We start from the raw sequence: 221,707 nt of genomic DNA on the forward strand, positions 1-221,707 counted from the left end.
ATGTATTCGAGGACGGCAAGATGGCGCTGGAAGACAAGTTCGGACGGGCTATCCACCTGAAAGAGGGGCAATCGCTCGAAACGGTCGATGGCCAGAAGATTACAGCCAACGGCAACGAGGTCGCTCGACTCGATTTTCTTCTCCGTAAGGGTCATTCCAACCATTGAGGAAGGTCTGCAAAACCTTCCTGCCAGACTGCCGGGATGGGACAATAGCGACATGAAGCAGATGAGTCTGGAGGCGCCGATGTATACGGGCTTTGAGCTGCGCGCCAAGCGCACCCGCAAGCGTGCGTTTTTGGAGCAGATGGACCGTGTGGTGCCGTGGGCAGAGTTGGTCGCACTCATCGAGCCGTATGCGCCGAAGGCGGGTCCCAAGGGTGGGCGGCCACCCTTTGCGGTAGAGAAGCTGCTGAGGATTCATTTTTTGCAGCAGTGGTTTGGTCTGTCGGACCCGGCGGTGGAGGAAGCCTTGTACGACACGCCGCTGCTGGCGAGCTTTGTTGGTCTGGACCTGGGGGTGGATGTCGTGCCGGATGAGAGCACCATCCTGCGCTTTCGCCACCTGCTGGAGCAACACGGCCTGAGCCAGCGTATCCTCGAGACGGTCAATCGCATCCTGACCGAGCGTGGCCTCATGCTCAAGAGCGGCACCATCGTGGATGCCACGCTCATTGCTGCTCCCAGCTCGACCAAGAACGCCCGCCGTGAGCGCGACCCTGAGATGCACCAGACGAAGAAGGGCAACCAGTGGTACTTCGGCATGAAAGCGCACGTTGGGGTCGACGCCGAGACAGGGCTGGTACACACGGTGGTGGCCACCGCTGCCAACGTCTCGGATGTGACGCAGGCGCATCGGCTCTTGCACGGGCAAGAGACCGACGTCTTTGCCGATGCGGGCTATCAGGGAGTGGACAAGCGAGCGGAAAACCAGGGCAAGCAAGTCGCTTGGCACGTGGCCATGCGGCCGGGCAAGCGCCGGGCATTGGACAAGCGCACTTTTCTTGGCCAGGTGATGGATGCCTTGGAACGCACCAAGGCGCGCATTCGTGCCAAGGGTGAGCATCCGTTTCGGGTACTCAAATGCCAGTTTGGCTACCGCAAGACGCCCTATCGAGGCTTGGCCAAGAACGGCGCGCAGCTCAACGTCCTGTTTGCGCTGGTCAATCTGTGGCTGGCGCGCAAAGCCTTGCTGGCTGCGACGGGATAAGTGCGCCCGCAGTGGGCTCACTGGGGCCGGATGGGGCTCCAGAGGGCCCATCAAGGGGCTTGCTGGAGCCAAAAGACGGCTCAGCATCTGCTTCGATCCCGTCATGTGAAACGATATTGACCCTCAACTCGTCGCCACGAACGAGTGGGCGGGGTAGTGCAGAGGTTCCTTGACTACTCGATTCAATTCGTGAACTGCACGCCAGCGGATGTCGGGCCAACTCGTTGACCAACACGCGCTGGCGGGCCATCGGTCATAGCTGGGGCTAACCACTCGATGGTAGGCTGCGACGCTACCGGTCAATCGGCGCCGCACAAGGTGAGAGTCCGCCCTGCACTGACTGACCGGCGTTCATTGCCGGGGCCATTGCGTCCACAACAACCCGCAGGATTGCCCGGGATTGCTCAATCGTTGAGAGAGTGGGTTGGATTCCGGTCGCGTCTGCACCACTGACCTTGCCCCTGGAAACCGGATCCCTTGCTGAGTGGTTGAATACAGGCAAGGAGAACGGAAGTGACGAAGGCAACGAGAGCGCGCTACACGCTGGAGTTCAAGCTGGAAGCGGTCAGGCTGGTCAAGGCTGGCCAGAGCATGGCGGCGACGGCGAAGATCCTGGGCATTGCGCAACAGACGCTGCACAACTGGATCCGTGCGGACCGAGACGGTCGTCTGGCGGGGGCTGGAAGCAAGCCGGTGAGCCCAGAGCAGATGGAGATCGCCAGGCTGCGCGCGGAGCTGGCGCGGGTCAAGATGGAGCGCGACATCCTGGGAAAAGCGACGGCGTACTTCGCGAAGGAGCGGGGGTGAAGTACGCCTGGATCGAGCGTAACCGCAAGCGCTGGCCCGTGTCGGTGGCGTGCGCAGTTCTGGGGGTGAGCCCCAGTGGGTACCACGACCACCGTGTGCGCCAGGCACGACCACGACGTGGGATCAGCAACGATGCTCTGCTGGTTCATATCCGAGCGATCCATGCCGAAACGCGTGGCGAGTACGGCTGGCCGCGGATCTGGAAGGAACTGCTGGCACGCGGCATTCGGGTGGGTAAGGAGCGCGTTCGCAAGCTCATGAGCCTGCACGGCATCCGCGCCCGAGGCAAGCGCAAGTTCAAGGCTACGACCGACAGCAACCACAAGCTGCCGGTGGCGCCGAACCTTGTGGATCGGCAGTTCAAGCCGGCCACGCCGAACGCCGTGTGGACGAGCGACATCACGTATGTGGCCACCGACGAGGGCTGGCTGTACCTGGCGGTGATCATCGACCTGTTCAGCCGCCAGGTCGTGGGCTGGTCGATGCAGCCGCACATGCGGCGCGAGCTGGTGATTGACGCGTTGCACATGGCCTGGTTCCGCCGCCATCCGCCGCCGGGACTGATATGCCACAGCGATCGCGGCAGCCAATACTGCAGTGCCGACTTCCAGAAGGCGCTGACCGGCTACGGCATGCGCAGCTCGATGAGTCGCAAGGGGAACTGCTGGGACAATGCGCCTGTAGGGTTCCGGACGATTGCATAGATCCTTCGCGTCGTGCACTCTTCGTTAGTCGCGCAGTGATGCGAGAGCTGATCGACAACCTCCGGAGCGCTCAACCATGATTATTCGCCTACACAAAAACGCCACCACAACCCCCGCCACCCGCGCCTACATCCAGTCCTCGTCCTTGTCGGTTGCGGCCTTGGCAGCCGAGTTGGGCGTATCCGAAGACACCATCCGCCGCTGGAAGCGTCGGGACTTTGTGGAAGATCGCCCGCATACCGCGCATCGTTTGCAGACGACGCTCACCCCGGCGCAGGAGCTTTTGGTGGTGGAGCTGCGCAAGACCCTCCAGCTACCCCTTGACGATCTGCTGGTGGTCACACGGGAGTTCATCAACCCCCGGGCCTCACGTTCTGGGCTGTATCGTCTGCTCAAGCGCCATGGCCTATCCCAACTGCCCAGTGAAGCCAAGGATGCGCCTGCTTCCAAGCCATTCAAGACCTACATGCCGGGCTACCTGCACATCGACGTCAAGTACCTGCCGCAGATGCCCGACGAACATCAGAGGCGTTATCTCTTCGTCGCCATTGACCGCGCCACCCGTTGGGTCTTCATCCAGATTAAGCCAAACAAGACCGCAGCCGCGGCCAGAAGCTTCCTGAAGGCCTTGCACAAGACCTGCCCGGTCAGAATCACGCACATCCTCACCGACAACGGCAAGGAGTTCACGGATCGCCTCTTCGCCTCAGGCGCGCGCGCACCGTCCGGGAAGCACGAGTTCGATCAGCTCTGCCAGGCCCTTGGCATCGAGCATCGCCTCACCAAGCCCAGACACCCTCAGACCAATGGCATGGTCGAACGCTTCAACGGCCGTATTGCCGAGGTCCTTGCCACCCATCACTTCAACAGCGCCGAGGACCTCGAGACTACCTTGACCCGTTATGTTTGGCTGTACAACCATCATTTACCCCAGAAGGCAATCGGACACATAACACCTCTGGAGGCCTTGAAAAAGTGGTACCCTCAACGCCCCGATCTTTTCATCTTCAAACCACGTAATCGTCCGGGACCTGACAGCTACATCCAGTCCGGACGGAAGATCGTGGTTGATGTCGATCTGGAGAAATTCTTTGATCGAGTCAATCACGACATCCTCATCGACCGCCTACGCAAACGCATCGACGATGCTGGAATCATTCGGCTGATACGGGCGTACCTGAACAGCGGCATCATGAGCGATGGCGTAGTGTTTGAGCGGTATCAAGGCACGCCGCAAGGTGGGCCGCTGTCGCCGCTGCTGGCGAATGTGATGCTGGACGAAGTGGATAAGGTACTGGAGAAGCACGGCCACTGCTTTGCGCGCTATGCCGACGACTGCAACGTCTATGTCCGTAGTCGGAAAGCTGGCGAACGGGTCATGGCGCTGCTGCGCAAGTGTTACGGCAAGCTGAGGCTCAAGATCAATGAAGCCAAGAGTGCGGTGGCCAGCGTCAAGGGAAGGAAGTTCTTGGGCTACAGCTTCTGGTTTGGCAAGGAGGGCGTCAAGCGCAGGGTGGCCGACAAGCCGATGGCGACGTTCAAGCAGCGGGTGAGGCAACTGACCCGGCGCTCAGGCGGACGCAGCATGGCGGAGGTCATTGAGCGACTGAAACCTTATCTGTTGGGATGGAAAGCCTACTTTGGGCTGGCGCAAACACCGGGCGTCTGGCGATCGCTGGACGAATGGCTGCGCCACCGACTACGGGCGATCCACCTCAAGCACTGGAAGCGGGGTAGCACGATCTACCGGGAACTGCTCAACCTAGGCGCGTCCGAACACGTGGCAAAGCGGGTGGCAGGCAATTCCCGCTGCTGGTGGCGGAATAGCGCGGGCGAGCTCAACCGGGTGCTGACCATTGCCTACTTCGACAAACTTGGCGTTCCCCGTCTCTCATGACCTCAACTTCTCGAACCGCCCGGTGCGGACCCGCATGCCGGGTGGTGTGGGAGGGGCCCGGTCAGGTATCCTGACCGCCCCTATCCCGATTTGTGGGTATCCGCGATACCACGCGGGGTTCGGCGCCGATCTGCGTGCGCCACGCGGTGAAGCCACATCGCCCGAAAGTCGCCCAGTTCGACTCTTTCTTGCCCTCTCTTCTCTCGAAACCGGCGCCAACCTCTTCCCGCAAGCACACGCAAATGGTCTTTGGGATCAGTGACTTGCACCTGCGTCGCCGCGACCGGTTGGCCATCGTGCTTGCTTGGCAGGTACAGAGCCAACGCATTCAGCCCCCCTCTTTCAAGCGCTGCAAGGCACGGGCATAACGCATCTTCGTTGCCGACAGCCCCAAACCCATCGCCTCAGCGATTTCAGCGAACTCGAGGCCCACGAGCAGGCGCAGTAGTACCAGCATGCGATCGTCGGGCGCCAGCCGCGCCAGCAAGGACTCGGCATCCAGGCGGGCTTCGGTGGCGGCAATGGCATCCTTCGAGTCGGCCACGGCGTGCGCGTCCTCGCGAGTTTCTGGGTCATGCAACGAAACCGTGGATGGCCACGCCTGCGCCTTGCGCCGATGGTCGATGCACACATTGGCCGTGATGCGCCACAGCCAGGTGCTGAAGGCCGATTCGCCGCGAAAGCGCGGCAGTTCGAAGAACACCTTGAGCATGACCTCCTGGGCCAGATCTTCGGCATCGGCGGCGCAGGCGGTAAAACGCCGGGTGAGCGCGCGAATGCGGCTGCCATGGCGGCGCATCAGCGCTTCAAAGGCACCCGTCCGGTAGGGCAGTTCAGCGCGCGCCCGAGCGACCAGCGCGGCGTCGTCTGCCAGATGGGGCACCGCATCGCCGTGCAGGTCATGATGGTCAACGGGAGACGGTGACCGCATCGGCACTGAGCCGCGAATTGGCCACGGTCAGCAAACGGCCATCGGCGAGCACGAGTACCGTCTTGATGGTGCCGACCTCGCGCACGGTGGCGGCGATACCATTCCACTCGATGCGATCGCCTTCTTTGAGCAGATCGCGCAGATAGACACCGGCGACGATTTCACCGGCCAGCCCGCGCGTGCCCAACCCCAAAGACAGGGCCACCGCCACACCGATGGCGGCCAGGGCAATGCCAATGACTTCTTGCAGCAACACGATGCGGATATCGAGCTGGTCGACCGCCATCAGCACCACCAGCGCCGCCAGCACGCCCATGGTCAGCCGCGCGAGCGTGGGTGCGTAGTCCACCCCCGCCGAGTCAGCAGCACGGCGCACCAGGCCCGCCAGCCAACTGGCCGCCATCAGCCCCAGCACGAGTACGACCACGGCAGCCACGAACTTGGGCAGAAAGAGCATGACTTGCGCGACCGTCTGCCCTGCCGCAGCCAGTCCCAGACTGTCGGCTGCCGAGATGGCAAAGGCCAGCAACACGAAGGCGAAGGCGATGGTCCCAAGCAGCGCGGAAATCTCACGCTGCATACCCCACTGCTGCAAGAAGCCTTGCAGCCCCGAGCGTTTGGCCAGCTCGTCGATGCCCAGTTTGGCCAGTAGGCGCCGTGTCACGGCCCCCAGCAGCTTGCCCAGCAGATAGCCGAACAGCAGCAAGACGAGCGCGCCCAGCAAGTTGGGCGCCAGCATGGCCAGGCGGTTGTAGAGCGCCACCAGAGGGTCGGAAGCCCAGGCAAGGGCGGTTCGGATGTGGTCCATAGATAAGCTCCTTCGTGATCAGCGGTGAACAGACGCCCGATGCAGCCGTGCCACAGCCGGTGCGAGAAGCCTTGCCAAGGCCAACCAGATACGCCCCAGCACTAGCCCCAGCACGTTGCGCACGGCCAAGCGGGCGCGGGCGCGGTGCAAGACGGGGGTCAGGCCGTTGGGCGGTTCGGGGCTGTCTTGCAGCGCTGCCGCAAGACGGGACTCGAAGGCGTCGATGGGCGCTGGCATGGGCAACTCCTGGAATCGGTGTCCGTGCTTTCTTTGACGAAGATCGCTTTGGAAAAGTCACAGCAGCACGGTTTCGAACGTCGATACATACCGACGGTCTTGGGTGACCGAGACTCCCATGAGTAAGGTCAGACCGGCCTTCGAGCGTGAAGTGGGGCCGCAGCGATGCGGCGCATGTTGGCACGGCCGGTGGTGAATCTGTCGGAGGCGGCCTGGCTGATCGGCGCGCGCGAGGCGGCACTGGGCGCCGGCGTCGATTACCGCTTTGGGCTGAAGGATAAGAAAGCGCTCAAGCTCGCCCAGCGCAGCGATCTGTACTGAGTGGCGAACCACTGGGGTGCGTTTACCGAGGAGAAGCTCTTGGATGCGGTTGCGCCGTGCACGAGGCCAGGATGCGCTACCGGGGTCACACGCTGAGTAACAAGAAACGCCGCTCCCAGGGGCTGACGACTTCGAAGTACTCGCGGTACTCGGCCTCCTTGATCGCGGCATAGGTGCGCAAAAAATGCTCGCCGAACAGCTCGGCCAGCGGTGTACACGCCAGCAGGCGCTCGACAGCGTCGTCCAGGTGGCGCGGCAGTTGGTGCGGCTGCTCGTAGGCGCTGCCGGTCAACGGCGGGGTGGGCTGCAGGCGCTCGCGCATGCCCAGGTAGCCACAGGCCAAGCTGGCGGCGATGGCCAGGTAAGGGTTGACGTCGACCCCCGCCAGGCGGTTTTCGACACGGCGCGCCTCGGCCGGGGAGTGCGGCACGCGCAGGCCGCAGGTGCGGTTGTCGTAGCCCCAGCTCAAGTTGATGGGTGCCGCCGTGTAGCGCGACAGGCGCCGGTAGCTGTTGACGTAAGGGGCAAAGAACGCCATCGCCGCGGGCAGGTAGGTCTGCAGCCCGCCGATGAAGTGGAAAAACGCCTCCGACGGTGTGCCGTCGGGCTGGCTAAAGATGTTGCGCCCACTGGCGCGCTCGAGCACGCTCTGGTGGATGTGCATGGCGCTGCCGGGTTGCCCCTGCATCGGCTTGGCCATGAAGGTCGCGTACATGCCGTGGCGGATGGCAGCCTCGCGTACCGTGCGTTTGAACAGAAAAACCTGGTCGGCCAGCGCTAGCGGCTCGCCGTGGTCCAGGTTGATCTCCATTTGCGCGGTGCCCATCTCGTGAATGAGCGTATCGAGTTGCAGCCCTTGCGCCTCGCACCAGCCGTAGATGACGTCGAAGATATCGTCGTATTCGTTGACCGCGTCGATGGAGAAGCTCTGCATGCCGGCCTCGGTGCGCTTGGTGCGGCCGATCGGGGGCTTGAGCGGGATGTCCTCGTCGGGCTCGACCTCGACGAGGTAGAACTCGATTTCCGGCGCGACGATGGGCTGCAGGCCATCGCGTTCGTAATACGACAGGATGCGGCGCAGCACGTTACGCGGCGCCAGCTCGATCCACGAGCCGTCGAAACGCTGGCAGTCATGGATGATTTGGGCGGTCGGCTCTTTGGCCCAGGGGACGATGCGCAGCGTGGTCGAGTCGGGCGCGAGCCGCATGTCGGGGTCGGCCACGGGCGTGAAGTCCTGCTCGGGATAGTCGCCGGTGACGGTCATGGTCAGCACCGCCTCGGGCAGGCGCAGGCCCGCGGCGGGGTCGTACTTGTGGCGCGGCACGATCTTGCCGCGTGCCTGGCCCGTCATGTCGGGGATGAGGCACTCGACCTCGGTGATGCGGTGCTCGTCGAGCCAGCGGTGGATGCGTTGGTGGTCGTCGTTCATGGCGCGGAAATCGGATCCGAATGGCGCATCAGTATGCGACGAATACGTACCCGCGGTGGTGCCAGCCGAGGGTACCGGCGAAGCGCCATTAGTGAGCATCATTCCCAGTGACAATGTTGGGCATCCTGTTTTGCTGAAAAGGATCAACCATGATCGGTTTGTCAGATATCGAAGCGGCAGCCGCCCGCCTGGCTGGGCAGGTGCTGCAAACCCCGTGTCTGGAGTCGCGCACGCTGTCGCAGATCACGGGGGCGCAGGTCTACTTGAAGTTCGAGAACCTGCAGTACACCGCCTCGTTCAAGGAGCGCGGGGCGTTCAACAAATTGGCACAGCTCACACCCGAAGAGCGGGCACGCGGCGTGATCGCCATGTCGGCCGGCAACCACGCGCAAGGCGTGGCCTACCATGCGCAGCGCCTGGGCCTGCGCGCTGTCATCGTCATGCCGCGCTTCACGCCAGGGGTGAAGGTCGAGCGCACGCGCGGCTTTGGCGCCGAGGTGGTGCTGCACGGCGACACGCTGGAGGAGGCGCGCGCGCACGCGCGTACCCTGGCGGCCGAACAGGGCTTGACCTTCGTGCACCCCTACGATGACGATGCCATCATCGCCGGGCAGGGTACGGTGGGGCTGGAGATGCTGCGCGCCCAGCCCGAGCTCGACGTGTTGGCGATTGCCGTGGGCGGTGGCGGGCTGATCGGGGGCGTGGCGGCGGCGGCCAAGGCCATCAAGCCGGATATCGAGATCATCGGTGTGCAGACGCGGCGCTTCCCGGCCATGGTCAACGCCGTCACTGGTAGCCACTGGCCACAAGGGGCCAACACCATTGCCGAGGGCATCGCGGTGGGTGCGCCAGGTGAGCGCACGCTCGAGCTGGCGCAGCGCTACGTGGACGATTGGCTGCTGGTGGACGAGGAGGACATCGAGCAGGCCATCGTGCTGCTGCTCGAAATCGAAAAGACCCTGGTCGAGGGGGCCGGTGCGGCGGGCCTGGCAGCGGTGCTGCGGCACCCAGTCCGCTTTGCCGGGCGCCAGGTGGGATTGGTGCTGTGTGGCGGCAATATCGACCCGCTGTTGCTGGCCTCGATCATCGAACGCGGCATGGTGCGCGCAGGGCGGTTGGTGCGGCTGGTGGTGAGCACGCGTGACCTGCCAGGGCAGCTCGCGCGCATCGCCGCTGTGGTGGCCGAGGCCGGCGCCAACATCGACCAAGTGCACCACCAGCGTGCTTTTACTTTGCTGGCGGCGCAAAGCGTCGAGATCGAGCTGGTCCTTCAGACGCGCGGCCCGGCGCACGTGGAACAGGTGATGCAGGCGTTGCTTGCGGCGGGCTTCGAGGTGGCGCGCCATTGAGCGCTCGCCCAGCGCCCCTCAGTCGTGGCTGCCGTCACCGCCGATGACGCCGCCCAACAAGCCCCCCGCCGCAAAGCCACCCAGTATCGATCCCTCCTCGCGTCGGCCCCCCAGCTGCGGTGCGGCGGCAAATACACGGGACGCCAGGCGGGAGAATGGCAGGCTCTGCAACCAGACGCTGCCCGGCCCGCTGAGGCGGGCCAAAAACAGCCCTTCGCCGCCGAACAGCGCGGTCTTGATGCGGCCGACGTACTCAATGTCAAAGTCCACCTCGGCGGTGTATGCCACCACGCAGCCAGTATCCACGCGTAGCGATTGGCCCGCGGCCAGTTCGCGTCGCACCACCGTGCCGCCGGCGTGCACGAAGGCCAGCCCGTCGCCGTCCAGGCGTTGCATGATGAAGCCCTCGCCCCCGAAAAAGCCGACCGACAGCCGTCGCTGAAAGGCGATGCCGAGGCTGACGCCGCGCGCCGCACACAAAAAGCTGTCTTTCTGGCACACGAGCGTGCCACCGAGCGTGCGCAGGTCGATGGGCAATATCTTGCCGGGAAACGGCGCGGCGAAAGCGACACGCCGTTTACCGTTGGCCGTGTTGCTATATACCGTGGTGAACAGCGACTCGCCCGTGACCAGCCGCTTGCCCGCTCCCAGCAGTTTGGCAAACAGCCCGCCCTGTTGGGCGCTGCCATCGCCAAAGACCGTGTCCATGACGATGCCCTCGTCCATGAACATGAGGCTGCCGGCTTCGCCAATGGCGGCTTCGCCGGGATCGAGCTCGATCTCGACGAACTGCATCTCGGCGCCACGAATCTCGTAGTCGATGACGTCCATGCCCATGCGTAAGCGCTCCGCGGTGGTGACGCCGCAATGGTAGCGCCGACCGCGCAGTGCCGCGGGGGCGTCGTTCAAAGTCCAGCGCCGTCGAGCCGAACCCCATGGGGCTTATTTGGCGCACGACGCCAGTGCCCCGCTGTTGCGGGCGCGTTTATTGATCCGGCACGAATATGTCTTCAAGCCGCATATTGCACGATGGGGTCTTGGAAGTAGGCCCGAACGCGCTGCGGGTTGGCCTCGATGAACTGCATGTGCTGCTCGGCGGCGGCGCGCAGCTTGGGTCTGGTGCGCGCGGGCACCTTGGTGCCGATGGCGTGCTTCAGGTCGGCGTTGAGCCGCTCGTCCGGGTTGAGCTCGGGGCTGTAGCTGGGCAGGTCAAACACCTCGATGTCGGCCACGTGCTCGGCCAGCCACGCCTTGACGGGCTTGCAGTGATGCACGCCCAGGTTGTCCAGGATGAGGAAGACCTTCTTACCCAGCCTGCGGCCATCGCGGACGAGTGCCTCGAAGAACTCGACGAGCCGCTCGTGGTTGAAGGCCCCGTCGATGATCATCCAGTTGGCGCGGCCCTGGTTGGTGACTGCCCGCCGCGCGCACCGACAGCTTGAGCCCGCACAGCTGCTCGGGGCGCTTGTCGCAGGATCGTGCGGCGCACCGCCGGGTAGCTCAGCCCTGTGAGTTCCACGATGGCCATCACGCCGTAGCCCTTTCGGTGCAGCCGAACGACTTGCTTGCGCCGTTCGTGAAGTTGCTCAAGCTTCTGGTAACGAGCGTCTTCCTTGTCCGTATACGGTCGACGCGGATGGGCTCGAAACGTTCAATTTTCATGGTGCCGGATCAATAGGGCCTTACGGGCACGCGGTCAGCGAGCTTCCCGCCGGGCCCAGCGCCGCCTGCAGCTGCTCGCGCTCGGCTTCGGTCAAATCGGGCCAGCGCAACGTCAGCACGCGCGTGGCGGGGCGCTCCTGCACCACACGGGCGTCGCGCACGCCTTGTCGTTGCACGTCCAGCAGCGCCTTACGCGCGGCCTCTTCGCTGGAGTAGGTGCCCAGCGCCAGCCCCGGCGCCAGCGCGGGGGCGTTGACGTCGCGATACTCGACGCCCGCCTGGCGCAGCTCGGCGCGGCGGCGCTGCAGCGCCTCGGCAGTCGGAAACTTGCCCACATAGACGATCCAGCGCTCGGGCAGCGTCGCTGTTTGTTCGGTGTGGCGTCCGCGCAGGCCGGCGGTGGTCTCGGCGCTGCGCTGCAGTGCCTCGGCTTGCGCCGGCGGCAGGGCCGCCAATTGCCAGCAGCGCCGCACGGCTGCCGGGCGTGTCGCAGTTGCCGCAGGCTCCGCGGGTGGGGGTGGTCCGTCTTCTTCGTCCTGCACAGTGGGGGCCGACGCGTCGGGGTCGTCCGACACCGATGGGTCTGTCAGCGTGTGAGCGGGGCTGCCAGGGGGATTGAGCAGCCGCAGCCGCTCGGGCTCCACCTGTTGCGCCAGGCGCTGGCGATCCGACGTCCCGGCGCGTTCCGGCGCGTCGCCCCACTCGCCGTGGCGCCAGCCCCACAGGGCGGCATTGGCCAGCAGCAGCACCAAAACCAGCAACCTCAGCATGGCCGCACGCTCACCTCTCCCTGTTGCACGCGACGCACGCCATCTGGGGTGCGCAGGCGCAGCGCGCCGTCGGCATCCACGCCGTCGGCGATGCCCTCGCCACCGTCGCTCGTGCGCACGCGCTGGCCGCGCAGTGCATCGCGCGCCGCGTAGCGCGACTGTAGCGGCGCAAACCCCGCGCGCTCGAAGTCCTGCACCGCCTGCAGCGTGGCTGCCCCGACACGGGCCAGCCAATGGCCGATGTCGTGCGCCGGGTGCCCGCCTTCGCGCGGCAGCGCCTCCAGGCCGATCGGGGGCAGCGCGTCTGCGGGGGCATCGGGCGGCAGCCGCGGCGTGGCCAGGTTGAGACCGATGCCGATGACGGCGTAGCGCGACGCGGGCCGCGCCGGGTCGATGGGGGCGGTTTCGATCAGAATGCCGCCCAGTTTGCGCCCTTGCCAGCACAGGTCGTTGGGCCATTTGAGCTGCACGGCGGGGTCGAGCGCCTCGGCGACGGCCACCCCCACCGCCAGCGACAGCCCCGCCCAGTCGGCAGGCGCCAGCGGCAGCCCGATGGACAGTGCCAGCGATGCGCCCGGCACCGTGACCCAGGACCGGCCCAAGCGGCCGCGACCGGCGCTCTGCGATGCGGCGGCCAACACCACCGGGTCGGTCTGGCCGGCGCGCGCGCGGCGCATCAGCTCGGCATTGGTGGAGTCGATCGTCGGCACGACCTCGACCGCCAGCCCGGGCCACCAGGGCGCGAGGGACTGCCACAGGGCTTGCGCCCCGCCCTCCAAGCGGGCGAGCGCGGCGGCAGTGGCCGGGGCATCGGGCGCGGGTGTCGGGGTGGGCATGGCGAGTGTGGGTGGGCGCGTGCGGTTGGGCCGGGCTGGTTCGGGGCGAAAGTTTGCTAAGGTAGCTGTGTGGGCGCGCATGCGTGCGCGCGCGAGGCGCAGGGCCCCCTAAGGTCCTCCGCCGCGCGGCACGGCACGCCCGAACGCATTGTAGAGACATGAGCCCAACCGCCAACCCTTCCGCTGCCGCTACCGGCAAGACGCTCGTCATTGCCGAAAAGCCCTCCGTCGCGCTCGACATCGTGCGCGCCCTCACCCCTGTCAGTGGCAAATTCGACAAGCACGAGGATTACTACGAAAACGACCGCTACATCGTCACCTCGGCAGTGGGCCACCTGCTGGAGATCGCCGCGCCCGAGGCGTACGACGTCAAGCGCGGCAAGTGGAGCTTTGCGCACCTGCCGGTGATCCCGCCGCATTTCGAGCTCAAGCCCATCGACAAGACCAAAGCGCGCCTCAACGCCGTGGTCAAGCTGGCGCGGCGCAAGGACGTCACCACGCTGGTCAATGCTTGCGACGCGGGGCGCGAGGGCGAGCTCATCTTTCGGCTCATCGAGCAGTACGCCGGAGGCACCGACAAGGCCGGCAACCCCAAGCCGCTGGGCAAGCCCGTGCAGCGCCTGTGGCTGCAGTCGATGACGCCACAGGCCATCCGCGAGGGTTTCGAGCAATTGCGCAGCGACGAGCAAATGCGGCCCCTCGCCGACGCGGCTCGCAGCCGCTCCGAGGCCGATTGGTTGGTCGGCATCAACGGCACGCGCGCCATGACGGCGTTCAACTCGCGCGACGGCGGGTTTTTCCTGACCACGGTGGGTCGGGTGCAGACGCCGACGCTGGCCATCGTGGTCGAGCGCGAGGAGCAGATCCGCCGCTTCGTGGCGCGCGATTATTGGGAGGTGCACGCCACGTTTGCCGCGCAAGCCGGCACCTACCCGGGGCGCTGGTTCGACCCGGCGTTCCGCAAGCCGCAGGGCGATGCCGCCGACCCTGAGCGCAAGCCCGAACGGCTGTGGACCGAGGCCGAAGCGCGCGCCATCGCCGACGCGGTGCGCGGCCGCCCCGCGCAGGTCAGCGAGGAGTCCAAGCCCACCACCCAGGCCTGCGGCCTGCTGTACGACTTGACCAGCCTGCAGCGCGAAGCCAACGGGCGCTTCGGCTTTTCCGCCAAGACCGCGCTCGCGCTGGCGCAGAGCTTGTACGAGAAACACAAGGCGCTGACCTACCCCCGTACCGACTCGCGCGCGCTGCCCGAGGATTATCTGGGCACGGTCCGCCACACGCTGGAAGTGCTGGCCGACAGTCCCTTGGCGCATCTGGCGCCGCACGCGCGCACTGCGTTGCAGCAGGGCTATGTGCGGCCGACCAAGCGCGTGTTCGACAACACCAAGGTCAGCGACCACTTCGCCATCATTCCCACGCCGCAGGTGCCGCAGGGCTTGAGCGAAGCCGAGCAAAAGCTCTACGACCTGGTGGTGCGGCGCTTCATCGCGGTGTTTTATCCGCCGGCCGAGTTTTTGGTCACGACCCGCATCACCCAGGTGCCCGTAGAGGGGGCCACGCACCACTTCAAGACCGAGGGCAAGGTGCTGGTCAAACCGGGCTGGATGGCGGTTTACGGCAAAGAGGCGGCCGAAGACGTCGAGGGTGCGCGCGCCGGTGACAAGGGCCAGCCGCTGGTGCCGGTGCAGCCAGGTGAGACCGTGCGCACCGAAGACGCGCGCATCGACGCCCGCCAGACCCGACCACCGGCACGCTACACCGAAGCCACGCTGCTGGCCGCCATGGAGGGTGCGGGCAAGATGGTGGACGACGAGGAGCTGCGCGCCGCCATGGCCGACAAGGGGCTGGGTACGCCCGCGACGCGTGCGGCCATCATCGAGGGGCTGCTGGCCGAGAAATACCTGCTGCGCGAAGGGCGCGAGCTGGTGCCGACGCCGAAAGCGTTCCAGCTCATGACTCTGCTGCGCGGGCTGGGTGTGGAGGAGCTCTCGCGCCCCGAGCTGACGGGGGAATGGGAGCACAAACTCTCGCTCATGGAGCGCGGTCAGCTCAGCCGCGAGGCCTTCATGCGCGAGATCGCCGCCATGACCGAGCGCATCGTGCGCAAGGCCAAAGAATACGACCGCGACTCCGTGCCCGGCGACTACGCCACGCTGCGCTCGCCGTGTCCGCAGTGCGGCGGCGTGGTGAAGGAAAACTACCGCCGCTATGCCTGCACGGGTGCCGACGGCCAGGGGCCGGGCTGCGGGTTTTCGCTACCCAAAGCGCCGGGCGGGCGCGTCTTGGCGCCCGAGGAAGTCGAGACCCTGCTGCGCGAGCACCGCATCGGGCCACTGGAGGGCTTTCGCTCCAAAGCGGGCTGGCCCTTCAGCGCCGAGCTGACCGTGGTGCCCGACGCCAGCGGCCAGTGGAAGCTGGAGTTCGACTTCGGTGACGAGGACAACGGCGACGACGGCGAACTGGTCGATCTGGCGGGCCGCGAGGCGCTGGGGCCCTGTCCCAAGTGTGGCAGTCCCGTGGTGGAACATGGCAGCCAGTACGTCTGCAGCCGCGCGGTGCCGACGCCCGAGCAGCCAACCCCCAGCTGCGACTTCAAGAGCGCCACCACCATCTTGCAGCAGCCCATCGCGCGCGAGCAAATGGCCAAGCTGCTGGCCACCGGCCGCACCGACTGGCTGGAAGGGTTCGTCTCGAACCGCACGCGCCGCCCGTTCAAGGCGGCGCTGGTGTGGGACGCCGAGGCGGGGAAGGTGAACTTCGCCTTCGAGCCACGCGAGGGCGGCCGTGCATCGGCTCGCCGTGCCGGTACGCGCACCGGCGCTCGCGCCACGGCCACCCGCCGCACTGCCCCCAAACGCTGATCCACCCCACGGTAGGAGACCTGCCCATGAGCCTGAAACTGTATTACGCCCCCGGTGCCTGCTCGTTCGTGCCGCACGCCGCGCTGGAGCTGGCCGGTGCCGCCTACGAACCCGTGCTCGTCAAGCTGCACAAGGGCGAGCACCAGACGCCCGAATTCCTCGCCCTCAACCCGCGCGGTCAGGTGCCGGTGCTGGTCGATGGCGAGGCGGTGGTGACGCAAATCATCGCGATCGCGCTGTATCTGGAAGCACGCTTTCCACAGGCGGGCCTGTTGCCGCTGCAGGGGCTGGCGCGCACGCGCGCGATCGAGACGCTGGCGTGGATGAACAACACCGTGCATCCGACCTTCACGCACGTGTTCATGCCGCACAAGTTTGCCGACGACGCGGCCGCGCAGGCCGCCGTCAAGGCGCGCGCGCTGGGGGCGTATCAGGCGCTGCTGCAGGAGCTCGAGGCGCTGGTGGCTGCGCGTAGCGAGCCGTGGCTGGGCGGCGCCCAGCCTGGTGTGCTCGACGCCTATGCGTTGACCCTGCTGCGCTGGGGCGGGTTTGCGGGCATCGACCCCACCACGCTGCCGCAGACCTGGGCGCTGTCGCAGGCGTTGGCGGCCTTGCCGGCGGTGGCGCGCGTCATCGAGCGCGAGCGGTTACAGCTCAACGTTTACCGGCCCACGGCTGCCTGAAACCGCACCGATACCCGCAGGCCGCGCGTTTGCGGGCGGCTCGGGTCGGCGTCGTCCATCTCGAGGGTGGCGCCGTGTTGGCGCACGATCTCGTGCACGATGGCCAACCCCAGGCCCGATCCGTCCACGTTGGTGCCCAGCGTCCGGTAAAACGGTGCCAATACCCGCTCGCGCTCCGCCGGTGGGATGCCGGGGCCGCTGTCTTCTACCTGTAGAATCTGCACCCCGCTGAAGGGGTCGGTCAGTACGCGCACGGTCACCACGCCGGCGCGCGGTGTGTAGCGCAGGGCGTTGTCGGCCAGGTTGCGCACCAGCTCGGCCAGCAGCGTCGGGTTGCCCCACAGGCGCACCGGGGGCAGGCTGGCGGTGGGCTCGGCGGGCAACGTCTCGAAGCCCAGGTCGATCGCCTTGTCCATCGCCAGCGGCACGAGTTCTTCCACCACCTCGCGCGCGACCGCCGCCAGATCGACCGGCTCGCGCGGCAACGCGCGCCCCGCGGCTTCGGCCCGCGCCAATGCCAGCAACTGGTTGACCGTGTGCGTGGCGCGCACGCTGGAGGTGGCGATCTGCCGCAGCGAGCGCTCGACATCATCGCCCACCCCGGCGGGCAGGAGCTTTTGCGCCATCTCGGCCTGCATGCGCAGGCCCGCCAGCGGCGTTTTGAGCTGGTGCGCGGCGTCGGCCAGAAAGCGTTTCTGGTTCGATAACGTGACCTTGAGGCGCTGCAGCAAGTCGTTGATCGACGACACCAGCGGCGCCACCTCCTGCGGTACGTGCTCGTCGTCGATCGGACTCAGGTCGTCCGGGCGGCGCGCACGGATGCGGCGCTCCAGCTCGCTCAAGGGCCGGATGCCGTGTACCAGTGCCAACCACACCAGCAGCACCGCCAGTGGCAGGATGATGAACTGCGGCACCATCACGCCTTTGATGATTTCGGTCGCCAGCTTGGAGCGCTTGCCGCGCGTCTCGGCCACCTGCATCAGCACGATATGGTCGCGCGCCGGACCGCGCGCGAGCCAGGTGTAGGCCACGCGCACGTCCTCGTCGCGGATCACGTCGTCGCGCAGCCGAATGTCGCCTGGCCGAGGGGTGTCCGTCTCGGGGGGCGGCGGAAAAGCCGGGTCGCCACTGACCAGACGCCCGTCGCGATCGAGCACTTGATAGAAGACCAGATCGGTGTCGTCGGCGCGCAGCAGGTCGCGCGCCTGCGGGGTGAGGGCGAACTCGGCGCGACCGCCCTCGACCGTGACGAACTGCGTGAGCGCCTGCAGGTTGAACTCCAGCGCCCGGTCGTAAGGCCGGTTGGCGATGCCCTGCGCCACGAACCACGTCAGCCCCAGCGACAGCGGCCACAGCAGCAGCAGCGGCGTGAGCATCCAATCGAGGATCTCGCCGAACAGGCTATGTTGCTCGCGCTGGAACAAGCCGCGCCACGGCCGAGTGGGGCTAGCCGGACGCGCTGGTGCCGCGGCCGCCTGCGCCACAGGCGGCGTATCGAGGTCGGGCCGGGCCTCACTGGGGGATCTTTTCAAGGCAGTACCCCAGCCCGCGCACGGTGGCGATGCGGATCGGGCCGCGTTCGATTTTTTTGCGCAGGCGGTGGATGTAGACCTCGATGGCGTTGTTGCTGACCTCGTCGCCCCACTCGCACAGGCGTTCGACGAGTTGCTCTTTGCTCACCAGCCGCCCGGCGCGCTGCAGCAGCACCTCCAGCAGGCTCAGCTCACGCGCCGACAGTTCGATCATCTTGCCATCGATGCTGGCCACCCGCCCCGCCTGGTCGAAGGTCAGCGGGCCGTGCTGGATGATGCTCGAGGCGCCGCCGTTGCCGCGCCGCACCAGCGCGCGCACGCGCGCCTCCAGCTCCGCCAGCGCAAACGGCTTGGCCATGTAGTCGTCGGCACCCAAGTCTAGGCCCCTCACGCGGTCCTCCACGCTGTCGGCTGCCGTCAGGATCAGCACGGGCAGGCGCGAGCCGCGCGCGCGCAGCCGCTTGAGCACGTCCAGGCCACCCATTCCGGGCAGCCCCAGGTCCAGAATCAACAGATCGAAGCCGTCGTGCATCAAGAGCGCGGCGTCGGCCTCGTCGCCGCTGGCGACGTGATCCACCGCGGCGCCGGCCGCGCGCAGCGTGCGCAGCAGGCCGTCGGCCAACACCTGGTCGTCTTCGGCGATGAGGATGCGCATGGCGGGTCTCCCTGGGGTGCAACGGAGGTGGGGGGTCAGGGCGAGCGCTCTCGCGGCAAACGATTGTAGGCTGCCTCGGGCGCACGTCCATCCCCTTCGGCATACGCCTCCAGCCCCAGGGCCACGACGGCGGCCACCGGGTCGCCGACGGCGGCGCGAAATTCGGCTTCGGCTTGCTCGACCGCGCGCCGAAACGCGTGCAGCCAATCCAGCCCCGTCGGGGTAAAGACGATGCGGCGCGCGCGTCCGTCCAGTGGGTCGGGCTCGCGGCGCACCAGGCCCCAGGCCTCGCATTGGTCGACCAAGTCGCCCATGGCCTGCTTGGTCATGCCGGCGCTGTCGGCCAATTGGGTCAGCCGGGCGCCGCCCAGCGGCAGGTGGCGCGTGATGTGGATGATGGCCGCGCCGATCTGGGCACGCGCCGCCAGGTTCGACAGCGCCAGCGGCGCTTGCGGCGAGTGCGCCATCAGCCACAGCACACGCTCGTCGAAGCGGCGCAGCGCGTGGCCGAGCAGGCGGCCCAAGTGGGTGACGCGCCAGCGCTCGTCGGGGCCGAAAGAAGGCTTCGAGGACACGTCGCAAATAGTAACGTAAACTGACCAAAAAATCGAGAAAAACTTGGGATTGCCCCGCTACACTGGCGTCCATGCACCGACCGCACACGCTGTCAGACGATCTGACGGTAGGGAGGGCGGTGCGGTTTCCACCCCTGTCACACCCTCTCGAGGAGTTCCCATGAACGCTGCCACCCGTACCCCCGATCCCGACAAGGCCAAGGCCCTGCAAGCCGCGCTGGCCCAAATCGAAAAACAGTTCGGCAAGGGCACCATCATGCGCCTGGCCGAGGGCGAGAAGGTCGAAGACATCCAGGTGGTGTCCACCGGCTCGCTGGGGCTCGATTTGGCGCTGGGCGTGGGCGGCCTGCCGCGCGGGCGCGTCATCGAGATCTACGGTCCCGAGTCGTCGGGCAAGACGACGCTGACGCTGCAAGTCATCGCCCAGATGCAAAAGCAAGGTGGCATCTGCGCCTTCGTCGATGCCGAGCACGCGCTGGACGTGCAGTACGCACAAAAGCTCGGCGTCGATCTGTCCAACCTGCTGATCAGCCAGCCCGACACGGGCGAGCAGGCGCTGGAGATCGTCGACAGCCTGGTGCGCTCCGGCGCGGTCGATCTGATCGTGGTGGACTCGGTGGCGGCGCTCACGCCCAAGGCCGAAATCGAGGGCGACATGGGCGACAGCCTGCCGGGCCTGCAGGCGCGCCTGATGAGCCAGGCGCTGCGCAAGCTGACGGCCACCATCAAGAAGACCAACTGCATGGTCATCTTCATCAACCAGATCCGCATGAAGATCGGCGTCATGTTCGGCAGCCCCGAGACGACGACGGGCGGCAACGCGCTCAAGTTCTACGCCTCGGTGCGCATCGATATCCGCCGCACCGGCTCCATCAAAAAGGGCGAAGAGGTCATTGGCAGCGAGACCAAGGTCAAAGTGGTCAAAAACAAAGTGGCGCCGCCGTTCAAGACCGCCGATTTCGACATCCTCTACGGCGAGGGCATCAGCCGCGAGGGCGAGATCGTCGATCTGGGCGTGCAGCACAAGGTGATCGAAAAATCCGGCGCCTGGTATGCCTACAACGGCGAAAAAATCGGCCAGGGTCGCGAGAACGCGCGCGAGTTTTTGAAGGAAAACCCAGACCTGGCGCGCGAAATCGAAAACAAAATCCGCGCTGCGGTGGGCGTGGCCGCACTGCCCAGCGTGGATGTGGACGAGGCCATCGATCCCGATGTGGCGTTCGACGAAGCGTGACGTGGGCGGCGATGAGGGGTCTGCGCCCGCCGCTGGCCCGAGCCTGAAAGCGCGTGCCTTGCGCCTGCTGGCTCGGCGCGACTATACCCGCGCCGAGCTGGCGCAGCGGCTGGCCCCTCATGCACCGGGGTCGGCCGCGCTGGACGCGCTGCTCGACGAATGCGAGGCGCGCGGCTGGCTGGACGAGCAGCGCGCCGCCGAGTCACACCTGCGGCGCCGCGCCGGGCAATGGGGCGCTGCGCGGGTACAGGCCGAGCTGCGCGCCCGCGGCGTGAGTGACGACACACTGCAGGCCGCCAGCGACGCCCTGCGCGCCACCGAGGCGGAGCGCGCGCTCGCCGTCTGGCAGCGCCGGTTCGGCGCGCCGCCCGCGGATGCTGCTGAGCGCGCGCGCCAGATGCGCTTTTTGGCGGCGCGCGGCTTTGCGAGCGACGTGGTGCGGCGCGTCGTGCCGGGGGTGGTGGGCCAGGCCACGGCTGGCGACGAAGGGCACTGAAGCGACCGCCCCCGGCTGTCGACCGTCATCGGAATCGGCTATCCTTTCATCCACAGGGTTCGTCGCCGCGCGCCGTCACCCGTTTCGGTTTATGGCGCGGCCGACGGAGACGATCCCCGGATCACTCAGGTCACTGCCATGCGCGTCAATCTGCCCGTCACCCAAAATCGCTTCGACTTTCCGCCTGACCAGACGCTGATTTCGGTCACGGACGTCAAAGGCCGCATCACTTACGCCAACAACAATTTCGTCGCCGTCAGCGGTTTCACGCGCGACGAGCTGCTGGGCCAGCCGCACAACATCGTGCGCCACCCGGACATGCCGATGGAGGCATACCGGGACATGTGGCAGACCATCCTGAACGAGGGACGCCCGTGGACCGCCATCGTCAAAAATCGGCGCAAGAATGGCGACCACTACTGGGTGCGTGCCAACGCCACGCCGGTGCGCGAGGGCGAGCAGATCGTGGGCTTTCTGTCCGTGCGCACCAAGCCCACGGAGGCCGAGATCGAGGCTGCGCAGGCGCTCTACGCCCGCATGCGTGCAGAGGAAGAGGCGGGGCGGCCGTTGACCTACCGGCTGCAAAACGGCGAAGTCGTGCGCAATGCCTGGTGGGCGAAAGCGTGGCGCACCTTGCGCCCGGGGCTGGCAGGGCGGGTCGTGTGGGGCAGCGCCGTCTGCGCCACGATGCCCTTGGCCTTGCTTGTCTGGCTGGCGGCGGGTGGCATGCCCGTCGCGCAGGCGGCGGGTTGGGCAGGCGCGCTGGCGGTCGCTTTGATCGGTGCCGTGGCCGCGCTCGTGCGCATCGAGTTCGTGCAGCCCCTGCGCCGCATCGCGCGCCAGGCCGAGCACCTGGCCGCCGGTGACCTGGTCGAGCCGGTGGTCGTCGATACGCGCGACGAGATGCGTCGCATCCAACTGTCGCTGCAGCAGGTCGAGGTTGGCGTGCGTACCGTGGTACGCGACATTCGGCACGAGGTCGCCAACCTGCGCGGTGGCACGCAAGAGATCGCGGCGGGCAACCAAGACCTGTCGCACCGCACCGAAAACGCGGCCTCCAGCTTGGAGCGCACCGCTGCCTCGATGGAGGAAATCAACGGGACCACGCAGGAGACGGCGCGTCTGGCCGGTGAGGGTGTGCAACTGGTGCAGCAGACGCAGGTGCTCGCGGCCCAGGGGGCTACGGCAGTCGGCAGCATGGCCGACACGATGCGTGGCATCACCGAGTCGTCGCAGCGCATCACCGATATCATCCAGGTCATCGAGGGCGTGGCATTCCAGACCAACATCCTGGCGCTCAACGCCGCGGTAGAAGCCGCGCGTGCCGGCGAGGCCGGGCGTGGCTTTGCCGTCGTGGCCAGCGAGGTGCGCGCGCTCGCGCAGCGCACCGGCGAGGCGGCCAAGCAGATCCGCCAGCTCATCACCGAGTCGCGCGAGCGGGTGCTCGCCGGCGATGCGCGTGCGGCCGAGGCGGCCGCCAACGTGCAGCAGGTGCAGCAAGCGGTCGAGCGCGTGGCGCGTGTGCTGGAAGATATCCACCACTCGGCACGCGAGCAGTCTGCCGGCGTGGGTCAGATCGCGGAGGCGTTGGCCAATCTGGATTCGATCACGCAGCAAAACGCCGCCATGGTCGAGGAACTGGCGGCAGCGGCCATATCGTTGGACGAGCAGGTGCAAACCGTGCACGGTACGATCCGGGTCTTCCGCCTCACGCCCAAGGACAAGCTGCTGGTGCACGAGGACGCGACCCAGCTGCGCAAAGCGGCCGCCGCCCGGTTGGACGTCGACCATCTGGACTTCGACGCTGCCATCAAGGCGCACCAGCAATGGCGCATCAAGCTGCGCAATGCCATTCTCAAGGGGGAGAAGCTCGACGTTGCCACCATCCGGCGCGACGACTGTTGTGCGGTGGGCAAGTGGATCTACGGTGGTGGTGGCCGCCAGTACGGACAGTTGCCGCTATTTTCCACGCTCGTCGAACAGCACAAACAATTCCATCTGGAGACCGGGCGCATCGCCGAGTTGGTCAACGCCGGCAAGATGGACGAGGCCAACCGGCTGTTGCAGGGCGAGTCCCCCTTCATCCGCGCCGGGCGCGCCGTGGTCGATACGCTGCAAAAGCTCAAAGCCGCGGTGCAGGGTGCGGCCAAGTCCGCCGCGCTCCAGACCCAACGCGCGGGTCAGGCCGTGGCCCGGCTGGCGGCACCCGCGGCAGCCGCTGCGCCGGCGACCCCGAAAGCCGCGAAGGCAGCGGCGCCTGGCCCCAAGTCCGCGGCGCCTGCGGCGGCCGACGACGAGTGGGAGACGTTTTGAACCGCGCGGGGTGAGCGCGAAGCGTTACCCCAGCCAACGCCGCAGTCGATCCAGGGCTTCTTCCAGATCGGCCGGGGCGGTGGCCAGCGAAAAGCGCACGAAGCGCCCACCGTCGGCCTGCCCGAAATCGGCACTGGGCGTGGCCACCACTTGGGTGTGGGTCAGCATCGCGCGCACCAAGGCTTGGCTGTCGGGCACGCCGGCGCGGGCCAGCCAGGCGCTGCCATCGGCCCAGACGTAAAACGCCCCGTCGGGCCATACCGGTACACCCCAGCCCATCGCTTGCAGCGCGGGCACGACGGCGTCGCGCCGCTGTGCGTACGCCGCGCGGCGGCGCTCGTATTCCTGCAGCACCTCGGGCTCGAAGCACGCCAGCGCCGCGTGTTGCGCCACCGCGTTGGCGCAGATGTAGTGGTTTTGCGCCAGCCGCTCCACCACCGGCACCAGCGCCTCGGGCAGCACCAGCCAGCCCAGGCGCCAGCCGGTCATGCCAAAGTATTTGGAAAAGCTGTTGACGCTGATGACATCGTCGCCCCATGCCAACGCCGTCTGGCGGTAGCGGGGATCGAACGACAGGCCCAGGTAGATTTCATCGACCACCAGCGCCCCGTGGCGCTGGCGCACGAGGTCCAGCACTGCTTGCAGTTCCGCGGGTTCGATCGAGGTGCCGGTGGGGTTGGCCGGGGTGGCCAGCATGACGCCGCGCGTGCGCGGCCCCCAGGCCCGGGCCAGCGCCGCGGCCGTGGGCTGGAAGCGGTGGGCAGCGTCGGTGGCCAGCCCCCGCGGGGTCACGCCCAGGCTGGCCAGGATCTGCCGGTTGCACGGGTAGCACGGGTCGGGCAGCAGTACCTCGTCGCCCGTGTCGAACAATGCGAGCACTGCGAGTTGTAAGCCAGCCGAAGCACCCGCCGTGATGGCAATGCGCCGCGCCGGCACGTCGACGCCAAAGTGCTGCGCGACCCAATCGGACAGCCGCTCCCGCAGCGCGGGCAGCCCGAGCGCGGGCGTGTATTGCGTGCGCCCGTCGCGCAGCGCGCGTTCGGCCGCGGCGCGCACCGGCTCGGGCGCCACGAAGTCGGGCTCGCCGATGTTGAGATGCAACAGGCGCGGTGATCCCGCGGGCAGCCGGGCCGCCAGCGCGGCGGCCTCCTCGGCCACCTGCATCACCAGAAACGGGGCCACGGCCTGGGCGCGCGCGCTGGGGCGGGGAGGATTCACGGATGACAGTGGCATGGGGCGCGGGGTCAGGGTGTCGTGGCGCAAGCACGCGATCATGTTCATTTGCCGATGCAAAAGCGCGCAAAAATCTCGCCCAGCAGGTCGTCGGCGCCGAAGGCGCCGGTGATACGGCCCAGCGCCTCTTGCGCCAGGCGCAATTCCTCGGCCAGCAATTCCAGCGCGGGTGCAGGGCCATCCAGCAGCTGCTGCGCCGTGCGCAGGTGCGCACCGACGTCCTGCAATGCCTGCACGTGGCGCTGCCGGGCACTGAACAGCCCTTCGGCCGTCTGGGCGGAGTAGCCCACCGCGTGCAGCAAGCGCTGCCGCAGGGTGTCCAGTCCCAGGCCCGAGCGGGCGGAGACCGCCACACCCTCCGCCCCGGGGGGCAGGGGGGCCACGTCGGCCTTGTTCCAGACGTGGAGTACAGGCACACGGGCAGGCAGGCGCGCGGCGATGGCGGCATCGGCCTGTGCGTACGCAGGGTCGGTGGCCCGGGTCAGGTCGTGCACGAACAGCACCGCGTCGGCGCGCTCGATCCGATTCCACGCGCGCGCGATGCCGATACGCTCCACGTCGTCCACCGCGTCGCCCTCGCGCAGGCCGGCGGTGTCGATCACGTGCAGCGGCACGCCCTCGATCTGGATCGCTTGTTGCAAGACGTCACGCGTGGTGCCGGCGATAGGGGTGACGATGGCCACCTCGGCTTGCGCCAGCGCGTTGAGCAGTGAGCTTTTGCCCGCGTTGGGCTGGCCCGCGATGACCACGTGCAGCCCCTCGCGCAGCAGCGCGCCTTGCCGGGTGTGGGACAGCACGTCAGCCAGGCGTGCCTGCAGGCGTGCCAGTTGGCCTGCAACGTCGGCTTGCCGGATGAAATCGATCTCTTCTTCCGGGAAGTCGAGTGTCGCTTCCACCCCCATGCGCAGGTGCACCAGGTCGTCGCGCAGTGCGTGCACCGCCCGCGAAAACGCTCCGTCCAGCGAGCGTGCGGCGCTGCGGGCCGCTGCCTCCGTGCTGGCGTCGATCAGGTCGGCCACCGCCTCGGCCTGGGCCAGGTCGAGCTTGCCATTGAGGAAGGCGCGCTCCGTAAATTCACCCGGTTGCGCCACGCGCAGGCCCGGCAAGCGAGCGGCACCATGCGCGGGGTCGGCTTCGGCGGCGGCTTGCAAGCAGCGCTGTAGAAGCAGCTGCAGCAGCACGGGGCCACCGTGGGCCTGCAGCTCCAACACATCCTCGCCGGTGTAGGAGTGGGGAGCCGGAAACCACAGCGCGATGCCGTGGTCCAGCGCTTGGCCGTCGGCATCCAAAAACGGCCCGTAATGGGCATGGCGCGGCTTCAAGGGGCGGCCACACAGGGGCTGGTGCAGCGCCTGCAAGCCGCGCCCGGACAGGCGCACGATACCCACCGCACCCCGCCCCGGTGCGGTGGCGACGGCGACGATGGGCTCGTGGTGCCGCGGCAGCATGGGGAGCGCGCCGCCCGGTTTATTGGGCCGACTTGAAGTTGGGCAGGTGCAGCCGCAGCGGCACGCCCATGCGGTGGTTGATGTACGCCTGTTGCGCGATGGTCAGCACGTTGTTGACGATCCAGTACAACACCAGACCGGCCGGGAAGAAGAAGAACATCACGCTGAATACCAACGGCATGAGCCACATCAGCTTGGCTTGCAGTGGATCTGGCGGCAGCGGGTTGAGCGCGGTTTGGATGACGGTGGTCAGCGTCATCACCAGCGGCAGCACGTAGTACGGGTCGGGCGAAGACAAGTCGACGATCCAGCCCACCCAGGGCGCGTTGCGCATCTCCACGCTGGCCAGCAGCACCCAGTACAGCGCGATGAAGACGGGGATCTGCACCAGGATGGGCAAGCAGCCGCCCAGCGGGTTGACCTTTTCCTCGCGGTACAGCCGCATCATCTCTTGCTGCATGAGCTGCGGGTTATCCTTGAGGCGCTCGCGCATCTCCATGATGCGCGGGTTGATGGCCTTCATCTTGGCCATGCTGCGGTAGGCGCTGGCGTTGAGCCAATAAAACGCCGCCTTGATCAGCACCACCAGCAGCACGATGGCCCAGCCCCAGTTGCCGACCAGGCCGTGGATTTTTTCCAGCAGCCAGTACAGCGGTTTGGCCAGTATGGTCAGCCAGCCGTAGTCTTTCACCAGCTCCAGGCCAGGCGCGATGCGCTCGAGCACTTTTTCCTCTTGCGGACCGACGTAGAGTTGCGCCGGGAGGGTTTGCGCCGCGCCAGGGGGCACCGTCAGCGTGGGCCCAATCTGGCCCACGGCGTACAGGGCGTCGACTTTGCGCACGAAGTTTTCGCGCTCGGTGCCCGAAGGCAGCAGCCATGCGCTGAAAAAGTAGTGTTGCACCATGGCCACGTAACCATCGCTGGCCTGGCGCTGGATGTCGATTTTGCCCTTGTCGATGTTGGCGAATTCGACCTTTTGGTACTTCGCGGCGTCGCTGTACACCGCGGGGCCGGTGAAGGTGGTGTAGAACGGCGTTTCGCTGTCCGCTTTGCGCCCGTCGCGCACCAGTTGTTGATAGACGCGCACGGCTGCCGGCGCCGTACCCACGTTACGCACCTCGTGCTGCACGTCGATCAGGTAGCTGCCGCGCTGCAGCGTGTACGTCTTGGCCAGCACCACGCCCCCATGAGGATCGGACTCGAAGCGCAGCACCAGCCGGTCTTGTCCGTCGGCCAGCGCCAGCGCGTCAGGCGACGGCTCGACCAGCCGCATCGGCGTCTTGTGCGTGGGCAGGCCCGCCTGCCCCACCAGTCCGGTCTGGGCCACGTAGGTGCGGCCACCCTCGGTTGTGAGCAGCGTCAGCGGGGTGAAGGATTTTTGCAGCGCGCGCCCCGTTTCGGTGGCGTGGCGCAGCAGCCGTGCGCCCACCAGCGAGGCGCCTTCGCTGTCGATGGTCAGCTCGAAGACGTCGGTGCGCACCGTGTGGCGCTCACGCGGGATGGGTGCCGGTGCGGCCACGGCCGCCGGACCATCGGTGGGGGCGGCGGTAGCGGTTGGGGTGGGTACCCCCGTGTCGGTGGGGGGCTGCGCAGGGCGTGCCGTGGCGGTCGGCTGGCTGCCGGGGAAGAACGTGGCGGGCTGCCCGTTGTAGATCTGCCAGCGGTCCCACAGCAGAATCATCGAGAAACCAAAAATCACCCACAGGATGGATCGCCGAATGTCGCTCATGAGGCAGGGGGGTGTCGAAGAAAACCGAACAAACGGGGGCGGGCATCCGGTACCGGATCGTGCCCACCCGCGCACCAGGGGTGACAGCGCAGCAAGCGGCGCGCCGCCAAATAGCTGCCGGCTGCAGCACCGTGGCGCTGCAGCGCCTCCAACGCATAGGCCGAGCAGCTGGGCGTGAAGCGGCAGCTCGAGCCCAGCCAGGGACTGAGCAACAGCCGATAGCCTAGCACGAGCCCGACGAGCACGCGCTGCGGCAGCGCCGCGCAGCCCTGCAGCACGCGCCGCCACGCAGCGGTTGGACGGGCAGACGTGGGCCGAGTCGTCATGAACGGGGTGCCGAGGCGTGGCCGAGCGCCGCGAGCCGCTGGCGCAGGCGTGGGCCGAGCAGTTGTCGAAGCTCCAGCCGCGCCGCACGGCGCAGCGCCGCCGACGTCGCGCTGGGGAAGTCGGTGGGGGCAAACGCGCGTTTGAGTCGCACCACCCAGGCCCCCGGCGGCAGCGGCAGTTCGCGCTCGGCGGCGACCACTTGACGCTTGAGGGCGTTGCGCGTGACCGCGCGCCGCGCCCAGCGCTTTGGGATGACGACGCCCAGCCATGCCGATTCGCCCGGGAAGAGCGGTCTTCCGTGCGCGTCCGCCAACCCGGCGGTGGGCACGCCGTGCAGCGCGAAGTGCGCGGACTGCACCACGGCTGGGGTGCCGAGCACGGCCTGAAACTGGGCGCGCCGCCGAATGCGCTGCGTCGGCAAGCCCCGTGGCGTCATCGGCACGGGTGATGCGGGCACCGGCGTGCCGATCGCGTCAGACGGCCAGGCGCTTGCGACCCTTGGCGCGGCGCGCGTTGATGACGGCACGGCCGCCACGGGTCTTCATGCGAACCAGAAAGCCATGGGTACGTGCGCGACGGATTTTGGAGGGTTGATAGGTGCGTTTCATGGTGACGGGCCCAAAAGTAGTCCGACAAGCCAACTGGCTCGACAAAACCCTAAATTATGGCAAAAACCGGCTGGATTGCCAATGGCCGCCAGGCGGATCGGCGATCGGGGGTGTGGGCTTGGCCGTGCACAGGCGGGCACCAGGCCCGGCGCTGGCGTGTGGATAACTGGCCGCGGACGGCTACAATGGGGGCTTTGTCTGGCACCCATGAGCTCACCGCGTTCCCTCACCGATGCGAACGCCGCCGCCCCGCGGGCGGCTGCCTGCGCCGCGCCCGACTTGTGGACGGCGTGCGTCGAGCGGCTCAGCCAGGAGCTGCCCGTGCAACAGGTCAACACCTGGATTCGACCCTTGGTCGCACGGGTGTCTGACGATGGCGCGCGCGTCACGCTGGCGGTGGCCAACCGCTTCAAGATGGATTGGGTGCGCGCCCAGTATGTGGGCAAGATCGGCGCCGCGCTGCAGGCGATCGCGGGGCATCCGGTCGCGGTCGAGCTGGTTTTGGCGCCGCGCGAGGGGCCGACGGTGGTGCGTGCGCCCGCAGCGCCCGCCCGCCACGGCGGGGCGGCCGCCGCCAGTGTCACCCGCACGGACGCGGCGCTGCCCGAGCTGCCACCCGAGCCGGCCACCGAGCCCGCGCCGCCCGATCCAGGGCACCGGCTCAACCCGGCGCTGACGTTTGCGACGCTGGTGGAGGGGTCGGCCAACCGCATGGCGCGCGCCGCGGCCATGCACGTGGCCGCCAGCCCGGGCCAGCTCTACAACCCGCTGTTCATCTACGGCGGTGTGGGCCTGGGCAAGACGCACTTGGTGCACGCCATCGGCAACCAGTTGCTGGCCGAGCGGCCCGAGGCCAAGGTGCTCTATATCCACGCCGAGCAGTTCGTCTCGGACGTGGTCAAGTCCTACCAGCGCAAGACGTTCGACGCCTTCAAGCAGCGCTACCACAGCCTGGACCTGCTGCTGATCGACGATGTGCAGTTCTTCGCCAACAAAGACCGCACACAGGAGGAGTTTTTCAACGCCTTCGAGGCGCTGCTGGCGAAGAAGAGCCACATCGTGATGACCAGCGACACCTACCCCAAAGGGTTGACGGACATCCACGAGCGACTGGTCTCTCGCTTCGACTCGGGGCTGACGGTGGCCATCGAGCCGCCGGAGCTGGAGATGCGCGTGGCGATCCTGATCAGCAAGGCGCAGGCCGAAGGCGTCGCACTGCCGGAGGACGTGGCGTTTTTCGTCGCCAAGAACGTGCGCTCCAATGTGCGCGAGCTCGAGGGTGCGCTGCGCAAGATCCTGGCCTATTCGCGCTTCAACCACAAGGAAATTTCGATTGCGCTGGCGCGCGAGGCGCTCAAGGATTTGCTGAGCATCCAAAACCGCCAGATCAGCGTCGAGAACATCCAAAAGACGGTGGCCGACTTCTACAAGATCAAGGTCGCCGACATGTACTCCAAAAAGCGTCCCGCCAACATTGCGCGGCCGCGCCAGATCGCCATGTATCTGGCCAAGGAGCTCACACAAAAGAGCCTGCCCGAGATCGGCGAGCTCTTCGGTGGACGTGACCACACCACGGTGCTGCACGCGGTGCGCAAGATCGCCGCCGAGCGCCAGACCCAGCCCGAACTCAACCAGCAACTCCACGTGTTGGAGCAGACCCTGAAAGGCTGATACGCATGATCGTCTTGCAAGCGACCCAGGAACGGCTGCTCGCGGCCCTGCAGGCCGTGGCTGGCATCGTCGAGCGCCGCCACACCCTGCCCGTGCTCGCCAATGTGCTGATTCACCACGCGGGGGCCGCGACCCAGCTCACCACCTCCGACCTGGAAATCCAGATCCGCACCACGGCCGATCTGGGCGGCGACGACGGCCAGTTCGCCACCACGGTCGGGGCGCGCAAGCTGATCGACATTCTGCGCACGCTGCCCGCGGACCAGAAGGTGACGCTGGAGTCCGCCGGGGGGCGGCTGCTGCTCAAAGCGGGCAAGAGCCGCTTCACCCTGCAGACGCTGCCGGCCGAGGACTTTCCGCTGGTGCAGGAGTCGCCCACCTTTGGCCCGGCGTTCTCGGTGCCGCAAAAGGTGCTCAAGGCGCTGCTGGGGCAGGTGTCGTTCGCCATGGCGGTGCAGGACATTCGCTACTACCTCAACGGCATTCTGTTCGTCGCCGAGGGGCGCCAGCTCACCCTCGTGGCCACCGACGGCCACCGGCTGGCGCTGGCCAGCGCCGCGCTGGATGTGGACGTGCCCAAGCAGGAGGTGATCCTGCCGCGCAAGACGGTGCTGGAGCTGCAGCGGCTGCTGTCGGACCAGGACGGCGCGATCGAGATGCGCTTTGCCGCCAACCAAGCCAAGTTCAGCTTCGGCGGCATGGAGTTCGTCACCAAGCTGGTGGAGGGCAAGTTCCCCGACTACAACCGCGTGATCCCGCGCGCGCACCGCAATGTGATCGTGCTGGGCCGCGCGCCGCTGCTGGCCAGCCTGCAGCGCGCCGCCATCATGACCAGCGACAAATTCAAGGGCGTGCGCCTGCACCTGGAGCCCGGGCTGCTGCAGGTGGCGGCCAACAACGCCGATCAGGAGGAGGCGGTCGACGAGCTGGACATCGAGTACAGCGGCGACGTCATCGACATCGGCTTCAACGTCAGCTACCTGATCGAGGCGTTGGCCAACATGGGGCAGGACCTGGTGCGCATCGAGCTGCAGGACGGCAACTCCTCGGCCCTGGTCACGATCCCCGACGACGACCGCTTCAAGTACGTCGTCATGCCGATGCGCATCTGAAAGTCTCCATGAGCGAATCCCAGACCCCTCAAGCGCCCGGCACGGGCTACGGCGCCGACGCCATCCAGATCCTCGAAGGCCTGGAGGCGGTGCGCAAGCGCCCCGGCATGTACATCGGTGACACCTCCGACGGCACCGGCCTGCACCACCTGGTGTTCGAGGTGGTGGACAACTCCATCGACGAGGCGCTGGCCGGCCACTGCGACGACATTGTCGTCACCATCCACACCGACAATTCGATCAGCGTGGTGGACAACGGGCGCGGCATCCCCACCGGCATCAAGTGGGACGACAAGCACGAGCCCAAGCGCAGCGCGGCCGAGATCGCCCTGACCGAGCTGCACGCCGGCGGCAAGTTCAACCAGAACAGCTACAAGGTCTCCGGCGGTCTGCACGGGGTGGGGGTGAGCTGCGTCAACGCGCTGTCGCGCTGGCTGCGCTTGACCGTGCGCCGCGACGGCAAAGTGCACCTGCTGGAGTTTGCGCGCGGCGTGGTGCAAAACCGCCTGGTCGAGACCCAGGTTGGCCCCGACGGGCAGGCGGTCGAGGTCTCGCCGATGCGTGTCATCGGTGCCACCGACAAGCGCGGCACCGAGGTGCATTTTTTGCCCGACACCGAGATCTTTCGGGAAAACCACGACTTCCACTACGAAATCCTGTCCAAGCGGCTGCGCGAGCTGAGCTTTTTGAACAATGGCGTGCGCATCCGCTTGATCGACGAGCGCACGGGCAAGTCGGACGACTTTTCGGGCGCGGGCGGTGTGCGCGGCTTCGTCGAGTTCATCAACGCGGGCAAAAAGGTGCTGCACCCGACGGTGTTCCACGCCACGGGGTCGCGCCCGGCCGAGAGCTATGGCGGCATCCCGGGCACCGAAATCGGCGTCGAGGTGGCCATGCAGTGGAATGATGGCTACAGCGAGCAGGTGCTGTGCTTTACCAACAACATCCCGCAGCGTGACGGCGGCACGCACCTGACCGGGTTGCGTGCGGCGATGACGCGCGTGATTGGCAAGTACATCGAGCAAAACGAACTGGCCAAAAAGGCCAAGGTCGAGGTCACGGGCGACGACATGCGCGAGGGGCTGTGCTGCGTGCTGTCGGTCAAGGTGCCCGAGCCCAAGTTCAGCAGCCAGACCAAGGACAAGCTGGTGTCGTCCGAGGTGCGCGCGCCGGTGGAAGACATCGTGGCCAAAGCGCTGACGGAGTACTTGGAAGAACGCCCCAACGATGCCAAGATCATTTGCGGCAAGATCGTGGAGGCCGCGCGCGCGCGGGAGGCGGCGCGCAAGGCGCGCGAGATGACGCGCCGCAAGGGTGTGCTCGACGGACTGGGACTGCCCGGCAAGCTGGCCGACTGCCAGGAGAAAGACCCCGCGCTGTCCGAGATTTATATCGTCGAGGGCGACTCGGCCGGCGGCAGCGCCAAGCAGGGGCGCGATCGCAAGTTTCAGGCCATCCTGCCGCTGCGCGGCAAGATCCTCAACGTCGAGAAAGCGCGTTACGAAAAGCTGCTCTCCAGCAACGAAATCCTCACCCTGATCACGGCGCTGGGCACCGGCATCGGTCGTGCCAGTGAGGACGACGGCGCCAAGGGCAAGAACGGCGCCGACGACTTCGACATCGGCAAGCTGCGCTACCACCGCATCATCATCATGACCGACGCGGACGTGGACGGCGCGCATATCCGTACCCTGCTGCTGACGTTTTTCTATCGCCAGATGCCCGAGTTGGTCGAGCGCGGCCACATCTACATCGCGCAGCCGCCGTTGTACAAGGTCAAGGCGGGCAAAGAGGAGCTGTACCTGAAGGACGACGCGGCGCTGGAGGCCTTCCTGCTGCGCATCGCCCTCAAGGACGCGCGGCTGCACACGGGCGGCCCCGACGGGGCCGTGCTCAGCGGCGATACGCTGGCGGAGCTTGCGCGCCTGCACCAGATGGCCGAGGGTGTGATCGCGCGCCTGTCGGCGTTCATGGACGCGCAGGCACTGCGCGCCATCGCCGATGGCGTTGCCCTGAATCTGGACGACATGGAGGCCGCCGCGGCCAGTGCCGCGGCGCTGCAGGTGGCCCTGCGCGCGGGCGACGGCGCGGCCGTTCCTGCCGAGGTGAGCGCCGAGTTCGACGTGCGCGCCGACAAGCCGCTGCTGCGCATCAGCCGCCGCCACCATGGCAATGTGCGCGCCAGCGTCATCACGCAGGACTTCGTGCATGGGGCCGACTACGCTGTGTTGGCCGAGGCCGCGCGCACCTTCCAGGGCCTGCTGGGCGAGGGTGCCAAAGTGGTGCGCGGCGAAGGCGAGCGAACGCGTGAGATGCCGGTGGAGAGCTTTCGCGCCGCGATGCGCTGGCTGCTGGCCGAAGCCGAGCGCACCACCACCCGCCAGCGCTACAAGGGCTTGGGCGAGATGAACCCCGAGCAGCTGTGGGAGACGACCATGGACCCAGCGGTGCGCCGCCTGCTGCAGGTGCGCATCGAGGACGCGATCGAAGCCGACAAGGTGTTTTCGATGCTGATGGGCGACGAGGTCGAGCCGCGCCGCGCTTTCATCGAAGCCAATGCGCTGCGTGCGGTCAATATCGATGTGTAATGCGCTGAAAGGGGGCGAGCCGCTTCCCCATACGGGCACGCATCAGCCGCCGCAGCACCCGGTGCGCCCGCTTGCCTGTACCGGCGGGCAGGGCGAGGTTCCGTACGAGCAATAGACGCAGCAGTCGCCCGGGCGGGGTCTGGCACGCCGGCGCCATATTCAGATCGAGGGTTGAGCGGTGTGGCGTGTTTGCGCGCGCTTGTCCCCGGTGTGCAGTGCGGGGAGGTAGGCGTGGCAGAGCTGGATGAATGCCTCCATTTCGGGGTCCGCGATGCCTTCCTCGCGCAAGATGGCGGCGACGGCCGGTGCCATGGCGGCGGCCTGGGCAGCGTCCAGGAATAGGGCGCGCCAGCGGCGCGCGAGCACGTCTTCGACCGTTTGCGCGTACTCGTGCCGTACCGCGTGGCGCACCATGGCTTCGGTCAGTCCCAAGCCGAGCACCCGGTCGGCACCCGGGAGCTGCCGCACGCGCGCGGCCTCGGTGCCGTAGAGGTGCAAGCCCGGCGGCGCATGCAGCGGCACGGCAGCAACGTTGGGGTCGGGGGCGCCGCACAGACGGTGATCTGCGGTGAGGCCGCCGGGGCGCAGGGGCAGCAGCCCGTGTTCAAAGCAGTGCGCCAGCACATCCTGCGCCATGACCCGGTAGGTGGTCCATTTGCCGCCGGTCACGCTTACCAGGCCGTTGGGGTCGGTGACGATGGTGTGCTCACGTGAGAGCGTTTTGGTGTCGCGTGGCCCGCTCGACGGCGGCGCGACGAGTGGACGCAGCCCCACCCACACACTGCGGATATCCGCCGGTCCAACCGGGCGCCCCAATACCTGGCTGGCCTCGTTCAAGATGAACGCCAGCTCGTGATCGAACGCCTCGGGCTCGCGCGGCAGATCCTCGCGTGGCGTGTCGGTGGTGCCCAGAATGAGCTTGCCCAACCACGGTACCGCGAACAGCACGCGCTCATCGCGCGTGCGTGGGATCAGCAGCGCTTGTTCGCCCGGCAGGTGCGTGCGGTCGACCACCACGTGTACACCTTGGCTCGGGGTCACCATGCGCTCCACGCGCGCGCCTTCGGCCGCGCTGGCGCGCACTTGATCAACCCACACCCCGGTGGCGTTGACAACGCAGCGTGCGTAGACCTGGTGGGGTGTGCCGCTGCGGGCGTCGAGTAGCGTCACCTCGAAGGGTGCCGTTTCGCGGCCTGCGTCGCGCCGAATCTGACCCGCGGGGGTGTAATTGACCACCACGGCGCCGACCGCTTCGGCACTGCGCGCCAGCGCCAGCGCAAGCCGGGCGTCGTCGAACTGCGCGTCCCAGTACCGCACGCCTCCCGCCAGGCCGCTGGCGCGAATGCCCGGCAGCGCGGCCAGGGTCTCGTCGCGCGAGAGCCACTCGGTGCGCCCGAGGCTGGCGCGACCCGCCAGCCGGTCATAGATTTTGAGCCCCATGCCGTAGAACGGCACCTCCCACCATCGGTAAGCGGGCATGACGAACGACAGCGCGTGTGCCAGGTGCGGGGCGTTGCGCAACACGGTGGCGCGCTCGGTCAACGCCTCGCGCACCAGGCGAAGGTCGCCCTGTGCCAAGTAGCGCACCCCTCCGTGCAGCAGCTTGGTCGAGCGCGACGAGGTGCCGCTGGCAAAGTCGTGCGACTCCAACAGCGCCACGCGAAAGCCGCGCAACGCTGCATCGAGCGCGACGCCGAGGCCCGTGGCCCCGCCGCCGATGACCACGAGGTCGTAGGGGGACCCTTGGAGCAGCGTTTGGAGTCGTTGTGTGCGGGTCATGGTGAGGGGTCGTTAGGGCTGGAATTGCGTGTTCCTGATATTTTATCGTTCGAAACTGTTCGTTTGTGTACCGATATCATCGATCAGGTTGGCGCTGATGCGTGTCGGGCGTTACGATGACGCCGACCGAGCGTGTGACCCATGGCTGCCGCCGTTGGGCACCATCGCGGAGCGAGGGACGTTTCGATGAGCTACCTGCTGGCCCTGGACCAGGGCACTTCCAGTTCGCGCAGTATCGTGTTCGACCCAGCGGGCCGGGTGGTGGCGATGGCCCAGCGTGAGTTTCGCCAGATCTACCCGCAGCCCGGGTGGGTGGAGCACGACCCGCGCGACCTGTGGACGACGCAGCTGGAGACGGCGCGCGAGGCCCTGGCGCGCGCGGGGTTGACGGCTGGCGACATCCGCGCGGTGGGCATCACCAACCAGCGCGAGACGACGGTGGTGTGGAACCGCCGCACGGGCGAGCCGGTGACCAACGCCATCGTCTGGCAGGATCGCCGCTCCGAGCCGCTGTGCGCCGCGCTGCGCGAACGTGGGCTGGCCGACACCATCCTGCACAAGACGGGCCTGCGCATCGATGCGTATTTCTCGGCGACCAAGCTGCAGTGGATCCTGACGCACGTGCCGGGTGCGCGCGCGCAGGCCGAAGCCGGAGAGCTGGCTTTTGGCACCGTCGATACCTGGCTGATCTGGCAGCTCACCGGTGGCGCGGCGCATGTGACCGATGTCAGCAATGCCTCGCGCACGATGCTGTTCAACGTGCACACGCAACGCTGGGACGATGAGCTGCTGGCAGCGCTGGACATTCCTGTGGCGATGCTGCCGCGCGTGTTGCCGTCGAGCGCGGAGTTTGGCGAGGTGCACCCGCAGTGGCTGGGCGGTCCGGTGCGCATCGGCGGGGTCGCTGGCGACCAGCAAAGCGCCTTGTTTGGGCAGGCCTGCTTCGGGCCGGGTATGGCCAAGAACACCTACGGCACCGGCTGTTTCATGCTGATGCACAATGGCACGCGCTTTCATGCGAGCCGCCACGGCCTCATTACGACGGCAGCGGCGCAGTTGGCCGGGCCAGCACAGTACGCGCTGGAGGGCAGCGTCTTCATCGGCGGCGCGGTGGTGCAGTGGCTGCGCGATGGCCTGCACGCCATCCGCGCCAGCCGCGAGGTGCAGGCGCTGGCCGAGAGCGTGCCCGATGCCGGTGGCGTGGTGCTGGTGCCGGCGTTCACGGGCCTGGGCGCGCCGTACTGGGATCCGGACTGCCGCGGCATCATCACCGGGCTGACGCGCGGCACCACCATGGCGCACATCGCGCGCGCGGCGCTGGAGAGCATTGCTTTTCAAAGTGCGGCGCTGCTGCAGGCAATGAGTCAGGATGCGATCGACAGCGGTGGCCGGCCCTTGGCGGAGCTGCGTGTCGACGGCGGGGCTGCGGCCAATGATCTGCTGATGCAGTTTCAGGCCGATTTGTTGGGCATTCCGGTGGTGCGGCCCGCCGTGATCGAGACCACGGCGCTGGGCGCGGCCTATCTGGCCGGGTTGCAGGCCGGGGTGTATACGGGGCTGGACGATCTGACCGCCCTGTGGCGGGCGGAGCGGGTGTTCGAGCCCATGATGGATCGCGGGCAGGCCGCCGCGCGCATGGCCGAGTGGGAACATGCGGTGCGGCAGGCGCGCACGCGTTGAAAACGCCGGCTGCAGGTGCGCCCGTTCGGGCTGTGTCCAGAGCGATGGCAACTTTTTCTATACAATATTTCGATAAATAATGTATCACTGAAATATGTTGACGGAAACTCAAGTGCTGCAGGCGTTGATGGCTTTGGCCCAGCCGGTCCGCTTGCGCCTCTTTCGCGCACTGGTGGTCGCTGGTCCCGAGGGGGTGACACCCGGAACCCTGGCGCAAGCGCTGGAGGTCTCGCCGAGTGCCCTGTCATTTCACCTCAAGGAGCTGTTGCATGCTGGTTTGGTGACGCAGGAGCGCCGCGGGCGCCACCTGATTTACCGGGCGGCATTCGACACCATGCGAGATGTGCTCGCCTATCTCACAGAGAACTGCTGTGCGGGCGGCGTCTGTCCAGCGGTGCCCGTCTCGGCGCTGTGCGGTGACTGATCTTCCTTCCTCGACCCCCGTTTGATCGGAGAAACACATGAAACGGTTCCACGTTCACCTGCACGTCAAGGATCTCGACGAGAGCATTGCCTTTTACTCGAAACTGTTTGATGCTCAGCCGGCACGGGTCGAGCGCGATTATGCCAAGTGGGTGATCGAAGACCCGCGGCTGAATTTCGCCATTTCCACCCGAGGGGCGTCACCTGGGGTCGATCATCTGGGCCTGCAGGTCGACGACGCGTCGGAATTGGATGCCCTGAAAGCCCGTGCACGTGCGGCCGAAATGGCCTTGCTAGATGAGGGAGAGACCACTTGTTGCTACGCGCGCAGTCAAAAGCACTGGGTGACCGATCCGCAGGGTGTGGCGTGGGAGCATTTCCACACCCTGGAGAATATTCCAGTGTTTCGCGAAGCGGCGTGCGAGCCTGCGGCGGCGTGCTGTGCGACCCCGCCCGTGGGCCATGCCCCGTCGACCAGCTGTTGTGTTGACAGGGGGGAGTGATGAATCATTGCGCCAACGTACTCTTTTTGTGTACCCACAACTCGGCGCGCAGTATCCTGGCCGAGGCGCTGCTCAACCATCTCGCCGATGGCCGCGTGCGCGCCTACTCCGCGGGCAGCAGCCCGCGTCCCGGGCAGCAGCCCCACCCGCTGGCGCTGCAGGTGCTGGCCGAGCGCGGCGTGCCCACCGACGGCCTGTCGAGCAAGCGCTGGGATGCGTTCGCGGCCCCCGGTGCGCCGGTGATGGACCTCATCATCACCGTGTGCGACAGTGCCGCGGGCGAGGTCTGCCCGGTATGGCCCGGGCACCCGGCGCGCGTGCACTGGGGCTACCCTGATCCGTCGGCGGGTGATGCGCCGGATGCCGTCAAGCTGCAGGCGTTTCGCGCGGTGCGCGACCGCCTGTCGCAGCGGCTGCAGCGGCTGTTGCAGGGTTGGCCGTGGGGGCAGGGAGCTGAGGCCTTGCAACGCTGGGCGCAGCAGGTGGCCGACGACGAGGCCTCGCACGCCACCGACAGGAGCCAGCCATGAGCGCCCAGTGCGAGGTGACGGCCAAGCGTGCCGCTGGCGCGCCGATGAGCGTGTTCGAGCGCTATCTCACGGTCTGGGTGGCGCTGTGCATCGTGGTGGGCATTGCGTTGGGGCAATGGTTGCCGGGCGTGTTTCAGGCCGTCGCGCGGCTGGAGGTGGCGCAGGTCAATCTGCCGGTGGGCGTCCTCATCTGGGTGATGATCATTCCCATGCTGCTCAAGGTCGATTTCGGCGCGCTGGCCCAGGTGCGCCAGCACGCGCGCGGCATTGGCGTGACGCTGTTCGTCAACTGGATGGTCAAGCCGTTTTCGATGGCGCTGCTGGCGTGGCTGTTCGTGCGCGAGCTCTTTGCCCCCTGGCTGCCGGCGGATCAGATCGACGGCTACGTGGCGGGGTTGATTCTGCTGGCTGCCGCGCCCTGCACGGCCATGGTGTTCGTCTGGAGTCGCCTGAGCAACGGCGACCCGTTGTTCACCCTGACCCAGGTGGCGCTCAACGACGCCATCATGGTGGTCGCGTTTGCCCCCATCGTGGCGTTTCTGCTCGGCCTGTCGGCCATCACCGTGCCGTGGCAGACCCTGTTGGTGTCGGTGGGGCTGTATATCGTCATCCCCGTCATCGTGGCGCAGGTGTGGCGCCGGCGGTTGCTGGCGCGTGGACCCCAGGCGTTGGAGCGCACGTTGCAGCGCATCGGCCCGTGGTCGATCGCGGCGCTGCTGCTGACGTTGGTGCTGCTGTTTGCCTTTCAGGGCGAACAGATCCTGCGCCAGCCATTAGTCATCGCGTTGCTGGCCGTTCCGATCCTGATCCAGGTCGCGCTGAACGCTTCGCTGGCTTACTGGCTCAACCGGGTGGTGGGCGAGTCACACGCGGTGGCGTGTCCCTCGGCGCTGATCGGCGCGTCCAATTTCTTCGAGCTGGCGGTGGCCGCGGCCATCAGCTTGTTCGGCTTCGACTCCGGCGCGGCGCTGGCCACCGTGGTCGGTGTGCTGATCGAGGTGCCCGTCATGCTGGCGGTGGTGGCGTTGGTCAACCGCACCAAGGGTTGGTACGAGGCGGGCGCTCGCACGCACCGCGTCAATAAAAGCGCTTGAAGCCCGTGACCATGGCGCGCACCAGGGTTACACGTTGCCACCGTCCGATGATGACGGCGGCCAACGCGTGAACCGCCGCCAGCGCCAGCAGTGCATTTGCCAGCGCCTCGTGCAGCTCCTCTGCCCACTCTGCCGCGTCCTCGAAGGCGTTCACGGTCTGCAGCCAGCCCGTCAGCGCCAGCGCCAGCACGAGTGCCATGAGCGTCAGCATCATGAGTGCGCCTAGGGGGTTGTGCCCCACGGACTCCTCCGGGTGCCCGGTCAGCAGTCCTTGCGCGTGCGCGCGCAGGCGGCTAGGGGTGGGCCACCAGTCAGAAAACCGAGCATGGCGAGTGCCAATCAGACCCCACAGCAGCCGGAGGGCCACCAACAACGCCGCGGTGTAGCCGGTCCACTCGTGGGCGGTGTCGCCTTCCTCCCAAACGAACTGGTTGAGCACCACGGCGGTCACCAGTGACCAGTGAAAGAGGCGAACGAAGGGGTCCCAGACGTAGACGGTGGCAGGTCGTTGCATGATGAGCCCTCCGTGCCGGATCAATCTTTGCGCTTCACTTCATTGCCGGTGGCCGGGTCGAAATAGATTTCGACCTTTTTGCCGTTGGCATCCCGGCCATAGATTTCATAACACTGGCCAGAACTGACTTTGAACTTATTGATCTGATAGCCCTTTTTTTCAACCATGGCGCGAAAATCGCTTTCCTTCATCCATTGGTCCTTGGGGGCGCTGCACTTGGGGCCAGCGAAGGCGGTGCTGGCAAATCCCAGCAGGACGGTCGTCATGAGCATCGTGACGGTTCGCATGATCAAAGCTCCTTGATACAGGTTGGGTACGGAAGGTGAGCCATGGCCCACGCCGCGAAGTTTGCGCGTCACCACATGAACGTGGGCTGAAGTCGATGTCGATCCAAGATTCAGGTCTCGTTCAGGCGATACCGGTACCATCGACGCATGATTCGGTTCCACGACTACCGTGCGTTGCGTCTGTCTGCTTCGCGATGCAGGGCAGGGCTGCTGGCGGTCACCCTGGTCGGCTGCACCATGTCGGCGGTGCAGGCGAGCGATGGCCCGGACCACGAACGCGCCCGCCGCGCCATGTTGGCGGGGGAGATCCTGCCTTTGCATGTGATCTTGGTCCGGGTCCAGCCGCGACTGGACGGTGAGATCATCGAAATCGAGCTCGAGCGCGAAGATGGCCGCTGGGTCTACGAGTTCAAGGTGCTGCGGGTCGACGGGCGTTTGCACGAGTACCATGTCGATGCGCGCGACGGACAGCTGGTTCTACTCAAGGAAAAGGCTCAAAAGAGGCGGCGATGAGGGTCTTGTTGGTCGAGGACGATCCCGTGCTTGCCGATCGGCTGCGTCGTGCGCTCGAGCAAGCGCGCATGCGCGTCGATTGGGTGGCCGATGGCAAGACGGCGTGGTTTCAGGGTGGCGTCGAGCGTTATGACGTCATCGTGCTGGACTTGGGGTTGCCGCAGCTCGACGGGCTGACCGTGCTGCAGCGTTGGCGCCACGAAGGGGTGGGCGCGCCCGTGCTGATTTTGACCGCCCGTGACTCGTGGCATGACAAGGTGGCCGGTATCGATGCAGGGGCCGATGACTATTTGGTCAAGCCATTCCACACCGAGGAGTTGCTGGCCCGGCTGCGTGCCCTGATTCGCAGGTCCAATGGGGTGTCCAGCCCCATTTTGCGCTGCGGTCGGGTGACCCTCGACACGCGCCACCACCGGGCCTACATCGGCGATGACCCGTTGCCGCTGACGGTGCAGGAATGGCGGGTGCTGGAGCAACTGATGTTGCGTGCTTCTCAGGTCGTTTCGCGTGCCGTGTTGCTCGAGAGTTTGTACGGCGGGGATGAGGAGCCGGACTCCAACACGATTGAGGTATTCGTGGCGCGGCTGCGGCGTAAGCTGCCGCCGGGTGCCATCGAAACGGTGCGGGGCGTGGGGTACCGTTTGATCGATACCACCGCGACGGCGGTATCCGCGCCGCGCGCCGTCCGCGATTGACGGGGGCGGTGTGCTGCGGTCCTTGCGTTGGCGCCTGTGGCTGCTGTCGCTGCTGGTGTTGGGGCTGACGCTGGCGTCGGCGGGCTGGGTCGTGGTCCATCTGTTCGAGCGTCATGTGCGCGCACAGTTCGAGGCCAGGCTGCAGGATCACTGGATCGACGTCCTGGCTTCGTTACATCCCGACGAGGCCGGCTCGCCACAGTTGGATGGGAAATTGGCCGATCCGCGCTGGTCCCGTCAGTACGGCGGGTTGTATTTTCAGGTGCAGCGCGCCGGCGACGTGCAGCCGGAGCCGTGGTTGCGGTCGCGCTCGCTGTGGGACGAGCGGCTGTCGCTTCCCGTTGACGAGTTGGCCGATGGCACGGTGCACTGGCACGATCTGGTTGGCCCGGGAGGGCAGGCGTTGCGCGTCATGGAGCGCACCGTTCAATGGTCGGATACCGGGGGTCGCTGGCGGGTGGCCGTGGCCGCGGATCAGCGCGAGCTGCTGGACGCGATGGACGCGTTTCGCGAAAGCCTGGCGTTGGCGCTCGGCGTGGTTGGTGCGGTGTTGATGGCTGCGCTCGGGATACAGGTGAACATAGGCCTGAAACCCCTGCGTGCCTTGCAGGCCGCGCTGCAGCGGGTGCACCAGGGACAAGTCACACGCCTGGAGGGTTCCTTCCCGACCGAGGTGCTGCCCTTGGTGCAGGATTTCAACCGCACCCTTGCCTACGACGAACAGGTGGTGGAGCGAGCCCGGCGTCTGACCGGGAATCTGGCGCATGCCATCAAAACGCCGCTAGCGGCCATGGTGGCGTTGGCGGAAGAGGCCACCTGGCCCGGCGAGGACGCGCGTCGCCAATGGCAAGAGCAGGTGCAGGCGGTGCGCGACCAGGTGGACTGGCACCTGCGCCGTGCCCGAGCGGCCGGGGCCGCCGGGGCTGCGCGGCGCACGGCGGTCGTGCCGGTGCTACAGGGGTTGTTGAGGGTGATGGATAAGGTTCATGCCCGCCGTGAGGGGGAGCCGCCGGTGCGATGGGAGCTGCGATGGCCGCAGCCGCCCGTCTACTTTGCGGGTGAGACCCAGGATCTGCAAGAAATGGCCGGCAACCTCATGGACAACGCGTGCAAATGGGCCCGGCGAGCCGTGCGGATCTCGGTGCAGGGTGATGGTGGGCGGATCGTGCTCGCGATCGAGGACGACGGGCCAGGCATCGCGCCTGAGCTGCGCGAGGCGGTGCTGGCCCGCGGGATACGGGCCGATGAGCGTGTACCCGGCAGCGGACTCGGCCTGGATATCGTGCGCGAGACGGCTGCGCTCTATGGCGGAGAGCTTCGTCTGCTGGAGTCAGAACTCGGTGGGTTGCGCGCCGAGTTGTGGCTGCCGCAGGGCTGAAGGGAACTTTTTGGCCCCTGTGCCATTCACAGCAGTGGTTGGTGGCAGAGTTGCACGTACCGCGAAGCCCGGTCGGTCTGGTGGTTGCCCGGACTGGCTGGACAGCCTGCCGAGGCGGTTCTCCTCCTCCCTCCTCCTCCTGTTGGCTCGGCGGGTGCTTCGCGGTACCTTTTTATTGACCTTAAGTCGGCGGTAGCGTGTCCGCAAAACTGGGCCGCTGTTGCAGCTTTTCGTGCAAGCGTGCCAAGTTGGGGTACGCGCTGCGCCAGTCGATGGCGGGGAAGCGAAAGTCCAGATACCCCAGTGCGACGCCGACGGCGATGTCGGCCAGACTCAAGTGGATGCCGTGGCAGTGGGGGCGGTCACCCAGCCCCAGGCTCATGGCTTTGAGTGCGCGCTGGATTTTCTCCAGCTGGCGGTCGATCCAGGCCTGACAGCGCTGGTGGTCGGCGCGTTGCGGCCAGACCTGCTCCATGCGCGCGGTGATGGCAGCGTCCAGCAACCCGTCAGCCAGGGCCTCCCAAGTCTTGACCTCGGCGCGCTCGCGCCCCGTGGCGGGGATGAGCTTGCCCACCGGCGACAGAGTATCCAGATACTCGACGATCACGCGCGAGTCGAACACCGCCTCGCCGCCTTCCATGACCAGGCACGGCACCTTGCCCAGGGGATTGGCGTCCGTGACCGTGGTGTCCGGGGCCCACGGGTCGGCCAGCTCGAACTGGCAGTCGAGCTTTTTCTCGGCCATGACGATGCGGACCTTGCGCACGTAGGGGCTGGTGAGGCTGCCGATGAGTTTGAGCTTCATGACGTCGTTGGGTTGACACTGGGTGGGGAGCCGATTGTAGGGATTTGGCGACCGGGTTGCTGAGTGCGCTGCCAAGGGTGTGGCAGTGGGCGCGCCTACAATCGGGCCACTATGCAAGCCCACCCTGACGATTCACTTGCAGGGCACGCCGCGCTGACGGCGCTGTCGCCCCTGGATGGCCGCTACGCGCCCAAGCTGGCCGCCCTGCGCCCGATTTTCAGCGAATACGGCTTCATGCACCGGCGCGTGCAGGTGGAGCTGACGTGGTTCGAGTGCCTGAGCGACCTGGGGCTGCCGCAGTTTCTGCCATTGTCGCCTGCGGCGCGCGCGCACCTGCGCCGCGTGGTGCGCGACTTCTCTCCCGCCGACGCCGCCGCCATCAAGGTCATCGAAAAAACCACCAACCACGACGTCAAAGCGGTCGAGTACTGGATCCGCGGCCACGCCGAGTTGGGGGTGCCCGGGGTGTTTGCCGGCTGGCCCGAGCTGCAGCGGGTGGGCGAGTTCGTGCACTTTGCCTGCACCAGCGAGGACATCAACAACACCAGCCATGCGCTGCAATTGCAAGCCGGCCGCGCCGTGCTGCTGCAGGGGCTGGACGCGATCATCGACCGCCTGCGCGAGTTTGCCCACGCTTGGGCCGAGCAGCCGATGCTGAGCCGCACGCACGGCCAGACCGCCAGCCCCACCACGGTGGGCAAAGAGCTGGCCAACGTGGTGGTGCGCCTGCAAGCTGCGCGCGAGCGCATCGCCCAGGTGCGCTTGCTGGCCAAGATGAACGGGGCCGTGGGTAACTACAACGCGCACGTGGCTGCCTGCCCCGAGGTGGATTGGGAGGCGTTTGCGCGCCGCGTCGTCGAGACACCGGCGCCGGGCCCCGATACCCCGCCCGAGGCGCCGATCGGGCTGGGGTTGGCCTTTCAGCCCTACAGCATCCAGATCGAGCCGCACGACTACATGGCCGAGCTGTTCGACGCGGTGGCACGCAGTAACACCATCCTCATCGATTTGGCGCGCGACATTTGGGGCTACATCAGCCTGGGCTACTTCCGGCAAAAGCTCAAGGCGGGTGAGATCGGCTCGAGCACCATGCCGCACAAGGTCAACCCGATCGACTTCGAAAATGCCGAGGGCAACCTGGGGCTGGCCAACGCGCTGTTGCGCCATCTGTCCGACAAGCTGCCCATCAGCCGCTGGCAGCGCGACCTGACCGACTCCACCGTGCTGCGCAACATGGGCGTGGCGCTAGGGTATGCGGTGTTGGCGCACCAGTCGCTGCTGACGGGGCTAGGCAAGCTCGAGCTCGATGCGCCGACGCTGGCTGCCGACTTGAATGACGCCTGGGAGGTGCTGGCCGAGCCGATCCAGACCGTCATGCGGCTGCACGGCGTGCCCGGCGCTTACGAAAAGCTCAAGGCCGCCACGCGCGGGCAGCGCGTGACGGCCGAGGCGTTGCATGCGCTGATTGCGACGCTGGAGATCCCCGACGCGGACAAGCAGCGCTTGCTGGCCCTGACCCCTGCCGATTACACGGGGCTGGCGTCGCGGCTCGCGCGCCGCGTCTGAGCGGCGTTTTCCACCGCGCGCTCGGCATAGACGTTGAAGCGCCAGGCGCTATCCTCCAAGGTGATGCGGCGCCAGACGGCGCGCTTTTCGCCTGGTGTCATCTCGGGCCAGCGCGTCACCTCGTCGTGGGTGCGGCCACAGCCTTTGCACACCGCGTCGCCTTGGTTGGTGGAGCAAATGGCGATGCAGGGAGTGTCGGGCGTGGTGTCGTACCAGGCGCGCCAGGCCTCGTAGGCCGCGCGCGGCATGGTGTGTTCGTCGGCCTCGTCCTCGTGGAAATACACCATCAGCGCGTAGACCTCGGCCAGCGCGCGTAGCGGCGGCGCGAGCGTGATGCCGTCGGGGGAGGGGAGGCGTGCGCGCCAGTGGTTGATCGCCGCCTCGATGTCGGTGATGTGAATGCCTGCCATGCGACTCGTGCGGAGGGGAAGAGGGGCGTGATCTTAGCGGCTCGGTCGGGTCAGCGGCGTTGGGTGGCTTCGGCCAACTGCTCACGCAGCAAGGTTTCGGCATGCCGGGCGCGGCTGTCCAGCACCGACAGCTCCAGCAGGTCGGTTGCGCCCTGTTCGCGCGCCAGCCGCTGCGCAGCGCGGAAACGGTCCAGCGCGCCGGCAGGGTCGAGCAATGCCAGGCGCGCCTCGCCCTCGGCGCGGGTGGCGCGCACCGGCTGCGCCTGCGCGTGCAGGACGGCCGCCCAGGCGCTCCATGCGCCGGCGTCGTGCGGGTGCTGCACACACCACGCCTGCAACCGTCGGTCGATCGCTTGGCGCAAGTCAGCCGGGACGCGTGGCGCGGCCTGCGCGGCCAGCAGCAGGCCAGCCCGTTGCCCCATTTCCAACGCCCAGGCGACCCGCTCGGGCAGCGCCCGGCGCTGGGCGTCGGGCAGTTGGGGATCGTCGTGCAGCATCAGCAGCACTTCCAACTCCAAGAGGGAGGCGCTGCGCTTGGCGTCGGCTTCTCGGGCGGCTGCTGCGCGCAGGGCAGGCAGCGCTTGCACGGTGCCGACGCTGTCGCGTCGCCAGGCGCGGGCCAGCACCGCGGCGTACAGCCGGTCTGGCTCGCGGATATCGGCGGGCAGCGTGGCATGCGCCTGCAGCCGGTCCGGTGTTGGGTCGGCCAGCACGCGGGCACGCGCGGCCATGAAGGCGTGCGCGGTGGCGGAGATGCCACTCGCGCCGTCGGGCCGCGCGCCCGGCGGGGCCTGCAGGGGCAGGCGCGCGCGCAGATCGGCGATGCGCTCGGTGGTCAGGGGGTGGCTGCGCAGGTACGGAAAACTGCCGTCGTCGTTGAGGCGCGCGGCCTGCTGCAGCCGGTCGAACATGCCGAGGAAGCCCTGCCCATCGAAGCCCGCGGCTTGCAGCACGGCGAGCCCGATGCGGTCGGCTTCGCGCTCCATGTCGCGCGAGAAATTGAGCTGGCTCTGTGCGGCCACTGCTTGTCCGCCGGCGATGGCGGCGCCGGCGATGTCCGCATTGCGCGCGGCACTGGCGGCCAGCGCCCCCAAAATCATGGCGGCCAGCACCAAGGGGGCTTGCTGGCTCTGGCGCGTCAGCAGCCGTGCGATGTGGCGCTGCGAGACGTGGCTGAGCTCGTGCGCGAGCACCGAGGCCAGCTCGTCCGCGCTGCCCGTTACGCCGATGAGGCCGAGGTGGATGCCCAGGTAGCCTCCGGGCAGCGCAAACGCGTTGACCGTGCGGTCGCGCGCCAGCAGCAGCCGCCAGGCGTAGCGCTCGGCCAGCTCGTCCGGCAGCTCGCCGCGCTGGCGGGCCGCGGTAAAAAGGGGTTGCCAAAGCCGCTGCAAATGGTCGTGCAGCGGCGCGTCGTCCAGGTAGGCCGGGTCGCGGTAGATCGCGCGCGCAATCTGGTCGCCCAGGCGACGCTCTTCGGACAGGGTCATGTCGCCGCCGTCGCCCAGCGCGGGCAGGGGCGACTGCGCGTGTGCGACGCCAGGGGCCGCCGAGCCACCTGCGGCCGTCAGCCACGGCAGCAGCGCCGTCGCGCTGGCCCCGGCAAAGGCGCCGCGCAGCACGGCGGCGAGCCAGTCACGTCGGCGGCAGCACGCTGGGCGCAGCCGCGGGCCGGGCAGCGGTTCGGCGTCAGAGCCAGTGGGCAACATGGGGCGCATCCTCGTATGATGCCGCGTCTCGGTTTCGAATTCCCTGCTCGCCATGTCCCAAGCCCCGATTGCCGACTCGACGGTTGCACCGTCGCCGCTGACACACTTCGACCCCCAGGGTCAAGCGCACATGGTGGATGTGGGCGCCAAGGCCGCCACCCACCGCGTGGCGGTGGCCGAGGGGCGCATCCGCATGCTACCCAGCACGCTGGCGCTGATCGCGCAGGGTCACGCGAAGAAGGGCGACGTACTGGGCGTGGCGCGCATCGCGGGCATCATGGCCGCCAAGCGTACCAGCGACTTGATTCCCTTGTGCCACCCGATCGCACTGACGCGGGTGGCGCTCGAGTTTGGCCTCGAGCCCGAGGGGCCCGCCGTGCGCGTGCAGGCCACGGCCGAGACCGTGGGCCAGACGGGGGTGGAGATGGAGGCGCTGACCGCGGTGCAAGTGGCCCTGCTGACGATCTACGACATGTGCAAGGCCGCCGACCGCGGCATGTCGATCACTGACGTGCGCCTGCTCGAAAAGCGCGGGGGCAAGTCGGGACACTTCGTCTCCGATGCCCCTGCGCCGACCGCTCAGGCGTAGGTGTAGACCCCGCGGCCGGTCTTGCGACCCAGGTAGCCGGCGGCTACCATTTCCTTGAGCAGCGGGCAGGGCCGGTATTTGCTGTCGTTGAACTCGGCGAAGTACACGTTCATCACCGCCAGACAGACATCTAGCCCGATCATGTCGGCCAGCGCCAGCGGGCCAATGGGGTGGTTGCAGCCCAGCTTCATGCCGGCGTCGATGTCCTCGGGGCTGGCCAGGCCCTCGGCCAGCACGAAGAAGGCCTCGTTGATCATCGGCACCAGGATGCGGTTGACCACGAAGCCGGGCGAGTTCTTGACCGTGATGGGCGTCTTGCCCAGGCGCAGCGCCAGTTCGCGTACCGCATCGTGCGTGGCGTCGCTGGTTTGCAGGCCACGGATGATCTCCACCAGCGCCATCACCGGCACCGGGTTGAAAAAGTGCATGCCGATGAAGCGCTCGGCACGGCCGGTGACAGCGGCCAGCTGCGTGATGCTGATCGAGCTCGTGTTGGTGGCCACGATCACCTCTGGCGCGAGCAGCTGGTCGAGCTGGCGCAGGATCTTGATCTTGAGTTCGAGGTTTTCGGTAGCGGCTTCCACGACGAGCTGCGCGCCCTGCAGGTCTTCGTAGCGCGTCGAGGGGCGGATGCGCGCGAGGGCGGCGTCTTTGTCGGCAGCGGAAATCTTTTCTTTCTTGAGCAGGCGATCCAGGCTGCCCTGGATGGTGGCCAAGCCCTTTTGCACGGCGGCGTCGCTGATGTCGACCATCACGACGGACAGGCCGCTGGTGGCGCACACCTGGGCGATGCCGTTGCCCATGGTGCCGGCGCCAATGATGCCGATGGTGTCGATACCCATGTCAAAAACTCCTCGAGGCGAATGGGGGTGAAGGGAACAGCCCCGATTATGCGGGGCCCCCAAAAGGCGACACCCCGCCACCTAGGGGGGCGGGGTGTCTCGGTCGCGTCAAGCCCCCCGCTGTGCGGGAGGCCGGCACGGGGTCGTTCAGGCCTTGGCAGCGGTGCTGCGCGGGGCCTTGGTGGCATTGACCGCGGTGGTGGCGACGGCCTTCAGGTTGGCCTCGGCCAGCTCGGTGGCTTGCTTGACGGCTTTTTGCACCGACTCCATGGCAGCGGCGGCGGTCGAGACGGCGTTTTTCATCGCGGCCACGGCCGGCTCGGTGCCCTGCGGGGCGTTCTTGACAGCTGTGTCGAGGGCGCTGACGAACTGCTTTTGCGCCTCGGCGGCCTGACCTTCGGCCACTTTGGCGAATTCGGCGCTCAGGCTGGAGGCGATGTCATACAGGTGGCGGCTGTAGGCCGCGGCCTTCTCGCCCATGGGCTGCAGCATCGCGTTTTGCAGCGCGACCAGGTCTTGCATGTCCTTGATGGACAGCATGGCTTGGGTGTGCTCGGCGCTTTCAGCCAGCAGGGTCTTGGCGGTTTGCAGGTTCAGCTCGGCGAGCTTTTCGACACCGGCCAGGGCTTTTTCACCCAAATCGAACGCGGTGGCGACGTTCTTTTTGTGCAGAGAGAGGATTTGTTCGACGGTCATCATGGTGAGACTCCTTTGAGAGCGGATGGGTGGATGGACGACAGGACCATTGCGCGCAACCTCCCTGGTGGTTTCCCCTGTTCCGGTTCGATCACCGACCGTTCATGCTGCGCTGCAACATGAGCCCAAGTATAGGGATTTGTGTGACATTCGCAAGTCATTTTGTTGCGCCGCAACAAAAATCCGACGAACGGTCGAGGCACGGTAGCAAGAACGCGCCGCGGCGGGTTCAGTGCGTGGGCTGCAGCGGCAGCTCGACGTGCCGCAGGTCCGGGTCTTCCGGGTGGGGCGTGATGGCGAAGCCCAGCTTTTCCAGCAAGGCCAGCATGCCTTTGTTTTCGCGCAGCACGGTGCCCACGATGCGGCGCGTACCGTGCGCACGCAGGTAGCGGATGAGTTTGTCCATCAGCAGCCGCCCCAGCCCGCGGCCCTTGAGGTCGGAGCGCACCAGGATGCCGTATTCGGCCGTCTCGTTGTCCGGGTCGCAGATGCCGCGCACCACGCCGATCGTCTCCGGTTGGCCGTCGGGGCCGGTGCGGGTGGCGATGAACGCCATCTCGCGGTCGTAGTCGATTTGTGTCAGGCGCGCCAGTTCGCTGTGCTCGATGCTGCGGCGGCTGTAGAAGATGCGCAGGCGGATGTCCTCGGGATCCATCTTTTGCAGGAAGGCCAGGTGCTGTGCCTCGTCCTCCGGGCGGATCGGGCGCAGCGTCAGCGTCTCGCCATGCCAGTCGAGGGTCTCGATCAGCTCCTGCGGGTAGGGGCGGATGGCAAAGTGCGCCGCGCCCCCAGGGCGGTCGCGGCTGACGCGCACGCGCGCATCAAGGGCGATCGCCTCCTGGGCATCGACGAGCAGCGGGTTGATGTCGATTTCCGCGATCTCGGGCACGTCGGCCAGCAACTGTGAGACCGCCAGCAGCGCGGTGTGGATCGATGGGCGGTGCGCCGGCGGCACGTCGCGCCAGCCGCGCAGCAGGCGAGCGACGCGCGTGCGCTCGATGAGCGACTCGGCCAGCGCCACGTTCAGCGGTGGCAGCGCCAGCGCCCGGTCCGCCACCACCTCGACCGCCGTGCCACCCTGCCCGAACAGGATGACGGGGCCAAACAGCGGGTCGATGCTGGCGCCGACGATGAGCTCGTGCGCGCCGCGGCGCCGCACCATGGGCTGCACGGTAAAGCCGTCGATGCGCGCATCGGGGCGTCGTTGCGCGACGCGCGCCAGCATGGCGGCGGCGGCTTCGCGCACTTCTTGTGCGTTGTGCAGATCCAGCCGCACGCCGCCCACGTCGGATTTGTGCGTGATGTCGGCCGACAGAATCTTGAGCACGACCGGGTAGCCCAGCGCCTCGGCCGCATCGACGGCCGCTTGCGGGTCGGCGCCGACCGTGCGGATGGGGGGCACGGGAATGCCCGCCAGGCGCAGCAGCTCCTTGGCCTGGGGTTCCGTGAGCCAGGTCTGCCCGTCGTCCAGCGCTTGGCGCACCAGGCGGCGAATGCCCTCCAGATCGAGCGCGAGCCCTGCAGGCAGCGCGGGCGGCGTTTCCATCAGCTCTGCCTGGTGCCGGTGGTACTGGCGCAGGAACGAAAAGGCGCGCACCGCCTCTTCTGGCGTGGGGTAGTCGGGGATACCCGCGGCACGAAAGCGTGCCCGCGCCTCGGCCACCGCGCCGTGGCCCAACCAGCAGCCCAGCACGCGCGGCGGCCGCTCGGCCACCAGCGGCAGCACCGCTTGGGCGATCTCGTCGCTGGGCACGATGGCGGTGGGGGCCTGGATGAACAAAATGGCGCTGTCGCGGTCGTCGCGCAGGATGCGCAGGGCATCCACGTAGCGCTGCGCAGGGGCGTCGCCGATGATGTCGACCGGATTGGCGCGCGACCAGTTGCCGGGCAGCACGGCGTCGAGCCGCGCCACCATTTCTGGGGTCAGGGTGGCGAGCTCCACGCCCATGTGTGCGGCGGCGTCGGCGGCCATCACCCCCGCGCCACCGCCGTTGGTCAAGATGAGCAGCCGCTCGCTGCGGTTGTCGCGGAAGCGCGCCAGCAGCTCCACGGCCAGAAACAACTGATGCAACGTGTTGACGCGCAGCATGCCCGCGCGCGAGATGGCGGCGTCGAACACGTCATCCGACCCGGCCAGCGCGCCCGTGTGCGAGGCCGCGGCGCGGCTGCCCTGCGCCGAGCGCCCGGCCTTGACCAGGATGACGGGCTTGTTGCGCGCCGCGGCGCGCGCGGCCGACATGAATTTGCGCGGCGCCGTGATCGACTCGACGTACATCAGGATGGCGCGCGTGCGCGCGTCGCTGCCCAGGTAGTCGAGCATGTCGCCGAAGTCCACGTCCGCGTGCTCACCGAGCGAGACGAAGTGCGAAAACCCGATGCCACGGTCGTTGGCCCAGTCGAGTACGGCCGTCACCAACGCCCCCGACTGCGAGACGAACGCAATCTGGCCCGGCTGAGCGTCCGCATGCGCAAAGCTGGCGTTGAGCCCAAGGTGGGGCACCAGCATACCGATGCAGTTGGGCCCCAGGATGCGCAGCGTGTGGCGGCGCGCGGCGTCGAGCATGGCCTGTTTCTGACGCGCGTCCAGGCCAGCGGTCACGACCACCGCGGCGCGCGTGCCGCGCGCGCCCAGGCGCGCGATCAGCCCGGGTACGGTGGCGGGCGGGGTGCAGATGACGGCCAGGTCGGGCGCACAGGGCAGGTCGTCTAGGTCGCGCGCCACGGGCACACCCAGCGCGGGCTGGCGCGGGTTGACGGCGAAGAGCACCCCCTGGAAGCCACGCGCCAGGTTGCGCCAGACGGTGCCACCGACGCTCCCCGGGCGGTCGGAGGCGCCAAAGACCGCGACCCGGCGCGGTGAAAACAGAAAATCGAGGTTGCGAATGCTCATGGCGCAGGCGGGGTATGGGTAGGCGCGGGGCGCCCGGGTGGGTTGGCATCGGTACGGGCGGGGCTGGTCATCCAGGCGATCAGCGCCGAGCGCATGGCCTCCTCGACGGACATCTCGATGGGAGTGATCCAGCTGCGCGGCACGAACAGGGTGTAGCCCCCGATCATGTAGCCCATGGGCAGGTACACCGCCACCCGGTCGCCGGGCAGAAAGCCGCTCGGCAGCCCCTGCAGATGGTGGCGCGTGACCAGGCCTACCACCTCCCATTCGGCGCCTGGGGGGCGCAGGATCACGACCTGCTGCGCCGCGGATTCGCGGCGTTGCGGGGAAAAATAGTCGGCAAACGTCTTGAGCGAGGCATAAATGCTCTTGACCACCGGCAGGTTGGTAAAGGGCAGCTCTACCCAGTCCAGCAGCCGGGCCGTGGCTTGTGTCGAGACCAGAAAGCCGACCACGAGCACCAGCGCAGCGGTCAGCAGCAGGCCCAGCCCGGGCACATAGAAGTCGCCGATCACCGGGCGCAGCAGCGACAGCGCGAGCTGCTCCGACCACACCACCAGCGCGGTCAGCAGGTACAGCGTGATGCCAATCGGCAGCAGGGCGAGCAGACCCCGCAGAAAGTATTGGGACAGACGTTTCATCGCAGCCGGGTGTAGCACGGATATGTGTCAGTCGGGCGACGCATCGGCGCGCCGCGACAGAGCCCATTGGTACAGCGCGTGCCGGGACGCGCCGGTGAGGGTGCTGGCCAGCCGCGCCGCGGTTTTGAGGGGCAGCTCTTGCAGCAGCACCTCGAGCGCGCGCGTGGCCTGCGCATCGAGCGCGTCCTCGCCGCGGGGGGGCGTCTCGTCCAGCGGGTGCACGACGAGCGTGAACTCGCCGCGTCGCCGCTGGGGGTCGGCCGCGAGCCACTGGCGCACCGCCGCGCACGGCAGGGTCACGATGTCTTCGAACTGTTTGGTCAGCTCGCGCCCGACGGTGACGGGGCGCTCGCCCAGTTCGGCCAGTTCGGCCGCCAGCGTATCGATGCGGTGCGGTGCCTCCAGCAACACCAGGCCCGTATCGCTGTGGCGCCAGCGCTGCCAGGCACGCGCGCGCGCCGCGCCTTTGGGGGGCAAAAAACCCACCACGGTGACGGTGCCCGCCGCGATGCCCGCCACACTGAGCAATGCGGTGACGCTGCTGGCACCGGGCACGGGCACGGTGCGCAGCCCGGCCCGGCGCACCGCGGCGCACAGGCGCGCCCCGGGGTCGCTCAAGCCCGGGGTGCCCGCGTCGCTGACGTAGGCGATGCGCTCGCCCCGCTGCAGCCGCGCGACGATGGTCTCGGCCGCGCGCGCCTCGTTGTGTTCGTGCACCGCCAGCAATGGCGCTTGCAGACCGTATGCCTGCAGCAGCCGTGCCGAGTGGCGCGTGTCCTCGCAGGCCACGGCATCGACCAGGCGCAGCACGTGCAGGGCGCGCAGGGTGATGTCGGCCAAGTTGCCGATCGGCGTGGCCACGACGTACAAGGTGCCGACGGGATAATGCTGGGATGCGGCCAGCCGTCCGAGGGTATCCCCCGGCGAGGGGTCGATGGCAGGCGTGGCGGCAGGCACGGCGAGGGTATTCACGATGGCGACTCACGACAATCGACGATCGGCGCCGGTCCGCCCGGGCGGCAAGGCGCGCGGCGACGCCGCCGAAGCGCGGGCCCTGCAGTACCTGCAGGCGCATGGGCTGCGGTTGGTACAACGCAACGTGCGCAGCCCGGGCCGCGGCGGCGGCGAGGTCGATCTCATTATGGCCGAGGCTGACGGCACGCTGGTGTTCGTCGAGGTGCGTCAGCGCACGCGCGCCGATCACGGCGGGGCGGCGGCCAGTGTCGGCTGGGTCAAGCAGCGTCGCATCGTTTTTGCCGCGCGCCATTTTTTGGCCCGCTTGTCACACGTGCCGCGGTGCCGGTTCGACGTCGTGGTGATCGACGGGGAACTGGAGGGGCCCGAGCCGCCTCGCATCGAATGGTTGCGCGGCGCTTTCGATGCCACTGGCTGGGACTGACGCCGCAACCCGATAAGATTGCCCCCCATGCTTTTGCACCGCATCCAGCAACACCTCGTCGACGGCGCCGATTTGCAGTACCAGTGCGCGCAGGCCGTGGGCCCGGCGCTGGAGGCGGCGGTGGGCGCCCTGCTGGCCAGCCTGACCGCGGGCGGTAAGGTGCTGGTGTGGGGTACGGGCGTGTCGGCCGCACTGGCACAGTCGTTCGTCGCCCAGATGGTGGGGCGTTTCGAGCGCGAGCGCCCCGAGCTGGCGGCACTGGCGCTGGGGGTCGATCCGGCCCTCACGACCTCGGTGCCCATGGGTGCACCGCCCGGCGCCTCGCCCATCGTGCGTCAGTTGCGCGCGTTGGGCCTGCCCGGTGATACCCTTTTGGTCATTTCGGCCGTCCCCGACGCGCCCGATGCGCTGGCGGCGATCGAAGCCGCGCACGAGCGCGAGATGACCGTGGTGCTGCTGGCCAGTGCGCGGCCCGGTGTGCTGGCCGATGTGCTGCGGCCGACCGACGTCTTGGTCGCAGTGCCGACCGAGCGACCGGCGCGCGTGCACGAGGCACACCTGGTAGCGCTGCATGCCATCGGCGACGCCATCGACGTGCAATTGTTGGGTGAAGAAACCGAAGCGGAGATCCTCGAACCATGAAACACGCCTTCACGCTTGGCAGACCCTTGGCTTGGCGGTTTGCGCTGACCGCGTTGTCCGCGGCAGCGCTGCTGGCACCGTTGTCGGGCTGTGCCCCGTTGGTGGTGAGTGCCGCCGTGGGCGGCACGGTGCTGGTGGCCACCGATCGCCGCACCAGTGGTGCCCAGCTCGAAGATCAGGCCATTGAGCTCAAGGCCGCCAACCGGCTGCGCGAGCAGCTCGGCGAGCGTGGCCGCATCAACGTCACCAGCTTCAACCGGCGCGTGCTGCTGACTGGCGAGATTGCCAGCGAGGCCGATCGCCAGACGGTGCTGCGCGTCGTGCAGGGCGTTGAAAATGTCGTGGCCGTGGTCGATGAGTTGGCGGTCATGGGGTCGCCGTCGCTGAGCGCGCGTTCCGCCGATGCGCTGGTGACGGCACGGGTCAAGGCCGCGCTGCTCGACGCCAAGGACCTGCAGGCCAACGCGTTCAAGGTCGTGACCGAGCGCGGCACCGTCTATCTGATGGGGCTGGTCACGCAGCGCGAGGCCAACCGCGCCGCCGAGGTGGTGCGCACCGTGCCCGGTGTGCAGCGCGTCGTGCGGGTGTTCGAAATCATCAGCGAGGCCGAGCTGGCGCGGTTGCAGCCGCCCCCGCCCCCGCAAAACACCCCGGCCACGCCGCCCCAGTGACGCCCGGCGGGCGGATCGGTGGGTTTCAGCGCAGGCGCCGGATCAGGCTGGACGTGTCCCAGCGGCCGCCACCCATTTGCTGGATATCGCCGTAAAACTGGTCCACCAGCGCCGTCACGGGCAGACGCGCGCCGTTGCGGCGCGCCTCCTGCAGCACGAGCGCGAGGTCTTTGCGCATCCAGTCCACGGCAAAACCAAAGTCGAAGCGGTCCTCGACCATGGTCTTGCCCCGGTTGTCCATCTGCCAGCTCTGGGCGGCGCCCTTGCCGATCACGTCCAGCACCAGTGGCATGTCCAAGCCAGCGCGCTGCCCGAAGGCGATGGCTTCGGCCAGTCCCTGCACCAGACCCGCGATGCAAATCTGATTCACCATCTTGGCCAACTGGCCGGCACCGCTGTCGCCGATGCGCGTGACCGCGCGTGCGTAGGCAGCGATGACCGGGCGGGCGCGCTCGAACGCCTGCACATCGCCGCCGCACATGACGGTGAGCACGCCATTTTCGGCCCCTGCCTGACCGCCGGAGACGGGCGCGTCGATGAAGTGCAAGCCCCGCGCGCGCGCTTGCGCGTCGAGTTCGCGCGCCACTTCGGCCGACGCCGTCGTGTGATCGACGAAGATCGCCTCGGGCGCCATGCCGGCGAAGGCGCCGTGCTCACCCAGCGTGACCTGGCGCAGATCGTCGTCGTTGCCGACGCAGGCAAAGACCAGCTCGGCCCCGGCGGCGGCCTCGCGCGGCGTCGCTGCTGCGGCGACACCCAGGTGTCGGAAGGCCTGAACGAATGCCTCGGCCTTGGACGCCGTGCGGTTGTAGACCGTCACGCGGTGGCCGGCCAGCGCCAGGTGCGCCGCCATCGGGTAGCCCATGACGCCCAGTCCCAAAAAGGCGACACGATGCGAGGCGATGGGTTCGTAGCTGGGTTTGGGTTGAACGGTCGGGGACATGGGGTGGGGGTCAGACGATTTGCAAGTGTTCGGTGCCGGCCGCCAGGTCGCTGTTGCGGGCGCGCTGGCTCTCCAGCTTGATGCGCAGCTTGATGTCGTTTTGCGAGTCGGCGTTGCGCACCGCGTCTTCGTAGGAAATCTGGCGCGCCTCGAAAGCATCGAACAGCGCTTGGTCGAAGGTTTGCATCCCGACCTCGGTGCTGCGCTTCATCACTTCCTTGATCTCGTGGATCTCGCCCTTCATGATGAGGTCGGCGATCAGGGCGCTGTTGAGCAGCACTTCGACGATGGCCACGCGCCCCTTGCCATCCTCGCGTGGCAGCAGTCGCTGTGCCACCATGCCGCGTAGGTTGAGCGAGACGTCCTTGAGCAATTGCGCGTGACGGTCCTGCGGGAAGAAGTTGATGATGCGCTCCATCGCCTGGTTGGCGCTGTTGGCGTGCAGCGTGGCCAGGCACAGGTGGCCGGTTTCGGAAAACGCGATCGCGTGCTCCATGGTTTCGCGGTCGCGGATCTCGCCCATGAGGATGACGTTGGGTGCCTGCCGCAGCGAGTTCTTGAGCGCGATTTCCCAGTTGTCGGTGTCGATGCCGATCTCGCGCTGGGTGACGATACAGTTTTTGTGGGTGTGGACGAACTCCACCGGATCCTCGATGGTGACGATGTGCTCGTGCGTGTGCTCGTTGCGCCAATCGACCATCGCCGCCAGTGTGGTGGATTTGCCGGTGCCCGTGCCGCCGACAACGATGCAGATGCCGCGCTTGGCCAGCGCCAGCTGCTTGAGGACCTGCGGCAGGCCGAGTTCGTCGATGGTCGGGATGCGCGACCGGATGGTGCGCAACACCAGCCCCACCTTGCCCATTTGCACGAAGGCGTTGACGCGAAAACGCCCGATGCCGGCCGGCGCGATGGCGAAGTTGCACTCCTTGGTGCGCTCGAACTCGGCCGCCTGCTTGTCGTTCATGATGGCGCGCGCCAGCGCCTGTGTGTGTTGGCCGGTCAGTGGCTGCGGCGACACGCGCGTGATGGCCCCGTCGACCTTGATCGCCGGTGGGAAGTCGGCCGTCAGAAACAGGTCGCTGCCGTTGCGGCTGACCAGCAGCCGCAGCAGTTCGTGGATGAAGTTGCTTGCTTGATCGCGTTCCATGGCGCGCTCCTGGCCGGCAGGCCGTCAGACGGGGAAATTGTCCGGGATCTTGGCTTTGCTGCGCGCTTCCTGGGCCGTCACCACGTTGCGCCGCACCAGTTCGATGAGTGCCTGGTCCAGCGTCTGCATGCCGTGCTGCTGCCCGGTCTGGATGGCCGAGTACATCTGCGCCACCTTGTTTTCCCGGATCAGGTTGCGGATGGCGGGCGTGCCCACCATGATCTCGTGCGCGGCCACCCGGCCTTTGCCATCGGCCGTCTTGAGCAGGGTCTGCGAGATCACCGCCACCAGCGACTCGGACAGCATGGTGCGGATCATGTCCTTTTCTTCGGCCGGGAACACGTCCACGATACGGTCGATGGTTTTGGCCGCGCTCGACGTGTGCAGGGTGCCGAAGACGAGGTGACCGGTTTCGGCGGCGGTCATCGCCAGCCGGATGGTCTCCAGGTCACGCATTTCGCCCACCAGGATCACGTCCGGGTCTTCGCGCAGCGCCGAGCGCAGCGCAGCCGAGAACGAGTGGGTCATCGGCCCGACCTCGCGCTGGTTGATCAGGCACTTCTTGGGTTCGTGCACGAATTCGATCGGATCCTCGATCGTCAGGATGTGCCCGGCGTCGTTTTCGTTGCGGTGGTTGACCATGGCCGCCAGCGTGGTCGATTTGCCCGAGCCGGTGGGCCCGGTGACCAGCACCAGCCCGCGCGGCTTCATGGCCAGGTCGGCGAAGATGCGCGGGCAGTTCAAGTCCTCCAGCGTCAACACCTTGGAGGGAATGGTGCGAAACACGGCAGCGGCGCCGCGGTGCTGGTTGAACGCATTGACCCGAAAGCGCGACAGCCCCGCGATCTCGAACGAGAAGTCGCATTCCAGGAACTCCTCGTACGCCTTGCGCTGGGCATCGGTCATGATGTCGTACACCATGCCGTGCACCTGTTTGTGGTCCAGCGGCTCGACATTGATGCGCCGCACGTCGCCGTGCACCCGTATCATCGGCGGCAGGCCCGCCGACAGATGCAAGTCCGATGCCTTGTTTTTGACCGCGAAGGCCAGCAGTTGTGTCACATCCATTTGTTCCGATTATGGCAACGATCGCCGCCAACCTCCAAGCCGTGCGTGCGCGCATCCAACAGGCCTGCCTGCGCCATGGGCGCGATCCGGCGTCGGTGCGGCTGCTGGCCGTCTCCAAGACGTTTGGTCCCGACGCCGTTGCCGAGGCCCACGCGGCCGGACAGCGCGCCTTCGGCGAAAACTATGTGCAAGAGGGGGTGGCCAAGATCGATGCCGTGCGTGCGCGCGGCATCGAGGGGCTGGAGTGGCACTGCATCGGGCCGCTGCAGAGCAACAAGACGCGGCTCGTGGCCGAGTCGTTCGATTGGGTGCAGTCAATCGATCGGCTCAAGATTGCCCAGCGCCTGAGCGAGCAGCGCCCGGCGCACCGGCCGCCGCTGCAGGTGTGCCTGCAGGTCAACGTCGATGGGGCGGCCACGAAAGCCGGCGTGGCGTCGCACGAGGCGCTGGCGCTGGCGCGCGCGGTGGTGGCGCTGCCGCGCTTGCGGCTGCGTGGCCTGATGGCCATCCCCGACCCGCAACCCACGCCCACCGCGATGCGGGCGGTCTTTGCGCGCGTGGCAGCGCTGTTTGCCGAGGTTCGTGCGGGCCTGGGCAACCCAGACGGGTTCGACACCCTCTCGATGGGGATGAGCGACGATCTGGAGGCCGCCATCTCCGAAGGCAGCACGATGGTGCGGGTCGGCAGTGCCATCTTCGGTCGCCGACCGCCGCCCACCGAGCCGCGGTAATGCGGGAGCTCGGGATCGCGTACCGCCCCCGCGTGGCGTGATCAGGTCAGCGTCATCAGACTCGCATTGCCGCCCGCCGCGGCGGTGTTGGTGCTGACGCTGCGCTCGGCAAGCAACCCGGGCGGCAGGGTGTCCGCTCCTTGCCACGCCTGAACCGGGATGACCGGGCCGACACGGACTGCGATCCGCTGCTGCACGTCGATCAGCGCGCTCGCATCCCCGTCGAACAGCACGGCGTCGAAGTCGCTGGCCCCGTCCTCGGTCGGCTCCCCACCCGTGGCGCGCACCCGCGCTTGCATGGCTTGGCGCACGCTGGCGTCGCTGGCCACGCACAGCACGCGCTGGCGGGGCAGCAGCCGGTATTCGTCGCGCTGCCCAGTGGGGCCACGCAGCAGCAGCGGCGTGCGCCAGTCCTCGGGTTGTGGCGCGCCCGCAAACGCCAGGGCGCGTGTCACGGCATCCGCGGGGGCGCGTGCCAGCAGCCGGTACAGATACAGGGGGCCGCCTGCCTTCGGTCCGGTGCCCGACAGCCCCTCGCCGCCGAATGGTTGCACGCCCACCACGGCGCCCACCATGTTGCGGTTGACGTAGTGATTGCCCGCGCGCACGGTGTGGGTCAGGTGCTCGATGGTCTCGTCGATGCGGCTGTGCACGCCAAACGTCAGTCCGTAGCCGGTGGCGTGGATGGCCTCGACGAGCTCGCCCAGTTGCTCGCGTCGCCAGCGCACCACGTGCAGCACGGGGCCGAAGACCTCGCGCGTGGGCAACGTGAGTCCAGGCAGCTCGATCACGGTGGGCGGCACGAAGGTCCCGGCCCCTGCCTGCGGTGGCAGCGGGACTTGCCACACCGGGTAGCCGCGCGCGCGCATCGCCTCGATATGGCGCAGGATGCCGTCGCGCGCTGCCGCGTCGATGACCGGCCCGACATCGGTGGCCAGCCGCCCCGGGTCGTCCACGCGCAGCTCGGCCATCGCGCCGCGCAGCATGGTCAGGATGCGGTCGGCCGCCTCCTCTTGCACGCACAGCACGCGTAGGGCCGAGCAGCGCTGCCCCGCGCTGTCGAAGGCGGAGGTGAGGACGTCTTGCACCACCTGCTCCGGCAGGGCCGAGGTGTCGACCACCATGGCGTTTTGGCCGCCCGTCTCGGCCACCAGCGGCACGGGTCGCACGCGGCCGTCCGGGTCGCGCGCCACCCGCTGGGCCAGCGAGCGCTGCAGCAGCCGCGCGACCTCGGTGGAGCCGGTGAACAGCACGCCCGCCGTCGCCGGGTCGGCCACCAGCGCCGCGCCCACCGTCTCGCCCGCGCCCGGCAGCAGTTGCAACACGTCGCGCGGCACCCCTGCGTCGTGCAGCCACGCGGTCATGCGCGCGGCGATCAGGGGCGTTTGCTCCGCCGGTTTGGCCACCACGGGGTTGCCCGCGGCCAGTGCGGCCGCAATCTGGCCGGTGAAGATCGCCAGCGGAAAGTTCCACGGGCTGATGCAGACCACGGGGCCGAGGACGGGCGCGTCGGCTGGCCAATGGGCGTCGGTGATTTGGGCGGCGTAGTAGCGCAAGAAGTCGATCGCCTCGCGGACCTCGGCCACGGCGTTGGCGGCGGTCTTGCCCGCTTCGCGCATCAGCAGGGCCACGCAGCCCGGCAGATCGGCTTGCAGCCGGTCGGCGGCGGCGCGCAACACCGCCGCACGCTGCGCGGGCGGCGTGTGGGCCCAGGTGGCCGCGGCCCGCGCGGCGGCGTGCAGGGCCGTGCGCGCATCGTCCGCGCTGGCTTCGTGGACCACCCCGACGACGTCGGCGTGGCGCGCGGGGTTGCGCACCGTGCGCGCGGGGCCGCTGGGGGTGGCCCCATCGGCCAGCAGCGCCTGCGCCTGCAGCGGCGCACGGCGGCTGTCGGTGAGCGCTTGTTGCAGCATGGCCAGTGCGGCCTCGTCGGCCAGATCCAGCCCGGCGCTGTTGGCCCGCGCGCCGCCGTAGAGTGCCGCCGGGGCGGGAATGTGGGGGTGCGGTCGGCCGACTTGCCCCTCGGCCGCGGCCCACGCCTGCACGGTGGCCACCGGATCTTCGGTCAGTGCCTCCAACGGAATGGCCGGGTCGGCGACGCGGTGCACGAACGAGGTGTTGGCGCCGTTTTCCAGCAGCCGCCGCACCAAATAGGCCAGCAGCGTCTCGTGGGTACCCACCGGCGCGTAGATGCGGCACGGCCGTCCCAGACCGCCCGCGCTGGGCGGCGCGACGACCTGCTCGTACAGCGGCTCGCCCATGCCATGCAGGCACTGAAACTCGTACTGCTGCGGGTGCCACGTCGAGGGATCGGCCATCTCGTGGATGGCGGCGAGCGTGTGCGCGTTGTGGGTGGCAAACTGCGGAAACACCGCGTCGGGTGCCGCCAGCAGCCGGCGTGCGCACGCCAGGTAGGACACGTCCGTGTACGCTTTGCGGGTATAGACCGGGTAGTCCAGGCCGTCGAGTTGCGCGCGCTTGATTTCGCTGTCCCAATACGCGCCCTTGACCAAGCGCACCAGCAGCCGGTGGCCGCTGCGTCGCGCCAGCGCGATGACATGGTCCACCACCGCCGGGGCACGCTTCTGATAGGCCTGGATGACGAAGCCGATACCGTTCCAGCCCGCCAGGGTCGGCTCGTGGCACAGGCGCTCGAGCAGGTCGAGCGAGAGTTCGAGCCGCTCGCTTTCCTCGGCGTCGATGTGCAGGCCGATATCCACGGCACGCGCGGCCTGCGCCAGCGCCAGCAGGCGCGGGTAGAGCTCCTCCATGACGCGAGCATATTGCGCGCGGCTGTAGCGCGGGTGCAAGGCCGACAGCTTGATCGACACGCCGGGGCCGTCGATGACGCCTCGGCCCGCGTTGGCCGCGCCGATCGCGTCGGTCGCGTGGCGGTAGGCCTCGAAATAGCGCTGTGCGTCGTCGGCGGTCAACGCCGCTTCACCCAGCATGTCGTAGGAGTAGCGAAAGCCCTGCGCCTCGCGCCGCTGCGCACGGCGCAGGGCGCCTTCGATCGTCTCGCCCATGACGAATTGTTCGCCCATCAGGCGCATGGCCAGATCCACCCCTTGGCGCACCAGCGGCTCACCACCACGGCGCAGCAGCCGCGCCAGCGCGCTGCCCAGCCCATCTTCGCTGTGGGTGGCGGTGAGTTTGCCCGTCAGCAGCAGGCCCCAGGTGGCGGCGTTGACGAACAGCGATGGGCTGCGGCCCAGGTGCGCACGCCAATCGCCGCGGCCGATCTTGTCGCGGATGAGCGCGTCGCGCGTGGCGGCGTCCGGGATGCGCAGCAGGGCCTCGGCCAGACACATCAGGGCCACGCCTTCCTGGGAGGACAGCGCGTACTCCTGCAGCAGCGCTTGCACCAGCCCCTCCCGTCCCGCCTGGGGTGCCCGGGCGCGCAGCGCACCGGCGAGCCGTTGGGCCAGGGCGGCGACCCGCTCGCGCTGCGCATCGGGCAGGTGGGCCAGCTCCAGCAGGGCGGGCAGCAACGCGGTCTCGGCTGCCCGGTGGCGTGGCGGCAGCGCGCGCATGGTGTCGGCGCGCGGCCACGTGGGGGGCGCAAAGGGCGGCTGCACCCAGTCGGGTACGGGTGACAAAGATTCGCGGTGCGCGTTCATGGTTCGGCTTCCGAGGCTAATATTGCGAAAGTTTGCAGCCGATAATTCCGAATAGGATTTCTTTTTTTGGCGATGGAGTAGTGAAAATGTCGGAAGTGACGGGCGCCGCTCGACCCCTGCACGAGCTCGACCGCATCGACCTGCGCATCCTGGATGTACTGCAGCGCGACGGGCGCATCACGAATCTGAAGTTGGCCGAGGCGGTGGCGTTATCGCCGACGGCGGTCCTGGCACGGGTGCAGCGCCTGACGCGCGAGGGCTACATCCTGGGGTACGAGGCGCGGCTCGACCCGGCAAAGCTCGGTGCCGGGCTGTTGGTGTTCGTGGAGGTGCTGCTCGATCGCACCACCCCCAACGTGTTCGAACAGTTCAAGGCTGCGGTGCAAGCGGCCCCCCAGGTGCTGGAGTGCCACATGGTGGCGGGTGGCTTCGACTACCTGGTCAAGACGCGCGTGGCCGATATGGCCGACTACCGCCGCTTTGCGGGCGACGTGCTGTGGCAGCTGCCCGGCGTGCGCGAGACGCGCACCTATGCCGTCATGGAGGAGGTGAAACATACCCACCGCCTCCCGCTGTTGCGGTAGGCGCGGTGGGTACGGGTGCCCTCAAGCCGCGCGGCGCAGCGCGGCCCGGCGCGCGCGCAGCGTGCCGAACAGGTCTTTCGGGTCGTCGAGGGTGGGGATCAAATCCAACGTCTCGCCCAGTCCCAGGCGCTGCGCGGTCTCGTACACGAAGCACAAGGCCGAATAATCCTCCAGCGCGAAGCCGACCGAATCGAACACGGTCACGTCCTGCGCGCTTTGGCGTCCCGGGGCGCGCTGGGTCAGCACTTCCCACAGCTCGGTGACCGGAAAATCGGGCGGCAGTTGCTGGATGTCCCCCTCGATGCGGGTCTGGGGGGCGTACTCGACGAACACGCGGCCCATGCGCAACACATCGGCGTGAAGCTCGGTCTTGCCCGGGCAGTCCCCGCCGACCGCGTTGATGTGCATGCCGGGCTCGATCATTTCTGGTGTCAGGATGGTGGCGTTGGTCTTGTCGGCGGTGACGGTGGTGACGATGTCTGCGCCCCGCACCGCTTCGGCCGTGCTGGTACAGCGCGTCAGCACCAGGCCGCTGTCGTGCAGGTTGGCCACGAGTTTGTCGGTGGCGGCGGGGTCGGTGTCGAACAGGCGCAGCTCGGTGATGCCGAGCAGGTGCTGGAACGCCAGCGCCTGAAACTCGGCCTGCGCACCGTTGCCGATCAGCGCCATCACCCGGCTGTCGGGGCGCGCCAGGGCTTGCGCGGCGAGCGCCGACATGGCCGCGGTGCGCAGCGCGGTGGTCAGCGTTAGTTCGCTCAGCAGCAGTGGCGCGCCGGTGCGCACGTCGGCCAGTACGCCGAATGCCATCACCGTGGGCAGCCCGTCGCGCGTGTTTTTGGGGTGGCCATTGACGTATTTGAAGCTGTAGCGCACGGTGTCGGCGATCGGCATCAGTTCGATGACGCCGACGTCCGAATGGTTGGCCACGCGCGCCGTTTTGTCGAAGTCGCTCCACCGGCAAAAATCGGCGCGGACGCGCTGGGCGATGTCACGAATGCTCTGCGCCACGCCAACCGTCTGCACCAGCCGCACCATGGTCGGTGCGCTGATGTAGCGGGTGGCGATGCGGGGCGTCAGCGGGAAAGGGGTGGTCATGCGGGTCTCCAGTCGTGTCGGTGTGCGGCTCCTCGGGAGCGGGAGCGCTGCGTGTACCCCGCAGTGTGCGCCAGACGCCTGTCAAAGTAAAACGTCAAAACGTTGACGTTTCGTTGGTAGGTTGACGAAATGCCAAAGATCGATTGTCAATATGTCAGAATGCGAGCACGATGGACGAGATCGACCAAGCCCTCATCGCGCTGCTGCGCCGCAACGCTCGTCTGAGCGTCGCCGATTTGGCCTACAAACTGAACGTCTCGCGCGGCACCGTGACCAACCGCATGCGCAAGCTGGAAGACGCGGGCGTCATCCTCGGCTACACGGTGCGCCTGCGCCCCGAGGCCGAGCCCGAGCGCATCCGCGCCTGGATGAGCGTGCTGGTCGAGGGCAACCAGACGCGTGCGGTGATCGCCAGCCTGCTGGGCGAGCCGGGGGTGGTGAAATTGCACGACACCAACGGTCGCTGGGACTTGCTGGCCGAGCTGGAGGCGCTGTCCATGCACGAGCTGTCAGACATCCTCGAGCGCATCCGGCTGATCAAGGGCATCCACAGCACCGAGACCAGCATCCACCTGCGCACGTACCGTTGAGGGCGTCGGTGCAGCCCAGCGGCGCCGGTCGCTACAGGGCCGCGGTGGCGACGATCTCGATCTTCCACTCGGGCCGCGCTAGGCGCGCTTGCACCGTGGCGCGCGGCGGCGTGTGCCCCGTGGGCACCCACGCGTCCCAGGCGCGGTTCATGCCGTCGTAGTCCGCCAGGTCGGCCAGAAAAATCTGCACCATCAGCAGCCGCGTTTTGTCGGTGCCCGCGCGCGCCAGCAAGGCGTCGATCATGCCTAATACCTGGCGCGTCTGGCCTTCGATGTCTTGGGTCGGATCGTCGGGCACCTGCCCCGCCAAATAAACCGTGCCGTGGTGGATGGCCATCTCGGACAAGCGCGGTCCGACGTCGAAGCGTTGCACCATGGTTGAATCCTTCATCAGGGAGGGGTTGAACCGGGGCTGGCACGCCGGGTCTGCGCCGCCAGCGCGCATCGAGCCGCGGCCAAGTCCCAGCCGGCCCAGCCGCAGCTCTTGAAAAAAATGGGGCCATCGTGACATGCCACCCGCTGCCAGGCGGGGGTTTCGCACACCACATCGGCCAGTGTGGGCAATGCAGTGACGTCGATTCCTGCCTGCAGCAGATCGCCGGCCTCGTGGTCCGCGTCGCGGGTGTCCACCAACAGGGTGCCTGTCGCGGCCACGTGCCGACAAACCGTTGGTGCCCATTCCACCATGCGGGGGGTGAAAGCCCCCACTGCCACCACAAAGGCGTCGGGCCGGGGCGCGGTGTGCAGCACGACCGTGTGGGCGGGCGTACAGCTAACAACCAGTGGGCAGTCCGCCAATGCGGCGTTGGCATCGTCCACGTGCCGCGCTTGCAGTCCCAAGGACCGGGCATGACGCACCAAGGCGTCCGCACTGGCGGCGCTGCGGGAGGCAATGTGCGCTTCACGCACGCCCAAGCCAACGGCAAACGCCTCGAGGTGGGCGCGGCCTTGTACCCCGGCTCCCACGATCAGTAGCGGGCCCTGCGGCTTGGGCGCGAGCCGACGCGCCGCCAACAGCGATACCGCCGCCGTGCGCCGTGCGGTGACGGTGGGGCCGTCCAGCACCAGGCGTCGGCGGCCATCGCGCGCATCGAACACCAGGACGTCGCCTTGGATCGTGGCCAGCCCGCGCGAGGGGTTGTCGGCGACGAACGTGATGAGTTTGGTGATGGCGACCGTCTCATCGAACGCCGGCATCACGAACAGACTACCGCCTGCCGCGAGTGTCAGCACCTGGCGCGGCGGAACGGTGACGCGAGCGTCGCGCAGCACGGCCTCGATGGTGTCCGCCAAGCTGGGATAGGGCAAGGCGTCGGCCGTGGCGCGCGGGTCGAGCCAAACGGGTGATGTCATGGGCTGGGGTGGGTGGCATCCGGCGCGGTGGTGGCGTGACCCGACGGCGCCGCCAACGGCAGGGTGAACGCGAACGTGGCACCCTGCTCGGGCTGGCTCTCCGCCCAGATGCGGCCGCCGTGGCGCTCGATGATGCGGCGGCACAGCGCCAGGCCGATACCCGTGCCTTCGAAGTCCTGCGGGCGGTGCAGGCGCTGAAAGACACCGAACAAGCGCTCGGCCCGCGCGGGGTCGAAGCCGACGCCGTTGTCGCGCACCCAGAATACGGCTTCGCGAGTGCCATCGGACGCATCGCGTACCTCGCCCCCTGCCGTGATGATGGCGGGCTGGCGCGGGCGGCTGTATTTGAACGCATTGCCCAGCAGGTTGTCCCAGACCTGGGACAGCAGCAGGGGGTCGCCCTCCACCGCAGGTAAACCGGCGGGCAAGTGCAGTTCAACCTCACCATCGGCCCGGCGCAGGCTGGGGTCGTGCTGGACGCGGTTGAGGCTGCTGCGTAGCAGGTCGAGCATGTCCACCGGCTGGCGTCGCAGGTCGGTGCGACCCAGCCGCGCGAACGCGAGCAAGCCGTCGATCAACTGGCCCATGCGGGTAGCGGCTTCGTCGATGATGCGCAGGTCCTCGGCGACGTCGGCCGACGGTGCGGCGCCCAAATCCTCGCGCAGCAGCTGCACGTAGCTGGTGATGTGGCGCAGCGGCGCACGCAGGTCGTGCGAGACGGAGTAAGAGAACGCTTCCAAATCCGCGATCGCTGCCTGCAGCTGGCGGGTGCGTTCGTCCACCTCGCGCTCGAGCGCCTGGTTCCACTCGCGCAGCAGCGCTTCCAGGCGGCGCGCCTCGGTCATGTCGCGCACCAGGCAGGCGGTGCCCAGAGGCTCGCCCTGGGGGCCGGTGAGCGTGGCAAACACCCAATGCGCCCACAGCCGATCGCCATTGGCGCGGCGCAGCCAGCCGGTCGATTCGGCTTGTCCCAGCAGCGCGGCGCGCTCCAGCGCCAGCGCGGTGTCGGCCGGTAGCGGGTGGGGGTGCTCGGGGGTGTCGGGACCGGTGGTGCCCAGCACAGCCGGTGCCGCGTAGCCCAGCAGGCGCTCGGCGCTGCTGGGCCAGTCCTGGATCGCGCCGTGGGTGTCCAAAAAAAAGATCGCGGCGTCGCGCAGGCTGCCGGAGAGGGCTTGCCAGCGCGCCTGCTGCTCGGCCAGGTGCGCGTCCTGGTGCTGCAAGCGCTGTTGCAGATCACGTTGCTGTGCGTGCCACGCGGCCTGTTGCTGCTGCATCGCCGTTTCGTCTCGCAACAGCACGAAGGCGCCCACCACGTCGTCGCCGCTGCGCTCGGGCAGCAGGCTCACCCTCCAGTGGTGGGCCTGGTCATCGTGGCCGCGTTGCAGCGTGAATTGCCCGGCCTCGCCGCGCATCACGGTGGCCATCCAGGGCAACAGCGCCTCGATCCACTCGTCGTCCAGCACCTCGTGCCAGGATTGCCCAGCGACGTGCTCCCACGACAGGGAGGGGCGCAGCAGCGGCTGCGCGGCGGGGTTGGCGTGGCGGCAGCGCCAGTGCGCATCCAGGCTCAGCACCCCATCGGGCAGCGCCAACAGCAGGCGCTGCAGGGTCGCCGTGGCATCCACCGCCGCCGTGTCGCTGGGCTGGTCATCGCCCTCGGCCGACAGGGCGGCAAAAAACGACGGCGGCAGGTGCGAGGGCCAGGGGTCGCGGGGCAGCGGCTGCATGCTGGCAACTGTAGCGCAAGCCGCGGCAGCCTCGATATGGCCCGCGTGGGCCGCGCGGAATCAAAAGCGCGGAAGGTCGGGATGGGGCAGGCGCCCGCCGCGCACCAGCATCTTGCCGTACTCGGCGCAGCGCTGCAGCGTGGGGATGACCTTGCCCGGGTTGAGCAGCCCCCGGGGGTCGAAGGCGCGTTTGATGGCCATCATCTGCTCGCGCTCGGCCGGGCTGAATTGAACGCACATGCTGTTGAGCTTTTCCACCCCCACGCCGTGCTCGCCGGTGATGGTGCCGCCCATGGCGACACTCGTCTCCAGGATGTCGGCGCCGAAGCGCTCGGCGCGCTGGAGCTGGTCGGGGTCGTTGGCGTCGAACAGGATGAGTGGGTGCAGGTTGCCGTCGCCCGCATGGAAAACGTTGACGCAGCGCAGCCCATAAGTCTGCTCCATGCGCTGGATGGCCTGCAGGATATCGGCCAGCCGCTTGCGCGGGATGGTCGAGTCCATGCACATGTAGTCTGGGCTGATGCGACCGCTGGCGGGGAACGCGTTTTTGCGTCCGCTCCAAAAGCGCAGCCGTTCCGCTTCGTCGCGGCTGACGGCGATGCGCGTGGCGCCGGCGCTGCGCAGCACCGCACTCATGCGCTCGATCTCCTCCGCCACTTCCTCGGGCGTGCCGTCGCTTTCGCACAGCAGAATCGCCTCGGCTTCCAGGTCGTAGCCGGCTTGTACGAAAGCCTCCACTGCCGCCGTCATGGGCTTGTCCATCATTTCGAGTCCCGCAGGGATGATGCCGGCGGCAATCACCGCGGCCACCGCCTCGCCGGCGCGGCGCACGTCGTCGAAGCTGGCCATGATGCAGCGCGCCAGTTGCGGTTTGGGGACGAGGCGCACCGTCACTTCCAACACCACCGCGAGCATCCCTTCCGAGCCCACCACCAGCGGCAAAAGATCGAGTCCTGGGGCGTCGAGCGCGTCGGCCCCGAACGTGACCGGCTCGCCTTCGACCGTGTAGCCGCGCACTTTGAGCACGTTGTGCAGCGTCAGCCCATACTTGAGGCAGTGCACGCCACCAGAGTTCTCGGCCACGTTGCCGCCGATGGTGCAGGCGATCTGGCTGCTCGGGTCGGGCGCGTAGTACAGACCGAAGGGTGCGGCGGCTTCGCTGATGGCCAGGTTGCGCACGCCTGCTTGCACGACGGCGGTCTGTGCCAGTGGGTCGATGGAGACGATGCGGTTGAACTTGGCCAGCGACAACGTCACGCCCAGCGGGTGCGGCATGGCACCTCCCGACAGCCCGGTGCCCGCACCGCGTGCCACCACCGGCACCTGAAGCGCGTGGCAGGTGCGCAACACGGCCTGCACCTGGTCCTCGGTCTCGGGCAGCGCCACGGCCAGTGGGCGCTGGCGGTAGGCGGTCAGGCCGTCGCACTCGTAGGGCGTGGTGTCCTCCGCGGTGTAGAGCAGGGCGTGATCAGGCAGCACCGCGGCCAGCGCGCGCACCACTTCGGCCTGTCGCTCGGCGCGCAACACGGCGTTGGATTCTTGGCGGTCGTGGGTGGTCATGGCAGCGAGTCCTTTCGGTGCGGGCGCATGCACGCGCGGCTGGCCTGCAGTGTAGGCCAGCCAGGCCAAACAGGGCTGAAAAATCCTTCAATGGGGTGTGAGCGCAGGCGCGCAGGGCGAGGCGGCGTCGCGTTGTCTCGGACGGCAGTGGGTTCGACCCCATCAGGCTTGGGGTCTTGAAACCGGTGCGCAGGTCCCCATCTAGGAAACCAAGCAAGGCGGATGGCCGGTGTGGTGGAGGGCCAGCCATCCGGAGGGACATCCTCCACGAACCCTCTGATTCGAAGGAGATTTTCATGAGCAACCTGATTCCCCGCCGTATGAGCCTGTTCGACGAGTTCTTCCGCGATCTGGCGCCGGGCTTCTACATCCGGCCGCTGCACGGCGAGCCGCTGCCGCAGCAAATCAAGCTCGACGTCAGCGAGTCCGACAACGCTTACACCATCACCGCCGAGATCCCTGGCGTGTCCAAGGACGCGATCCAGGTGACGGTGGAAAACAACGTCGTGACGATCGGTGCCGAAGTCAAGCAAGAGGACGTCAAGCGCGACGGCGACAAGGTGCTGCACAGCGAGCGTTACTTCGGTGCGGTCTCCCGCACGCTGGCGCTGCCGGGTGACGTCGACGAGACGCAAGCCAGCGCCAAGTACGAAAACGGCGTGCTGACGCTGGTGCTGCCCAAGAAGGCCGCGGTGGTCGGCAAGCGCATCCGTATCGAGTGATGCTGCGCGGCGCGCAGGCCGTCAGCCGATGGCCTGCCGCAGCCAGGCTGCGAAAGTCGCGCATTCCCAGCGTTCCATCGTGCCCGCCCGCCAGCACAAATAATGCGCGTGCGGGCTGGGCACGCTGCGCGGGTACAGTCGCACCAAGGTGCCGTTTTCCAGCCACGGCGCGCCCAGTTTGAGGCGCACCAGCGCCACGCCCATGCCGGCGGCCGCGCCGTCACACATCAGGCCGATGTCGTTGAACTGCGAACCCTCGACGGGTTCGGGCCAGTCCAGGTCGTGCGCGGCAAACCAGGTGCGCCACGGCTCCAGCGGGCTGCGCAGCAGGGGCAAGCCTTCCAGGTCCTCGGGCCGCTCGAACGGCCCGTGTTCCCGTGCAAAGGCGGGCGAGGCCAGCGGCGTGACCTCGTCCTTGAGGATGCAGGCGAACTCCACGTCCTGGTAGCGCCCGGTGCCGAACCGGATCGTCAAGTCCGCGTCCTCGGCGACCACGTCCAGCAGCGGGATGCTGACCTGCAGCGTGAGGTCGATTTCCGGGTAGGCCTCGGAGAAGTGCTTGAGCCGCGGCATCAGGATCGAGCGCGCGAAGGTGGGCGTGACCGCCAGCCGCAGTTTGCGCCGCCCGGGCGTGGCGTGGCGGCTGGGAAAGCGCTGCAGCGCCGCCAGGCCCTCGCGCACCTGGGCCAGGTATTCACTGCCCTCGGTGGTGAGCGAGAAGTCGGCACGCCCGAACAGCTTGACGCCGAGCTGCTCCTCCAGCTGACGGATGCGGTGGCTGACCGCGCTGGGGGTGACGCACAACTCGTCGGCGGTCTGCGTCACGCTGCGCAGGCGCGCCAGCGCCTCGAAGGTCAGCAGGCACTGGATGGGCGGGATGCGCGGGGCGGCCATGGGGGCTCCCGGTGTCAGCGAAACACCACCGTGCGCTGCCCGTTGAGCAGCACGCGGTGTTCGCTGTGCCATTTGACCGCGCGCGCCAGCACTTGGCTCTCGGTGTCGCGGCCGATCGCGGTCAAGTCCTCCACCGTCATGCTGTGGTCCACGCGCGCCACGTCTTGTTCGATGATGGGGCCCTCGTCCAGATCGGCGGTCACGTAGTGCGCGGTGGCGCCGATGAGCTTGACGCCGCGCTCGTGCGCCTGATGGTAGGGCTTGGCGCCCTTGAAGCTGGGCAAAAAGCTGTGGTGGATGTTGATCGCGCGCCCCGCCAGCCGCTCGCACAGGTCGTCAGACAGGATTTGCATGTAGCGCGCCAGCACCACGAGTTCGGCACCTTCTTGCTCGATGATCTCGAGTTGGCGTGCCTCGGCCTGGGCTTTGGTCGACGGAGTGACCGGGATGTGGTGGAAGGGGATGTTGTAGCTGGCCGCCAGTTGGTAAAAATCCCGGTGGTTGCTGATGATGGCGCGCACGTCCAGCCGCAGCAGGCCGCTTTTCCAGCGAAACAGCAAGTCGTTCAAGCAGTGCCCCTGCTGGCTGACGAAGATGACGGTGCGCATGGGCTCGTGCCACGGGTGCAGGCGGCACGCCATGCCGTGGCGAGCGCCAAACGCACTGGCTGCCTCGCGCAGGGCGCTGGTGTCATGGCCGGGGCAAGTGAACTGCACGCGCATGAAGAAGCGCCCGCTGTCGCGGTCGTTGAATTGGGCGGCTTCTTCGATATTGCCGCCGAGTTCCAGCAAAAAGCCCGAGACGGCGTGCACGATGCCGGGCTTGTCCTGACAGGACAGGGTGAGAACGAACGTGTCTTGCATGGAGCGAATTGTCGCTGTTTTGTCTCGTCGCTCTCGGTCGGACGGCGCGCGCGACTCCCCCCATGTGAGCGCGGGATAATCGCGACTCGCGGGTGCCGCGGCACCCGCGCAGGCAATTTTGGAGGAAAGCCCATGTCCCACACCGTGGACGTCGTGATACTGGCCGCCGGCAAAGGCACGCGCATGAAGAGCGCGCTGCCCAAGGTGTTGCAGCGGCTGGCGGGCCGCCCGCTGCTGGGCCACGTGCTGGACACGGCGCGCGGTCTGGCGGCGCGACGCGCGGTGGTGGTCACCGGCCACGGTGCCGAGCAGGTGGAGGCCGCGCTGCCCGCGCTGGCCGCCGATCTGCCCTGGCAGGCGGTGCGCCAGCAGCCGCAGTGGGGCACCGGTCACGCGGTACAGCAGGCCATGCCGTGCCTGGACGACGAGGGTGTGACCCTGGTACTGTCGGGCGACGTCCCGCTGACGCGCCCCGAGACGCTGGCCGCGTTGCTGTCGGCCCAGGCGAGTGCGGGCCCGGATGCGTTGGCGCTGCTGACCGTCACGATGGCTGAGCCCCACGGGTACGGGCGCCTCGTGCGCGGCGCCGACGGTGAGGTGCAGCGCATCGTGGAGGAAAAGGACGCCACGGACGCCGAGCGCGCGCTGACCGAGGTCTACAGCGGCATTCTGGCCGCGCCGACTCGCCGCCTGCGTGCGTGGTTGTCGCGACTCGACAATCACAACGCGCAGGGCGAGTTCTACCTGACCGACGTGGTGCGGCACGCGGTGGCCGATGGTGTGCCGGTGGTGGCGCACCGCATCGATGACGCGCTGGAGGTGGCCGGTGTCAACAGTCCCGCGCAGCTGGCGGCGCTGGAGCGTGCGCTTCAGCGCCGCGTGGCCGATGCGTTGCTGGCGCAGGGGGTGCGGCTGGCCGACCCCGCCCGTCTGGACGTGCGGGGCGAGCTCGTGTGCGGCCAGGACGTGGAAATCGACGTCAACTGTGTGTTCGAGGGGCGGGTCGAACTGGGGGATGGCGTGCGCATCGGGGCGCACTGCGTGATCGCCAACGCACGCATCGAGGCCGGTGCCGTCATCGAGCCCTTCACCCACATCGACGGCGAGCGCTCGGGTGTCACCGTGGGGGCGCATGCCCGGGTAGGGCCTTTTGCGCGCCTGCGGCCCGGCACCCGGCTGGGGCCGGAGGTGCACATCGGTAACTTCGTGGAAGTCAAAAACAGCACGCTGGCGGCCGGGGCCAAGGCCAACCATTTGGCCTATCTGGGGGACGCGACCGTGGGCGAGCGCGTCAACTACGGGGCGGGCAGCATCACCGCCAACTACGACGGCGCCTCCAAGCACCGCACCGTGATCGAGGCCGACGTGCACGTCGGCAGCAACTGCGTGCTGGTGGCCCCCGTGACACTGGGGGCGGGCGGCACGATCGGCGCCGGCAGCACCGTCACCAAGGACACGCCCCCTGGTGCGCTCACGGTGGCGCGCGCCAAACCGGTCACGGTGCCGAATTGGCAACGCCCGCGCAAAGCGCGTTGAGGGCGGTCCGCGCTCACCAGCCCCACAGGTGTTCGCTGGCCGCCCAAACCGTGCCGTTGCCGTCCGGGGCGCGTAGCTGCACCCAGTCTCCTTGGCGGCGCACGGTGGCCAGCACGTCCCCATAGCGGGCGCGACCCACCACCTGCCACTCTAGGCCAGGGCCACTGCGCAGGTTGAGCGTGCGCGTGCGCACCACGTGGTACCGCTCTGGGCCGGTGACGCGCGCTGCGATCCAGCCTTCGTCGCCCTCGAAATCGCGCACGCGCAGCCAGTCGCCCTGGCGCTGCAGGACCAACAAGGGGTAACCCCGTTTGAGTTGCCATTGCACGTCGGCGTCGGGCGCGGGTGCGGCGCGCAGGTTGACGACGGAGCTGCGCACGCTGACGAGTTCTTGCGCCTGTGCGCCCAGCGCCAGGGCGGCCAGTGCCAGCGCCCAAGTGCGCGCGATGGCGCGGTGGATGGGGACCATGCGGCGACTCCTTTCGTGCCAAGGATATCCGCCAAATGATACGCCAGGGGGCTCGCTCGGGTCAGGCCGGCGCTGGGCCGGGACGCCGCAGCGGCAGCCGTGGATCGAATTTGGCGCGGTGCACGCTGAAGTACGCTTTGACTTGGCGCACGTTGCCGTGTTCGGTCCACAGCCGCTGGGCTAGCGCGTGGTAGTCGTCCATATCGCGCACGGTGACGACCAGCACGAAGTCGGGGCCCGCGCTCACCCGGTAGCACTGCTGGACGGCGGGCTCGGCCACGGCGCGCGCTTCGAAGGCGCGTAGGTGTTCGTCGCCCTGGCGTTCCAGGCCGATTTCCACGATCGCGGTCAGGCAAGGCCCCAGCAGCGCCGCCACACGCTGCGGCTGCAGGATGGCCACGCGCCGCTCGATCAGGCCCGCGGCTTCCAGCCGCCGCACGCGCCGCAACACCGTGGGTGCCGACACCCCGCATTGGGCCGCCAGCGCGGCCAAGGAGGTGCCGGCGTCGGTTTGCAGCCGGTCGAGTAGGGTGAGGTCCAGCTCATCGATGTAAAAATCGTTCATAAAACTATTGATAATGGAATCGTTGCGCGCACATGGTGGGAAGTGAACGATTATTTCAAAAATAGAGAAAAAAAGAAGTTTCCACATTCGTGGGTTGTCGTACCTTTGCGCTGTTGTCGAGCCAGAGCGGGGGATTGACCCATGTGTGGAATCGTGGCAGCGGTCGCAACGACCGATGTGGTGGGGGTGCTGATCCAGGGACTGCAGCGGCTGGAGTACCGTGGATATGACTCGTGTGGGTTGGCGGTGCACCAGGGAGCGCCGCTGGCCGGTGCAGTGGCGGCCGATGCCGGACGGCGTGGCTTGGTGCGCGCGCGCAGCACCGCCCGCGTGGCCGAGCTGCAGGCGCAGGTGCAGGCCGAGCGGCTGCAAGCAGCCACGGGTATCGCGCACACGCGCTGGGCCACGCACGGCGCGCCTGCCGTGCACAACGCGCACCCGCACGTCAGTCACGGCCCGGGTGTGCGGCCCGGCGAGCGCGCGCCGCGTGTGGCGCTGGTGCACAACGGCATCATCGAAAACCACGAATCCCTGCGTGCAGCGTTGCAGGCGCGCGGCTACGTGTTCGAGAGTCAGACCGACACCGAGGTCATCGCCCACCTCATCGACAGCCACTACGACGGTGATTTGCTGGCGGCGGTGCAGGCTGCGACCGCCCAGCTGCGGGGGGCGTATGCGATCGCCGTGCTGCACCACGACGAGCCGCAGCGCCTGGTGGGGGCGCGCGTCGGCTCGCCGCTCGTGCTGGGTATCGGCGCCGCGGTGCAGGGGCCAGCGCCGCACTACTTGGCCAGCGACGCACTGGCGCTGGCGGGCGTGACGGACCGCATCGTCTTTCTGGCCGAGGGCGACGTGGTGGACGTCGCGCTCGGGCGCTATCGCGTCGTCGGTGCCGACGGGCGCACGCTGGACGCGGCCGCACGCCCCGTCAAGACGGTGCACGTGGGCAGCCAAGACGTGGCGCTCGGGCCCTACCAGCACTACATGCAAAAAGAGATCTTCGAGCAGCCGCGCGCGCTGGCCGACACGCTCGAGGGCGTGGAAGGCATCGTGCCCGAGCTGTTCGAGGACCACGGTATCCGCAGTCGGGCGGCGTGGCGCGTGTTTCGTGAGATCGACCGCGTGCTGATCCTGGCCTGCGGCACCAGCTACTACGCCGGTTGCGTGGCGCGCCATTGGCTGGAGTCGATCGCGCGCATCCCCACCACGGTCGAGATCGCCAGCGAATACCGCTACCGCGACGCCGTGCCGGATGCGCGCACGCTGGTGGTGACCATCAGCCAAAGCGGCGAGACGGCCGACACGCTGGCAGCGCTGCGCCATGCGCAGCAGCAGGGCATGACGAATACGCTGACCATCTGCAACGTCGCCACCAGCGCCATGGTGCGCGAGTGCGAGCTGGCCTATGTGACGCGCGCCGGGGTGGAGATTGGGGTGGCCAGCACCAAGGCGTTCACCACGCAATTGGCGGCGCTGTTTCTGCTGACACTGGCGCTGGCGCAGGCCAAAGGGCGCCTGACCCCTGAGGACGAAGCCCGCCACCTGCGCGCCATGCGCCACTTGCCGCTGGCGCTGCAGGCTGTGCTGGCGCTAGAGCCACAGGTCATCCGCTGGGCCGAAGATTTCGCCGCCAAAGAGCACGCGCTGTTCCTGGGCCGCGGGCTGCATTATCCGATCGCGCTCGAAGGCGCGCTCAAGCTCAAGGAAATCAGCTACATCCACGCCGAGGCGTACCCGGCGGGCGAACTCAAGCACGGCCCGCTGGCGCTGGTGACCAGCGCCATGCCCGTGGTGACGGTAGCCCCCAACGACGCCCTGCTGGAGAAGCTCAAGAGCAACATGCAAGAGGTGCGCGCGCGCGGCGGGGTGTTGTACGTACTGGCGGACGCCGACACCCACATCGCCGGCGGCGACGGGGTGCATGTGATCCGGTTGCCGGAGCACTACGGGGCGCTGAGCCCCATTCTGCACGTGGTGCCGCTGCAACTGCTGGCCTACCACACGGCGTGCCTGCGCGGCACCGACGTGGACAAGCCCCGCAACCTGGCCAAGAGCGTGACGGTGGAGTAGGGCGACGCTTGACGTGTGTGCTACGTTGAAGAGAGCCGGTGGTCTGGCCCGAGTGCTCTCCTCGGCGCGGGGGGCGGGGTGGCGCCGGCGTGTCGAGAAGGAAACAACGGAGGCATTCATGCAGCAACGCGTATGGCAACGCTCCGCGTCATGGCGCGGGTGGCGCAAGAAGGTGGTGGCGGCGTGTGCGCTCGCTTTCGGGGCGGCACCCGTCGTGCAGGCGCAAGCCCCGGCACCGGTGCCCGTCGTGGCCAGCTTCAGCATCTTGGGCGACCTCGTGCAGCAGGTGGGTGGCGAGCGGGTGCAGGTGCGCACCCTCGTCGGCCCGGAGGCGGACGCGCACGTCTTCCAGCCCAAGCCCGCTGACGCGCGCTCGGTGGCCGCGGCGCGGTTGCTGGTGGTCAACGGCCTGGGTTATGAGGGTTGGCTGGAGCGCCTGCTGCGCAACGCCAACTACCGCGGTGAGCTGGTGCGCGTGGCCGATGGCATCGAGCCGTTACCGGCGCGGGACAGCCATGACCACGGCGCAAAAGCAGGGCACCGACATGAGCACGGTCATGACCACGGCGAGCACGACCCGCACGCCTGGCAAGACGTGCGCCACGTCATCCACTACACGCAACGGATTGCCGAGGCGCTGTGCCGCGAGGATGCACCGGGCTGCGACCACTACCGCCAGCGGGCCCAGACCTACACCCAGACGCTGCGGGCGCTCGATGCCGAGATCCGCGCCGCGTGGGCACCGATTCCCCCGCAACAGCGCAAGGTGGTGACATCGCACGACGCGTTCCGCTATTACGGCCACGCCTACGGGGTGCAGTTCTTACCCGCGCAGGGCGTCAGCACCAGCAGTGAACCATCGGCGGCTGGGGTGGCGCGCCTCATCCGGCAGATCCGTGCCGAGGGCGTGCGCGCGGTTTTCGTGGAACGGCTAACCGACCCGCGACTCGTGCAACGCGTGGCGCAGGAAGCGGGGGTCACCCCCTCACCGGTTCCCCTGTACTCGGATGCCCTGTCCCCACCCGGTGGGCCCGCGCCGGACTACGTGAGTCTGATGCGCCACAACACGCGCGCCATGGTCGAGGCGATTCAGGGGCGTCCTTGATCGGGGGCAAGCCGACAGGCCGATGACGGTCGGCGGCCTAGCCTCACGGCTGCACGCGCACCTGTGGCGGCTCGCCAGGGGCCACGGCCTCCAGGCGGCCGATCACCCAGCCGGGTTGGCCCTGGGCGGCGGTGAACGCTTCCTGCACCGCTGCCAGTGTGTCGGGAGCACAGGCGACCAACAGGCCACCGCTGGTCTGTGGGTCGGTGATCAGCGACTGCCACAGGGCGCGCGCATCGGGCGCCAGCGCCGACAGGTCCACCGCGTCGCCGTAGCTGGCCCAGTTGCGGCCAGAGGCGCCAGTGGCGATGCCCTGCGCCAGCAGCGCGTGGCTGACCTCGAGCACCGGCAGCGCGGTGCTGTCCACGCAGGCGCGCAAGCCGGCCGGGCGGCACATTTCCAGCAGGTGGCCCGCTAGGCCAAAGCCGGTGACATCGGTCATCGCATGTACGCCGGGCAGCTCGCCCAGCGCAGCGCCGGCGCGGTTGAGCAGCGTCGTCCAGCGCCGCATCTGCTGGTAGCCGTCTGTGTCCAGCCGTCCCTTTTTGAGCGCTGCGGACAAAATACCCACGCCCAGCGGCTTGCCCAGCACGAGCACGTCGCCAGGGCGGGCGCCCGCATTCGTCTTGACGCGCTGCGGGTGCACGGTGCCAATGACCGCCAGCCCGTAGATCGGCTCGACCGTGTCGATCGAGTGGCCGCCGGCCAGTGCCACCCCGGCGTCGCGGCAGGCAGCGGCCCCGCCTTCGAGCACGCGGCCGATGACCGACTCGGGCAGCTGGTTGATCGGCATGCCCACCAGTGCCAGTGCCAGCAGCGGCTGGCCGCCCATGGCGTACACGTCCGACAGCGCGTTGGTGGCGGCGATGGCACCGAAGTCGTAGGGGTCATCCACCACGGGCGTGAAGAAGTCGGTGGTGGCCACCAGCGCCAAGTCGTCGCGCAGGCGGTAGACTGCGGCGTCGTCGCTGGTCGCCGTGCCCACCAGCAGTTCGGGCGGCGCGAGGTGCGGGGGGACTTGCGCCAATAGCCGCCGCAGCACCGCGGGGGCGATTTTGCAGCCGCAGCCGCCGCCGTGGGCCCAAGCGGTCAGTCGGTTCGGGTCGCGCATTTCGGTGTCCATTCTCGTTCCCTTCACAGCTCACGCAGCCTTGCCATGGCCGCTAAACCGGATATTGTCACGCTGGATCAGATCGACGCGTTCGACACGCTGATCGACGCTCGCAGCCCGGCGGAGTTTGCGCTCGACCACCTGCCCGGCGCGATCAACCTGCCGGTGCTCGACGACGAGGAGCGCCGCATCGTCGGCACGCTGTACAAACAGACCGGCGCTTTCGAGGCGCGGCGCATCGGCGGCGCCTGGGTGGCGCGCAACATCGCCCGCCACATCGAGGCCGTCATGCAGGACCGGCCGGCCGGCTGGCGCCCGCTGGTGTACTGCTGGCGTGGCGGGCAGCGCAGCGGCGCGTTTGCCCTATGGCTGCGCCAGATCGGCTGGGCCGCGGCGCAGTTGCAGGGGGGGTACAAGGGCTACCGGCGCTGGGTCGTGGAGCAGCTCGACGCCCTGCCGCCGACGCTGGACTGGCGGGTGATCGCCGGTCCGACCGGCAGTGGCAAGACGCGGCTGCTGCAGGCCCTGGCCGCCCGCGGGGCGCAGGTGCTGGATCTGGAGGCGCTGGCGCGCCACCGCGGCTCCATCCTGGGCGCGTGGCCCGACGGGCAGCTGCAGCCCAGCCAGAAGGCCTTCGACACCGCGCTGGTCGATGCGTTGCGGCGCTTCGACCCCGCGCGGCCGGTGTGGGTGGAGGCCGAGAGCCGCAAGATCGGCGCCGTGCAGTTGCCCGAGGCGATGACGGCGGCGCTGCAGCGCGCCCCGCGCGTGCAGGTGGAGGTGCCGTTTGCGGCGCGGCTGGCGCTGGTGCTGGAGGACTACGCCTGGCTGGGGCGCGACCCCCAGGCGCTCGCCCAGCGGCTGCAGGCCTTGCGCGGCCTGCAGTCCAACGAGACGCTGGCGCGGTGGCAGACCTGGGCGCTGGCGGGGCGGCTGACCGAGCTGTTCGCGGAGCTGATGACGCACCACTACGATCCGCTCTACCGCCGCTCGCAGGAACGGACCGGTGTGCCGCCGTGGCGGACTCTCCCGCTGCCGGCGCTGGATGCGGCCGGGCTGGAGCGCGCGGCGGTCGAGTTGCTGGAGGGCGCGGCGGCGCATGGTCTTCCCTGATGATTCGGGGCTAAGTTATATTTTCTTGTAATAAAGAAATTAGAAAATAATTGTTTGTGTTTTGAAGGGCGCCGCCCAGAATTCCCAGCATCCCACCCGATCCGCCGGAGGAATCCCCGATGCGACGCCGTTCATTCAACCGTGGCCTGTGGGCCACCCCCCTGGCTGCCCTGGCGCTGGGCGCCGGCCTGATCGCCAGCGCACCGGCCCACGCCCAGCCGGCCACCCTGCTCAACGCGTCCTACGACGTGGCGCGCGAGTTCTACAAGGACATCAACGCCGCCTTCGTCGCGCATCTCAAGAAGACCAGCGGCCGTGACGTCACGGTGCAGCAGTCGCACGGCGGCTCGAGCGCCCAGGCGCGTGCGGTGGCCGACGGGCTGGATGCCGACGTCGTGACCATGAACACGACCACGGACATCGACTTCCTGGCCGAGCGTGGCGTCGTCGCCAAGGACTGGGCACAGCGCTTCCCGCACGGGGCGGCGCCCACCACCTCCACCATGTTGTTCCTGGTGCGCCAGGGCAACCCCAAGAACATCCGCGACTGGGACGACCTGGTCAAGCCGGGCGTGCAGGTGGTGGTGGTCAACCCCAAGACGGGCGGAAATGGCCGCATGGCCTACCTGGCCGCCTGGGGGCAGGTGCTGGCGCGCGGCGGCACGCCCGAGCAGGCGGCCGACTTTGTGCGGCGGCTCTACCGCAACGTGCCGGTGCTGGCGCGCGGCGGCCGGGATGCCACGGGCGTGTTTCTGCAGCGCGGCATTGGCGATGTGCTGATCACCTTCGAGTCCGAGGTGGTGTCGGTGGACCGCGAGTTTGGCGCCGGCAAGGTCGACGTGGTGCACCCGTCGGTCAGCATCGTGGCCGAGAACCCGGTGGCGATCGTCGAGCGCACCGTGCAGAAGAAGGGCACGCGCGATCTGGCCAAGGCCTACCTGGACTTCCTGTACACCGAGGAGGCGCAGGAAATCGCGGCGCGCCACGCCATCCGCCCCCGCAATGAGGCGGTGCTGCGCAAGTACGCCGCCACCTTCAAGCCGCTCAAGCTGTTCACGGTGCAGCAGTACTTCGGCAGCCTGGCCGAGGCGCAGCGGGTGCACTTCAACGACGGCGGCCAGTTCGACCAGCTCTACACCGCGGGGCGCTGAGGCCATGACCGCGATCACGCTTGTCGCGACGGGGCCGGCCGTCCCGCGCAGCACCGGGCGGCGGGTGCTGCCGGGCTTCGGGCTGACGCTGGGCTACACCGTCATCTACCTGAGCCTCGTGGTGCTGATTCCGCTGACGGCGCTGGTGGCCAAGACGCTGACGCTCGGCTGGACGGAGTTCTGGGACGCGGTGACGGCGCCGCGCGTGCTGGCCGCGTTTCGCCTGACCTTTGGTGCGTCGCTGCTGGCGGCGATGGCCAACGCGGTGGCCGGTCTGCTGGTGGCCTGGGTGCTGGTGCGCTACCGGTTTCCGGGCAAGCGGCTGGTCGACGCGCTGGTGGACCTGCCGTTTGCGTTGCCCACCGCGGTGGCCGGCATCTCGCTGGCGGCGCTGCTGGCCGGCAACGGCTGGATCGGGCAGTGGCTGGAGCCGTGGGGCATCCAGCTCGCCTTCCAGCCCGCTGGCGTGGTGATCGCGCTCATCTTCATCGGGCTGCCGTTCGTGGTGCGCACGGTGCAGCCGGTGCTGGAGGACGCCGAGCGCGAGCTGGAGGAGGCCGCGCAGTGCCTGGGCGCGACGCGCTGGCAGACCTTCCGCCACGTGATCTTCCCGACCATCCTGCCGGCGCTGCTGACGGGGTTTGCGCTCGCCTTCGCCCGCGCGGTGGGCGAGTACGGCTCGGTGATCTTCATCGCCGGCAACGTGCCGATGGTGTCGGAGATCGTGCCGCTGATCATCATCGGCAAGCTGGAGCAGTACGACTTCGCCGGGGCCACGGCGGTGGCGACTGTGATGCTGTTGGCGTCGTTTGCGCTGCTGCTTGTCATCAATGCGCTGCAGGCCTGGCAGCGCCGTCGTGCGGGGAGCTGACATGGGAATCCCGACCTCCACTCGCGTCGGGGCGCGCGGCCCCCAGACCACCGAGGCGCCCTGGGTGCGCTGGACGCTGACGGTGCTGGCGCTGGGCTTCATGGCCCTGTTCCTGGTGCTGCCGCTGCTGGCCGTGTTTGCCGAGGCGCTGCGCAAGGGCTGGGATGCCTACTGGAGCGCCTTGCAGGAGCCCGACGCCTGGGCTGCCGTGCGGCTGACGCTGCTGACGGCTGCGATTGCGGTCCCGCTCAACCTGGTGTTCGGCGTCGCCGCGGCGTGGGCGATCGCCAAGTTCGAGTTCCGCGGCAAGGCCCTGTTGACCACGCTGATCGACCTGCCGTTCTCGGTCTCGCCGGTGGTGGCGGGGCTGATCTATGTGCTGGTGTTCGGCGCCCAGGGCTGGCTGGGGCCGTGGCTGGCCTCGCATGGTATCCAGATCATCTTCGCCGTGCCCGGCATCGTGCTGGCCACCGTGTTCGTGACCTTCCCCTTCGTCGCGCGCGAGCTGATCCCCCTGATGCAGGCGCAGGGCAACGAGGAGGAGCAGGCGGCCCTGGTGCTGGGCGCCAGCGGCTGGCAGACCTTCTGGCACGTCACGCTGCCCAACATCCGCTGGGGCCTGCTGTACGGTGTCATCCTGTGCAACGCGCGCGCCATGGGCGAGTTCGGCGCGGTGTCGGTCGTCTCCGGCCACATCCGCGGGCTGACCAACACGGTGCCCCTGCACGTCGAGATCCTCTACAACGAGTACCAGTCGGTGGCGGCCTTCGCCGTGGCGTCGCTGCTGGCCCTGCTGGCGCTCGTCACGCTGGTCATCAAGACCGTGGCCGAGTGGCGCATGCAGCGCGAGCTGCGCGCGCTGGCCGAACTGCCGCCCGAGCGACCCAGCGCGGGGCCGCAGACCCGCCCCGGCGCCTGGCGTGCCGCGACGACGGCCGCCCCGGTCCCCGTGTCCTCCCCGTTCTCCGGAGTCCGCGCATGAGCATCGAAGTCCAGCGCATCAGCAAGCGTTTCGGCCATTTCGTCGCGCTCGACGACGTCAGCCTCCACATCGATTCGGGCGAGCTCGTCGCCCTGCTGGGCCCGTCGGGCTGCGGCAAGACGACGCTGCTGCGCATCATCGCCGGGCTGGAGTCGCCCGATGCCGGTGCCATCCGTTTCGAGGGCGAGGACGCCACCGACCGCCACGTGCGCGAGCGCAACGTGGGCTTCGTGTTCCAGCACTACGCGCTGTTTCGCCACATGTCGGTGTTCGACAACGTCGCCTTCGGCCTGCGCATGAAGCCGCGCAGCCAGCGCCCCTCGGAGCGCCAGATCCGCGACAAGGTGATGTCGCTGCTGCAGCTGGTGCAGCTGGACTGGCTGGCGGACCGCTACCCGGCGCAGCTCTCGGGTGGGCAGCGCCAGCGCATCGCGCTCGCGCGCGCGCTGGCGGTCGAGCCCAAGGTGCTGTTGTTGGACGAGCCCTTCGGCGCGCTGGACGCCAAGGTGCGCAAGGAACTGCGCCGCTGGCTGCGCCGGCTGCACGACGAGCTGCACGTGACGAGCATCTTCGTCACCCACGACCAGGAGGAGGCGCTGGAGGTGGCCGACCGCGTGGTGCTGATGAACCACGGCCGCATCGAGCAGGTGGGCAGTCCGCAGCAGGTCTGGGAGCAGCCGGCCAGCCCCTTCGTGGTCGGCTTCCTGGGCGACGTCAACCTGTTCCACGCCCGTGCCCACGAGGGCCGGGTACACCTGGGCGAGGGCGTGGCACTGGAGGTGCCCGAGCACGCCGACGCGCGCGACGCGCAGGCGCTGGCCTACGTTCGTCCGCACGAGCTCGATGTCGCGCCGCTGGCCGGCGGCACGGGTTTGCCGGCGCGGGTGGAGCGCGCCCTGGTGGTGGGGCCGCTGGCGCGGCTGGAGCTGCGCCCGCTGGCCCCCGCCGGCGGCGCCGCGCCCACGGTGCTGGAGGCGCATCTGCCGGCCGAACGCTGGGCCGCGTTGGGTCTGCGCGAGGGCGACACCGTGCGCGTGGCGCCCCGCACCGCGCGCGTGTTCCTGCGCACCGATGAGGCCTCGCCCGCGCCCGTCTGATTCTCCTTGCTGGTGCGGCCGGCCGCCGGCTGCGCGATCACCGCGCCGCGTGAGCCGCTCGTTGGCGCAGTGGCGTCCCTGTCGCAGGGTCGGGCAGCCCCGCTGCCGATGCGCCGGAATTGCGGGCGCGACGGGTAGAGCATGGCGATGGAGTGGCCGATCAGGGCCTGCGGGTCGTAGCCGAACAGCTCGGCGAACGCGCGGTTGCAAGCCACGACGACGTGCCGCCGTGTCACGCACAGCGCGACCGGCGACCAGTCGAAGCCCTCCGCCGACGGGACATCGGCACAGGAGGGCATGACGGGCACACGGTATTCATACCGTATTGTCAGCCACCGGGGCCGGCACTAAGGTCACGTCCGACGTCGACTGCGCCGCACGTCGGTGGCGCGGCCCTGTTCCAGGAGACCTCCAATGCACCTTGCGCAACTGCTGGTCCGCCAGGCTCGCGTGGCCGGTGACCGCCCCGCCATCTTCCACGGCCCCCACCCCTGGGCCTGCCACGCCGAGTGGGCCGCCCGCGCCGCGGGACTGGCCCACCGCCTGCGCCAGGGCGGCCTGCAGCCGGGCGAGCGCGTGCTGGTCTTCATGCGCAACCATCCGCGCTACCTCGAAGTCCTTTGGGGCGCCTGGTGGGCGGGGCTGGCCGTGGTGCCGGTCAACGCCAAGCTGCACCCGAGCGAGGTCGAGTGGATCGCCGACGACGCCCGCACCCGCTGGGGCTTCGTCACGGCGGACGTGGCACCGACCGCGCTGCGCGGTCTGGAGCGGCAGGTGGACATCGAGTCGCCCGAGGCGGACGACCTGCTCGCGCCCCTGGATGACTGGACGGCGCACCCGCCGGTGGAGCGCGCGCCCGACGATTTGGCCTGGCTGTTCTACACCAGCGGGACGACGGGGCGGCCCAAGGGGGTGATGCTGACGCAGCGCAACCTGATGACGATGGGATTGACGTACTTCGTCGACGTCGATGCGGTGGATGCCGGCGACGCCATCGTCTACGCCGCGCCGATGTCGCACGGGTGCGGGTTATATGCGATCCCGCATGTGATGGCCGGCGCGCGCCACGTGGTGCCCGCCTCGGGCGGTGTCGACCCCGCCGAGCTGTTCGCGCTGGGCCGGGCGCTGGGGCCGCTGTCGACGTTCGCGGCTCCCACCATCGTCAAGCGCCTGGTGGACCACGCGCAGGCCGCAGGGCTGACGCCCGAGGACTGCGCGGTCGCCTTCAAGACCATCGTCTACGGCGGCGCGCCGATGTACGTGGCCGATATCGAGCACGCGCTGCGCATCATGGGGCCGCGTTTCGTGCAGATCTACGGGCAGGGCGAGACGCCCATGGTGGCCACGGCCTTGTCGCGGCGGCACCTGACCGACACGGCGCACCCGCGCTACCGCGAGCGGTTGGCGTCGGTGGGGGTGGCGCAGACGCCGGTGCAGGTGCGCGTGGCCGACGCGCAGGGCCGCGACCTGCCCTGGGGCGAGCCGGGCGAGGTGCTGGTGCGCGGCGACACGGTGATGGCCGGCTACTGGCGCAACCCCGCGGCGACCGCCGCGGCGCTGCGCGACGGCTGGCTGTGGACCGGCGACATCGGGGCACTGGATGCCGACGGCTTCCTGACGCTGAAGGACCGCAGCAAGGACCTGCTCATCAGCGGTGGCTCCAACATCTACCCGCGCGAAGTCGAAGAGGTGCTGCTGACCGCCCCCGGCGTGGCCGAGGTCGCGGTGGTCGGCGCCCCGGACCCGGAGTGGGGCGAGGTGGTGGTTGCGTTCGTCGTCCCCCGGCCCGGCGCCGCGGTGAGCGCCGAGACCCTGGACGTGCACTGCCTGGCGCACATCGCGCGCTTCAAGCGGCCCAAGCGCTACGTGTTCGTCGAGGCCCTGCCCAAGAACCACTACGGCAAGGTGCTCAAGACCGAGCTGCGCGCCCGGCTGCGGCCGCCGACCTGACCGGGGCCGCCATCCCCATCGACGGCGGCTGGACGGCCCATTGAGGCGGAGGTGGCGGCAGGATCGTCCGCCCCCACCCCGACCAGCACGACGGTTGGCCGCCCGCTGTGCAGCACGCTGGCCCGCGGCAAGGTCTCCAGGGTGTGCTGGCTGTGGATCGCGTCCGGCCAGCCGGCGCGCGAAACCACCGCCACCGGCGTCGTCGCCGGCCAGCCCGCGGCCGCCAGCTGCCGCGCCAGGCCCGCCAGCTGTCTGCCCGCCATGTAGAACACCTCGGTGTCGGCGTGGCGGCCGGCGGCCAGGTCGTGCTCGCGCGTCATGGCCGTGGTCAGCGCCACGCTGCGCCCGCGCCCGCGCCGGGTCAGCGGGCGTTGCGCGTCGGCAGCGGCGGCCAGTGCTGCGGTCACGCCGGGCACCACCACGGCCGTGTGGCCGGCCGCACGCACGGCGGCCAGCTCCTCCTCCAGCCGCCCGAAGACGCTCGGATCGCCGCCCTTGAGGCGCACCACGCGTCGGCTCGTCGCGGCGTGGTGCAGCAGCAGAGCGTGGATCACCTCCTGTCCGGTGGCGCGGTCGAAGCCGCGCTTGCCGACGTCGATCCAGCGCGCCCGTGGCGCCCATTCGCGCAGGGTGGGGTCGGTCAGCGCGTCGGCCAGCACCACCTCGGCCTCGGCCAGCAGGCGCGCGCCGCGCACGGTGATCAGATCGGCCGCGCCCGGTCCGGCGCCGATGAAGGCGACGGTTGCCATGTCAATCCACCAACAGCGCGCCGCTGGTGCGGTGCGTGGCCGGATCGACCACGATCAACGCGCCGGTCTGCACACTGTCGCCGAACGGCGACAGTGGCAAGGGTTCGGCCACCTCGACCACCACGCGGCCCAGGTCGTTGACGCCCAGCTGCGCGGCATCCACCGGCTCCAGCGTATCGATGTCGAGTCGGTGCTCGATGGCCGCGATGCGGCCTTGCACCCAACGGTGGCCGTGGCGCAGCCAGTAGCGGCGCCCGATGGCGGTGGGATCGGTGTCCAGCCACGCTGCGGTGGCGTGGAAGCGCCGCTGCCCCTGCAGGGCCGACGGTGCGCCCAGCCAATCCCCGCGCGAGATGTCGAGCGCGCGATCCAGCACCAGGCCAATCGACTGACCGGCCTCGCCCACGGCGATGGCGGCACCGGCGTGGTGCCGGATGTCCGTGACCCGGGCCGTCTCGCCGGACGGAAAGACCGTCACCGCATCGCCGACGCGCACCGTGCCGGTGGCCAGCCGCCCCCAGTACACGCGGGGTTGGTGTCCGGTGCCGTCCCCGCTGCGCGCTACCCATTGCACGGGCAGGCGCCACGGTGCCTCGGCGGCGGGTATCGGCACGGGCAGCGATTCCAGCAACGCCAGCAGCGTCGGTCCGTCATAGCCACCCACCGGCGCGGGTGAGATGACGTTGTCGCCCCGCAGCGCCGACACCGGCACGATACCGACGGGGGAGAGCCCAGCGCGTTGCGCAAAGGTCTCCAGTGCCGCACGCACGGCGGCGTACGCGGCGCCGGCGTCCGACACGGCGTCGATCTTGTTGACCGCGAACACCAAATGCGGCACACCCAGCCGGTGCGCCAGCAGCGCATGGCGCCGGGTCTGGGGCAGCAGGCTCACCGGGTGGCGCGTGAGGTCGAGTTTGGTCACGTCCACCAGCACCACGGCTGCGTGGCTGCCGGCGGCCGCCGTCACCATGTTGCGCGTGTACTGCTCGTGTCCGGGCGCGTCGGCGATGATGAACTTGCGCCGCGGCGTGGCGAAATAGCGGTAGGCCACGTCGATGGTGATGCCCTGCTCGCGTTCGGCCTCCAGGCCGTCGGTCAGCAGCGACAGGTCCAGCGCACCGCCGCCGCGGCCGTGCCGCCGCAGGGCGTCCACCTGGTCGGCCAGCAGCGCCCGGCTGTCGTAGAGCAGGCGGCCGATCAGGGTGCTCTTGCCGTCGTCCACGCTGCCGGCGGTCAGGAAGCGCAGCGCCGCGTGGCGGGCCGTGGCGTGGCGGGTTGCGATTGCGTCGTCCATCTCAGAAGTACCCCTCGCGCTTGCGCCGCTCCATCGCGGCTTCGCTGGTGCGGTCGTCCACCCGGGTGGCGCCGCGTTCGCTGATCTCGGCGCGCAGCGTCTCGGCCACGATGGCCTCGGCGCTGGCGGCCGTGCTCTCGACCGGGCAAGTGCAGGTCATGTCGCCCACGGTGCGGAAGCGCACGCGCACGGTCTCCACCGCCTCGCCCGCACGCGGCGGCGTGACCGGCGTGACCGGCACCAGCAGGCCCTGGCGGCGCACCACCGGGCGCTCGTGCGCCCAGTACAGCGCCGGCAGCGCGATGCCCTCGCGCGCGATGTAGGCCCACACGTCGAGCTCGGTCCAGTTGCTGATCGGGAACGCGCGCATGTGTTCACCCGGCTGCAGGCGGGTATTGAACAGCGTCCACAGCTCGGGCCGCTGCGCCTTGGGCTGCCACTGACCAAAGCTGTCGCGGTGCGAGAAGATACGCTCCTTGGCGCGCGCCTTTTCCTCGTCGCGGCGCGCACCGCCGATGAGCACGTCGAAGCGGTGCGCCTCGATCGTCTCCAGCAGCGTGACACTCTGCGCCGCGTTGCGCGACGCCAGCGGATCGCTCAGGCGCACCGTGCCGCGGCGGATGGAGTCCTCCACGTGACCGACGATCAAGGCGTCGCCGTGGCGCTGCACCAGTTCATCGCGAAACGCGATCACTTCCGGAAAGTTGTGGCCGGTGTCGATGTGCAGCAGTGGCAGGGGCAGCCGTCCGCTCCACGAGCCATCGGTCTGCCGCTGCTGGAAGGCCTTGCGCGCCAGGTGCAATACCACGCACGAGTCTTTGCCACCAGAAAACAGCAGCGCAGGGCGCTCGAACGCGCCCACCGCTTCGCGCAGGATGAAGATCGACTCTTCCTCCAGCGCGTCGAGATGCCGCCAGTCGATATCGGGCAAGTGGGTTTGGGGGGGCAGGGCTGCGGTCATGGTTGGATCGGGCTCAAGGAGGTCGAGCGGGAAGGGGTGTTGGCCGTGGGGACGTGCAGGCCACACTCGCGGCGGGTGTCGTCTTCCCACCACCAACGGCCGGCGCGGAAGTCTTCGCCCACGGCGATGGGGCGCGTGCACGGCGCACAGCCAATGCTGGGCATGAATGCGTCGTGCAGCGGGTTGTAGGGCACGCCATGGGTGGCGATGTGGTGCCAGACGTCGGCCCATTGCCAGTCTGCCAACGGGTTGTATTTCACACGGCCGGCCTCGTCCGGGGCGCGCAGGGGCACGTCGGCGCGGTGGGCGGATTGCGCGCGCCGCAGGCCGGTGACCCAGGCGCTGCGCCCGGCCAGCAGCCGTTGCAAGGGCTCGACCTTGCGCAACCCGCAGCAGGTGTGGCGCAGGGCGACGCTGTCGTACATCGGCCACGGTCCGTGCTGGCGCTCGAAGTCCGCCACCTTCGCTGGCTCGGGGCCGAAGACGGCGATGCGTATGCCCCAGTGCGCCTCAGCGCGGGCGCGCAACGCCAGCGTCTCGGGGTGCAGGCGGCCGGTGTCGATCATCGCGACATCGATCGCGATGCCGTGCCGCGCGATGAGGTCGGTCAGCACCATGTCCTCGGCGCCCAGGCTGGTGGCCTGCGCGATACGCCCCGGGTGGTCGGCTGCCGCCTCGCGCAGGCGCTGTACGGTCGCTTCTACCAACGCCGGATACTCGGCGCGGGCGCGGGCGTACAGGCTGATGGCCCGCCCAGGCAGCGGTGGCTCGATGACGATTTCCGGGATACGCCGCTCAGCCATGGGCCAGCTCCGACTGGGGATGCCGCACATCGGGCTGATAAAACGCGTCGAACCAGGCGAGCGCGCGCTGGGCGGCCTCGGGCGGCAAGCCAGGGCGTAGCTGTAGCGAGCAAAAACCGCAGCGCCACAGCAGCAAGGCCTGGTCGGGCGTGACGTCGCCGGTGGCGCGCAGCGTTCCACGGTAGCCCCAGCGCGCACGCAGCAGGCGGGCCTGGGTGTAGGCGCGCCCATCGGTCCACTTCGGAAAGTGCAGCGCGATCAGATCCAACCGCGGCAGATCGGGCACCAGCACGTCCACGGGCTGGTCGTTGGGCCAGCGCACGCCCACGGGCAGCTCCGCGGGCCAGTGCTGGCGCACTGCCAGCCATTGCTCGCCGCTGAGCAGCAACCCAGGTTGCGGGGCCGGGGCTGTCTCGCTTGGGTCTGCTACGCGCCACGGGTCGTGTGCAGGGTCGACGATGTGCAATCGGGCGTCGGTGGGCATGATCAAGCCTCCACGGATTCGATGGCAGTGCTGCGGCGCACCGCGTCAGTCGCCGCGCGAAATGGCGCGAGCCCCACGCGTTGCAAGGTGTCGATGAAGCGCTCGCCGGGCTGTCGCGCCTCCAGGTAGGTGTCGAGCACCGCCTGCAGCGCGTCGCCGATCTCGTCCGCAGCGAACGCGGGCCCGACCACACGGCCGGGGCGCGCCGGCCCGTGGGCGGTCTGGCCATCCGAGCCGCCCAGCGTGAGCTGGTACCACTCGCTGCCGTCCTTGTCCACGCCCAGCACGCCGATGTGCCCGCTGTGGTGGTGCCCGCACGAGTTCATGCAGCCGCTGACATGCAGCGCCAGATCGCCCAGCGCCTCCAGTTCTTCCGGGTCCTGGTAGCGCTGCAGCACCTGCAGCGCCAGTGGCGTGGTGCGCGCGTTGGCCAGTGCGCACAGGTCACCGCCAGGGCAGGCGATCAGGTCTGCCAGAGTGCCGCGGTTGGGCGACGCCATGCCGGCCGCGCGTGCGGCCTGCCACAGCGCAGGTAGGTCGACTTCCCGCACCCAGGGCAGCAGCAGGTTTTGCTCGTGTGTCACGCGCGCTTCGCCCGCGCTGAAGCGTTCGGCCAGGTCGGCTGCGGCGTCCAGTTGCGCGTCCGTCACGTCGCCGGGGGCTTGCCCCGGGCGCTTGAGCGACAGCGTCACTGCCACCACGCCGGGCCAGCGGGTGGCCTGCACCTGACGATCGCGCCAGCGCCGCCAGGCCGTATCGGTCGGGGGAGGCGTCGCGTCCGTGTGCGCGGCAGTCGCCAACCACTCGCGGGGCGGCTCGAACATCGCTTGTACGCGCGCCAGTGCGGCGTCGGACAGGCGCAGCGCCGCCCCCAGCGTGTCGTCGCGCTGCAGGGCCTCGAACTCGGCCTGTACCGCATCGATGAACGCCTGCCCTTGTGCCTTGACCAGGATTTTGATGCGCGCTTTGTACAGGTTGTCGCGCCGGCCGTAGGCGTTGTAGACGCGCACGATGGCTTCCAGGTAGCGCACGATCTCGGACCACGGCACGAAGTCGGCGATGACCGGGCCGATCATCGGCGTTCGGCCCATGCCGCCGCCTACGCGCACGCGAAAACCCACCTGCCCCTGCGCATTGCGGTGCAGCTGCAAGCCGATGTCGTGCCACGCGATCGCGGCGCGGTCGTTGGGCGCCCCGGTGACGGCGATCTTGAACTTGCGCGGCAAAAACGCGAACTCCGGGTGCAACGTGCTCCACTGGCGCAGCAGCTCGCAGTAGGGGCGCGGATCCACTTCCTCGTCGGGGGCGATCCCGGCCAGCGCGTCGGTGGTGATGTTGCGGATGCAGTTGCCGCTGGTCTGGATGCCGTGCAAGTCGGCCTCGGCCAGCGCGTCCATCACGTCGGCGGCACGCGCCAGCGGGATCCAGTTGAACTGGATGTTTTGCCGCGTGGTGAAATGGCCCACACCGCCCTGCCCGGCAAACGGGCCCGTCGTCACGCGGTCGAACTCGCGCGCCACGCGCGCCAGTGTGCGCAGCTGGCGGCTGCTGACCTCGCCATAGGGAATGGCCACGCGCAGCATGGGCGCGTGGCGCTGGATGTACCAGCCGTTTTGCAGCCGCAGGGGGCGGAAATCGTCGTCGCTGAGCTCGCCGCGCAGGTGGCGTTCGAGCTGGTCCCGAAACTGCGCGGCACGCTGGCGGATGAAGTGGCGGTCGAAGTCGCTGTAGCGGTACATGAACGGGCATCACGGGTTCGTCGATGCCATCATTCTGCCGCGAGGTTATGAAAGAACAAACGAAAACATCGTTTGATGTCTATAACCAGAGCGCATATAGCGCAGGGTCGCCAGCGCGGTCCCGTGGGTGGATCAGCATCGTAATGGAGTGCGTTGGTCGTGAAGGCTGCCTGATCGAGCCCTTCGGTATACGTCAGCACTTTCGTGGCGAAGCAGATCATGTCATCCAAGTAAAAGTGCCAGGATCGCTCAGACATCGATCGCCTCGTCCTCGATGAAGGGTTTGAGCTCCGGGCGCAGCGCCTTGTCCGTCACCAGATCCACTGCGCACCCGAGCAGGTCTTCCAAAAAAAACTGCACGCCGAAAAACCGTTGAGCCGTCGCTGGCCCATCGAACGAGACGAGCACATCCACGTCACTGTCTGTCCGAGCGCTGTCGCGCGCCGTCGAGCCAAACAGTGTCAGTCGCGTCACCCCGAAGCGTCGCTGGAGTTCGGGTTTGGCTTGCGCCAGCAGTCGGGTTACCGTTTCGCGCCTCATACCGGATGTTCCTTGACGCCCCATACGCCTGCCGGCGGTGGGATCGCCCCATCATGGTGCGTCTGGCTGAGTGTGCCATGGCCCAAGGCAATCTCTGCCATCGCCTGCACCAGCAGCGGGTGCTCGCCCACGGCCGCAGCCAAGTGCCATTGCACCTGGGGGTGGTGGGTATGCAGTTCGGCCAGCAGGCGCGGCACGTCCTTGCGCACGTGGCCGCCGGCGCCCAGAAAGGCGGGCAGGATGGTGACGTGCCGACAACCGGCGGCGGCCATTTGCGCGCCCGCGCCCAGCAGGTCGGGCGCCATGAACTCCAGGTAGGCCAGGGTCACCGCCCACTGCGGCCGCGCCTGGCGCACCAGAGCCGCGACGCGCTCGAACGGCGCTGCCCAGGCGGGGTCGCGCGCGCCGTGCGCGAGCACGATCAGCCCCTGGGCGGGTGGTGCGCCCGGCGTGATGCGCAATGGTTCCGTGATGGGCTGCATGGCGCGCATAATGGCACAGTCTGACGTTGCTGGAGCCTGCCATGGATTTGACCCCGCCGCCGTACCTCGGCACCATCGATGCCGACACCATCCCCACCAGCGCTGAGGTGCGCCCAGGAGGGGCCGACTGGATGGCCGCGCACTGGATGCCGTTTACCGGCAACCGCCAGTTCAAGGCCGACCCGCGCCTCATCGTCGCCGCCGAAGGCGCCTACCTGATCGATACCGACGGGCGGCGCGTGTTCGATGGCCTGTCGGGCCTGTGGTGCACGGGGCTGGGCCATGGGCGGCGCGAGATCGTGCAGGCCGTCAGCCGTCAGGTCGCGACGCTGGACTACTCGCCCGCGTTTCAGTTCGGGCATCCGCTGTCGTTCGAGCTGGCCCATCGCATCGTCGCGCACATGCCCGCGGGGCTGAACCGGGTGTTTTTCACCGGTTCGGGGTCGGAGTCGGCCGACACCTCGCTCAAGATCGCGCGTGCCTACTGGCGCGCCCGCAGGCAGGCCAGCAAAACGCGCTTGATCGGCCGGGCCAAGGGCTACCACGGCGTCAACTTCGGCGGCATTTCGGTCGGCGGCATCGTGGGCAACCGCAAGCTGTTCGGTCAAGGGGTGGAGGCGGACCACCTGCCGCACACGCAGCCGCCCGCAGGCAGTTTCTTTCGCGGGCAGCCGCCCGCAGACGGCGGTGGGCGCTATCCCGGCGCGGCGCTGGCCGACGAGTTGCTGCGCCTGATCGAGTTGCACGACGCCTCCACCATCGCCGCGGTGATCGTCGAGCCGTTTTCGGGCTCGGCCGGGGTGGTGGTGCCACCGCAGGGCTATCTGCAGCGCCTGCGCGAGATTTGCACCGCGCACGACATTTTGCTGATTTTCGATGAGGTCATCACCGGCTTTGGCCGCTGCGGCGCCTGGACCGGCGCCGAGGCCTTCGGCGTTACGCCCGATATCCTCAACTTCGCCAAGCAGGTCACCAACGGCGTGCAGCCGCTCGGTGGCGTGGTGGTGCGGCAAGACATTTACGACACCTTCATGGCCGCGGGTGGGCCCGAGTACGCGCTCGAATTTCCACACGGCTACACCTATTCGGCGCACCCGGTGGCGTGCGCGGCCGGCTTGGCGTCGCTGCACCTGCTCGAGCGCGACGAGGCACTGGCGCGGGTGCGGGCGCTCGCCTCGGTGTTCGAGGAAGCCGTGCACAGCCTGCGCGGGGCCAGTCTGCATCTGACCGACATCCGCAACGTGGGGCTCGCCGCCGGTCTGACGCTGGCGCCGGTGCCGGGCGAGCCGCTCAAGCGCCCGTTCGAGGTCGCCATGCGCATGTGGGCCAAAGGCTTTTACGTGCGCTATGGCGGCGATACCGTGCAGCTCGCGCCGCCGTTCATCAGCACCGAGGCGGAGATCCAGCGCCTGATCGATGCGCTGGGCGAGACGCTGCGCGAGCTAGCCTGAACCGCGGCGGGCGCGGCCGCTGCCTGGCGCCCGGTTTTATCGGGCACCCCCTCAGCGCTTGGTCAGCTTGAAGACGGCCGTGCTGGCCAACAGGTTGGGCAGGGTGCGCACCACCCGCCCGTCTTCCAGGCCGAAGGCGTCCTCGATGTGCAGGCCCAGGCGGCGTGCCAACACCTCGAAGTCGGCAAAGGTGCCGACGCGAATGTTGGGTGTGTCGTACCACTCGTAGGGCAGGCGCTTGGTCACCGGCATGCGCCCGGCCAGCACGCGCAACCGGTTGGGCCAGTGCGCAAAGTTGGGAAAGGCCACGATCGCGCTGCGCCCCACGCGTGCGGTTTCGCGCAGCATGGTTTCGACGTTGCGCAGGTGTGGCAGCGTGTCGATCTGCAGCACCACGTCGAAGCTGTCGTCGGCGAACGTCGACAGCCCTTCTTCCAGGTTGAACTGCAGCACGTCCAGCCCGCGCTTGAGACAGGCCAGCACGTGCGCATCGTCGATTTCGATGCCGTAGCCCGTGCAGCCGCGCGTCTCGCGCAAATGGGCCAACAGCGCGCCGTTGCCGCAGCCGAGGTCGAGCACGCGCGCCCCCGGTGGCACCAGGCTGGCGATGAGGTCTTGGGTCAGTCGATCGCTCATGGCTCAGACTCCCGCGGCGGCACGGCGACTGTCCACGCGGTGCTGAAAATACGCCCGCACGGCAGCGTGGTAGCGCGCGTCATCCAGCAAAAAGGCGTCGTGTCCGTGGGGCGCGTCGATTTCGGCGTAGCTCACCGGTCGCCGGTTGTCCAGCAGCGCCTTGACGATCTCGCGGCTGCGCGCGGGGGAAAAGCGCCAGTCGGTGCTGAATGACACCAGCAAAAAGTCGGCGCGCGCGCGCGCCAGTGCCGCACTCAAGTCGCCCTCGAAGTCGCGTGCCGGGTCGAAGTAGTCCAGCGCGCGCGTGATCAGCAGATAGGTGTTGGCGTCAAAGTATTCGCTGAACTTGTCGCCCTGGTAGCGCAGGTAGCTTTCGATCTCGAACTCCACCTCCTGCGTGGTGTAGCGGTAGGCCAGCCGCTGCGCCGCCTCCACGTCACCCGCGCGCAGCGCCTCGGCCAGTGGGCGCAGGCGGCGGCCGAACTTCTCGTTCATGAGGTCGTCGCTGAGGTACGTGATGTGCCCGATCATGCGCGCGATGCGCAGGCCGCGCCGCGGTTTGGTGCCGTGGCGCAGGTAGTGACCGCCGTGGAAATCGGGGTCGGTGACGATGGCGCGCCGCGCCACCTCGTTGAAGGCGATGTTTTCGGCCGTCAGGTTGGGGGCGCTGGCGACGATGATGGCGTGGCGCACCCGCTCCGGGTATTGCAGCGTCCACGACAGCGCCTGCATGCCGCCCAGGCTGCCGCCCATGACGGCGGCCAGCCGGTCGATGCCCAGCGCATCCAGCAGCCGTGCCTGGGCGTCGACCCAGTCCTCCACGGTGACGACGGGAAAGTCGGCTCCCCACGGCTGCCCCGTGGTAGGGTTGACGTGCGTGGGGCCGGTGGAGCCGAAGCACGAGCCGATGTTGTTGACCCCGATGACGAAAAACCGGTCGGTGTCCACTGGCTTGCCCGGCCCCACCATGTTGTGCCACCAGCCTTCGCTCTTTGGGATGGGTTGTCCGTGCTCGTCGGCGTACTGGCCGGCCACGTGGTGGCTGGCGTTGAGTGCGTGGCAAATCAGTACCGCGTTGTCGCGGTCTGGCGACAGGGTGCCATAGGTCTCGTAGGCGAGCTCGAACGACGGCAGCACAGCGCCACTGCGCAGCGCGAGCGGCTCGGTAAACGTGTGGCGTTGGGGGGTAACGATCACGGTCTGGATTCCGGTTGTTGCGCCGTGACCGAGGGCTTGCGGGCCCGGCGCGGCGGCCGGACCTTCCTCTTTAGCGGTATTTGTTACGCGCCCGCAAGCGGGACTCAAATCGGCGCAGCGCGCAGTATAGCGGCAACCATGGGTTGCCGTGCGTGGTTGAGGTGTTGTTTCTGGCGCATCGACGCGGTGTTGGAGGTCGCCGATCGTCGAAAACCCGCCCCAAAACCCTTGACACAGCGCATAATGGGGGTGGCGAGTGTCCGCGACGCTCGCCAGTCGGGTGATCGGTTGGTTTCGCGTGCTGCAGTTGTCTTGTGTGCCGTCGGGGCTCCGTCGCTTTTCGTTCTCTCTCAGTGTGTTCTCAGGAGTCCCTCAAATGGGCAACAAGTTGTACGTCGGCAATCTTCCGTATTCCGTGCGCGACGGCGATCTCGAGCAAGCCTTCAGCCAGTACGGTCAGGTGGCCAGCGCCAAGGTCATGATGGAGCGCGACACCGGCCGCTCCAAGGGGTTTGGCTTCGTCGAGATGGGCAGCGATGCCGAGGCGCAAGCGGCCATCTCTGGCATGAACGGGCAGTCCATGGGCGGTCGCAACCTCGTCGTCAACGAGGCGCGCCCGATGGAGGCGCGTCCCCCGCGCAGCGGCGGCTTCGGCGGCGGCCGCCGGGATGGGGGCGGCTACGGCGGTGGCGATGGCCAGTTCCGCAGCCCCTACGGTGGCCCGCGCCGCCGAGACGATCGCGGCGGCTACTGACCGCTGCTGCCAGTGTGCGCCGCCAGCGTGGCGCGCACTTGGCCGTCCAGCTCGGCCACGCCGGCGCGCTCGTCGTAGCGCATCCGGTCGCCCCGCAGGACGTCGGTGCCGCGCGCAGTGCTTCGTGTGACGAGCACCGGTTGATCGGATTCCAGCAGCCGTTGCTGGGTATGCCACGTCAGCGTCTGGCCCTCCAGGGTCAGGCGCGGCGTGGCATTTCGTTTGGCGCCCGTGCCCACGGGGTCCCGCCACGGTTCGCGCACCACACGCACGTCTCCCTGCAAAAAATAGCGGGTGCGGTCGTCGTCGGTTTGCAGCATGTGGGCACTGGCGTGCAGACGGGTGCCCTCTTCGCGCGAGAGTCGCTCCAGTTGCGCCTGCTTGACCGTGAGGGTTTGGGCGGCGGGGACGTGTTCCAACGTGGTGCCGCGCAGTACGGTCTCCAGTGTGCCGTCGGCGGTGTAGCGGCGCAGGGTGAAGTGTTCCAACCGGTAGTCGGGCTGGCCAGCCGCCAGTGGCGTCTCTCCCAGGGCGGTGGGTGGCGGCAATTGCCGCACCACGCCATAGGTGATCACGGCCAGGGCACCCATCAACGCGACGGGCAGGTACAGCGACAGGCGATCCCAGACGCCATGCCAACGCGGGGCCTGCAGCGGGGGCGATGCCGACCGTGGGGTCATGGCAGGGTTTCGGCCAACAAGCTTGCGTAGTGGCCCGTGGCCACCAGCAGCAGGTCACAAAACTCACGCGCGGCCCCATGCCCGGCCGCAGCTCCGGTGACGTGGTGCACGCGCGCGCGCACCTCCGCGTGCGCCGTGGGGGGCGCGGCGGCAAAGGCACAGCGTGTCAGTACCGGCAAATCGGGCCAGTCATCGCCAATGGCGGCCGCTTGCGACCAGGTCAGCCCCAGTTCCTCCAGTATCGCTTGTGCCGCGGGTCCTTTGTCTTCGGTGCCGTAGCGCACGTGGCGCACGCCCAGCGCGTCCAGCCGCTTGCGCAAGGCGGGCGAGTCGCGCCCGGTGACGACGGCAGGCTCGATGCCGGCGCGGCGCAGCAGCTTCAGACCATGGCCGTCCAGGCTGGAGAAGCGCTTGAGCACCTCACCCTCGGCGTCGTAGTACAGGCCACCGTCGGTCAGTACGCCATCGACGTCGAAGAACGCCACCCGCACGTCCTGCGCGCGCAGCAGGATCTCGGGTGCAAAGGTCAGCACCGGTCGTGTCATCAGATCACCTTGGCGCGCATCAGGTCGTGGTGGTTCAAGGCGCCCACCAGTCGTCCTGCCTCGTCAACCACCAGCACGCTGGTGATGCGGTGGGTTTCCATCAGCTCGGCCGCTTCCACGGCCAGCATCTGCGGCCGTACGGTACGCGGCTGCGGGTGCATGACGTCACCCACCCGCAGGCTGCGCAGGTCGGCGCTCTCGCGCCGCTCGATCAGGCGGCGCAGGTCACCGTCGGTGAAGATGCCGATCGCCACGCCATGCTCGTCCACGACGGCGGTCGCGCCCAGCCCGCCCGCGCTCATCGCGCGCATGGTCTCGATCAGGGTGGCGCTGGGCGGCACGCGCGGTGTCGCCTCCAGCGGCCGCATGACGTCGCGCACCAGCGTCAGCAGGCGGCGCCCGAGCGCGCCGCCCGGGTGCGAGCGGGCAAAGTCGTCCGGCTGAAACCCGCGCGCGCTCAGCAACGCCACGGCCAGCGCGTCGCCCATGGCCATTTGCGCCGTGGTGCTGGCGGTGGGGGCCAGGTTGTGCGGGCACGCCTCGCGCGCCACGCCCGTGTCCAGGATGACGTCCGCGTGCCGTCCCAGGCTGGAGTCGGCCCGTCCGGTCATGGCCACCAACGGCACCCCCATGCGTTTGATCAGTGGCAAGATGGCGGTGAGCTCATCGCTTTCGCCGGAGTTGCTGATGGCCAATACCGCATCGGTGGGCGTGATCATGCCCAGGTCGCCGTGGCTGGCCTCGGCCGGGTGCACGAACATGGCGGGCGTTCCCGTCGACGCCAGTGTCGCCGCGATCTTGCGGCCCACATGGCCGCTCTTGCCCATGCCAGTGACGACCACGCGCCCACGGCAACGCAGCAGCGTGGTCACGGCCTGCACGAAGCGCTCGTCCAGCCGCGCGGCCATGGCTTGCAGGCCGTCGATTTCGGTCTGCAGCGCCGCACGCGCCAGCGCCAGCAGCGCGGCACCGTCGAGGTCTGCGGGGGCAGTCGTCGCGTTGGCGGTCATGCGTGCGATTATCCGGCAACGCCGCCACCCCTTGCGCCCTTAAGATCGGGCCATGAACGCGCTCGACCTCACCCTGCTGTACCTGCTGGCCGCTGTGCTGGGGGTGGTGGTGTGCCGGTTGCTGCGGCTGCCTGCGATGATCGGCTACTTGGCCGTGGGGGTGGTCATCGGACCCCATGCGCTGGCGCTGGCACAAAACTCGGCCGGATTGCGCTATCTGGCCGAGTTCGGGGTGGTGTTTCTGATGTTTGCCATCGGGCTGGAGTTCAGCTTGCCCAAGCTGCGCGCGATGAAGCGCTTCGTCTTCGGGCTGGGCACGGCGCAGGTGGTGCTGACGGTGGTATTGACCACCGGCGCGTCGTTGGCACTGGGCTGGCTGCTGGGCGACTGGTGGGCGTTCGAATGGCAGACGGCGCTCGCCATGGGGGGCATCATGGCCATGAGCAGCACGGCCATCGTCGTCAAGCTCATGGCCGACCGGCTCGAGCTGGAGTCCGAGCACGGCCGTCGCGTGGTCGGTATCTTGCTGTTTCAAGACCTGGCGGTGGTGCCGCTGCTGGTGCTCATCCCGGCGCTGGCCGCACCCAGCGAAGACCTGGCGGGCGCGCTGCTGATCGCATTGGCCAAGGCGGCCGCCCTGTTGGCCCTGCTGCTGACCGGCGGGCAGCGCCTGATGCGCTGGTGGCTGACGCTGGTGGCGCGCCGCAAGAGCCAGGAACTCTTCGTGCTCAACCTGCTGCTGATCACGCTGGGCATGGCCTGGCTGACCGAGCACGCCGGGCTGTCGCTGGCGCTGGGGGCGTTCGTGGCGGGCATGCTGATCGCGGAGACCGAATACCGCCACCAGGTCGAGTCCGACATCCGCCCTTTCCACGACGTGTTGCTGGGGCTGTTTTTCATCACCATCGGCATGATGCTGGACTGGCGCATCGTCGTCGAGCGCTGGCCGCTGGTGCTGTTGCTGCTGAGCCTGTCGCTGGTCTTCAAGCTCGGGCTCATCACGCTACTGACGCGCGCGTTTGGCGCCCCGGCGGGCACCGCGCTGCGCGTGGGTCTGTATTTGATGCAGGCGGGCGAATTTGGCCTGGTGCTGCTGCAGTTGGCCAACCAAAACGGGCTCATTCCGCCGGCGCTGTTCAACCCCACGCTGGCGTCGATGGTCATCTCGATGCTGCTGACGCCGTTCATCATCGAGCACAGCAACGCCATCGTCGGCCGTCTGGTGGGCAGCGACTGGCTGATGCAGTCGGTACAGATGACGCAGATCGCTCGCAAAGCCATCGCGGCGGACCAGCACGTCATCATCTGCGGCTACGGGCGCTGCGGGCAAAACCTGGCACGGCTGCTGGAGCAGGAGGGCATCCCCTACATGGCGCTGGACCTGGACCCGGACCGCGTGCGCCAGGCGGCAGCTGCCGGCCACTCGGTGGTGTTTGGCGACGCCGCGCGGCTGGAAGCGCTCATGGCCGCTGGGCTGGCGCGTGCCTGCGCGGTGGCCGTGACTTATCTGGACACGCCCAGCGCGCTCAAGGTGCTGCACCACGTGCGCGAACACGCCCCGGCGGTGCCGGTGGTGGTGCGCACCGTGGACGACGCCGATCTGGCCCGCCTGCGTGCCGCGGGTGCCACTGAAGTGGTGCCCGAGACGTTGGAGGCCAGCCTGATGCTGGCCAGCCATGCACTGGCGCTGGTGGGCGTGCCGCTGCGGCGCGTGGTGCGGCTGGTGCAGGAGCAACGCGCCGCGCGCTACGACCTGTTGCGCGGTTACTTTCACGGCGGCGACGACGACGAGACCGAGGACGAGCGCCAGCAAGCGCGCCTGCGTACCGTGGTGCTGCCCGCGGGCGGCCCCACCATCGGGCGCGCACTGGGCGACTTGGGGCTACACGCCATGGGCGTGACCGTGGTGAGCGTACGTCGTGCCGACGGCCGCCGCGTCGCACCGGACGACGGCCTGCTCCTGCAGGGCGGCGACGCCATCGTGCTGTACGGGCCGCCCGAGCCGCTGACGCTGGCCGAAGCCAAGCTACTGGCGGGATAATCGCGCTGCCATGGATACCTCCGCCTACCTCAAAGCCCACATCCGCACCGTCCCCGACTGGCCGGCGCCCGGCGTGCAGTTTCGCGACATCACGCCGCTGCTGCAGGATCCCAAAGTCTTTCGCGTGCTCATCGACACCTTCGTGCACCGCTATATGGACCGGCACCTGCGCCCCGACGTGGTGGCCGGGCTCGATGCGCGTGGCTTCATCATCGGCTCGGTGCTGGCCTACGAGCTGGGCGTGGGCTTCGTGCCAATCCGAAAAAAAGGCAAGCTGCCCTTCACCACCGTCGAAGAAACGTACGAGCTGGAGTACGGCAGCGCCACCGTCGAGCTGCACACCGACGCCGTGCGCGCGGGCGACCGGGTGCTGCTGATCGACGACCTGATCGCCACCGGCGGCACCATGATGGCGGGCAAAAAACTGCTCGAAAAACTCGGTGCCACCGTGATGGAAGGGGCGGCCATCGTCGCTCTGCCCGAGCTGGGCGGCCTCGAGCGCCTACAGGCCGCCGGACTGCCGCTGTTCACGCTGGTCAGCTTCGAGGGGCACTGAACCGCGCTCACGCCCCGCTGTGCTCCCCATCGGGCCGGCGGGCGTCGGGTCGCGGGCGCTGGGTGGCAGGTGGGTCGCCACGCCAGTACACCGCGCGCACCTGCAGCCCGAGCAGCTGCAGGGCATCGTCACGGACCTGCGCTTCCAGGCGCGTCGGGTGCGGTGCCGGTCCTGCCGCCATGCTGGCCGGCTGAGGCAGCCAGTCGATCAAGACCAGGTGCTGTTGGCCTTCGCGGTCCAGCGACAACACGCGCACGCGGTAGCGGCCGGACAGCACGCCGTGCCGCAGCATCACCTCGCGCACCAGCAGCGCCACCCGTTCCCGCTGGCGCCGGCGCAGGCGGGACGCTGCCGCGGCGGCGTCGCCATCGGCGCTGGGCGGGTCACGCCGCGGGGCGTGGGCGGGTTCGGCCCGGGCACGACTGCGGCCGGTGGCGCGGTCCCACCAGCGCCGCCACCACGATGACCAGCTGCCCACCGCAGCAGGGTCAGGGCTAGGCGCGGCGGGCGCGCGGCGGGCAGGGCGTGGTGGTGAGGGTGGCATGGGCGGTGGACGATGGACGGTTCGTACGCGAACGGGTGGGCCCGGGGCATGCGCCAGTGCGGCATTGTGTCGGCTTTTCGGGTGTTTGCACCACGTGGCGTGCCTTTGCGCGTTTTTCCGATGGCCAAACAGGGCATTTTTGGCCGATACTGTGCGCCTGCCATCCTTTTTCCGGGACGGGTCACGGGCGTGTGCGCGGCGCGCCCGGGTGGGCCGTCTCCCTGTCCGTGAGGAGTCCTCATGTCCGCTGTTGCCACTCCGACTGCTGCCGGTGTCGATGCGTCGGCACGCACCCATGCCGAGTTTCTGACCTTCCGCTTGGGGGCGGAAGAGTACGGTATCGACATCCTGCGTGTGCAGGAAATCCGTTCCTTCGAGCCACCCACCCGCATCGCCAACGCCCCCTCGCACATCCTGGGTGTGGTCAATCTGCGCGGCGTCATCGTGCCGGTGGTCGATCTGCGCATCAAGCTCGGCTGCGAGCGGGTCGACTACAACAACCTCACCGTGGTCATCGTGCTCAACGTCAAAGGGCGCGTGGTGGGCGTGGTGGTGGACTCGGTCTCCGACGTGATCGAACTCGCGCGCGAGCAGATCCGCTCCGCCCCCGAGATGGCCTCTGGCACCGTGGACACCGCCTTCATCACCGGCATTGCCACCGTCAACGAGCGCATGCTCATCGTCATGGACATCGAGGCGCTGGTCACGCACCCCGACATGGGGCTGACCGACGCCTGACATCGGCCCGTCGTCGCCGTTTTCCCGGGAATCTCTCATGCTCGACTTTTTGCAATACTTCATGCGGGCGTGGCGGGTGCGCACCCGGATGCTGGGCGCGATCGGCGTGGTACTCGCGCTGCTGCTGGGTATGGCCGCGGTGGGTGTATGGGCGGTGCACCACATGCAAATCGCCCAGCACGAGGCGCTGACGCTGGCTTGGACGGTGGCTGCGCAAAACGCGCAAGACGCCAACGAGGCGTTTGCGCAACAGATGATTCAGCTCACCGACCACGGCGAGCACATCCGCCGCCAGGCGCTGTGGGCCGTGGGCATCGCGCTGGGGGTGTCACTGCTCATCGTCGTGCCCACCACGCTGGCCAACCTGCGCAGCATCGTGCAACCGGTGCAGCAGGCCGAAGCGCTGGCGGTGGCGATCGCCCGCGGTGACCTGGCCACCCGCACCGACACCACTGGCGCCGACGAGCTGACGCAACTGCTGCGCAGCCTGCACGACATGCAGGACGCCCTGGCGCGCACGGTGGGCGCGGTGCGCGACACCGCGCAGCGCATCCAGCACACCAGCGATGGCGTGGCCAGCGGCAGTGCCGACCTGCGCCAGCGCACGGAGGACACCGCCGGACACCTGCAACAAACCGCTGCCAGCCTCGAAGAAATCACCGCGGCGGTGCAGTCGTCCAACGACGCCGCGCGCGCCGCCATCGAGCTGGCCCGGCGCAACGCCGAAGTGGCCGAGCGCGGCGGCACGGAAGTGCAAAACGTCGTGGCCACCATGGACGCCATCCAGGCCGCCAGCCAGCGCATCCACGACATCACCACCGTCATCGACAGCATCGCGTTTCAGACCAATATCCTCGCGCTCAACGCGGCGGTGGAAGCCGCGCGAGCGGGCGAGGCCGGGCGTGGTTTTGCCGTCGTGGCGGGCGAGGTGCGGGCACTCGCCCAGCGTTCGGGGCAGGCCGCGCGCGAGATCAAGGCGCTCATTGGTGACAGCACCGAAAAGGTTGCCGCCGGCACCCAGCTCGTCCATCAGGCAGGGGCCACGCTGCGCGACATCGTCGCGCACGCCGAGCAGGTATCGACGTTCGTGCGCGACATCACGCACGCCACGCAGGAGCAGACCCAGGCACTGGTACAGGTCAACGACGCCATCGTGCAGCTCGACGGCATGGCGCAGCAAAACGCCCAGCTGGTGGGCGATAGCGCCCAGGCGGCACAGCGCCTGCGTGAGCAGGCGCACCGGCTGCGCGAGATGGTGGCGGGTTTTCGTCTGGCGGGCGACGCTGCGGGCGAGCACCCACCGCTGCAGCCGGCTGCCGTGCGCGGCCAGGGTGACCCGAGCAGCTATCAGGGGCCGGAGCGGCGCCGCACGCCTCGCGTGCCCGTGGCTTGAGAGGTCTGGCCGGATGTACGCCCGCAGCCCCCGTCGCAAACGGCCCATCGGCATCCAGACCTTCCGCGACATCCGCGAAGGGGGCTACTACGACGTCGACAAGACCGCGTTTGCGCACCGGCTGGCCGCCACGGGCAAGTACGACTTTCTCTCGCGTCCGCGGCGCTTCGGGTCATCATCGAGTTCAAGCGCATCGACGGCGACCAACCCACAGGCGAGGCGATGGCGCAGTTGCGACAGCGAGGCTACGCCGACCAATACCGCGCCGACGGCCGCCCCATCTGGTGGCTGGGCGTGGCGTTCAGCAGCGCCACGCGCCATGTGGTGGGGTGGGACGTTCAGCCCGCCCCCTTGCTTTCGATTTACCCACCCACTGAAAACCCATCTTTGCACCGGAGAATCTCATGAGCGTGCGTGACTGGAAAATTGGTGTTCGCTTGGGCGCGGGCTTTGGCGTCGTGTTGGCACTGCTGGTGGCCGTCTGGGCCGCTGCGCAGTGGAGTGAGCGAGCAGTGCTGACTCATACGGAGCGCGCGATGTTTGCGGGAAAAGTGGCGCTTTCGGCGGAGAAATGGTCGGCTATCACCCGTACCCAAATCAACCGTACCGAGGCTGCCATTCGTTTTGGTGACAATCCTGAGATCCTCAATTACTTTCAGCAGCAAATCCAAGCCACGCGGGCGCAGGTCGATGAAATCGAAAAAACCCTGTCGGGGCGGGTCAAGGAGCTCGACGACGCCGAGGTTTCGCAGCAACTCGAGCGCGTGGCGACGTTGCGCCAGGCGCAGATTGCGGCACGCGACGAAGCGCTCGCTGCCGTCAAAGCCGGCGACATGGCCCGGGCGAAAGAGCTCCTCGAGGGCCGCTACAAGGCGGGCGCGCAGACCTACATCGACGCGCAACAGCGCTTGACCGATACGCTGGTGGCGCTGGCCGATCGGCTCAACGCGCAGGCTCAAGTGATCGCCCAACGAGTGCAGTGGGTCATGCTGGGGGTGGTCTTGGCGGCGCTGGCCGTGGGCGTTGGGGTGGCTGTGGCGCTCACGCGCGGTATCACCCGTCCGCTCGCCGAGGCCATTGATGTGGCCCAGGCCATCGCCCAGGGCGACCTCGCGCGCCGCATCCCGGGTGCGCGTGGCGACGAAGTGGGGCAGCTGCTCAAGGCACTGTCGGCCATGCAGCACGCCCTGGTCACGGCCATCCAACGCATCCGCACGAGTGCCGATCAAGTGGCCAGCGCCAGCGCCGAAATCGCGCAGGGCAACCAGGACCTCTCGGCGCGCACCGAAAGTGCGGCCGCGAGCCTGGAGCAAACCACCGCCAGCACCCAGCACCTGACCGAGACCGTGCGCCACAGTGCCGAAGCCGCCCGCACCGCCAACCAACTCGCCGCGCAAGCCGCGCAAGTCGCGCGCGACGGCGGGCAGACCGTGGCGCAAGCGGTGCAGTCGATGAAAGCCATCGAGTCGAGCAGCCAAAAAATCGCCGACATCACCAACGTCATCGACGGCATTGCGTTTCAGACCAATATCCTCGCGCTCAACGCGGCGGTGGAGGCCGCGCGTGCCGGTGAGGCGGGCCGCGGCTTTGCCGTGGTCGCCGGTGAAGTGCGCTCGCTGGCGCAACGCAGCGCCGAGGCAGCCAAGCAAATCAAAGCCCTGATCGACGAGAGTGTCGCCACTGTGCGCACCGGCAGCACGCAAGTCGACAGCGCGGGCCAGACGATGGAGCAAATCGTGCAATCCATCCAGCGCGTGGCCGACATGATTGCTGAAGTCACGGCGGCCGCCAACGAGCAAAGCGACAGCATCGCGCAAGTCAACGCGGCGTTGGGACAACTCGATCAAACCACACAGCAAAACGCCGCCCTCGTCGAAGAGGCGGCGGCTGCCGCCCAGAGCCTGCGCCAGCAAGCGGCCGAGCTGCAGCAGGTGGTCAGTCAGTTCCGCACCGGGCAGGGCGATGGGATGGTGTTGGCACCGGCACCCACGCCGCGGGCGGCCGTCCCGCCCGCGCCCGCTCCCGCCCTGGCCGCGCGGCGCGAGCCGCGGCTGGCCGCGCCCAGCGCTGCTGCGGCAGCCAAGCCCGCGGGTGCTGTGGCGCCTGCTGCCAGCGCGCGCAAGACAGCCTCCAAACCTGCAGCAGCACCCAGCGCCAAACCCACCCCGGCCGCGCTGACCAGCCCGCGCCCCGCGCCCGCGCCGTCCAAGCCAGCGTCCGACGCCGAAGGGGAGTGGGAGAGCTTTTGAACACGCGGCTGCACGCCTCGTTTCCGCCAGGATGCCCGTCGCTTGAATAACCCATGCCGCACGCTGGCCTGATGAAATCCCTATCGCCCAAAGCGGTTTCCATAGAGCAGTTGCCATGATCGACTTCTCCAGCACGCTGCCCGGTCTATCGGGTTTGCCCTCGGCAGACCCGGTGGCCAGTGGCCGCCTGTCGGTCGCGGCGCTGCTGGACCATTTGCAGCACGCGCTGGTGGTGCTGGACGTCGAGGGGCGCGTCGTGGGCCACAACCATTGCGCACGAGAGATGCTGGAGCTGCCGCTGACGCTGCTGCAGAAGCAGCCGCTCATCGACGACGTGGTGCGCTGGCAGATCAAGCGAGGTGACCTGCGCGGCGATGCGCAGCGGTTGGTGGAGCGGGTCTGGTACCACCTGCGCCGCGTGCAAGAGACGGGGCAGCCCCACATCTACACCTACACCACCGCCGGTGGTCGTACGTTGCAGGGCACGACGATCGCTGTGCCTGGTGGCGGTTGGGTGCGCACTTATGTGGACGTGACGCGGCACGCGCAGGCCGCGAACTTCTTGCGCGAGAGTGAGGAGCGCTTCCGCAGCCTGACCGAGCTGTCCGCCGACTGGTACTGGGAGTGGGATGCCGAGGGGCGTTATACGCGGTTGGAGGGGCGACTGATTCGAGAAACCTCGACCGCCGAGATGTTTCTGGGCCGCTGCGCCTGGGATGTGCCCGCGCTCAACCGCCCCACGGCGCGCGAATGGCGTCCGCTCATCGAGGCGTTCGAGCAGCGCCGGGTGTTTCGCCGCTTCGAGATCCAGCGCCGCTTGCAGGACGGGCGCGTGGTGTGGTTTTCCATCAGCGGCATGCCGGTCTACGACGCGCAAGGTCGCTTTGCCGGCTACCGTGGCGTCGGGCGCGACGTCACGCGGCGCAAGGCGGACCAAGCCACCATCGAGCGCCTCGCCTTCTACGACAGCCTGACCGGCCTGTACAACCGCCGCTCGTTTCAGGACAAGCTGACCCAGGCGCAAGCGGCCAGCGCGCGCAGCGGCCAGTGGGCGGCGCTGTGCTTCATCGATCTGGACAATTTCAAAGACATCAACGACGCCTTTGGGCATGGGGTGGGCGACCAGTTGCTGCAGACGGTGGCCAAGCGCCTGCGCGAGGCGGTGCGCGAGGAAGATACGATCGCACGCCTGGGCGGCGACGAATTCGTCGTGCTGCTGGAGGATTTGGACCGCGAGGAGGAGCAAGCGGCGTGGCGCGCCCAACACGTGGCCGAAAAAATTCGCGTCGCGCTCGAGCGTCCGGTGATGTTGGACGGACACGAGGTGCAGTCCACGCCCAGCATCGGCATCACGGTATTTCGTGGCCGCAGCGACGCGGTGGAGGACATCCTGGGCCGCGCCGACTTGGCGATGTACCACTCGAAAGCTGCCGGACGCAATGCGGTGCGCTTCTTCGATCCGGCGATGCAAGAGGCGGTGCTGGCCCGCGCCACCCTGCAGCGCGAGTTGCGCCACGGCCTGCGCGATGGCGAGCTGCGCCTGTATGGGCAGCCGATCGTCGATGACAAAGCCCAGGTCGTGGGTTACGAGGCTCTGTTGCGCTGGCAACACCCCCTGCGCGGCATGGTGTCGCCAGCGGAGTTCATTCCGGTGGCCGAGCAAAGCGGCTTGATTTTGCCCATGGGTCAGTGGGTGCTGCGACAGGCCTGCGCGCACCTGGCGGCGTGGGCACGCGATCCGCAACGCGCGCACTGGACGATGGCGGTCAACCTGAGTGCGCGCCAGTTACGCCAGCCCGACTTCGTGCAGTCCGTGCAGACCGCGCTGGCCGAGACGGGCGCCAACCCCAGCCGCCTGAAGCTGGAGCTGACCGAGAGCCTGCTGCTGCACGATGTGGAAGACACCATCGTCAAAATGGCAGCGCTCAGCGCCATGGGGGTGCAGTTTGCGCTCGACGACTTTGGCACTGGGTACTCGTCGCTGGCGTACCTCAAGCGCCTGCCGCTGGACCAGCTCAAGATCGACCGCACCTTCGTGCGCGACATCCTGGACGACCCCAACGACGCGGCGATCGCACGCACCATTTTGCAACTGGCCAACAGCCTGGAGCTCAGCGTCGTGGCGGAGGGTGTGGAGACGGTGGCCCAGTTCGAGACGCTGCGCGCCATGGGCTGTCGGCTCTTTCAGGGCTACCATTTCGGTCGGCCCACCGCTTTGTGAGACACACCCACACCATGAACGCCCGCCTGCCCGACCCGACCCCGCTGCTCGACCCCGTGGCCGTGCGTCAACGCGTCGATGCGCGCTGGCAGCACGACATCCTGCCCGCGCTGCAGCGCTACATCGAGGTGCCCGCCAAGTCGCCGATGTTCGACCCGGAGTGGGCCGTCCATGGCCATCTGGAGACCGTGCTGCGCCAGGCCGCCGAATGGGTGACCCGCCAGCCGGTGCAGGGGTTGACGCTCGAGATCGTGCGTCTGCAACGCCCCGACGGCAGTCCCCGCACCCCGGTGCTGCTGTTCGAGGTGCCCGCGCGCGCTGGCGTCGGCGGCACGCCCGCACCGGCCAGCGGACAGACGGTGCTGATGTATGGTCACTTGGACAAGCAGCCCGAGTTCAGCGGTTGGCGCACTGGTCTGGGGCCGTGGACTCCACGCCTGATCGATGACCGCCTCTACGGCCGCGGGGGCGCCGACGACGGTTATGCGGTGTATGCCGCACTGGCGGCGATCGAGGCGCTGCAGGCGTCGGGCCGGGCGCATCCGCGCATCGTGGGGCTGATCGAAACCGGCGAAGAAAGCGGCTCGCCCGACCTGCTGCCCACCATCGATGCGCTGCGGTCGCGCCTGGGCGATGTGGGTCTGGTGATCTGCCTGGACAGCGGCGCGGGCAATTACGATCAGCTCTGGCTGACCACCAGCCTGCGCGGCATGATCAGCGGTGTGCTCAGGGCCGAGATCTTGACCGAAGGCGTGCACTCTGGCGATGCGTCGGGTGTGGTGCCGTCGAGCTTTCGCATCCTGCGCCATGTGCTGGACCGACTGGAAGACAGCGCCACGGGTCGCCTGCTGCCCGCCGTGTTCCACTGCGAGATCCCGGCCGAGCGCATCGCGCAGGCGCGCGAGACGGCGGCCATCCTGGGCGACGCGGTGTGGAAGCGCTTCCCCTGGGCACACCACGACTGTGGCGGCAGCACCGTCTTTGCCCTGCCCACCACCACCGACCCCGTGGAGGCACTGCTCAACCGCACCTGGCGTCCCACCCTGTCGGTGACCGGGGCCGAAGGGCTGCCGGCGCTGCGTGACGCGGGCAATGTGCTGCGGCCGTATACCGCGTTCAAGCTTAGCCTGCGCCTGCCCCCGCTGGTGGACGCCGCACAGGCGGTGCAGCAGCTCAAGGCGCTGCTGGAAGACAATGCGCCCTACCAGGCGCGCGTGACCTTCGAGCCCGAAGGGGCCGCCAACGGCTGGAACGCCCCGGCCACCGCGCCTTGGTTCGAGCAGGCGCTGCATGCCGCCAGCCAGGCGCACTTCGGCGCGCCCTGTGGCACCATCGGCCAGGGCGGCACCATTCCGCTCATGAACATGCTCAGCGCGGGTTTTCCGCGGGCGCAGATGATGGTGTGCGGGGTTTTGGGGCCGCAGAGTAACGCACACGGCCCCAATGAATTTTTGCACGTTCCCTATGCGCGGCGGCTGACGGCGGCGGTGGCCGAGGTGATCGCACGCCTGCCTTGATGCACACGGGTCATGCGCCTTGTGCCGGCTCGCTGGCGCGCACCCGTTGCCGAGCGGCCAGCGCCAGCAATGACAATGCCGTGATCGATACCGGAACCAGCGAGCCCACGTTGAGCCACCACCAGCCCTGTGTGGTCACGAGCGCCCCCGAGGCGAACGCCGTCACCGCCATCGTGGCGAAGACACCGAAATTGATGACCGCCTGCGCGCGGTCTTTTTCTTCGGGCCGATAGGCCTGCATGGCCAGCGTCGTGCTGCCGGTGAACAGAAAGTTCCAGCCCACCCCCAACAGAAATAACGCGACGGTAAAGTGGTGCAGGTCTTGCCCAGACAGGGCGATTGCAATGCACGCGGCGTTGAGCAACACGCCCACCCCCATGATCGTGATGGCACCAAAGCGTCGGATCAGATGCCCGGTGAAAAAGCCAGGTGCGAACATGCCGATCACGTGCCACTCCAGCACGAAAGCGGCGTCGGCAAACGGCATGCCGCAGGTCTGCATGGCCAGTGGCGTGGCGGCCATGAGCAGGTTCATCACGCCATAGCCCAAGGCTGCGCCGACGAAGGCGACGGCAAACGTCGGTTGGCGCAGCAATTCGAGCACGGAGCGGCCAGCGCGGGCCGTCCCGGGCGCCGGTGGCGGATCGGCTGGAAAGCGGATGCCCGCCATGACCACCATCGAGACCAGCGCCACCGCGGCCAGGGCCAGATACGCCCCCAGGAACGGGGTGGCCAACCAATCGCGCGCGTGATTGGCCAGATTGGGGCCGGCGATCGCCCCCAATAAGCCGCCAGCGAGCACCAGTGAGACGGCTTTTTCGCGCTCGGCCGGGGCGGCCAGTTCTCCGGCGGCAAAACGGTAGAGCTGGCCGTTGGCGCTGTAGTAGCCCGCGACGACCGTCGCCGCGACCAATAACCAGAAGTTCCCGTGCGCCACCGCCCACGCGGCCAGCAGTGCCGAGGCGAAGGCCACCGCCAGCCCCATTTGAAACGCCATCTGCCGTCCCCAGCGCGCCTGCGAGCGCGCCACCAGCCCGGTCGACAGCGCCCCCCCTACCACATAGCCCATCACGGGCAGCGTCGCCATCCAGCCCACGGGGGCCAGGCTCAGGCCCACCAGCCCGTTGATGGCGATGAAGACGACGTTGTTGGTCAGGAACAAGCCTTGCGCGATGGCCAGCAACCACAGGTGACGGTTCATGGAACTGGGTTATAACGGATCCGGTCTCGGGTTGTGGGCGGCGCGCGCGACTTTCTACAATCGCAGCATCGCCGCTGGCGCGGATGCCCATGATGGGGCCCCGCTGCGTCCCTTTCTTTTCTTGGGTAAGCCATGGTTCCCCACCTCGTCACCGCACTCACTGGCCCGATCAACGAGCTGGAGCAGCGCATCCTCGAGTCCACTCCCGTCATCGAGCGCTGGTTCCGGCTCGAGTGGATGGAACACACGCCGCCGTTCTACACCTCGGTGGACATTCGCAACGCGGGCTTCAAGCTGGCGCCGGTGGATACCAATTTGTTCCCGGGGGGGTGGAACAACCTGACCAACGAGATGCTGCCGCTGGCCGTGCAGGCCGCGATGGCGGCGATCGAAAAAATCTGCCCCGAGGCCAAAAACCTGCTGCTGGTGCCTGAAAACCACACGCGCAACACGTTTTACTTGATGAACGTGGCGCAGTTGCAGCGCATTTTCTATTCGGCAGGGCTCAACGTGCGCATCGGTTCGCTCAACCCGGAAATCAAAGAACCCACCGAGCTCCCGCTGCCCAATGGCGAGCGGCTGCTGCTCGAGCCCATCGTGCGCGAGGGACGGCGCATCGGCTTGAAGCACTTCGACCCCTGCACCATCCTGCTCAACAACGACTTGAGCGCGGGCGTACCGGGTATTTTGGAGGACTTGCATGAGCAGTACGTGCTACCGCCGCTGCATGCAGGCTGGCACGTGCGGCGCAAGAGCAACCACTTCCGCTGCTACGAGGAGGTGGCCAAGCGCTTCGGCAAGCTCGTGGGTATCGACCCCTGGCTGATCAACCCCATGTTCGCGCAATGCGGGCAGGTCAATTTTGCCGAAGGCTCCGGCTTCGAGTGCCTGCAGGGCAACGTCGACGCCCTACTGACCAAAATTCGCCGCAAATACAAGGAGTACGGCATCCAAGAGCGGCCGTTCGTCGTGGTCAAGGCCGACAACGGCACCTACGGCATGGGCGTGATGATGGTGCGCGATGCCGCCGAGCTGGCGAGCCTGAACCGGCGCACCAAAAACAAGATGAACGTCATCAAGGACGGCCAGCAGGTCAGCGACGTCATCATCCAAGAGGGGGTGATGACCCACGAGCAGATCAACGACGCCGTGGCCGAGCCCGTGGTGTACATGATGGACCGCTACGTGGTCGGGGGCTTTTATCGCGTGCACGCCGAGCGTGGGGTGGATGAAAACCTCAATGCCCCGGGCGCCAGCTTCGTACCATTGGCGTTCGAGAAAAGCGCCCTGCAACCACAGCCCGGCTCGCCGCCGGGGGCGAGCGTGCCCAACCGTTTTTACATGTACGGCGTGGTGGCGCGGCTGGCCATGCTGGCCGCCGCCTACGAGCTCGAAGCCACCGACCCCGAGGCCGAGCAGTATGACTGAGGCGCCAGCGAAGCCTTCCCTGCGGCGGGTGTTGGTGGTGGCCGACCCGCTGCACACCTTCGTTACCTACAAAGACAGCACGTACGCGATGATGCGCGAGTTGGCGCGCCGCGGTGTGGCGCTGGCCGCGTGCGAGCCGGCGCACCTGCACTGGCGCAGCGGCGAACCCGTCACCGCCTGGGTGCGTGAAGTGACGCTGACCGACGATCCGCACGCTTGGTTTGCGGTACGGCGCCAAGGGCGCGAGCCGCTGCACGCGTTCGACGCCGTGCTGATGCGCAAAGACCCGCCGTTCGACGCCGAGTATTTTTACGCCACCCACCTGCTGCAGCAGGCCGAGCGCGAGGGCGCGCGCGTCTTCAACCGGCCCGCCGCGCTGCGCGACCACCCGGAAAAGCTGGCCGTCATGGAGTTTGCCCCGTGGGCGCCGTCCACGCTGGTGACGCGCAGTGCCGAGGCCATCCGCGCTTTCCATGCCGAGCATCGCGACATCATCCTCAAGCCCCTCGATGGCATGGGAGGGCGTGGCATCTTTCGTGTCGGGCCGGATGGCATGAACCTGGGGGTGGTGGTCGAGACGCTGACGGCACACGGCCACACCACCATCATGGTGCAGCGCTACCTGCCGCAGATCGCGCACGGGGACAAGCGCATCTTGCTCATCGGTGGCGAGCCCGTGCCCTACTGCTTGGCGCGCATCCCGCAAGCCGGCGAGGTGCGCGGCAACCTGGCCGCCGGTGGCCGCGGTGAGGCGCGGCCGCTGAGCGACGCCGACTGGGCCATTGCCCGCGCCGTCGGCCCCACGCTGGCCGCGCGCGGTCTGCTGCTGGTGGGGCTGGACGTGATCGGGGAGTGGATCACGGAAATCAATGTCACCAGCCCGACGTGCTTTCAGGAAATCACCCAGCAGACGGGTTACGACGTCGCCGGACGCTTCGTCGATGCGCTGCAGGACGCGGTGGGCGCTGCGGCGCGGGCATGAGTCGCCACCAGTTGGCTCGCTGGGCATTCTGGGCATTGGCGACGGCGATCACGGTGCTGTCGCTGACGCCCGTGGAGCACTTGCCGCCGCAGGTGTTCGATTGGTGGGATAAAGCGCAGCACGCGCTGGGCTTTGCGCTATTGACCATCACCGCGCGGCTGGCGTACCCGGCTGCACCTGGAAACTCGCTGTGGGTTGGCCTGTTGCTGCAGGGGGCGGCCATCGAGCTGGCCCAAGCCGCCAGTGGCTGGCGCCACGGTGATGTCGCTGACTGGATCGCGGACGCCGTCGGCGTCGGAATCGGGTGGATCTTGCTGGCTGCCGCGCAGCGCCGCGCTCAGTGAACCGATAAGCGCGATGACTACGGCGTCGAGCCCCGCTCGGGCCGCAGAGCCCGCGCCAGCGGGCGTCGCAGCGCCTTCTACAATGCCGCCATGAACTTCACCGAGATGCTGCTGCGCGCCGAACGGGCGCATCGATCGCGCTTGTGCGTCGGGTTGGACCCGGACCCGACTCGGTTGCCTGGGCGCTGGGCGGGGCGCGTCGAGCATTTGTACGATTTTTGCGCGGCCATCGTCGATGCCACCGCCGATTTGGTGTGCGCCTACAAGCCGCAGATCGCCTACTTCGCCGCGCACGGGGCCGAGGATCAGCTCGAGCGTCTGATGGCCCACATCCGCGTCGTGGCGCCCGACGTGCCCATCATCCTGGACGCCAAACGGGGCGACATCGGCAGCACCGCCCAGCAGTACGCCAAGGAGGCCTTCGAGCGTTACGGGGCCGATGCCGTCACGCTGTCGCCGTTCATGGGGTTCGATTCGGTCGAGCCCTACTTGCAATACCCGGGCAAAGGCGTGTTTCTGCTGTGCCGCACCAGCAATCCCGGTGGCGACGATTTGCAGGCGCGCCGCTTGGCCGACGTGCCTGGGCAGCCGCTGTTGTATGAGCACATCGCGGCGCTGGCGCAGGGGCCGTGGAACCGCCACGGTCAGATGGGGTTGGTGGTGGGCGCCACCTACCCGCAAGAGATCGAGCGCGTGCGCGCCATCGCCCCCACGGTGCCGCTGCTCATCCCCGGCGTCGGCGCCCAGGGGGGCGACGCCGCCACCACCGTGCGCGCAGGCTGGCGCGGTGACGCTGCAGGCCACACCACCGGGCCAGTGATCGTCAATTCGTCGCGCGCTATCCTGTACGCCAGCACAGGCGACGACTTTGCCACGGCGGCGCGAGCCGAGGCCGAGCGCACGCGGGCGGCGCTGTGGGTGTGATTGGGGCAGGGGCACCGAAGTATTCATGCCCGATGGCCGGGCGATACCAGCGACGGCGGTCGAAGGCGAGTTTGCCACCCAGTTTCAATCCGCGCCCGGCCGTTGGGCCGGGCGATACTCACGCGCTCGGCCGGCGCCGGCGGCGTGAAGTCGTTTCAATCCGCGCCCGGCCGTTGGGCCGGGCGATACGCGGCCACGATCTGCGCGCGCGTCAGATCCACGCGGTTTCAATCCGCGCCCGGCCGTTGGGCCGGGCGATACTGCGCGAAGAGATCCGGGTCGTAGCCGGTGATCGTGTTTCAATCCGCGCCCGGCCGTTGGGCCGGGCGATACCTGCTGGTGATTGGGTGGCAGTGCAGAACAGCAGCGGTTTCAATCCGCGCCCGGCCGTTGGGCCGGGCGATACGATCGATATGGACGCTTTGAAGACCAGGTTTTTGTTTCAATCCGCGCCCGGCCGTTGGGCCGGGCGATACTCGACCAAGCAGATTCTTCGGGCACGGAAATTTTGTTTCAATCCGCGCCCGGCCGTTGGGCCGGGCGATACGGTAAAGCTTGTCGGCAAACCACCCGCGAGTGGGCATGTTTCAATCCGCGCCCGGCCGTTGGGCCGGGCGATACCCTGCTGGCAGCATCACCTGCTGGCAGCATCAAGCGTTTCAATCCGCGCCCGGCCGTTGGGCCGGGCGATACTCAACACCCATTGGCCGACCTTAGGCGGGTTGTTTTGTTTCAATCCGCGCCCGGCCGTTGGGCCGGGCGATACCAGCGCAGCCGCGTGAGTTTCACCGAACTTGGCGGTTTCAATCCGCGCCCGGCCGTTGGGCCGGGCGATACTCGCTCGACCGAATCGATCAGTTCACGAGTAACGGGTTTCAATCCGCGCCCGGCCGTTGGGCCGGGCGATACGGTGTTGTGCGAACACTGCAAGATTCCGTATGGAGTTTCAATCCGCGCCCGGCCGTTGGGCCGGGCGATACTCGGCAGCACCATGGCGTTGCGCAGCACCTCGATGTTTCAATCCGCGCCCGGCCGTTGGGCCGGGCGATACCGATGCCCCGCGCCGAAGCGCGGGGCAGGAATACGTTTCAATCCGCGCCCGGCCGTTGGGCCGGGCGATACCTCAGAGATGGGGGTGGGTTGCGCTTCGGAATCCGTTTCAATCCGCGCCCGGCCGTTGGGCCGGGCGATACCGCTGCGCCGGCGACAGTGCGCGCCATGCGCGCGAAGTTTCAATCCGCGCCCGGCCGTTGGGCCGGGCGATACTGTCGGCGGCGTAGTCGGCCACCAGGTGCGAGCGGTTTCAATCCGCGCCCGGCCGTTGGGCCGGGCGATACGTGGGCGATGCCACCATCAAGGGCAGCGAGACGGGTTTCAATCCGCGCCCGGCCGTTGGGCCGGGCGATACACGGGATGCCGCGCAGCTGCTCGGCGCGCTCCACCTTGTTTCAATCCGCGCCCGGCCGTTGGGCCGGGCGATACTGGGCGACGGCGCCGGGTTGACGGCGCTACACTGGTTTCAATCCGCGCCCGGCCGTTGGGCCGGGCGATACCGTCAGTGCGCTGGTGCAAATCGCGGCAGCGCCAGGCTACACTGGTTTCAATCCGCGCCCGGCCGTTGGGCCGGGCGATACGCCATCTGCAGCCAGTCGCGGAACACCGGCTCCATGTTTCAATCCGCGCCCGGCCGTTGGGCCGGGCGATACCAGAGGTGCGGCATGGCGGCTCGGCTGGATGAGCGATGTTTCAATCCGCGCCCGGCCGTTGGGCCGGGCGATACGCCCCTTGCCCAGGGGCGTGGGCTCGGTCTTGGCATAGTTTCAATCCGCGCCCGGCCGTTGGGCCGGGCGATACATGCGGATGCGGTAGCTCGTGGTGGCCGCAGGCTTGTTTCAATCCGCGCCCGGCCGTTGGGCCGGGCGATACTCCGCAATCGCAACCTGTTGTTTTGATTGAGGAGAAAACGCAGTCTGCGCGAAGCAGGACTTTCGCACAGATCCTCCTCTGCTCCAATAGCTTATCTTGGTGTCCATGTTTTTATAGAACAAGGACTTACGGCGTGCGCGAAGCTGCCGAGCTTTGTCCGTCACTGGCGGTACGCGCGTCATACGACCAGGGGCCCTTCAAAATCCACGGAACGGTATACGCCGTACTCTTTGACCCGCACCTCCACCGGTTCGGTGATGCGGTAGAAGCGCAGGTTGTCTTGCTGCTCGTCAATCTCGGCCAGCAGGGCGCGCTCCAGCGCCTCGTATTGTATGTCGTTGACCTGGCACTCAAAGACCGATTTCTGTACCCGTTGGCCCATGCTCTCGCAGACCTTGGCGACCCGGCGCAGACGCCTGCGGCCGGCGGCGGTTTCGGTGGAGACGTCGTACGTGACGATGATAAGCATGGCTATGTCTACTTCGTCAGGTAAGGCAGGTAACCAGGCATATCCCCTCGGATGGCGCGCGCGAGCAGCCTGGCCTGAACGAGGGGTAGGAGACCGATTGGCATCTTTGCGTCAAGTAGTGGGTGCGTGACCTCTTCCTTTTTGCGCTCCTGCCAAGCGGCGACGACCAGCCGGCGCCCCCTGTCTCCCAGCAAAACCGCGCCACCTTCTCGAGTTTCAAAGTCGTCCGCATTCAATTGCCCCCGGTTGATGAGGGTGAGGGCGAGTCGGTCGGCCAGAAAGGCGCGGAATTCTTCCTGCAAGTCCAGGGCCAGGGCGGCCCGTCCAGGCCGGACGGCATGCAGGTAGCCCAATTGTGGGTCGAGGCCCACGCTCTCCAAGGCCGAGCGGCAGTCGTTCATGAGCAGGGCGTAGAGGAAGGAGAGCAGGGCGTTGAAGCGGTCCAGGGGTGGGCGCCGGGTGCGACCATTGAGGGTGAAAGTCTGCCGCGCCTGGGGTTTGACGACAAGGTTCAATGCGGCGAAATAGCCGCGCGCTGCTTCGCCCTCGATGCCCCGCAGTTCGTCCAGGCTGGTGGCACCGGCAGCGGCACGGAGCGACGCCGCTAGGTTGTCGGCGGCGCGGGTGAGCGGAGCGGCTTCGTCCGGGTCGGCGGATTCCCGTGCGCCCCGTTGCAGGATGGTACGGCTGTTTTTCAACTTGCCGGCCACACAGGCGCGGGCAAGTTCCAGGGTGGCCTTTGAATCATTGGCGGCCCGGTGCTGGGCCTGCCGCAGCAGGATGTTGCCAGACACGGGGCCTTCGAGGCGGGCTTTGAAACGGCCGTGTTCGTCCAGCAGGACCAAGCTCTTGCCTTCGTCGCCAAGCCGGTGCATCAGGGCGGGGGAGATCATCACGTTGCCGAACGTGACCAAGCCCGCGAGGTGGTGCAGCGGCACTTGGAGGCGCTTCTCCCGTTCCACGTCGATGCGCACGGTCCCGTTTTCCAAGTGCACATAGGACTGCGGCGTCATCACATAGAGGGTGTTGAGCAGGGTATACAAGGTTAGTCCTCCACCCGAAACAGGTCCTGGCGCTGGCGCTGCTGCCGGTCCGTGTTGGCCAGGGCCTCGGGTTGGCAGATTTCCTTCAGCGAGCATTCCCGGCAACGCGCGTCGTTAGCTGGCGCGGGCAGTCGAGCCGAGGCCAGCATGGCGCGGATGGCGGTGGCGGTTTCCTCCACCCGTCGGCGCAGTTCGGGGGTCACGGTCACCTCTCGCCGCCGGCGGCTGCTGGCGTGATAAATGGCCCCTTTGGGCACCGGGCGGCCGAGCATTTCTTCAAGGCACATCGCTTGGGCGGCGAGCTGGATGTCGTCGTGGATCTTTTGGCGCTTGCGGCCGTGCTTGAACTCCACCGGGAAGACGGTGCCGTCCGGGTGGAATTCCACCAGGTCGGCCTTGCCAATGAGGTTCAAGCGATCCGACCATAAGGGCAGGGCGCGTTCCACCTTCACGCCGGCCTTCATCTCATCGCCGGGCTCGTCCACCAGATGATGCACCGCTTGGCCACGGGCGGTATGGAGGTTGTCCTCGAAGACTTGCTCCAGATGGATTAGGCCGCACTGGCGCGGGCAGTAGGCCCAGTGCTGCAGGGCGGAGAGGGGGATGGGGTCGTCCGTGGCTTTCACCGCTCGTCAGCCGAGCAGGCGCTGCAGCAACTCGTCGCGCGTCATGCCGTGATGCGCCGCCACGCCTTCGAGGATCGCCGCGAGGGTGCCGATGCGCAGCGGGTCGTGGTTGGGGATGGTGAGGTGATGCTCGCCACGGACCCGGCTGGTCAGGCGGATGTGGCTGCCGCTTTGGCGCGTGATCTCGTAGCCGAGTCGGCCGAGTCGCTTGACCAAGTCCGCGCCAGACAGATCACGCGGAATCCTCATGCCGCCAGCACTTCCTCGCGGGTGATGTGCAGACGGATCAATGTGGGCAGCTGGCCCTCATCGAAGTGGCATCGCACGGCATCCCGCACCTGGGCGTGCAAGTCCTCGATGCTGTCCGCCTCGGTGTAAATGTCCGCACCCACGGCGCGGGCAATGAAACCGCCTTCGGGGGCTTCTTCGACGATGAAGTGGATTTCGGTCATGGGCTGGGCTCCGGTCAAACCTTGCGCAGCAGTGTAACGCCGGGAGGCATGTCTGTCTCGTTCACCTGCACCTCGTAGTCCATGAAATCGCGCGCGACTTCGACGCCATCCTTGCGCTTGATCTGGATCCGCTCGAACAGGGCGTGGGCGGGCGCATTGCCCAGCGCGCTTTCGTGCTTGAACACAAAAAGGCCGCGTGTGGCCATCTCGCCGCGGGCGGCAGAGCGGTCGTGTTCGAACATCTGGCCGAGGGCCTGCCAGAGCAGGTTCAGGTCGTCGTCGGAGAAACCGGTTTGTTTGGCAAGGAAGGCTGACACAAAGCCATGGGCCATGTAAAGGCCGTAGGGGACCGTGTGCTTGCGGCCCATCGTGCGATTGTCACCGTCCTGTTTCTCGGCCAAGGCTTCGGTGGCGACAGCCATACGGGTGATGGAATGCTCCTGGGTGATGATCGGATCGATGGAGCGGGCGAAGGTCAGTTGCACCGGCCCGCGTACCTGGCCGCAGTTGACGCCGGTGGACATGACCGCGCCAAAGGTGCGCACGTCGTAAAAATTGCGGCACATCCAGGCGCGGGCGTCGTCCACGGCCTCACCGCCTTTGCGCTTTTTGTCGTCGCCGGCCAGCAGGTCTTCGCGCCCGATGCCAACGTAAGCGCGTTTGTGCTGGTTGTTGAGGATGGCTTTCTCCTTCACGTAGATCTCGTAAGGCGGCGTCTCCCCTTTCACCAGTCCGACGAAGTTTCGCACCTTGCGTTTCAGGGCCACATCGGTGACGAGGCCATGGCCGGTTTCAGCGTCCAGTCGGGGCAGGTTGCCGGCGTCGGGGTCGCCGTTGGGGTTGCCGTCGCGCACATCAAACAAAAGAACGAAGTCGTAGCGGTGGTTCAGGCTCATGGCAAGGTCTCCTTATCAGTCAGCGGTTTCCGTGGCGGTTTCGGGTTTGGTGTAGAGGGCTTGGCGCTGGTGGTAGTAACCGATCGCAAAGCGACCTTGATCGCGCAGGCCAAGCTGTCGAGGAAAGTCGGCCAGACCTTCCATGATCTCGCCGATCAGCCTCTCCATCTGCACGGCGCGGCCTTTGTGGAGCTTGCCGAGGTGATGGTTCTTGAGGCGAAGCAAAGTCGTGAACACCGACACCGGCGTGCTGGAGGCTGCGCCGTAATAGCGGTCGCGGATGGTCGCATTGACGCCCGGACTGGATTCCTCCTGAATCTTCTCCAGGACGGCGAACAGCCGCCCCAGGCGATAGGCCGGGTTGGGATTGGCGGTATCGAGCATAGCTAGGAACTCCCTTTCCTGATGGGGCTGGATTCGGTTGCAATGGCGGATCATGCGGTTGAGACTCGCCTTGATCGCCGCGGCGCGGGGGTAGGTGACTTCTTGCTCAGCCCGGCAGCGCTGCACGGCGGCGTTGAGCCAGGAGGCGGGGTAGGGTAGCCCCTCCAGGATGGCGCGCATGATCTCACCGCCGAGGTTGGGTGGGATGTTGTCGGCCTTGCCCTGCACGGCACAGGCTGCAAGCAGGCGAAACAGCGATAGATGCTCCGGCTCACGCGCGGCATGGGCGATGCGGAGGTCCTCGAAATGCTGTTGGATGCGTTGGGCCAGATCCATGGCCGGCGCTGTTTCCCAAAACCGAATGGCGATGCGCGCGGCATTGGGCGCCAGGCCCAGGACATGGAAGCGGGCCTGAGCATCGCCAAGCGTGAACTTGCCCGTTTGTACGGCGGCATAGAGGGCTTTCAAGGCGTCCGTGCCACGGTTTGGGTCGTCCCTAGGGGGTTCGCCGAACAAATCCGGCAGGGCTGATTCCAGATCGTGAGGTTCTTCGGCCCAGAAGACGGTCGAAGTGTCGCCAACCTGAACCCGCTGTTTGGAGGTCAATAGGTGTCAGGTCCCGGACGATTACGTGGTTTGAAGATGAAAAGATCGGGGCGTTGAGCGTACCACTTTTTCAAGGCCTCCAGAGGTGTTATGTGTCCGATTGCCTTCTGGGGTAAATGATGGTTGTACAGCCAAACATAACGGGTCAAGGTAGTCTCGAGGTCCTCGGCGCTGTTGAAGTGATGGGTGGCAAGGACCTCGGCAATACGGCCGTTGAAGCGTTCGACCATGCCATTGGTCTGAGGGTGTCTGGGCTTGGTGAGGCGATGCTCGATGCCAAGGGCCTGGCAGAGCTGATCGAACTCGTGCTTCCCGGACGGTGCGCGCGCGCCTGAGGCGAAGAGGCGATCCGTGAACTCCTTGCCGTTGTCGGTGAGGATGTGCGTGATTCTGACCGGGCAGGTCTTGTGCAAGGCCTTCAGGAAGCTTCTGGCCGCGGCTGCGGTCTTGTTTGGCTTAATCTGGATGAAGACCCAACGGGTGGCGCGGTCAATGGCGACGAAGAGATAACGCCTCTGATGTTCGTCGGGCATCTGCGGCAGGTACTTGACGTCGATGTGCAGGTAGCCCGGCATGTAGGTCTTGAATGGCTTGGAAGCAGGCGCATCCTTGGCTTCACTGGGCAGTTGGGATAGGCCATGGCGCTTGAGCAGACGATACAGCCCAGAACGTGAGGCCCGGGGGTTGATGAACTCCCGTGTGACCACCAGCAGATCGTCAAGGGGTAGCTGGAGGGTCTTGCGCAGCTCCACCACCAAAAGCTCCTGCGCCGGGGTGAGCGTCGTCTGCAAACGATGCGCGGTATGCGGGCGATCTTCCACAAAGTCCCGACGCTTCCAGCGGCGGATGGTGTCTTCGGATACGCCCAACTCGGCTGCCAAGGCCGCAACCGACAAGGACGAGGACTGGATGTAGGCGCGGGTGGCGGGGGTTGTGGTGGCGTTTTTGTGTAGGCGAATAATCATGGTTGAGCGCTCCGGAGGTTGTCGATCAGCTCTCGCATCACTGCGCGACTAACGAAGAGTGCACGACGCGAAGGATCTATGCAATCGTCCGGAACCCTACAAATAGGTAATTCAGTGCGGTTGTGTAGGCGAAGGATGCGCTTTGACTGATGGGTGCATTCTCCCCATTGCGTTCGCGTTTGCCATATGACTCGAATGCCCGTGCATTGAAGGAAACGATGTTGCATCCGGCCGGTTGCCCACCCCATACGCCTTTGATGACGGATTCATTCGGCGCCAGCGGCACGTTGGTGCTGCCGGTTACTAGGCAGGTGCCTCGCAGCGGGCTGCCAGAGCGTGCTTTGGATAGCGCAGCTTCATAGGCCGCTCTCACTGCGGGCCGGGCATGAACGTATTCGATGTCGGAGACAAGACGGAAAACCAGGACCGGGTCGCGCTTCTCGAAGGCTTCCTGGAGTTGGAAACGTTCGATGAGGGCGGTTACGGAATCAGGGTTGCTTTGGATGTGGCCACAGAATTGCAAGACGGCTTGAATACCCTGATCGTGGACTGTTCCCAGCCAGTCGCGAAGGGTAGCAATGAAGCTGGCCAATTTCCCTTGGCCCTTGTTGCCCGTACCGAGAACGAAGCTGGCATTGTCCCAAAGAAGGTTGGCATCGACACCGCTGTTGGTATGTTTCATCGCTTGCTTGCCGATGGCTGGCACGAGCAAGTCACGGGGGACGGTCTTGCCTTTCTTCAGTTCGCCGATGGATTCGATATTGATGCACTGGCCCTGGTCATCCAATACCAGGACGTAGTCGACACCACGTCGCACCCAGCCTTCGCGGGGCATATCTTCGGAACGCTCGTAATAGCGGCTCAGCGCTTGCAGAATCATCCCCGCACCTCCTCGCTGTCCCAGGCCGGCACTTCGATGACGCCGTTTTGTAGCTTTGCGCGGAAGATGCGGGGCTGCGGGTCATAGGGTTTGCTGAAGTCCAGGTCGTAGAGCATGAAACCAAGGTCGCGCGTCTCCGGAATGGGGGGTGGTTCGACCGACAAGTCGGTCACCAGCCGGAAAGCGGCGGCAAACTCGCGGCAGCCCAGATAAGGCTGGTTTACGCATTGCCCCTTGCCGGCCCGGCGTTCAAACATCTCGTGATATTTGGTGCAGCTGGCCTCGGGATCGCGCTCCGGTATGAATTCCATCTCGGCATGTACGCGGTAGGCGACGTCGCGCAGAAAGAGGCCGGCGCGTTGCTGGCGGTCGTCCTCAATGAAGAGCGCGAGGTTGCCCGTGCCGCTTTTCATGGCGGTTTCCACGTTGCGGGTGGAAACGATCGACGCGACTTCGTTTCGGCGCAGGTTGATCCAGCGGATGGGCTTCAGCACTTCGATCTTGCGGATGTGCCAACGGATAGCCGGTTTCCACAGGATGGCCTCGAAGCAGGCCCGGGCGGCGGAAGGGGTCATCACGTCGTAGCTGACGCGCTCAACTTTCATCTCGGGGCGAGTGAAGCAGGCCCAGGGGCCGGAGAGTTCAAGGCAATAGCGTTTCATGGCCATCCCTTATACGATAGTTTGGCCTGCGGCAGGCGAAGGATCGTCGAGCATGAGACCTAACACCGGATGATATATCCAGTCGCTCGTCTGCAAAAACAGGCAAGGCAAGATTTCCTCGACGACGCTTTGTTTGAGTAATTGTAGCGCTGCCCGCCGGTGAATGCGGACGGTGTAGCGTTGCAGTTTGCGCATCAGCCAGCGTTCCGGGCCGTTGGTGCGGAGGCTACTGATCAGGCGGTCAACCGTCGTGTCTGCGCCATCTAGCCCTCGGTAGAGAACGATGATCGGCACGCTGTCCTCATCGTCGATGAGCCGAAAGCGCTCCGCAGCGGTGCGGAAGTTAACAGCGAGGCTGCGGCCGTCCACCTTGAGCAGATCCGCGATTCCTTTGGCATCCAGGTCGCAAGCGTGGTAGAGTCGCTCGAAGTATGAAGAAAATCGATGGCGATCCAGTGGATCGCCGCAGTGGCCGTGCAGAGTGCTGATGGTGGCATCCACGCCTTTGCGGATGAGATCAGGCAATCGGGCTGCAGGCGGCACAAACACCCACACCTCGCCCGAGGCCAATCGGCCCTCACGGTTGCATCGCCCAGCCGCCTGGGCAATGGAATCGAGCCCAGCCACTGCGCGATAGACCACGGGAAAATCGATGTCCACCCCTGCCTCTACCAGTTGAGTGCTAACCACGCGGGTATGGATGCCATGCTGCAGCCGGGTTTTGACGTCGCGGATGACCTGCGCACGGTGTGCGCCGCACATCAGCGCGGAGAGGTGCAGGGTGCCTTCGGGCATCTGTCCATGCAGCTCGCGAGCCTGTAGACGCGTATTGACAATGGCAAGCACACTGTCGTGCCGCGCCAGTCGCTCGGCCAGCTCCGGCCAAGTGGTGGGCATGTTCCAGTCGTTGGGTAGGTGCACCGCCACGCGCTTGAGCTGGCGATACAGCGCGCCCGGGTCGGCGATGATCTCGCGCACGTTGTCCAACCCGCGCAGGTTCTGGCACGTGTCGAAATATTCGCGTGTGGAAAGGGCGGGTTGGGTGGCCGTGGACAGGACCACGCTCACGCCGTAGTGGCGGCTCAGCAGGTTGAGCACATCCAAAATGGGTTGCAGGAATTCGGGCGGCAGGAGCTGGGCCTCGTCGAGCACCACCACGCTGTCCACAATGTTGTGCAGCTTCCGGCAACGTGAGGGTTTCGCGGCAAACAGGGATTCGAAGAACTGGACGTTGGTGGTCACGACTATAGGCGCGTCCCAGTTCTCGCAAGCCAGACGGCTGCGGGCACTTTCTTGGTCGGGATCGACCTCGGCGTTGCTGTGGTGCTCGATGACTGCATCGCCAAAGATGGCGCGGAAGATGTCGGCCGTCTGCTCGATGATGCTGGTGTAGGGGATGGCGTAGATTACCCGACGTTTGCCGTGGCGCTTGGCGTGCTCCAGAGCAAAGGCCATGCTGGAGAGAGTCTTGCCGCCCCCGGTAGGGACGGTCAATGAAAAAAGGCCCGGCGCCTCGGCGGCCTTGGCCCGACATTCGGCCAGGATCGCTGCACGCAGGCTGTTGACCGGGGTGTGTTCAGCGCTGCCCGCCAGATCGGCCATGTGGCGATCGAAGCAATCCAGCAATTCGGCTATGGTTGGCCATCCGCTTCGCTGGTGGGCCTTTTCAGTGTCCATATAGGACTCGGTGTCGAGGAAATCGGCATCCACTAGGCAGGAGAAGAGCAGGCGCAACCACAAGGCGAATCCGGCGCTGCCACCAGGGACGGTACGCAAATCCGGCATGAAAGCCCCGTGATTAAGGATGTTGTCGGGTGGTTGAGCGGCCAAGGCTTCGTTCAACTCGTCCCTGGCCTGTTGACTGGCCAGTCTAACTTCCAGTCCGCCATGCCAATCGTCCAGGCCGGCATGGTGACCGGCAATCAGATAAGCCAGCACGCGGCCGGCTTCTTTGAATCGGTCACAGGCTAACAAGGCGCCAGCACTGGAATGGGTCACCCGACCGCTGCCGCCCTCGATGTGCGCGTCTACCTCGAAGCCGCTCGCTTGACCGATGTAGCGCTGGAAGCGGGGCCGATATTTACCCAAGTCGTGCCACAGTCCGGCCAGCCTCGCCCACTCCTCCCCGCCGAATCGTCGCGCATGGCCGGCCGCCAGCGCTGCCACGCAGACCAAATGCTCAGCAAGGTCATGCGGTTCCCGCCAGGTACCGTCTGCTGTCCGGCAAGCGTGAGCGATCGGTTTGCCGTCGGTCATCAGCTGCGCCTCCCTACACGCAAATAATCGAGCTCATTCCCGAATGAAGCGAACGCGCGTCCCTGCCAGTGCGATGACGTCGCCGTCGTTCAAGCGGGCGCCCTCGGGTCGCAGGGGCTGGTCGTTGAGGGTGACGGACTGGGCGCCAACGGTCTGGCGCAGCGTGTAGGTGGTGCCTTCGCGCACGATGCTTGCCACGGCCACGCCGGGCTTGCCGATGGTGGTGACGGGTTTGATCAGCACCAGCGTGCGTCCTTGCGCCGGGCCTTCGAGTACCTCCAGCCGGGCGGGTGTCGCCGTCACGGGGGGCGCGGATATGGTGGTCGGGGGGGAGGGAGCCGCGGGGGTGGCGGGCGGTGCGTCACCCTCGCCGGAAATCACCCGCAATTGGTAGCGGGCGATTTCCACGACGTCATCCGGCCCGACGTCGGCGGACACCACGGCGCGCCCATTGACGTAGGTGCCGTTGGTGCTGTTGAGGTCCAGCACCTGCACGCGGCCGTCGGGTTGCAGCACGAAGACGGCATGTTCGCCGCTGACGCCGAGGTGTTCGATCACGAGGTCGTTGTACGGGCGACGCCCAACTGTGGTGCGGATCTGGGTCAGCGGCACGCGTTGCAGTTCGCGCCCGTCCAGACTGATGGTGAGCATGGGCATGGTCTACGCTCCGGACTCGGCTCGAGGGGGGCAGTGGATCAGGGCGACGGTGATGTTGTCACGGCCGCCCGCGGCATTGGCGGCGGCGACCAACGCCCGGGCGGCGGCGTCCGAGGCGCCCGTGTGGCGCAGGATGCGGGCGATCTCGGCATCCGTCAACATGTCGGTCAGGCCGTCGGAGCACAGCAGGTAAGTGTCGCCCGCTTGCACCGCATGCTCGGCCAGGTCGATGTCCACCCACGGCGCCACGCCGATGGCGCGTGTGACCAGGTTGCGGTAGCCGGTCAGGCGCGCGCCGCTGGCCGGCAGTAGCCCGGCGTCCACGTGGTCCTGTACCAGGGTGTGGTCGCGTGTCAGTTGCGCGAGCAGCCCCTGTCGCAGCCGGTACAGGCGCGAGTCGCCGACATGCGCGACGATCAATTGGCCGTCGCGCCAGCCCGCCACCACGACCGTCGTGGCCATGCCGCGCAGCGCGGGGTGGGTGCGTGCTTCTTCGTAGACGCGCCGGTTGGCCTGGCGGATGGCCTGCAGCAGCGCGCGGTGTGGATCGTCGTGCCACAGTGCGGCGTGCTCGCGCAGCGACTGCACGACCGTCTCGCAGCACAGGCGACTGGCCACCTCGCCGGCGTTGTAGCCGCCCATGCCGTCGGCCAGCACGCCCACCCCCAGTGTGGTGTCGATGAGGACGGTATCTTCGTTGTTGGGGCGCAGGCGCCCCACGTCGGTGGCAGCGGCGAATTGGATGGACATGGGGCAGGGCGAGGTGGCACGCCCAGCCAGTGTAGCGCCGCCCGTGCGGTCAGAGCAGGCTCTTGAGCAGCTTGCCCATCTCAGACGGGTTGCGCGTGACCTTGAAGCCGCACTCTTCCATGATGGCGAGCTTGGCCTCGGCCGTGTCGGCCCCGCCCGAGATGAGTGCGCCCGCATGGCCCATGCGCTTGCCCGGCGGCGCGGTGACGCCAGCGATGAAGCCGACGACGGGCTTTTTCATGTGCTCCTTGCACCAGCGCGCGGCCTCGGCCTCGTCCGGCCCCCCGATTTCGCCGATCATGATCACGGCGTCGGTGTCGGGGTCGTCATTGAACATCTTCATGACGTCGATGTGCTTGAGACCGTTGATCGGGTCGCCACCGATGCCGACCGCCGAGCTCTGGCCCAGACCCAGCTCGGTCAGTTGCGCCACCGCTTCGTAGGTGAGCGTGCCCGAGCGCGAGACCACACCGACGCGCCCCTTGCGATGGATGTGGCCCGGCATGATGCCGATCTTGATCTCGCCGGGCGTGATCAGGCCCGGGCAGTTCGGGCCCAGCAGCAGGGTTTCCTTGCCGCCTTCGGCGACCTTGCGCTTCATCTTGTTGCGCACCATCAGCATGTCACGCACGGGGATGCCCTCGGTGATGCAGATCACCAGGTCGAGGTCGGCCTCGACAGCCTCCCAGATGGCATCGGCCGCGCCTGCGGGCGGCACGTAGATGACGCTGACCGTGGCGCCCGTGGCCTCCTTGGCCTCGCGCACGCTGGCATAGATGGGGATGTCGAAAATCTTCTCACCGGCCTTCTTCGGGTTGACGCCGGCCACGAAGCAGTTTTTGCCGTTGGCGTATTCCTGGCACTTTTCGGTGTGGAACTGGCCCGTCTTGCCGGTGATGCCCTGGGTGATGACCTTGGTGTCTTTGTTGATCAGGATGGACATGGTGTGCTTTCCTCTCGGCCACGGACGGCGTTAGCGACCGGCGACGGCGGCCACCACCTTCTGGGCAGCCTCGGCCATGGTGTCGGCGCTGATGATGGGCAGGCCAGAGTCGGCCAACATCTGTTTGCCCAGGTCTTCGTTGGTGCCTTTCATACGCACCACCAGCGGCACGTTCAAATTGACCGCGCGGCAGGCGGTGATGACGCCGGTGGCGATCACGTCGCAGCGCATGATGCCGCCGAAAATGTTGACCAGGATGGCCTTGACGTTCGGGTTTTTGAGCATGATCTTGAACGCCTCGGTCACCTTCTCGGCCGTGGCGCCGCCGCCGACGTCGAGGAAGTTGGCCGGCTCACCACCGAAGAGTTTGATGGTGTCCATGGTGGCCATAGCCAGACCCGCCCCGTTGACCAGGCAGCCGATGTTGCCATCCAGGCTGATGTAGGCGAGGTCGTATTTGCTCGCTTCGATTTCGGCCGGGTCTTCTTCGTCCAAATCGCGCAGGGCCACGATCTCGGGGTGGCGGAACAGCGCGTTGCTGTCGAAATTGAACTTGGCGTCCAGCGCGATCAGGTGGCCCTTGGAGTCGCGGTTGAGCGGGTTGATCTCGAGCAGCGAGGCGTCGGTCTCCATGTAACAGCGGTACAGGTTCTGAAACAGTGTGACTGCTTCATCGACGGTGTGGCCGCTCATCCCGATGCCCTCGGCCAGCTCGCGCGCCTGGGCCTCGGTCAGGCCCACCAGCGGGTCAACGAAGATCTTGACGATCTTCTCTGGCGTGTGGGCGGCGACTTCCTCGATGTCCATGCCGCCTTCGCTGGAGGCGATGAGGGCCACTTTTTGCGTGGCGCGGTCGGTCACGACCGAGACGTAGAACTCTTTGCCGATGTCGGCACCTTCTTCGATGTACAGGCGCCGCACCTTCTGGCCCTGTGGGCCGGTCTGGTGGGTGACCAGTTGCATGCCCAGCATGCGGCCCGCGAGTTCACGTACCTCGTCGATGCTGCGCGCCAACTTGACGCCGCCGCCCTTGCCGCGGCCACCGGCGTGGATCTGCGCCTTGACGACCCAGACCGGGCCGCCGAGCTTTTGCGCGGCTTCCACCGCTTCTTGCACCGTGAAGGCCGGGATGCCGCGCGGCACCGGCACGCCGAACTGACGCAAGATTTCCTTGCCTTGGTACTCGTGGATCTTCATGTGGTTCCTGTCTGAAGTGGCGTCTGACGGGAGGTCCGCCGGGCGGCAGCTCGGGTGCGACGATTGCGTCGCCGAACGGCCGCCTGCACGAGTGCGCGGCGCCGCCCAAACGCAGCGCCGCAGCTGGCGGGCCAGCGCGGGACAGCGCGAACTGTATCATGCGGCCACTGCCGCTAGCTTGATCCAAGCTGACACCAAGTCATCCGTTTGCGGTGCAGCGTCAATCGGTAAAAACCCCTAAGGGTATTCTCATGAAGACGGTATTCATCGACGGCGAAGCCGGCACCACCGGGCTCCAAATCCGCCAGCGCCTGCAAGGCATGGCGGGGCTGACCCTTCTGTCCATCGACCCGGCGCGCCGCAAAGACCCGGCTGCCAAGCGTGAACTGCTCGCGCAGGCCGACCTGACCATCTTGTGCCTGCACGACGATGCCGCGCGGGAATCGGTGGCCATGATCGACGCGCTGCGCGCCGAGACCGGGCACGCGCCGCGCATCATCGATGCGTCCACCGCGCACCGCGTGGCGCCGGGTTGGGTGTACGGTTTCGCCGAGCTCGCACCGGGGCAGGCGCAGGCCATCCGCAGCGCCGAACGGGTGGCCAACCCAGGCTGCTACGCCACCGGGGCCATCGCCCTCATCCGGCCGTTGGTCGACGCGGGCCTCATCCCGCCGGATCATCCGTTGTGCCTACCCAGCGTCAGCGGCTACACCGGCGGTGGGCGCGCAATGATCGAGGCGTATGAATCCGGCCAGGCGCCCGCGTTCGAGCTCTATGCACTGGGGCTCAACCACAAGCACCTGCCCGAGATCATGGCCTATACCGGCCTGCAACGGCGCCCGCTGTTCGTGCCGTCGGTGGGGAATTTTCCGCAGGGGATGCTGGTGCAGTTGCCGCTGCACCTGGACACCTTGCCGGGCCGGGTGCGCGCGCAGGACCTGCACGAGGCGCTCGCTGCGCACTATGCGGGCAGCGCTTGGGTGTCGGTGGAGCCGCCGACGGCCGATGGCAAGCTCGATGCGGTGGCGTTGGCGGGCAGCGACCGGCTGGAGCTGCGCGTCTTTGGCAACGAAGACCACCGCCACGCCGTGCTGGTGGCGCGCCTGGACAACCTGGGCAAGGGCGCCAGTGGCGCCGCCGTGCAAAACCTGCGGCTGATGCTGGGGGTGTGACCGTGCTCAGGCCAGTACGTTGAGCCGGGTGCCCAAGGGCCCTTCAGTGGCCAAGGGCAGCTCGGCGCGCGGTGGCTGCGGGACGGCTTGGAGCATGGCCTGCGCCTGTTGCTGCTGCAGCTGCAGGGCCTTGCGCAGCGCCAAAATCTGCGCGGCATCCCCGGCCTCCACCCCTTGCGTGGCGACCTGGCCGATGAGTGTTGTCGAGCCGATGTTCATATCGATTTTTTAGCCCAAAACCGCCGTGAATTCCACACCGTTCGTCGGTCATTGGGGCGGGGTATTCGGCGTCAGCCAGCGTCGATGAGGTCATCTCCTTGTCGTCTCGCCGCACGGCTGGCGCACAGGGCGTCGATGAGGTCATCCAGCCATGCTTCGAACGGCTGGTCGGCGTGGTGCTGGGCGTAGATATGCCGCAGATAAGGCACCTCGCGCGCCCAGGCATGGATGCCCGCGATCGGCTGGCGCTGCCACTCGAGCAGTTTGAATTTGAGCAGTACTTTGAGCGCGTGTTGTCGGTGTTTGGCGGGGTGCGCCTGCCAATGGGCCAGACGCTGACGCGCCGTGGCCAGCGCCGCGGCGACGGGTGCCGACGGGCGCGCGCCGTCATCGTGGGCGGGATCACCGAACGGGCTGCCGTGGCCGGGGATGACGACGCGCGGCGCCAAGCGCTCGATGTGGTCGAGCGTGGCGGCCACGGCGTCGAAGCCAGGCTCGCCGTCCAACTCAGGGAATACCACGCCAAAGCCGTGTTGCCACAGCGCGTCCCCGCTGATGAGGGTGCGCGTGGCGGGCTCGAACAGCATCACGGCATCCGGGTCGTGGCCGGGGGCGGCGTGGATCTCCCACGTCAGCGCGCCGAACACAAACGCCGAGCCGGGGGGCAACAAGCCGTCGAACGCAAAGCGCGGGCAGCGCTGCCCGGTGGCCCGGTAGCTCAGCCGCGCCTCGTCCCACGCGCGCACCGCATCGGCCGACCCGGGCGGGATGAGGGTACGCACGCCTGGGTGTTGCGTCTGGATGGCAGCGTTGCCGCCGCAGTGGTCGCTGTGCAGGTGGGTGTTGAGCAGCCAGCACAAGGGGCGCCCGTGCAGTTCCCGCTGCAGCAGCGCCAGCGTCTGATCGGCGTGGGTGGCGTAGCCCGAATCGATCAAGGCCGCCTCGGACGGCGTGAGCAGCAAGACATTGTTGGACGACAGCCAACCCCGCTCCCAGACGTGCACGCCAGCTGGCAGCAGGGCAGGCATGGGCGCGCTCCGACCTATGCCTTACCGCGCAGCTCGCGCCGCAGGATTTTGCCGACGTTGCTCTTGGGCAGCTCGTCGCGGAACTCGATGTACTTGGGGCGTTTGTAGCCCGTGAGGTTGTCGTGGCAAAAGCGCATGACCTGTTCCTCGGTTAGCGTGGGGTCGCTGCGCACCACGTAGAGTTTGACCGCCTCCCCGGAATGCGGGTCGGGCACGCCGACGGCGGCGCACTCCAGCACGCCCGGGCAGGTGGACACGACGTTGTCGATCTCGGTCGGGTACACGTTGAAGCCCGAGACGATGATCATGTCCTTCTTGCGGTCCACGATGCGGATGTAGCCGCGTTCGTCCATGATGCCAATGTCGCCCGTGCGCATGTAGCCGTCTTCGGTGAAGACCTTGGCCGTCTCATCGGGTTTGTTGTAGTAGCCAACCATGACGTTGGGGCCACGGATGCAGATCTCGCCCGTGCTGCCCGGCGGCAGGTCGCGTCCGTCGTCGTCCTTGATGGCGATCTCGACGCTGGGCAGCGGCAAGCCAATCGTGCCCGTGAAATGGGTGTTGGTCACCGGGTTGTTGGTGCCAATCGCGCAGGTCTCGCTCATGCCCCAGCCTTCGATCATGGCGCAGCCGGTGACCTTTTGCCACTGGCGTGCCGTGCCCTCCGACGCGGCCATGCCGCCGGCTTGCGACAGCACCAGCGACGAAAAATCCAGCTGCCGAAAGCGTGCGTTGGCCAGCAGCCCGTTGAAGAGCGTGTTGACCGCCGGCAGCACGTGAAACGGTCGACTCTTGAGCACCTCGACGAACTTGGGGATGTCGCGCGGGTTGGGGATGAGGGTGGCGTGCGCGCCTTGCCGCATCACCAGCAGCATCAGCGTGAGCGCGAAGATGTGGTACAGCGGCAGCGCCATGATGTGGTTGGTGCGCCGCGGATCTCCCACTTTGTTGAGCGCTGGGGTAAACCAGGCCTCGGCCTGCAGGATGGCGGCAATGACGTTGCCGTGGGTGAGGACCGCGCCCTTGGACAGGCCGGTGGTGCCGCCGGTGTACTGCAGGAAGGCGATATCCTGGCGGCCAATGGTCGCGGGCTTGAGGGTCTGGGTCGAGCCTACCTCCAGCGCCCGACGAAACGGAACGATGGTACGCGGCCCCGCGGGGCCTTGCAGTGGAAGCTTGAAGGCCGGCACCAGCTTGGCCACGTGCCGCACCAGAAACGTCATCCAGCGGCCATACCAAGGCCCCAGCAGGTCGCCAAAGCTGGCCACGACCACGTGGCGCACGGGGCTGTGGTCGATCACCTCCTCCAGCGTATGGGCAAAGTTTTCCAGGATGACGATGGCCTCGGCGCCCGAGTCCTTGAGCTGGTGCTCCAGCTCGCGTGCCGTGTAGAGGGGATTGACATTGACACAGGTGTAGCCCGCGCGTAACACGCCTGCCATGGTGACCAGAAATTGTGGCAGGTTGGGCAGCATGATGGCCACGCGCGCGCCCGGTGCCAGGCCGAGCGATTGCAGATACGCACCCAGGGCGGCGCTGTACCGGTCGAGCTGGCCGTAGGTCATCCAGCGATCCATGCAGACCGAAACGGGGTCCTGCGGGTGGCGCCGGAACGCCTGCTCCAGCAGCGCGGCCAGCGACTCGTACTGTGTGGGGTCGATGTCGGCGGGCACGCCGGGCGGGTAGCTCGATAGCCAGATTCGTTCCATAGCGGTCCATTGATCAGGGGGCTGACCATTGTGGCCGCCACGCAGCGTAGGGCGCCTCAGGGGTTGCCCTGACAAGCTGTCGCGCAAGGCACAGCCTGGGCCGGTTGAGACATGCCGAAAGTGTGGAATATTAGGGAAAACCCTGACAAATCCGGCGCATCGGCGTATAGTCGAGGCCATCATGCCGACAACCGCCACGTCACCATCGCCGCTGAGCGCACCCGATCGCGGGCCGCGCGTGCCAGTGCGTGATCTGCCGCTGGCCACCGAGCCGCGGGCGCCGCGGGCGCACGCGCGCGCGCCGATCCGCATGCTCGACGCCTCGCACCGCGAGGCGATTCTGCGCCACCTGTTGGCCCTGGGCGAGCGCGACCGTTACCTGAGGTTCGGCTACGCGGCGCAGGATGACCAAATCCGCCGCTACGTGGATGGGTTACGCTTCGGTTTGGACGAGGTCTTCGGTATTTTCAATTGGCGTTTGGAGCTGATTGCCATGGCACACCTGGCCTATATGGTCACGCCGGGGCGCGGCAGCGACAGTGCCGAGTTCGGTGTGAGCGTGAGCGCGCATGCGCGCGGACGCGGCTACGGCCGGCTGCTGTTCGACCGCGCGGTGATGCACGCGCGCAACCATGGCGTGCAGTATTTGTACATTCACGCGTTGAGCGAGAACACCCCCATGCTGCGCATCGCTCGCGGGGCGGGGGCGACCGTCGTGCAGCACGCAGGCGAGAGTGAATGCCACCTGGAGCTGCCTCCCGCCGATTTTGCGTCGCATGTCAGCGAGCTGATCGACGAAGAGGTGGCGCGCACCAACTACCTTGCCAAGGCGTTGCGCCGCTGGGGGGCTCGCGTGCTGCGCTGGCTGAACCCACGCAGCTGGAGCCGCCCGGGCCGCTGAGGGCCGGATGGCGGGGCACGCCAGGCGGGGTCTGCCAGGCGACGCTGTCCCATGCGATGGCCCTGTTGTATGCTAGGGTCTGTCGCAACCACTGACCACCCCCGTGGCCGATCCCTCCTATTCTCCGCAGCCGATGCCGGGTACGCGGCACGAAGACAAACGCACCTTCTTGCAGCGCCTCGTGGAGTTTCTGCACCCCGGGCCCGACTCCAAGGACGAGCTCATCGAGGCGCTGGCCGACGCCGAAGACAACGACGTCATCGATGCCCAGTCGCGCGCGATGCTGGAAGGCGTGATCCGCATCGCCGACATGACCGCTGGGGACGTGATGGTGGCCGCCCCGCGCATGGACGTGCTCGACATCGACGCGCCGTACGCCGAGCTGCTCAACACCGTCATCGACACCGGTCACTCCCGCTTTCCGGTCTATGAGGGCGAGCGCGACAACATCATCGGCATCCTCATGGCCAAGGACCTGCTCAAGCTGCAGCGCGCGCCCGAGCTCAACGTGCGCACCCTGTTGCGTCCGGTGGTGTTCGTGCCCGAGAGCAAGGCGCTCAACGACCTGCTGCGAGAGTTTCGGGGCAACCGCAACCACCTGGCCGTCGTCATCGACGAGTTTGGCCGCGTCGCGGGTCTCATCACGATCGAAGACGTGCTGGAAGAAATCGTCGGCGAGATCGAGGACGAGTTCGATGTTCAGGAGGACGAGGGCGACATCTTTGCCCTGGCCGATGGCACGTGGCGCGTCAGCGGCGACACGCCGATCGAGCGCGTCAACGAGTGGTTCCAAGTGGCGCTCCCCGAGGACGAATTCGACACCATTGGCGGCTATGTCGCGCACGAAATGGGGCGGGTGCCGCGCCGCGGCGAGTCTGTCGAGCTCGCGGGGTTGGTGTTTCAGGTGCAGCATGCCCGGGCGGGCGCGGTGCGTTGGTTCAAGGTGACGCGCCCCACCCCCGAGGCGCCATGACGGCCGACCTGCGCGCGGGAAGGGCGCGGGAGAAAGGGGCCGCATGGGCGGTCTGGCTGCTACTGCTGCTGGCCGGGGCGTGGCATGCAGCCGCGCTGGCGTGGCCGTTTGCGGTCGCGCTCGAGCCCTGGCTGCGCCCGGGCGAGCCGGTGGCCGGTCTGCACGGCCTCAGCCTGGCCGTGTTGGTGGCGGCGCTGGTGCGTGCGCCATCGGCCGGGGCCGCTGCTGCGCGTGCTGGCGTGTACGCCACGGCATGGCTGGTGGCGACGTTTTGGTGGCTGTTCATTTCCCTGCACACGGTCGGCGGGGTGGCCGCGCCCTTGTCCGCCTTCGCGGTGGGGGCGTTAGCGGCCTTTCTGGCGCTGTACTATGCGCTCGCCGCCGCTCTGTGGTGGCACTGGCTGCGCCGCCTGGGTCGCGGGGCAGCGGTGTGGGTCTTCGCAGCCTGCTGGACGTTGGCCGAGGTGGCTCGCGGTGTGTTGTGGACCGGGTTTCCGTGGGGTGTGGGCGGGTACGCCCAGATCGACGCCCTGGGTTGGCTGGCGCCCTGGGTCGGGGTGTACGGGGTGGGGGCGGTGGCGGCGCTGCTGGCGGCGGCGGTCGTGCTGGCGCCCGGGGTGTGGCGCTGGGCGGCGCTGGGCGTGGCGCTGGGGCTGTGGCTGGTGCCGGCTGCGGGGCCGTGGCTGGCGGCGCGCTTGCCCGAGCACACGCAGTCGGCCGGCACACTGCCGGTGCGCCTGCTGCAGGGCGCGATCGCGCAGGACGTGAAGTTCGACGCCGAGGCCGGCATCCCGCTGGCGCTGCGCTGGTACGGGCAGCAGATCGTGCAGGCCAGTGCCGACCCGGCGCTGGCGGGCGGCCTGGTGGTGGCGCCGGAGACGGCCATTCCGCTGTTGCCGCAGGACATCGACCCCGATTACTGGCGCGCCCTGGGGGCGGCGGTGCGCACCGGCCACGCCGCCGTGTTGTTGGGCGTGCCGCTGGGTGGCTTTGCCGACGGCTACGCGAACTCGGTGGTGGGCTGGGTGCCGGGTGGTCCGGCACCCGAGCCGGGTGTCGATCCGTTCACCCACCACAGCCGCTACCGCTACGATAAACACCACTTGGTGCCCTTTGGCGAATTCGTGCCGCCTGGGTTTCGCTGGTTTACCGAGCTGATGTTCAACCCGGGCGGGTACTTCGAGCGCGGCCCGTTGGTACAGCCGCCGTTCGTGTGGGCGGGGCAGCGCATCGCGCCCAATATCTGCTACGAAGACCTGTTCGGTGAAGAGCTGGCGGCGGGTTTTCGCGACCCGGTGCAGGCCCCCACGGTGCTGGTCAATGTCAGCAACATCGCGTGGTTTGGGGATACGGTGGCGATCGACCAGCACCGCCACATCTCGCGCATGCGCGCGCTGGAGCTGGGGCGGCCCATGGTGCGCGCCACCAACACCGGCTCGACCGCGGTGATCGACCACCGCGGCCGGGTGCAGGCGGAGCTGCCGCGCTGGCAGCGCGGGGTGCTCGACGCGACCGTGGAGGGACGCCGTGGCCTGACCCCGTACGCCGCGTGGGCCAGCCGCTGGGGCCACGCGCCGCTGGTGGCGGGGTGCCTGCTGGTGCTGGTGTGGGCGGCGTGGGCCGCGAGCCCGCGCCGCCGCAGCCGCGCGCCGTAGAATGTGGCGCTTATGCTGACCTTCCAACAGATCATTCTCAAGCTCCAGTCGTACTGGGACGCGCAGGGCTGCGCCCTGTTGCAGCCCTACGACATGGAGGTGGGCGCTGGCACCAGCCATACCGCGACCTTTTTGCGCGCGCTGGGCCCCGAGCCGTGGAAAGCCGCCTACGTGCAGCCTAGCCGCCGCCCCAAGGACGGCCGCTACGGTGATAACCCCAACCGCTTGCAGCACTACTACCAGTACCAGGTGGTGCTCAAGCCTGCACCCAGCAACATCCTCGATCTTTATCTGGGGAGCTTGCAGGCGCTGGGATTCGACCTGAAGAAGAACGACATCCGCTTCGTCGAGGACGACTGGGAAAACCCCACGCTGGGCGCCTGGGGCCTGGGCTGGGAGGTCTGGCTCAACGGCATGGAGGTCACGCAGTTCACCTACTTCCAGCAGGTGGGGGGGATCGACTGCCGTCCCATCACCGGCGAAATCACCTACGGGCTGGAGCGCTTGGCCATGTATCTGCAGGGCGTGGAAAACGTCTACGACCTGACCTATGCGCCAGGGCTGACCTATGGCGACGTGTTCCACCAAAACGAGGTGGAACAGTCGGCCTACAACTTCGAACACGCCGACACCGACTTTTTGTTCACCGCCTTTGCCGCCCATGAGCGGCAGGCCCAATACCTGATGCAGCAGCAACTCGCCCTGCCGGCCTACGAGCAAGTGCTCAAGGCGGCCCACACCTTCAACCTGCTGGACGCGCGCGGTGCCATCAGCGTGACCGAGCGCGCCGGCTACATTGGCCGCATTCGCCACCTGGCGCGCAGCGTGGCGCAGAGCTACCTGGACAGCCGGGCGCGGCTGGGCTTTCCGATGGCGCCGCGCCCGTGGGCCGAGGAAGTGTTGGCGCGCTGGCGCGCCCCGCAGGAGGCCGCCGCATGAGTGCCGCCGTCGCTGCCCTGCTGGTGGAATTGTTCGTCGAGGAGCTGCCGCCCAAGGCGCTGCGCGCGCTGGGGGACGCCTTCGCGCACGGCGTGGCCGAGGGGCTGCGTCGCGAGGGGCTGCTGGAAGACGGCGCCACTGTCACCCCCTATGCCACGCCGCGGCGGCTGGCGGTGCACATCGATGCGGTGCGCGCACAGGCGCCCGATCGCGCCGTGCAGCTCAAGCTCATGCCCGTCTCCGTGGGGCTGGACGCCAATGGACAGCCGACGGCCGCGCTGCGCAAAAAATTGGCCGCCCTCGGCGCGGAGGCCAGCGACGACGCGGCGCTGCTGGCGCGCCTGCGCCGAGCCCAAGACGGCAAGGCCGAGGTGCTCTACTGGGACAGCGTGGTCACCGGCGCCACCCTGGCGGCGGGCTTGCAGGCGGCGCTGGAGGACGCCCTGCGCCGCTTGCCCATTCCCAAGGTCATGACCTACCAGTTGGCCGACGGCTGGCAAAGCGTGCACTTCGTGCGTCCGGCCCATGCGCTGGTGGCGCTGCACGGCGACGCGGTGGTGCCCGTGCAAGTGCTGGGCTTGCAGGCGGGGCGCCAGACCCACGGCCACCGCTTCGAGGCGCGTATCGACCCCATCGACATTCCGCACGCCGACGCCTATGCCGACATGTTACGGCGCGATGGCGCCGTGGTGGCCAGCTTTGGCGAGCGCCGCGCCGAGATCGAGCGCCAATTGCAGGCGGCGGCCGCGCGCGTTGGCGGCGGCTGCCAGCCGGTGGCCGACGACGCGCTGCTCGACGAGGTGACCGCGCTGGTCGAGCGGCCCAACGTGGTGCTGTGCCAGTTCGACGAGGCCTTCCTGGAGGTACCGCCCGAGTGCCTGATTCTGACGATGAAGGCCAACCAAAAGTATTTTCCACTGCTCGACGCGCAGGGACGGCTGACGCACCGCTTCCTGGTGGTGAGCAACATCACGCCCGACGATGCAAGCGCCGTCATCACCGGTAACGAGCGCGTGGTGCGCCCGCGGCTGGCGGATGCGAAGTTTTTCTTTGACCAGGACCGCAAACGCCCGCTGGCGGCGCGGGTGCCGGGCCTGGCCAAGGTGGTGTACCACCAACAGCTGGGCACCCAGGGCGAGCGCGTGCAGCGCCTACAGGTGCTGGCGCAAGCGATCGCCGCGCAGTGGGGCGACGACGCCCTCGCGCAGCGCGCCGGCCAAGCCGCGCAGCTGGCCAAGGCCGACTTGCTGACCGACATGGTGGGTGAATTCCCCGAGCTGCAAGGCATCATGGGGCGCTACTACGCCTTGCACGATGGCCTGGACTCCGCCGTGGCCGAGGCCATCGAAGACCACTACAAACCCCGCTTCGCGGGCGACGAGCTGCCGCGCAACCCCGTCGGGCTGTGCGTGGCGCTGGCCGACAAGCTCGAGACGCTGGTGGGGCTGTTCGGCATCGGAGCCTTGCCCAGTGGCGACAAAGACCCCTATGCCTTGCGCCGCCACGCGCTGGGGGTGGTGCGCATGCTCATCGAGCGCGAACTGCCGCTGGCGCTGCCCGCGTTGATCGATCTGGCGGTTCCCATCTTTGGTGATCGTATCCGCGATCCGCGGGCGGCGCTGCTCGACTTTATCTATGACCGCCTGGCCGTCAACCTGCGGGAGCAGGGCTACTCGGCGCAGGAGGTGGACGCGGTGCTGGCGCTGCGGCCGCCGTTGCTGCACGAAGTACCCCGGCGCCTGGCGGCGGTGCGCGCCTTTGCTGCCTTGCCCGAGGCGGCGGCGCTGGCTGCAGCCAACAAGCGCGTGACCAATATCCTGCGCAAGGTGCAGGGGCCGGTGCCCCCGGTGGTCGACCCCGCCCGCCTGCAAGAGCCCGCCGAGCAGGCGCTGCATCAGGCACTGCTCGCGGTGCAGCCGCTGGCCGACGCGGCCTACGAGGCGGGGGACTACACCGCCAGCCTGCAGCGGCTGGCGGCGCTCAAGGCGCCGGTGGACGCGTTTTTCGAGAGCGTGATGGTCAACGCCGACGACCCCGACCTGCGCGCCAACCGCCTGGGGTTGCTCGCGCGGCTGCACCAGGCCATGAATCGCGTGGCCGACCTGTCGCGACTCGCTGCTTGATCGCGCCGTCTCCCCATGCCTGCCCGCGACCTCAAACTCGTCGTCATCGACCGCGATGGCACCCTGAACCGAGACCCCGAGGACTACCTTCACGGCCCCGACGACTGGGAGCCGCTGCCCGGGGCGCTGGAGGCCGTGGCGCGCCTGAACGAAGCGGGCTGGCGGGTGGTCATCGCGTCCAACCAGTCGGGTCTGGGGCGGGGACTGTTCGACGTGGCCACGCTCAACGCGGTGCACGCGCGCATGCACAAGGCGCTGGCGCAGGCGGGCGCGCGCGTGGACGCGGTGTTTTTCTGCCCCCACGCTCCCGAGGAGGCGTGCGAGTGTCGCAAACCGTTGCCGGGTCTGTTTTTGCAAATCGCGCAACGCTATGGGGTGCCGCCGACGCAGTTGGTCGCGGTTGGTGATTCGGTGCGTGATGCCTGTGCCGGTGTGGCGGCGGGATGCGACACGCACCTCGTGCTCACCGGTCAGTCGGCTGCGCACCGCGATGGTACGCGCCCGCCCGGGTTGCCCGAGGGGGTCACCGTCCACGACGATTTACTGGCGTTTGCCGATGCGTTGATCGCGCGCGAGACTTCGGTGCGTCCGTCTGGAGGCCGTGCATGAACGCATTGCGCTCGTGGCTGCACCTGTTGTTCATGGGGGTGACGGTGGTGCCGTGGGCGACGGCCGCGGTGCTCATGGCGCCGCTGGTGTCGTCGGATCGGCTGTATTGGTTTTGCATCCGCTGGGTGCGCCTGCAGATCTGGGCGGCGCGCTGGATGTTGGGCATCCGCAACGAAGTCATCGGCTGGGAGAACCTGCCCGTCGGCCAGCATGCGCCGGCCATCCTGTTGCCCAAGCATCAATCCACCTGGGAGACGTTTTGCCTGCCGGCGATGATGCCCCATCCGCTGGCGTTCGTCTTCAAACGCGAGTTGCTCTACATCCCTTTCTTTGGCTGGGCGCTGGGTCGGCTGGACATGATCCACATCGACCGCGCCAAGCGTGCCCAGGCGTTTCAGCGCGTGGTGGAGCAAGGGCGGCGCCTGCTGGCGCGCGGTATCTGGGTCATCATGTTTCCCGAAGGCACGCGCGTGGCGCGCGGGGCGCGCGGGCAGTACAAGACGGGGGGCGCGCGGCTGGCGGTGCAGACCGGTGTGCCGGTCATCCCGATCGCGGTGACGTCGGGCCGTTGCTGGCCGGCGCGCGCCATCGTCAAGCGCCCGGGTACGGTGGTGTTTTCGATCGGCCGGCCGATGGCGAGCGTCGGGCGCGATCCGGACGACCTCATGCGCGAGGTGGAGGCGTGGATCGAGGCCGAGATGCGTCGGCTCGACCCCGACGCCTATCGTGAGGAGCCGCGTGCCACCGCCGCCGCTTGAGCCGATGGCAGTGCCGGTACCGAAGGCGGCGGACAGTCCCACCGCCGAGGGCACGCACTGGCGGCATCCGCAGGCCAACCGAATGATCGAGTTGCAGGGCGTGACGGTCGCGTACGAATGTCGGCGCAGCGCGCGGCGCACCATTGGGCTGTACGTCGGCCCCCAGGGCTTGAGCGTGCGCGCCCCGCGCTGGGCCGATTGGTCGCAGGTGGAGGGTTTTCTGCGCCACAAGGCGGACTGGGTGTTGGCCCAGCTACACCGGCAAGCGGCTGCTCCGCGGCCCGTGTGGCCCGAGCCGTCACCGGCGCTGCGCGAGCAGGCTCGGCGACTGTTTCAGCAACGCGTGGCGCTTTTCGCGCCGCGGCTCGGCGTGCAACCCACCACCTTGCGCGTGTCGTCGGCGCGCACACGCTGGGGCAGCGCCAGTACGCGCGGCACCGTGTCGCTCAACTGGCGGTTGGTGTGTCTGCCGCTGGGGCTGGTGGATTATGTCGTCGTGCACGAGCTGGCGCACCTGCGCGAAATGCACCACGGCCCCGCGTTTTGGGCCTTGGTCGCGGGCGTACTGCCAGACTACGCCGAGCGGCGCGCCGCGCTGCGGCGCTATGCGTTGGGCTGAATGCGCCGCGCGCTCGCGCGCCGCACTGCCGGGTCACAGCCGGGCCGCCATGACCCCCAGCGCCACCGTCAGCGCCAGCGCGTGTACCAAAGCGGCACCGATGGTCAGCCCAATCGCGGGGCGCAGCGCGGGTACCGGTTGACCGGTGGCGACGTGTCGCCACAGCAGCCCTGCGGCCGCCAGCGACAGCGGCAGAGACAGCAGTCCCCACCACGCCGCGGTAGGGGCGATCGACGCCAGGACTGCCGCCGCCAACCCCCCGTGGGCCAGCAGCGCCAGCCCGGTGTAGGCTGCAGCCACGCCCGTGGGTCCCAGGCGCACCGCCAGCGTGCGTTTGCCCGCCTGCGCATCCCACGGCGCGTCGGGCAGCCCGTTGATGAGCAGGATGTTCGCCACCAGCACCGCAAACGGCACCGCCGTCACCATGGGCACGATCAGCCATGCGCCGCGCTGGCTATAGTACGCGCCCAGCACGATCAGCCACCACGCCAGTGCGACCGTGACTTCGCCCAGGCCGCGGGCCATCAAGCGCAGCGGCGGGGCGGAATACGCCCACGCCAGTACCAGCCCGGCGATGCCGATGGCGATCAGCCCGCCCCCGGCGGCGAGTGCCAGCCACAGCCCACCCAGCACCACCAGGCCCGACAGGCCCAAGGCCAAGCGCCGGGCCGCCGCCGGGGTGGCCGTGCCGGTCTGGATGGCGCGCGAGCCGCCCGTGAAGGGCGACAACGGCGCGGGGTTGATCGCGTCCGCCCCGCTGAGCGCGTCGTGATAGTCGTTCCAAGCGTTGGCTGCGGCGTGGGCCAGCACCGCCAGGGTGATCGTGAGCCCGGCGCGCCACGGGTCGAATCCGCAGCCGCAGGCGGCGGCCATGGCCAGCCCCAATGCCACGGCCGCTACCGTTACCCACAGAAAGCCGGGGCGGCTCAACCGCCATGCGGCGTGCCACGTCAAAGGGGGGTCGGCTGCGGCCAAGGACATGCCCTCGACTATAGCGTCCGTCGGTCGGGGTATCGCGGGCGTGTTGGTCGGGTCTAGGCGGGGGGGGGGTGGCGCGGAAGCGGCAGTGGCAGTAAGATCGGGGTTGTCATTGACGTTTACGTCAACGTCAATCGACGCCCAGCGTCACCCCGATCCCCTGCCATGGCCAGCCACACCACCTACACCATCAGTGACTTGGCGCGCGAGTTCGACCTGACCACACGCGCCATCCGCTTCTACGAGGACATGGGGCTGCTGCAGCCCAAGCGCACCGGGCCGGGTGGGCGTAGCCGGGTGTACTCGGCGCGCGACCGCACGCGGCTCAAGCTCGTGCTGCGCGCCAAACGCCTGGGGCTGAGCCTGTCCGAGGCCAAAGAGCTGATCGACATGTATGACAGCCCGCGCGACACCGGACCACAGCTGCGAAAGTTTTTGCAGGTGCTCGCGGCGCACCGGCGCCAGATCGAGGACCAAATGGCCGATCTGCAGGCCACGCTGGATGAGATCAAGGTGCATGAGAAAGAAGCCCGCGCGCTGCTGGCCCGCTTGGATGACGGGTTGGCGGCGCCGGAAAAGGCGGCATAATTGACGTTTACGTAAACGTCAATCAGCACAGGAGACGAACCATGACCGACTTGCCCGGCCTCGACTTTCAGCTCGGCGAAGACATCGACGCGCTGCGCGACGCGGTGCGCGCCTTCGCCCAGGCCGAGATCGCCCCGCGCGCGGCCGAGATCGACCGCACCGACCAGTTTCCGATGGACCTGTGGCGCAAAATGGGCGAGCTGGGCGTGCTCGGCATCACGGTCGAGGAGGAGTACGGCGGCGCGGCCATGGGCTACCTCGCGCACATGATCGCGATGGAGGAGATCAGCCGCGCCAGCGCGTCAGTCGGGCTGTCGTACGGGGCGCACTCCAACCTGTGCGTCAACCAGATCCGCCGCAACGGCACCGAGGCGCAAAAGCGCCGCTACCTGCCCCAGCTGATCAGTGGCGAGCACGTGGGCGCGCTGGCCATGAGCGAGCCGGGCGCCGGCTCCGACGTGGTGAGCATGAAACTGCGCGCCGAGGACAAGGGTGGCTACTACGTGCTCAACGGCAGCAAAATGTGGATCACCAACGGGCCGGACGCCGACACCCTGGTCGTGTACGCCAAGACCGAGCCCGAGGCGGGCGCACGTGGCATCACCGCCTTCATCGTCGAAAAAGGCATGAAGGGCTTTTCGGTGGCGCAAAAGCTCGACAAGCTGGGCATGCGCGGCAGCCACACGGGCGAGCTGGTGTTCGACAACGTCGAGGTGCCGGCCGAGAATGTCCTGGGAGCGGTCAACGGCGGCGTCCAGGTGCTGATGAGCGGGCTGGACTACGAACGCGCCGTGCTGGCCGCCGGCCCCGTGGGCATCATGCAGGCCGTGATGGACAACGTGGTGCCCTACATCCACGACCGCAAGCAGTTCGGCCAGCCCATCGGTGAGTTCCAGCTCATCCAGGGCAAGGTAGCCGACATGTACACCACCCTGCAGGCGGCGCGCGCTTTTTTGTACACCGTGGGCAAGAACCTGGACCGCTTGGGCAGCGACCACGTGCGCCAGGTGCGCAAGGACTGCGCGAGCGTCATCCTGTGGTGCGCGGAAAAAGCCACCTGGATGGCGGGCGAGGGCATCCAGATCTTTGGCGGCAACGGCTACATCAACGACTACCCGATGGGTCGGCTGTGGCGCGACGCGAAGCTGTATGAAATCGGCGCTGGCACCAGCGAGATCCGCCGCATGCTCATCGGGCGCGAGCTGTTTGCGCAGACGATGTGACGCCCCGGATCTGTCATGATTCGGGGTGACACTGCCTCCGCCGGATCCCCCGCCATGCTGCCGCAACGCCTCGACTCGTCCCTGGCCTACGACATCGCCAAAGCGATGATCGATGGCTTCAACCGCCACTACCGGCTGTTCCGGGCCGAGTCGGCGCGTGCCAAGCACCGGTTCGAGACGGCCGACTGGGTGGGGCAGCAGCGCGCGCAGCGCGAGCGCATCGAGTTCTACGACATGCGCGTCAAGGAGTGCGTGACGCGCCTGGAGCGCGAATTCCATGCCTCGCAGCAGCCGATGGAGGTGTGGCAGCAGGTCAAGCTGCTCTACATCGGCATGCTGGTCGATCATCGTCAGCCGGAACTCGCGGAGACGTTCTTCAACTCCGTCACGACCAAGATCCTGCACCGCAGCTACTTCCAGAACGACTTCATCTTCGTGCGTCCCGCCATCAGCACGGAGTACATCGAGCCGGAAGACCCTCACAGCCACACCACCTACCGCTGCTACTACCCCCAGCGGCTGGAAGATCTCCAGCCCACACTGCAGCGCATGGTGGAAGACTTCGGCCTGCGCGTGCCGTTCGAGGATCTGGCGCGCGACATCGGCTACGTGCACGAGGCCATGCTGCCGCTGTTCGACCACCGCCGGCTGCGTGCCAATTTTCAGATCCAGGTGCTCGACAGCCTGTTCTACCGCAACAAGGGCGCGTACGCGGTGGGCAAGCTCATCAACGGCTTTCAAGAGCTGCCGTTCGCCCTGCCCATCCTGCACAACGAGCGCGGTCAACTCGTCATCGACGCGTTGCTGCACGGCGAAGACGATTTGCTGATGGTGTTCAGCTTCGCGCGGGCCTACTTCATGGTCGACATGGAAGTGCCCAGCGCCTACGTGCAGTTTTTGCGCAGCATGATGCCGCGCAAACCACGGGCGGAGTTCTACAACGCGCTCGGCTTGGCCAAGCAGGGCAAGACGCTTTTCTACCGCGACTTTCTCTACCACCTGCGGCACAGCACCGACCAGTTTCGCATCGCGCCCGGAATTAAGGGCATGGTGATGCTGGTGTTCGACCTGCCGAGCTTTCCGTTCGTGTTCAAGGTCATCAAGGACTACTTTCCGCCGCAGAAGGACACCACGCGTGAGCAGATCCGCGCCAAATACCAGCTCGTCAAACAGCACGACCGCGTGGGCCGCATGGCCGATACGTTGGAGTTTTCCGAGGTGGGGTTTCCGCGCGCACGCTTCAGCGACGAGCTGATCGCCGAGATCCAGAAATTCGCGCCCAGCCAGATCGAGATCGGTGACCGCAACGGGGATGGCAACATCGAAGTCGTGCTCAAGCACGTCTATATCGAGCGGCGCATGATCCCGCTCAACATCTACCTGCAGGAATGCTTCGACACCCTGCAGAAAGACCCGGGCAACACGGCGGTGCGCCAGCAGCTCGAGCACGCGGTCATCGAGTACGGCAACGCGATCAAAGACCTGGTGGCGGCCAACATCTTTCCTGGCGACATGCTGTGGAAGAATTTTGGTATCACGCGCCATGGCAAGGTCGTCTTCTACGACTACGACGAGATCGAATACCTCACCGACTGCAACTTCCGCCGTGTGCCGCCCCCGCGCGACGAAGACGACGAGATGAGCGGCGAGGTGTGGTACAGCGTCGGTCCGCGCGACGTCTTTCCCGAGACGTTTGGGCCGTTTCTGCTCGGCAACCCGATGGTGCGCGAGATTTTCATGCGCCACCACGCGGACTTGCTCGACCCCGCCTACTGGCAGGCGCACAAGGAGCGCATCCTCGCCGGCCACGTGCACGACGTCTTCCCCTACGAGCGCGAGCGCCGTTTCAGCGCGCAGCGCCGCGTGCCTCTGTCGCCCACGGCCGAGGCGGCTGCCTAGGACGTGGTTTCTCGTTCCCCACTGTCAGGAGTCTCAGCATGAGCCAAGCCGATCCGATCGTCATCGTCGGTGCCGCGCGCACCCCCATGGGCAGCTTCCAGGGTGATTTTTCAGCGCTCGCCGCGCACGACTTGGGGGCTGCCGCCATCCGTGCTGCCGTCGAGCGCGCGGGTATCGCCCCGGACGCCGTGGACGAGGTGCTGATGGGCAACTGCCTGATGGCTGGGCAGGGCCAAGCGCCTGCACGCCAAGCCGCGCTCAAGGCCGGACTGCCCAAGAGCGCGGGGGCCGTCACACTGTCCAAGATGTGCGGCTCGGGCATGCGCGCCGCCATGTTCGCGCACGACATGCTGGCCGCGGGTACCGCGGACGTGATGGTGGCGGGCGGCATGGAGAGCATGACCAACGCGCCGTACCTGCTGCTCAAGGGCCGTGGCGGCTACCGCATGGGACACGACCGTGTGTTCGACCACATGATGCTCGACGGCCTGGAGGACGCGTACGAGCCCGGGCGCAGCATGGGCACCTTCGGCGAGGAGTGCGCGGCCAAGTACCAGTTCACGCGTGAGCAGCAGGACGCCTTTGCCACCGAGAGCGTGCGCCGCGCCCAGCGTGCCGTGGCCGACGGCAGCTTCGCCGCCGAAATCACGCCGGTGACGGTCAAGGACCGCACGGGCGAGCGCGTGGTTGCCAGCGACGAGGGGCCAGGCAAGATCAAGCTCGACAAAATTCCCCAGCTCAAGCCAGCGTTCAAGAAGGACGGCACCATCACCGCGGCGTCGAGCTCGTCCATCAACGATGGGGCGGCAGCGCTGGTGCTGATGCGCGCCTCGACCGCGGCCCAGCGTGGCTGTCAGCCGCTGGCGCGCATCGTGGGCCACGCCATGCACGCGCAAGAGCCCAACTGGTTCACCACCGCCCCCGTGGGGGCCACGCGTAAGCTGCTGGCCAAGATCGGCTGGCAGGTCTCCGACGTGCGGCTGTGGGAGGTCAACGAGGCCTTTGCCGTGGTGCCGATGGCGCTCATGACCGAGCTGGGCATCTCGCACGACATCGTCAACGTCAATGGCGGTGCGTGCGCGTTGGGCCACCCGATCGGCGCCAGCGGTGCGCGCATCATGGTCACGCTGATGCACGCCCTGCGGGCGCGCGGCCTGAAGCGCGGCGTGGCCACGCTGTGCATCGGCGGGGGCGAGGCCACCGCGATCGCGATCGAAATGCTGTGACCGCTGCCGGGGCCGTGTGACGGCCCCTGGGCTGACACGCACCCACTGCCGGAGCCCCCATGCTGTTGACCGAAGACCAACGCCTGATCCGCGACGCGGTGCGCGCCTACGCACGCGAGCAACTCTGGCCCCACGCGGCGCGCTGGGACCGCGAGCACACGTTCCCGCGCGAAGCGCACCGGGGCCTTGCTGAGCTGGGCTGCTACGGCGTATGCGTGCCCACGGACTACGGCGGCGCGGGGCTGGACTACGTGAGCCTGGCGCTGGTGTTGGAGGAAATCGCCGCCGGCGACGGCGGCACCAGCACCGCCATCAGCGTCAACAACTGCCCGGTGTGCGCCATTTTGCTGCGCTACGGCAGCGAGGCGCAAAAGCAGCGCTGGCTGGTGCCCCTGGCGCAGGGGCAGATGCTGGGCGCGTTTTGCTTGACCGAGCCGCATGTCGGCTCGGACGCTGCGGCCTTGCGCACCACGGCACGGCGCGAGGGCGACACGTACGTGCTCGACGGGGTCAAGCAGTTCATCACCAGCGGCAAGAACGGGCAAGTGGCCATCGTCATCGCCGTCACCGACAAAGCGGCGGGCAAACGCGGGATGAGCGCCTTTTTGGTGCCCATCGACACGCCGGGCTACGTCGTGGCTCGTCTCGAAGACAAGGTCGGCCAGCACTCCAGCGACACGGCGCAGATCCGCTTGGACCAGTGCCGCATCCCCGCCGAGTACCGTATTGGCGACGAGGGCGAAGGCTACAAAATCGCACTGTCGGCGCTCGAGGGCGGGCGCATCGGTATCGCGGCGCAAAGCATCGGCATGGCGCGCAGCGCGCTTGAGGTGGCGATTGCCTACGCCAAGGAACGCGAGAGCTTCGGCCAGCCGATCTTCAACCACCAGGCCGTGGGCTTTCGCCTCGCCGAAGCAGCAGCGAGGCTGGAGGCGGCGCGCCAACTGACGTGGCACGCGGCAGCCATGCGGGATGCAGGTCAGCCCTGCCTCAAAGAAGCCGCGATGGCCAAGCTGATCGCGAGCGAAACCGCCGAGTGGGTGTGCTCCGCTGCCATCCAGACGCTGGGCGGCTATGGCTACGTGAGCGACTTCCCGGTCGAGCGCATCTGGCGCGACGTGCGTGTCTGCCAGATCTACGAGGGCACGAGCGACGTGCAGAAAATCCTGATCCAACGCGCGCTGGCGGCCGAGGGCTGACGGGCGCGCCTCGGGCGGGGTTGGCGCGCCGGTGCGGCAGCCGAAGATCGCTCCATCGTTCGTCGTATCATGATGCGGTGAACATCATCATCTTCGGGGCGGGCCGGGTGGGCGAGAGCGTCGCCGAAAGCCTGGTGTCCGAGCAAAACGACATCACCGTCATCGACCAGGACCCAGCGCGCGTGCGTGCGTTGGAGGAGCGACTCGACCTGCGGGGCGTGGTCGGCAACGGTATCCAGCCGTCGGTGTTGGCCGAAGCGGGCGCCAAAGACGCCGACATGCTCATCGCTTGCGCGGCGCAGGACGAATCGAACCTGGTCGTGTGCAAGATCGCGCACGACGTCTTCCAAGTGCCCACGACGATCGCGCGCTTGCGCTCGCCCGAGTTCGAAGAAGGCAGCGACTTGTTGGGCAAAAGCGGCTTTGCGGTGGACCACGTCATCTGCCCCGAAGAGTCGGTGATGCGCTATATCCACCAGCTCATCGACTACCCCGAGGCGTTGCAGGTGCTGGAGTTTGCCGATGGCCGCGCGAGCCTGATCGCGGTGCGGGCCACGGCGGGCAGTGCTTTGGTCGGGCACACCATCGGCGAGTTTCGGGCCTTGTTCCCGCATGCCGAAATGCGCGTGGTCGCGCTGTACCGGCTCGACGCCGAGATGGACCCGGAGCCGCATACCCGCATCCTGCCGGGCGACGAAGTGTTCATCCTGGCGGCGGGTGACAAAATCCGGCTCGTGCTGCAGGCGCTGCACGCGCGCGACAAGCCGGTGCAGCGGCTCATGATCGCTGGCGGCGGCAAGGTCGGGCTGCGGCTGGCCCGCTCCCTGGTCGGGCAGTGCGAGGTCAAGATCATCGAGAGCAACCCCCGGCGCTGCGAGTACCTGGCCAGCCAACTGCCCTCCAGCACGCTGGTGTTGCAGGGCGACAGCGTGGACGAAGCGCTGCTGGAAGAGGAAAACGTCGCCGACATGGACCTCTTCCTCGCGCTGACCAACGACGACGAGGACAACATCATGTCGGCCATGCTGGCCAAGCGGCTGGGCGCGCGCCGGGTGATGGCCCTGATCAACCGCCGCGCGTATGCCGAGATGATGCAGGGCAGCGCCATCGACATCGCGGTGTCGCCCGCGCAGACGGTGATCGGCGAGCTGCTGGCGCATGTGCGCCGCGGCGACGTGGTGGCGGTGCACAGCCTGCGCCGCGGCGCCGCCGAGGCGCTGGAGGGCGTGGCACGCGGCGACGTCAAGACGTCCCGGCTGGTCGGCCGGCGGGTGGAGGAAATCCGCCTGCCCAAGGGCGCGCGCATCGGCGCCATCGTGCGCGGCGAGGGGCGCGATGCCGAGGTGCTGATGCCGCACCACGACACGCTGATCCGCACCGACGACCACATCGTCATCTTCATCCCCCACAAGCGCCTGGTGCGCGAGGTGGAAAAGCTGTTCCAGGTCGGGGCGACCTTCTTCGGCTGACGCCCGCGGCCCGCACCGCTCATCCGCACGCATGCAATCCCTCAGCCCCGCGCTCTACGTCTTTTCGCATGTGCTGATGGCCTTTGCCGTGGCTTTCGGGGTGCCGATGGCGTGGGCCTGGTTCCACGACGATCTGACGCACGAGCTGCAGTGGGCCGCGTGCGCGGGGCTGACCTTGGCCAGCGGCGCGGTGCTGTGGCTGATCACGCGCTCGCGCCGGCGCGAGCTGATGCCGCGCGACGGCTTTTTGCTGGTCAATCTGGTGTGGCTGGTGCTGCCGGCGTACTCCGCCGTGCCGCTGATGCTGATGGTGCCCGGCATCACTTGGCACCACGCCTATTTCGAGGCCATGAGCGCGCTGACCGCCACCGGCGCCACGGCGCTGTCCGGGCTGGAGCGCTTGCCAGTGTCGATCAACATCTGGCGTTGCTTTTTGCAGTACGTGGGCGGACTGGGCGTGATGCTGCTGGTGGTGGCGGTGCTGCCCATGCTGGGCCTGGGGGGCATGCAGCTCTACAAGGCCGAGACGCCCGGCCCCATGAAGGATGCCCGTCTGACCCCCCGCATCGCCGAGACCGCGCGCGGACTGTGGGGGGTGTACTTCGGTTTTTCGGTGCTGTGCCTGCTGGCCTACCGCTGGGCCGGCATGGGCTGGGCCGATGCCTTCATGCACATGTGCTCGACCATGGGCTTGGCGGGGTTTTCGTCCTACGACGCCAGCATCGGCCACTTCCAGTCCGCCGCGGTGGAGTGGGTGGCCGTGGTGTTCATGGCGCTGGCGGGCATCAGCTTTCTGCGTTACTTCATGGTCCTGCGCGGGATGACGCTGCGCCCGCTGTGGAACGACCACGAAATCCGCACCTACGCCATCGTGCTGGCAGCCTCCATCGCGCTGGTGACGCTGATGCTGCTGGCCGAAGGGGTGTACGCCGACGGGCCGACGGCCGTGCGGCAGGCGGCCTTCCATGTGCTGTCGCTGGCCACGACCACCGGCTACGCCACGACGGACTATATGCAGTGGCCGGTGTTCATCCCCGTGTTCCTGTTGTTTTTGGGGGCCTTCGTGTCGTGCGCCGGGTCCACCGGCGGCGGGATCAAGATGGTGCGCATGGTGCTGCTGGTCAAGCAGGCGCGGCGCGAGCTGGTGCGCATCATCCACCCGCATGTGGTCAATCCGGTCACGCTGGGGGGGCAGGCCGTGCCGGCGCAGGTGATGGCGGCGGTGCTGGGCTTCATGCTCTTCTACGGTGCCGCAACCATGGGGCTGACGTTTTTGCTGCTGCTGTCGGGGCTGGATCTGGTGACGGCCTTCTCGGCCGTGGTGGCGACGGTCAACAACATCGGCCCCGGCCTGGGCGAGGTCGGCCCCGCCGGCAACTACGGCGGGTTGTCGCCGTTTCAGTTGTGGGTGCTGAGCTTTGCGATGCTGCTCGGGCGGCTGGAGCTGCTGAGCGTGCTGGTGCTGTTCACGCGGGCGTTTTGGCGGCGGTGAGGGGATCAGTGCCCGCCCAGCATCCAACCGCCCGCCGCGTACACCCCCACCAGCGCCCACACCGGCACCCGGCCGCTGCGCAGCAGCGCCAGGGCGGCGGCTGCGGCCACGGCCGTCGCGACCCCATGGATGGCGGCGTGGGCCGCGTGGGCGAGGGCGGCGGCCAGCAGCCCGGCCACGCCCGCGTGCACGCCCTCCAGCATGGGCCGCAGCCGCGGAGACTGGCACCAACGGGTCCAGCCGGGCAGGGTGCCGGCGAGCACCAGAAAAGCCGGGGCGTAGATGGCCAGCAGGGCCACGGTGGCGCCGGTCCAGCCGCCCAGGGGTGGCGTCAGGGCGGCGCCCACATAGCTGGCGATGGTCAGCATGGGTCCCGGCATGGCTTGTACCGCGCCATAGCCGGCCAGAAAGGTCTCTGCGCCGATCCAGCCAGGGCCCACCACTTCCGCCTGGATCAGCGGCAGCACCACATGACCCCCGCCGAAGATGAGCGCCCCGATGCGGTAGAACGCATCAGCCACGGGCCACCACCCGCCAGGGGCCCAAGCCGCCAGCATGGGCAGAACGGCCAGGCCCGCGCCGAACAGGCCCAGCCAGACGGCGCCCGCCCGGCGCCCGATGTCCACGGCCAAGGGGCTGGCAGGGGGTGCCCATCCCTGGCGGAAGGCCCACGCGCCAAAGCCGGCGCTGAGGGCGATCAGCACCGGCTGGGCCCAGGCGCTGGGCCACACCCAGGCGGCAACGCCCACGGTCGCGGCCCAGGCCAACCGCCGGCCGCCGGGGGCGTAGCTGCGTGCCATGCCCCAAACGGCATGGGCCACCACGGCGACGGCGGCCAGCATCAGGCCCTGCAGCAGACCCGGGGGCACGCGCGCGCCGGGGGCTGGGCCCGCCAGCCACAGCGCCAGCGCGGCCATTGCGATGGCCGAGGGCAGCGTGAAGCCGATCCACGCCGCCAGCGCCCCGGCGTAGCCCTGCCGCAGCAGCCCCAGCGCCATGCCCACCTGGCTGCTGGCGGGCCCGGGCAGCACCTGACACAGCGCGACCAGATCACCGTAGGCGTGTGCATCCAGCCAGGCGCGGCGCTGCACGAATTCGCGCCGGAAGACCTCCAGGTGCGCCACCGGACCGCCAAAGCTGGTCAGGCCCAGGCGCAGGAACAGCAGGGCGATGGCAAGGCACTCGCGGGCACGGTCGCGCGGGGACATACCGCGATCATGCCCGATCGCCGGCGGCGGTCAGTACTGCTTGTAGGGCAGGAACTTGCCCGACAGCACGACGTGCACGCGGTCGCCCTTGGGATCGGGCTCGCGCGTGATGTCCATGCTGAAGTCGATCGCGCTCATGATGCCGTCGCCGAATTCCTCGTGGATCAGCTCCTTGATCGTCGTGCCGTACACGCTCACGATCTCGTACCAGCGGTAGATCAGCGGGTCGGTCGGCACCTGGGTCGGCAGCGAGCCCTTGTAGGGCACGACCTGCAGCCACTTCTGCTCCTCGGCGGTCAGGCCGAAGATCTTGCCCAGGGCCTTGGCCTGCTCGGGCGTGGCGGTCATCTGGCCCAGGCACAGCGCCGTGGTCCATTCCTTGGACTGGCCAACCTTCTTGGCCACGTCCTCCCACTTCAGGCCCTTGGCGACCTTGGTGGAGATGATCTTTTCGGTGACGTCATTGCGGTTCATGCGAGGCTCCTTGCAGGGTGGGTGGGGTCAGTGCGCCTTGGCGCGCGAGACGAGGAAATCGACGATGTGGTTGCGCAGCTCGTAGTAGCCGGGCAGGTGGTGCAGCCCGGCGCGGGTCCGATCGCGCGGCAGCGGGTTGGCCACCACCTCGGTGATGCCGCCGGGCCGGTAGCCCGCGGGCGTGTCGGCGCCGTTGCTCATGAGCAGGATGCGGTCGGCCAGCAGGATGGCCTCGTCCACGTCGTGGGTGATCATGAACACCGTCTGCTGCGTCTGGCGCACGATGGCCATCAGCTCGTCCTGGATCGTGCCGCGCGTCAGCGCATCGAGCGCGCCGAAGGGCTCATCCAGCAGCAGCATCTTGGGCTGGATGGCAAAGGCCCGGGCGATGCCGACGCGCTGCTTCATGCCGCCCGAGAGCTGGCTGGGCTTCTTGTCGATCGCGTGGCTCAGGCCCACCAGGGCCACGTACTTTTCGACGTGTTCGTTCACCTGAGCGGCTTTCCAGTCTGGCCAGCGCGACTCCACGGCGAAGGCGATGTTCTTACGCACCGTGAGCCAGGGCATCAGCGCGTGGCCCTGGAACACCACGCCACGCTCCAGGCTGGGGCCGACCACCTCGCGCCCGTCCATGAAGACGTGGCCCGCGGTGGCCGTGTCCAGCCCGGCCAGCACGTTCAGGATGGTCGTCTTGCCGCAGCCGGAGTGGCCGATGATGCAGACGAACTCGCCCCGCTCCAGGCCGAACGACACGTCCGCGAACACCGGCCGGGCCGGGTGGTAGGCCTTGCTCAGGCCCTCAATCTGCAGGAAAGGGATCATGACTTACTCCACATAGGTTACCGCCTTCTGCAGCAGACCGAACATCTGGTCGAGCAGCATGCCGACCACGCCGATGGTCAGGATGGCGAAGATCACGTTCGGCAGGCTGAGGTTGTTCCACTCGTTCCAGACGAAGTAACCGATGCCCGTGCCGCCGACCAGCATTTCGGCCGCGACAATCACCAGCCAGGCGATGCCCATGCTGATGCGCATGCCGGTCAGGATGGTGGGCGCCGCCGCCGGCAGGATCACGCGGAAGGCCTTGCGCAGCGGCGACACCTCCAGCGTGGCCGCCACGTTGAGCCAGTCGCGCTTGACCGAGGCGACGCCGAAGGCGGTGTTGATCAGCATCGGCCAGACCGAGCAGATGAAGATCACGAACACGCCACTGACGTTGGAGTCCTTGAGCGTGTAGAGCGCCAGCGGCATCCACGCCAACGGGCTGATGGGCTTGAGCACCTGGATGAAGGGGTCGAGTGCCTTGCGCATCAGCGGCGACATGCCGATGACGAAGCCCAGCGGCAGCGCCACCAGCACCGCCAGCCCGAAGCCCATGGCCACGCGCCCCAGCGAGTGCAGCAGCTGCAGGCCGATGCCCTTGTTGTTGGGCCCACGGTCGAAGAACGGGTCGGACAGGTGCCGCCACGAGGCTTCGGCCACCGCCATCGGACTCGGGAAGCCGCCGCTCTTCTGCGCCTGTGTCTCCGGGTCCTTGCCCATCATGCGCAGGTACTCCAGCTCCTCCGCCGACAGGTTGGCGGTGGCGGCGGCCGGGGTGCCGGCACCGCCCCCCGTGGCCAGCTGCCACATGCCCAGCACAGCGACGAGCAGCAGCAGCGACACCAGCGCCGCGCGCAGGTTCGGGTAGGTCGACCGCATGGCTCAGGTCCTCCGGATCGCGAAGCCGCGCAGGTACTCGTCCGGCTTGGCGGGGTCGAACTCCTTGCCCATGATGGTGTGCTTGCGGTAGCCGGGCCCCTCGGTGACCGGCATGCGCAGCTCCTTCATGTGCTTGCGGGCATCGGTCAGCAGGAAGACGCGCTCGGCGATCTGCCGGTAGTTGACGTCGCCCTTGATGTAGCCCCAGCGCTTCATCTGGGTCAGCATCCACACCGCCATGCTCTGCCACGGCATGGGGTCGAAGTCGGCGCGGTCGGGCACGTTGTGCACCTTGCCCAGACCATCGGCAAAGCGCCCGGTCAGCACTTGCTGAAGCACGATCTCGGGCTGGTTCAGGTACTGGGTGGGCGCGATCACCTTGGCGATGAGTTCGCGGTTCTTGGCCTCGCGCGCCATCGCGGCGGCCGTCAGCACCGCGCGGAACAGCGCCGCGAAGGTGTTGGGGTTCTGTTGGATGAACTCCGAGCTGGTGCCGAAGGCGCAGCAGGGGTGTCCGTTCCAGAGCTCCTTGGTCAACAGGTGGATGAAGCCAACCTCCTCGAACACGGCACGCTGGTTGAACGGATCGGGCCCAAGGAAGCCGTCGATGTTGCCCGCGCGCAGGTTGGCGACCATCTCCGGCGGCGGCACCACGCGGATCTGGATGTCCTTGTCCGGATCGAGACCGGCCTCCGCCACGTAATAGCGCAACAGGAAGTTGTGCATCGAGTACTCGAAGGGCACCGCGAACTTGAAGCCCTTCCAGTCCTTCGGGTCGCGCTTGTCCTTGTGCTTGAGCGCCAGCGTGATGGCCTGCCCGTTGGTGTTCTGGATCGTGGCCACGTTCATGGGCGTGGCATTCGAACCCAGCCCCAGGCTGATGGCCAGCGGCATCGGCGACAGGAAGTGAGTCGCGTCGTATTCCTTGTTGAGCATCTTGTCGCGGATCAGGGCCCAGCCGGCGGTCTTGACGATCTCGACGTTGAGACCATGCTTCTGGTAAAAGCCCAGCGGGTGCGCCATGATCAGCGGCGTGGCGCAGGTGATCGGAATGAAGCCGATCTTGAGATCCTTCTTCTCCAGCGCGCCTTTTTCCTGCGCCATCGCCTGCAGGCTGGCGATCGGCACGACGCTGGCGATGGCGGCCATTGCCGTGCCCTTGCCGACGGCACGCAGGAAGCGGCGCCGCACCGCGTCCTGCGGGAACAGGGCCTTGACCAGCGCGGCCTCGATGAACTGGTTGGCGTACTCGACGAAGTCCGGCGATTCGCTGCGCTGGCGCAGGGTGGCGGCAGCGCGTTCACGCGCTTGGGCTTCCTCCCGCTGATGATCGGCCACGGTGTGATCACGGCCGCAGCTGCACTTGAGCATCAGGGGACGGTCGGCGTCGTAGGGATCGAAATACGGGGTCATGGGGACGCTCCTGTGGACGATGGCCCCTTGACCAAGCAAACGCCATGCCACTCATGGCTGGCAAGGTCACCTCCCTGTCCAAGACAGATTCCCGACCGAGCACCGGTCTGCCTCCATATCGGGGGAATCCCTGATTTGGTTCACGCGCCCCCCGGCGGCAAGCACACCTGCACCATCGCTGTGCCAAGCCCGGCCGCCACCGTCGCGGTGGCGACGCCACCGGCTGCTCACAGCCGCGCCAGCAGCCGGTTCGGGTCGAGGCGCACCCGCACTTCGTGCGGTGCCACGCTGCGGCGTACCTCGTAGGACGGCTCCGACGTGTCGCGCAGCGGCGGCTCGCCGCGCGGCAGCCCGTCGCGGCCGGTCAGCGCAAACACCAGCGGCGCGGTGGTGCGCCGGCCACGTCGCGCCACCACGGCCAGCTCGCCGCTGGCCAGCTCGACGTAGCTGCCCGGCACGTACAGCCCCAGCGTCCTGACCAGGGCCGCGCCCAGCGGCGTGGGCATGCCACTGGCATCGAAGCAGACGTCGCGCGCCGCCCGCGGCGCGGGCAGCCCGGGGCGATGCAGGCGTGGGCTCAGTCGCGCCGCGTAGACATCCACCAGGCGCAGCAGCTGCGCCGGCTCGGCGACCTCGGTCACGCCATGCGGGTAGCCGCCGCCGCCGCTGACCTCGTGATGGTCACGCACCAGGGCCAGCCACAGCGCGTCGCTGACGCCCAGGCGTCGCAGCAGCCCCTCCCCACGCTCGGGGTGGGCCAGCACCGCGTGGCGCTGGTCGGGGTTGAGCGGGGCCTCCTGCCGAGCCAGGTCGTCGTGCAGGCGCGCCATGCCGACGTTCATCGACAACGCCGCGCGGCGCAGGCTTTCCAGCGTCGCGTCGGGCCAGCGCAGTGTGCGTGCGGTCAACTCGGCCACCACGGCGATGTCTTCGGCCTCGGCCAGCACCTGCTTCAGGCCCTCGCGCACGATGCGGTGGTCGTCGCCGATCAGCACGCGCAGCGTCCTCGGGTGGTTCATGCGTCTGCCTCCGTGGACGCCGAGGGGCGCAGCGCCGCCGCGGGTACCTCCAGGGTCAGCGTGCAGCCCTGCCCGGGTGCGCTGTGCAGGAACAGTCGGCCGCCCAGGTGCCGGGCGCGCTCGCGCATGCCCAGGATGCCGTAGGCCTGCGGCGACTCGAACACGCGCGGATCGGCCCCGCGGCCGTCGTCGCGGACCTGCAGGTGCAGGCCGGCGTCGCCGAAGCCGATGCGCACCTGCAGGGTGCGCGCCTGGGCATGGCGCCCCACGTTGCTCAGCATCTCCTGAAAGATGCGGAACACCGCCATCGCCGCCGCCTCGGGCGGATCGGCCTCCGTTGCCACGTCCATGCTCCAGTCCAGGGCCAGCTCCGCCGTGGCGGCAAATTCCTGCGCCTGCCACTCCAGCGCGGCCCACAGGCCCTGGTGGTCCAGGATGCTGGGCCGCAGGTCGTTGATCAGCCGCCCCACGTTGTCCACGGCGGACTCGATCAGCCGGCTCATGTTCTGGCACTTGCAGCGCAGCCGCTCGCGCATGCGCTCGGCCTCGTCGGGCTGGCGCGCTCCCTGTTCCGACAGGCGCTTGTCCATCCAGTTGACGTCCATCTTCAGCGCCACCAGCAGGCTGCCCAGTTCGTCGTGGATCTCGCGCGCGATGCGGGTGCGCTCCTCCTCCCGCACGCGTTCGGAGTGGATGGCCAGCTCCCGCAACTGCTGCAGGGCGGTCTGCAACTCGGCGGTGCGTTCGCGCACGCGCGCCTCCAACTGCGCCTTGGCGTCATGCAGCGCAGCCTCGGCCTGCTTGCGCGCCGTGATGTCGACAAAGGTGATGACGGCCCCCCGGATCAGCGTGCCGTCCTGGATCGGGTAGCTGGTGTATTCCACCGGGAAGGCGCTGCCGTCGCGGCGCCAGAACACCTCGGTGTCGATGCGGCAGGGCAGCCCCTGCCGGAATGCGTTGAAGATGGGACAGCGATCGACCGGGTAGGGGTGTCCCGACGCATCGGAATGGTGCGTCAGGTCGTGCATGTTCAGGCCCAGCACCTGCTGCGGCGTGTCAAAACCGAGCAGGCGGGTGCCGGCCTGGTTGATGAAGACGCAGGCGCCGTCCAGATCGATGCCGAAGATGCCCTCGCCGGTCGACTCGAGCAGCAGGCCCAGGCGCTCGTACCACGCGTGCGGCGCAGGCGCGGCAGCGGGCGGCGGCGGGAGGGAGGCGGCAACGGCCATGCCTGCCGGCATGCAAGGGCCGTGCCACCGGCCCGTCAACGCAGCGACGAACCGCGCAACTCGCGCACGTCGAGCTCGCTCACGGGCGGCGCCTGGTTGCCCCAGCGCGCGCGGATATGGGTGATCACAGCAGCCATCTGAGCGTCGTTCAGTTCCAGCACGTAGGGTGGCATGCCGAAGGGCTGCGGGTGGCCCCGCGTGGCGACGCCGAAGCCGCCGTTGAGCACCATCTGCACCAGGTTGGCCGGGTTGCCCAGGGTGACGGCGCGGTTGCCGGCCAGGGGGGGGTAGGCCCAGCCGCCGTCCGCGCCGCGCATGCCTTCGCCCTGTTCGCCGTGGCACTGGGCGCAGTACTGTCGGTACACGGCAGCGCCGTCGGCGCGCAGCAGGGTGGGCTCCGCGCTCGCCGCCGGGGCCGGCTGGCGCGGCAGCGCTTGCAGATGAAGCGCCATGGCGCGCAGGTCCTCGTCGCGCCAGTGCTGGGTGCTGTGCAGCACCACCTCGGCCATGGGGCCATGCACCGCGGCGTCGCGCGCGCGGCCGTCGCGGAACAGGCGCACCACCTCGTCCACCGTCCAGTCCTGCACGCCCGCCTCGGCCGGGTCGTTGAGCGAGGGGGCGTACCAGTTCTGCACCGGGATCAGGCCGCCCGCCAGGCCCAGCATGTCGTTGCTGCCGCCCAGGGTGCCGCGCGTGGCGTGGCAGGCGCTGCAGTGGCCCAGGCCGCGCACCAGGTAGGCGCCGCGCTCGGCGGTGACGCCCACCGGCGCGGTGGCGGTGGAGGCCGCCTCGGCGGGGCGGAAGTAGAGCGCCCGCCACACCTTCAGCGCCGCCTGCGTGCCGTAGGGCCAGCGCAGCGCATGGTCGGGTGGCGCCCCGTCGACAGGCGGCAGGCTCATCAGGTAGGCGAATAGGGCGTCGCTGTCAGCCCGGGTGATGTGCGTGGTGTTGTTGTACGGAAAGGCCGGCGTGAGCCAGCGCCCGTCGCGTGATTGCCCGTGGTGCAGCGCGCGCCAGAAGTCGGCGGCGGTCCAGCCCTGCAGGCCGCCCGCGCCCGGCGTCAGGTTGCTGCTGTAGACCAGACCGAACGGCGTGGGAATGGCGCGGCCCCCGGCGTAGGGCGTACCGCCCCGGGCGGTGTGACAGGTCTGGCAGTTGCCCAGGGTGGCCAGGTAGCGCCCGCGTTCCACCGTCGCGGCATCGGTGGCGGGCGGGTCGGGGCGCGACACCTCGACCGGGCGGGCGGGCCACAGCAGCCAGGCCGCCGCCAGCACCAGCAGGCTGGCCGAAGCGGCCAGCGCGGCCCTGGCCCGGGTGTTCCAGCGGTGCAGGGATCGGCTCATCGCCCCCCTCCTGCCGCCGCGGTGGCCGGCGTGCGCAGCGGGCCGCAGGCCATGGGCAGTGGGCCGCCCGGGGTGTCGGGCCGGGTGTCGGCGGGCAGCGGCTGGCTGGCCAGCCAGCCCGCCACGGCGGCCACGTCCTCCGGGCCCAGCCGCTCGGCGATGGTGTGCATGCAGTCCGGTGCGTGGGCCCGGCGCAGGCCAGTGCGCCAGGCGCCCACTTGCGCCGTCAGATAGTCGCGTGGCAGGCCGAGCAGGCCGGGCACGTGGGGCTGCCGCCCGGTCAGGCGGGCGCCGTGGCACTGGATGCAGGCCGGCACGCCCAGCGCCGCATCGCCCTGGCGGGCCAGCCGTTCGCCGCGGGCGCGCTCCGCCGGCGTCTGGCGCACGGCCGTCGGCGGCGGGTAGGGCAGGTTCAGCCCGGCAAAGTGCTCGGCGATGGTCCAGAGGTAGGCGTCATCGAGCGGATCCACCATCTGCACCATGAGCCGGTAGTGCCGGCGCCCTTCGCGGAAGTTGAGCAACTGGTGGTAGAGGTAGCCGGCCGGCTTGCCGGCGATGCGGGGGTAGTAGCCGTCGGGGGCGGCACGGCCCTCGGCGCCGTGGCAGACCGTGCAGGCCTGAAGGCGCTGCGCCAGCGTGTCCTCGAAGGGGCGGGCGGGAGGCGGAGCGGCGTGGGCGGTGGTCAGGAGGCACAGGCCGGCGGCGGCCAGGCCGCGTCGCCATGCCCGTGCCCAGGCGGTCAGGGTCTCCATGCCCCAATTGTCGCCGCGACCGGGCGACTTCGCCGCGGCTCAGCCCACCGCCTGGTCCAGCGCCTGGTCGATGTCCCAGAGGATGTCCTCGACGTCCTCGATGCCCACCGACAGCCGGATCATGTCCGGGCCGACGCCGGCCGCGGCCAGTTCGGCGGCGCTGAGCTGGCGGTGCGTGGTCGACGCCGGGTGGATGACCAGGGTCTTGGCGTCGCCGATGTTGGCCAGGTGGCTCAGGAACTCGCAGGCGTCGATGAAGTGCTCGCCCGCACGGGCCGGGTCGTCGGCGCGGATGCCGAAGCTGAGGATGCCCGAGCAGCCGGGCGCGCCGTCGATGGCGCGGAACTGCTGGCGGGCCAGCGCGTGGTCGGGCGAGTCGGGCAGGCCGGGGTAGTTGACCCAGGCCACGCGCGGGTGCTCGGCCAGGTGCTGCGCCACCCGCAGCGCATTGCGGCAGTGGGCCTGCATGCGCAGGTGCAGGGTCTCGATGCCCTGCAGCAGCAGCCACGCGTTCAGTGGCGACAGGCAGCCGCCGAAGGTGCGGTTGACTTCCATGCGCGCCTTCATGGTGTAGCCGAAGTCGCCGAAGGTCTCGTAGAACTTCACGCCGTGGTAGGCGGCGCTGGGCTCCAGCATCTCGGGGAACTTCTCGCGCGTGCCGGGCGCCCCCCAGTCGAAGCGGCCCGACTCCACCACGAGCCCGCCCATGGTGGTGCCGTGCCCGCCGAGGTACTTGGTGGCGCTGTGCACCACGATGTCCGCCCCGAACTGGAACGGGTTGCACAGGTAGGGGCTGGCCACGGTGTTGTCGATCACCAGCGGCAGGCCGTGCTCGTGCGCCACGCGGGCTACCGCGGCGATGTCGAGCACGTTCAGGCGTGGGTTGCCGATCGTCTCGCCATAGAGGGCGCGAGTCTGGGGCCGGATCGCGCGGCGGAAGTTCTCCGGGTCAGACGGGTCGACGAAGGTGGTCTCGATACCCAGCCGCCGGAAGCCCACGCCCAACTGGCCCACGGTGCCACCGTACAGCGTGGAGGCGGCGACGATGTGGTCCCCGGCCTTGAGAATGGCCAGCAGCGCCGTCATCTGCGCGGCCATGCCGCTGGCGCAGGCCAGCGCCGCCCGACCGCCTTCCAGCGCGGCGACGCGCTCCTCCAGCACCGCCACGGTGGGGTTGGAGATGCGGCTGTAGACGTTGCCGAAGGTCTGCAGGTTGAACAGGCTGGCGGCGTGCTCCGCGCTGTCGAACACGAAGCTCGTCGTCTGGTGGATGGGGGTGGCGCGCGCGCCGGTCACCGGGTCGGGGATGGCGCCGGCGTGGATGGCGCGGGTGCCGAAGCCGAAGTCGTGGTCTGCCATGGGGTCGTCTCGTCGCGTGCGCCGGGTCGGCGCGTCAGGGGGCCTCAGTAGGGCAGCTGGTGGGGCCGCTTGGCCGAGATCACGCGGGTGTTCACCCCCGCCCAGTTGAGTCCGCCGAACAGGCGGGCGTGCTCGATCTTGACGCAGCGGTCCATCACCACGTCCAGCCCGGCGGCGCGGGCCCGGGCGGCGGCGGCCTCGTTCACCACGCCGAGCTGCAGCCACAGGCAGCGTGCGCCAATGGCGATGGCCTCCTCGGCAATCGGCGGGATGTCGTCGCTGCGGCGGAAGCAGTCCACCATGTCGATGCGCTCGCCGCGCTCGGCCAGGGCCTGTGCAGCGGCCGTCACGCTGGGGTAGCAGCGTTCGCCCAGGATTTCGGTCGCTCCGGGGTTGACAGGCACGATGCGATAGCCGTGCGCCTGCATGTACTTGGCGGCGAAGAAGCTCGGCCGGTGCCACTGCGGCGACAGGCCGACCACGGCCAGGGTGCGGCAGCTCGCAAGGATGCGGCGCAGATCGGCGATGGTGCTCATGGCGCCAGTGTAGGGCAGCGCGGGGCCTTGTGGATGTGCCGGGCGCACGTCCGGGTGTGCAGGAAAACCGCCACAATCATCCACCATCCGCCCACGTGCATCCGTTCCCATGAGCGTCCGTCCCATCCTCAAGATGGGTGACCCGCGCCTGCTGCGTGTCGCCCGGCCCGTCACCGACTTTGGCGCCCCCTTCCTGCCGGCGCTGCTGCAGGATCTGCGCGACACCATGGCCGCCGCCAACGGCGCCGGTCTGGCGGCCCCGCAGATCGGGGAGGACTGGCAGGTGGTGATCTTTGGCACGGGCCGGCCCAACCCGCGCTACCCCGAAGCCCCGCCCGTGCCGCCCACCGTGCTCATCAATCCGGTGATCGAGCCGCTGGGCGATGAACAGGAGACGGACTGGGAGGGCTGCCTCTCGGTGCCGGGCCTGCGCGGCCGGGTGCCGCGGTTCCGGCGCATCCGCTACCGCGGCTTTGACGCACACGGCCGCCCGCTCGAACGCGAGGTCGAGGGCTTCCACGCCCGGGTGGTGCAGCACGAATGCGACCACCTGATCGGGCGGCTGTACCCGACGCGCATGACGGACCTCACGCAACTGGGCTATGTGGACGTGCTGTTTCCGGGGCTGCCCGATACGCCGGATGATTGACCGGATCGGCTGGCGCTGCGGCCGGTGTCAGAACCCAGGCAACACGGCGCCCTTGAACTCGGTGAGGATGAACTGCCGCACCGGCTCCGACTGATAGGCCTTGACGAGCTTGGACACCCACGGCTTGTCCTTGTCCTGCTCGCGCACGGCGATCAGGTTCACGTAGGGGCTCTTGGCGCTCTCCTGGGCGATGGCATCGCGCCCCGGGTGCAGGCCGGCGGGCAGGGCGTAGTTGGTGTTGACCGCAGAGGCGTCCAGATCGTCCAGCGAGCGCGCCAGTTGGGCGGCATCCAGTTCGACAAAGCGCAGCTTCTTGGGATTGCTCACCACATCCAGTGGGGTGGCTTTCAGACCCGCCTCCGGCCGCAGCTTGATCAACCCCTTGTCCTGCAGCACCAGCAGCACCCGCCCGCCGTTGGTCGGGTCGTTCGGGATGCCGAAGCGCGCGCCCTCCTTTAGATCCTCCAGTCGCTTGACCTTCTTGGAGTAAATGCCTATCGGGAAGTTGACCGTGTAGCCCACCGGGACAAACTTGTAGCCGCGGTCCTGGATCTGCTGGTCCAAGTAGGGCTTGTGCTGATAGCTGTTGGCGTCCAGGTCGCCCGCCGCCAGCGCGGCATTGGGCTGCACGTAGTCGCTGAACTCGATGATCTGGATCTTCAGGCCGTCTTTCTCGGCGACCTTCTTGACCTGCTCGAAGATCTGCGCGTGCGGCCCGGCCGTCACGCCGATCTTGAGGGGCTTGTCCTGCGCCAGCGCGGGGCCGCCCACGGACCATGCCACGGCCAGGGCGACGGCGGATTGAAGCAAGTGACGTTTTTGCATGAATGACCTCTTGTCGGAAAAAAGAAGGGTGAAAAATCCAGCTCAGCGGTGGCTCAGGCGCCGCACCAGCCAGTCGCCTGCGCTCTGAACCGCCTGCACGAACACGATCAGCACCAGCACCACGGCAGCCATCACCTCGGGCATGAAGCGCTGGTAGCCGTAGCGGATGCCCAGGTCACCCAGGCCGCCACCGCCGATGGCGCCGGCCATTGCGGAATAGCCCGTCAGGCTCACCAGCGTGATCGTCAGGCCGGCCACAATGCCGGGCACGGCCTCGGGCAGCAGCACCTTGAAGACGATCTGCGTATGGGTGGCCCCCATCGCCTGCGCCGCCTCGATCAGGCCGGCGTCCACCTCGCGCAGCGAGGCCTCCACCAGCCGCGCGATGAAGGGGGCCGCCGCCACGGTCAGGGGCACGACAGCCGCGGCCGTGCCGATCGAGGAACCCGTCAGCAGCCGCGTCAGCGGGATGATCGCCACCAGCAGGATGATGAACGGCGTGGAGCGCACGGCATTGACCAGTGCGCCGACGGTGCGGTTGAAGGCCGCGTTTTCCATCACGCCGCCCCGATCCGTCAGGCGCAGCAGCACGCCCAGCGGAATGCCGAGCACGGCACCGGCCAGGCCCGACAGGCCGACCATCACCAGCGTCTCGCCCAGCGAATCGACAAACAGCTCGATCAGCGCAGGGGGAAAGTGGGTCGAGAGCCACTCAGCCATGGGCCACCTCCTGCACGCGCAGGCCGGCACCCTGCAGGTGGCGCACCGCAGCCTGCAGCGATTCCTGCGCGCCGCGGGCCAGCACCGCCAGGTTGCCGAAGGGCCGCCCCTGCACCTCGTCGATCTGCCCGTGCACGATGTGGAGGTCCAGGCCGAAGCGCCGCACCAGGTCTGCGATCAGGGGCCGGTCTGACGATTCGCCGGCAAAGCTCACGCGCCACAGCCGGGTTCCGGCCCCGTCCGCCCGGATCAGTGCGCGCACGCGCGCCAGCACCGCCGGCGGCAGCTCGCTGGGCATCACCTCGTCCAGCAGGCGCCGTGTCACGTCATGCCCCGGCTGGCTGAACACCGCCAGCGTGTCGCCCTGCTCCACGATCTCGCCTGCTTCCATCACCGCCAGCCGGTGCGCCACCTGCTTGATCACCTGCATCTGGTGTGTGATCAGCACGATGGTCAGGCCCAGCTCGCGGTTGATCTCGCGCAGCAGGCCCAGGATGGCGCGCGTGGTCTCGGGATCCAGCGCCGAGGTGGCCTCGTCCGACAGCAGCACCTTGGGCTGATTGGCGAGCGCCCGGGCGATGCCCACGCGCTGCTTCTGCCCGCCGCTGATCTGCGCCGGGTAGCGCTGCGCCAGCCCCGCCAGTCCGACCAGCTCCAGCAGCGGCATGACGCGGGCGCGGATCGCCTCGCGCGACAGCCCGGCCAGCTCCAGCGGCAGGGCGACGTTGTCGTACACCGTGCGCGACGACAGCAGGTTGAAGTGCTGGAAGATCATGCCGATCTCCCGCCGGGCGGCGCGCAGCGCCGCCGCGTCCAGTTGCGTCAACGCCTGGCCGGCCACGGTGACCGTGCCTTCGGTGGGGCGGTTGAGCAGGTTGATTGTGCGCACCAGCGAGCTCTTGCCCGCGCCGCTGCGGCCGATGATGCCGAACACCTCGCCCGGCTGCACCGTCAGGTTCACGCCGCGCAGGGCATGGACGCGTCCGCCGGCGCTGTCGTACCAATGGTGGATACCCCGCAGTTCGATCATGGTCAGCGCTTCGTGTAGATCTGATCGAACGAGGCGCCGTCGGCGAAGTGCGTGCGCGTGGCTTGGGCCCAGCCGCCAAAGGCCTCGTCGATAGTGAACAGCGGCAGACGCGGGAACTGCTGGGCGTGTTTGGCCAGCGCCTGCTGCGAGCGCGGTCGGTAGAAGTGGCGGCCGATGATGTCCTGGGCTTCGTCGGTGTACAGGAAGCGCAGGTAGGCCTCGGCAACCTTGCGCGTGCCTTTGCGGTCCACGATCTTGTCCACGACCGTGACAGGTGGCTCGGCCAGGATGCTCAGCGACGGAACGACAATGTCGAAGCGGGTGCCGAATTCCTTTTCCAGCAGGTAGGCTTCGTTCTCCCAGGCGATCAGCACATCGCCCTGCTGGCGTTGCGCGAAGGTGATGGTCGAGCCCCGTGCGCCGGTGTCCAGCACCGGGACGTTGCCATACAGTTTGGCAACGAATTCGCGGGCCTTGGCGTCACTGCCGTACTTGCGCTTGGCGTACTCCCAGGCGGCCAGGTAGTTCCAGCGCGCGCCCCCCGATGTCTTGGGGTTGGGCGTGATCACCTTCACGTCGGGCCGGATCAGGTCATCCCAGTCCTTGATGCCCTTGGGGTTGCCCTGGCGCACCACCAGCACGATGGTCGATGTGTACGGCGCTGAGTTGTGCGGCAGGCGCTTTTGCCAGTCCTTGGGGATGAGCTGCCCGTGCTCGTTCAGCGCGTCGATGTCGCCGGCCAGCGCCAGGGTGGCCACGTCTGCCTCCAGCCCGTCGATGATGGAGCGCGCCTGCTTGCCGGAGCCGCCGTGCGACTGCCGGATGGCGACGTCCTGACCCGTCTGTGCCTTCCAACCACGAGCGAAGGCGGCGTTGAGGTCGACGTACAGCTCGCGCGTGGGGTCGTACGAGACGTTGAGCAGGATGATCGGGGGGCGGGGCTGGGCCAGCGCGGGAAGGGTCGCACCGATGCCCGGCAGCAGCGCCAGGATCGGGAGCAGTTGGCGGCGGTGCATGTCGGCAACTCCTTGAAATGTCCTCGGACGGCATGTTGCTGGCTTTTTAAAATAAATGGAACCAATATATTTCTATTTATAAATAACCAATTGATCTTTCGAGGCGGACCATCTTCCCCCACAATGCCGCCGCCATGCCGTCTCCGTCGCCCCGCCCGGTCGATCCCTGTCCCTGCGCACGCCTCGACGCCCGCGGCCGCGCCCGTTCGTACGCCGCGTGTTGCGGTCCCCACCGCGAGCCCGGCGCCGCGGTGCCGGCCCCCGACGCCGAGGCGCTGATGTGTTCGCGCTACACGGCCTTCGTGCGCGGGGATGTGGCGCACCTGCTGGCCACCTGGCACGCGAGCACGCGGCCCGCGGAGCTGACGCTGGAGCCCGCGGTGACGTGGCTCGGGCTGGAGGTCAGACGCCACCGCGCTCTCGACGCCGACCGCGCCGAGGTGGAGTTCGTGGCTCGCTCGCGCGTGGCGGGCCGCGGCCAGCGCCTGCACGAGGTCAGCCGCTTCGTGCGCGAGGGCGGGCGCTGGTTCTACGTGGACGGCGACGTGCGCTGAGGCCCCGCCGCCTGTCGGAACGCCGCCGGCGTCAGCCCGGTCCAGGCCTTGAAGGCGCGGATGAAGCTTTTTTCGTTGTCGAAGCCCACGTGGGCAGCGATGCGCTTGACGGGCCAGCGCGTGCGCAGGAGGTGCTCGGTGGCCAGGTCGCGCCGCACCTGATCCTTCAGGTCCTGCACGCTCGTGCCGGCCTCGTGCAACTGCCGCTGCAGCGTGCGCACCGAGACGTGCAGCGCATCGGCCAGCCGCTTAGCGCTGGCGCCGTCCGGGTGGCTGCGCAGCCAGGTGCGCGCGCGTTCGACCAGCAGGCGGTCGCGGCGGTCCGGGTGCACCATCAGCGCCACAGCCCGCTGCAGCATCGCGCGCAGGGCGGCCTCGTCGCGCCGCAGCGGCTGGTCCAGGTAGGCCGCGTCAAAGGTGACGACCGTCTGCGTGGCGTCAAAGCCCACGTGCGCGCCGGGGAACAGCACCGCGTAGGCGTCGGCATGCCGCGGTGCGGGGTAGGCGAAGGCCGCCTCGCGCAACCCGATGCGTGAGTCGATGAACCAGGCCGCCAGGCCGAGCGCGTTGCGCAGCAGCGAGACGTGGGCGAACTCGCGGGTGGTGGCGCGTTCCGTGGCATCGGCGATGTCCGCGCCCGGCGCGCGCTGTTCGGTCAGACGCAGTGTGGCGGTGTCGCCGGTGCGCTCCAGCGTCAGCGTCACGTCATCGGTCAGCAGGCGGTGGTGGCGGCACCAGCGCGCCAGCGCCAGTCCCAGATCGGGTGCGGTCAGCGAGGCCCGCGCCAGCATGCCGTAGCTGCCCCAGGGCAGCCGGCGCGAGAACCAGCCCAGCGCCTCGTCGTCCAGTTCGCGCATGGCGTGGGCGCTCAGGCGCTCGAAGGGCAGGCTGGTGAGGCGGGCGTCCGGGGCGGCCAGCGCGGCCTCGTCCAGCCCCGCCGCTGCCAGCGCCGCCGCGGCCGACTGTCCGCGGCGGCCATACGCAGCCACGATGGCCTGCGCGAAAGCAGCCGGCGTAGCGGCCACCGGCGCCGGCCGGGATGGTGCGGGGGAAGGGGAGCGAAATCGCGACGCCATTGGCGCATTCTGCAACCATTCGGGCGGGTTTGCCCGCTGGCCGGCGCGCCCGTGCGGCGGGACAATCGCGCCACCATGAGCGCCATTGCCACCCAACTCAACCCCCGTTCGGCCGATTTCCAGGCCAATGCCGCCGCCATGCGCGCGCTGGTCGATGACCTGCACGCCCGCATCGCCCAGGTGGCGCAGGGCGGCGGCGAGGCCGCCCGCGCCAAGCACACCGCGCGCGGCAAGCTGCTGCCGCGCGAGCGGGTCGAAATGCTGCTCGACCTCGGCACGCCGTTTCTGGAAATCGCCCCGCTGGCGGCGCTGGACATGTACCAGAACGACGCCCCGGCAGCCGGGCTGATCGCGGGCATCGGCCGCGTGTCGGGCGTGGAGTGCGTCATCGTCTGCAACGACGCCACCGTCAAGGGCGGCACCTATTACCCGATGACGGTGAAGAAACACCTGCGCGCGCAGGAGATCGCGCAGCAGAACCGGCTGCCGTGCATCTACCTGGTGGACTCGGGCGGCGCCAACCTGCCCAACCAGGACGAGGTGTTCCCGGACCGCGACCACTTCGGCCGCATCTTTTACAACCAGGCCAACATGAGCGCGCAGGGCATCGCGCAGATCGCGGTGGTGATGGGCTCGTGCACGGCGGGCGGGGCCTACGTGCCGGCGATGAGCGACGAGACGATCATCGTCAAGAACCAGGGCACGATCTTCCTGGGCGGCCCGCCGCTGGTGAAGGCCGCCACCGGCGAGGTCGTCAGCGCCGAGGATCTGGGCGGCGGCGACGTGCACACGCGCCTGTCGGGCGTGGCCGACCACCTGGCCGAGAACGACCTGCACGCGCTGGCGCTGGCGCGCGAGGCGGTGGCGCGGCTGAACCGCCGCAAGGACTGGCCGGTGGCGCGCCGCGAGCCGCGCGCGCCGCTGTACCCGGCCGAGGAGCTCTACGGCGTCATCCCGACCGATGCGCGCAAGCCGTTCGACGTGCGCGAGATCATCGCGCGCCTCGTGGACGGCTCGGAGTTCCACGAGTTCAAGGCGCGCTACGGCACGACGCTGGTGTGCGGCTTTGCGCACCTCGAAGGCATGCCGGTGGGCATCGTCGCCAACAACGGCATTTTGTTTGCCGAAAGCGCCGACAAGGGCGCGCACTTCATCGAACTGTGCTGCCAGCGCAAGGTGCCGCTGGTGTTCCTGCAGAACATCACCGGCTTCATGGTCGGCCGCAAGTACGAGAACGCCGGCATCGCGCGTGCGGGCGCCAAGATGGTGACGGCGGTGGCGTGCGCGCAGGTGCCCAAGTTCACCGTCATCATCGGCGGCAGCTTCGGCGCTGGCAACTACGGCATGTGCGGGCGCGCGTACTCGCCGCGCTTCCTGTGGATGTGGCCCAACGCGCGCATCAGCGTCATGGGGGGCGAGCAAGCGGCCAGCGTGCTGGCCACGGTCAAGCGCGACGGCATCGAAGCCAAGGGTGGCACCTGGAGCGCCGAGGAGGAAGAAGCGTTCAAGGTGCCGATCCGCGCGCAGTACGAGCGCCAAGGCCACCCTTACTACGCTACCGCGCGCTTGTGGGATGACGGCGTCATCGACCCGGCCGACACGCGTCGCGTGCTGGCACTGGGCCTGTCGGCGGCGATGAATGCGCCGATTCCCGATACACGCTTTGGCGTGTTCCGCATGTGAGGGGGCAACCATGGCCAACGTGACCATCACCGTCGACGGCCCGCGCGCCACCGTCACCCTGACCCGGCCCGATGTGCGCAATGCCTTCAACGACGACGTGATCGCCGAGTTGACCACGGCGTTTCAAACGTTGGGCGCGCGCGCGGACGTGCGCGCCATCGTGTTGGCGGCCGAGGGCCCAGCGTTTTGCGCCGGGGCGGACCTGAACTGGATGCGCCGCATGGCCGACTACAGCCGGGAGGAGAATCTGGCCGACGCCCGCCGCTTGGCCGCCATGCTGCGCACCATCCACGACTGCCCCAAGCCGACCGTGGCACGGGTGCAGGGCGATGCCTATGCCGGCGGCGTCGGGCTGGTGGCGGTGTGCGACATCGCACTGGCGGTGGAGACGGCGGGTTTTTGCCTGAGTGAGGTCAAGCTGGGGCTGATCCCGGCCACCATTGGCCCTTACGTCGTGCGTGCGATGGGTGTGCGGGCGGCGCAACGCTATTTTTTGACCGCCGAACGCTTCGACGCTGCCGAGGCGCTGCGCATCGGCTTCGTGCACGAGGTGGTGCCGCCCGATGCTCTGGATGCGCGTGTGGACGCCCTCGTGCGCTCGCTGTGCAGCGCGGGGCCGTGCGCGCTGGCGGCGGCCAAGCGGCTCGTGCACGAGGTGGCCGAGGCACCGCTGGATGACGCGCTGGTGGCCCGCACCGTCGAGGCCATCGCCGACATCCGTGCCAGCGCCGAGGGGCGCGAGGGCGTCCAGTCGTTTTTGCACAAGCGCAAGCCCCAGTGGCTGGTGTGACGGAGTGGTTGTTCTCATGTTCCAAAAAATTCTGATCGCCAACCGTGGGGAGATCGCCTGCCGCGTCGCGGCCACGGCGCGCCGCCTGGGCATCCGCACCGTCGCCGTGTACTCCGAAGCGGACGCGCAGGCGCGCCACGTGGCGGCCTGCGACGAGGCGGTGTGCATCGGCGGCGCGGCCCCTGCCGACAGCTACCTGCGTGGCGAGCGCATCATCGCCGCCGCACTCGCCACCGGTGCCCAGGCCATCCACCCGGGCTACGGCTTCCTCAGTGAAAACGACCGCTTCGCGCAGGCGTGCGCCGACGCGGGGCTGGTGTTCATCGGCCCGCCCCCGTCGGCGATCGCCGCCATGGGGCTGAAGGCCGAGTCCAAGCGCTTGATGGAGGCGGCGGGCGTGCCCCTGGTGCCGGGCTACCACGGCAGCGAGCAAGACGCCCGCGTGCTCAAGGCCGAGGCGGACCGCATCGGCTACCCCGTGCTCATCAAGGCCAGCGCCGGCGGCGGCGGCAAAGGCATGCGGCGCGTGGAGGCGCCCGAGGCGTTCGACGAGGCACTGGCCGCCTGCCAGCGCGAGGCGCTCGCCAGCTTCGGCAACGCCGCGGTGCTGATCGAAAAGTACGTGCAGCGCCCACGCCACATTGAGATTCAGGTGTTTGCCGACACGCACGGCAACGCGGTGTACCTGTTCGAGCGCGACTGCTCGGTGCAGCGTCGCCACCAGAAGGTGTTGGAGGAGGCCCCGGCGCCAGGGCTCGCGCCCGCGCTGCGCCAGCAAATGGGGCTAGCGGCAGTGGCCGCGGCGCGCGCGGTGGGCTATGTGGGTGCGGGAACGGTCGAATTCATCGTCGAGCAACCGCTGGGCTACGACCACCCCGAGGCGATGCGCTTTTACTTCATGGAGATGAACACGCGGCTGCAGGTGGAGCACCCGGTGACCGAGGCGATCACAGGGCTGGACCTGGTGGAGTGGCAGCTGCGCGTGGCCGCCGGCGAGCCGTTGCCGCTGACCCAAGAGGCGCTGACCCTGCGTGGGCATGCCATCGAGGCGCGCATCTGCGCCGAAAACCCCGACAACCAGTTTTTGCCCGCGACGGGGCGCCTGGCCGTCTACCGCAAACCGGCGTGCAGCGCCTTCACGGTGGCGGACGTGCGCATCGACGATGGCGTGGCCGAGGGCGACACCATCAGCCCGCACTACGACTCGATGATCGCCAAGCTGATCGTGCGCGGGGAGTCGCGCGCACAGGCGCTGGCGCGGTTGGACGAGGCGCTGGCGCGCCTGCACATCGTGGGCGTGGCCAACAACGTGGCGTTCTTGCGCCGGGTGGTGCGCAGCGCGTCGTTTGCGCAGGCGCATCTGGACACCGCGCTCATCGAGCGCGAGCAAGCGGTGTTGTTTGGCGTGTCGGCCCTGTCGCGCGAAGCGGCGGTCGCCATTGCAGCCGCCCACACGCTGCAGGCTTGGCAAGCGCAGGCCGATGCTGATCCGTGGAGCGCGGGCGATGGCTTTGCCAGCCACGGCGTGCGCACGCGCACCCTGACGTTCCGCTGGGGCGACGAGTCGCTGGACGTGCGACTGTCGTGGCCGCGCGGGGTTGGGTGCGTGCTTCGCATCGGGGACGGTGAAGCCGCCCTGGAAGGCCCGCTGCGCTGGCAGCCCAACCCCGGTGGCGACTGGGCGCTGGGCGTGCAGTGGGCTGGGCACGCGTGGCGCGCCACCGTGTACGCCGATGGCGAACGTGTGCACGTGTTCACGCCCGACGGTGCGGTGGCGCTGGTGGCGGTCGATCGGTTGGCGCACGCGGGTGACGCGGCCAGCGAAGGCGGGCGGCTGACCGCACCCATGCCAGGTAAGGTGGTGCGCTTTGCGGTGCAGCCGGGCGAGGCGGTCAAGCGGGGCCAGCCACTGGCGGTGCTGGAAGCCATGAAAATGGAGCACACCATTGCCGCCCCTGCTGACGGCGTGGTCGAGGCGTTGCTGTACGCTCCGGGTGACCAAGTGGCCGAGGGAGCCGACTTGTTGCGGATGCGCACACCATGAGCACGACCAACTACCCCAGCCGCGTGCGTCTGATCGACGTCGGCCCGCGCGACGGCCTGCAAAACGAAGCCCAACCCGTGCCCACCGAGGTCAAAGTCGAGCTCGTGCACCGCCTGCAGGCCGCGGGGCTGCGCGAGATCGAAGTCACCAGCTACGTTAGCCCGAAGTGGGTGCCGCAGATGGCGGACAACCACGCCGTCATGCAAGGCATCCAGCGCCAGCCCGGGGTGCGCTACTCGGTGCTCACGCCCAACCTCAAAGGGTTGGAAGCGGCGCTACGGGATCGGCCCGATGAGATTGTGGTGTTTGGTGCTGCCAGCGAGGCGTTCAGCCGCCGCAACATCAACTGCAGCATTGCCGAGAGCATCGAGCGTTTTGCCCCTGTGGTCGAGGCCGCGCGCAATGCCGGCATTGCCGTGCGCGGGGCCATGAGCTGCACCGTGGGCTGCCCCTACGAGGGCGACATCCCCCCGCAGCGGGTGGGCGAGTTGGCCGCGCGGATGAAGGCCATCGGCGTGCAACGGGTGGACGTGGCCGACACCATTGGGGTGGGCACGCCGTTGAAGGTGCAACGCGCGATCGAGGCGGCGCTGGCGCACTACGACATCGACCACATCAGCGGCCACTTCCACGACACCTATGGACAGGCGTTGGCCAACACGCTGGCAGCGCTGCAAATGGGGGTGTGGAATTTTCAGACATCGGTGGCGGGGCTGGGCGGCTGCCCGTACGCGCCTGGTGCGACTGGCAACGTCGCCACCGAGGACGTGGTGTACCTGCTGCACGGGCTGGGCATCGAGACTGGCATCGATCTGGGCGCGCTGGCCGAGACCGGGGCCTGGATCAGCGAGCGCTTGGGCCGTCCCACGGCGTCGCGCGCGGGGCGGGCGCTGCGGGCGCGGGGGTGCTCATGAGCGCATCGACCCCGCCTCGGCCGCGCCTGTCGTTGGCCGACGCCCTGCGCCGCCAGCCCCCGGGGGCGCCGGTGCCGTCGCCTTGTATTGGGGTCTGCCGCATCGACGAGGCCACCGGTTGGTGTGCCGGCTGCTGGCGCACGCTCGACGAGATCGCTGGCTGGGGTACGAGCGACGATGTCACTCGCCGGCGCATCTGGCAGGCCATCGAGGCGCGGCAGGCCACCGGCGTCGGCTAAGATGTCATGACCGTCACTTCGCAGGAGGCATGATCCATGTTCAAGAAAATCCTCGTTCCCGTCGATGGCTCGGCCCTGTCGCACGCCGCGGGCACGCTGGCGGCCGATTTGGCCAAGCAGCACGGCGCCGAGATCGTGGGCGTGTATGTGATCGACCCGTTCCCCTACATCGGTATCGGTGACGCATCGGCCATTGGGCTGCAGGCGTATCTGGCCGAGGCGCAGGCCGCCGCCACGCGGGCGCTGGACGACCTCAAGCAAGTCTGTGCCGAGCGCGGCGTGCCGTTTGCCGGCGACACCATCGAGCGCAACGTCACCTACGAAGGGATACTGGAAACCGCAGAGGCCGAGGGCTGCGACCTGATCGTCATGGGCTCGCACGGCCGCAAGGGCGTGCAGGCGCTCATTCTGGGCAGCGTAGCCCAGAAAGTGCTCACGTACGCCAAGGTGCCGGTGCTGATCGTCAAACCGAGCGCCACTTGATCGAGCAGCCGATGCTGGCCACCTGATCGCGCGGCCCCTGGCCGGTCTGTGCGATCAGGCGCATTGCATCCAACAGATCGCACGGCGTGCCGGGCGGCGCGGCCTCCTTGCGCGACGCGTCGAAGCGACCCCGGTATTGCAGCTCGTCCTGGGCGTTGAAGCCAAAGAAGTCCGGCGTGCAGACTGCGCCCCAAGCGCGCGCCACCTCCTGCGTCTCGTCGTACAGGTAGGGGAACGGAAAGCCCCGCTCCTGCGCAACGCGCTGCATGTGTTCGAACGAATCCTCGGGGTAAGCCGCGGGGTCGTTGGACGAGATCGCAGCCACCCCGATGCCCATGTCGAGCAGCGTGCGCGTCACGGGCACCAGCCGCGGCAGAATCGCCTGTACGTATGGGCAGTGGTTGCAGATGAACATCACCAGCGTCCCTTTGGGGCCGCGGATGTCCTCGTAACGGTAGCGGCGTCCGTCGGTGGCGGGCAGGTCGAAGCCAGGGGCTTTCCAGCCAAAGTCGCAAACGGGTGGGATGGCAGCCATCGGTGTTGCTCCTTGTGTCGTTTCGGTGGTAACGATGGTAATCTAAGGAACCGCTAAACGAACCCCGCCTGCTCGTCTCGAGCGCAGCCGCGCCGGCGGGTTGCACAGAGGTGGGGCCGCAGGCGGCGGCGGGGATGTGGTCATGAGGGGTAGAAAGCGGTCGATTTCTGCCTCTTCTGAGCGCCCTCGGCCCTGATTATGTGTGCAGTGGCATCGGGGGCGTGTCCTCGCGCGTCAGGTCGATGCTGACAAAGCGGCGGATGGCCTGCCTGTCGTACACCGCGTCCTCGATTCCCTGATTCACAGCCCAAAGCCCTACGGCTTCGATCTCGGCCAGAAAGCGCTCGCGCGGGGTGGGCGTCTTCTTGGAGAAGTACTCGAGTTCAGCAAAGCTCGTCGGGGTTAGCACAGGGCGGGTTTGTTGGCTGGGTGGGAGAGAGTGCGTCGATGTGATGGTGCCCGGTCTTGGCAAGGGTGGGGATTGAGGCAGCGGCTCCTCTGGGAGCCGTGTGAGTGCACCTCGGGTGTGTAAAACCCGCGGTCGGCTGGCGTCGGGCTCTCTCCCTACAATGCAGGGCTCTCCATCCATCCCGAGGGCCGTGGTCGATGAAAGTCGTGGCAGGTGCAGACGCTAGCGCAGTCGATGCCGAGGCAACCACGCCAGCGGGCGTCATCCGCATCCGCGGCGCGCGACAGCACAATCTGCGCAACCTCGACCTGGACATCCGCACCGGTGAGCTGACGGTGGTGACCGGCCCCAGCGGCTCGGGCAAATCCAGCCTGGTGTTCGACACGCTGTTTGCCGAAGGGCAGCGCCGCTACGTGGAGACGTTCTCGGCCTACGCGCGGCAGTTTTTGGACCGCATGGACCGTCCGGCGGTGGACCACATCGACGGCGTGCCGCCAGCGATCGCCATCGACCAGACCAACCCGGTGCGCTCGTCGCGCTCCACGGTCGGGACGATGACCGAGCTCAACGACCACCTGAAACTGCTGTTTGCGCGCGCGGCCCAGTTGTTCGACCGGGTGACGGCGCTGCCCGTGCGCCACGACACGGTGGAGACGATCGTGGCCGACCTGCGGGCGCGCGCGGCGGCGGCGGGCGATCCGCGGCTGGTGGTGACGTTTGCCGTCGAACTCCCGGCCAGCACGTCGGATGAGGACGTGCAGCAGTGGCTCTCGGCCAGTGGCTACACGCGCGTGCAGGCGCAGCAGGTGGTGGGCGAGCGGCGGCGGCTGGATGTGGTGGCGGACCGCTTTCGCCTGGGCAGTGCCGACCCCGCGCGCGTGGCCGAGGCGGTGGAGGTTGCCCTGCGCCGCGGCGGCGGTCGCGTGACGGTGTATGCGTTGGCCGAGGGCGAGGCTGAACCGGCCCTGTGGCGGTATTCCACCGGCCTGCACTGCCCGGAGAGCGACATCCGCTACGCCGATCCGCGGCCGTCGCTGTTTTCGTTCAACTCGCCGGCGGGCGCCTGCGACACCTGTCGCGGCTTTGGGCGCGTCATTGGCGTGGACTGGGGGCTGGTGATTCCCGACCCCAAGCTGACACTGCGCGCCGGTGCCATCAAGCCGATCCAGACCCCCGCGTTTCGGGAGTGTCAGGACGATCTGTTGCGCCACGCAGAGGCAGCGGGCATCCCGCGCGACACCCCGTGGTATCAGTTGTCGCCCGCGCAGCAGCAGTGGGTGCTGGAGGGCTCGCCGCATTGGTCGGGTGACTGGCAGCGCCAGTGGTACGGCATCCGCCGCTTCTTCGACTATCTGGAGAGCAAGGCGTACAAGATGCACATCCGGGTGCTGCTGTCCAAATACCGCAGCTACACCGAATGCCCGGATTGTGGTGGCGCACGACTCAAAACCGAGAGCCTGTTGTGGCGGCTGGGCACGCGGGAAGACGCCGACGCCGTGTTGCCCCCCGAGCAGCGCTTTCGCCCCCGCGGCGTGGCATGGACGGATGCGCAGCTGCAGGTGCTGCCTGGGTTGTGCCTGCACGACCTGATGCGGCTGCCGCTGACGCGGCTGCGCCAGTTCGTCGAGCGGTTGCGGGCGCGCGTGGCCGAACTGCCCGCGGGCGAACGCCAGGCGCAAGGGCTGCTGCTCGACGAGATCGCGACCCGGTTGCGCTACCTGTGCGAAGTGGGGCTGGGCTACCTGACGTTGGATCGGCAAAGTCGCACGCTCTCGGGCGGCGAGGTGCAGCGCATCAACCTCACCACGGCGCTGGGTACCTCGCTGGTCAACACGCTGTTCGTGCTCGATGAACCCTCGATCGGCTTGCACCCGCGCGACATGGCGCGCATCAACCAGGCGATGGCGCGGCTGCGCGACGCGGGCAACACGCTGGTGGTGGTGGAGCACGACCCAGCGGTCATGCTGGCCGCCGACCGCATCCTGGACATGGGGCCCGGCCCCGGCGAGCGCGGCGGGCGCATCGTCTTCGACGGCCCGCCGGATGCGCTGCGCCGTGCCGATACGCTCACTGGGCAGTACTTGTCGGGGCGGCGCCAGATCGGCTTCGGCGTCAAGCGCCGCGTCACCGAATCGACCCCGCGCCTGATCGTCGAAGGCGCGCGCGAGCACAACCTGCGCGGCATCGACGTCGCGTTCCCCTTGCAACGGCTGGTCGTGGTCACGGGGGTCAGCGGCTCGGGCAAGTCGACGCTGGTGCAAGACATCCTGGCACCGGCGCTGCTGCGTCACTTCGGCCAGCCCACCGAGGCCCCTGGCGCGCACGAGCGACTGCTCGGTGCCGACCATCTGGAGGGCGTGGTTTTCGTCGACCAGACGCCGATCGGCAAAACGGCGCGCTCCAACCCGGTCAGCTATGTGGGCGCGTGGGACGCCATCCGCACCCTGTTCGCGCAGACGCCGCTGGCGCAGCAGCGCGGCTACACGGCGGCCAAATTCAGCTTCAACAGCGGCGACGGGCGTTGCCCGACTTGCGGCGGCTCGGGCTTCGAGCACGTGGAGATGCAATTTCTGTCTGACGTGTACCTGCGCTGCCCTGACTGTCACGGGCGGCGCTACCGCCCCGAAGTGCTGGAGGTGACCATCGAGCGCGGTGGGCGCTGGCTGAGCGTGGCCGACGTGCTGGAGCTGACCGTGGCCGAAGCGGTGCAGTGTTTCGCCGCCGACCGCGAGGTGATACGGGTGTTGCAGCCACTGCTGGACGTGGGGCTGGAGTACCTGCGCCTGGGCCAGCCGGTGCCGACGCTCTCGGGCGGCGAGGCGCAGCGCCTCAAGCTCGCAGGCCATCTGGCCGCTGCGACACCCCAGGCGCCCAAGCGCGGCGCGCGCCGCGGCGTGCCGGTCGGCGACCCCGGCGCTCCCTGGGCGGACAAGACGGGGCGCGCGCGCGGCATGCTGTTTTTGTTCGACGAGCCGACCACGGGTCTGCACTTCGACGATATCGCCAAACTGATGCGCGCGCTGCGCAAGCTGCTGGAGGCCGGGCATTCGCTGGTGGTCATCGAGCACAACCTGGACGTGATCCGGGCGGCCGACTGGGTCATCGACTTGGGGCCGGAAGGCGGTGATGAAGGGGGCACGGTCGTGTTCGCCGGTACGCCCGAGGAGCTGCGCCAGCACCCCAGCAGCCACACCGCGGCCGCGTTGCGCGAGTACGCCCAGGCCATCGGCGAGGCGGCGGCCGCGGGTGAGCCGCGTCCCGCCGCTGCGGCCCCCGTGGCGCGCCCCGCGGCGCCGCCCGATGCGATCCGCATCGTGCACGCGCGCGAACACAACCTGCGCGACCTGTCGGTGGACATTCCGCACGGGCGCTTCACCGTCATCACCGGCGTCAGTGGTTCGGGCAAATCGACGTTGGCGTTCGACATTCTGTTCAACGAGGGGCAGCGCCGCTACCTGGAGAGCCTCAACGCCTATGCGCGCAGCATCGTGCAACCGGCGGGCCGCCCGGAGGTGGACGCCGTCTGGGGCATCCCTCCCACGGTGGCGATCGAGCAGCGTCTCTCGCGCGGGGGGCGCAAGTCCACCGTCGGCACGGTGACCGAGGTCTGGCACTATCTGCGGCTGCTGTATGTCAAGCTGGGGGTGCAGCACTGCGTGCACGATGGTGCGCCGGTGCAGCCGCAGACGCCCGAGCGCATCGTCGCCCAGTGGCTGCAGCGCTATCGGGGGCGCACCCTCAGCGTGCTGGCACCACTGGTCGTCCACCGCAAAGGGGTGTACACCGAATGGGCGGAGTGGGCCGCGCAGCGTGGCTACCCACAGTTGCGCGTCGATGGACAGATGCTGCCCACACAGGGCTTTCCGCGCCTGGACCGCTACAAAGAGCACACGCTGGAGCTGCCGGTGGCGACGCTGCGCGTGACACCGGCGGCGGAGGCGGATCTCCGCCAGGCCCTTGCGCAGGCGCTACAGCATGGCAAGGGGGTGGTGCACGCCCTGGCCGAAGGGGATGCCGAGGCCGCGGTGTACTCTACCCAGCGCGCCTGCCCGGTGTGTGGCACCAGCTACCCAGAGCTGGACCCGCGCTTGTTTTCGTACAACAGCCCGCATGGTTGGTGCCCGGATTGCGTGGGTACCGGGGTGCAGCTCACGCGCGAGCAGCGCCGCGCGCTCGACGACCGCACGCGCGACGACGCGCGCGGGCGCGAGCACACCTTTGCCGAGCCCGAGCTGGACGATCTGGGCGACGAGCCGTGCGCCACCTGCGGTGGTACCCGCCTCAACCCCATCGCGCGCGCGGTGCGCTTCCGCGATCGCCCCATCACCGACATCGCGCGCTGGAGCGTCGATGAGGTGTTGGCCTGGGTGCGTACACTGCGCGCGCCCGACGCCCTCAGCGGGCGCGAGGCCGACATCGCCCGCGATCTGTTGCCCGAAATCGAAAGCCGCCTGCGCTTTTTGCAGCAGGTGGGGCTGGGCTATCTGACCCTCGACCGTGGCGCGCCCACGTTGTCGGGTGGCGAGGCGCAGCGCATCCGGCTGGCGGCGCAGCTGGGCTCCAACCTGCAGGGCGTGTGCTACGTGCTCGACGAACCCACCATTGGGCTGCATCCGCGCGACAACCGCATCCTGCTCGACGCGTTGCACGCCTTGCGTCAGCATGGCAACACGCTGGTGGTGGTGGAGCACGACGAGGACACGATCCGCCGCGCCGATCACCTGATCGACATCGGCCCCGGTGCCGGGCGCCGCGGGGGGCGGGTGGTGGCACAAGGCGGCGTCGACGACCTGATGCGCACGCCCGAGTCGCAGACCGGCCGCTATTTGGCGCAGGCGATGCGCCACCCGCTGCAGCCGCGCCGCCCCGTGACCGACGACGCCCCTGCGCTGTGGGTGCGCCGGGCACAGCGCCACAATCTGCAGGGGATCGACGTGCGCGTGCCGCTGCACCGGCTGGTGGCCGTCACCGGCGTGAGCGGCTCGGGCAAATCCACGCTGGCGCGCGACGTGCTGCTGGCCAACGTGGCGGCGGCGCTGGCCGCGCCCCGGCGCAGCCGCGCGCTGCGCTGGAGCGGCTGTGCGCGCATCGATGGTGTGCAGGTCATCGACCGCGTGCTGGAGGTGGACCAGACCCCGATCGGCAAAACGCCGCGCTCGTGTCCGGCCACCTACGTCGGTTTTTGGGATGCGATTCGCAAGCTCTATGCCGAAACGCTGGAGGCCAAGGCCCGTGGCTATGGTCCCGGGCGCTTTTCCTTCAACACCGGCGATGGCCGCTGCCCGGTGTGCGAGGGGCAGGGGGTGCGCACGATCGAAATGAGCTTCCTGCCCGACGTCAAGGTGCCGTGCGAGGCCTGCGGCGGGGCGCGCTTCAACCCCGAGACGCTGGCCGTGACCTGGCGCGGCCGGTCCATCGGCGAGGTGCTGGCCATGTCCGTGGACGAGGCGGTGGACTTCTTTGCCTCCATGCCCGCGATCGCGCACCCGCTGCACCTGCTACAAGACGTGGGACTGGGTTATTTGACGCTCGGGCAGCCGAGCCCGACGCTGTCCGGTGGCGAGGCGCAGCGCATCAAGCTGGTGACGGAGCTGAGCAAGGTGCGCGATGACGTTGGCCGGCGCGGGCAAAAAGCGCCGCACACGCTATACGTGCTGGACGAGCCGACCGTGGGCCTGCACATGGCCGACGTGGACAAGCTCATCCGGGTGCTGCACCGGCTGGTCGATGGCGGGCATAGCGTCGTCGTCATCGAGCACGACCTGGACCTGATCGCGGAGGCGGATTGGGTCATCGACCTGGGTCCCGAGGGCGGGGCGGGTGGCGGCCGTGTGGTGGGCGAGGGTACCCCCGAGGACTTGGTGTGCCAAGGCACGCACACGGGGCAGGCGCTGGCCGCCGTGCTGGCACGGGGGGATACGTGAAGCCAACCGCGGCCACGCCGGCGCGCGTGGTGTGGATCGAACCCGACGCGCCACCCAAACCCGCCTGGGGCCAGCCCTGTAACGGCTGCGGTGTGTGCTGTCTGCTCGAGCCGTGTCCGGTCGGCATCGTGCTGAGTCGCCGCCGGTGCGGAGCGTGCGTGGCGCTGCGCTGGGTGGCGACCGAGCGGCGCTACCGCTGCGGGGTGCTGCACGACCCGGGTGCGTTGCTGGGCTGGGGGGACGGACGTATCGGGCGCTGGCTGACGGCGCGCGCGCAGCCATGGCTGGCGCGCTGGATCGCCGCGGGCAGCGGGTGCGACTGCGACGCCGCGGTCGAAAACCCGTCCCCGAGTTGATCCGCGTCAAGCCACGGGTCCCGGCGTGCGCGCACCATTCGAAGATTCGAATGGATCGATGGTGTCATCATGATCGACTGGACCGCGTGGATCGAGCGCTGGGGCGAGGCGGGGATATTGGCCGCTGGGGGCTTGGTGCTGGGCTTGGGGTTTGGGTTTTTCGGGCAGCGCTCCAAGTTTTGCCTGCGCGCAGCGGTCATCGAGTTTTGGCATCGGCGCTTTGGTGACAAGTTGGCGGTGTGGTTACTGGCGTTTTCGACGGCCGTCGTGGCGGTGCAGTCCGCCGTGCTGCTGGGCTGGCTGGACGTCAGCAGCGCGCGCCAGCTGGCCACCCGTGGCAGCCTGTCGGGTGCGGTCATTGGCGGCCTGCTGTTCGGGCCCCGATGGCCACCCCAAACTGCCCCACTTGTGGCCGGTCAAACTGCTCCAGGCAGGACGGTCGAATTATGAGGCTTCAGGGCTGATGGCGATGCGCGCGGCGGCCTCCTTGAGGCGGTAGCTCTTGCCCTCGAATTCCAGCATCGCGCAGCGGTGCATCAGGCGGTCCAGGATGGTGGTGGCCATGGTGGCGTCGCCCAGATACTTACCCCAGTCCTGCACCACCCGGTTGGAGGTCACCACGATCGACCTGCGCAACTTGTAGCGCTGGTGCACGATGGCCTGCAACACCTCGGCGGCGTGCTCGCTGATGCGCCGCGCCAGGAACAGGTCATCCAGGACCAGCAGGTCGGGCTGCACCCACTCCTTGAGCAGTGAGCCCCGCTCGGTGGCATTGCCCAGCGCGTAGCGGCCAAACTCGGTGTCCGCCTCCAGATAGCGCACATCGTGACCGGCCAGCGTGGCCTGGTAGGCCACCGCCTTGGCCAAGTGGCTCTTGCCCGTGCCGGGCTTGCCCACGATCAGTGCATTGGCGCCCTCTGCGATGAACTTGAGCGTGTGCAGCTCAAAGCAGGCCGATCTGGGCAGCTTGGGGTTGAAGCGCCAGTCAAAGTCGGCCAGCGTGACCTTCTCATCCAGCCCCGAGCGCTTGTAGCGGCGCTCCATCAGGCGCGTTCGGCGCCGGTCCAGCTCGTCTTGCAGCATGGCGGCGAAGGTCTCCAGGAACGGCTCCTGGCTGGCCTGGGCCTGCATCACGCGGGTCGACAGGGTCTCGGCAATGCCCGAGAGGCGCAATTCGCGCAGCGCGCGTTCGATCTCGGCCAGGTTCATGCCAGGCTCCCCGGTGCGGTGGTGGTGGCAGCGGTGGTACTGGATACGGTTGCCGTGGCCGTGGCTGCGGCGTGCGCGAAGAGATCACCGTACTCATCGACATCGCGGATGAGCCCGTGCTGCTGGGTCAGCTCTGGGGTGGTGAGCACCGCGCCGTTGTCACCGCTGGCATGGGCTTCAATGGCGGCGAGCGCCTGGGCAAAAAGACCCTCGCTCAAAGCCAGCACGCGCTTGTAGCTGTAGATGCCCTGCTCCAGGGCCTGGGCACAGGCGGCGTTGACGCAGTGGGCCGGGTAGCGCCGCACCAGAGCCACGATGCCCCAGAGCTTGCGCTGCCCGACCCGCCCCTCGATGGCAAAGAGCAGCTCACACAGACGGGCCGCATGTTCGCCGATCTCGCTGGCCTGGCGCAGGATGTAGCGGGTCTCGCGCGAGGGGTTGAACACCCGCTCGTCCTGGGGCAGCACGACAGAGCCAGGACGCTCGGCCTTGGGGTGGGTGCGCAGCAGATCGCCCGTGCTGGCCTCACGGATCTCGATGCGCTGGGCGTAGATGCGCACCAGCACCTTCGATCCGATGGCCGCCGGGCGCGCGGCGTAGCTGCTGTGCGCGACGCGCACGCAACTGTCATCGCACACCGTGCGCTCGACCTCGCTGAAATACTGCATGCCCAACAGCGGCAGCGCCTTGAGGTAGGCGCGTTCTTCCTCGAACATGGCCTGCACCTGGCGCCGCTCGGTGCCGTGGATGCGCTTGGCCGCCCAGTTCTTCTCCCAGTGCGCCAGGAACTCGTTGTGGGCCTCGATGGACTCGAAGCGCCGGCCCTTCAAGGCCGTGGCCTGGGTGTGGCCGATAGCGTGCTCGACCGTGCCCTTGCGGTTGGGGTCGCGTACCCGGGCTGGGTCGGCCACCACATGGTAGTGCGCCAGGGTGGCAGCGTAGACCTTGTTGAGTTCGGGTTCGTACAGGTCGGGCGTGATGACGCCTTCCTTGAGGTTGTCCAGCACCACGTACTGGGGGCAACCACCAAAGAAGCGAAAGGCCCGCTCGTGCAGCTCGGCCCAGATCTGGTGGCTGGACTTCCAGACCACGCAGCGAAAGCTTGCCCGCGAGTAGCGCAGCGTGGCCACGAACAGGCGGGGTTTGCGGTACCGATCAGAACCCGGCACCCGGGTGGGAGCGCCTTCGCCGTAGTCGACCTGCATCTCCTCGCCGGGCAGGAAGCTCAGGCGGTCGAACTGCTCGGGCTCCTTCTGGCGCAGTCGGGCCACGAAGCGTTTGACGGAGTTGTACTGGCCGGCAAAGCCGTGCTGGTCGACCAGGTCCTGGAAGATGGCCATGGCGTTGCGCTTGAGACGCAACTGCGCCTGGATGAACTCACGGTGGGGTTCGCACAGGGAGGAGGCCAGTGGCGCAGGGGCAACAGCAGGAGCCGGTGGCCGGGGTGGGGCAGTTTGACTGGCCACCGCCTCAGAGCCGGTGGCCACCCCGGGGCAGTTTGCCCGTTCGGCCGCAAAGCGTTGCCGGTAGGCGCGGATGGTGTGACGGGAGATACCTGTGACCCGCTCGATCTCTCGCTGGCTGGCGTTGGCCTCCAGCAGCGTCCATATGGTGGTTTGCAAGTGTGGCTTCAAGACGTTCACTCCGGTGGTCCCCTCGTTGGTGAGGGGGTGAAAGTAACGTCCTGCCTGTCGGCCAGCGGGCGACCAACATGCCAAGCTCAATGCATCAGGTCACCACTGGTCAGGTGGAGCAATTTGGGTGGCCATAAGTGGAGCACTTTGGGTGGCCGCCGGGGGTTCGGGCTGGGCATGGTGATGACGCGCGGCTGCGCCAGCCGCTTGCTCGTGCTGTCGGCCAACGGCAACTTGCGCGCCTTGCTGTCGGGATTGATCTTCGCGGTCACCGCGCAGGCCTCGCTGGGCGGGGTGCTGGCCCCGTGGCGCGAGGCCGTCGGCAGTTGGTGGGTCGTCGAGGGCGGGCCATCACGCGATGTGCTGGCTTGGTTGGGTGGCGGGCCCTGGTTGGGGTTGCTACTCGGGTTGGTGTGGGCGGCTGCCGCCTTGTTTTTTGCCGTGCGCAGCGGCTGGGGGTTCTGGAAGTGGTTCGGTGGGGCCGCCACGGGCCTGATGGTCGCGCTGGCCTGGGTTTTTAGCTACCAGGTCATGACGCACTCGTTCGAGCCGGTGCAGATCCAGGGCATGACCTTCAGCGGCCCATCGGCCGAATGGCTGATGCGCGTGTTGGCCGAGCCCAACAAACCCTGGACCTTCGGGCTGGGGCTGATGCCGGGCGTCTTTCTGGGTTCGCTGGCCGGGGCGCTGGTCGGGCGTGAGTGGAAGTTGGAGGGCTTCGGCGGCGCCTATACCATGCCGCGCTACATCGTCGGCGCGGTGCTGATGGGCTTTGGCTCCATGCTGGCCGGTGGCTGTGCGGTCGGCGCGGGCATGACGGGCGGATCGATCTTTGCCCTGACGGCCTGGTTGACGCTCCTCGGCATGTGGGTTGGGGGCGGAATCGCCGATCGCCTGATCGACCGTCCCCAGCCCCGGGAGATGATGCCCACCGCCGGTGCTTTGGGCGACCTAGCCCGCGCGCCCTGACGTGCGCGCCCGCGCCAGCAGCACCAGACACACCAGTGCCACCGCGGTGAGCAGCGCCGGAAAGCCCACGCGCGGCGCCCACTGCAGGGCTGCGCCCGCCAGCGACGGCGCCAGCACCCCGCCCAGCGTGTAGGCCATGACCAGCACGGCGGTGCTGTTGACCAGTGTGACGCCGCGTTCGCGCGCGCCGATGTCGATCATGGCCAGCGTGTACAAGCAACCCCCAGCGCCGCCCCATAGAAAGGCTACCGGCCACGCCAGCCAAGGCGTGCCCGCCACCCAGGGGATGATCAGGGTGGCCACCAGCGTGACGGCCGCGCACACCCGCATCAGCTGCAGCCGGGCACCGCCCGCGCCGCCGCGCCGCCCGGGCCTACGCCCCATCCGGTCGGCCAGTGCCCCGGCGGGCAGCATCCACATCGCGCTGCCGAGTCCACTGGCAGACACCAGCAGCGCCGCCGCGGCCGCCCCCAGCCCCAGCGCCACGCCGTACAGGGGCAGGATCGAGGTCAGCCCGCTTTCGAAAAAACCGCCGCAAAAACCCGCCGCCATGATGACGGGGTGCGCCCGCAGCGCCGCCCACACGCCACGCCAGCCCACGTGGGCGTCGTGCGCGTCGGGCTCGGGCGGCAGCGGGGGCACCCGCAGCGCCCAGCCCAGCCCCACGGCCAGCAGCGCCACCGACAACCACAGCGCCTGCGGGCTGGACGGCCCGACGGCGGCCAGCAGCAAAGGCCCGATGACGAAGGTCGCCCCCACCATGGTCTCGAACAGGCCCACCGCTCGCCCGCGCAGGTGAGGCGGGGCGAACTCGGCCACCAGCGCTTCGGCCAACACCCAGCGCAGCCCGGACGCCATGCCTGCGAGCATCTTGAGGCCAAACCACAACGCCAGCGCTGCCGAGCCCTCCAGCGGCAACCCGTAGCCGATGCCCGCCACCACTGGCACGGCGCCCGACAGCCACAGCGCACGCCGCCGCCCAAGTGCGCGCGTCAGCGCCGAGGCAAACGGCGTCACCAGCAAAATGCCCACCCAGGCGCTGGCCGCGAACAGGCCGATGAGCGCCGTGGGGGCTTGCTGCTCGCTCAGGCGCAGAATCAGCCACGGCGTGAGCATGAAATAGCCCACCAGCTCGAAAAAGGTGGAACCGAAAATCGCGATCAGCCCGCGTGGTGACGGTGACGCGGCCGAAGCCGGGGACACAAGGGACATGTCGATGGCAGTGTGGGGCAGTCGTGGGGAAGGGGGCTTGGCAGCAAACGATGGGATTCTGTACAATTGCGGGTTCGGCGCTTTGGCGTCGAGTGTATCTGTCCTCGTTGCCCGGGGCGAATCCGGGGCGTTGCGGGGCGTTTTCAGCAAAGAGGTAACCTATGTACGCGGTCATAAAAACCGGCGGCAAGCAGTATCGCGTGGCTGCCGGCGAAAAAATCAAAGTAGAACAGATCGCTGCGGACGTAGGCCAAGAGATCGTGATCGACCAGGTGTTGGCCGTGGGCAACGGCGCGGACATCCGGGTGGGCACCCCCTTGGTCAGCGGCGCAACGGTCACGGCCACGGTCGTGTCGCATGGTCGGGGTGAGAAGGTGCGCATCTTCAAGCTGCGTCGCCGCAAGCACTACCAAAAGCGCCAAGGCCACCGGCAAAACTTCACCGAGCTGCAAATCGGCTCGATCAACGTCTGACGAGGTGACCCACCATGGCACAGAAAAAAGGCGGCGGCTCCACCCGTAACGGCCGCGACTCCAAGCCCAAGATGCTGGGCGTGAAGGTGTATGGCGGCCAGGACGTCAGCGCCGGTGCGATCATCGTGCGCCAGCGCGGCACCCAGTTCCATCCCGGCACCGGCACCGGTATCGGCAAAGACCACACCATCTACGCCACCGTGGCGGGCAAGGTCGAGTTCGCCGTCAAGGGCGCGCTCAACCGCAAGGTGGTCAACGTCATTCCCGCCTGACGTGCCAGCGTGGCTTTAGGGCGCACGCCCTGCGGGCCACGGCGGGCCTCAGGTCATGTTCCGGCACGGGCCCGCGGTTGCGGGCCCTTGTCGTTTCGCGGTCGGCGCAGGAGTCGTCATGAAATTCGTCGATGAAGCCACGATCGACGTCGCCGCTGGCGACGGTGGCAACGGCTGCGCGTCGTTTCGCCACGAGAAGTTCAAGGAATTCGGCGGCCCCGACGGCGGCGACGGCGGCCGCGGCGGCCATGTCTGGGCCGTGGCCGACGAAAACCTCAACACCCTGGTCGACTACCGCTACACGCGCCGCTTCGAGGCGCAGCGCGGCGAGCACGGCAAAGGCTCGGACATGTTTGGCGCCAAGGGCGAGGACATCGTGCTGCGCATGCCGGTCGGCACCGTCATCAGCGATGCCGAGACCGGCGAGGTGTTGTTCGAGCTGCTGCAGCCGGGGCAGAAGGTGCTGCTGGCCAAGGGTGGTGACGGCGGCTTTGGCAACCTGCACTTCAAGAGTTCCACGAATCGCGCGCCGCGTCAGAAGACGCTGGGGCGGCCCGGCGAGCGCCGCAGCCTCAAGCTCGAGCTCAAGGTGTTGGCTGACGTCGGACTGCTGGGCATGCCCAATGCGGGCAAATCGACCCTGATCGCGGCCGTCTCCAACGCGCGGCCCAAGATCGCCGACTACCCCTTCACCACCCTGCACCCGAACCTGGGTGTGGTGCGCGTCGGGCCCGAAAAGAGCTTCGTCATCGCCGACGTGCCCGGGCTGATCGAGGGCGCGGCCGAAGGCGCGGGGCTGGGGCATCAGTTCTTGCGCCACCTGCAGCGCACCCGGCTGCTGTTGCACATCGTCGACCTGGCGCCGTTCGACGACACGGTCGACCCGGTGGCGCAGGCGCGCGCCATCGTCGCGGAACTCAAAAAGTACGACCCCCAACTGGCGGCCAAGCCGCGCTGGCTGGTGCTCAACAAGCTCGACATGGTGCCGCCGGAGGAGCGCGAGGCGCGCGTGCGCGACTTCGTGCGCCGCTTGCGCTTCCGTGGCCCGGTGTTTACCATCTCGGCGCTCACGCGCGAAGGCTGCGAGCATCTCATGCTCAAGGTGTACGAGTATCTGGCCGCGCAGCGCGAAGCGCAGGCGCCGCCGGTCGAGGTCGATCCGCGCTTCGACGCCCATCGCCAGGACGCCGAGCCGACCCCGGCGCACGGCGACGACCCGCGTTTTCGCGCCTGAGGTTGCCGTCGTACTCTCTCCACGGATCGTTCACTGCTGCCTCACCGTTTGCCCGCGTTTGCCCGCCCCGATGATGCCGACCGCCCCCACCGCCGAAGCCGTGTCCGTTTCCCACGCCAGCCCGAACTCGCCGCAGGCGCACTCGGCCACCATGGGGCTCGCGCTGCCGCAGCGGGCCCCACAGGAGGTGCTGCGCGCGGCCCGCCGCATCGTCGTCAAGGTGGGCTCCAGCCTGGTCACCAACGAGGGGCGTGGCCTGGACGCGCAGGCCATCGGCCAGTGGTGCCGCCAGCTCGCGGCCCTGGTGCGCGACGGCCGCGAGGTCATCATGGTCAGCAGCGGGGCGATCGCCGAGGGCATGAAGCGCCTGGGCTGGGCCACGCGCCCCAAAGAAGTGCACGAGCTGCAGGCGGCGGCCGCGGTAGGGCAGATGGGGCTGGCCCAGATGTACGAGACGCAGCTGCGCGCCCACGGCGTGGGCAGCGCGCAGGTGCTGCTGACGCACGCCGACTTGGCCGACCGCGAGCGGTACCTGAACGCCCGCTCGACGCTGCTGACGCTGCTGCGGCTGGGGGTGGTGCCGGTCATCAACGAAAACGACACCGTCGTCAACGACGAAATCAAGTTTGGCGACAACGACACGCTGGGCGCGCTGGTGGCCAACCTGGTCGAGGCTGATCTGCTCATCATCCTGACCGATCAGCGTGGGCTGTACACCGCCGACCCGCGCAAGGACCCAACGGCGGCGTTTGTGGACGTGGCGCGGGCGGGCGACCCCGCGCTGGAAGCCATGGCCGGTGGTGCGGGCAGCCGCGTGGGCACGGGCGGCATGATCACCAAGATTCTGGCCGCCAAGCGTGCGGCGGGTTCGGGCGCGTCGACCGTGATTGCCTGGGGACGCGAGCCCGACGTGCTGCTGCGGCTGACGGCGGGCGAGCCGATCGGCACCTGTCTGGTCGCCGACATGCCCAAGCAGCAAGCGCGCAAGCAGTGGATGGCCGATCATTTGCAACTGCGCGGCGCCGTCACGGTCGATGCCGGTGCGGTGGCCAAGCTGGTGCACGAAGGCAAGAGCCTGTTGCCGATCGGCATGACGGCGGTGGAGGGCGACTTCCACCGCGGAGACGTGATCGCGGTGCGCGCGCCCGACGGACGCGAGATCGCGCGCGGGCTGGCCAACTACGCGGCCGCCGAGGCGCGGCTGCTCTGCCGTCGTTCGTCGGCGGAGTTCGATCGCCTGCTCGGTTACGCGGCTGAGCCGGAGATGATCCACCGCGACAACTTGGTGGTCACCGCGCGCTAAATCCGCGCCGCGCTGGTTCCGCGCCGCGCTGGTGCGGCAGCCGTCCGTCAGCGCTCGGGCTTGCCGTGACGCAGCGCGCGCAGCATGTCGGCCGGACGCCCGTTGGGCGTGGTGCCATCGCAAAAGCCACCGCGCGCCAGCGCCACCGCCGGGCGCGAGGCAAACTCACCCCCTAGGTTGCGCCACTCGGCGCCCGGGTTGGTGCGCCACTCGGCGGGCGGCCCGGGGTTCCAGTGCGCATACGTCTTGACCTGGGCGCTGGCGCAGCGTAGCCCCTCATACCAGGCGTTGAGGGCGCCGCTGGCGTTTTGCGCCACGATCACATAGCGGATGACGCCGTCCGGGCCCAGCGTGACCGATGCGGGATCGACGCCGAAGCGCAATTGGCTGTTGACCGAAACCTCGAACGGCACCAGCCCCTCGGTGCGCAGCGGTGGCGGTGGCGGCGTGTCGGCCTCGCGCCAGTCACGGTGGACGTCGCTGAGCCATTGCGCTGCCGCGCTGCCGCAGGTGGCGAGCCCAACCAGCACGGCCAGCCAGCGGCGTAGCGAGCCAGGCGCAGAAGCGAAGCGCGGATGCGGGGATCGAGGGAGTAAGCGCACGGTGTCAGGGAAGGGCGTGGTGGTCAGCGCCGCGAGGGCGCGCTCGGGAACGGAGCGGGAACCGAATCTCCCGCATCGGCGGCCGCCGGTTGCGGGTCGAAACTGGCACCCGGGGGCAGTTCCAGATGCGTGGGCATGGCCAGCTGGGGCGGCAGCGCCCGCGGGCGGCGCGCGCCATCGGCACCCTTGGGCGCGGGCCCGGCCCGGGGGCGCGCATTGGAGCGCAGGTAGCGGTTGCGGGGGCCGCGCGGATCGGCCCCGATCGGCCCCGGTGGTGGCAGGTAACGCGCCAGTTCCTGTAGCGCGCGCTGATAGACGTCGCGCTTGAACTCGATGACGCTGTCCAGCGGCACCCAGTAGTCGTTCCAGCGCCAGGCGTCGAACTCGGGGTGATCGGTGGCGCGCAGGTTCAGGTTCCAGTCGCCGCTGACGAGCCGCAGCAAAAACCAGATTTGCTTCTGTCCCCGGTAGTGGCCGCGCGATTCGCGGCGGATGTAGCGGTCCGGCACCTCGTAGCGCAACCAGTCGCGCGTGCGCGCGATGACGGCCACGTGCTCCGGGCGCAGTCCGATCTCCTCATGCAGTTCCCGGTACATGGCCTGTTCCGGGGTCTCGCCGCGGTCGATGCCGCCTTGCGGAAACTGCCAGGAGTGGGTGCGGATGCGCTTGCCCCAGAACACCTGGTTCTTGTGGTTGAGCAAGATGATGCCGACATTGGGCCTGAAGCCGTCTCTGTCAAGCATAATCGACCCCAATTCTTGAAACTGTCCCGATTATGCAACGCGGGTCGGGATTTGTGTTGATATGAAAGCCTCCCAGTTCCACATCGCCACCCTCAAGGAAGCCCCGGCCGATGCCGAGGTCGTCAGCCACCGCCTGATGCTGCGTGCCGGCATGATCAAAAAGCTCTCGGCCGGCATCTACACCTACATGCCCATGGGGCTGCGCGTCATCCGCAAGGTCGAGCGCATCGTGCGCGAGGAGATGGACCGTGCCGGCGCCATCGAGCTGACCATGCCCATCGTGCAGCCCGCCGAGCTGTGGCAAGAGACCGGGCGCTTCGACAAAATGGGCCCGGAGCTGCTGCGCATCAAGGACCGGCACGAGCGTGACTTCGTCATCCAGCCCACCAGCGAAGAGGTGGTGACCGACATCGCGCGCCAGGAGCTGCGCAGCTACAAGCAGCTGCCCAAAAACTTCTATCAGATCCAGACCAAGTTTCGCGACGAACGGCGGCCGCGCTTTGGCCTGATGCGCGGGCGTGAGTTCATCATGAAGGACGCCTACAGCTTCGACCGTGACGCCGAAGGCGCCCAGCGCAGCTACGCCATCATGGCGCAGGCGTATCGCCGCATTTTCGACCGCTTCGGGCTGACGTACCGCGCCGTGGCCGCCGACAGCGGCGCCATCGGCGGCGACCTGAGCGAGGAATTCCAGGTGATTGCCGCCACGGGCGAGGATGCCATCGTCTACTGCCCGACCAGCGACTATGCCGCCAATATCGAAAAGGCTGAGGCGCTGGCGCCGCAGGAGCCGCGCCCGGCGCCTGCCCAACCCATGGTCAAAACTCCCACGCCGGGGCGCAGCACCTGTGCCGACGTGGCCGCGCTGCTGGGCGTGCCGCTGGCGACCACGGTCAAGTCGATCGTGCTGGCCACCGACGAGATCAACGAGCGCGACGAGGTCGTGGCTACGCGCCTGTGGCTGCTGCTGCTGCGCGGCGACCACGACATGAACGAGGTCAAAGTCGGCAAGCTGCCCGGCTTGGCGCTGGGCTTCCGGTTTGCGACCGAGGCCGAGATCGTCGCGCACTTCGGGTGCCGACCCGGCTATCTGGGCCCGGTGGGCCTGAAGCGCCCGGTTACCGTGGTCGCGGACCGCGAAGTCGCCGTCATGGCCGACTGGATCTGCGGCGCCAACGAGGTCGATCACCACCTGACCGGGGTCAACTGGGGCCGCGACCTGCCCGAGCCGGACCTGGTGGCCGACATCCGCAACGTCGTCGCGGGCGACCCGTCGCCGGACGGCAAGGGAGTGTTGGCGATCGAGCGCGGCATCGAGGTCGGGCACGTGTTCTACCTGGGCACCAAATACAGCCGGGCGATGAACGCGACGTTTCTGGACGAGGACGGCAAGCCCAAGCCGTTCGAGATGGGCTGCTACGGCATCGGCATCACGCGGTTGCCAGCGGCTGCCATCGAGCAAAACCACGACGAGCGCGGCATCATCTGGCCCGACGCCATCGCCCCCTTCACGGTGGTCATTTGCCCGATCGGCATGGACCGCAGCCCCGCCGTGCGCGAGGCCGCCGAGCGCCTGCACGACGAACTGGCAGCGCACGGGGTGGACGTCATCCTGGACGACCGCGGCGAGCGGCCGGGCGCCATGTTCGCCGACTGGGAGCTGATCGGCGTGCCCCACCGCGTCACCGTCGGCGACCGCGGCCTCAAGGACGGCCTGGTCGAGTACCAGCACCGGCGCGACACCGCGGCCACGCCGGTGCCGCTGGCCGACATCGTGGACTGGCTGCGCGGCCGCATCGCGGTGTGACCATGGATACGGCCCCCGGGCCAGGCCTCGACCGGCGCCGCTGTCTGGGGCGGCTGGCGGGGTTGGCCGCACCGGTGCTGGCGGGGCGGAGCCTCGTGCCCATCGCGGGGGCCTGGGCGTGGGCGGCCGCCGCCCCGGCGCAGGCCGGTGCCCAGATCGAGGAGCCGCTGTCCGACGCGGTCCGCCACGCGCTGCAGGCGGCCGTCGAGCAGCTCGATCCGCCGGAGCCCGAGTTTCTGACGGCCGAGGAGCGGCTGGCCTACCTGCGCTGGCTGAGCCGGGCGAGCTGGCAGTTGCGGCGCCGCAAGCCCGAACCCCAGGCGCGCGTCGATTTTCTGCAAACGGTCTGGTACGAAAGCCGGCGCGCCGGACTGGACACGGCGCTGGTGCTGGGCCTGATCGAGGTCGAGAGCGCCTTTCGCAAGTACGCGATCTCGCGGGCCGGCGCGCGCGGCTACATGCAGGTGATGCCGTTCTGGACGCGGGTCATCGGCGATGGGGATCCGGACAAGCTGTTCCATCTGCAAACCAATCTGCGCTATGGCTGCGTCATCCTGCGCCACTACCTGCAGCGCGAGCGCGGCGACCTGTTCCTGGCCCTGGGGCGCTACAACGGCAGCCGCGGACGCGCCCCCTACCCGAACGCGGTGTTCGCGGCCGAGCGCCGCTGGCGGCTGGCGTGAGGGCCGATCCGCACGGCGACCGAACTTCCGGCCGAATCCGGCCTCTGATGCGTGATCACGTGATGCCCGGCGGCGGGCGTCCGGTCGGTGAGGAGATGTCCATGCGTTGGCTGATCTGGGTGGTGTTTGCGCTTGCGATGGTGCTGTGGACGGCCGTGGTGTTCGTCGGCACCCAGCTCCTGGGCTGGGCGGCGGGGCTGCTGTCGTCCGGACAGGACGCCGCCGCGGTGACGCAGGCGGTCCAGCACTTTCCCTGGCCGGCATGGCTGGTGCTGTGGGTGGATCCGGCCTGGCTGCAGCAGCTCGCCGCCGCGCTGACGCAGTCGTGGGCCTGGCTGACGGCGGTGCTGCCGGCCTTCGCCACGATCGCCGGCTGGCTGGTGCCGCTGGCCTGGGTGGCGTGGGCGGTGGTCGCCTTCGGTCTGCTGGCGCTGGCCGTGGTGCTGCACGTGGTCAGTGGTCGCCTGGGGCGCCAGTGGGGCAGCCTGGCGGCGTCGGTGCGGGGACCCCATGGCCGTTGAGTTGGCGCGCGCGCTGCGCGAGGCGGCGGCCCGGCTGGGCGAGATGGCCGATTCCCCGCCGCCGGGCGGTGCCCCGGTCGCGCTGAGTCTGGGCGAGGTCGTCGATCTGCATGGCCACGGCTCGGGGGCCGTGCTGCTGATGGTGATGGCGCTGCTGACCGTGCTGCCGGTGGCCGGTGCCGGCACGGTCCTGAGCTTCGGCCTGTGGGCGCTGGCGCTGGCCTGGATGGCGGGACGTGACGCCATCGTGCTGCCGCGCCGCGTCGGCGCCGTGACGCTGCGCGGCACCTGGGCGACGCGCGGCCTGGAGCTGCTGGCCATGACCTACGAAACCGCCGCGCGCTGGATGCGTCCGCGCTGGCCCGCCCTCGTCCACCCACGCCTGCGTCTGTGGTGGGGCCTGTGGATCGCGCTGATGGCAGGCATCATCTTCCTGCCGCTGCCGTTCGGCAACGTACTGCCCAGCCTCAGCCTGATCGCGCTGAGCCTGGGCTGGATGTTCCGCGACGGGCTGGCCTTGCTGGTGTCCGGGGCCATCGGGGCGGGGGCGATCGCCTACCTGGTCACGCTGTGGCAGGGGGTGGAGCACCTGTTTCGCTGGTGGTTCTGACCTCGTCCCCGGCCCTCACTGCAGGAAGCCGATGCGCGCGCGTCCGCCGGCAGCCGCGGGCAGGTCCCGCGTCTCGATGCGGTCGCGCCGGTCCAGCCGTGCGTTGCCAAAGCCGGTCATGAGCGCCCGGCGCATCTCGCGCGGCGCCATGCCCGCCAATTGATCGAGCACGTCGTCACCGGGCTCCTCGTCGAACAGCCGTCCCCAGTCGTGCGCGGCGCGCAAGCGCTGGTAGAGCTGGCGCGCGATGCGCCGCGCCTCGTCCCGCGTGGGGGGCGCGATCTCGAACACGTTCATGCGGTTGAGGATCGGGTCGGGAATCGCGCGCTCGTCGTTGGCGGTGGTGATCCAGATCACTTGGCTGGCGTCGATCGGCACCTCGGCAAATTCGTCGACGAAGCGCTGCGCGGTCTGGGGCTCCAGCAGGCTGTACAACGCCCCCAGCGGGTCGTACTGCGCGTCGCTGGCCTTGTCGATTTCGTCGACCACGATGACCGGGTTGGCATAGTTGCCCTCCACCAACGCCTCGAACACTTTGCCCGGCTTGGCGCCTTTCCATTGCGACGACGAGCCCGACAGCAGCCAGCCCGCGGTCATCGAGCTCATCGGCACCAGCGTCATGGTGGTGGCCAGCAGCTCGGCCAGTTGGTGCGCAAAATGCGTCTTGCCCACGCCTGGCGGGCCGAGCAACAGCAAGGGCGTGATCTCGAGGCTGTCGCTGCTTTCCTGCGCCAGCGCGATGTGGCGCCGCACGTCGTCGAGCACCTCGCGGAAGTTGGGCAGCTGCTCGTACAGCGGCTCCACATCCGGCACGCCCGAGGGTTTGACCGCAAAGCGCTGCGGTCCGCGTTCGAGCATGCGCTCATAGGTCTGGCACAGCGTGGCTTGCTCGCGCTCGTTGCCCTGCGCTTTGAGGCGGCGCAGCCGCTGCTCGACGTCCTCGGGGCTGAAGACGTCGCGCACGCGCGCGATGGGCAGGCTGCGCGGCGCTACCGTGGCGGGGAGGGGATGGGTGGTTTCCATGGCACGCTCTCCTTCGACGACCAGTCCTGCGGTCATTGAAGCATGTTTCGTGCCACGCGAACAACCCGGGAGAATCCGGATGGCGCGTCGGCCCCGCAGGCCCGGTCTTATGCGGTTGGAGTCGCCAGCAGCCGCTGCAGTTCTCCGGATTCGTACATCTCCATCATGATGTCGGAGCCGCCGATGAACTCACCCCGCACGTACAGCTGCGGGATGGTCGGCCAGTTGCTGTACTCCTTGATGCCCTGGCGAATCTCGGGATCTTCCAGCACGTTGACGGTGACCACGTCTTTCGGGTCCACGCCGCAGGCCTTGAGGATCTGCACCGCGCGGCCGGAGAAGCCACACATCGGGAAGCTGGCCGTGCCCTTCATGAACAGCACGATGTCGTGGTTTTTGACCAATTGGTCGATGCGTTGCTGGACGTCGCTCATGGGTGGTCTGTCGATGAAAGCCTCGATGCGCCGATTATCGCCCGTCGGCGCGCGGCGTGGCGCCAGTGCCGTCGATGGCCGCAGCGCCGCTGGGTTCACCACCCCAGCGCCCGCCGGTGCAGCGCCGGTGTCCGCCCAGGTCGCGCCGGTGGTCGATGTCGAAGAAGCCGCGCGCGCGCAGCAGGTCGGCCACCGCGTCGGCCTGGTCCCAGCCGTGCTCGAGCAGCAGCCAGCCGCCGGGTGTCAGGTGGGCCGGGGCGCCCGCCACGATGGCCCGCAGGTCGCGCAGTCCGTCGGCGCCCGCGACCAGGGCGTCGCGCGGTTCGTGGCGCAGCGTCGGCAGATGGGGGTCATCGGCGCGCAAGTACGGGGGGTTGGCCACGACAAGGTCGAAGCGCGCCGGCCACGGTGGGGATGCCGTGTCGCTGGTGTGGGCGTCGGTCGGCCAGGGGCGCCAGCCGTCCCACCAATGGCCCCGCAGCCAGCGCACCGGCAGGCGCAGGGTTTGACCGTTGGCAGCCGCCACGGCCAGGGCGTCGGCGCTCGCATCCAGCCCCCAGACGGCGGCCCGTGGCCGTGCGTGCTGGATGGCCAGCGCGATCGCGCCGCTGCCCGTGCCCAGGTCGAGGACGTGGGCGCTGCCGTCGGGTGGCAGCAGCGCCAGCGCCCACTCCACCAGCGTCTCGGTATCGGGGCGTGGGTCCAGCACACGCGCGTCGACCTTCAGTATCAAACCGTGAAAACCGCGTTCGCCCGTGAGGTAGGCCAGCGGGACGCGGTCGAGCCGTCGTTGGCACAGGTCGGCATAGCGCGTCGCCGCCGCGGGCGGCAGCGGCTCGTCGTCGTGGGCCAGCAGCCACGCTCGCTCGCTTGCCGAGCGCCCCAGGGCGTGCAGCAGCAGCCATTGCGCATCGAGCCAGTCCAGCCCCATCGCTCGCGCCCACTGCAAGGCAGCGCGCCGTGTATGCAGCGGCGGTGGTGTCGGCGTGGGAGGGCAGGACATGGGCTCAGCTGCCAGCACGCGCTTCGAGCTCGGCCATCAGCTCTGCACCGCGTGCCAGCTGCAACGGACGGATGAGGTCGTCCAAGTCGCCTTCGAGCACCGCCGGCAGCTTGTACAGGGTCAGGTTGATGCGGTGGTCGGTGACGCGGCCCTGCGGAAAGTTGTAGGTGCGGATGCGGTCGCTGCGGTCGCCGCTGCCGATGAGGCCCTTGCGGGCTGCCGCCTCGCGCGCTTCGCGCTCGCGCCGCTCGCGCTCTTGCAGGCGCGCCAGCAGCACTTGCAGCGCCTTGGCCCGGTTGCGGTGCTGGCTGCGGTCGTCTTGGCATTCGGCCACGATGCCCGTGGGCAGGTGCGTGATGCGCACCGCCGAGTCGGTTTTGTTGATGTGCTGGCCGCCCGCGCCGCTGGCACGGAAGGTGTCGATGCGCAGCTCCGCCGGGTTGATCTGCACCGCCTGCGCCTCGTCGGGCTCGGGCAGCACCGCCACGGTGCAGGCGCTGGTGTGAATGCGCCCCTGCGACTCCGTCACCGGTACCCGCTGCACCCGGTGGCCGCCTGATTCGAAGCGCAGTCGCCCGTACGCACCCGGGCCGACGATGCGCAGCACCACTTCCTTGGCGCCACCCAGCTCGCTGGGGGATTCGCTGATGACCTCGGCGCGCCAGCCTTGCCGCTCGGCATCACGGATGTACATGCGCGCCAGCTCCGCGGCAAACAGAGCGGCTTCCTCGCCGCCCGTGCCGGCGCGGATCTCGACGAAGGCGTTGCGCTCGTCGTCGGGGTCGCGCGGCAGCAGCAGGGCGTGCAGCTCGGCCTCGAGCCGTTCGAGCTCGGCTTGTGCGGCGGCCACCTCATCCGCCACCATGGCCGCCAGCGCCTCGTCGCCGCTGGCGGCGGCTTCAGTGGCGAGCTGCTCGGCCTCGTGTCGTTGCGCCTCGCACTGCAGGTAGCGCAGGTAGGGCTGGACGATGGTGTCGGTTTCGGCGTGCTCGCGCGTCAACGCGCGAAAGCGCTCCAAGTCTGCCGTCGCATCGGGCGCGGACAGTTGGGCATCGAGCTCGTGCAGCCGTAGGCGCAAGCGCTCGAGCGTCTCGCGGATGAAGGGCTTCATGGGCGTGGTGGCCGTCCGTCGTCGCTGGCACGGCGGGGCGCCGCCGCATCGGGCCGGCCGCGCAGAAATAGCCGTGATACCACCTCGGCCGTGTGCTGCCGGGCCGCCTCGTCGCCGCTGTGCAGCTCGGCCAGCGCGCCGTGCAGCATTTTTTGCGTCAGGCCGCGCGCCAGCGCTTCGAGCGCCGCATCGACCGATTCCCCCCGCGCCAGCAGCCGTTTGGCGCGTGCGATCTCGGCCGCCCGCCACGCGTCGGCCTGCGTCTGCAGGTCACGGATCAACGCCACCACCCCCGCGTTGGGGTCACGCTGGCGCAGCCAGTGCATGAAGCTCTGCACACCGGCGTCGATGATGGCTTCGGCCTGCGCCACCGCGGCCTGTCGGCTGTCCTTGCCCGCCTGCACCACGGAGGCGAGATCATCCACCGTGTACAGATAGACGTCGTCGAGCTCGCGCACCTCGGCCTCGATGTCGCGCGGCACGGCCAGATCGACCATGAACATCGGTCGGTGGCGGCGGCGGCGCAAGGCGCTCTCGACCATGCCCAGGCCGATCAGCGGCAGCGTGCTGGCGGTGCAGCTGATCACGGCGTCGAACTCGTGCAGCCGGGCGGGCAGGTCCGACAGCCGCATCGCCTCGGCCCCAAAGCGGGCGGCGAGCTTTTCGCCGCGCTCCAGGGTGCGGTTGGCGACCGCCATCGCGCGCGGCTGGCGTGCGGCGAAGTGCGTGGCGGTCAGTTCGATCATCTCGCCCGCGCCCACGAACAGCACGCGGATGTCGCGCAGGTCTTCGAACAGCTGGCTGGCCAGCCGCACCGCGGCCGCCGCCATGCTGATGGAATGCGCACCGATGGCGGTGCTGCTGCGCACTTGCTTGGCCACCGCGAACGAGCGTTGGAACAGCTGATGCAGCGTGGTGCCCAGTGTGCCCACCTCGTCGGCCACGCGCACCGCGTCTTTGAGCTGGCCCAGGATCTGCGCCTCACCCAGCACCATGCTGTCCAGCCCGCTGGCGACGCGAAATGCGTGGCGTGCCGCGGCATCGTCGCGCAGCACGTAGGCGTGCTGCAGCAGCAACTCGGGCGCCACCCCGGCGGTGTCGGCCAGCCAGCGCGCCGTCGGCTCGATCAAGGGTTCGTCGCTGGCGCAGTACAGCTCGGTGCGGTTGCAGGTGGACAACAGCGTGGCCTCGGGCTGCCTGACCAACGCGGCGCGAAAGCGCCGCAAGGCGTCCGGCACCTGGTCGAGCGCGAATGCAAACCGCCCGCGCACATCGAGCGGAGCGGTGTGGTGGTTGATGCCGAGCGCCCAGACTGCCATGATTGCGGATTATAAAATTTTGTCCTTCGTGGACGTCCTGCCCCTGCTCAACCACCTGCTCAACCTCGTGGCACCGGCCTGGGGCGTCGGGGCGCTGCTCGCCGTCGCGCTGGCGTGGCGCGCGCGGGCGCGGCAGCCGTTTTGGCGGCGGTGGTGGGGCCACTGCGTGTGGCTGGGTCTGGCGGGGTCGGCGGTGCTGGCGGCGGCATTACCGTGGCTGGGGCGTGATGGCCGCATGGTGACCTATGCCCTGCTGGTGGTGGTCCTTGGGGGGGTGGCCGCCTGGCGCGATGCGCGGCGCGCCTGAAGGCAGGGTCCGTCCGGCGCAACCCTGCTGTCAGTGGTGCCGTGCTGCGCTGCGGTAACATCGTCGGTCCTGCCCCGGCTGCCGTGCCGATCCTGCGGGCCGCGCTGCCGCGTGGCTTGCTCGCCGCTCCTTGCCCATGAACGCACCGACGCCCCTGAACGCACTGCTCACGGCCGAGTCCGACACGCCGCGATTGCGCGAGATTCCGTACAACTACACGTCGTTTTCGGATCGCGAGATCGTGCTGCGCCTGTTGGGCGCACGCGCGTGGGACATCATCGAGCAACTGCGCCGCGAGCGCGCCACCGGCCGCTCGGCGCGCATGCTCTACGAGGTGCTGGGCGACATCTGGGTGGTGCAGCGCAACCCGTACTTGCAGGACGATCTGCTGGCCAACCCCAAGCGTCGCGCCGCGCTCATCGAGGCCTTGCACCACCGCTTGGGCGAAATCGAAAAACGCCGCCGCCCGCAAGACGACCCGCAGCGCGACGTGTTGGTGGGCGAGCTGCTGGACCATGCGCGCCGTGCCGTGCAGGCATTCGCCCAGGCGTTCGAGGACATGGCTGCGCTGCGCCAGCGCGCGGTCAAGGTGTTGCGTCGGCACACGGCGCGCGACAACATCAAATTCGATGGCCTGAGCCGCGTCAGCCACGTCACGGACGCCACCGACTGGCGCGTCGAGTATCCGTTCGTCGTGCTCACCCCCGACACCGAGGCCGAAATCGTGGGGCTGGTGCAGGGCTGCGTCGAGCTGGGGTTGACCATCATCCCGCGCGGCGGCGGAACGGGCTACACGGGTGGTGCGGTGCCGCTGACATGGAAGAGCGCGGTCATCAACACCGAAAAGCTGGAGGCGATGACCGAGGTCGAGATGGTGACCTTGCCCGGGCTGGACGCGCCCGTGCCCACGATCTGGACCGAGGCGGGCGTCGTCACCCAGCGCGTGGCGGATGCCGCCGAGCGCGCGGGCTTCGTGTTCGCGGTCGATCCCACTTCGGCCGAGGCGTCGTGCATCGGCGGCAACATCGCCATGAACGCCGGTGGTAAGAAGGCGGTGCTGTGGGGCACGGCGCTGGACAACCTGGCGTCGTGGCGCATGGTCACGCCCGACGCCGAGTGGCTCGAGGTGCACCGCATCGGCCACAACCGGGGCAAGATCCACGACGCCGAGGTGGCGTCCTTCGAGCTGCGCTACTTTGGCCCCGACGGCAAGACACTGCGCCGCACCGAGCGGCTCGACATCCCTGGCGCGGCGTTTCGCAAGGCGGGGCTGGGCAAGGACGTCACGGACAAGTTTCTGAGTGGCCTGCCTGGCGTGCAAAAAGAGGGCTGCGACGGCATCATCACCAGCGCGCGCTGGGTGGTGCACCGCATGCCCGCGCACACGCGCACCGTATGCCTGGAGTTTTTCGGCAACCCCAAGGACGCGGTGCCCTCGATCGTCGAGATCAAGGACTATCTGTTCGCCGAGCAAAGGCTGTCCGGCACGCTGCTCGCGGGTCTGGAACATTTGGATGACCGCTACCTGAAGGCGGTGGGCTACACCACCAAGAGCAAGCGCGGCACCCTGCCCAAGATGGTGCTCATCGGCGACATCGTGGGTGACGACCCGGACGCCGTGGCGCGCGCCGCCAGCGAGGTGGTGCGGCTGGCCAACGCCCGCGCCGGCGAGGGGTTCGTCGCCGTCAGCCCCGAGGCACGCAAAAAATTCTGGGCCGACCGCAAACGCACCGCCGCGATCAGCCGTCACACCAACGCCTTCAAGATCAACGAGGACGTGGTGATCCCGCTGGAGCGTATGGGTGAGTACACGCTGGGCATCGAGCGCATCAACATCGAACTCAGCCTGCGCAACAAGATCCGCCTGTGCGACGAGCTGGAGGCGTTTTTCGGGCGCGGGGCGTTGCCGCTGGGCAAGGCCGAAGACCCCCATGACATGCCCAGTGCCGAGTTGCTGGCCGAGCGCACCGAGCAGGCGCGCGCGCTCATCCGCCGCGTGCGCGCGCAGTGGCAGGCTTGGCACGACGGACTGGACGCGCCGGCCGCGCCGGGCGAGCGCACGCTGTTCGAGCAGCTGCAGGACCACACCCTGCGCGCGAGCTGGAAAACCCAGCTGCGCGCGCCGCTGCGCGAGCTCTTCACGGGCGCGGTGTTTGCGCCCGTGCTGGCCGAGTGCGATGCCATCCACCGGCGCGTGCTCAAAGGGCGCGTCTGGGTGGCGCTGCACATGCACGCGGGCGACGGCAACGTGCACACCAACATCCCGGTCAACAGCGACGACTACGAGATGCTGCAGACCGCGCACGAGGCGGTCGATCGCATCATGGCGCTGGCGCGCCGCCTCGACGGCGTGATCTCGGGTGAGCACGGCATCGGCATCACCAAGCTGGAGTACCTCAGCGACGACGAGCTGGCCCCGTTTGCCGAGTACAAGCGCCGCATCGATCCGCACGGGCGTTTCAACCGCGGCAAGCTGTTGCGCACGGCGAGTGCGTTGGGCCCCGACGTGCACCCGGCCGATCTGAGCCAGGCGTACACGCCGAGCTTTGGCCTCATGGGGTACGAGTCGCTCATCATGCAGCAAAGCGACATCGGCGCCATTGCCGACAGCATCAAGGACTGCCTGCGCTGCGGCAAGTGCAAGCCCGTGTGCTCGACCCACGTGCCGCGCGCCAACCTGCTGTACAGCCCGCGCAACAAGATCCTGGCCACCAGCTTGCTGATCGAGGCTTTCCTGTACGAGGAGCAGACGCGCCGTGGCGTCTCCATCCAGCACTGGGAGGAGTTCGAGGACGTGGCCGACCACTGCACGGTGTGCCACAAGTGCTTGTCGCCCTGCCCGGTGAAGATCGACTTCGGCGACGTGTCGATGAACATGCGCAACCTGCTGCGCAAGATGGGTCGCAAGTCCTTCCGCCCGGGTAACGCGCTGGCGATGACCTTCCTCAATGCCACCCAGCCGGAGACGATCAAGCTCATGCGCACCGCCATGGTCGACGTCGGCTTTCGCGCGCAGCGCTGGGCGCACGATCTGCTCAAGGGCCTGGCGCGCAAGCAGACGGCGGCGCCGCCCGCCACGGTGGGGCCCGCGCCGGTCAAAGAGCAGGTCATCCACTTCATCAACAAGAAGATGCCGGGCAACCTGCCCAAGAAGACGGCGCGCGCCTTGCTCGACATCGAGGACAAAAACTACGTGCCCATCATCCGCGACCCGCAGCGCACCAGCGCCGACGCGGAGGCGGTCTTCTACTTCCCCGGCTGCGGCTCGGAGCGGCTGTTCAGTCAAGTGGGGCTGGCCACGCAGGCCATGCTGTGGCACGTTGGCGTGCAGACGGTGTTGCCGCCTGGCTATCTGTGCTGCGGCTATCCGCAGCGCGGCTCGGGTCAGTTCGACAAGGCGGAAAAAATCATCACCGACAATCGGGTGCTGTTCCACCGCGTGGCCAACACGCTCAACTACCTGGACATCAAGACGGTGGTGGTGAGCTGCGGTACCTGCTACGACCAGCTGCAGGGCTATCAGTTCGACAAGATCTTCCCCGGCTGCCGCATCGTCGACATCCACGAATACCTGCTGGAAAAGGGCGTCAAACTGGAGGGCAAGGGCGCGTACCTCTACCACGATCCGTGCCACAGCCCGATGAAGCAGCAAGACCCGATGAAGACCGTCAAGGCGCTGGTGGGCGACACCGTCGTGGCCAGCGACCGCTGCTGCGGCGAGTCGGGCACGCTCGGCGTCACGCGGCCCGATATTTCGACGCAGGTGCGCTTCCGCAAAGAGCAAGAGTTGCGCAAGAACGAGCAGCAGTTGGCGGCCTTGGCCGAGCGCAACGGTGCGTCGCTGACGCCCGGGCGCACCAAGATCCTGACCTCGTGCCCGAGCTGCCTGCAGGGCCTGAGCCGCTACGGCGAGGATCTCAGCAACGGACTGCTGGAGGCCGACTACATCGTGGTCGAAATCGCGCGCCAGATCTTGGGTGAGAACTGGCTGCCGGACTATGTGGCGCGCGCCAATGCCGGCGGCATCGAACGGGTGCTGGTGTGAGCGCTCCGCCTGCCGCCGCCTGCCCTTTGTGCCGCGAAGACGGCGGCGTGCTGCTCTGGCGCGGGCAAGGCTGGCGCGTGGTGCGTGCGGTCGGCGCCGAGGTGTCATCGGCGCCAGCGTGGTACCGCGTCATCGCCACGGACCACGTGGCCGAATGGTCGGATCTCGATGCGTTCCAGCAGGCGGCAGGGATGCGCCTCGTGACGGCGGTCGAGCGCGTGTTGCGCGCCTGTCTGCAGCCGACCAAGGTCAACCTGGCATCGCTGGGCAACGTCGTGCCGCACCTGCACTGGCACGTCATCGCCCGCTTCGAGTGGGACAGTCGGTTCCCCGCCCCGATCTGGGATGCCGAGCGGCGCACGGGCGATGCGCAGCAACTGGCCGCCGTGCGGGCAGCGCTGCCCGACTGCGATGCAGCCATCGTGGCGGCGCTGGCGCCGTCGCCCCTCGCGTGATCGCCTCGATCCCAACCCACTTCACCGGAGGTCGCCCATGTCCGCTACCACCCCCGCACCCGAATCGATTACCGTGCACAACGCATCGCGCATCTTCGAAATTCGCTTTGCCGATGGCGCGCACTTTCGCATCCCGTTCGAGCTGATGCGCGTTTACTCCCCGTCGGCCGAGGTGCAGGGCCACGGGCCGGGGCAGGCGGTGCTGCAGACCGGCAAGCGCCACGTCGACATCGTGGCGCTGGAGCCCGTGGGCCACTACGCGGTGCAGCCCACCTTCTCCGACGGGCACGACAGCGGCATCTTCACCTGGGAGTATCTGTACTTCCTCGGCTCGCAGCAGGACGCGCTGTGGGCCGACTACGAGCGCCGGCTGGCCGAAGCCGGCCTCGACCGGGACGCGCCCATGCCGAGTGCGGCCGCGCCCGGTTGCGGGCACCATTGATGCCCCGCCCACGCCCTGCAGCGGCTACGATACGGCCATGAGCTCTACCCATTTCGGTTTCCAGACCGTCGACGAACGCGAAAAGGCCCGGCGCGTGCGTGCCGTCTTCGACTCGGTCGCGCCGCGCTACGACCTCATGAATGACCTCATGTCCGCCGGCCTGCACCGCTGCTGGAAGGCGTACACCGTCATGGTCGCCAACCCCCAGCCTGGCCAGCGCGTGCTCGACATCGCCGGGGGCACCGGCGACATGGCGCTGGCCATTGCGCCCAAGGTACAACCGGGCGGCATGGTGGTGCACACCGACATCAACGAATCCATGCTGCGGGAGGGGCGCGACCGGCTGCTCGACCATGGGCTGGCGCTGCCTACCGTGGTGTGCGACGCCGAGCAACTGCCGTTTCCCGATGGCCACTTCGACCTCGTCACGGTGGCGTTTGGTCTGCGCAACATGACGCACAAGGAACTTGCGCTGCGCGAAATGAATCGAGTACTCAGGGTCGGCGGCAAGCTGCTGGTGCTCGAGTTTTCGAAAGTCGCGCCCCCGCTGCAAAAAGCCTACGACTGGTACAGCTTTCATGTGCTGCCGCGGCTGGGGCGCTGGGTGGCGGGGGACGAGGCCAGTTATCGCTATCTGGCCGAGTCGATCCGCATGCACCCTGATCAGCAGACGTTGCGCGGGATGGTGCAGGAGGCGGGCTTCGGCCACGTCGATGTGCACAACCTGACCGCCGGCGTCGTCGCCTTGCACGTGGGCATCAAGACATGAATCCGGGCCTGTGATCGTGGCCCTTGCTAGGAGAGAGACCGTGGTGACGAAACTGGGAACGTGGATGCTGGTGGCGGCGATGGCCTTGTCGTCGGCCGACGTCTGGGCCAAGCGCTTGGGCGGTGGTGGATCGATGGGCAAGCAGTCCAGCAACGTGACGCAACGCCAAGCCGCACCGCAGGCGCCCGCCCAACCGGCGCCGGCGCAGACGCCGAACCAAGCCGCGGCGCCCACGGCCCCCGCCGGCGCGGCCGCTGGGGCTGCCGCCAAGCCGCAGCGTCCCTGGGGGGCGATGCTGGGTGGCCTGGCCGCGGGGCTGGGGCTGGCCTGGCTGGCCAGCGCGCTCGGCTTCGGCGAAGCGTTTGCGCAGTTCCTGCTCATCCTGCTGCTCGCCATGGTCGTGGCGGCGGTGATCGCATGGGTCATGCGCAGTCGGGCGGCGGGCCGCTCCGCCCTGGCGCACCAAGGCGCCGGGGCAGGGGGGGTGGCACCCGTCACGCTGCGCGGCTACCAGCCAGCCCATGTCGGCAACGACGCGTCGGCCCGGCCGTGGGAGCGCAGTCACAGCACCTTTGGCACGGCCGAACCTGCCGGTCAACCGGGCAGCCGAATCGGTGCGGCCCTGAACGGTCCCCAGGCTTGGGGTATTCCCGCGGGCTTTGACACGGAAGGGTTTCTCCGCGCGTCCAAGGCCAACTTCATCCAGCTGCAAGACGCCTGGGATCGCGGTGACATCCCCGCCCTGCGCGCGATGATGACCGACGAGATGGTCGAGCAGATCCAGGCCCAGCTCGCCGAGCGCGAGCGGCACTCGGGCGGCGTGCCCAACCAGACGGAGGTCGTGACGCTGGACGCCCAGTTGTTGGGTATCGAGGAGCGCGACGACGAATACATGGCCAGCGTCGAGTTCTCGGGCCTGATCCGGGAAAATCCGGCCGAAGGACCCGCCCCATTCCGCGAAGTGTGGAACATCACGCGCCCCAAGAACGGGCGCGGCGGCTGGCTGGTCGCCGGGGTCCAAGCCCTGCAGTGACGGCCCGATCGCCAATCCGGCAGAATCGGGGGCATGACCATGCCCCCGATTTCTTTTTCCCCGCCACCGTGGCTGCTCGACGAGGCGCGCAACCGCGTCGTGCTGCTGCTCAACCACGTGCTGCAGCAAGAGCCCGAGGCGATGCAGCGCCTGCGTCGGCAGGCAGGCAAGACGATCCAGTTGCGTTGGCCGCACGCGGCGCTGGCGCGCGTGCTACCGGGGGCGCTGGCGCTGCACATCACCCCCGCCGGCTTGTTGGCGCAGGCCCGCGCTGACGCCCCGGCCGACCTGGTGCTGACCCTGGACGAGCCCTCCGCGTTCACGCTGGCGGGCAAGCTGGCCAGTGGCGACAAGCCGACGGTGGGCATCGAGGGCGACGTGCAGCTCGCGGCCGAGGTGGCGTGGCTGGTGGACAACGTGCGCTGGGACCTGGAGGAAGATCTCTCGCGCCTGCTGGGCGACGCGGCAGCGCATACGCTGGTGCAGGTGGGCCGCCAAGCGGTGGCCCTGCTGCGCACGGGCTTGGCGCCTGCGGTGCAAGCGGCGCGCGAGCGTGCACAGACGCTGCGCGCGCGGATGGCGGGTGCCGCGCAGACCGATGGCGGCGGAGGCGCGCCATGAGGCAATGGCTGCGCAGCTGGGTGATCGCCTGGGTCGTTTTTCGCTATGGCCTCGACGAGCTGGTGCTCTCTGGCTTTCGGCACCCGCTGTTGGTGCGGCTGCGGCGGCTGATTTCGGTCGGCCGCAATCTGAGTGCGCCGCGCGGCCAGCGCCTGCGCGAGGCATTGGAGCGGCTGGGGCCAATCTTCGTGAAATTTGGGCAGGTGCTGTCCACCCGGCGCGATCTGCTGCCGCCGGACATCGCCGACGAGCTGGCCCGGCTGCAGGACCGCGTGCCCCCGTTTCCGGCGGAGGTGGCCATTGCCACCATCGAGCGCGCCTTCGGGCAGCCCTTGCACGCGGTGTTCGCGCACTTCGAGCGCGAGCCGGTGGCCAGCGCCTCCATCGCCCAGGTGCACTTCGCCCGGCTGCACGACGGGCGCGAGGTCGCGGTCAAGGTGCTGCGGCCCAACATGCTGCCCGTGATCGAAAATGACCTCGCCCTCATGCGCACCATAGCGCGCTGGGTGGAGCGGCTATCGCGCGACGGGCGCCGCCTCAAGCCGCGCGAGGTGGTGGCCGAGTTCGACAAATACCTGCACGACGAGCTCGACCTGATGCGCGAGGCGTCCAACGCGGCCCAGCTGCGGCGCAACATGGCGGGGCTGAACCTGGTGCTCATCCCCGAGATGTACTGGGACTACTGTCGCCCCGAGGTGCTGGTGATGGAGCGCATGCACGGTGTGCCCATCAGCCAGGTGCAGCGTTTGCGCGAGGCGGGCGTGGACATCCGGCAGCTCGCGCGCGACGGCGTGACCATCTTCTTCACCCAGGTGTTTCGCGACGGGTTTTTTCACGCCGACATGCACCCGGGCAACATCCAGGTCTCGATCGCCCCGGAGACGTTTGGGCGCTACATCTCGCTCGACTTCGGCATCGTTGGCACCCTCACCCAGTTCGATAAGGAATATCTGGCGCAAAACTTCACCGCGTTTTTTCGGCGCGACTACAAGCGCGTGGCCGAGCTGCACATCGAGTCGGGCTGGGTGCCGGCGGACACGCGCGTGGACGAACTCGAGGCCGCGATCCGCGCCGTGTGCGAGCCGTATTTCGATCGCCCGCTCAAAGAGATCTCCCTCGGCCTGGTGCTCATGCGCCTGTTTCAGACCTCGCGCCGCTTCAACGTCGAGATCCAGCCGCAGCTGGTGTTGCTGCAAAAGACGCTGCTCAACATCGAGGGGCTGGGGCGCGAGCTCGATCCCGATCTGGACCTCTGGAGCACGGCCAAGCCCTTCCTGGAGCGCTGGATGCTGGAGCAGGTGGGGCCGAAGAAGTTCTGGAACCAGCTCAAGGCCGAGGCCCCGCACTACGCGAAGCTGATCCCCGAGCTGCCGCGTCTGCTGCACGATTATTTGCGCCAGCGCCCCACCGACTTGCGGCACGAGATCGACCGCTTGGTGCAGGAGCAGCGCCGCACGCAGCGGCTGCTGATGATGGTGATCTACGTGCTGTTTGGCTTCGTGGCCGGCCTCATGGCCATGCAGTGGTGGCTGCGCCTGCGGCTGTGGTGACGGCGGGCTTGAAATCCCGGGCGCGCCGCCCCACCTATAATGAAGGGTTTTCCCGGATTTTGGGTTTCAACGAGACTTCCTTGCAGGTGCAGCCATGCCCATCTACGCGTACAAATGCGAGTCCTGTGGCCACGCCAAGGACGTGTTGCAAAAAGTGTCCGACGAGCCGCTGACCACGTGCCCGGCGTGCGGGGCACCCACGTTTCGCAAGCAGCTCACCGCCGCCGGTTTCCAGCTCAAGGGCACCGGCTGGTACGTGACCGATTTCCGCAACAACGGCAGTGGCGCGTCGGCGGCCAGCGCGGGCGACAAGGCGGGCGCAGCGGCGGCCGGAGCGGCCGCCTCTGGTGCGGCGGCGGCGTCCGAGGGGGGTGCGTCTTCCACGCCGTGCGGGGCGTCCTGTGCCTGTCATTGACCGAGGGCGCATCGTCGGCGCGCTGCGCCGCTGGTTGCTAGCGGGCTTGCTGGTCCTGGTGCCGCTCATCGTCACCCTGTGGGTGCTCGATTGGGTGATTTCGACGCTGGATCAGACCCTCAACATCCTGCCCGACGCCTGGCAGCCGGAGCGCTGGATCGGCACGCGCATCCCGGGTCTGGGGGTGCTGCTGGCGCTGTCCATCGTGCTGGGCATCGGGGCGCTGGCGTCCAACTACGTTGGCAACCAGCTCATCGCGTGGTGGCACGCGCTGCTGCAGCGCATCCCCGTGGTGCGCTCGATCTATTCGGGCGTCAAGCAGGTGTCCGACACGCTGCTGTCCGAAAAAGGCAACGCCTTCCGGCAGGCGCTGTTGGTCCAGTGGCCGCGCGAGGGCATGTGGACGATCGCCTTTCTGACTGGCGCACCCGGCGGCGACGTGGCCCGGCACCTGCCGCCGCAAGATTATTTGAGTGTCTATGTGCCCACCACGCCCAACCCGACGGGGGGCTATTTCGTCATGGTGCACCGGCGCGACGTGGTGCCGTTGGCCATGACGGTGGACGAGGCGCTGACCTACGTCATTTCCATGGGGGTGATCGTGCCCGGCGGTCGCAAGAGCGCGCTGCCGCCCGGGGTGGCGGCGCCCTCGGGCCCGGCTTGACGTTTGCACGATCGCTGACCGTTTTACCTTCACACGCACGATGAGTCGAGAGGTTTTCATGCACATGCGCACCACCTACTGCGGGCAGGTCACCGAGGCCCTGATGGGCCAGACCGTCACCCTGTGTGGCTGGGTCAACCGGCGGCGCGACCACGGCGGCGTCATCTTCGTCGACCTGCGCGACCGGGAGGGCACGGTGCAGGTGGTGTGCGACCCCGACCGGCCCGAGATGTTTGCCACCGCCGAAGGGCTGCGCAACGAATACTGCGTGCAGGTCAAGGGTGTGGTGCGCGCGCGCCCCGAGGGCACGGTCAACGAGGCCATCCGCAGTGGCCGCGTCGAGGTCTTGTGCCACGAGATCGTGGTGCTCAACCCCAGCGTCACGCCGCCGTTTCAGCTCGACGACGACAACCTGTCCGAAACCACGCGCCTGACGCACCGCGTGCTGGACCTGCGTCGCCCCGTGATGCAGCGCAACCTCATGCTGCGCTACCGCGTGGCGATGGCGGTGCGCCGTTTTCTGGACGCGCACGGCTTCATCGACATCGAAACCCCGATGCTGACCAAGAGCACGCCCGAAGGGGCGCGCGACTACCTGGTGCCCAGCCGCGTGCACGACGGTATGTTCTACGCGCTGCCGCAGTCGCCGCAGTTGTTCAAGCAGCTGCTCATGGTGTCGGGGTTCGACCGCTACTACCAGATCACCAAGTGCTTCCGTGACGAGGATCTGCGCGCCGACCGCCAGCCTGAGTTCACGCAGATCGATATCGAGACCTCGTTCATGACGGAGCAGGAAATTCGCGACCTGTTCCAAGAGATGATCCGCCAGGTCTTTGCCCAGACCATTGGGGTCGATCTGGGCGACTTCCCCGTCATGCCGTATGCCGAGGCGATGGCGCGCTTCGGGTCGGACAAGCCCGACCTGCGCGTGCGGCTCGAGTTTACCGAGCTGACCGACGTCATGAAGGACGTGGAGTTCAAGGTCTTTTCGGGGCCGGCCAACATGACCGGCGGCCGCGTCGTGGCGCTGCGCGTGCCCGGTGGCGCGGCGCTGTCGCGCAGCGACATCGACGGATACACCGAGTTCGTCAAGATCTATGGGGCCAAGGGGCTGGCCTGGATCAAGGTCAACGACGTCGCCGCGGGGCGCGACGGACTGCAGTCGCCCATCGTCAAAAACCTGCACGACGCGGCCCTGCAGGCGATCCTGCAGCGCACCGGGGCGCAAAATGGCGACTTGCTGTTTTTCGGTGCCGACAAGGCCAAGGTCGTCAACGACGCGATCGGTGCGCTGCGCGTCAAGATCGGGCACAGCGCCTTCGGCAAGGCCAACGGGCTGTTCGAGGACCGTTGGGCGCCGCTGTGGGTGGTGGACTTCCCGATGTTCGAGTACGACGACGAAGAGCAGCGCTGGGTGGCGGTGCACCACCCGTTCACCGCGCCCAAGGACGGCCACGAGGACCTGATGGACACCAACCCCGGCGCCTGTCTGGCCAAGGCCTACGACATGGTGCTCAACGGCTGGGAGCTAGGGGGCGGATCGGTGCGCATCCACCGCGCCGACGTGCAAAACAAGGTGTTTGCCGCGCTCAAGATCGGGCCGGAGGAGGCGCGCGCCAAGTTCGGCTTCCTGCTCGACGCGCTGCAATACGGCGCGCCGCCGCATGGCGGGCTGGCGTTTGGGCTGGATCGGTTGGTCACGCTCATGACCGGTGCCGAGTCGATCCGTGACGTGATCGCCTTCCCCAAGACGCAGCGCGCCCAGTGCCTGCTGACCCACGCGCCCAGCCCGGTGGACGAAAAACAGTTGCGCGAACTGCACATCCGCCTGCGCAACCAGCAGCCTGCGTGATACAGTGGATCATCAATTTTTCCATCACACAAGGAGCGTGCCATGACCGACAACACCCTGCAACCGAAGGACAAACTGGTGGCCGACCTCAAGACCGTGGTCGCCGATGCCGAAGACTTGCTGGCGGCCACCGCCCAATCGACGGGCGAAAAAGTGGCCGAGCTGCGCGAGCGTTTGGGTGAAAACCTGCGCACCGCCCGCTATCGGTTGGCCGACGCCGAAGCGGCGCTGCGCGAGCGCACGCGAGAAGTGGCCCGTGCCACCGACCATTATGTGCACGAGCACCCCTGGAAAGCGATCGGGGTGGCAGCGGGCTTCGGCCTGCTGGTGGGTCTGCTGATCGGCCGTCGCTAAAGCCGACGGGGGAGGGCGCATGCCCTCCCCCTCACCGATTCCCATGGGCCAGGAGGATCGACCCCCGTCCGCTGCGGCGCCGCAGTCGCTGTGGAGCGCCACGCGCGGATGGTTCCACGACGCTGGCGAGCTGCTGGGGGTGCGCCTTGCGCTGCTGGGCGTCGAGGCGCGCGAGCATGCGCTCGATGTGGCCGAGGGGCTGGCGGCAACCGTCGCCGCAGCCCTGTTGCTGGTACTCGGCTTGGGCTTTCTGGCGGTGCTACTGACGGTGTTACTGTGGGAGTCGCACCGGCTGCTGGCGCTGGCTTTGTTTAGCGCGGTATTTCTGACCTTGGGCGTTGTCGCGCTGCTTTGGGCCCGTCGGCGTCTGCTGGGGATACGCTGGTTTGCGGCGAGCATGTCCGAGCTGGACCGTGACGTGGAGCGCTTGCGTGGCCGGAACTGACCGCCGCACTCGGTTGGCTGCGCGCCGCCAGGCGCTGCTGCAGCGCTCGGGTGAGCTGCGCGAACGCTTGGCGCTGCAGGGCCGGGCGCTGCAGCCGGCCTTCGGCTGGGCCGATCAGGCACGCGAGGGCTGGCGCTGGCTGCAGGCGCACCCGTGGGTGGCGCTGGTGGCTGCGGCGGTGCTGGTGTGGCGCCGTCCCAGGGCGGTATGGCGCGGGGCGTGGCTGGTGTGGCGCGGTTGGCGCTTGTGGCAGCGCTGGGCTCCGTTGCGCGAGCGCCTGTCGCCGCTATGGCGGGGGGCGGAACGGGGGCCACGCCAGCCCACCGGGGCGCGCTCTTCCTGAGCGCGGTGGAGATACCCCACCCGGTCTCACGCTAGAATCGTCCGTCACTTTCCTGAGGCAGGATAGCGCCTATGTTCGTCATCGTCGGCTGGCTGATCGTCCTGATCTGCATCTTCGGTGTCTTCATCATCCACGGTGGCAACATCGGGGTCATCCTGAAAGCGCTGCCGTTCGAGATGGCCACCATTTTCGGGGCAGCGATCGGCGCGTTCATCGCCGGTAACCTGATGAAGGTGCTCAAGGGCGTCGGGCGCGGGCTGGGGGCGTGCTTCAAAGGGTCCAAGTACACCAAGGCGCGCTTCATGGACCTGTTGGGCTTGCTGTTCGACATCCTGCAAAAAGCGCGCAAAGAAGGGTTGATGGCCATCGAGGGCGATGTGGAAAATCCGGATGCCTCGCCGCTGTTCCAGAAATACCCGACGATTGCCAGCGACCATCACACGGTCGAGTTCATCACCGACTACCTGCGTTTGATGGTTTCAGGCAACCTCAACGCGCATGAGATCGAGTCCATCATGGATGCGGAACTCGACACCCACCACGCCGAAGAGCACGCGGCGGTGGCGGCGCTGCAGCGGCTCGCCGGCGCGTTGCCTGCGTTCGGTATCGTGGCTGCGGTGTTGGGCGTGGTCAATACGATGGGCTCGGTCGGGCAGCCCCCGGCCGTGCTGGGAGGGATGATCGGCTCGGCGCTGGTGGGTACGTTCCTCGGCATCTTGCTGGCGTATGCGTTCGCCGAGCCGCTGGCCAGCCTGTTGGAACAAAAGGTGGAGGAATCCAGCAAGGAATTCCAGTGCATCAAAACCACCCTGTTGGCCAGCATGCAGGGCTACGCTCCCATGACGGCGATCGAGTTTGGCCGCAAGGTGCTGTTTTCCGACCAACGCCCGACTTTTAGTGAGCTAGAGGCGCACGTCAAGAAAAAATGACGGTGAGATTCCGCCCATCGCCCTGACCTCGCATCGCGTCCATCATGGCCTCGTCCGGCAAGCCGCTGCAACCCATCATCGTCAAGCGCGTCAAGAAAGGCGGGCATGGCGCACACGGCGGCGCCTGGAAGATCGCTTACGCCGACTTCGTGACGGCGATGATGGCTTTTTTCCTGCTGATGTGGCTGCTCGGCTCGACCACCGAGGGCGACCGCAAGGGCATTGCGGATTATTTCAACCAGCCGCTGAAGGTTATGCTGTTTGGCGGCCCCGGCTCGGGCGGCGCCACCAGCATTCTGGACGGTGGCGGCGACGACCTGACCAAGAGCGTGGGTGAGGACGCCAGCGGCAATATCGAGGACAAGGTGCGCGAAATCGGGGCGCAGCTCGCGCGCGCCGAGGCGATTCGCCAGGACAAGCAGCGCATCGCGACGCTGCGCGAAAAACTCGAGAACATCATCAACGCCAACCCGCAGCTGGCCGAGTTCAAAAATCAAATCCGGCTGGAGATGGTGCAAGACGGGCTCAACATCCAGATCGTCGACGACCAGAAGCGCGCCATGTTCGACACCGGCAGTGCCCTGGTCAAGCCCTACATGCGCGACATCTTGCGTGCCATTGCGCAGGCGCTGATGGAAGTCGACAACCGCATTTCGCTCTCGGGGCACACGGACGCCACGCCGTATGGCAGCGGGGAGCGGGCGTATAGCAACTGGGAGCTATCGGCCGATCGGGCGAATGCCAGCCGGCGCGAGCTGGTGGCCGCCGGCCTGCCAGAGGGCAAGCTCGCGCGTGTGGTCGGCATGGCCGACAAGCAGCTGCTGTTCCCCGACAACCCGTATGATCCGCGCAACCGCCGCATCAGCATCTTGGTGCTGACGCGCGAGGCGGAGGAGCGTATGTCCAAGTCACTGGAGGCGGCCCCGGCGGTCGAGGACGAAGACGCTGCCCGCGCCGCGGTGCAGGGGGCAGCGAGCGCGACCCCCGCGAAAACACCGGCTGCCGGTGGGCGGCCCATGCCCTTAAACTAAGGCCTGTCCGGGACGGAGTCTTTCATGGCCGATGTGCGTTTTTTGATTGTCGACGACTTTTCCACGATGCGGCGTATCGTGCGCAACCTGCTCAAGGAGCTGGGCCATGCCGACGCCGACGAGGCCGAAGACGGCTCGGTTGCCCTGCACAAGCTGCGCAACGGCAAGTTCGACATGGTGATCACCGACATCAACATGCCGAACATGAACGGCTTCGAGCTGCTCACCCAGATCAAGAGTGATGACAAGCTCAAGCACATCCCCGTGCTGATGGTGACCGCCGAGGCGCGCAAGGAAGACATCATCGCAGCGGCACAGGGCGGGGCGGCGGGCTACATCGTCAAGCCCTTTACCAAAGCGACACTCGAAGAAAAGCTCACCAACATCTTCCGCAAGATGGGCTGGGCGTGAACACGGTATCCGGAGGGGAGGGCATGACCGACACCGCATCCCATGCGCCCAAGGCCGACGGCAAGGGTGACATTTATCAGCGTCTGGGCGAGATCACCCGCGAGCTGCACGAGGCGCTCAAGGCACTCGGCTACATGCCCGCGCTCAAAGACGCGGTCGGCGAATTGCCGGACGCGCGCAGCCGCCTGGAGTACATCGCGCGCCTGACGGGCGAGGCGGCAGAAAAGGTGCTCAACCGGGTGGACGAAGCCAAGGCCGAGCAGCAAAAGGTCATCGACAGCAGCCGTCAGTTGGTCGAGACCATCGGCGCGGTGCCGGGGCTGAAGTGGGCCATGCCCGAGTTGCTGCAGTGGTCGAGCGAGATTCAAGCAGCGGCCGAGCGCACCGACCACCACCTGACCGAGATCATGATGGCGCAGGACTTCCACGACCTGACGGGCCAGGTGATCAAAAAAGTGGTGGCGCTGGCCGGAACGCTGGAGCAGCAGCTGCTGCAATTGTTGATCGAGACGGCACCCTCGGCGGGCAGCGAATCCGCCAACACGCCCGCCGCGCCCGAGTCGGCGCGCCACCCCGAGCTATCGGGTCCGGTCGTCAACCCGGAAGGGCGCTCGGACGTCGTGACCAGCCAGGCGCAGGTGGACGACCTGCTGGCCAGCCTCGGTTTTTGACGTCTGCCCGCCCCGCACGGCGGACAAGCCGGGAAGTGGCGGGTTTCTCGCGCCTTTTGGCGCTTTAGAAATCCGATCCCGCCCCGGACAATGCGGCCGACAGCCACCGCTCGGCCGCCATGGAATCGACCCAAGACAAAAACCAACCCGCCACCCCGCGTCGCTTGCAAAAGGCGCGCGAGGAGGGGCAGGTGCCGCGTTCGCGGGATCTGACGCACCTGGTGGTGTTGGGCGGTGGCTTGGTGTTGCTGTGGGTGACGCTGCCGTGGGCTTACGAGCGGCTGCGTGGCGCGATGCGCGAGGGGCTGCGCTTCGACGGGGCCAGCGTGCGCGAGCCGCGCCTGATGTTGGAGCGCCTGGCCGACGGTCTGCAATTGGCGCTGGGCTACTACCTGCCGCTGGGGCTGGCGCTGGTGGCGCTGGTCGTGCTGGCGCTGGTCGCGGCGGGCTCCTACGCCCTGAGCGCCAAGCCGCTGCTGCCCCAGTGGTCCAAGATCGGTCTGATCAGCGGTCTGCAGCGCCTGTTTTCGCGCCAGCAGATGGTGGAGGTGATCAAGCTGCTGGCGATCACGGCGCTCATCGGTCTGATCGGGGCGCTGTACGTCGAATCGCACCTGCAGGCGTTCGCCACCCTGCTGTTGCGTCCGCTGGAGTCGGCGCTGGTACAGACCGGCGAATGGTTCATGGTCGGGGTCGCCTGGCTGTTGACGGTGGTGTTGCTGGTGGCGTTGGTGGACGTCCCGTTGCAGCAATACCTCTACCGCCACCGTCTGCGCATGTCGCTGCAAGAGGTCAAGGACGAGCACAAGGAGACCGAGGGCAACCCGCAAGTCAAGAGCAAGCGCCGTGAGCGCGCGCGCGAGATCGCGTATGGCCAGAGCATCCGGCGCGTGCCCGAGGCCGACGTGGTGGTCATGAACCCGACCCACTACGCAGTGGCACTGCGTTACGACGAGCGCACCATGGGGGCGCCGCACGTGATCGCCAAAGGGGCCGATCTGTTGGCGCTGCGCATCCGCGACGTCGCCCGTGACGCCAAGGTGCCGGTGCTGGAGTCGCCCATGCTGGCGCGCGCCCTCTACGCCCACACCGAGCTGGATCAACCCGTGCCCGCGGCGCTCTACACCGCGGTGGCCCAGGTGCTGGCCTACGTCTATCGGTTGCGCGCCGCGTTGCGCGGTCAGGGCCCCATGCCCAAGCCGCCGCAGCCGCAGGTGCCGGTCGAACTGGACCCGCTGCACGGCCGCGCCACCCCCTGATCCTGGTCTGAACCCATCCCACCATGAACGCCGTTTTGCAATCGCTGCAACAGTCGCTGGGCCCGCTGCGCGGGCACGGTCAGGCGCTGGCCGCGCCGGTGCTGGTGATGCTGGTGCTGGCCATGCTGGTGTTGCCGCTGCCACCGTGGCTGTTGGATACGTTTTTCACGCTCAATATCGCGATTGCGCTGACCGTGATGATGGTGGCGGCCTACATGCGGCGCGCGCTGGACTTTGCGGTGTTCCCGACCGTGTTGCTGATCACGACGCTGTTGCGGCTGTCGCTCAACGTGGCGTCCACCCGTGTCGTGCTGATGGAGGGGCACACCGGGCCCGGGGCCGCGGGGGCGGTGATCGAGGCCTTCGGGACCTTTTTGATCGGCAGCAACTTCGCGGTCGGTCTGATCGTCTTTCTGATTTTGGTGGTGATCAACTTCATCGTCATCACCAAGGGTGCCGAGCGCATCGCCGAAGTGGGCGCGCGCTTCACGTTGGATGCGATGCCCGGCAAGCAGATGGCCATCGACGCCGACCTCAACGCCGGGCTGATCGATCAGGCCGAAGCCAAGCGCCGGCGTGCCGAGGTCGCCGAGGAGGCGGACTTCTTCGGCAATATGGACGGTGCGTCCAAGTTCGTGCGCGGCGATGCGATCGCCGGGATCTTGATCCTGCTCATCAACATCGTCGGTGGCTTTGCCATCGGCATGCTGCAGCACGACCTGTCGCTGCAGCAGGCGGCGCACACCTACATCACGCTGTCGGTCGGCGACGCGCTGGTGGCACAGGTGCCGGGTCTGCTCATTTCCGTGGCAGCAGCCATGGTGGTCTCGCGCGTGGGCAAGGAAGAGGATCTGGGCGAGCAGATCGTGACCCAGCTCTTCGACTCGCCCAAGGTGCTGGGCGTGACGGCCGGGGTTCTGGGGTTGCTGGGCATCGTGCCGGGGATGCCCAATGGTGTGTTCCTCTTCTTTGCCACGGTGATCGGTTCGGTGGCTTACTGGTTGGCACGCCAACGCCGCCAGCCCTCGCCGCAGGAGCTGGCGGCCCAGCAGGCCGCGCAAGCGCCTGCCGAGACCGAGGCCACCTGGGACGACTTGCAGCCCGTGGATCTGTTGGGGCTGGAGCTGGGCTACCGGCTGATCGCCCTGGTGGACCGCAACCGGCGGGGCGACTTGCTGACCCGTATCAAGGGGGTACGCAAAAAATTCGCGCAAGAGGTGGGCTTTTTGCCTCCACCGGTGCACGTGCGCGACAACCTGGAGCTCAAGCCCAGCGGCTACCGCATCACGCTGCGCGGCGTGGTGGTGGGTGAAGGCGAGGTGTTTCCGGGCCAGTATCTGGCGATCAATCCAGGGCACATCCGCACGCCGCTCATCGGCCAGGCCACCAGCGACCCCGCATTTGGCCTGCCGGCCACCTGGATCGACGAGCGTCAGCGTGAAAGCGCGCAAATGGCGGGCTACACCGTGGTTGATGCCGAGACCGTGTTGGCCACGCATTTGTCACACTTGATGCAGGT

General features: G+C 68.1%; 210 protein-coding genes, 8 pseudogenes, 1 CRISPR repeat array and 1 riboswitch (2 of these 220 running past the window's edge). Of the genes and pseudogenes, 112 read left to right on the plus strand and 106 right to left on the minus strand.

Annotated features, from left to right (window positions below; translation table 11 throughout):
- The 5 genes and pseudogenes from ACPP3B_RS07245 to ACPP3B_RS07265 form a co-directional block, all read left to right on the plus strand.
- Window positions 1-167 carry the 3' portion of a CopK family periplasmic copper-binding protein gene (locus ACPP3B_RS07245; protein ID WP_058616470.1) on the plus strand. The gene continues 130 nt to the left of window position 1, outside the view, so only the last 167 of its 297 coding nucleotides appear in the window; its start codon lies beyond the left edge, outside the window; it ends in the stop codon at window positions 165-167.
- Between the two features lie 52 nt (window positions 168-219).
- On the plus strand, window positions 220-1,209 hold the full coding sequence (locus ACPP3B_RS07250; protein WP_066708478.1) for an IS5 family transposase: 990 nt from the start codon (window positions 220-222) through the stop codon (window positions 1,207-1,209).
- Window positions 1,210-1,722: 513 nt separating this feature from the next.
- A pseudogene (locus tag ACPP3B_RS07255) lies at window positions 1,723-2,696 on the plus strand (IS3 family transposase); the annotation flags it as partial.
- A 100-nt stretch (window positions 2,697-2,796) separates the two neighbouring features.
- A pseudogene (locus tag ACPP3B_RS07260) lies at window positions 2,797-3,756 on the plus strand (IS481 family transposase); the annotation flags it as partial.
- A pseudogene (locus tag ACPP3B_RS07265) lies at window positions 3,757-4,617 on the plus strand (reverse transcriptase domain-containing protein); the annotation flags it as partial.
- Window positions 4,618-4,945: 328 nt separating this feature from the next.
- Here the strand turns inward: ACPP3B_RS07265 and ACPP3B_RS07270 are convergent.
- The 3 genes from ACPP3B_RS07270 to ACPP3B_RS07280 are packed head-to-tail and all read right to left on the minus strand — an operon-like array spanning window position 4,946 to window position 6,593.
- Window positions 4,946-5,548: a sigma-70 family RNA polymerase sigma factor gene (locus ACPP3B_RS07270; protein WP_424858591.1), complete on the minus strand. Its 603-nt coding sequence runs from the start codon at window positions 5,546-5,548 to the stop codon at window positions 4,946-4,948.
- Window positions 5,526-6,356 (minus strand): mechanosensitive ion channel family protein, encoded by an 831-nt coding sequence (locus ACPP3B_RS07275; protein WP_424858592.1) that lies wholly within the window; start codon window positions 6,354-6,356, stop codon window positions 5,526-5,528. The genes ACPP3B_RS07270 and ACPP3B_RS07275 overlap by 23 nt, the downstream gene beginning before the upstream one ends.
- An 18-nt stretch (window positions 6,357-6,374) precedes the next feature.
- Window positions 6,375-6,593: a hypothetical protein gene (locus ACPP3B_RS07280; RefSeq protein ID WP_424858593.1), complete on the minus strand. Its 219-nt coding sequence runs from the start codon at window positions 6,591-6,593 to the stop codon at window positions 6,375-6,377.
- 174 nt (window positions 6,594-6,767) lie between these two features.
- Between ACPP3B_RS07280 and ACPP3B_RS07285 the strand changes: the two genes are divergently transcribed.
- Window positions 6,768-6,914 carry a hypothetical protein gene (locus ACPP3B_RS07285; RefSeq protein WP_424858594.1) on the plus strand — a complete coding sequence of 49 codons (147 nt, stop codon included), beginning with the start codon at window positions 6,768-6,770 and terminating at the stop codon, window positions 6,912-6,914.
- Window positions 6,915-6,999: 85 nt separating this feature from the next.
- Here ACPP3B_RS07285 and ACPP3B_RS07290 read toward each other — a convergent pair whose 3' ends face one another.
- Window positions 7,000-8,343: a glutamine synthetase family protein gene (locus tag ACPP3B_RS07290; protein ID WP_299023003.1), complete on the minus strand. Its 1,344-nt coding sequence runs from the start codon at window positions 8,341-8,343 to the stop codon at window positions 7,000-7,002.
- Between the two features lie 149 nt (window positions 8,344-8,492).
- On the opposite strand from ACPP3B_RS07290, the gene ACPP3B_RS07295 reads away from it, so the two are divergent.
- On the plus strand, window positions 8,493-9,692 hold the full coding sequence (locus ACPP3B_RS07295) for a threonine ammonia-lyase (protein WP_424858595.1): 1,200 nt from the start codon (window positions 8,493-8,495) through the stop codon (window positions 9,690-9,692).
- Between the two features lie 18 nt (window positions 9,693-9,710).
- On the opposite strand, the gene ACPP3B_RS07300 is transcribed toward ACPP3B_RS07295, so the two are convergent.
- The 4 genes and pseudogenes from ACPP3B_RS07300 to ACPP3B_RS07315 all read right to left on the minus strand — a co-directional run bounded on the left by ACPP3B_RS07300 (window position 9,711) and on the right by ACPP3B_RS07315 (window position 12,960).
- A complete protein-coding gene (locus ACPP3B_RS07300; protein ID WP_299023006.1) occupies window positions 9,711-10,529 on the minus strand; it encodes a TIGR00266 family protein in 819 nt (272 codons plus the stop codon).
- Window positions 10,530-10,702: 173 nt separating this feature from the next.
- A pseudogene (locus ACPP3B_RS07305) lies at window positions 10,703-11,313 on the minus strand (transposase); the annotation flags it as partial.
- Between the two features lie 61 nt (window positions 11,314-11,374).
- Entirely contained in the window at window positions 11,375-12,124 is a 750-nt protein-coding gene (locus tag ACPP3B_RS07310) for an SPOR domain-containing protein (protein WP_299023000.1), read from the minus strand.
- On the minus strand, window positions 12,118-12,960 hold the full coding sequence (locus tag ACPP3B_RS07315) for a biotin--[acetyl-CoA-carboxylase] ligase (RefSeq protein WP_299022998.1): 843 nt from the start codon (window positions 12,958-12,960) through the stop codon (window positions 12,118-12,120). Before ACPP3B_RS07315 ends, ACPP3B_RS07310 begins: the two co-directional genes overlap by 7 nt.
- A gap of 158 nt (window positions 12,961-13,118) precedes the next feature.
- Here ACPP3B_RS07315 and ACPP3B_RS07320 point away from each other — a divergent pair, with 158 nt between their 5' ends.
- Window positions 13,119-15,821 carry a DNA topoisomerase III gene (locus tag ACPP3B_RS07320; RefSeq protein WP_424858596.1) on the plus strand — a complete coding sequence of 901 codons (2,703 nt, stop codon included), beginning with the start codon at window positions 13,119-13,121 and terminating at the stop codon, window positions 15,819-15,821.
- Between the two features lie 26 nt (window positions 15,822-15,847).
- Entirely contained in the window at window positions 15,848-16,504 is a 657-nt protein-coding gene (locus ACPP3B_RS07325; RefSeq protein WP_299022995.1) for a glutathione S-transferase family protein, read from the plus strand.
- Here ACPP3B_RS07325 and ACPP3B_RS07330 read toward each other — a convergent pair.
- The 3 genes from ACPP3B_RS07330 to ACPP3B_RS07340 all read right to left on the minus strand — a co-directional run bounded on the left by ACPP3B_RS07330 (window position 16,483) and on the right by ACPP3B_RS07340 (window position 19,266).
- Window positions 16,483-17,880: a sensor histidine kinase N-terminal domain-containing protein gene (locus ACPP3B_RS07330; RefSeq protein WP_299023005.1), complete on the minus strand. Its 1,398-nt coding sequence runs from the start codon at window positions 17,878-17,880 to the stop codon at window positions 16,483-16,485. The two genes, ACPP3B_RS07325 and ACPP3B_RS07330, sit on opposite strands and share 22 nt — an antisense overlap.
- 136 nt (window positions 17,881-18,016) lie before the next feature.
- Entirely contained in the window at window positions 18,017-18,691 is a 675-nt protein-coding gene (locus tag ACPP3B_RS07335) for a response regulator (RefSeq protein ID WP_299022993.1), read from the minus strand.
- A 35-nt stretch (window positions 18,692-18,726) separates the two neighbouring features.
- Window positions 18,727-19,266, minus strand: a complete 540-nt coding sequence (locus tag ACPP3B_RS07340; RefSeq protein WP_299022988.1) for a MarR family winged helix-turn-helix transcriptional regulator — start codon at window positions 19,264-19,266, stop codon at window positions 18,727-18,729.
- 160 nt (window positions 19,267-19,426) lie between these two features.
- Here ACPP3B_RS07340 and recA point away from each other — a divergent pair, with 160 nt between their 5' ends.
- The 3 genes from recA (at window position 19,427) to ACPP3B_RS07355 (ending at window position 23,309) form a co-directional block, all read left to right on the plus strand.
- On the plus strand, window positions 19,427-20,500 hold the full coding sequence (recA, locus tag ACPP3B_RS07345; RefSeq protein WP_299022987.1) for a recombinase RecA: 1,074 nt from the start codon (window positions 19,427-19,429) through the stop codon (window positions 20,498-20,500).
- Complete coding sequence (gene recX / locus ACPP3B_RS07350; protein ID WP_424858597.1) at window positions 20,478-20,996, plus strand: recombination regulator RecX; 519 nt, start codon at window positions 20,478-20,480, stop codon at window positions 20,994-20,996. The genes recA and recX overlap by 23 nt, the downstream gene beginning before the upstream one ends.
- A 138-nt stretch (window positions 20,997-21,134) precedes the next feature.
- Window positions 21,135-23,309 carry a methyl-accepting chemotaxis protein gene (locus ACPP3B_RS07355; RefSeq protein ID WP_424858598.1) on the plus strand — a complete coding sequence of 725 codons (2,175 nt, stop codon included), beginning with the start codon at window positions 21,135-21,137 and terminating at the stop codon, window positions 23,307-23,309.
- A 24-nt stretch (window positions 23,310-23,333) separates the two neighbouring features.
- Here ACPP3B_RS07355 and ACPP3B_RS07360 read toward each other — a convergent pair whose 3' ends face one another.
- The 6 genes from ACPP3B_RS07360 to rpmH form a co-directional block, all read right to left on the minus strand.
- The gene (locus tag ACPP3B_RS07360; protein WP_424860163.1) at window positions 23,334-24,542 is read right to left on the minus strand and encodes a pyridoxal phosphate-dependent aminotransferase; all 1,209 of its coding nucleotides are present in this window, start codon (window positions 24,540-24,542) and stop codon (window positions 23,334-23,336) included.
- Window positions 24,543-24,586: 44 nt separating this feature from the next.
- Window positions 24,587-25,990: a tRNA uridine-5-carboxymethylaminomethyl(34) synthesis GTPase MnmE gene (gene mnmE, locus ACPP3B_RS07365; RefSeq protein WP_424858599.1), complete on the minus strand. Its 1,404-nt coding sequence runs from the start codon at window positions 25,988-25,990 to the stop codon at window positions 24,587-24,589.
- Window positions 25,991-26,009: 19 nt separating this feature from the next.
- Complete coding sequence (gene yidC, locus ACPP3B_RS07370) at window positions 26,010-27,719, minus strand: membrane protein insertase YidC (protein WP_424858600.1); 1,710 nt, start codon at window positions 27,717-27,719, stop codon at window positions 26,010-26,012.
- A complete protein-coding gene (yidD, locus tag ACPP3B_RS07375) occupies window positions 27,716-27,976 on the minus strand; it encodes a membrane protein insertion efficiency factor YidD (RefSeq protein ID WP_299019149.1) in 261 nt (86 codons plus the stop codon). Before yidD ends, yidC begins: the two co-directional genes overlap by 4 nt.
- Before the next feature lie 65 nt (window positions 27,977-28,041).
- Complete coding sequence (locus ACPP3B_RS07380) at window positions 28,042-28,503, minus strand: ribonuclease P protein component (RefSeq protein WP_424858601.1); 462 nt, start codon at window positions 28,501-28,503, stop codon at window positions 28,042-28,044.
- Between the two features lie 16 nt (window positions 28,504-28,519).
- Window positions 28,520-28,654, minus strand: coding sequence for a 50S ribosomal protein L34 (gene rpmH, locus ACPP3B_RS07385; RefSeq protein ID WP_006299042.1), 135 nt, complete (start codon window positions 28,652-28,654; stop codon window positions 28,520-28,522).
- Between the two features lie 207 nt (window positions 28,655-28,861).
- Here rpmH and dnaA point away from each other — a divergent pair, with 207 nt between their 5' ends.
- From dnaA to gyrB, 3 genes are read left to right on the plus strand one after another with little or no spacing between them, the layout of a single operon-like run.
- Complete coding sequence (dnaA, locus tag ACPP3B_RS07390) at window positions 28,862-30,325, plus strand: chromosomal replication initiator protein DnaA (protein WP_424858602.1); 1,464 nt, start codon at window positions 28,862-28,864, stop codon at window positions 30,323-30,325.
- A 5-nt stretch (window positions 30,326-30,330) separates the two neighbouring features.
- Window positions 30,331-31,437 (plus strand): DNA polymerase III subunit beta, encoded by a 1,107-nt coding sequence (gene dnaN, locus ACPP3B_RS07395; RefSeq protein WP_424858603.1) that lies wholly within the window; start codon window positions 30,331-30,333, stop codon window positions 31,435-31,437.
- A gap of 8 nt (window positions 31,438-31,445) precedes the next feature.
- Window positions 31,446-34,025, plus strand: a complete 2,580-nt coding sequence (gene gyrB, locus ACPP3B_RS07400) for a DNA topoisomerase (ATP-hydrolyzing) subunit B (protein WP_424858604.1) — start codon at window positions 31,446-31,448, stop codon at window positions 34,023-34,025.
- Window positions 34,026-34,067: 42 nt separating this feature from the next.
- On the opposite strand, the pseudogene ACPP3B_RS07405 reads toward gyrB, so the two are convergent.
- Together ACPP3B_RS07405 and ACPP3B_RS07410 are read right to left on the minus strand one after the other, a co-directional pair.
- Window positions 34,068-34,172, minus strand: a pseudogene (locus ACPP3B_RS07405) (GDCCVxC domain-containing (seleno)protein); the annotation flags it as partial.
- A gap of 12 nt (window positions 34,173-34,184) precedes the next feature.
- A complete protein-coding gene (locus tag ACPP3B_RS07410; RefSeq protein ID WP_424858605.1) occupies window positions 34,185-35,804 on the minus strand; it encodes an FAD-dependent oxidoreductase in 1,620 nt (539 codons plus the stop codon).
- A gap of 186 nt (window positions 35,805-35,990) precedes the next feature.
- Between ACPP3B_RS07410 and glpK the strand changes: the two genes are divergently transcribed.
- The 5 genes from glpK to arsB all read left to right on the plus strand — a co-directional run bounded on the left by glpK (window position 35,991) and on the right by arsB (window position 40,034).
- Window positions 35,991-37,484, plus strand: a complete 1,494-nt coding sequence (gene glpK, locus ACPP3B_RS07415; RefSeq protein WP_299019126.1) for a glycerol kinase GlpK — start codon at window positions 35,991-35,993, stop codon at window positions 37,482-37,484.
- A 94-nt stretch (window positions 37,485-37,578) separates the two neighbouring features.
- Window positions 37,579-37,908 (plus strand): ArsR/SmtB family transcription factor, encoded by a 330-nt coding sequence (locus ACPP3B_RS07420; RefSeq protein ID WP_424858606.1) that lies wholly within the window; start codon window positions 37,579-37,581, stop codon window positions 37,906-37,908.
- A 37-nt stretch (window positions 37,909-37,945) separates the two neighbouring features.
- Window positions 37,946-38,410, plus strand: a complete 465-nt coding sequence (locus ACPP3B_RS07425) for an ArsI/CadI family heavy metal resistance metalloenzyme (protein ID WP_299019124.1) — start codon at window positions 37,946-37,948, stop codon at window positions 38,408-38,410.
- Window positions 38,410-38,940 carry an arsenate reductase ArsC gene (locus tag ACPP3B_RS07430; RefSeq protein ID WP_299019122.1) on the plus strand — a complete coding sequence of 177 codons (531 nt, stop codon included), beginning with the start codon at window positions 38,410-38,412 and terminating at the stop codon, window positions 38,938-38,940. Before ACPP3B_RS07425 ends, ACPP3B_RS07430 begins: the two co-directional genes overlap by 1 nt.
- On the plus strand, window positions 38,937-40,034 hold the full coding sequence (arsB, locus tag ACPP3B_RS07435) for an ACR3 family arsenite efflux transporter (protein WP_299019119.1): 1,098 nt from the start codon (window positions 38,937-38,939) through the stop codon (window positions 40,032-40,034). Before ACPP3B_RS07430 ends, arsB begins: the two co-directional genes overlap by 4 nt.
- Here arsB and ACPP3B_RS07440 read toward each other — a convergent pair.
- Window positions 40,018-40,548: a cytochrome b/b6 domain-containing protein gene (locus ACPP3B_RS07440; RefSeq protein ID WP_299019117.1), complete on the minus strand. Its 531-nt coding sequence runs from the start codon at window positions 40,546-40,548 to the stop codon at window positions 40,018-40,020. The genes arsB and ACPP3B_RS07440 overlap by 17 nt on opposite strands.
- Before the next feature lie 20 nt (window positions 40,549-40,568).
- Window positions 40,569-40,835 carry a PepSY domain-containing protein gene (locus tag ACPP3B_RS07445; protein ID WP_299019116.1) on the minus strand — a complete coding sequence of 89 codons (267 nt, stop codon included), beginning with the start codon at window positions 40,833-40,835 and terminating at the stop codon, window positions 40,569-40,571.
- Window positions 40,836-40,982: 147 nt separating this feature from the next.
- Between ACPP3B_RS07445 and ACPP3B_RS07450 the strand changes: the two genes are divergently transcribed.
- From ACPP3B_RS07450 to ACPP3B_RS07460, 3 genes are read left to right on the plus strand one after another with little or no spacing between them, the layout of a single operon-like run.
- Window positions 40,983-41,348, plus strand: a complete 366-nt coding sequence (locus ACPP3B_RS07450; protein ID WP_424858607.1) for a PepSY domain-containing protein — start codon at window positions 40,983-40,985, stop codon at window positions 41,346-41,348.
- Complete coding sequence (locus ACPP3B_RS07455) at window positions 41,345-42,043, plus strand: response regulator (RefSeq protein WP_299019112.1); 699 nt, start codon at window positions 41,345-41,347, stop codon at window positions 42,041-42,043. The genes ACPP3B_RS07450 and ACPP3B_RS07455 overlap by 4 nt, the downstream gene beginning before the upstream one ends.
- Window positions 42,044-42,053: 10 nt before the next feature.
- Entirely contained in the window at window positions 42,054-43,421 is a 1,368-nt protein-coding gene (locus ACPP3B_RS07460) for a sensor histidine kinase (RefSeq protein ID WP_424858608.1), read from the plus strand.
- 181 nt (window positions 43,422-43,602) lie between these two features.
- On the opposite strand, the gene ACPP3B_RS07465 is transcribed toward ACPP3B_RS07460, so the two are convergent.
- Window positions 43,603-44,226 carry a glutathione S-transferase N-terminal domain-containing protein gene (locus ACPP3B_RS07465; protein WP_314227583.1) on the minus strand — a complete coding sequence of 208 codons (624 nt, stop codon included), beginning with the start codon at window positions 44,224-44,226 and terminating at the stop codon, window positions 43,603-43,605.
- 111 nt (window positions 44,227-44,337) lie between these two features.
- Between ACPP3B_RS07465 and purB the strand changes: the two genes are divergently transcribed.
- Complete coding sequence (purB, locus tag ACPP3B_RS07470; RefSeq protein ID WP_424858609.1) at window positions 44,338-45,792, plus strand: adenylosuccinate lyase; 1,455 nt, start codon at window positions 44,338-44,340, stop codon at window positions 45,790-45,792.
- Here purB and ACPP3B_RS07475 read toward each other — a convergent pair.
- Window positions 45,753-46,202: a DUF3717 domain-containing protein gene (locus ACPP3B_RS07475; RefSeq protein ID WP_299019105.1), complete on the minus strand. Its 450-nt coding sequence runs from the start codon at window positions 46,200-46,202 to the stop codon at window positions 45,753-45,755. The genes purB and ACPP3B_RS07475 overlap by 40 nt on opposite strands.
- Window positions 46,203-46,252: 50 nt before the next feature.
- The gene (locus tag ACPP3B_RS07480; protein WP_299019102.1) at window positions 46,253-47,908 is read right to left on the minus strand and encodes a M48 family metalloprotease; all 1,656 of its coding nucleotides are present in this window, start codon (window positions 47,906-47,908) and stop codon (window positions 46,253-46,255) included.
- A 52-nt stretch (window positions 47,909-47,960) separates the two neighbouring features.
- Between ACPP3B_RS07480 and moaC the strand changes: the two genes are divergently transcribed.
- Window positions 47,961-48,497, plus strand: coding sequence for a cyclic pyranopterin monophosphate synthase MoaC (moaC, locus tag ACPP3B_RS07485; RefSeq protein ID WP_299019100.1), 537 nt, complete (start codon window positions 47,961-47,963; stop codon window positions 48,495-48,497).
- Here the strand turns inward: moaC and ACPP3B_RS07490 are convergent.
- The 5 genes from ACPP3B_RS07490 to rsmI form a co-directional block, all read right to left on the minus strand.
- Window positions 48,488-49,339 (minus strand): 3-hydroxybutyryl-CoA dehydrogenase, encoded by an 852-nt coding sequence (locus ACPP3B_RS07490; RefSeq protein WP_424858610.1) that lies wholly within the window; start codon window positions 49,337-49,339, stop codon window positions 48,488-48,490. The two genes, moaC and ACPP3B_RS07490, sit on opposite strands and share 10 nt — an antisense overlap.
- Window positions 49,340-49,486: 147 nt before the next feature.
- A complete protein-coding gene (locus tag ACPP3B_RS07495; protein WP_299022226.1) occupies window positions 49,487-50,038 on the minus strand; it encodes a phasin family protein in 552 nt (183 codons plus the stop codon).
- A 226-nt stretch (window positions 50,039-50,264) separates the two neighbouring features.
- Window positions 50,265-52,925, minus strand: a complete 2,661-nt coding sequence (locus tag ACPP3B_RS07500; RefSeq protein ID WP_424858611.1) for a bifunctional acetate--CoA ligase family protein/GNAT family N-acetyltransferase — start codon at window positions 52,923-52,925, stop codon at window positions 50,265-50,267.
- Complete coding sequence (locus ACPP3B_RS07505) at window positions 52,922-53,566, minus strand: DUF502 domain-containing protein (protein WP_299022220.1); 645 nt, start codon at window positions 53,564-53,566, stop codon at window positions 52,922-52,924. Before ACPP3B_RS07505 ends, ACPP3B_RS07500 begins: the two co-directional genes overlap by 4 nt.
- A gap of 27 nt (window positions 53,567-53,593) precedes the next feature.
- Complete coding sequence (gene rsmI, locus ACPP3B_RS07510) at window positions 53,594-54,502, minus strand: 16S rRNA (cytidine(1402)-2'-O)-methyltransferase (protein WP_424860164.1); 909 nt, start codon at window positions 54,500-54,502, stop codon at window positions 53,594-53,596.
- 37 nt (window positions 54,503-54,539) lie between these two features.
- On the opposite strand from rsmI, the gene ACPP3B_RS07515 reads away from it, so the two are divergent.
- From ACPP3B_RS07515 to ACPP3B_RS07525, 3 genes are read left to right on the plus strand one after another with little or no spacing between them, the layout of a single operon-like run.
- A complete protein-coding gene (locus ACPP3B_RS07515; protein WP_424858612.1) occupies window positions 54,540-54,965 on the plus strand; it encodes a YraN family protein in 426 nt (141 codons plus the stop codon).
- A 27-nt stretch (window positions 54,966-54,992) separates the two neighbouring features.
- Window positions 54,993-55,607 carry an SIS domain-containing protein gene (locus tag ACPP3B_RS07520; RefSeq protein ID WP_424858613.1) on the plus strand — a complete coding sequence of 205 codons (615 nt, stop codon included), beginning with the start codon at window positions 54,993-54,995 and terminating at the stop codon, window positions 55,605-55,607.
- On the plus strand, window positions 55,604-56,278 hold the full coding sequence (locus tag ACPP3B_RS07525) for a BON domain-containing protein (protein WP_424858614.1): 675 nt from the start codon (window positions 55,604-55,606) through the stop codon (window positions 56,276-56,278). The genes ACPP3B_RS07520 and ACPP3B_RS07525 overlap by 4 nt, the downstream gene beginning before the upstream one ends.
- Before the next feature lie 25 nt (window positions 56,279-56,303).
- On the opposite strand, the gene ACPP3B_RS07530 is transcribed toward ACPP3B_RS07525, so the two are convergent.
- The 3 genes from ACPP3B_RS07530 to ACPP3B_RS07540 are packed head-to-tail and all read right to left on the minus strand — an operon-like array spanning window position 56,304 to window position 59,436.
- Complete coding sequence (locus tag ACPP3B_RS07530; RefSeq protein ID WP_424858615.1) at window positions 56,304-57,221, minus strand: NAD(P)-dependent oxidoreductase; 918 nt, start codon at window positions 57,219-57,221, stop codon at window positions 56,304-56,306.
- A 10-nt stretch (window positions 57,222-57,231) separates the two neighbouring features.
- Entirely contained in the window at window positions 57,232-58,368 is a 1,137-nt protein-coding gene (locus tag ACPP3B_RS07535) for a PilT/PilU family type 4a pilus ATPase (protein WP_424858616.1), read from the minus strand.
- Between the two features lie 24 nt (window positions 58,369-58,392).
- The gene (locus ACPP3B_RS07540) at window positions 58,393-59,436 is read right to left on the minus strand and encodes a type IV pilus twitching motility protein PilT (RefSeq protein ID WP_424858617.1); all 1,044 of its coding nucleotides are present in this window, start codon (window positions 59,434-59,436) and stop codon (window positions 58,393-58,395) included.
- Window positions 59,437-59,447: 11 nt separating this feature from the next.
- On the opposite strand from ACPP3B_RS07540, the gene ACPP3B_RS07545 reads away from it, so the two are divergent.
- Window positions 59,448-60,167, plus strand: a complete 720-nt coding sequence (locus ACPP3B_RS07545; RefSeq protein ID WP_424858618.1) for a YggS family pyridoxal phosphate-dependent enzyme — start codon at window positions 59,448-59,450, stop codon at window positions 60,165-60,167.
- 41 nt (window positions 60,168-60,208) lie between these two features.
- Here the strand turns inward: ACPP3B_RS07545 and putA are convergent, their stop codons facing one another.
- Window positions 60,209-63,787 carry a bifunctional proline dehydrogenase/L-glutamate gamma-semialdehyde dehydrogenase PutA gene (gene putA / locus ACPP3B_RS07550; RefSeq protein ID WP_424858619.1) on the minus strand — a complete coding sequence of 1,193 codons (3,579 nt, stop codon included), beginning with the start codon at window positions 63,785-63,787 and terminating at the stop codon, window positions 60,209-60,211.
- A gap of 86 nt (window positions 63,788-63,873) precedes the next feature.
- On the opposite strand from putA, the gene ACPP3B_RS07555 reads away from it, so the two are divergent.
- A complete protein-coding gene (locus ACPP3B_RS07555) occupies window positions 63,874-64,371 on the plus strand; it encodes an Lrp/AsnC ligand binding domain-containing protein (protein ID WP_299022200.1) in 498 nt (165 codons plus the stop codon).
- Between the two features lie 21 nt (window positions 64,372-64,392).
- Here the strand turns inward: ACPP3B_RS07555 and ACPP3B_RS07560 are convergent, their stop codons facing one another.
- A complete protein-coding gene (locus tag ACPP3B_RS07560) occupies window positions 64,393-65,466 on the minus strand; it encodes an ornithine cyclodeaminase (RefSeq protein WP_299022197.1) in 1,074 nt (357 codons plus the stop codon).
- A gap of 170 nt (window positions 65,467-65,636) precedes the next feature.
- Here ACPP3B_RS07560 and ACPP3B_RS07565 point away from each other — a divergent pair, with 170 nt between their 5' ends.
- Window positions 65,637-66,056, plus strand: a complete 420-nt coding sequence (locus ACPP3B_RS07565) for an Lrp/AsnC family transcriptional regulator (RefSeq protein WP_299022194.1) — start codon at window positions 65,637-65,639, stop codon at window positions 66,054-66,056.
- 31 nt (window positions 66,057-66,087) lie between these two features.
- Here ACPP3B_RS07565 and ACPP3B_RS07570 read toward each other — a convergent pair whose 3' ends face one another.
- Genes ACPP3B_RS07570 through ACPP3B_RS07585 form a run of 4 tightly spaced genes read right to left on the minus strand, consistent with a single transcriptional unit; the run spans window position 66,088 to window position 70,696 of the window.
- Window positions 66,088-66,432, minus strand: coding sequence for a RidA family protein (locus ACPP3B_RS07570; RefSeq protein ID WP_299022192.1), 345 nt, complete (start codon window positions 66,430-66,432; stop codon window positions 66,088-66,090).
- A gap of 14 nt (window positions 66,433-66,446) precedes the next feature.
- On the minus strand, window positions 66,447-67,409 hold the full coding sequence (locus ACPP3B_RS07575) for a delta(1)-pyrroline-2-carboxylate reductase family protein (RefSeq protein ID WP_424858620.1): 963 nt from the start codon (window positions 67,407-67,409) through the stop codon (window positions 66,447-66,449).
- Window positions 67,406-69,136: an ATP-binding protein gene (locus ACPP3B_RS07580; RefSeq protein ID WP_424858621.1), complete on the minus strand. Its 1,731-nt coding sequence runs from the start codon at window positions 69,134-69,136 to the stop codon at window positions 67,406-67,408. Before ACPP3B_RS07580 ends, ACPP3B_RS07575 begins: the two co-directional genes overlap by 4 nt.
- Before the next feature lie 60 nt (window positions 69,137-69,196).
- Entirely contained in the window at window positions 69,197-70,696 is a 1,500-nt protein-coding gene (locus tag ACPP3B_RS07585) for an FAD-linked oxidase C-terminal domain-containing protein (protein ID WP_299021580.1), read from the minus strand.
- Window positions 70,697-70,992: 296 nt separating this feature from the next.
- Here ACPP3B_RS07585 and ACPP3B_RS07590 point away from each other — a divergent pair, with 296 nt between their 5' ends.
- A complete protein-coding gene (locus ACPP3B_RS07590) occupies window positions 70,993-71,418 on the plus strand; it encodes an Hsp20/alpha crystallin family protein (RefSeq protein WP_299021578.1) in 426 nt (141 codons plus the stop codon).
- Window positions 71,419-71,439: 21 nt separating this feature from the next.
- On the opposite strand, the gene ACPP3B_RS07595 is transcribed toward ACPP3B_RS07590, so the two are convergent.
- Both ACPP3B_RS07595 and purU read right to left on the minus strand, forming a co-directional pair.
- Complete coding sequence (locus ACPP3B_RS07595; RefSeq protein WP_299021576.1) at window positions 71,440-72,312, minus strand: LysR substrate-binding domain-containing protein; 873 nt, start codon at window positions 72,310-72,312, stop codon at window positions 71,440-71,442.
- A 14-nt stretch (window positions 72,313-72,326) separates the two neighbouring features.
- Window positions 72,327-73,175 carry a formyltetrahydrofolate deformylase gene (purU, locus tag ACPP3B_RS07600; protein WP_299021575.1) on the minus strand — a complete coding sequence of 283 codons (849 nt, stop codon included), beginning with the start codon at window positions 73,173-73,175 and terminating at the stop codon, window positions 72,327-72,329.
- Window positions 73,176-73,307: 132 nt separating this feature from the next.
- Between purU and glmU the strand changes: the two genes are divergently transcribed.
- Window positions 73,308-74,711 (plus strand): bifunctional UDP-N-acetylglucosamine diphosphorylase/glucosamine-1-phosphate N-acetyltransferase GlmU, encoded by a 1,404-nt coding sequence (gene glmU, locus ACPP3B_RS07605; RefSeq protein ID WP_424858622.1) that lies wholly within the window; start codon window positions 73,308-73,310, stop codon window positions 74,709-74,711.
- A gap of 13 nt (window positions 74,712-74,724) precedes the next feature.
- On the opposite strand, the gene ACPP3B_RS07610 is transcribed toward glmU, so the two are convergent.
- Both ACPP3B_RS07610 and ACPP3B_RS07615 read right to left on the minus strand, forming a co-directional pair.
- Complete coding sequence (locus ACPP3B_RS07610; protein ID WP_299021573.1) at window positions 74,725-75,180, minus strand: SH3 domain-containing protein; 456 nt, start codon at window positions 75,178-75,180, stop codon at window positions 74,725-74,727.
- A gap of 61 nt (window positions 75,181-75,241) precedes the next feature.
- Entirely contained in the window at window positions 75,242-75,745 is a 504-nt protein-coding gene (locus ACPP3B_RS07615; protein WP_299021572.1) for an Lrp/AsnC family transcriptional regulator, read from the minus strand.
- A 141-nt stretch (window positions 75,746-75,886) separates the two neighbouring features.
- On the opposite strand from ACPP3B_RS07615, the gene glmS reads away from it, so the two are divergent.
- Both glmS and ACPP3B_RS07625 read left to right on the plus strand, forming a co-directional pair.
- Window positions 75,887-77,815 carry a glutamine--fructose-6-phosphate transaminase (isomerizing) gene (gene glmS / locus ACPP3B_RS07620; protein ID WP_424858623.1) on the plus strand — a complete coding sequence of 643 codons (1,929 nt, stop codon included), beginning with the start codon at window positions 75,887-75,889 and terminating at the stop codon, window positions 77,813-77,815.
- 118 nt (window positions 77,816-77,933) lie between these two features.
- Entirely contained in the window at window positions 77,934-78,920 is a 987-nt protein-coding gene (locus ACPP3B_RS07625) for a metal ABC transporter solute-binding protein, Zn/Mn family (protein WP_424858624.1), read from the plus strand.
- Window positions 78,921-78,963: 43 nt separating this feature from the next.
- Here ACPP3B_RS07625 and selD read toward each other — a convergent pair whose 3' ends face one another.
- A complete protein-coding gene (gene selD, locus ACPP3B_RS07630) occupies window positions 78,964-80,031 on the minus strand; it encodes a selenide, water dikinase SelD (RefSeq protein WP_424860165.1) in 1,068 nt (355 codons plus the stop codon).
- 45 nt (window positions 80,032-80,076) lie between these two features.
- Here selD and mnmH point away from each other — a divergent pair, with 45 nt between their 5' ends.
- The 5 genes from mnmH (at window position 80,077) to ACPP3B_RS07655 (ending at window position 85,245) form a co-directional block, all read left to right on the plus strand.
- Window positions 80,077-81,144, plus strand: a complete 1,068-nt coding sequence (mnmH, locus tag ACPP3B_RS07635) for a tRNA 2-selenouridine(34) synthase MnmH (protein WP_299021567.1) — start codon at window positions 80,077-80,079, stop codon at window positions 81,142-81,144.
- Between the two features lie 119 nt (window positions 81,145-81,263).
- Window positions 81,264-82,295, plus strand: coding sequence for a sulfate ABC transporter substrate-binding protein (locus ACPP3B_RS07640; RefSeq protein WP_424858625.1), 1,032 nt, complete (start codon window positions 81,264-81,266; stop codon window positions 82,293-82,295).
- 4 nt (window positions 82,296-82,299) lie between these two features.
- Window positions 82,300-83,166 (plus strand): sulfate ABC transporter permease subunit CysT, encoded by an 867-nt coding sequence (cysT, locus tag ACPP3B_RS07645; protein ID WP_058616760.1) that lies wholly within the window; start codon window positions 82,300-82,302, stop codon window positions 83,164-83,166.
- A gap of 1 nt (window position 83,167) precedes the next feature.
- A complete protein-coding gene (cysW, locus tag ACPP3B_RS07650) occupies window positions 83,168-84,148 on the plus strand; it encodes a sulfate ABC transporter permease subunit CysW (RefSeq protein WP_424858626.1) in 981 nt (326 codons plus the stop codon).
- Entirely contained in the window at window positions 84,145-85,245 is a 1,101-nt protein-coding gene (locus tag ACPP3B_RS07655) for a sulfate/molybdate ABC transporter ATP-binding protein (protein ID WP_299021563.1), read from the plus strand. Before cysW ends, ACPP3B_RS07655 begins: the two co-directional genes overlap by 4 nt.
- A 125-nt stretch (window positions 85,246-85,370) precedes the next feature.
- Here the strand turns inward: ACPP3B_RS07655 and ACPP3B_RS07660 are convergent.
- A pseudogene (locus ACPP3B_RS07660) lies at window positions 85,371-85,544 on the minus strand (PAS domain-containing protein); the annotation flags it as partial.
- A gap of 115 nt (window positions 85,545-85,659) precedes the next feature.
- Between ACPP3B_RS07660 and ACPP3B_RS07665 the strand changes: the two are divergent.
- Entirely contained in the window at window positions 85,660-87,195 is a 1,536-nt protein-coding gene (locus tag ACPP3B_RS07665) for an AMP-binding protein (protein WP_424858627.1), read from the plus strand.
- Here the strand turns inward: ACPP3B_RS07665 and cobA are convergent.
- The 8 genes from cobA to ACPP3B_RS07705 form a co-directional block, all read right to left on the minus strand.
- Window positions 87,141-87,944 (minus strand): uroporphyrinogen-III C-methyltransferase, encoded by an 804-nt coding sequence (gene cobA / locus ACPP3B_RS07670; protein WP_299021561.1) that lies wholly within the window; start codon window positions 87,942-87,944, stop codon window positions 87,141-87,143. The two genes, ACPP3B_RS07665 and cobA, sit on opposite strands and share 55 nt — an antisense overlap.
- A gap of 1 nt (window position 87,945) precedes the next feature.
- Window positions 87,946-89,238, minus strand: coding sequence for a sulfate adenylyltransferase subunit 1 (locus tag ACPP3B_RS07675; protein WP_299021560.1), 1,293 nt, complete (start codon window positions 89,236-89,238; stop codon window positions 87,946-87,948).
- Window position 89,239: 1 nt separating this feature from the next.
- Window positions 89,240-90,199, minus strand: coding sequence for a sulfate adenylyltransferase subunit CysD (gene cysD, locus ACPP3B_RS07680; RefSeq protein WP_424858628.1), 960 nt, complete (start codon window positions 90,197-90,199; stop codon window positions 89,240-89,242).
- Window positions 90,196-91,002 carry a phosphoadenylyl-sulfate reductase gene (locus tag ACPP3B_RS07685; protein WP_424858629.1) on the minus strand — a complete coding sequence of 269 codons (807 nt, stop codon included), beginning with the start codon at window positions 91,000-91,002 and terminating at the stop codon, window positions 90,196-90,198. The genes cysD and ACPP3B_RS07685 overlap by 4 nt, the downstream gene beginning before the upstream one ends.
- Window positions 90,995-91,486, minus strand: coding sequence for a DUF934 domain-containing protein (locus ACPP3B_RS07690; RefSeq protein WP_299019922.1), 492 nt, complete (start codon window positions 91,484-91,486; stop codon window positions 90,995-90,997). The genes ACPP3B_RS07685 and ACPP3B_RS07690 overlap by 8 nt, the downstream gene beginning before the upstream one ends.
- 2 nt (window positions 91,487-91,488) lie before the next feature.
- Complete coding sequence (locus ACPP3B_RS07695; RefSeq protein ID WP_299019920.1) at window positions 91,489-93,225, minus strand: nitrite/sulfite reductase; 1,737 nt, start codon at window positions 93,223-93,225, stop codon at window positions 91,489-91,491.
- A 249-nt stretch (window positions 93,226-93,474) separates the two neighbouring features.
- Complete coding sequence (locus ACPP3B_RS07700; protein WP_299019918.1) at window positions 93,475-93,765, minus strand: nucleotidyltransferase family protein; 291 nt, start codon at window positions 93,763-93,765, stop codon at window positions 93,475-93,477.
- Window positions 93,762-94,247, minus strand: coding sequence for a sirohydrochlorin chelatase (locus tag ACPP3B_RS07705; protein ID WP_424858630.1), 486 nt, complete (start codon window positions 94,245-94,247; stop codon window positions 93,762-93,764). The genes ACPP3B_RS07700 and ACPP3B_RS07705 overlap by 4 nt, the downstream gene beginning before the upstream one ends.
- A 131-nt stretch (window positions 94,248-94,378) precedes the next feature.
- On the opposite strand from ACPP3B_RS07705, the gene ACPP3B_RS07710 reads away from it, so the two are divergent.
- Window positions 94,379-95,698 carry an aspartate aminotransferase family protein gene (locus ACPP3B_RS07710; protein ID WP_424860166.1) on the plus strand — a complete coding sequence of 440 codons (1,320 nt, stop codon included), beginning with the start codon at window positions 94,379-94,381 and terminating at the stop codon, window positions 95,696-95,698.
- 51 nt (window positions 95,699-95,749) lie between these two features.
- Here the strand turns inward: ACPP3B_RS07710 and metW are convergent, their stop codons facing one another.
- A complete protein-coding gene (metW, locus tag ACPP3B_RS07715) occupies window positions 95,750-96,334 on the minus strand; it encodes a methionine biosynthesis protein MetW (protein ID WP_424858631.1) in 585 nt (194 codons plus the stop codon).
- 3 nt (window positions 96,335-96,337) lie between these two features.
- Complete coding sequence (gene metX, locus ACPP3B_RS07720) at window positions 96,338-97,531, minus strand: homoserine O-succinyltransferase MetX (protein WP_424858632.1); 1,194 nt, start codon at window positions 97,529-97,531, stop codon at window positions 96,338-96,340.
- A gap of 49 nt (window positions 97,532-97,580) precedes the next feature.
- Window positions 97,581-97,657: riboswitch (SAM riboswitch) on the minus strand.
- Between the two features lie 250 nt (window positions 97,658-97,907).
- Between metX and ACPP3B_RS07725 the strand changes: the two genes are divergently transcribed.
- Window positions 97,908-98,285, plus strand: a complete 378-nt coding sequence (locus ACPP3B_RS07725; RefSeq protein ID WP_299022167.1) for an RNA recognition motif domain-containing protein — start codon at window positions 97,908-97,910, stop codon at window positions 98,283-98,285.
- On the opposite strand, the gene lptC is transcribed toward ACPP3B_RS07725, so the two are convergent.
- From lptC to ACPP3B_RS07740, 3 genes are read right to left on the minus strand one after another with little or no spacing between them, the layout of a single operon-like run.
- The gene (lptC, locus tag ACPP3B_RS07730; protein ID WP_424858633.1) at window positions 98,279-98,965 is read right to left on the minus strand and encodes an LPS export ABC transporter periplasmic protein LptC; all 687 of its coding nucleotides are present in this window, start codon (window positions 98,963-98,965) and stop codon (window positions 98,279-98,281) included. The genes ACPP3B_RS07725 and lptC overlap by 7 nt on opposite strands.
- The gene (locus ACPP3B_RS07735) at window positions 98,962-99,510 is read right to left on the minus strand and encodes a KdsC family phosphatase (RefSeq protein ID WP_424858634.1); all 549 of its coding nucleotides are present in this window, start codon (window positions 99,508-99,510) and stop codon (window positions 98,962-98,964) included. Before ACPP3B_RS07735 ends, lptC begins: the two co-directional genes overlap by 4 nt.
- Complete coding sequence (locus tag ACPP3B_RS07740; RefSeq protein ID WP_424858635.1) at window positions 99,510-100,520, minus strand: KpsF/GutQ family sugar-phosphate isomerase; 1,011 nt, start codon at window positions 100,518-100,520, stop codon at window positions 99,510-99,512. The genes ACPP3B_RS07735 and ACPP3B_RS07740 overlap by 1 nt, the downstream gene beginning before the upstream one ends.
- A 52-nt stretch (window positions 100,521-100,572) precedes the next feature.
- Between ACPP3B_RS07740 and ACPP3B_RS07745 the strand changes: the two genes are divergently transcribed.
- Together ACPP3B_RS07745 and ACPP3B_RS07750 are read left to right on the plus strand one after the other, a co-directional pair.
- A complete protein-coding gene (locus ACPP3B_RS07745) occupies window positions 100,573-102,561 on the plus strand; it encodes a monovalent cation:proton antiporter-2 (CPA2) family protein (RefSeq protein WP_424858636.1) in 1,989 nt (662 codons plus the stop codon).
- 10 nt (window positions 102,562-102,571) lie between these two features.
- Window positions 102,572-103,117: an adenine phosphoribosyltransferase gene (locus ACPP3B_RS07750; RefSeq protein ID WP_299020070.1), complete on the plus strand. Its 546-nt coding sequence runs from the start codon at window positions 102,572-102,574 to the stop codon at window positions 103,115-103,117.
- 7 nt (window positions 103,118-103,124) lie between these two features.
- On the opposite strand, the gene ACPP3B_RS07755 is transcribed toward ACPP3B_RS07750, so the two are convergent.
- Window positions 103,125-103,595 (minus strand): hypothetical protein, encoded by a 471-nt coding sequence (locus ACPP3B_RS07755; protein ID WP_299020072.1) that lies wholly within the window; start codon window positions 103,593-103,595, stop codon window positions 103,125-103,127.
- Window positions 103,596-103,901: 306 nt separating this feature from the next.
- Between ACPP3B_RS07755 and ACPP3B_RS07760 the strand changes: the two genes are divergently transcribed.
- The 7 genes and pseudogenes from ACPP3B_RS07760 (at window position 103,902) to ACPP3B_RS07790 (ending at window position 111,779) form a co-directional block, all read left to right on the plus strand.
- On the plus strand, window positions 103,902-104,399 hold the full coding sequence (locus ACPP3B_RS07760; RefSeq protein WP_299020074.1) for a chemotaxis protein CheW: 498 nt from the start codon (window positions 103,902-103,904) through the stop codon (window positions 104,397-104,399).
- Window positions 104,400-104,436: 37 nt separating this feature from the next.
- A complete protein-coding gene (locus ACPP3B_RS07765) occupies window positions 104,437-105,792 on the plus strand; it encodes a methyl-accepting chemotaxis protein (RefSeq protein WP_299020076.1) in 1,356 nt (451 codons plus the stop codon).
- A gap of 13 nt (window positions 105,793-105,805) precedes the next feature.
- Window positions 105,806-105,958, plus strand: a pseudogene (locus tag ACPP3B_RS07770) (AAA family ATPase); the annotation flags it as partial.
- Window positions 105,959-105,984: 26 nt separating this feature from the next.
- Complete coding sequence (locus tag ACPP3B_RS07775) at window positions 105,985-106,200, plus strand: hypothetical protein (protein WP_424860167.1); 216 nt, start codon at window positions 105,985-105,987, stop codon at window positions 106,198-106,200.
- Window positions 106,197-108,041 (plus strand): methyl-accepting chemotaxis protein, encoded by a 1,845-nt coding sequence (locus tag ACPP3B_RS07780; RefSeq protein ID WP_424858637.1) that lies wholly within the window; start codon window positions 106,197-106,199, stop codon window positions 108,039-108,041. The genes ACPP3B_RS07775 and ACPP3B_RS07780 overlap by 4 nt, the downstream gene beginning before the upstream one ends.
- A 115-nt stretch (window positions 108,042-108,156) precedes the next feature.
- Window positions 108,157-110,262, plus strand: coding sequence for a putative bifunctional diguanylate cyclase/phosphodiesterase (locus ACPP3B_RS07785; RefSeq protein ID WP_424858638.1), 2,106 nt, complete (start codon window positions 108,157-108,159; stop codon window positions 110,260-110,262).
- Between the two features lie 14 nt (window positions 110,263-110,276).
- On the plus strand, window positions 110,277-111,779 hold the full coding sequence (locus tag ACPP3B_RS07790) for a M20/M25/M40 family metallo-hydrolase (RefSeq protein WP_424858639.1): 1,503 nt from the start codon (window positions 110,277-110,279) through the stop codon (window positions 111,777-111,779).
- A 10-nt stretch (window positions 111,780-111,789) separates the two neighbouring features.
- Here ACPP3B_RS07790 and ACPP3B_RS07795 read toward each other — a convergent pair whose 3' ends face one another.
- The gene (locus ACPP3B_RS07795; protein ID WP_424858640.1) at window positions 111,790-112,980 is read right to left on the minus strand and encodes an MFS transporter; all 1,191 of its coding nucleotides are present in this window, start codon (window positions 112,978-112,980) and stop codon (window positions 111,790-111,792) included.
- A gap of 132 nt (window positions 112,981-113,112) precedes the next feature.
- Here ACPP3B_RS07795 and gshA point away from each other — a divergent pair, with 132 nt between their 5' ends.
- The 4 genes from gshA (at window position 113,113) to pyrF (ending at window position 116,658) form a co-directional block, all read left to right on the plus strand.
- Window positions 113,113-114,408 (plus strand): glutamate--cysteine ligase, encoded by a 1,296-nt coding sequence (gene gshA / locus ACPP3B_RS07800; protein WP_424858641.1) that lies wholly within the window; start codon window positions 113,113-113,115, stop codon window positions 114,406-114,408.
- Window positions 114,401-115,390 (plus strand): glutathione synthase, encoded by a 990-nt coding sequence (gshB, locus tag ACPP3B_RS07805; RefSeq protein WP_424858642.1) that lies wholly within the window; start codon window positions 114,401-114,403, stop codon window positions 115,388-115,390. The genes gshA and gshB overlap by 8 nt, the downstream gene beginning before the upstream one ends.
- Window positions 115,387-115,734 carry a VanZ family protein gene (locus ACPP3B_RS07810; protein WP_299018734.1) on the plus strand — a complete coding sequence of 116 codons (348 nt, stop codon included), beginning with the start codon at window positions 115,387-115,389 and terminating at the stop codon, window positions 115,732-115,734. The genes gshB and ACPP3B_RS07810 overlap by 4 nt, the downstream gene beginning before the upstream one ends.
- A gap of 90 nt (window positions 115,735-115,824) precedes the next feature.
- Complete coding sequence (pyrF, locus tag ACPP3B_RS07815; protein WP_299018733.1) at window positions 115,825-116,658, plus strand: orotidine-5'-phosphate decarboxylase; 834 nt, start codon at window positions 115,825-115,827, stop codon at window positions 116,656-116,658.
- A gap of 81 nt (window positions 116,659-116,739) precedes the next feature.
- Window positions 116,740-118,584: a CRISPR direct-repeat array (repeat unit 37 nt; unit sequence GTTTCAATCCGCGCCCGGCCGTTGGGCCGGGCGATAC).
- Window positions 118,585-118,762: 178 nt separating this feature from the next.
- On the opposite strand, the gene cas2 is transcribed toward pyrF, so the two are convergent.
- The 15 genes from cas2 to sucC form a co-directional block, all read right to left on the minus strand.
- Complete coding sequence (gene cas2 / locus ACPP3B_RS07820) at window positions 118,763-119,053, minus strand: CRISPR-associated endonuclease Cas2 (RefSeq protein ID WP_068607008.1); 291 nt, start codon at window positions 119,051-119,053, stop codon at window positions 118,763-118,765.
- Between the two features lie 8 nt (window positions 119,054-119,061).
- The gene (cas1c, locus tag ACPP3B_RS07825; protein WP_156682228.1) at window positions 119,062-120,096 is read right to left on the minus strand and encodes a type I-C CRISPR-associated endonuclease Cas1c; all 1,035 of its coding nucleotides are present in this window, start codon (window positions 120,094-120,096) and stop codon (window positions 119,062-119,064) included.
- A gap of 2 nt (window positions 120,097-120,098) precedes the next feature.
- Entirely contained in the window at window positions 120,099-120,722 is a 624-nt protein-coding gene (gene cas4, locus ACPP3B_RS07830) for a CRISPR-associated protein Cas4 (protein ID WP_068607006.1), read from the minus strand.
- Window positions 120,723-120,728: 6 nt separating this feature from the next.
- Window positions 120,729-120,971, minus strand: a complete 243-nt coding sequence (locus tag ACPP3B_RS07835) for a type II toxin-antitoxin system HicA family toxin (protein ID WP_068607004.1) — start codon at window positions 120,969-120,971, stop codon at window positions 120,729-120,731.
- Window positions 120,968-121,174, minus strand: a complete 207-nt coding sequence (locus tag ACPP3B_RS07840) for a 2-oxoisovalerate dehydrogenase (protein ID WP_068607002.1) — start codon at window positions 121,172-121,174, stop codon at window positions 120,968-120,970. Before ACPP3B_RS07840 ends, ACPP3B_RS07835 begins: the two co-directional genes overlap by 4 nt.
- Before the next feature lie 14 nt (window positions 121,175-121,188).
- Entirely contained in the window at window positions 121,189-122,070 is an 882-nt protein-coding gene (gene cas7c, locus ACPP3B_RS07845; RefSeq protein WP_068607000.1) for a type I-C CRISPR-associated protein Cas7/Csd2, read from the minus strand.
- Window positions 122,071-122,085: 15 nt separating this feature from the next.
- On the minus strand, window positions 122,086-123,060 hold the full coding sequence (cas8c, locus tag ACPP3B_RS07850) for a type I-C CRISPR-associated protein Cas8c/Csd1 (RefSeq protein ID WP_424858643.1): 975 nt from the start codon (window positions 123,058-123,060) through the stop codon (window positions 122,086-122,088).
- Window positions 123,057-124,025 carry an IS481 family transposase gene (locus ACPP3B_RS07855; protein WP_424858644.1) on the minus strand — a complete coding sequence of 323 codons (969 nt, stop codon included), beginning with the start codon at window positions 124,023-124,025 and terminating at the stop codon, window positions 123,057-123,059. The genes cas8c and ACPP3B_RS07855 overlap by 4 nt, the downstream gene beginning before the upstream one ends.
- A 76-nt stretch (window positions 124,026-124,101) precedes the next feature.
- Window positions 124,102-124,905 (minus strand): type I-C CRISPR-associated protein Cas8c/Csd1, encoded by an 804-nt coding sequence (locus ACPP3B_RS07860; protein WP_424858645.1) that lies wholly within the window; start codon window positions 124,903-124,905, stop codon window positions 124,102-124,104.
- Complete coding sequence (gene cas5c, locus ACPP3B_RS07865; protein ID WP_068607099.1) at window positions 124,902-125,567, minus strand: type I-C CRISPR-associated protein Cas5c; 666 nt, start codon at window positions 125,565-125,567, stop codon at window positions 124,902-124,904. The genes ACPP3B_RS07860 and cas5c overlap by 4 nt, the downstream gene beginning before the upstream one ends.
- A 9-nt stretch (window positions 125,568-125,576) precedes the next feature.
- On the minus strand, window positions 125,577-127,823 hold the full coding sequence (locus ACPP3B_RS07870; RefSeq protein WP_068606996.1) for a CRISPR-associated helicase/endonuclease Cas3: 2,247 nt from the start codon (window positions 127,821-127,823) through the stop codon (window positions 125,577-125,579).
- Between the two features lie 33 nt (window positions 127,824-127,856).
- Complete coding sequence (locus tag ACPP3B_RS07875; protein WP_424858646.1) at window positions 127,857-128,480, minus strand: FHA domain-containing protein; 624 nt, start codon at window positions 128,478-128,480, stop codon at window positions 127,857-127,859.
- A gap of 3 nt (window positions 128,481-128,483) precedes the next feature.
- Window positions 128,484-129,230 carry a Stp1/IreP family PP2C-type Ser/Thr phosphatase gene (locus ACPP3B_RS07880; protein WP_424858647.1) on the minus strand — a complete coding sequence of 249 codons (747 nt, stop codon included), beginning with the start codon at window positions 129,228-129,230 and terminating at the stop codon, window positions 128,484-128,486.
- A 49-nt stretch (window positions 129,231-129,279) separates the two neighbouring features.
- The gene (gene sucD / locus ACPP3B_RS07885) at window positions 129,280-130,173 is read right to left on the minus strand and encodes a succinate--CoA ligase subunit alpha (protein WP_424858648.1); all 894 of its coding nucleotides are present in this window, start codon (window positions 130,171-130,173) and stop codon (window positions 129,280-129,282) included.
- 30 nt (window positions 130,174-130,203) lie between these two features.
- The gene (sucC, locus tag ACPP3B_RS07890; RefSeq protein WP_424858649.1) at window positions 130,204-131,370 is read right to left on the minus strand and encodes an ADP-forming succinate--CoA ligase subunit beta; all 1,167 of its coding nucleotides are present in this window, start codon (window positions 131,368-131,370) and stop codon (window positions 130,204-130,206) included.
- A gap of 251 nt (window positions 131,371-131,621) precedes the next feature.
- Between sucC and argC the strand changes: the two genes are divergently transcribed.
- Window positions 131,622-132,542, plus strand: a complete 921-nt coding sequence (gene argC, locus ACPP3B_RS07895) for an N-acetyl-gamma-glutamyl-phosphate reductase (RefSeq protein ID WP_424858650.1) — start codon at window positions 131,622-131,624, stop codon at window positions 132,540-132,542.
- 6 nt (window positions 132,543-132,548) lie between these two features.
- On the opposite strand, the gene ACPP3B_RS07900 is transcribed toward argC, so the two are convergent.
- The 3 genes from ACPP3B_RS07900 to ACPP3B_RS07910 form a co-directional block, all read right to left on the minus strand.
- The gene (locus tag ACPP3B_RS07900) at window positions 132,549-132,761 is read right to left on the minus strand and encodes a putative motility protein (RefSeq protein WP_299018720.1); all 213 of its coding nucleotides are present in this window, start codon (window positions 132,759-132,761) and stop codon (window positions 132,549-132,551) included.
- Window positions 132,762-132,832: 71 nt separating this feature from the next.
- Window positions 132,833-133,789, minus strand: coding sequence for an MBL fold metallo-hydrolase (locus ACPP3B_RS07905; RefSeq protein ID WP_424858651.1), 957 nt, complete (start codon window positions 133,787-133,789; stop codon window positions 132,833-132,835).
- Window positions 133,790-133,803: 14 nt separating this feature from the next.
- Window positions 133,804-135,498, minus strand: coding sequence for an AMP-binding protein (locus ACPP3B_RS07910; RefSeq protein ID WP_299018716.1), 1,695 nt, complete (start codon window positions 135,496-135,498; stop codon window positions 133,804-133,806).
- A 181-nt stretch (window positions 135,499-135,679) separates the two neighbouring features.
- Between ACPP3B_RS07910 and ACPP3B_RS07915 the strand changes: the two genes are divergently transcribed.
- The 8 genes from ACPP3B_RS07915 to ACPP3B_RS07950 all read left to right on the plus strand — a co-directional run bounded on the left by ACPP3B_RS07915 (window position 135,680) and on the right by ACPP3B_RS07950 (window position 144,075).
- On the plus strand, window positions 135,680-136,399 hold the full coding sequence (locus ACPP3B_RS07915) for an N-acetyltransferase family protein (protein WP_424858652.1): 720 nt from the start codon (window positions 135,680-135,682) through the stop codon (window positions 136,397-136,399).
- Window positions 136,400-136,532: 133 nt separating this feature from the next.
- Entirely contained in the window at window positions 136,533-137,372 is an 840-nt protein-coding gene (locus ACPP3B_RS07920) for an HlyC/CorC family transporter (protein ID WP_299018742.1), read from the plus strand.
- Entirely contained in the window at window positions 137,369-139,027 is a 1,659-nt protein-coding gene (lnt, locus tag ACPP3B_RS07925) for an apolipoprotein N-acyltransferase (protein ID WP_424858653.1), read from the plus strand. Before ACPP3B_RS07920 ends, lnt begins: the two co-directional genes overlap by 4 nt.
- A gap of 12 nt (window positions 139,028-139,039) precedes the next feature.
- Complete coding sequence (glyQ, locus tag ACPP3B_RS07930) at window positions 139,040-139,966, plus strand: glycine--tRNA ligase subunit alpha (protein ID WP_299018712.1); 927 nt, start codon at window positions 139,040-139,042, stop codon at window positions 139,964-139,966.
- Window positions 139,963-142,089 carry a glycine--tRNA ligase subunit beta gene (glyS, locus tag ACPP3B_RS07935; RefSeq protein WP_424858654.1) on the plus strand — a complete coding sequence of 709 codons (2,127 nt, stop codon included), beginning with the start codon at window positions 139,963-139,965 and terminating at the stop codon, window positions 142,087-142,089. The genes glyQ and glyS overlap by 4 nt, the downstream gene beginning before the upstream one ends.
- Window positions 142,090-142,104: 15 nt before the next feature.
- Window positions 142,105-142,698: a D-glycero-beta-D-manno-heptose 1,7-bisphosphate 7-phosphatase gene (gene gmhB, locus ACPP3B_RS07940; protein WP_299018708.1), complete on the plus strand. Its 594-nt coding sequence runs from the start codon at window positions 142,105-142,107 to the stop codon at window positions 142,696-142,698.
- A complete protein-coding gene (locus ACPP3B_RS07945; RefSeq protein WP_299018706.1) occupies window positions 142,695-143,456 on the plus strand; it encodes a lysophospholipid acyltransferase family protein in 762 nt (253 codons plus the stop codon). The genes gmhB and ACPP3B_RS07945 overlap by 4 nt, the downstream gene beginning before the upstream one ends.
- A 4-nt stretch (window positions 143,457-143,460) precedes the next feature.
- A complete protein-coding gene (locus ACPP3B_RS07950; protein WP_424858655.1) occupies window positions 143,461-144,075 on the plus strand; it encodes a M48 family metallopeptidase in 615 nt (204 codons plus the stop codon).
- Window positions 144,076-144,108: 33 nt separating this feature from the next.
- Here ACPP3B_RS07950 and ACPP3B_RS07955 read toward each other — a convergent pair whose 3' ends face one another.
- Complete coding sequence (locus ACPP3B_RS07955; RefSeq protein WP_424858656.1) at window positions 144,109-145,056, minus strand: prenyltransferase; 948 nt, start codon at window positions 145,054-145,056, stop codon at window positions 144,109-144,111.
- 162 nt (window positions 145,057-145,218) lie between these two features.
- Here ACPP3B_RS07955 and ACPP3B_RS07960 point away from each other — a divergent pair, with 162 nt between their 5' ends.
- The 7 genes from ACPP3B_RS07960 to ACPP3B_RS07990 all read left to right on the plus strand — a co-directional run bounded on the left by ACPP3B_RS07960 (window position 145,219) and on the right by ACPP3B_RS07990 (window position 154,149).
- On the plus strand, window positions 145,219-145,641 hold the full coding sequence (locus ACPP3B_RS07960) for a MerR family transcriptional regulator (protein WP_299020759.1): 423 nt from the start codon (window positions 145,219-145,221) through the stop codon (window positions 145,639-145,641).
- A gap of 41 nt (window positions 145,642-145,682) precedes the next feature.
- Window positions 145,683-146,864 (plus strand): isovaleryl-CoA dehydrogenase, encoded by a 1,182-nt coding sequence (locus tag ACPP3B_RS07965; protein ID WP_424858657.1) that lies wholly within the window; start codon window positions 145,683-145,685, stop codon window positions 146,862-146,864.
- Between the two features lie 54 nt (window positions 146,865-146,918).
- The gene (gene aceK / locus ACPP3B_RS07970) at window positions 146,919-148,763 is read left to right on the plus strand and encodes a bifunctional isocitrate dehydrogenase kinase/phosphatase (protein WP_299020756.1); all 1,845 of its coding nucleotides are present in this window, start codon (window positions 146,919-146,921) and stop codon (window positions 148,761-148,763) included.
- A gap of 38 nt (window positions 148,764-148,801) precedes the next feature.
- The gene (locus ACPP3B_RS07975) at window positions 148,802-149,989 is read left to right on the plus strand and encodes an acetyl-CoA C-acyltransferase (protein WP_424858658.1); all 1,188 of its coding nucleotides are present in this window, start codon (window positions 148,802-148,804) and stop codon (window positions 149,987-149,989) included.
- 59 nt (window positions 149,990-150,048) lie between these two features.
- On the plus strand, window positions 150,049-151,188 hold the full coding sequence (locus ACPP3B_RS07980) for an acyl-CoA dehydrogenase family protein (protein WP_299020752.1): 1,140 nt from the start codon (window positions 150,049-150,051) through the stop codon (window positions 151,186-151,188).
- A gap of 77 nt (window positions 151,189-151,265) precedes the next feature.
- Window positions 151,266-152,657: a Trk system potassium transporter TrkA gene (trkA, locus tag ACPP3B_RS07985; RefSeq protein ID WP_424858659.1), complete on the plus strand. Its 1,392-nt coding sequence runs from the start codon at window positions 151,266-151,268 to the stop codon at window positions 152,655-152,657.
- Window positions 152,658-152,688: 31 nt separating this feature from the next.
- Window positions 152,689-154,149: a TrkH family potassium uptake protein gene (locus tag ACPP3B_RS07990; protein WP_424858660.1), complete on the plus strand. Its 1,461-nt coding sequence runs from the start codon at window positions 152,689-152,691 to the stop codon at window positions 154,147-154,149.
- Window positions 154,150-154,154: 5 nt separating this feature from the next.
- Here ACPP3B_RS07990 and chrA read toward each other — a convergent pair whose 3' ends face one another.
- From chrA to ACPP3B_RS08045, 11 genes are all read right to left on the minus strand, one after another.
- Window positions 154,155-155,357: a chromate efflux transporter gene (chrA, locus tag ACPP3B_RS07995; RefSeq protein ID WP_424858661.1), complete on the minus strand. Its 1,203-nt coding sequence runs from the start codon at window positions 155,355-155,357 to the stop codon at window positions 154,155-154,157.
- 30 nt (window positions 155,358-155,387) lie between these two features.
- Window positions 155,388-155,831, minus strand: a complete 444-nt coding sequence (gene cynS, locus ACPP3B_RS08000) for a cyanase (RefSeq protein WP_068606946.1) — start codon at window positions 155,829-155,831, stop codon at window positions 155,388-155,390.
- 27 nt (window positions 155,832-155,858) lie between these two features.
- Window positions 155,859-156,653: an ABC transporter ATP-binding protein gene (locus tag ACPP3B_RS08005; protein ID WP_424858662.1), complete on the minus strand. Its 795-nt coding sequence runs from the start codon at window positions 156,651-156,653 to the stop codon at window positions 155,859-155,861.
- A 3-nt stretch (window positions 156,654-156,656) separates the two neighbouring features.
- On the minus strand, window positions 156,657-157,532 hold the full coding sequence (gene ntrB, locus ACPP3B_RS08010; protein ID WP_068606942.1) for a nitrate ABC transporter permease: 876 nt from the start codon (window positions 157,530-157,532) through the stop codon (window positions 156,657-156,659).
- Window positions 157,533-157,535: 3 nt separating this feature from the next.
- Window positions 157,536-158,945, minus strand: a complete 1,410-nt coding sequence (locus ACPP3B_RS08015; RefSeq protein WP_424858663.1) for a CmpA/NrtA family ABC transporter substrate-binding protein — start codon at window positions 158,943-158,945, stop codon at window positions 157,536-157,538.
- 227 nt (window positions 158,946-159,172) lie between these two features.
- A complete protein-coding gene (locus tag ACPP3B_RS08020) occupies window positions 159,173-159,964 on the minus strand; it encodes an HD domain-containing phosphohydrolase (RefSeq protein ID WP_424858664.1) in 792 nt (263 codons plus the stop codon).
- A complete protein-coding gene (locus ACPP3B_RS08025; RefSeq protein WP_424858665.1) occupies window positions 159,961-161,193 on the minus strand; it encodes a PAS domain S-box protein in 1,233 nt (410 codons plus the stop codon). Before ACPP3B_RS08025 ends, ACPP3B_RS08020 begins: the two co-directional genes overlap by 4 nt.
- Before the next feature lie 35 nt (window positions 161,194-161,228).
- Complete coding sequence (locus tag ACPP3B_RS08030; RefSeq protein ID WP_424858666.1) at window positions 161,229-162,536, minus strand: c-type cytochrome; 1,308 nt, start codon at window positions 162,534-162,536, stop codon at window positions 161,229-161,231.
- Window positions 162,533-163,288 carry a c-type cytochrome gene (locus ACPP3B_RS08035; protein ID WP_424858667.1) on the minus strand — a complete coding sequence of 252 codons (756 nt, stop codon included), beginning with the start codon at window positions 163,286-163,288 and terminating at the stop codon, window positions 162,533-162,535. The genes ACPP3B_RS08030 and ACPP3B_RS08035 overlap by 4 nt, the downstream gene beginning before the upstream one ends.
- Window positions 163,289-163,327: 39 nt before the next feature.
- The gene (locus ACPP3B_RS08040) at window positions 163,328-164,647 is read right to left on the minus strand and encodes an O-acetylhomoserine aminocarboxypropyltransferase/cysteine synthase family protein (protein ID WP_068606930.1); all 1,320 of its coding nucleotides are present in this window, start codon (window positions 164,645-164,647) and stop codon (window positions 163,328-163,330) included.
- A 44-nt stretch (window positions 164,648-164,691) separates the two neighbouring features.
- Entirely contained in the window at window positions 164,692-165,183 is a 492-nt protein-coding gene (locus ACPP3B_RS08045) for a CoA-binding protein (RefSeq protein ID WP_068606928.1), read from the minus strand.
- Between the two features lie 109 nt (window positions 165,184-165,292).
- Between ACPP3B_RS08045 and ACPP3B_RS08050 the strand changes: the two genes are divergently transcribed.
- Window positions 165,293-165,832, plus strand: coding sequence for a peptide deformylase (locus tag ACPP3B_RS08050; RefSeq protein WP_333709159.1), 540 nt, complete (start codon window positions 165,293-165,295; stop codon window positions 165,830-165,832).
- 27 nt (window positions 165,833-165,859) lie between these two features.
- On the opposite strand, the gene ACPP3B_RS08055 is transcribed toward ACPP3B_RS08050, so the two are convergent.
- From ACPP3B_RS08055 to ACPP3B_RS08070, 4 genes are read right to left on the minus strand one after another with little or no spacing between them, the layout of a single operon-like run.
- Complete coding sequence (locus ACPP3B_RS08055) at window positions 165,860-166,657, minus strand: MetQ/NlpA family ABC transporter substrate-binding protein (protein WP_068606925.1); 798 nt, start codon at window positions 166,655-166,657, stop codon at window positions 165,860-165,862.
- 42 nt (window positions 166,658-166,699) lie between these two features.
- The gene (locus ACPP3B_RS08060) at window positions 166,700-167,377 is read right to left on the minus strand and encodes a methionine ABC transporter permease (protein WP_068606923.1); all 678 of its coding nucleotides are present in this window, start codon (window positions 167,375-167,377) and stop codon (window positions 166,700-166,702) included.
- Window positions 167,370-168,407: a methionine ABC transporter ATP-binding protein gene (locus ACPP3B_RS08065; protein ID WP_068606921.1), complete on the minus strand. Its 1,038-nt coding sequence runs from the start codon at window positions 168,405-168,407 to the stop codon at window positions 167,370-167,372. The genes ACPP3B_RS08060 and ACPP3B_RS08065 overlap by 8 nt, the downstream gene beginning before the upstream one ends.
- A gap of 2 nt (window positions 168,408-168,409) precedes the next feature.
- Window positions 168,410-169,423 carry a sulfate ABC transporter substrate-binding protein gene (locus ACPP3B_RS08070; protein ID WP_424858668.1) on the minus strand — a complete coding sequence of 338 codons (1,014 nt, stop codon included), beginning with the start codon at window positions 169,421-169,423 and terminating at the stop codon, window positions 168,410-168,412.
- Window positions 169,424-169,557: 134 nt separating this feature from the next.
- Between ACPP3B_RS08070 and ACPP3B_RS08075 the strand changes: the two genes are divergently transcribed.
- The gene (locus ACPP3B_RS08075) at window positions 169,558-169,977 is read left to right on the plus strand and encodes a YchJ family protein (protein ID WP_424858669.1); all 420 of its coding nucleotides are present in this window, start codon (window positions 169,558-169,560) and stop codon (window positions 169,975-169,977) included.
- Here ACPP3B_RS08075 and ACPP3B_RS08080 read toward each other — a convergent pair.
- A complete protein-coding gene (locus ACPP3B_RS08080) occupies window positions 169,953-171,053 on the minus strand; it encodes an AraC family transcriptional regulator (RefSeq protein ID WP_424858670.1) in 1,101 nt (366 codons plus the stop codon). The genes ACPP3B_RS08075 and ACPP3B_RS08080 overlap by 25 nt on opposite strands.
- Before the next feature lie 75 nt (window positions 171,054-171,128).
- On the opposite strand from ACPP3B_RS08080, the gene ACPP3B_RS08085 reads away from it, so the two are divergent.
- The 6 genes from ACPP3B_RS08085 to ACPP3B_RS08110 are packed head-to-tail and all read left to right on the plus strand — an operon-like array spanning window position 171,129 to window position 177,206.
- Entirely contained in the window at window positions 171,129-172,736 is a 1,608-nt protein-coding gene (locus ACPP3B_RS08085) for a carboxyl transferase domain-containing protein (RefSeq protein ID WP_424858671.1), read from the plus strand.
- 10 nt (window positions 172,737-172,746) lie between these two features.
- Window positions 172,747-173,526: an enoyl-CoA hydratase/isomerase family protein gene (locus ACPP3B_RS08090; RefSeq protein WP_424858672.1), complete on the plus strand. Its 780-nt coding sequence runs from the start codon at window positions 172,747-172,749 to the stop codon at window positions 173,524-173,526.
- A gap of 16 nt (window positions 173,527-173,542) precedes the next feature.
- On the plus strand, window positions 173,543-175,570 hold the full coding sequence (locus ACPP3B_RS08095) for an acetyl/propionyl/methylcrotonyl-CoA carboxylase subunit alpha (RefSeq protein ID WP_424858673.1): 2,028 nt from the start codon (window positions 173,543-173,545) through the stop codon (window positions 175,568-175,570).
- Window positions 175,567-176,484 (plus strand): hydroxymethylglutaryl-CoA lyase, encoded by a 918-nt coding sequence (locus ACPP3B_RS08100; protein WP_299019355.1) that lies wholly within the window; start codon window positions 175,567-175,569, stop codon window positions 176,482-176,484. The genes ACPP3B_RS08095 and ACPP3B_RS08100 overlap by 4 nt, the downstream gene beginning before the upstream one ends.
- Window positions 176,481-176,723 (plus strand): DUF1289 domain-containing protein, encoded by a 243-nt coding sequence (locus ACPP3B_RS08105; protein ID WP_299019357.1) that lies wholly within the window; start codon window positions 176,481-176,483, stop codon window positions 176,721-176,723. The genes ACPP3B_RS08100 and ACPP3B_RS08105 overlap by 4 nt, the downstream gene beginning before the upstream one ends.
- A 36-nt stretch (window positions 176,724-176,759) precedes the next feature.
- Window positions 176,760-177,206 carry a universal stress protein gene (locus ACPP3B_RS08110; protein WP_299019359.1) on the plus strand — a complete coding sequence of 149 codons (447 nt, stop codon included), beginning with the start codon at window positions 176,760-176,762 and terminating at the stop codon, window positions 177,204-177,206.
- Here the strand turns inward: ACPP3B_RS08110 and ACPP3B_RS08115 are convergent.
- Both ACPP3B_RS08115 and ACPP3B_RS08120 read right to left on the minus strand, forming a co-directional pair.
- Window positions 177,187-177,741, minus strand: coding sequence for a thioredoxin family protein (locus ACPP3B_RS08115; RefSeq protein ID WP_299019366.1), 555 nt, complete (start codon window positions 177,739-177,741; stop codon window positions 177,187-177,189). The two genes, ACPP3B_RS08110 and ACPP3B_RS08115, sit on opposite strands and share 20 nt — an antisense overlap.
- A 217-nt stretch (window positions 177,742-177,958) precedes the next feature.
- Window positions 177,959-178,150 (minus strand): annotated as a pseudogene (locus tag ACPP3B_RS08120) (IS5/IS1182 family transposase); the annotation flags it as partial.
- A 197-nt stretch (window positions 178,151-178,347) separates the two neighbouring features.
- On the opposite strand from ACPP3B_RS08120, the gene uvrA reads away from it, so the two are divergent.
- The 3 genes from uvrA (at window position 178,348) to ACPP3B_RS08135 (ending at window position 184,880) form a co-directional block, all read left to right on the plus strand.
- Window positions 178,348-184,074 carry an excinuclease ABC subunit UvrA gene (gene uvrA / locus ACPP3B_RS08125; RefSeq protein ID WP_424858674.1) on the plus strand — a complete coding sequence of 1,909 codons (5,727 nt, stop codon included), beginning with the start codon at window positions 178,348-178,350 and terminating at the stop codon, window positions 184,072-184,074.
- Window positions 184,071-184,430: a hypothetical protein gene (locus ACPP3B_RS08130; protein ID WP_299022448.1), complete on the plus strand. Its 360-nt coding sequence runs from the start codon at window positions 184,071-184,073 to the stop codon at window positions 184,428-184,430. Before uvrA ends, ACPP3B_RS08130 begins: the two co-directional genes overlap by 4 nt.
- A 69-nt stretch (window positions 184,431-184,499) precedes the next feature.
- Window positions 184,500-184,880 carry a YeeE/YedE thiosulfate transporter family protein gene (locus ACPP3B_RS08135; protein ID WP_424858675.1) on the plus strand — a complete coding sequence of 127 codons (381 nt, stop codon included), beginning with the start codon at window positions 184,500-184,502 and terminating at the stop codon, window positions 184,878-184,880.
- Here ACPP3B_RS08135 and istB read toward each other — a convergent pair.
- Window positions 184,875-185,639 carry an IS21-like element helper ATPase IstB gene (istB, locus tag ACPP3B_RS08140; protein WP_045786199.1) on the minus strand — a complete coding sequence of 255 codons (765 nt, stop codon included), beginning with the start codon at window positions 185,637-185,639 and terminating at the stop codon, window positions 184,875-184,877. The genes ACPP3B_RS08135 and istB overlap by 6 nt on opposite strands.
- Window positions 185,636-187,282 carry an IS21 family transposase gene (istA, locus tag ACPP3B_RS08145; RefSeq protein WP_045786200.1) on the minus strand — a complete coding sequence of 549 codons (1,647 nt, stop codon included), beginning with the start codon at window positions 187,280-187,282 and terminating at the stop codon, window positions 185,636-185,638. The genes istB and istA overlap by 4 nt, the downstream gene beginning before the upstream one ends.
- Before the next feature lie 27 nt (window positions 187,283-187,309).
- Here istA and ACPP3B_RS08150 point away from each other — a divergent pair, with 27 nt between their 5' ends.
- The gene (locus tag ACPP3B_RS08150) at window positions 187,310-188,242 is read left to right on the plus strand and encodes a YeeE/YedE family protein (RefSeq protein WP_424858676.1); all 933 of its coding nucleotides are present in this window, start codon (window positions 187,310-187,312) and stop codon (window positions 188,240-188,242) included.
- Here ACPP3B_RS08150 and ACPP3B_RS08155 read toward each other — a convergent pair.
- Window positions 188,225-189,454: an MFS transporter gene (locus tag ACPP3B_RS08155; protein WP_299022440.1), complete on the minus strand. Its 1,230-nt coding sequence runs from the start codon at window positions 189,452-189,454 to the stop codon at window positions 188,225-188,227. The genes ACPP3B_RS08150 and ACPP3B_RS08155 overlap by 18 nt on opposite strands.
- 161 nt (window positions 189,455-189,615) lie before the next feature.
- On the opposite strand from ACPP3B_RS08155, the gene rplU reads away from it, so the two are divergent.
- The 4 genes from rplU (at window position 189,616) to proB (ending at window position 192,736) form a co-directional block, all read left to right on the plus strand.
- Window positions 189,616-189,927, plus strand: coding sequence for a 50S ribosomal protein L21 (gene rplU, locus ACPP3B_RS08160; RefSeq protein WP_068606890.1), 312 nt, complete (start codon window positions 189,616-189,618; stop codon window positions 189,925-189,927).
- A 14-nt stretch (window positions 189,928-189,941) separates the two neighbouring features.
- Window positions 189,942-190,199 (plus strand): 50S ribosomal protein L27, encoded by a 258-nt coding sequence (gene rpmA / locus ACPP3B_RS08165; RefSeq protein ID WP_299022432.1) that lies wholly within the window; start codon window positions 189,942-189,944, stop codon window positions 190,197-190,199.
- Between the two features lie 118 nt (window positions 190,200-190,317).
- Window positions 190,318-191,433, plus strand: coding sequence for an Obg family GTPase CgtA (cgtA, locus tag ACPP3B_RS08170; RefSeq protein WP_424858677.1), 1,116 nt, complete (start codon window positions 190,318-190,320; stop codon window positions 191,431-191,433).
- 151 nt (window positions 191,434-191,584) lie between these two features.
- Entirely contained in the window at window positions 191,585-192,736 is a 1,152-nt protein-coding gene (proB, locus tag ACPP3B_RS08175) for a glutamate 5-kinase (RefSeq protein ID WP_424860168.1), read from the plus strand.
- A 47-nt stretch (window positions 192,737-192,783) separates the two neighbouring features.
- Here proB and ACPP3B_RS08180 read toward each other — a convergent pair whose 3' ends face one another.
- Together ACPP3B_RS08180 and ACPP3B_RS08185 are read right to left on the minus strand one after the other, a co-directional pair.
- Window positions 192,784-193,266, minus strand: a complete 483-nt coding sequence (locus ACPP3B_RS08180; RefSeq protein WP_424858678.1) for a CNP1-like family protein — start codon at window positions 193,264-193,266, stop codon at window positions 192,784-192,786.
- A gap of 95 nt (window positions 193,267-193,361) precedes the next feature.
- Complete coding sequence (locus ACPP3B_RS08185) at window positions 193,362-194,081, minus strand: RNA pyrophosphohydrolase (RefSeq protein WP_299022422.1); 720 nt, start codon at window positions 194,079-194,081, stop codon at window positions 193,362-193,364.
- A 61-nt stretch (window positions 194,082-194,142) separates the two neighbouring features.
- Here ACPP3B_RS08185 and ACPP3B_RS08190 point away from each other — a divergent pair, with 61 nt between their 5' ends.
- From ACPP3B_RS08190 to ACPP3B_RS08205, 4 genes are all read left to right on the plus strand, one after another.
- Window positions 194,143-195,888 carry a proline--tRNA ligase gene (locus ACPP3B_RS08190; RefSeq protein ID WP_424858679.1) on the plus strand — a complete coding sequence of 582 codons (1,746 nt, stop codon included), beginning with the start codon at window positions 194,143-194,145 and terminating at the stop codon, window positions 195,886-195,888.
- A gap of 2 nt (window positions 195,889-195,890) precedes the next feature.
- Window positions 195,891-196,571, plus strand: coding sequence for a lytic transglycosylase domain-containing protein (locus ACPP3B_RS08195; RefSeq protein ID WP_143968349.1), 681 nt, complete (start codon window positions 195,891-195,893; stop codon window positions 196,569-196,571).
- A 101-nt stretch (window positions 196,572-196,672) separates the two neighbouring features.
- Window positions 196,673-197,092, plus strand: a complete 420-nt coding sequence (locus ACPP3B_RS08200) for a hypothetical protein (RefSeq protein ID WP_143968348.1) — start codon at window positions 196,673-196,675, stop codon at window positions 197,090-197,092.
- Window positions 197,082-197,702, plus strand: coding sequence for an exopolysaccharide biosynthesis protein (locus tag ACPP3B_RS08205; RefSeq protein ID WP_299022409.1), 621 nt, complete (start codon window positions 197,082-197,084; stop codon window positions 197,700-197,702). The genes ACPP3B_RS08200 and ACPP3B_RS08205 overlap by 11 nt, the downstream gene beginning before the upstream one ends.
- A gap of 15 nt (window positions 197,703-197,717) precedes the next feature.
- On the opposite strand, the gene ACPP3B_RS08210 is transcribed toward ACPP3B_RS08205, so the two are convergent.
- The 5 genes from ACPP3B_RS08210 to hemA form a co-directional block, all read right to left on the minus strand.
- The gene (locus ACPP3B_RS08210) at window positions 197,718-198,725 is read right to left on the minus strand and encodes an AAA family ATPase (protein WP_299022406.1); all 1,008 of its coding nucleotides are present in this window, start codon (window positions 198,723-198,725) and stop codon (window positions 197,718-197,720) included.
- Window positions 198,726-198,832: 107 nt separating this feature from the next.
- Window positions 198,833-199,159 carry a Grx4 family monothiol glutaredoxin gene (gene grxD, locus ACPP3B_RS08215; protein WP_299022404.1) on the minus strand — a complete coding sequence of 109 codons (327 nt, stop codon included), beginning with the start codon at window positions 199,157-199,159 and terminating at the stop codon, window positions 198,833-198,835.
- A gap of 34 nt (window positions 199,160-199,193) precedes the next feature.
- On the minus strand, window positions 199,194-200,162 hold the full coding sequence (prmC, locus tag ACPP3B_RS08220; protein WP_424858680.1) for a peptide chain release factor N(5)-glutamine methyltransferase: 969 nt from the start codon (window positions 200,160-200,162) through the stop codon (window positions 199,194-199,196).
- Window positions 200,163-200,166: 4 nt separating this feature from the next.
- Window positions 200,167-201,273 carry a peptide chain release factor 1 gene (gene prfA, locus ACPP3B_RS08225; RefSeq protein WP_424858681.1) on the minus strand — a complete coding sequence of 369 codons (1,107 nt, stop codon included), beginning with the start codon at window positions 201,271-201,273 and terminating at the stop codon, window positions 200,167-200,169.
- On the minus strand, window positions 201,270-202,592 hold the full coding sequence (gene hemA / locus ACPP3B_RS08230) for a glutamyl-tRNA reductase (RefSeq protein WP_424858682.1): 1,323 nt from the start codon (window positions 202,590-202,592) through the stop codon (window positions 201,270-201,272). Before hemA ends, prfA begins: the two co-directional genes overlap by 4 nt.
- Between hemA and ACPP3B_RS08235 the strand changes: the two genes are divergently transcribed.
- The 20 genes from ACPP3B_RS08235 to flhA form a co-directional block, all read left to right on the plus strand.
- Complete coding sequence (locus tag ACPP3B_RS08235; protein ID WP_424858683.1) at window positions 202,591-202,899, plus strand: hypothetical protein; 309 nt, start codon at window positions 202,591-202,593, stop codon at window positions 202,897-202,899. The genes hemA and ACPP3B_RS08235 overlap by 2 nt on opposite strands.
- Before the next feature lie 136 nt (window positions 202,900-203,035).
- Window positions 203,036-206,944: a DUF3683 domain-containing protein gene (locus ACPP3B_RS08240; protein ID WP_424858684.1), complete on the plus strand. Its 3,909-nt coding sequence runs from the start codon at window positions 203,036-203,038 to the stop codon at window positions 206,942-206,944.
- Window positions 206,941-207,399 (plus strand): HIT family protein, encoded by a 459-nt coding sequence (locus ACPP3B_RS08245; RefSeq protein ID WP_299022388.1) that lies wholly within the window; start codon window positions 206,941-206,943, stop codon window positions 207,397-207,399. Before ACPP3B_RS08240 ends, ACPP3B_RS08245 begins: the two co-directional genes overlap by 4 nt.
- Window positions 207,400-207,436: 37 nt before the next feature.
- Complete coding sequence (locus tag ACPP3B_RS08250; RefSeq protein WP_299022385.1) at window positions 207,437-207,841, plus strand: DUF971 domain-containing protein; 405 nt, start codon at window positions 207,437-207,439, stop codon at window positions 207,839-207,841.
- Window positions 207,842-207,878: 37 nt separating this feature from the next.
- A complete protein-coding gene (gene ubiE, locus ACPP3B_RS08255; protein ID WP_299022380.1) occupies window positions 207,879-208,610 on the plus strand; it encodes a bifunctional demethylmenaquinone methyltransferase/2-methoxy-6-polyprenyl-1,4-benzoquinol methylase UbiE in 732 nt (243 codons plus the stop codon).
- Between the two features lie 43 nt (window positions 208,611-208,653).
- Window positions 208,654-209,643: a Tim44 domain-containing protein gene (locus ACPP3B_RS08260; RefSeq protein WP_299022444.1), complete on the plus strand. Its 990-nt coding sequence runs from the start codon at window positions 208,654-208,656 to the stop codon at window positions 209,641-209,643.
- 33 nt (window positions 209,644-209,676) lie between these two features.
- Window positions 209,677-210,264: a ubiquinone biosynthesis accessory factor UbiJ gene (locus ACPP3B_RS08265; RefSeq protein WP_424858685.1), complete on the plus strand. Its 588-nt coding sequence runs from the start codon at window positions 209,677-209,679 to the stop codon at window positions 210,262-210,264.
- Window positions 210,261-211,814, plus strand: coding sequence for a ubiquinone biosynthesis regulatory protein kinase UbiB (ubiB, locus tag ACPP3B_RS08270; protein WP_299022375.1), 1,554 nt, complete (start codon window positions 210,261-210,263; stop codon window positions 211,812-211,814). Before ACPP3B_RS08265 ends, ubiB begins: the two co-directional genes overlap by 4 nt.
- 94 nt (window positions 211,815-211,908) lie before the next feature.
- Window positions 211,909-212,229: an FmdB family zinc ribbon protein gene (locus ACPP3B_RS08275; protein ID WP_299022373.1), complete on the plus strand. Its 321-nt coding sequence runs from the start codon at window positions 211,909-211,911 to the stop codon at window positions 212,227-212,229.
- The gene (locus tag ACPP3B_RS08280) at window positions 212,216-212,893 is read left to right on the plus strand and encodes a DUF502 domain-containing protein (protein ID WP_299022369.1); all 678 of its coding nucleotides are present in this window, start codon (window positions 212,216-212,218) and stop codon (window positions 212,891-212,893) included. The genes ACPP3B_RS08275 and ACPP3B_RS08280 overlap by 14 nt, the downstream gene beginning before the upstream one ends.
- A 58-nt stretch (window positions 212,894-212,951) precedes the next feature.
- Window positions 212,952-214,745, plus strand: coding sequence for an aspartate--tRNA ligase (aspS, locus tag ACPP3B_RS08285; protein WP_424858686.1), 1,794 nt, complete (start codon window positions 212,952-212,954; stop codon window positions 214,743-214,745).
- 42 nt (window positions 214,746-214,787) lie between these two features.
- Window positions 214,788-215,099 carry a DUF883 family protein gene (locus ACPP3B_RS08290; RefSeq protein ID WP_424858687.1) on the plus strand — a complete coding sequence of 104 codons (312 nt, stop codon included), beginning with the start codon at window positions 214,788-214,790 and terminating at the stop codon, window positions 215,097-215,099.
- Window positions 215,100-215,118: 19 nt separating this feature from the next.
- A complete protein-coding gene (locus tag ACPP3B_RS08295) occupies window positions 215,119-215,544 on the plus strand; it encodes a phage holin family protein (protein WP_424858688.1) in 426 nt (141 codons plus the stop codon).
- The gene (locus ACPP3B_RS08300; RefSeq protein ID WP_299022359.1) at window positions 215,531-215,887 is read left to right on the plus strand and encodes a YqjK family protein; all 357 of its coding nucleotides are present in this window, start codon (window positions 215,531-215,533) and stop codon (window positions 215,885-215,887) included. Before ACPP3B_RS08295 ends, ACPP3B_RS08300 begins: the two co-directional genes overlap by 14 nt.
- A gap of 71 nt (window positions 215,888-215,958) precedes the next feature.
- Window positions 215,959-216,816: a flagellar motor stator protein MotA gene (gene motA / locus ACPP3B_RS08305; protein ID WP_299022353.1), complete on the plus strand. Its 858-nt coding sequence runs from the start codon at window positions 215,959-215,961 to the stop codon at window positions 216,814-216,816.
- A 44-nt stretch (window positions 216,817-216,860) separates the two neighbouring features.
- A complete protein-coding gene (gene motB / locus ACPP3B_RS08310) occupies window positions 216,861-217,847 on the plus strand; it encodes a flagellar motor protein MotB (protein WP_299022351.1) in 987 nt (328 codons plus the stop codon).
- A 24-nt stretch (window positions 217,848-217,871) separates the two neighbouring features.
- A complete protein-coding gene (gene cheY / locus ACPP3B_RS08315; protein WP_299022347.1) occupies window positions 217,872-218,258 on the plus strand; it encodes a chemotaxis response regulator CheY in 387 nt (128 codons plus the stop codon).
- A gap of 23 nt (window positions 218,259-218,281) precedes the next feature.
- Window positions 218,282-218,929 carry a protein phosphatase CheZ gene (locus ACPP3B_RS08320; RefSeq protein WP_299022344.1) on the plus strand — a complete coding sequence of 216 codons (648 nt, stop codon included), beginning with the start codon at window positions 218,282-218,284 and terminating at the stop codon, window positions 218,927-218,929.
- A gap of 119 nt (window positions 218,930-219,048) precedes the next feature.
- Entirely contained in the window at window positions 219,049-220,188 is a 1,140-nt protein-coding gene (locus tag ACPP3B_RS08325) for an EscU/YscU/HrcU family type III secretion system export apparatus switch protein (RefSeq protein ID WP_424858689.1), read from the plus strand.
- 23 nt (window positions 220,189-220,211) lie between these two features.
- On the plus strand, window positions 220,212-221,707 hold the 5' portion of the coding sequence (gene flhA / locus ACPP3B_RS08330) for a flagellar biosynthesis protein FlhA (protein WP_424858690.1). The gene runs 595 nt beyond the window's last position; only the first 1,496 of its 2,091 coding nucleotides appear in the window; the start codon lies at window positions 220,212-220,214; its stop codon lies off the right edge, out of view.

Source organism: Tepidimonas sp. HKU77 (genome assembly GCF_049728535.1).
In the GTDB taxonomy this organism is placed as follows: domain Bacteria; phylum Pseudomonadota; class Gammaproteobacteria; order Burkholderiales; family Burkholderiaceae_C; genus Tepidimonas.

Bases quoted from the DNA above. Each gene is read 5' to 3' on its own strand.
- ACPP3B_RS07250 (WP_066708478.1), top strand. From the start codon at position 220: ATGAAGCAGATGAGTCTGGAGGCGCCGATGTATACGGGCTTTGAGCTG.
- ACPP3B_RS07270 (WP_424858591.1), bottom strand. From the start codon at position 5,548: ATGCGGTCACCGTCTCCCGTTGACCATCATGACCTGCACGGCGATGCG.
- ACPP3B_RS07275 (WP_424858592.1), bottom strand. From the start codon at position 6,356: ATGGACCACATCCGAACCGCCCTTGCCTGGGCTTCCGACCCTCTGGTG.
- ACPP3B_RS07280 (WP_424858593.1), bottom strand. From the start codon at position 6,593: ATGCCAGCGCCCATCGACGCCTTCGAGTCCCGTCTTGCGGCAGCGCTG.
- ACPP3B_RS07285 (WP_424858594.1), top strand. From the start codon at position 6,768: ATGTTGGCACGGCCGGTGGTGAATCTGTCGGAGGCGGCCTGGCTGATC.
- ACPP3B_RS07290 (WP_299023003.1), bottom strand. From the start codon at position 8,343: ATGAACGACGACCACCAACGCATCCACCGCTGGCTCGACGAGCACCGC.
- ACPP3B_RS07295 (WP_424858595.1), top strand. From the start codon at position 8,493: ATGATCGGTTTGTCAGATATCGAAGCGGCAGCCGCCCGCCTGGCTGGG.
- ACPP3B_RS07300 (WP_299023006.1), bottom strand. From the start codon at position 10,529: ATGGGCATGGACGTCATCGACTACGAGATTCGTGGCGCCGAGATGCAG.
- ACPP3B_RS07310 (WP_299023000.1), bottom strand. From the start codon at position 12,124: ATGCTGAGGTTGCTGGTTTTGGTGCTGCTGCTGGCCAATGCCGCCCTG.
- ACPP3B_RS07315 (WP_299022998.1), bottom strand. From the start codon at position 12,960: ATGCCCACCCCGACACCCGCGCCCGATGCCCCGGCCACTGCCGCCGCG.
- ACPP3B_RS07320 (WP_424858596.1), top strand. From the start codon at position 13,119: ATGAGCCCAACCGCCAACCCTTCCGCTGCCGCTACCGGCAAGACGCTC.
- ACPP3B_RS07325 (WP_299022995.1), top strand. From the start codon at position 15,848: ATGAGCCTGAAACTGTATTACGCCCCCGGTGCCTGCTCGTTCGTGCCG.
- ACPP3B_RS07330 (WP_299023005.1), bottom strand. From the start codon at position 17,880: ATGCTCACGCCGCTGCTGCTGCTGTGGCCGCTGTCGCTGGGGCTGACG.
- ACPP3B_RS07335 (WP_299022993.1), bottom strand. From the start codon at position 18,691: ATGCGCATCCTCATCGCCGAAGACGACCAGGTGTTGGCCGACGGCCTG.
- recA (WP_299022987.1), top strand. From the start codon at position 19,427: ATGAACGCTGCCACCCGTACCCCCGATCCCGACAAGGCCAAGGCCCTG.
- recX (WP_424858597.1), top strand. From the start codon at position 20,478: ATGTGGCGTTCGACGAAGCGTGACGTGGGCGGCGATGAGGGGTCTGCG.
- ACPP3B_RS07355 (WP_424858598.1), top strand. From the start codon at position 21,135: ATGCGCGTCAATCTGCCCGTCACCCAAAATCGCTTCGACTTTCCGCCT.
- ACPP3B_RS07360 (WP_424860163.1), bottom strand. From the start codon at position 24,542: ATGCCACTGTCATCCGTGAATCCTCCCCGCCCCAGCGCGCGCGCCCAG.
- mnmE (WP_424858599.1), bottom strand. From the start codon at position 25,990: ATGCTGCCGCGGCACCACGAGCCCATCGTCGCCGTCGCCACCGCACCG.
- yidC (WP_424858600.1), bottom strand. From the start codon at position 27,719: ATGAGCGACATTCGGCGATCCATCCTGTGGGTGATTTTTGGTTTCTCG.
- rpmH (WP_006299042.1), bottom strand. From the start codon at position 28,654: ATGAAACGCACCTATCAACCCTCCAAAATCCGTCGCGCACGTACCCAT.
- dnaA (WP_424858602.1), top strand. From the start codon at position 28,862: ATGAGCTCACCGCGTTCCCTCACCGATGCGAACGCCGCCGCCCCGCGG.
- dnaN (WP_424858603.1), top strand. From the start codon at position 30,331: ATGATCGTCTTGCAAGCGACCCAGGAACGGCTGCTCGCGGCCCTGCAG.
- gyrB (WP_424858604.1), top strand. From the start codon at position 31,446: ATGAGCGAATCCCAGACCCCTCAAGCGCCCGGCACGGGCTACGGCGCC.
- ACPP3B_RS07410 (WP_424858605.1), bottom strand. From the start codon at position 35,804: ATGACCCGCACACAACGACTCCAAACGCTGCTCCAAGGGTCCCCCTAC.
- glpK (WP_299019126.1), top strand. From the start codon at position 35,991: ATGAGCTACCTGCTGGCCCTGGACCAGGGCACTTCCAGTTCGCGCAGT.
- ACPP3B_RS07420 (WP_424858606.1), top strand. From the start codon at position 37,579: ATGTTGACGGAAACTCAAGTGCTGCAGGCGTTGATGGCTTTGGCCCAG.
- ACPP3B_RS07425 (WP_299019124.1), top strand. From the start codon at position 37,946: ATGAAACGGTTCCACGTTCACCTGCACGTCAAGGATCTCGACGAGAGC.
- ACPP3B_RS07430 (WP_299019122.1), top strand. From the start codon at position 38,410: ATGAATCATTGCGCCAACGTACTCTTTTTGTGTACCCACAACTCGGCG.
- arsB (WP_299019119.1), top strand. From the start codon at position 38,937: ATGAGCGCCCAGTGCGAGGTGACGGCCAAGCGTGCCGCTGGCGCGCCG.
- ACPP3B_RS07440 (WP_299019117.1), bottom strand. From the start codon at position 40,548: ATGCAACGACCTGCCACCGTCTACGTCTGGGACCCCTTCGTTCGCCTC.
- ACPP3B_RS07445 (WP_299019116.1), bottom strand. From the start codon at position 40,835: ATGCGAACCGTCACGATGCTCATGACGACCGTCCTGCTGGGATTTGCC.
- ACPP3B_RS07450 (WP_424858607.1), top strand. From the start codon at position 40,983: ATGATTCGGTTCCACGACTACCGTGCGTTGCGTCTGTCTGCTTCGCGA.
- ACPP3B_RS07455 (WP_299019112.1), top strand. From the start codon at position 41,345: ATGAGGGTCTTGTTGGTCGAGGACGATCCCGTGCTTGCCGATCGGCTG.
- ACPP3B_RS07465 (WP_314227583.1), bottom strand. From the start codon at position 44,226: ATGAAGCTCAAACTCATCGGCAGCCTCACCAGCCCCTACGTGCGCAAG.
- purB (WP_424858609.1), top strand. From the start codon at position 44,338: ATGCAAGCCCACCCTGACGATTCACTTGCAGGGCACGCCGCGCTGACG.
- ACPP3B_RS07475 (WP_299019105.1), bottom strand. From the start codon at position 46,202: ATGGCAGGCATTCACATCACCGACATCGAGGCGGCGATCAACCACTGG.
- ACPP3B_RS07480 (WP_299019102.1), bottom strand. From the start codon at position 47,908: ATGTTGCCCACTGGCTCTGACGCCGAACCGCTGCCCGGCCCGCGGCTG.
- moaC (WP_299019100.1), top strand. From the start codon at position 47,961: ATGTCCCAAGCCCCGATTGCCGACTCGACGGTTGCACCGTCGCCGCTG.
- ACPP3B_RS07490 (WP_424858610.1), bottom strand. From the start codon at position 49,339: ATGGGTATCGACACCATCGGCATCATTGGCGCCGGCACCATGGGCAAC.
- ACPP3B_RS07495 (WP_299022226.1), bottom strand. From the start codon at position 50,038: ATGATGACCGTCGAACAAATCCTCTCTCTGCACAAAAAGAACGTCGCC.
- ACPP3B_RS07500 (WP_424858611.1), bottom strand. From the start codon at position 52,925: ATGAGCATTCGCAACCTCGATTTTCTGTTTTCACCGCGCCGGGTCGCG.
- ACPP3B_RS07505 (WP_299022220.1), bottom strand. From the start codon at position 53,566: ATGAAACGTCTGTCCCAATACTTTCTGCGGGGTCTGCTCGCCCTGCTG.
- ACPP3B_RS07515 (WP_424858612.1), top strand. From the start codon at position 54,540: ATGGCGACTCACGACAATCGACGATCGGCGCCGGTCCGCCCGGGCGGC.
- ACPP3B_RS07520 (WP_424858613.1), top strand. From the start codon at position 54,993: ATGCTTTTGCACCGCATCCAGCAACACCTCGTCGACGGCGCCGATTTG.
- ACPP3B_RS07525 (WP_424858614.1), top strand. From the start codon at position 55,604: ATGAAACACGCCTTCACGCTTGGCAGACCCTTGGCTTGGCGGTTTGCG.
- ACPP3B_RS07530 (WP_424858615.1), bottom strand. From the start codon at position 57,221: ATGTCCCCGACCGTTCAACCCAAACCCAGCTACGAACCCATCGCCTCG.
- ACPP3B_RS07535 (WP_424858616.1), bottom strand. From the start codon at position 58,368: ATGGAACGCGATCAAGCAAGCAACTTCATCCACGAACTGCTGCGGCTG.
- ACPP3B_RS07540 (WP_424858617.1), bottom strand. From the start codon at position 59,436: ATGGATGTGACACAACTGCTGGCCTTCGCGGTCAAAAACAAGGCATCG.
- ACPP3B_RS07545 (WP_424858618.1), top strand. From the start codon at position 59,448: ATGGCAACGATCGCCGCCAACCTCCAAGCCGTGCGTGCGCGCATCCAA.
- putA (WP_424858619.1), bottom strand. From the start codon at position 63,787: ATGAACGCGCACCGCGAATCTTTGTCACCCGTACCCGACTGGGTGCAG.
- ACPP3B_RS07555 (WP_299022200.1), top strand. From the start codon at position 63,874: ATGTCGGAAGTGACGGGCGCCGCTCGACCCCTGCACGAGCTCGACCGC.
- ACPP3B_RS07560 (WP_299022197.1), bottom strand. From the start codon at position 65,466: ATGACCACCCCTTTCCCGCTGACGCCCCGCATCGCCACCCGCTACATC.
- ACPP3B_RS07565 (WP_299022194.1), top strand. From the start codon at position 65,637: ATGGACGAGATCGACCAAGCCCTCATCGCGCTGCTGCGCCGCAACGCT.
- ACPP3B_RS07570 (WP_299022192.1), bottom strand. From the start codon at position 66,432: ATGGTGCAACGCTTCGACGTCGGACCGCGCTTGTCCGAGATGGCCATC.
- ACPP3B_RS07575 (WP_424858620.1), bottom strand. From the start codon at position 67,409: ATGACATCACCCGTTTGGCTCGACCCGCGCGCCACGGCCGACGCCTTG.
- ACPP3B_RS07580 (WP_424858621.1), bottom strand. From the start codon at position 69,136: ATGCAGCCGCTGCCCCGCGACCCCTGGCCCTCGCACCTGCCGCCGTCG.
- ACPP3B_RS07585 (WP_299021580.1), bottom strand. From the start codon at position 70,696: ATGACCACCCACGACCGCCAAGAATCCAACGCCGTGTTGCGCGCCGAG.
- ACPP3B_RS07590 (WP_299021578.1), top strand. From the start codon at position 70,993: ATGAGCAACCTGATTCCCCGCCGTATGAGCCTGTTCGACGAGTTCTTC.
- ACPP3B_RS07595 (WP_299021576.1), bottom strand. From the start codon at position 72,312: ATGGCCGCCCCGCGCATCCCGCCCATCCAGTGCCTGCTGACCTTCGAG.
- purU (WP_299021575.1), bottom strand. From the start codon at position 73,175: ATGCAAGACACGTTCGTTCTCACCCTGTCCTGTCAGGACAAGCCCGGC.
- glmU (WP_424858622.1), top strand. From the start codon at position 73,308: ATGTCCCACACCGTGGACGTCGTGATACTGGCCGCCGGCAAAGGCACG.
- ACPP3B_RS07610 (WP_299021573.1), bottom strand. From the start codon at position 75,180: ATGGTCCCCATCCACCGCGCCATCGCGCGCACTTGGGCGCTGGCACTG.
- ACPP3B_RS07615 (WP_299021572.1), bottom strand. From the start codon at position 75,745: ATGAACGATTTTTACATCGATGAGCTGGACCTCACCCTACTCGACCGG.
- glmS (WP_424858623.1), top strand. From the start codon at position 75,887: ATGTGTGGAATCGTGGCAGCGGTCGCAACGACCGATGTGGTGGGGGTG.
- ACPP3B_RS07625 (WP_424858624.1), top strand. From the start codon at position 77,934: ATGCAGCAACGCGTATGGCAACGCTCCGCGTCATGGCGCGGGTGGCGC.
- selD (WP_424860165.1), bottom strand. From the start codon at position 80,031: ATGCGCGACCCGAACCGACTGACCGCTTGGGCCCACGGCGGCGGCTGC.
- mnmH (WP_299021567.1), top strand. From the start codon at position 80,077: ATGGCCGCTAAACCGGATATTGTCACGCTGGATCAGATCGACGCGTTC.
- ACPP3B_RS07640 (WP_424858625.1), top strand. From the start codon at position 81,264: ATGCGACGCCGTTCATTCAACCGTGGCCTGTGGGCCACCCCCCTGGCT.
- cysT (WP_058616760.1), top strand. From the start codon at position 82,300: ATGACCGCGATCACGCTTGTCGCGACGGGGCCGGCCGTCCCGCGCAGC.
- cysW (WP_424858626.1), top strand. From the start codon at position 83,168: ATGGGAATCCCGACCTCCACTCGCGTCGGGGCGCGCGGCCCCCAGACC.
- ACPP3B_RS07655 (WP_299021563.1), top strand. From the start codon at position 84,145: ATGAGCATCGAAGTCCAGCGCATCAGCAAGCGTTTCGGCCATTTCGTC.
- ACPP3B_RS07665 (WP_424858627.1), top strand. From the start codon at position 85,660: ATGCACCTTGCGCAACTGCTGGTCCGCCAGGCTCGCGTGGCCGGTGAC.
- cobA (WP_299021561.1), bottom strand. From the start codon at position 87,944: ATGGCAACCGTCGCCTTCATCGGCGCCGGACCGGGCGCGGCCGATCTG.
- ACPP3B_RS07675 (WP_299021560.1), bottom strand. From the start codon at position 89,238: ATGGACGACGCAATCGCAACCCGCCACGCCACGGCCCGCCACGCGGCG.
- cysD (WP_424858628.1), bottom strand. From the start codon at position 90,199: ATGACCGCAGCCCTGCCCCCCCAAACCCACTTGCCCGATATCGACTGG.
- ACPP3B_RS07685 (WP_424858629.1), bottom strand. From the start codon at position 91,002: ATGGCTGAGCGGCGTATCCCGGAAATCGTCATCGAGCCACCGCTGCCT.
- ACPP3B_RS07690 (WP_299019922.1), bottom strand. From the start codon at position 91,486: ATGCCCACCGACGCCCGATTGCACATCGTCGACCCTGCACACGACCCG.
- ACPP3B_RS07695 (WP_299019920.1), bottom strand. From the start codon at position 93,225: ATGTACCGCTACAGCGACTTCGACCGCCACTTCATCCGCCAGCGTGCC.
- ACPP3B_RS07700 (WP_299019918.1), bottom strand. From the start codon at position 93,765: ATGAGGCGCGAAACGGTAACCCGACTGCTGGCGCAAGCCAAACCCGAA.
- ACPP3B_RS07705 (WP_424858630.1), bottom strand. From the start codon at position 94,247: ATGCAGCCCATCACGGAACCATTGCGCATCACGCCGGGCGCACCACCC.
- ACPP3B_RS07710 (WP_424860166.1), top strand. From the start codon at position 94,379: ATGGCCGCGCACTGGATGCCGTTTACCGGCAACCGCCAGTTCAAGGCC.
- metW (WP_424858631.1), bottom strand. From the start codon at position 96,334: ATGAGCGATCGACTGACCCAAGACCTCATCGCCAGCCTGGTGCCACCG.
- ACPP3B_RS07725 (WP_299022167.1), top strand. From the start codon at position 97,908: ATGGGCAACAAGTTGTACGTCGGCAATCTTCCGTATTCCGTGCGCGAC.
- lptC (WP_424858633.1), bottom strand. From the start codon at position 98,965: ATGACCCCACGGTCGGCATCGCCCCCGCTGCAGGCCCCGCGTTGGCAT.
- ACPP3B_RS07735 (WP_424858634.1), bottom strand. From the start codon at position 99,510: ATGACACGACCGGTGCTGACCTTTGCACCCGAGATCCTGCTGCGCGCG.
- ACPP3B_RS07740 (WP_424858635.1), bottom strand. From the start codon at position 100,520: ATGACCGCCAACGCGACGACTGCCCCCGCAGACCTCGACGGTGCCGCG.
- ACPP3B_RS07745 (WP_424858636.1), top strand. From the start codon at position 100,573: ATGAACGCGCTCGACCTCACCCTGCTGTACCTGCTGGCCGCTGTGCTG.
- ACPP3B_RS07750 (WP_299020070.1), top strand. From the start codon at position 102,572: ATGGATACCTCCGCCTACCTCAAAGCCCACATCCGCACCGTCCCCGAC.
- ACPP3B_RS07760 (WP_299020074.1), top strand. From the start codon at position 103,902: ATGTCCGCTGTTGCCACTCCGACTGCTGCCGGTGTCGATGCGTCGGCA.
- ACPP3B_RS07765 (WP_299020076.1), top strand. From the start codon at position 104,437: ATGCTCGACTTTTTGCAATACTTCATGCGGGCGTGGCGGGTGCGCACC.
- ACPP3B_RS07780 (WP_424858637.1), top strand. From the start codon at position 106,197: ATGAGCGTGCGTGACTGGAAAATTGGTGTTCGCTTGGGCGCGGGCTTT.
- ACPP3B_RS07785 (WP_424858638.1), top strand. From the start codon at position 108,157: ATGATCGACTTCTCCAGCACGCTGCCCGGTCTATCGGGTTTGCCCTCG.
- ACPP3B_RS07790 (WP_424858639.1), top strand. From the start codon at position 110,277: ATGAACGCCCGCCTGCCCGACCCGACCCCGCTGCTCGACCCCGTGGCC.
- ACPP3B_RS07795 (WP_424858640.1), bottom strand. From the start codon at position 112,980: ATGAACCGTCACCTGTGGTTGCTGGCCATCGCGCAAGGCTTGTTCCTG.
- gshA (WP_424858641.1), top strand. From the start codon at position 113,113: ATGGTTCCCCACCTCGTCACCGCACTCACTGGCCCGATCAACGAGCTG.
- gshB (WP_424858642.1), top strand. From the start codon at position 114,401: ATGACTGAGGCGCCAGCGAAGCCTTCCCTGCGGCGGGTGTTGGTGGTG.
- ACPP3B_RS07810 (WP_299018734.1), top strand. From the start codon at position 115,387: ATGAGTCGCCACCAGTTGGCTCGCTGGGCATTCTGGGCATTGGCGACG.
- pyrF (WP_299018733.1), top strand. From the start codon at position 115,825: ATGAACTTCACCGAGATGCTGCTGCGCGCCGAACGGGCGCATCGATCG.
- cas2 (WP_068607008.1), bottom strand. From the start codon at position 119,053: ATGCTTATCATCGTCACGTACGACGTCTCCACCGAAACCGCCGCCGGC.
- ACPP3B_RS07835 (WP_068607004.1), bottom strand. From the start codon at position 120,971: ATGAGGATTCCGCGTGATCTGTCTGGCGCGGACTTGGTCAAGCGACTC.
- ACPP3B_RS07840 (WP_068607002.1), bottom strand. From the start codon at position 121,174: ATGACCGAAATCCACTTCATCGTCGAAGAAGCCCCCGAAGGCGGTTTC.
- cas7c (WP_068607000.1), bottom strand. From the start codon at position 122,070: ATGAGCCTGAACCACCGCTACGACTTCGTTCTTTTGTTTGATGTGCGC.
- ACPP3B_RS07855 (WP_424858644.1), bottom strand. From the start codon at position 124,025: ATGATTATTCGCCTACACAAAAACGCCACCACAACCCCCGCCACCCGC.
- ACPP3B_RS07860 (WP_424858645.1), bottom strand. From the start codon at position 124,905: ATGATTCTGCAAGCGCTGAGCCGCTATTACGAGCGTTCCGAAGATATG.
- cas5c (WP_068607099.1), bottom strand. From the start codon at position 125,567: ATGAAACGCTATTGCCTTGAACTCTCCGGCCCCTGGGCCTGCTTCACT.
- ACPP3B_RS07870 (WP_068606996.1), bottom strand. From the start codon at position 127,823: ATGACCGACGGCAAACCGATCGCTCACGCTTGCCGGACAGCAGACGGT.
- ACPP3B_RS07875 (WP_424858646.1), bottom strand. From the start codon at position 128,480: ATGCCCATGCTCACCATCAGTCTGGACGGGCGCGAACTGCAACGCGTG.
- ACPP3B_RS07880 (WP_424858647.1), bottom strand. From the start codon at position 129,230: ATGTCCATCCAATTCGCCGCTGCCACCGACGTGGGGCGCCTGCGCCCC.
- sucD (WP_424858648.1), bottom strand. From the start codon at position 130,173: ATGTCCATCCTGATCAACAAAGACACCAAGGTCATCACCCAGGGCATC.
- sucC (WP_424858649.1), bottom strand. From the start codon at position 131,370: ATGAAGATCCACGAGTACCAAGGCAAGGAAATCTTGCGTCAGTTCGGC.
- argC (WP_424858650.1), top strand. From the start codon at position 131,622: ATGAAGACGGTATTCATCGACGGCGAAGCCGGCACCACCGGGCTCCAA.
- ACPP3B_RS07900 (WP_299018720.1), bottom strand. From the start codon at position 132,761: ATGAACATCGGCTCGACAACACTCATCGGCCAGGTCGCCACGCAAGGG.
- ACPP3B_RS07905 (WP_424858651.1), bottom strand. From the start codon at position 133,789: ATGCCTGCCCTGCTGCCAGCTGGCGTGCACGTCTGGGAGCGGGGTTGG.
- ACPP3B_RS07910 (WP_299018716.1), bottom strand. From the start codon at position 135,498: ATGGAACGAATCTGGCTATCGAGCTACCCGCCCGGCGTGCCCGCCGAC.
- ACPP3B_RS07915 (WP_424858652.1), top strand. From the start codon at position 135,680: ATGCCGACAACCGCCACGTCACCATCGCCGCTGAGCGCACCCGATCGC.
- ACPP3B_RS07920 (WP_299018742.1), top strand. From the start codon at position 136,533: ATGCCGGGTACGCGGCACGAAGACAAACGCACCTTCTTGCAGCGCCTC.
- lnt (WP_424858653.1), top strand. From the start codon at position 137,369: ATGACGGCCGACCTGCGCGCGGGAAGGGCGCGGGAGAAAGGGGCCGCA.
- glyQ (WP_299018712.1), top strand. From the start codon at position 139,040: ATGCTGACCTTCCAACAGATCATTCTCAAGCTCCAGTCGTACTGGGAC.
- glyS (WP_424858654.1), top strand. From the start codon at position 139,963: ATGAGTGCCGCCGTCGCTGCCCTGCTGGTGGAATTGTTCGTCGAGGAG.
- gmhB (WP_299018708.1), top strand. From the start codon at position 142,105: ATGCCTGCCCGCGACCTCAAACTCGTCGTCATCGACCGCGATGGCACC.
- ACPP3B_RS07945 (WP_299018706.1), top strand. From the start codon at position 142,695: ATGAACGCATTGCGCTCGTGGCTGCACCTGTTGTTCATGGGGGTGACG.
- ACPP3B_RS07950 (WP_424858655.1), top strand. From the start codon at position 143,461: ATGGCAGTGCCGGTACCGAAGGCGGCGGACAGTCCCACCGCCGAGGGC.
- ACPP3B_RS07955 (WP_424858656.1), bottom strand. From the start codon at position 145,056: ATGTCCTTGGCCGCAGCCGACCCCCCTTTGACGTGGCACGCCGCATGG.
- ACPP3B_RS07960 (WP_299020759.1), top strand. From the start codon at position 145,219: ATGGCCAGCCACACCACCTACACCATCAGTGACTTGGCGCGCGAGTTC.
- ACPP3B_RS07965 (WP_424858657.1), top strand. From the start codon at position 145,683: ATGACCGACTTGCCCGGCCTCGACTTTCAGCTCGGCGAAGACATCGAC.
- aceK (WP_299020756.1), top strand. From the start codon at position 146,919: ATGCTGCCGCAACGCCTCGACTCGTCCCTGGCCTACGACATCGCCAAA.
- ACPP3B_RS07975 (WP_424858658.1), top strand. From the start codon at position 148,802: ATGAGCCAAGCCGATCCGATCGTCATCGTCGGTGCCGCGCGCACCCCC.
- ACPP3B_RS07980 (WP_299020752.1), top strand. From the start codon at position 150,049: ATGCTGTTGACCGAAGACCAACGCCTGATCCGCGACGCGGTGCGCGCC.
- ACPP3B_RS07990 (WP_424858660.1), top strand. From the start codon at position 152,689: ATGCAATCCCTCAGCCCCGCGCTCTACGTCTTTTCGCATGTGCTGATG.
- chrA (WP_424858661.1), bottom strand. From the start codon at position 155,357: ATGTCCCCGCGCGACCGTGCCCGCGAGTGCCTTGCCATCGCCCTGCTG.
- cynS (WP_068606946.1), bottom strand. From the start codon at position 155,831: ATGAACCGCAATGACGTCACCGAAAAGATCATCTCCACCAAGGTCGCC.
- ACPP3B_RS08005 (WP_424858662.1), bottom strand. From the start codon at position 156,653: ATGATCCCTTTCCTGCAGATTGAGGGCCTGAGCAAGGCCTACCACCCG.
- ntrB (WP_068606942.1), bottom strand. From the start codon at position 157,532: ATGCGGTCGACCTACCCGAACCTGCGCGCGGCGCTGGTGTCGCTGCTG.
- ACPP3B_RS08015 (WP_424858663.1), bottom strand. From the start codon at position 158,945: ATGACCCCGTATTTCGATCCCTACGACGCCGACCGTCCCCTGATGCTC.
- ACPP3B_RS08020 (WP_424858664.1), bottom strand. From the start codon at position 159,964: ATGAACCACCCGAGGACGCTGCGCGTGCTGATCGGCGACGACCACCGC.
- ACPP3B_RS08025 (WP_424858665.1), bottom strand. From the start codon at position 161,193: ATGGCCGTTGCCGCCTCCCTCCCGCCGCCGCCCGCTGCCGCGCCTGCG.
- ACPP3B_RS08030 (WP_424858666.1), bottom strand. From the start codon at position 162,536: ATGAGCCGATCCCTGCACCGCTGGAACACCCGGGCCAGGGCCGCGCTG.
- ACPP3B_RS08035 (WP_424858667.1), bottom strand. From the start codon at position 163,288: ATGGAGACCCTGACCGCCTGGGCACGGGCATGGCGACGCGGCCTGGCC.
- ACPP3B_RS08040 (WP_068606930.1), bottom strand. From the start codon at position 164,647: ATGGCAGACCACGACTTCGGCTTCGGCACCCGCGCCATCCACGCCGGC.
- ACPP3B_RS08045 (WP_068606928.1), bottom strand. From the start codon at position 165,183: ATGAGCACCATCGCCGATCTGCGCCGCATCCTTGCGAGCTGCCGCACC.
- ACPP3B_RS08050 (WP_333709159.1), top strand. From the start codon at position 165,293: ATGAGCGTCCGTCCCATCCTCAAGATGGGTGACCCGCGCCTGCTGCGT.
- ACPP3B_RS08055 (WP_068606925.1), bottom strand. From the start codon at position 166,657: ATGCAAAAACGTCACTTGCTTCAATCCGCCGTCGCCCTGGCCGTGGCA.
- ACPP3B_RS08060 (WP_068606923.1), bottom strand. From the start codon at position 167,377: ATGGCTGAGTGGCTCTCGACCCACTTTCCCCCTGCGCTGATCGAGCTG.
- ACPP3B_RS08065 (WP_068606921.1), bottom strand. From the start codon at position 168,407: ATGATCGAACTGCGGGGTATCCACCATTGGTACGACAGCGCCGGCGGA.
- ACPP3B_RS08070 (WP_424858668.1), bottom strand. From the start codon at position 169,423: ATGCACCGCCGCCAACTGCTCCCGATCCTGGCGCTGCTGCCGGGCATC.
- ACPP3B_RS08075 (WP_424858669.1), top strand. From the start codon at position 169,558: ATGCCGTCTCCGTCGCCCCGCCCGGTCGATCCCTGTCCCTGCGCACGC.
- ACPP3B_RS08080 (WP_424858670.1), bottom strand. From the start codon at position 171,053: ATGGCGTCGCGATTTCGCTCCCCTTCCCCCGCACCATCCCGGCCGGCG.
- ACPP3B_RS08085 (WP_424858671.1), top strand. From the start codon at position 171,129: ATGAGCGCCATTGCCACCCAACTCAACCCCCGTTCGGCCGATTTCCAG.
- ACPP3B_RS08090 (WP_424858672.1), top strand. From the start codon at position 172,747: ATGGCCAACGTGACCATCACCGTCGACGGCCCGCGCGCCACCGTCACC.
- ACPP3B_RS08095 (WP_424858673.1), top strand. From the start codon at position 173,543: ATGTTCCAAAAAATTCTGATCGCCAACCGTGGGGAGATCGCCTGCCGC.
- ACPP3B_RS08100 (WP_299019355.1), top strand. From the start codon at position 175,567: ATGAGCACGACCAACTACCCCAGCCGCGTGCGTCTGATCGACGTCGGC.
- ACPP3B_RS08105 (WP_299019357.1), top strand. From the start codon at position 176,481: ATGAGCGCATCGACCCCGCCTCGGCCGCGCCTGTCGTTGGCCGACGCC.
- ACPP3B_RS08110 (WP_299019359.1), top strand. From the start codon at position 176,760: ATGTTCAAGAAAATCCTCGTTCCCGTCGATGGCTCGGCCCTGTCGCAC.
- ACPP3B_RS08115 (WP_299019366.1), bottom strand. From the start codon at position 177,741: ATGGCTGCCATCCCACCCGTTTGCGACTTTGGCTGGAAAGCCCCTGGC.
- uvrA (WP_424858674.1), top strand. From the start codon at position 178,348: ATGAAAGTCGTGGCAGGTGCAGACGCTAGCGCAGTCGATGCCGAGGCA.
- ACPP3B_RS08135 (WP_424858675.1), top strand. From the start codon at position 184,500: ATGATCGACTGGACCGCGTGGATCGAGCGCTGGGGCGAGGCGGGGATA.
- istB (WP_045786199.1), bottom strand. From the start codon at position 185,639: ATGAACCTGGCCGAGATCGAACGCGCGCTGCGCGAATTGCGCCTCTCG.
- ACPP3B_RS08155 (WP_299022440.1), bottom strand. From the start codon at position 189,454: ATGTCCCTTGTGTCCCCGGCTTCGGCCGCGTCACCGTCACCACGCGGG.
- rplU (WP_068606890.1), top strand. From the start codon at position 189,616: ATGTACGCGGTCATAAAAACCGGCGGCAAGCAGTATCGCGTGGCTGCC.
- rpmA (WP_299022432.1), top strand. From the start codon at position 189,942: ATGGCACAGAAAAAAGGCGGCGGCTCCACCCGTAACGGCCGCGACTCC.
- cgtA (WP_424858677.1), top strand. From the start codon at position 190,318: ATGAAATTCGTCGATGAAGCCACGATCGACGTCGCCGCTGGCGACGGT.
- proB (WP_424860168.1), top strand. From the start codon at position 191,585: ATGGGGCTCGCGCTGCCGCAGCGGGCCCCACAGGAGGTGCTGCGCGCG.
- ACPP3B_RS08185 (WP_299022422.1), bottom strand. From the start codon at position 194,081: ATGCTTGACAGAGACGGCTTCAGGCCCAATGTCGGCATCATCTTGCTC.
- ACPP3B_RS08190 (WP_424858679.1), top strand. From the start codon at position 194,143: ATGAAAGCCTCCCAGTTCCACATCGCCACCCTCAAGGAAGCCCCGGCC.
- ACPP3B_RS08195 (WP_143968349.1), top strand. From the start codon at position 195,891: ATGGATACGGCCCCCGGGCCAGGCCTCGACCGGCGCCGCTGTCTGGGG.
- ACPP3B_RS08200 (WP_143968348.1), top strand. From the start codon at position 196,673: ATGCGTTGGCTGATCTGGGTGGTGTTTGCGCTTGCGATGGTGCTGTGG.
- ACPP3B_RS08205 (WP_299022409.1), top strand. From the start codon at position 197,082: ATGGCCGTTGAGTTGGCGCGCGCGCTGCGCGAGGCGGCGGCCCGGCTG.
- ACPP3B_RS08210 (WP_299022406.1), bottom strand. From the start codon at position 198,725: ATGGAAACCACCCATCCCCTCCCCGCCACGGTAGCGCCGCGCAGCCTG.
- grxD (WP_299022404.1), bottom strand. From the start codon at position 199,159: ATGAGCGACGTCCAGCAACGCATCGACCAATTGGTCAAAAACCACGAC.
- prmC (WP_424858680.1), bottom strand. From the start codon at position 200,162: ATGTCCTGCCCTCCCACGCCGACACCACCGCCGCTGCATACACGGCGC.
- prfA (WP_424858681.1), bottom strand. From the start codon at position 201,273: ATGAAGCCCTTCATCCGCGAGACGCTCGAGCGCTTGCGCCTACGGCTG.
- ACPP3B_RS08235 (WP_424858683.1), top strand. From the start codon at position 202,591: ATGATTGCGGATTATAAAATTTTGTCCTTCGTGGACGTCCTGCCCCTG.
- hemA (WP_424858682.1), bottom strand. From the start codon at position 202,592: ATGGCAGTCTGGGCGCTCGGCATCAACCACCACACCGCTCCGCTCGAT.
- ACPP3B_RS08240 (WP_424858684.1), top strand. From the start codon at position 203,036: ATGAACGCACCGACGCCCCTGAACGCACTGCTCACGGCCGAGTCCGAC.
- ACPP3B_RS08250 (WP_299022385.1), top strand. From the start codon at position 207,437: ATGTCCGCTACCACCCCCGCACCCGAATCGATTACCGTGCACAACGCA.
- ubiE (WP_299022380.1), top strand. From the start codon at position 207,879: ATGAGCTCTACCCATTTCGGTTTCCAGACCGTCGACGAACGCGAAAAG.
- ACPP3B_RS08265 (WP_424858685.1), top strand. From the start codon at position 209,677: ATGACCATGCCCCCGATTTCTTTTTCCCCGCCACCGTGGCTGCTCGAC.
- ubiB (WP_299022375.1), top strand. From the start codon at position 210,261: ATGAGGCAATGGCTGCGCAGCTGGGTGATCGCCTGGGTCGTTTTTCGC.
- ACPP3B_RS08275 (WP_299022373.1), top strand. From the start codon at position 211,909: ATGCCCATCTACGCGTACAAATGCGAGTCCTGTGGCCACGCCAAGGAC.
- aspS (WP_424858686.1), top strand. From the start codon at position 212,952: ATGCACATGCGCACCACCTACTGCGGGCAGGTCACCGAGGCCCTGATG.
- ACPP3B_RS08290 (WP_424858687.1), top strand. From the start codon at position 214,788: ATGACCGACAACACCCTGCAACCGAAGGACAAACTGGTGGCCGACCTC.
- ACPP3B_RS08295 (WP_424858688.1), top strand. From the start codon at position 215,119: ATGCCCTCCCCCTCACCGATTCCCATGGGCCAGGAGGATCGACCCCCG.
- motA (WP_299022353.1), top strand. From the start codon at position 215,959: ATGTTCGTCATCGTCGGCTGGCTGATCGTCCTGATCTGCATCTTCGGT.
- motB (WP_299022351.1), top strand. From the start codon at position 216,861: ATGGCCTCGTCCGGCAAGCCGCTGCAACCCATCATCGTCAAGCGCGTC.
- cheY (WP_299022347.1), top strand. From the start codon at position 217,872: ATGGCCGATGTGCGTTTTTTGATTGTCGACGACTTTTCCACGATGCGG.
- ACPP3B_RS08320 (WP_299022344.1), top strand. From the start codon at position 218,282: ATGACCGACACCGCATCCCATGCGCCCAAGGCCGACGGCAAGGGTGAC.
- ACPP3B_RS08325 (WP_424858689.1), top strand. From the start codon at position 219,049: ATGGAATCGACCCAAGACAAAAACCAACCCGCCACCCCGCGTCGCTTG.